Genomic DNA, 180,083 nt, shown 5'->3' with positions numbered 1-180,083 from the left:
TCCTGCGATGGGTCGCCAGGCCGCAGAATACGAATGCGCCACCGTGTAGATAGACGATGGCGCCCGCTGCGGTCGGCCCGTCTACTGGCTCGACCAACTCGCCACACCAGCCGGAGTCGGCCACTTTCCGCGTCCGAGTGCCCGGTAATCGCGGCACGAACCGAAACATCAGGTCCAGCACGTGCATAACCGGCCGCAGCAGCGGTGCCAGCGGCCCGCGCAATGGCCAAAAGGTCAGGGTGGGGCGGACAAAAACGCGGGACAACCCGTGGATCACCCTCGCACGGACCCCGTTTCCGCCCTGCCGGAAATCCTGCACCATGCCCCGATTATTCCGCAGCGCCGCCGGTCATCCGGTCAGGAACTGTCACAATAGATCTCGCGGCACATTCCGACATATGACAACCGGCCGTCAGTGGCCGGGCCGAAGCCGTTCCGCGCCGAGGGCAGGGTGTGGCGTCAGATCTCGTCTACAGCGGACTCGCCTGTCGCATCCAGACCGAGCATTTGCAGCAGGTAGTCGCAGTCCGCGGCGTCGATGGCGTGACTGGCGACCGTGATGGCGGCCTGGGTGTTCTGCTTCGCGCAGGCGGCCTTCTCGGCGGCGCGTGCCGCACTGAACTCGCTGGGCTCGTGCTGCAGGGTTGTCTGTCGTGCTGAAGTCATATACACGCTTCCCGGTTGGCGTCGGGTTGCCGTATCCGAAGGACTCGGGTCAACACCGTCTACTGATCACCCTACTGGGGTGCCTGCCCGCCGCCGTGCACGACTTGGCGTTCACCGCGAATTCGGAGTGATTCAGCGCGCGGGATCAGCCGCGTTAGTTGGACTGCCGCGTAGTGGGCTCCGCGGGCTGCGGCTTCCATTCGTAGGGTTGGACGACGACGAACCCCGGTCCGTGGAAGGCGTACTGGAATGCCTCACCGCTGCCGCCCCACAGCATCGACCGCAGGTTCAGGCTCGAGACGATCTTGGGTTCCAGGTTCGACGACCAGGCGACGGTGGCCTGGGTGTCGACATAGGTCGGCTGGGCGGAGCAGTCGAGTACGACGGGGCGGCCGACCGCGCACAGCGCGACCGATCCGTTCCCGGTAATGGTCGTGTTGAAGAACCCGCTGGTCAGCATGCCCGCGCCCTTGACCCGGTTGATGTCCCACTCCAAGGCGGCGTCGAAGGCCAGCAGATTGGTGCCGTTCACACTCAAGCCGTCGCCGGTGAGGTCGATCAGGAAGACATATCCGGCCTCGCTGGCGAAGAACACCTCACCTTCCCCGGAGGCCCGCATGAGCGGCACGTCCTCGTTGGTGACCATGCGCTTGAATATCTTTCCCACACTGCCCGCGCCCTCGTGGTCGAATCTGATATCGCCCTGATAGGCGACCATCGCGCCTTTGACGGCGAGCAGATCGGGGCCGAGCACCGCCCGCAGCATCTGCGGGTTCTGTAGTGAGAAGCGTTGGGGCGCTTCGGACTCGAGATTGGTCTGGTCGAACAGGAGGCTCTTCATAGTGACGCCGTTCGATTGGGTGTACCGGTATGTACTCCGGGGGTACCCAGCCGACGGGCGTCGCCACGCCCGCTGGGTACCGATCTCACCCCTTGGACGCGAAGGGTTCGGTGAGTTGAGCGAAGTAGGCGGTGGGGTAGTCCGGCTTGGCAGCCATACCGAGGTCGGCGCTGCTGAACCGGCGGGTCGGGTCGTAGCTGTAAGTGCGCAGCAGATGGTCCCAGATGAGCGTGAACAGGCCGAAGTTGACATCGCCGATGCCCGCCCATTTCAGGTGATGGAAGCGGTGGCCCGCATTGAGCGCGAGTACATGTTCGAGGGGGCCCACGCGATAGTCGGCATTGGAGTGTTGCAGCAGCAGTTGCACCGCGACCGCGAGCGACAGTGCGGCGGCGACGGAGACGGGGAGACCCAGGATCAGCAGTGGCGTGACACCCGCGGCCATTTCGATGGTCTGGTGCAGCGGGTGTTTCATCAGACCGTTGAGGCCGTAGCAGCGAGTGATGCTGTGGTGCACCGCATGGAAGCGCCACAGCACACCGATCTTGTGACTGGCGTAGTGGGCCAGGGTGATACCGAGGTCGGCGACCAGGATCGCGATCAGTACCTGAACGACGAATGGCCAACTGCCGGGCCAGATTCCGTCACCTGGGATGATGGCGGCAAGGGCCGGGATGGCGGCGACGCTGGCGAGAATGAGGGTTTCGTTGACGAAGGTGTGGGCGGTGTCGCGGCCGACGTCACCGTGGGAGGTGTTCCAGGAGTCCTGGTACGGCAGGACACGTTCGGCGGCGAACGACAACGCGATGGCGGTGACGAGTAGGGCGAGCAGCCAGAGTTTATGGGCGCCACCGGCGGCCAGCGCGATGCCGATGCCATTGACGCCCAATAACATCAGGGGTGCGTAGCCGTAGCGGACCAGGGGGGTGAAGATCGTGGACATGGGTTCAGCGTCGCTGCCGGACCCCGGTCGAGGCTTGTAGAAATCAACTGACCCGCGCTGTGGGCGACGGTCGCCAGCCGGTGGCGATGAGCGCTTCGGTGGGGGTGATACCGAACAGGTCGCGACAGGTTTTGGTGAGGTGGGCGCTGTCGGTGAAGCCTGCGGTGTGAGCTGCCTCGGTCAGCGAGCCGCCCGCGCGGACGGTGTTCACCGCGAGTTGCAGGCGGGTCCAGCGTCGCCACGCCGCATACGGTAATCCGACTTCGGTGGCGAACAGGTGGGAGAGACGGCTCGGCGACATGGCCACCGCGGCCGCGAGGTCACCCAGAGATGGCGGGCCACCCCGCGTGGTGGCTGCCACGCGCAGCGCCTCGGCGACCACCGGATGCGAAGACCTCCCCGGCGGTCGTGGTGCCGAATCCGGTAGTGACGGGGCCGATCCGAACCGTGGGGTCGCCGCGGTGATCCAGCTCGACACCCGATCGAGCGGCAGCCCGCGCAGACGGGACAGGGCGGCGCGGCCGGTGGGTCCGGCCGAGTCGAGGTAGGCGAAGAATCCGGAAGTGCCGGGCGTGGCGTGAATTTCGTGCCGGGCACCGGGTGGGATGATCGCCAGTTGGGCCGTAGCGGTGTGACCGGTGCCGTCGGTGAGCGTCAACTCGCCCGCGGTGACCAGTAGAACCTGGATGGCGGCATGGGAATGTGCTCCGGTAGCACCGATTTCACCGGTGAACGCCATCAACCCGGGCGTGAACACCACCCCGCCGAGCCACCGCGGCGCACCCGCGATCACCGCTCGTCCCGACGCGGGGTGGCGGTGGCGGCCAGGATGGCGTCGAGGAGGCCGGGGAAGCGGGTGTCGAGGCCTGCGCGGCGGAACCCGACCGCTTTGTAGCGGCCCACCCTGTGTTCGCGGGTCCCGCCTGATTCCCGTAGGACCCGCCGGTGATAGGTGGCGGTGGCCCTGGTGCCCGCTACCGGGGAGCTGCCGCAGGTGCGCTCGCCCGTATTCGTTCGATACCAGGAGATCAACGTCAACAACGCCCCTGTCGCCATGGTCACCGCCGTTCGCATAGACGGTGGAGCCGCCCGATCACTGTAACCCGATTACCCAGAGCGGTGAATCAGTGATCTCTGGGTATGCGCGAGATGTGGAACTATTGGTGATTCTGGCGATTCCCGTGGTCGTGGCCATCGTGGTGATCCGGCGCAAACAGCGCGGGCAGCCTACGAATGTGCGTTATACCCCGACCGAGAAGGAGAGCTAGCCCCCTGTAGGGCGGGTTGCTCCCGGCCGTTGCGGCGCCCGAGTCGGCGGTCGGTTGCCCCCTGGAATCACGACCGCCGCGTCCCGCGCTCGTGGCCGCAGGGCCCCATGCCCGGCGAGCCACAGTCGGCCCTCACATGCCGGAGGACTCCAATCGGCTGGCGAGCAGTTCCTTACCCATCCTGCCGCCCTTGCGGCTATCGCTCTGGGCCTTGCGGAAGAACTCGGCGAGTTCGCTATCGCCCGCCCGTTCGGCATCCTGAATGTAGGTTTCCAGGCGCAGGGCATTGTCGAGCGAACTCTGAATGAACCAGAGCAGGTCGTAGTCCTTGTCTTTGGTACCCGTGACGGTGCCGGTCTCTTCGCTTCTGGTCATCGCTGATGTCCTTGTCTCGCTGTCGTTCTCCTTACCTTTCCCGCCTACCCGGATCGGCTTCGTCGAATCACGCTGTGCAGTGCCGTGCGAGCGGCGCTGATGGCGGGGTGGGTTCCGGTGCCGCGGCGGTAGGCGATGTGGGTACGGCGTTGCGTCGGCAGCGGGGTCAGCGCGACCGCAGGCGGTGTTGCCCGCGCGCCGAGTTCGGGGACGAGTGCGACTCCCTGCCCGGCCGCCACCAGCTCGAGCACGGTGCCGAAGTCGTCGGCGTGGTGGCGTATTCGGGGAGTGAATCCGGCTGCCTGGCAGGCTCGTACGGTCATGGTGTGGCACAGCGTGCCGGGAGTTCCCGCCACCCATTGACTGCGCTGGTGCGAGGCCAGTGCGCCGGGGGAAAGCGCTGCCAGATAGATGATTTCCGCGAGGAGCGGTTCGGTGTCCAGGGCGGGGTCGACGTCGACCGGCACGTAGTCGTATTCCTGGACCAGCGCGATATCGAGCGCTTCGGTGCGCAGCGCGCCGGGTGCGAGGATGGGATCGAGTTCGGTCACCATCAGCTCCAACCGCGGATGCTCCGTGCTCAGCGCGACCAGTGCCGGGGCGAGTATCGCGCGATTCGCGGTGGGGAACACGCCGATTCGGAGCGGACCGGTGAGCGCGGCATGGTCTGCGGCCAAGTCCGCACCGGCCTGTTCGAGTACCGCGAAGATGGTTCCGGCATGGTCGACGAGGGTGCGTCCCGCCGAGGTCAACCTCACCCGGCGGCCGGTCCGCTCCAGGAGCGGGACCCCGGCTTCGCGTTCGAGTGCGCTCAACTGCTGTGAGACGGCCGACGCCGTGTAATTGAGGGATTCGGCGACGGCGGCGATCGTCTCGCGGTGTGCCAGTTCGCGCAGCAGACGCAGCTTGCGGACATCGAGCATCAGTTCAGCTTATGCTCAACGGCAAATATATGAACTGGACCTTATGGTCGTTGCGGGTGAAGCTCGTCGGTATGACGCTCTCCGGCCTTTTCGTCCCGCTGATCACACCCTTCGCCGCCGATGGGTCCGTCGCCACCGAGGCCCTGGCGGGCCTCGCGCACGCCGCCCTGGCGGAGGGCGCGACCGGAATCGTGGCGCTGGGCACGACCGCCGAAACCGCGACCCTGACCGATGACGAGCGCACACTCGTCGTCGAGATCTGTGCCCGGGTGTGCCGGGAACGGAACGCGCCGTTGATCGTCGGCGCGGGCACCAATTCGACGGCGGCATCGCTGGCAGCGCTCGACGGCCTGCGCTCCGGCATTGCCGCCGCGCTCACCGTTGTCCCGTACTACATTCGGCCCACGGAAGCGGGTGTCCTCGCGCACTTTCAGCACCTGGCCGCCGCCAGCCCGGTCCCGCTGATCGTCTACAACATCCCCTACCGCACCGGCCGAACCCTCGGCGCGGAGACCCTGCTCGCGCTCGCGAACACGCCGAATATCATCGGCGTCAAACACGCCGTCGGCATGATCGACGACACCACCATCGAGCTGATGGCCAGCCGCCCAAAGGATTTCGCCGTCCTGGCCGGGGACGATCTGTACGCGGCCCCACTGCTGGCGCTCGGGGCGGCGGGCGCGATTCTGGCCACGGCCACGGTGGCCACCGAGGCATTCGCGGCCCTCGTCGCGGGGTGGCGAAACGGTCCGATCGACGAGGTTCGGGCGCTGGGCCACCGGCTCGCGGTGCTCTCCAGCGCCCTGTTCGCCGAACCCAACCCCACCGTCATCAAGGCGGTCCTGGCGGCGCGGGGGCGCATCCCGACAGCGGCCGTCCGGCTGCCACTGCTCGCCGCCCGGGACCAGACGACAGCGGCCGCGCTCGCCGCACTCGATCACTTCGCGGCCCACCGGGCCGAGCGATCAATGCGGTGAGAACGGCCGCTGACCCGGTCCGTGGTGGATCAGTCGCAAACGGCTCCGAAGGAAGCCGAGCCGACCAGCTTGGCGTACTTGGCGAGTACCCCGCGGGTGTAGCGCGGCGGCAACGGTTCCCAGCCCTCGCGGCGACCGTCGAGCTCCTCCTTGTCGACCAGGAGATCGAGGGTGCCCGCCCCGACATCGAGGCGAATCCGATCGCCGTCACGGACGAAGGCGATGGGGCCGCCGTCGACCGCCTCGGGGGCCACATGGCCCACGCACAGGCCGGTGGTGCCGCCGGAGAACCGCCCGTCGGTGAGCAGCAGCACATCCTTGCCCAGACCCGCACCCTTGATGGCGGCGGTAATGGCGAGCATTTCGCGCATACCCGGACCGCCCTTGGGGCCCTCGTAGCGGATGACAACCACGTCACCGGCCGCGATGGTGCCGTCCTCGAGTGCATCCATCGCGGACCGCTCGCGGTCGAAAACCCTTGCTGTGCCGGTGAATACGTCGGAATCGAATCCGGCCGACTTCACCACCGCGCCGCCCGGCGCGAGGGAACCGTCGAGAATGGTGATGCCGCCGGTCGGGTGGATCGGCGAATTCATCGCGCGGACCACCCTGCCGTCCGGATCCGGCGGTGCGATATCGGCGAGGTTCTCCGCCACGGTACGACCGGTCACGGTGAGGCAGTCCCCGTGCAGCAGTCCGGCGTCGAGCAGCGCCTTCATCATGACCGGCACCCCGCCGATCCGGTCCACATCGGTCATCACATGCTTGCCGAAGGGTTTGACGTCGGCCAGGTGCGGCACCTTGCGGCCGACCCGGGCGAAATCGTCGAGGGTCAGGTCCACCTTCGCGTCGTGCGCGATCGCCAGCAGATGCAGCACGGCATTGGTGGAGCCACCGAAGGCCATCACCACCGCGATCGCGTTCTCGAAGGCCTCCTTGGTGAGAATGTCGGCGGTGGTGATGCCGCGCCGCAGCAATTCCACCACCGCCTCGCCACTGCGCCGGGCATACCCGTCGCGTCGGCGGTCGGTGGCGGGCGGCGCCGCACTGCCCGGCAGCGACATGCCCATGGCCTCGGCCGCGCTGGCCATGGTGTTGGCGGTATACATGCCACCGCAGGCGCCCTCACCGGGGCAGATGGCGCGCTCGATGGCATCGACATCCGCGCGGCTCATCAGTCCGCGCGAGCACGCCCCGACCGCCTCGAAGGCGTCGATAATCGTCACCTCCCGCTCGGTGCCGTCCGACAGCTTCGCGATACCCGGCAGGATCGAGCCCGCGTACAGGAAGACACTCGCCAGATTCAGGCGCGCCGCCGCCATCAGCATGCCCGGCAATGACTTATCGCAGCCCGCGAGCAGTACCGAACCGTCGAGCCGTTCGGCCTGCATGACCGTCTCCACGCTGTCGGCGATCACCTCCCGCGACACCAGCGAGAAGTGCATCCCCTCATGCCCCATCGAAATGCCATCGGACACCGAGATGGTGCCGAATTCCATGGGATAGCCGCCACCGGCGAAAACGCCTTCCTTACTGGCCTTGGCCAGCCGGTCCAGCGACAGATTGCAGGGAGTGATCTCGTTCCACGAGGAGGCCACGCCGATCTGCGACTTCCCCCAATCGGCATCACCCATGCCGACCGCGCGCAGCATCCCGCGCGCCGCGGTCTTCTCCAATCCATCGGTGACATCGCGACTGCGTGGCTTGATATCGGGGCCGTTCGAATCATTGGACACGATGCGATCATCCTCCAGTCGATTCCGGTACGAGCGAAACCCCCCTGCGCGCGCCCACATCAGGAGGAGATTCACTCGTGTTCTCGTGCACTCGGGCTGAGACCGCGCTGCCCGCTCATTCCGCGGCGCTGCCACCCTTGTCGTTCCCCCGCGCTGTTCCCTCGTCATTCCGGCGTGCTTTTGGCCGGAATCCACCGCTGTTGAGAAGTGGATCCCGGCCAAACCATGCCGGAATGACGGGGAGGGCACTGCCGAGATGACAGGAAGGCCCATGCCCGGATGGCGGAGAGGACGTCAAGCCCCCACGTACTTCGCCAGGTGCTCGCCGGTGAGTGTGGAGCGGTCGGCGACCAGGTCGGCCGGTGTGCCCTCGAAGACGATTGTGCCGCCGTCGTGGCCCGCGCCGGGGCCGAGGTCGATGATCCAGTCGGCGTGCGCCATGACCGCCTGGTGATGCTCGATGACAATTACCGATTTGCCGGAGTCTACGAGCCGGTCGAGCAGGCCGAGCAGGTTTTCCACATCGGCGAGGTGCAGGCCGGTGGTCGGCTCGTCGAGAATGTAGACGCCGCCCTTCTCGGCCATATGGGTGGCCAGCTTGAGGCGCTGCCGTTCGCCGCCGGACAGGGTGGTGAGCGGCTGGCCGATGGTGAGGTAGCCGAGCCCGACATCGGCGAGCCGGGAGAGGATGGCGTGCGCGGCAGGCAGCCGCGCGTCACCGGAGCCGAAGAACGCCTCGGCCTCGGTCACCGACATCGCGAGCACCTCGCTGATATCGCGGCCACCGAGGTGGTAGTCGAGCACCGTCGCATCGAAGCGCTTGCCCTCACACACCTCGCAGGTGGTTTCCATACTGGCCATGATCCCCAGATCGGTGTAGATCACGCCCGCGCCATTGCAATTGGGGCAGGCGCCCTCCGAATTCGCACTGAACAGTGCGGGTTTCACACCATGGGCCTTGGCGAACGCCTTGCGGATCGGCTCGAGCAGTCCGGTGTAGGTGGCCGGATTACTGCGCCGCGAGCCCTTGATCGCGCTCTGGTCGACCGACACCACCCCCGCATCGGTGGGGAGTGAACCGTGCACGAGCGAGCTCTTACCGGAGCCCGCGACGCCGGTGATGACGGTCAGCATCCCGAGCGGGATATCGACATCGACATTCCGCAGATTGTTCGCGTTCGCACCACGGATCTTCAGTGCGCCCTTGTGCTTTCGCACCGTCTCCTTGAGTGCGGCTCGATCGTCGAAGTGGCGGCCGGTGACGGTGCCGCTGGCCCGCAGCCCGTCGACGGAGCCCTCGAAGCAGATATTGCCGCCCTTCGCACCCGCGCCGGGACCCAGATCGACAATATGGTCGGCGATGACAATGGTCTCCGGTTTGTGCTCCACGACGAGCACCGTGTTGCCCTTGTCCCGCAGCTGTAGCAGCAGCTCGTTCATCCGCTGGATATCGTGCGGATGCAGGCCGATGGTGGGCTCGTCGAAGACGTAGGTGACATCGGTGAGCGCCGACCCGAGATGGCGAATCATCTTGACGCGCTGCGCCTCACCGCCCGACAGCGTGCCCGACGGCCGATTGAGTGAGAGATAGCCCAGCCCGATATCGACGAACGAGTCGAGGGTATTGCGCAAAGCGTCGAGCAGCGGCTCGACCGACGGTTCCTTCAGACCGCGCACCCATTCGGCGAGATCCCTGATCTCCATCGCACAGCAATCGGCGATATTGATCTTCTTGATCTTCGATGACCGGGCCAGCTCGCTGAGCCGGGTGCCATCGCATTCGGGACAGATGGTGAAGGTGACGGCCCGCTCCACGAATGCTCGGATATGCGGTTGCAGCGCCTCCTTGTCCTTGGACAGGAACGACTTCTGGATCTTCGGGATCAGCCCCTCATAGGTCAGGTTGACGCCGTCGACCTTCACCTTGACCGGATCCTTGTAGAGGAAGTCGTTGAGCTCGCGCTTGGTGTACTTCTTGATCGGCTTGTTCGGATCGACGAAGCCGGACTCGGCGTAGACCCGCACCGTCCAGAAGCTGTCCGACTTCCAACCGGGAATGGTGAACGCGCCCTCGGCGAGCGACTTGTTCTCGTCGTAGAGCTGGGACAGATCGATATCGTTGACCGAGCCCCGGCCCTCGCAGCGCGGGCACATACCGCCGGTAATGCTGAAGCTGCGACGCTCCCGTACGGTCTTGCCGCCCTTTTCGATGGCGACCGCCCCGGCTCCGCTGATCGAGGCGACATTGAACGAGAACGCCTGGGGCGAACCGATATACGGCTTGCCGATGCGGCTGAAGAGGATGCGCAACATGGCGTTGGCGTCGGTGGCGGTGCCGACCGTGGAGCGCGGGTCGGCACCGAGTCGCTGCTGGTCGACAATGATCGCGGTGGTCAGCCCCTCGAGGACATCGACCTCGGGTCGCGCCTGCGTCGGCATGAAGCCCTGGACGAAGGTGGAATAGGTCTCGTTGATCAGCCGCTGCGATTCCGCGGCGATCGTGCTGAACACCAGTGAGCTCTTACCGGAGCCGGAGACACCGGTGAACACCGTCAGCCGCCGCTTCGGAATCTCGATGCTGACATCCTGGAGATTGTTCACGCGGGCACCGTGCACCCGGATCAGATCATGGCTGTCGGCAGCGGGCAGCGCTGGCGCTTTCGTACGCTTTTTCGTGGCGGTGGTCATGTGGCTCCATTCAACCTGATCAGTGCTGCCCGACGGGGTTCGGGCGATTGGCGCGCCGCCTTTTGCGATACGGCTCCACGAACATGTACAAACCGGTGCCCATGAGCAGGAAGAGCGGGAGCAGCGGGAGATAGAACAGCCAGACCGCGGTCTCGGTAAGCCCCACCGTGGCGCCGATGAAAGCGATGACGACGGTGGTCGTGAAAATAATGGATAGCAGGCGGTGCAGCTGACGGTTCCTTTTGTTCCAGGCCATTGTGACTCCTCACCTTCTATCGTTCGTCGAGGGCGTTGCCGTCCACGACGGAATGGTCGGTTGCGAAGACCGCAGCCGCTGCGAGCAATTAACATCGGATGCGTTCAGGGTTGACGATGGCGACGATGCCGAGTGCTCGATCCGTTCATCGTCTGCGTGCGGTGAGCTAGCTCGTCCGGGGTGGGGGAGAGCTAGCTCGCCTGGTTTCGGGTCGGGCGGGCGGTTCAGCTCAACTGCTGGATACGGACCATATTGCCCGCCGGATCACGGAAGGCGCAGTCGCGGACCCCATAGGGCTGATCGGTCGGTTCCTGGACGACCTCGGCATTGGCGGCCTGCACCTTCTCGAAGGCGGCATCGACATCCTTGGTGGCCAGCAGGATGCTGGCGTAGGTGCCCTTGGCCATCATTTCGGCGATGGTCCGGCGCTCCTCCTCGGTAATGCCGGGATCGGCGGCCGGTGGATGCAGCACTATGGAGGTGCCGGGCTGGTCGACGGGGCCGACGGTGAGCCAGCGCATCCCATTGAATCCGACGTCTTTGCGGAGCTCGAAGCCGAGGGCGTCGCGGTAGAAGGCCAGCGCGGCCTCCGGATCGTCCTGGGGGAGGAAGCTCGACTGAATGATGATGTCCATGGCGATAACGCTAGCCGCGGCTAGACGGCCGGCGCTTCTCGATTCCTGATCGGTCTGGTCACCCGTTTCACCACCAGCGTCGGCAGATCCACCGTCTCGAGGGCCGCCTGCTCCCGGTAGGCGCTTGGCGGTATGCCGACCAGTTCGGTGAACCGAGTGCTGAAGGTGCCCAGCGACTGACAGCCGACCTCGAAACAGACCTCGGTGACACTGAGATCGCCCCGGCGCAGCAGTGACATCGCACGCTCGATCCGCCGCGTCATCAAGTAGGTATACGGCGACTCGCCGTAGGCGAGCTTGAACTGGCGACTGAGGTGACCCGCCGACATATGCACATCGCGCGCGAGCGCCTCGACATCGAGGGGCTGCGCGTACTCCCGGTCCATGCGATCGCGCACACGACGCAAACGCGCGAGATCGCGCAGATGCTGTTCGGTATTGGAGGTGCCGGCCACGTCGCGATCTTCCCATGTTCGCGCCGGGGTTGACCAGCGCCGGATCACCGTTCGGATACGTCCAGCCAATTGTCGGCATCCGCGTCGATTTCCGGCGCACAATTTACCCATGAACGGCATTGCTCAGGTCGCGGCGCTGATCAGTGGGATCGTCTACATCGCGGTATCTCCGCTGGAGATGTTCTTCTATGACCGCCCGATTGTGCGCCGGTGGCTACACGTGGACACCACGAATCTCGACGATGTGCGAATGTGGGCGTTCGTTGTCGGATTCCGCAATCTGCTCGGCGGTGTGGCGGCCATTGTCGGGCTACTCATCCTGCACAACGGTGACGAGGCGGTGGGGCGGGCGGTGGTGCTGACCGCGTGCGGTTACATGTTGCTCGCCAGTCTGGCCATGGGGATCGCGGATCTGCTCGGATATTGGCGGCCGCGGGGCGGGAGTGTGTTGGGCACCGTCGGTTCGAGTGCGTTGCCGCTCATCGCGATTGTCGCCGCCGTCGTGTAATCGGATCGGTTTCGGGGGACACGCCACGCCCAATTCGACGTGGGTGTTTGGGGGGCCTTCGGCGAGGTATCCGACGAAACGGTAGGTGGTCCTGGCAAGGTTCGGTAACTGAGCGTTAGCCTGGTCCTTGCACCCTGCCTGTTTGTTCGGTTTACGACGCAAAGGGGACGTTCAATGTTGCTCCGCCGACTCGCCCGACCGCTGCTCGCCTCCGCCTTCGTGGTGGATGGCGTCGACACGCTGATGCATCCGGAGCACCGGGTGGAGGCGGCGTCGACCCTGCTGCGCCGCGCCGGGCAGACCCCCGGGGAACCCGGCACGAACAAGGCGGCCGATCCGGCGCTGCTGGTGCGGGTCAATGCCGGAGCTCAGGTAGCGAGTGGCGTGCTGCTGGCGTTGGGGCGTGCGCCCCGGGCCGCCGCCCTGGTGCTCGCGGCGACCGTGATTCCGGCCGCGGTGACCGAACAGGACTTCTGGGCCGAGAAGGATCCGGAGCGCAAAACCGCCAAACGTGCCGCCTTCCTCAAGGATGTGAGCCTGCTAGGTGGACTGCTGATCGCCAGCGCCGATACCGAGGGCAAGCCCTCCCTCGGCTGGCGTGGACGGCGCGCCGCCCGCAATGCCGCCGCCAGCGTATCGGCCGCCCTGCCGATCGGCGCGGCGAGCAATGGATCGACGTCCGAGGCCGTCGGAGAACGCCTGCACGACACCGCTGTTCGAGCCCGCTCCCTGGCCGGTATCGCCGCCGCGAAGGGATCCGAGGTCGCCGAAACGGCGCAGGCCCAGGGTTCGAAGTGGGCGGAGATCGCCAAGGAGCGCGGTCCGGAGTGGGCCGAAGCCGCCCAGACCAAAGGTATGAAGGCCGCCGAGCGGGCACAGGTTCGAGCTGCCAAAGCGGCTGAGCGGGCACAGGCGCGGGCCGCCAAAGCGGCTGAGCAAGCGCAGATTCGAGGCGCCAAGGCGGCCGAAGCGGCACAGGTTCAGGCCGCGCGGCTGGCCGAGATCGCGAAGGAGCGAGGTCCGGAGTGGGCCGAGGCCGCCCGCGAGCGGGAAGCCGAACTGGCACAGGTGGTCAGGGAACGCGCGCCGGAACTCTCGGCCGCTGCCCGTAAACGCGGTGTGCACCTGATGGAGACGGTGCGCGACGGCATCGACGCCAGGACACCCCGAAGCTAGCGCGGCCCTCGACCACCGGTGGCCGTCCCGAATCTACTGCACGGCAGTGGATTCGGTTGGGCCGAGGTACCGCCCGGCAGCATGATCCTGCTGTACACCGACGGGCTGATCGAACGGCCCGGGGAATGTCTCGACGTCGGTTTCGACCGGCTGCGGGCGGCATTCGCGGAGTGTGCGCACCTGCCGGTCGGCGAGGTGTGTGCCGAATCGCTGCGCCGCCTGACCCCGCCCGGCGGCTATACCGACGATATCGCGGTACTGGCGGTGCGACCGGCTCCACTCGACCGCCCGTAGTTTCGTCGCGATCCTGCCCGCCATTGCCACGCAAGTTCCCGAGCTTCGAAATCAGTTGCGGCACTGGCTATCCGAGCGAGCTATAGATCCGGAGCAGGCCTACGACATACTGCTCGCGGCCGGTGAGGCCCTCGGCAATGCCATCGAACACGGCGGCGGTGCGCGACGAAGCACCGGTGCGGATACCGCGACCGTATCGCTGGGGGCCTTCCGGCAGTGCGACAGCATTACCGTGACGGTCTGTGATTCGGGCCGCTGGCTTTTCGGGTGCGGTGGTGGGGAGCGCCCCGCATCGTGGCCGCGGGTTCACCATCATGCGCGGGCTGGCGGACGAGGTCGAAACCGTGCGCACCACCCAGGGCACCCGCGTCACGCTGCGCTTCGACTACCCGATGTAGGGCGTTGTCGGAGCAGTCGAAACGGCCCTGGCCGAGCGGTTGCGTCACGCTCGGCCAGGGCCGTGATCGGGTCGGCCAGGGCCGTGATCGGGTCGGCCGGGGCCGTGATCGGGGCGGCCGGGGCCGCGATCGGGCGGGCGGCTCAGGCCGCGCGCGGTTCGGCGAGAGCCTGCTTGCGCAGGGTGGCGAGGGTTCTGCTGAGAATGCGGGACACCTGCATCTGGGACACGGACAGTTGCTCGGCGATCTGAGTTTGCGTCATGTGCTGGTAGTACCGCATATCGAGGACGCGCCGGTCGCGTTCGGGTAGGGCGGCGATGAGGGGACGCACCGCCATGGCGTCCTCTGTCAGCTCGTAGCAGTGCTCCTCGGTGCCGAGCGAGTCCAGAGCGGCATTGGTACCGCTGTCGTCCTCGTGCTGGATGACAGCGTCGAGAGATTGCGCCTTGTAGGCATTGCCCGCGATGAGTGCCTGGGTGACCTCGGTGATTTCGACGTCGAGTTCGGCGGCGATCTCACGAGCGGTGGGCATACGTTCGAGTCGGTGCGAGAGCCTTTCCACAGCGGGGCCGATGCTGCGCTGAATTTCCTTGGTGCGGCGCGGAACTCGCACCGACCAGGTGTGGTCGCGGAAGTGTCGGCGCACCTCGCCCATAATGGTCGGGACCGCATATGAGAGGAAGCTGCTGCCCCGGGTGACGTCGAAGCGGTCCACGGCGAGCACCAGACCCAGGGTGGCGATCTGGTTCAAGTCGTCGAACTCCTCGCCGCGACCGGTGAATCGGCGCGCGATGTGTTCTGCCAGTGGTAGGCACAATTCGAGGATGTGCTCACGAATCTGCTTGCGGTGCGGGTCATCCGGCTCCACGGCGGCCAACTTCTCGAACCACGGCTCGATATTGTCGTAGGTGTCCGACGGGCGCTGTGACCTATTCGGTCGAGCGTCGGTGATCGGCATCTGCTGCTCCTCGTTCTCGTGGAGAATCCGACTTCCTTGGGGTACCCCACTTCGTGTTATCCAAACGTTATAAACGAAATGCGGTGTACAACCGCAGGTCTGGGGCAGGTGCCGAGCCGCCACCGAGGTCCGGACCGCGGTCCGCGCGGCCTCGGGGTGGCAACCCCCTCGAGGGGAAGAGTGTCCGCCGCATTCTCGAAACCGTCGCTGCTGCCGCAAGATTCACCGATCTGCCGCGCACTCGGTGCGCCGGGACGAATCAGCCGCGCCTCATCCGCGAAGATGGCCGCCCGGTCCGATCCCGTAGCCGTAGTTTGTCCAGGCCCCGGTCGATACGGATCGTCGCGGCCTGCTCGGAAATCGCTAGCGCCCTGGCGGTTTCGGCACCGGAGTACTCGCATGCGATCAGCACGAGGACATCGTCTTCGCGCCGGGTGAGGTTCGCGACCGGTCCACCGATGGCGCGGCGGTCGGCATGTCGAGCGAATCCGCCAGCGGTCGCCGGTGGCCGAGGGGGCGACAGCGCGTCGTCCCGGACGACGGTTCGGACGGCATCGCCGAGCGTCTGCGCGGAAGCACCCTCGAACAGGAATCGGTCGGACCCGCCGCGCGGCGCGATGTACATGTACGCGGTGTACGTGTATTCGTCGAGATCCACGGTGGTCGGCATGACCATCCTGGTGTCGAGGCCGGACGTGGTGACGTGCCAGGTCGCTGCGATACGGTCCGCGCCCGGCATCCGCACGCTCCAGCACCGCGATGTCGGTTCGGTGACTCACGCAGTGCTGTCTCGAATGGGCTTCGGTCGACCGGGCATGCTGTCGGTGTGGACGACGACCTGGTGGTGAGCGGCTCGCTGGTGATTCCTGCCGCTGAGCTGCGGGAGCGATTCTCCCGGTCGTCGGGTCCCGGCGGGCAGGGGGTCAATACCGCCGACAGTCGGGTGGAGCTCTCTTTCGATGTGGCCAATTCGCGGGCCGTGCCCGATCGGTTGCGCTCGCGCCTGCTGGAGCGGCTGGCCGACCGGCTCGTCGACGGTGTGCTCACCATCGCCGCGAGCGAGTACCGCGCGCAGCTGGCCAACCGCATGGCCGCGCGGGGGAGGCTCGTAGCGCTACTGCGGGCCGCGGCCGCACCGCCGCCGCCTCCGCGCCGCCCCACCAAGCCCAGCCGAGGGGCGAGGGAGCGTCGGCTCGCGGATAAGCGTCGTCGGTCCGGCATCAAGCGTGATCGTCGGGCCGGTACCGACGACTGAAGTGATTACGCGGCGGTACGAGCGACCTTCACGGCCTCGGTCACCATGGGAATCTGCACCGGCAACCGCAGCAGTGCACCGACCTTCATGGGCAGCGGGATCTTCGGATTGCGCCACCAGTCGGCCGCCATCTGGATGTTGGCGGGAAAGACGGCGAGGAACAGCAGGGCCGCGGCGATCCCGCCGACCCGTCGGGTGCGCGGGATGGCGAGCATGCCCGCGACACCGAGTTCCGCGATACCGGACGCATAGGTATAGGAGCGCGCGTTACCCGGCAGGGCGGGCGGCACGATGGCGTCGAACAGCTTCGGTACGACGAAATGCAGTATTCCGGTGACGGCGAGTAGCGCACTCAGTCGCAGACTGGTGGCCGTGGTCGCGCGCGGAGATATATCAGACACCCGCACACGATGCCACATCCGGGGCCCGGCCAGCGTCGGAGTGTCGACCCAGTCGGCGCTCACCTCGGCGTGAAAACGTAACGTTTAGGTCACGGCGGAGGTGGGTACTCCATTTTGTCGTGACTTGTTCCATCTAGGTAGAGGCGTGACTGTTCGAAGGAAGTAGAGGTAGAGGCGTGCTGGCGGACGCGGTTCCCGCGTCCGGGTGTCGACTTTGGATTGGGCTATATGAGTGCGAACTTGATGATCGTGGAGGATGACGACCGGGTCCGCCTGGCATTGCGGCTGGCAATGGAGGACGAGGGCTATGACGTCGCCGAGGCGGAGGAGGCCGAGGTCGCGCTCGAACATGTGCGGGTCAATGGTGCACCGGACTTCATGATCGTGGATCTGATGCTCGGCGGAATGGACGGCTTCACCTGTATTCGGGAGATCCGCCGCGACCATGACGTGCCGATCATCGTGGTGAGCGCGCGCGATGACACCCACGATGTGGTGGCCGCGCTGGAGGCGGGAGCCGACGACTTCGTCACCAAACCATTCGAGGTGAAGGAGATCACCGCGCGCATGCGGGCCGTGGCCCGGCGCGCGCGCTTCGCCGAGCAGGCCGCCGCCGAGGAGGACCCCGAGTCGGAGCTCGGCACCGTGGTGCTGGACGACCATCCGACCGAACCCCTGGTGCTGTCGACCGAGAGCGGCATCGTTCGTCGCGGCGAGGAACAAATCCACCTGACCCTGACCGAATATCGACTGCTGTGTGAACTCGCCGAATCGGCGGGGCGGGTGCTGAGTCGCGCGCTGCTGCTGGAGCGGGTATGGGATCGGGGCTTCTTCGGTGACGAACGGATTGTCGACGTCCATATTCGGCGCCTGCGTACCAAGATCGAACGAGATCCGTCCGATCCGCAACTGATTGTGACGGTGCGCGGACTCGGATACCGGCTCGACGTGCGCCAGTGACCGCCTGGGGCGTGTTGCCGCTGATCATCGGTGTCCTGGCCGCCGCAGCGGCGGGCGCGGCGGTCGGAGTATGGGCGAGTCGGCGGGCTTACGCGCCCCTGGTCGAATCATTACGGCGGCGTGTCGAGAGGGAACGCCGCCTGGTTGGCGATATAAGTCATGAACTACGTACGCCGGTAACAACATTGGTTACCAGTGTAGGGGTATTGCGCCGGTACGAGTCGGATCTGCCGGAACGATCTCGCCGTGCCCTGGGATTAGTGGCCGATGAGGTGGATCACCTGCGCCGCACCCTCGATGACATGTTGGAACTGGCCCGCCTCGAAGCAGGCGTACATCGGGGGGATACCGAACCGCTGTCGGTCGGTGCGCTGCTCATTCATACGATCACCGGCCGTGGTCAGCGCGCGGATTTGCTGACGGTGGTGCGAGATTCGGCGGTCCGTGGCCGCAAGTTGGAGTTGGAACGCGCCCTTGCGAATCTGCTCGACAATGCCGTACGTCACGGTGGAGGTGTGGTTGCCGTCACGTTGCGCCGCGTGGGTTCGGTGGCGGTAATCGATGTCGATGACGCCGGTCCCGGTGTGCCGGAAGCGGATCGGGAGCGCATCTTCGATCGTTTCGCCACCGGAAGGACGGGTCGCAGGGCGGCGAGCGGAACCGGAATCGGCTTGGCGTTGGTATCGGAAACCGTTGCGGCCCATGGTGGACGGGTGGAATGCAGTGAACGGCCCGGCGGCGGTGCGCGATTCAGTATCAGACTACCGGTATGTGACATCCGTGGGTAACGGGGTCGTCATACAACGGTAATGATTCCGACCGGACTATCTCAAGATTGGTTCGGGAAGCTTGAACAGTCATGCAGACAACATTCAGTCAATTCCCCGAAACCGTTTCGAACGCTCCTGTGGAACCGCCTGACGGCTCCCGCTTCGCACTCCGATCACCATGTGTCGACGACGGTGCCCAGATCTGGCGAATCGCCCGCGACTCTCAGGTGCTCGACACCAATTCGAGCTACGCCTACCTGATGTGGTGCCGAGATTTCGCCGCCACCTCGATGGTCGTCGATATCGACGGAGTGGTTGCCGGATTCGTCATTGGTTACCAGCGGCCACACGCGCCGGATGTGTTGTTCGTGTGGCAGGTAGCCGTCGACCATGCCTATCGTGGTCGCGGCCTGGGTGTCGCAATGCTCGACCACCTGCTGAACAACTGTGCCGGACAGGGTGTTTCGACACTGGAAACCACTATCTCACCGGACAATCCGGCGTCTATCGCCATGTTCGGTTCGCTGGCGCGCCGTCGCGGCGCAACTATGGCCGACTACTCGCTATTCGAACGCGCAGACTTTCCCGACCACCACGAGGCCGAGCGCCTGTACCGAATCACGCAGCCGACCACACTGGAGGAAAACCGATGACTACCACCGAGACGTCGATCTTCGATGCAGTCGAATCGAATGTGCGCGGCTATTGCCGTTCCTGGCCCACGGTCTTCGACACGGCCAGCGGCTCGTGGCTGCATGATGAGGGCGGGCGCGACTACCTCGACTTCTTCGCCGGTGCGGGATCACTGAACTACGGCCACAACAATCCGGTGCTCAAGCAGGCGCTGATCGACTACATCTCGCGCGACGGGATCACCCACGGCCTGGATATGTCGACGGTGGCCAAGCGGGGCCTGCTCGAGACCTTCCAGCGCACCATCCTGACCCCCCGCGACCTGGACTACAAGGTGCAGTTCCCCGGACCCACGGGCGCGAATGCCGTGGAAGCGGCGCTGAAGCTCGCCCGCAAGGTGACCGGACGCACCGAGATCATCAACTTCACCAACGCATTCCACGGTATGTCGCTGGGTGCGCTGTCGGTGACCGGTAATGCCGCCAAGCGCGCGGGTGCCGGTGTGCCGCTGGTGCATACGACGTCCATGCCCTACGACGGCTACCTGGGCGACTCCGACGGACTGGACTGGATGGAGCGGGTCCTCGACGACTCCTCCTCGGGCCAGGACAACCCGGCGGCCGTCATTGTGGAAACCGTGCAGGGCGAGGGCGGCGTCAATATCGCGCGCCCGGAATGGCTGCGGCGCCTGGCGGAACTGTGCGCCGACCGCGGCATACTGCTGATCGTCGACGATGTGCAGATGGGCTGCGGGCGCACCGGGCCGTTCTTCTCCTTCGAGGCCGCCGGGATCACCCCCGATATCGTCACACTGTCGAAATCCATCAGCGGCTACGGCCTGCCGATGGCGCTGGTGCTGATGAAGCGCGAACTCGATGTGTGGGCTCCGGGTGAGCACAACGGCACCTTCCGCGGCAACAACCCTGCCTTCATCACCGCGACGGCGGCGCTGGAGCACTTCTGGTCCGATGACACCCTGCAGACCGCCACCCAGGTGAAGGGGGAGCGCGCCCGGCGCGCCCTCAGCGGGTTGGCCGCCGCCTATGACGGCTTGTCCACACGCGGCCGCGGCATGGTGCAGGGCCTGGTATTCGACGACGCCTCGCAGGCGGGCAAGGTGACCCAGGTCGCCTTCGAGCACGGCCTGCTGGTGGAGACCTCCGGCGCGGAGGACGAAGTGGTGAAACTGCTTCCGCCACTGACCATTACCGGTGCCGAACTCGACCACGGTCTGGAGATCCTGGCTTCGGCCGTCGATGCGGTCTGCGCGGAGAAGGTGAACTGACATGATCGTGCGTACCACGGCCGATATCACCGGCACCGACCGTGACGTCGCGGGCGAGGGCTGGCGCAGCAAGCGCATCGTCCTCGGCGGCGACGGGGTGGGGTTCTCCTTCCACGAGACCACCATCGAGGCGGGCACCGTCCACGAATTCCACTATCAGAACCACATCGAGGCGGTGTGGCTGGTGGAAGGCGAGGGGACGCTGACCGACCTCGACAATGACGTCACCTATGAGCTGGGTCCGGGCTCGATGTACCTGCTCGACGGTCACGAACGCCACCGCCTCGAGGTGCGCGTCCAGATGCGCATGATGTGCGTCTTCAATCCGCCCGTAACAGGGCAGGAGGTCCACGACGAGAACGGCGTCTATCCCCTGGTCGCCGTCGCCGCCCTGTAGGAGAATCGGAGTAGTTACGAATGACGTTGTCCGACTACGGAGTACTCGACCGTTATCAGACCCGTACCAGCACACCGCGAGCGCAGTTCGAGCGCGTCGACCCGGTGGTGTGGGGTCGGGTGGAGTCACCGGAACTGGCGACTTTCGACCGATACGGGTACTCCGTGATCGACGCTCTGCTGTCCCCGGATAAGGTTGCTGAATTCAGCACGGAGACAAGGCGTTTGGCCGAGGATCCGGATCTGTGGCTCGACGAACGGCTGATTATCGAGAAGAAGGCGCGTCGGGTGCGCTCCATCTTCGAGGTGCACAAGCTCAGCGCGGCGGTCGGCGATCTGGTGCGCCAGACCCGGATCGCGGGACTGGCCGAGCAGATCCTGGGTTCGGAGGTGTACCTGCACCAGAGTCGGGTGAACTACATGCCCGGCTTCACCGGCGCGGGTTTCTACTGGCATTCGGATTTCGAGACCTGGCACGCCGAGGACGGAATGCCCGCGCCGCGGGCGGTCAGTCTGTCGATCGCGCTGACCGATAATCACCCGTACAACGGCAGCCTCATGGTGATGCCCGGCTCGCACCGAGTCTTCGTCCCCTGCCATGGCGAAACTCCACCGGATCACTACCGGGACTCCCTGCGGGAGCAGGAGGTCGGCGTACCGGGTCAGGACGACATCGAGAAACTCGGGCAGGCGCACGGCATCTCGCAGTTCACCGGCGCCGCCGGATCGGCCCTGCTGTTCGACTCCAACCTCATGCACGGTTCGTCGAACAACATCACTCCGTTCCCGCGCTCGAATATCTTCCTGGTGTTCAACAGCGTGGAGAACACCCTCGGCGCGCCTTACGCCGCGGATGAGCCCCGCCCGACCTATATCGCCAACCGCGATTTCACGCCGGTGCGATAGGTGCGGCACGGCGCGAACAATGACGTCGCGCCGTGCTCCGCATCGCCCCCGCCCTGCCCGCTGATCCCGTGCCACCCCCGCTGTGGGGTGCACGGGATCAGCGCCGCACGGTGGCGAGGAAGTCGCGGAAGTCGAGGGGCGGGCGGCCGGTGAGCCGTTCGACCGAATCGGTGACGGTCTCGAGGTCGCCGTGGGCAATGGCGGCGTACGAGGTGACCCAGCCATCGACTTCCCACGGTGCGGCCGCGTATTTCGCGCGCGAGGCGTAGGCCTCGTCCATGGTTTCGCGGACGTAGGTGTAGTGGCGTCCGAACTCGGTCGTCATCATGTGGGCCGCCTCGGCGAGGGTGAAGGCGCGCGGGCCGGTGAGTTCGTGGATTTCGCCCGCGTGGCCGGCGGTAGTCAGCACCGCCGCCGCCGCGGCGGCGACATCGTCGCGGGTGACCGCGGCTACCGCGCCGTCTCCGGCCGGTCCGCGAATCACGCCGTCCTCACCCGCGTACTGCGGAATCAGGTCCTGGTACTGGTTATCGCGCAGGATGGTGTACTCCACCCCCGCGGCGCGAATGGCCTGTTCGGTGTACCAGTGGTCGCGGCCGAAGGTGAAGACGGCATCCGGCGCGGCTCCCACGAACGACAGATAGACGATGCGTTCGACTCCGGCCTGCCGCGCGGCCTGCACCACGGCGACCTGTTCGGTGGCGCGGTGCTCGGATTCGGTCGCGGAGACGAAGAAGAAGGTGTGCGCGCCGGCCAGCGCCGTGCCGACGGATTCGGCGTCATGGAAGTCGGCGCGGACGGGGGTTCCGCCCGGGACCGCCGCTATCCGATCGGGATTTCGGCCCAGCAAACGTGTGGACAATCCCGCCTCGGATAAGAGCCGAGCTACTCGCCCGCCGATGTGTCCACTGGCTCCGGATACCGCTACGACAGGGGTCATAGGTGAGAGGCTAATCGTTGGCAACCGCTTTCGGGGTATGACGCCACCATGCTCGTCAGCGGGTCGGGTATTATTTCGGAGTCAAATGATTCCCGAATGGGAGTGTGGTGATGCGAGGCCGATCGACTCGTGCGGAGGAGGGGTATGACCGAGACGCTGACCCAGCGCGGAACGTCGGATGAGGCTCGCAATTCCCTTCCGCCGCATCATGGCAACTGCTTCGGATGTGGACCGGGCAATCGGTCGGGCCTCGGGGTCGAATTCCTCGGTGACGGCGACGAGGTCGTCGGTGAACTGGTTCTCGACCGGCGGCACGAGGGTGCGCCCGGGCTCGCGCACGGCGGTGCCGTGTCGGCGGCCCTGGACGAGGCGGCCGGTGCGGTGCTCATCCCACACGGCTTGCCGGCGGTTACCGCGCAGTTGAATATCACCTTTTCGCAACCCATTCCGCTCGGTCGGCCACTGCTGCTGCGTGCTCGCCTGGACCGGCGGGAGGGTCGCAAACTCCACATCACGGCCCGCGTCGAACTGGACGGTCAACTGGCGGCCACCGCCGAGGCGCTGTTCATCGTCGTGGCCGCCGATCACTTCCATGCGTACGGGGCCCGGCCCGGTGGCATTCCGGCGCTGGGTATCTGACTGATCGAACTCCCCGGTGACGTGGGCGAATTCGTTTGCAGATCCCCGGAACGGGCATGCCCCGGATATGCGAAACGACAAGAGGATCTCACACCGGATGCGCGGCGTCCGCGGCTCGATCAATAAGGTCCTGGGCCGGGCCACCGGCGACCGGCCACTGGCGGCCCAGGGCCGCCGCGACCAATCTCGCTCGGATCTGGGGCGCGCCGCGCAGCGGTTGCGCGCCGCCTTCCGACGCTGACCCGCGGGGACACCGGGGACGCGGGCGCCGAGTCGGCCCGGATGCTCTCGTCGCCGGGCTCCGCCACCAGGAAGCGCGGCTTCTGGATTGCGGCGAGTATCAGCGGAACTCTCGTGATTCGGTGCGGAGCGGGATGCGATGCAGGGTCGCGTCGACCGGAGCTCCATCGAATTCACCGGTAATGCGCAGGACGGTGTCGGACGGGTGTGCGTACCGCAGCGTCCAGTTGCCCGCGCGCAGAACCTGTTCCGTTGTATCCACGGTCAGCTCGAGGGTGGCCGATTCCGCGGTGTCCCGGGCCAGCACCAGTCTCTTGGCGGCCGGGCGGTCTTCGATGGCCAGCCGCACCCAGCGGGGGCCGGTGCCGTGGAACTCGTCCACCGCCCATACACCGTCGAGTGCGGAGAGGCGCTCGGTGTAGTCGTAATACGTCCGGATGCCATTGCCCCCCATGAACGCTATGACGAGTACGGCAGCCGTGGCGTGAACGGCGGTGCCCACCATGCGGATTCGCCGACCGTGGCTGCTCGGCTCCGGGAGTGCCGCCGAATCTCGGTTCCGGAACAACACATCGATCAGCCGCGGCCACCACGGCATGGACACAGCCAGCGCCATTGCCAGCATGAGCAGTGGCGTGACCAGCACCGGAACGCCATAGGCGAGATTGAGAATGCTCACCTGAACCAGTGCCACCAGGCAGACCAGCGCGCCGAGCAGCACCGTGCGCCGGAAGATCAGCAATAGCCCGCCGAGCACCTCCACCACACCCGTGATCACCGTGTACGGCGTGGAGGTCGCCATGAATTTCCACAGCATGCCCGAGGGCGAGGACTCGCCCAGCGGCACCAGCATCTCGCCGGGCAATGTGAAGGTAATGAACTGGGTTGGAATCACTTTCACCATTCCGAAAGCGATAATGGCCAGCGACAGGGCCACCCGGATCATCGCGTGCAGCCGGTGCGCGACCTCTGTTCGATTCACGATCTCCAACGTAGCGACCGAATGTGGAGATATTGTGCCGGCCGCCGACAGGCTCTGGTGGGCGTTCCTCGGTGACCGCCGATGCCACGGGCAGCGGGAATGTGTGTACTCGACTCACCCCGTGCCGAGTGCGGCAACGTTGATGTACCTCTGTCATGATTTGTGATGTAACTGACAACTTGCTGAATTAGTGACAGGCTCTGCGGCGTTGATTTACCATTCTGGCGGTAAGTCCCGTTCGGAATGTGTGCCTTCGGCGCGAAGAGTCCAGGTACAGGGGGAGTGGATCCCATTGCTGCGCATACCATCCGACGACGGTGCGGGCGAGCTTTTGCGCCCTCCTACACTCGGGGGACTGCTGAGAAAGCTTCGCGATGATCGCCGGGTATCTCGGGAACGCCTCGGATTCGCGGCCGGAGTCAGCGCCAGCTATATCACCCATCTGGAGAGCGGAGCGCGTGAGCATCCGACCAAACAGGTGATCGAGGCGCTCACTACCTTTCTGGACCGGGTCAGCCCGCTATCGGACGCCGAACGTAGACACCTTTTCGATTTGGCCGGGCTGCACGACGACTCGTTTCCCAGCGTCGCGGAGCTACGCGACGGCATTGCCGACGATATGCGCGACAGCCTCGCCGTACACGAACCCAATCCGGCGGCCTTCGTCGATACGCGCTGGAATGTGCTGGTATGCAACGACTCCTATGCCAAGGTGTTCCCCGGCCTGGTCGAGGACGTCAGCATTCTGCGCTGGTTCTTCGGCAATGCGCAGTCCAAGCGAGTGATGGTGGAATGGGAGAAGGAATCCTCCCTCACTGTCGACTGGCTCCGCGGACTCATCGGCCAATCCGGCGACACCACCTGGGCCGGTGACCTTCTCGAAGAACTGGGCGACTATCCCGAGTTCCGCGATATGTGGGCGGCCGGCGGCACCACCTACGGCCGCGATGAGCCGCGGATGCTGCTCCGCGATATCGCCACCGAACAGCAATTCTCCCTGGATGTCCAAATGTTCCGCGTCGACTACGGCCGACACCCGGGCCACATCCAGTTCTTTCTGGGTATCCGCCACTAGCCCACAACCGGCGGCCGCATCAATTCAGCCGGTCACCGCCGCAAGAATTCCATCGTCACCCGCTCGAACGCCGCCTTGGCCTCATACATGACCCAGTGGCCGCACTTGGGGAAGACATGCAGCTCGGCCTCGGGAATCAGCCGCAGCGGAATCATCGCCATATCCAGTGGACACTGCCGATCATCGGCCCCCCACGCCAGCAGCGTCGGGCACTCGACCTTGTGCAGCATCGACCAGTACGGCGGCGTATCCGAGTTGGCGAGGTACTGCTGTTGCAGGGCAAAGGCCTTGGACCCGTACATCGCCTCGATGGCGCGCTGCGCATCCGCCCCCATCGCGGCCTGCCAGCGCTCCTCGACCAATTCGTCGGTGAGTAGCGCCCTGTCGTACAGCATGCAGTCGAGCCACCGAACAAGTTTGTCGCGGCTGGGGTTATCGGCGAAGTCCTGCAGAATTCGGGTGCCCTCACTGGGATTCGGGTTCAGGGTGCTGGCCCCGACCCCGCCGATCGACACCAGCTTGTCCACCCGCTCGGGATGTTCGATGGCCACATTGGCGCCCACCACCCCGCCCATGGAATTGCCCAGTACGGCAGCTGATTCGATGCCCAGCGCGTCCATGAATCGAATGACCGAGTCGACCGCGCTGAGCACCGGGTGCCCGCCCACTGGATGGCTCACTCCGAAGCCGGGGAATTCCAGTGCGTAGCAGTGGAATTGATCGGCGAACACCCCTAGATTTCCTCGGTAGTTCCGCCAGCCGTTGACCCCGATCCCGGATCCGTGCAGCAACAGCAGCGGCGGGCCGTCACCGGCCTCGTGGTACCGCAACACCCCCTTGTCGGTTGCGACCTCCCGCTTCGAGCCCTCGTATGTCACATCCACACCCCCAGAGTAGAACATGTTCTAGTTGTGTGGCTGCGTGCTCCGGTCCGACCCTCGGAAAAGTTTGCGCGCACAGTCGCGGCGGCTCGGGGTGCACTGCGATTATGGCGGGCATGGATTCTGCACCGCCGATTATCGAGGCTGCCACGGCCGGGGACGTCCCCCGGTTGCGGCGGCTGCTCGAGGTGGAACCGGCGGCGGTGAACACCAAGGGGTGGATGAATATCACGCCGCTCATCGCGGCGGTGTGGTTCGCGGATTCCGCCGACGCGGTACGGCTGCTATTGGAGCGTGGCGCGGATCCCCTGGCCCGTCGGACCACCGGCGACAACGCATTGCACTGGGCCGCCAGCGGTGCGGTCGCGGAACTATTGGTGGCGGCTGCCGGTCCGCGAGGGATGGAGGTGCGGTACCACTTCGACGCGACGCCGCTGCATATCGCGGTCGACAAGGGGCGGCGCGAGGTGGTGCGCGTGCTGTTGGCGACCGGGGCGGACCCGTTCGCGGCGGGTGAGGGTGGGCTCGTACCCCTGGATACCGCCGCCGACCCCGAGATCGTGCGGATGTTGGTGGAGGCGGGCGCGCCGGTGGAGAGCGAGCGCGCGTGGACCCCGCTGCACGGTGCGTGCGCGCGTGCGCGTACCGAGGACAGCTGGGTGGATACCGCGAATCTGCTGCTCGATCGGGGAGCAGATCCGGGGCGGCGGGATCGGTTCGGTGATACGCCCATCGATGTACTCGGCGATCGTGGCCCGGAAGCGTTGCGCGCGAGGATGATCGCGGCAATGCACGACTCCGGACGGTCGGTGGATCTCACGCTCGACGATGTCGCCACGGGTGCGCACGAAGGTATTGCCGTCGATCCGCGGCGGCCGGTGGCACTGACCACGATGTATTCCGGTGCGGTACTGGTCGAATGGCGATTGACGCCGACGGTCGAGCCGGTCCGCGTTATTCGCGTTCCGGGCAGAGTGGCGCGGCGCGGGCTGAACGGATCGTCCACCGGCGGCGTGGTCGCCCTCGTCGGTGGGGATTCGGTCCACCTGCGGGAGTGGCGCGACCTCGCGCGCGGTGCCGAACTACCCGCGAAACTGCTGCCCGGCAGGGGAATTCAGGAAGCGGTGTGGTCACCCGACGGCCGCCTCTTGGCGATCAGCAGAAGCGAGGGCCTGACCATCGTCGATATGTGGGCCCGCGCCGTAGTCGGCGACGCCGCCGATCTGATCGAATGTGAACTGGGGGATTGGAGTGTGGTCCCCCGATTCTCACCGGACGGCACCCTGCTCGCGGTCGCCAACTCCACGCAGGGGCACTGGTGGCAGACCATGTTCGATGTACTACCCGCACCCAGCCTGCGCTACGAAGCGGAGAATCTGCCGAGCACCCGGCGCTCCGATCTCGTCGGCGCACTCACCTTCTCACCGGACGGGCAGCTGGTCGCCACCTGGGTTCGCCCGGACGCGGGCGTATCCGGCGCCGATGGCTACCGGGGGCTCGTGGTGGTCCGGGAAGCCAAGAGCGGAGAACCCTGGTGGCACCGGCACATCGATGACGGCATCGACGTATTCCACGATGAAAGCTACTGGGCACCACTATGTTTCACTGACGATGGCACCGCACTGGCGGTCGGCCTCGATCGCGGCGTGATGTGGTTCGACGCGGAAACCGGTGAGCGCGTTGGCATGGACGTCACCGAGGGCGCGGTCACCGCCCTGACTCGTCCGCCGCGCGGCGGCCTGCTCGCCGCCACCACCCGCGGCGTACGGTGGGTCGCACCTCCTTTTCCGGAGTAACCGCAACGGTGCGGCTACTGTGGAGGTTGCTCGTCCCGGAGCAATTCGAAGAGGAGAGATCCGTGGAGATTATGGTCAACACCGGCAAGGCCGTGGAGAGCGACCGCGAGCTGATGGAACAGGTAGAGGCTCGGATCGCCGATTCGCTGGACCGGTTCAGTGATCGACTCACCCGCGTCGAGGTCTACCTCAATGACGAGAACGGCGATAAGCCCGGGTCCGACGATAAGAAATGCACCCTCGAGGCGCGTCCGGCGGGGCAGCAGCCGGTGGTAGTGACGCATAAGGGAGCTACGCTCGAGCAAGCGTACGAGGGCGCGGCGCGGGAAATGACGGCCCTGCTGAGCAGTCGGTTCGAGAAGCAGCAGCATGTGAAGGGCGGCGAGAGTATCCGGCACCTGCCGGGAGATTAGGCGCCTATTCGGCTTCATCCGAGTGCGGCCGAATGGTTGTGGTCGGCGCCCCGCCGAATGCCCATTCCAGCCGCACCACCCGTGGCCTGCTGACCGCTGACGCCCTCACCGACGCGGGCAGGTCGCTGCGCACCCACAGCGAATCCCGTACCGGCGCTTTGGCGATGGCGGCCTACCGGCGGCTCCCGGGCGCCCCAGCGGTTCTGGCCGCCATGACCCCGGCGGCCACAGCGGTCTCCCGCAGCGGCGAGATCCCATTCCCGAATCCCACGGGCGCGCACCCACTCCGAACGGGAGCAACTGTGGGCCACGGTAGTTGTCGCCGAATTCTGCCGCACACCAAGCCGATTGGTCGCTATCTGAACAGTCCGCCCAACGCCCCGCCGCTCTGCCCCGCCTGCTGGCCACCGCCGGTGCCGCCGAAGAGCCCACCCGGCGGCAGCTCCGACGGTTGGACGATGACGAAGCCGCGTCCGGAGAAGGCCAGCGTCATACCTTCACCGGTGCTGCGTCCCACGAGACGGCCCAGGCCGAAGGAATCACTGCGCTTGATACCGGTCTGCAGGCTAACTTCGCCGGACCGCGCGCATCGAGACTGGCGGTAATGACCACCTTGTCCACCGCGCCGGGCAGCATGCCGGTGTGCACGTCCACCATGTCGTAGCAGCGCCGAGACATCGACCGGCGCGGAACAGGCGACGGTGACGATCATGCGATCACCGGGTGCGGGGCGGTTCTCGCCGCGGGCGAGCGCGGTCATCGCCGGCCCCTCGCGGCGCGTTGGCCCGCCGTAATGGCATCGGATTCACGACCTCCAGTCTGTCCCGGGTCCGCTCGACACGCCAGCAGGCTCCATCGCTCCGGCCGGCCCCGGGGCGCTTTCGACATCACCGGAGTAGACGTAACCACAAATAACACCTAACATGCAGGTGTGCTCCGACGACGGTGTCCGGAGCGAGACCAGACGAAGCGAGTACCTCAATGACGCGGCATGTCGACGTACTGATCATCGGCGCGGGCCTGTCCGGAATCGGCATGGCCTGCCATCTCAGCCGGGAAGGCACCGGTCGCAGCTACCTCATTCTGGAGCGCCGCACCGCCATCGGCGGCACCTGGGATCTGTTCCGCTACCCGGGGATTCGGTCCGATTCGGATATGTACACCTTCGGCTACGGCTTCAAGCCGTGGATGGGCACCAAGGTGCTGGCCGACGGTCCGCATATCCGCCAGTACATCGAGGACACCGCCGCCGAATACGGAGTCACCGACCGCATTCGCTTCGGTCGTCAGGTGGTCAAGGCCGGCTGGGACAGCGCCACCGAACTCTGGACCGTCGAGGCCACCGATGAGCGCACCGGTGAGACCGAGACCTACACCAGCAATTTCCTCATCGGCTGCACCGGCTACTACGACTACGACAAGGGCTACCGGCCGCACTTCCCGGGTGAGGAGCGGTTCGGTGGGCGCATCGTGCACCCGCAGCACTGGCCCGCCGATCTCGACTACACCGGCAAGCGGGTCGTGGTGATCGGCTCCGGCGCCACCGCCATCACCTTGATTCCGGCCATGAGCGGTGATGCCGCGCATGTCACCATGTTGCAGCGCTCGCCCACCTATATCGCCGCGCTTCCGGCCGACGATCCGGTCGCGGTGGGCCTGAAGTTCGCGAAAGTCCCGGCGGCCATTGCCTATAAGGCCGGACGGGCGCGCAATATCGCCCTACAGCGGGCCAGTTACCAACTGTCGCGCACCAATCCGAAGCTTTCGCGCAAACTCATGCTCGCCGCCGTGCGCGCACAGGTCGGTTCGGGCATCGATATGAAGCACTTCACGCCGTCCTACAACCCGTGGGATCAGCGGTTGTGCGTGGTGCCCAATGGCGATCTGTTCCGAGTGCTGAAGAGCGGCCGCGCCTCGATCGTCACCGATAAGATCGCCTCCTTCACCGCGACCGGTATCCGACTGGAATCCGGCGATGAGATCCCGGCCGATATCGTGATCAGCGCGACCGGACTCACCGTGCAGATGCTCGGCGGTGCGGCTCTGGAGGTGGACGGCGAATCCGTCGCGACACGAGAACTGGTTGCGTACAAGGGTTCTCTGCTCAGCAATATCCCCAATGCCATGATCGTGCTCGGCTACACCAATGCCTCCTGGACGCTCAAGGCCGACCTGGCCGCCGAGTACTTCTGCCGTCTGCTCAACCACATGCGCGATAACGGCTACACCAAGGTGGTGGCGGTACCCGAGGAGGGCGACCGTTCCGAGTCCTCGCTCATGGGCGGTGCGCTGACCTCCGGCTACATCCAGCGCGGCGACGGTGTCATGCCACGTCAGGGCACCCGCGGCCCATGGCTGGTCATCAACAACTATTTCCGCGACCGGGCCATGCTGCGCAAGGGCGCCCTCGAGGACGGCATTCTGCGTTTCACCCACGGTGCGGTGCGCCGGACATCGGCCGAGAAGGTCGAATCCCGCTCTGCCTGAGCAACAGTAGGGCCGCGGCCTGCGCGACGACCACGACACCGATCAGTGCTGGAATCGAGAGCTCGTACAGCACACCGGTAATCGTGCCGCCGACGGCCGCGGCCACTCCGATCGATGCGGCATATGCCGTAGGCGGTGGCTCGCCGGTCCGGCGCGACCGGATCGGCGCCGTCACACCCAATGAGGCCCTAGCGGCCCGGTCGCCGACCGCGCCCCCTCGTACACCACATCGGCACAGGCTGACCGCACCGAATCCGAAGACGAACCGCCACGCACTCGGTGCGGGCCCCGTACTGGACTCGGCCATGCCGGCCTCCGGACCTCGAACGACCGCTCGGATCACGGTCGCAGGCCGCCCGGCGCGATGTCGAGATCGGCCGCAATCGGCGGCGACGTTGAACCGATCCCTATTTCCGGTCGCTACCTGCTCCGATGCCAATGTCAAAAAGAGCCCTTGTTGAGAACAAGGAATTATTCTGATACTCATGGTGCCGGTAGGAGACCGTTCGGAAGGAACCGCGCACATGCAGATTCGCGACCACGTCGCCCTTGTCACCGGAGCCGCCTCGGGGCTCGGTCTGGCTACCGCGCGGCGGGTGGTGGCCGACGGCGGCCGGGTGGTGCTGTTCGATCTTCCCGAGGGTGACGGGGAGCGGGTCGCTCGGGAGCTCGGTGCTGCGGCGGTATTCGTGGCGGGCGATGTCACCGAGGAGGACGATGTCGCCGCCGCCCTCGATGCGGCGGACGCACTGGGTCCGCTGCGCGCGGTGGTCAATTGCGCCGGAATCGGGCTGCCGGGTCGAATTCTCAATCGGGACACTGTGATTCCGCTGCACGCCTTCCAGGTCGTGGTCGAGGTCAATCTGATCGGCACGTTCAATGTGCTGCGGCTCGGGGCGCAGCGGATGAATCGCCTGGATCCGGTGGACGGTGAGCGAGGCGTCATTGTCAATACCGCCTCGGTGGCCGCCTTCGACGGGCAGATCGGGCAGGCCGCGTACGCGGCGTCCAAGGCCGCGGTGGCCGGAATGACCCTGCCCCTGGCCCGGGACCTTGGTGAGCGGCAGATACGGGTGGTTACCATCGCGCCGGGGATGTTCGATACGCCACTGCTGGCGGCGCTGCCCGAGACGGCCCGGGAATCGCTCGGACAGCAGGTACCGCATCCGCAGCGGCTCGGTGATCCGGTCGAATTCGCCGCGCTCGTGGCGCATATCGTGGACAACCCCATGCTGAACGGGGAAGTGATTCGCCTGGATGGCGCCATTCGAATGGCGGCTCGCTGACCTGCACTCTCAGGTCGATGCCAGCACGCGTCTAGATAACTCTCAGTTTGCTGAGGCACGGTGGGCCGCGTGCGCCTACCGAAGAACAGAGCAATGACCGTCATTATGGTGGCGGCAGCGACCGCGCTGCCGCCGATCGCGGTAGCCGGGCCTGCGGTAGCCGATGCCGTCGCCGCGGTCGCCCCGGCGGGAACGTCCGCGGACGGATCGAGGATCGTATCGGCCACCGCGATTACCGATCGCAGCCTGAAATTGCAGGTGTACTCGGCGGCCATGGATAAGAACATCGAGGTCGATGTCCAGCGACCGGTCGACACCTCGCAGTCCGCGCCCACGCTGTACCTGCTCAATGGGGCGGGCGGCGGCGAGGACAGCGCGACCTGGACCAAACAGACCGATGTGCTGAACTTCCTGGCGGATAAGAACGTCAATGTGGTGCAGCCGATCGGTGGGCAGTTCAGCTACTACACCGATTGGCGCGCACCGGATCCCAAGCTCGGCGTGAACAAGTGGAAGACCTTCCTCACCGAGGAGTTACCACCGCTCATCGATGAATCGCTCGAGGCCAATGGACTCAACGCGATTGCCGGATTGTCCATGGCGGGCACCTCGGTACTGCAACTGCCCATCGCCGCGCCGGGGCTGTATCGGTCGGTCGCGGCCTACAGTGGATGCGCGCAGATCAGCGATCCCGTCGGCTACAACTTCGTCAATACGGTGGTCGCGGCGGGCGGCGGCGATACCGAGAACATGTACGGACCGCAGGGCGATCCGATGTGGGCCGAGAACGATCCGTACGTGCACGCCGATCAGCTGCGTGGCTTGAACCTGTTCATCTCCAGCGGTTCCGGTCTGCCGGGCCGGTACGACACGTTGAACGGGGAGTACACCCTGCCCGGCCCGGGTGGACTGGCCAACCAGGTGCTGCTCGGTGGCGGCCTGGAGGCGGCCACCGACTACTGCACGCAGAACCTGCGGACCGAACTCGATCGGCTGGGTATCCCGGCCACCTACGACTTCACTCCGAACGGTACGCATTCCTGGGGCTACTGGGAGGACGCGTTGAAGCAGTCCTGGCCGGTGCTGGCCGCGGGGCTGGGGTTGCCCGCCTGATCAGCTCAACAGCAGCAGTAGGGCACGCCGCAGCGCCTTCGAGGAATCGTCCTCGGAGGCGCTGCGGCGCTCTACGAGATGGTGGCGCAGCGGCCAGCTCGCCGTGGCATCGACCAGGTCGAGGAGTTCTTCGTCGAGTTCACCGTCGCGGGTGAGTTCGGGTGTGAACATGTGCCCCAGTCCATCGCGTATTCGTTGGTCGGTCAGGCGCATTCGCTCATCCACGGCGGGAACACTGCTCGATTCGAGCAGGCCGAGTACGCGTGGATTGCGTTGCAGGGCGAATATTGCGGCGCTCTGCCGCACCACCGCGTCCACTCGCTCGCCGAGTGGCGCGCTCGTATCCGCGGTGACGATGAGCGCCTCCACCCGCTCCGATTGCAGATCCGTGGCCGCGATGAGCAGGTCGTCGCGGGTGGGGAAATGGACGAAGATGCTGCGCTCCGACACACCCGCCCGCTGCGCCAATGCCTTGGTGGTCGGAGCGAAATCGCCATCGTGCACCGCGTCGAGCAGGGCCGCGATGATGGCGGTTCGGGTCTGTTCCGGATCGCGCCGACGCCGGGAGGGGTTGCTCACAGATCGATTATATTGCAGTCTCACTGCAATAGCCATATAGTGATAGCAATCGCCTAGCTATCAATCTTCGGCTCCCGTGGAAAACCGAGAAGGAGAAGCAGCGATGGTCGACGAATTCCGAGACGATGCCGGGAACGACCGCGGTAGTGGGCGTTTCACACTGTCGCGCCGCGGTGTGATCGGCGCGGGTGCGGCCGCCCTGGCGGCGGTGGGCATCGGATCCGTGGCGACCGGCTGTGCCGAGGACGCGCAGGCGACGGACGCCGAGCGGACGACCACGGATGCGGTCGATCCCAGCGGCAAGGTCATCGAGCGGCAGGAGCAGGTCCGGTCCACGCTGCCGTTCTCCGATACCGCCGACTTCACCGATGCCGATCGCGGTTTCATTGCCAAGCTGGAGCCCGACGTAATCAAGAGCATGATTGGCGCGCTCACCGTGGAACAGGTCTTCGACTCCATGGCGCTACTCATCAACGGGCCTAAGGCGTGGGATATGAAGATGATCACCGACTGGGTGATCACCGACGAAAACCGTACGCACCGCGCCGATCTGCACAATGGCGTGCTGGTGCACTTCGACAAGATCCCGGGCGAGCCGGAGCCCCCTGCGGATGCGACCTTCACGCTGACCCGGCCCACGCTCATCGCGGTGCTCACCGGCGGTAAGGATGTCGCCGATGCGGTGAAGTCGGGCGCGGTGCAGGTATCCGGTGATCCGAGCAAGGTGAAACAACTCAAAGAGGTCCTCGACAAGCCGGACCCGAACTTCGCCATCGTCACGCCGTAAACGAGCCGCGTTCGCCACGAAAAGGGCGGGCCCGCACCGAAATGCGGGCCCGCCCCGGGCAACGGTCGGCGTCGACCGGTTAGGCGACAACCTCTACGGTGTCACCCAGGTTCATATAGTTGTAGAACTCGCGAGCGCCATCCCAGGTCATTCGGATGCAGCCGTGCGACTCCGATTCGATCGGGCCCACATGGAACGCGATATCACCATTGAAGAACATGGCGTAATGCATGGGAGCGTGGTGCATGGTGCTCCAGTGGAACGGCTTCTTGATGAAAACCGCGAAGTTGCCCGGCGGAGTTTCGAAGCCCGCCTTGCCATGTGAGATCGGCGTCGGACCGAAAACCACCTTGCCGTTATCCATCAGCCAGGCCTCATTGGTTCCCAGCTTCAGGCAGGCTCGGGCAGCCGCACCACACGGTGCGGCCACCGGAGTCGGCGGAACGATCGCCGGGACACCTGGAACGTCGGGGCCACCGGGCCATAGCGGTTCCGCGTGCGCGGGGACCGCCATGGCGATTCCGGCCGAGACGATGCCCAAGTACACGGCGCATCTCGCTACCCGGCTGATACTGCGGTTACTGCTCATGAAGTCTGCGACCTCTCTCCCGTGCCGCACCGCCCTGGGTGACGCCAACCAGGGTGATGGGACCATCTCGTCGAGCATTGACCACCTGGAGGTGTTTGCTCATTGTTGCTTGAGTGCGGGAGATCGGTGGGTGGAAACGCCCAGTGGGAACCGAATTCGGTGCGACTGGCCGGGTCTATCGGTCGTGTCGGCGCAGAAAGTCCTGAACTCGCGGCACTACCCGGTCGGCGTTCGCGAAGAACAAGCCGTGGCCCAGGCCGGGGTAGACCTCCACCTCGGCCTGCGGCACATGTGCCCGGACCCGCTGTCCCGCAGCCTCGGCCGGGTAGACGATCTCCGATTCACCACCGAAGATCCACAGCGACGGAATCGTGATCGATTGCAGGTCAGTATCTTCGAATACCGTTCCCCACGGCAGATGTCGCTGGTAGCCGAGTGATGCCTTGGCGGCCCGCATCTCGACCTCGGAGATGGGTACACCGGGCATCACCCACTCGTTCATCCGGGTCATATTCTTCTTACTGGGCATGATCGCGAACCTCATGATCTGGAACAGGGCGCTCCAGCGCAGTTTGACGATGACACCGCCCGGCTCGATCACCGTCAGACTGGCCAGCCGTTTGGGCTGGTGGAAACCGGCCATGGCGGCGTGCCAGCCGCCGTCGGAGAAGCCGAGTACATGCGCCCGGTCCGCGCCGAGGCCCGCGAGCACCTCATCGAGCCATACGCCGAATTGGGCCTGCTCGGTAATCGGTGCGGTTTGCACGCTCCTACCCGCCGTACCGATGGTGTCCGGGGCGTAGACCACCCGGTCGCGACACAGTTCCTCGATCACGGGATACCAGCAGAGGCCATTGCCGCCGAGTGGATGCAGTAGGACCAGCGGTGTGCCCGATCCCGAGCCGAAGGTATGGACATGGGTTGTCCCGAAGCATGTTTCGGCATCGCGCCCGGTATAGGGAATCGGTGACAGTGCCGCCATATCGTCATAGGCACTCATATAGGCCGCTCGCGCCTTATCGCTCTTGAACCGTCCGATCTTGGCCACTGGCCTCCCCTTCATCAGCTTTGATGATATCAACGTACCATATAAATGGTATGGGCGTACCATGGCGTCTTTCACGGTGCTCGGATGAAGGAAGGAAGTAGTACGTGCCTCGGTTGGTGGATCACGAGCAGCGGCGACGAGAGATCACCGATGCCGTGCGACGCGTCATTGTCGCGGGCGGACTGCAAGCGGCCACCTTTCAGTCGGTCGCGGCGGAGGCGGGCATCTCGGTCCGATTGGTGCAGTACTACTTCGGGAACAAGCGAGAGTTTCTCCTCGCCACCCACCGAGCGGTGGTCGAGGATGGCGGCGCGCGATTCGCGCGGGCACTCGAGGGTCTCGGGGCGGGGGCCTCGCCGCGGGATACGGTGCGGGCGGTGTTGACCGCGCTATTGCCCCTGGACGCGGAACGGCGGGCCGAGACCATAGTGCTCGGGGCGTTCAATCAGGCGGCGATGAGTGGACAGGGCATCACCATCGAGGAACAGGCGGGTGCGCCGAAATTCTTGGTGGCCATGATCTCCGCACAACTGGAGCGGGCCCGGGCGCTCGACGCGACGCTGGACGTGGATCCGGAACTCGACGGTGAACTGGCACTGGCCGCCATGGGCGGGCTGACCCAGGGCATGGCGGCCGGATACGGTGGTCCGGAGCTGGCGGTGGCGCTGGTAGACCGACTGCTGGACCGATTGTTCGGCACGACCGCGGGCTGATCGGCGGCGCGGCCGTCCCCCTACTTGCGAGGTAGCGTCCGCGCGAAGGCGACGCTGCGATGCACCCACTCGGTCAGGGCCGCATCGTCGTCGATCACGTCGGGGCCGACATGGAGCCAGCCGTGCATCTCGCGCCCGCCCATGGTCATGGTCTCCACGGACTTGCGGCGTAGTAGTTCTGTCGCCTCATTCGGATCGACCCGCGCCAGCAGGCCGCCCCTCCCGCTGGCCGCCACCGCCATATTGCCGTCGATCATGAAGGACAGGCCGCCGAACATCTTCTTCTCGATCGCATCGACTCGGTCGGGGCCAAGAGCATCCCGAATCCGTTCCGCGAGCACCTCGTCATACGCCATACCGCATTGTGCACGCGAGCACCGACAGGTTGGCGGTCCATACCGTCGCTGTGTCCGACTTCGTATCGAGATCACCGTGTCCCAGGGCGTGGTGCGGGGTGGTGAGCCCAACCCTGAAGCCGGGCAGGTGCGCGCCGCTGGAATGCCGACCGGTCGTTCCTTGTGGGGGCGGGTGCGGCGGGTCATGCTTGATCAGGTCCGGCATTCGGGGAATTCCGATGTCTCCGGATCTGATCAGGGGGTATTCGAACACAGTGGAAGCCCCGCCGACGGTTGGCGTCGAAGAAGAATTTCTCCTGGTGGATCCGCGGACCGGTGCGGCGGTCGGGCGGAATGTCGATGTCGCGCGTACCGCCGCGGATTTCGGTATCGACCTGCAATTGGAATTCAGCCGCTGTCAGGTGGAAACCAGCACCCGCGTGCATTCCACCACCGACGGACTACTGCGCGAATTACGTGAACTGCGGCGCGGGGCGGCCATGTGCGCCGAGAAGAACAACGCCCTATTGCTGGCGGTGGGAATACCGCCGACCGTATCGGAGGATCTGCCGGTCACCAGTACGCCGCGTTATCGTCGCATTGCCGAGGACTTCGGCATGCTCGCCCACGAGCCGGGACTGTGTGGCTGTCATGTGCATGTGGCGGTGCCCGATCGTGAAGTGGCGTTGCAGGTCAGCAACTTTCTGCGACCGTGGTTACCGCTCTATCTGGCATTGACGGCCAATTCCGCCATCTATCGCGGTATCGAAACCGGATATGCCAGTTGGCGCAGTGTGCTGTGGCGACGCTGGCCGAGTGCCGGTCCGCCGCCGCACTTCTCCTCGGTACTGGAGTACGACGCGGCGGTGGAGATGATGCTCTCGCTGGGCGTCATCCTCGATCGCAAGATGGTGTATTGGGATGTGCGGCCCTCGGCGACCTTTCCTACGGTGGAGATTCGGATCAGCGATGTGCCCGCCACCGTGGAGGAGTCTGCATTACTGGCCACCCTGGTGCGCGCCACCGTCATGACCGCGCGCCGGGACCTGGAGGCGGGTCGGCAGGCTCCGGCAGTCGCGGATGACGTACTGCGGGCGGCGTATTGGAAGGCCGCACGCTTCGGCATCGACGGCGAGAGCGTGAATCCCGTTGACGGAAAGCTGATTCCGGCACGAGATCTGCTCGGGATGCTCCTCGACCACATCGCCCCGGCACTGGAGCAGCTGGGCGACCGGGGCTTCGTGGACGAATCCGTCGCCGCGCTGATGGTGCACGGTAATGGAGCGCGACGGCAGCTCAACGCATTTCGGGAGCGCGGCGAGATCGGCGATGTGGTCGAGGAACTCGCGGAGGCGACCCTGCGGTCGTACCGGTGAACCCGGCGAATTCCGGAGCGGGCGAGGATCACTCCTCGCCCGGCCCCAATTGCCAGGTGATCCGGCTGCCGATGGCGGCGGCGTAGCGCTCGAGGGTGGAGATCCGGACGTCGACCTGTCCGGCCTCCAAACGCGCCACCGCCGATTGGGAGGTGTGCATGCGGGCGGCGATCTCGGTCTGGGACAGGCCCGCTGCCCGGCGCTGAGTCACCAGGTCCATGAGCAGGCGGCGGCGGTCCGTGGTCATTCGCCGGAGCGCCGTTTGTCCGGAGCGGATTAGCTCGGTGCCTTCGATCATATCTTCAACGGTATCCCTGATCAGAGATCGCACGCAGGCGATTTCACTGTCCTCGACGGAGCCAATCCTGCAAATGTGGGGCCTCGTCCCCGATTGTGGTGTTCTCGCCATGGCCGGTATGTACGACCGTCTCGCCGGGCAGCGTGAGCAGCCGGTCGGCGATGGAGGTCACGATGGTGCCGAAATCGGAGTAGGAGCGACCGGTCGCACCGGGACCGCCGTGGAACAGCGTGTCGCCGGTGAAGATCGCGCTCAGCTCGGGAGCGTGGAAGCACACCGCGCCCGGTGCGTGACCCGGGGTGTGCAGGACCCGCAACGGCGTACCCGCCACCTCGATGAGCTGTCCGTCGGCGAGTTCACCATCGGGCAGCACCTCCGGGTGGGTGAGCCGCCACAGCACCAGATCATCCGGATGCAGCAGGATGGGAGCGCCGGTCTCCCTGGCCAATTCGGGTGCGACCCGAATGTGGTCGTCATGGGCGTGAGTGGCCAGGATGGCCGTCACGCGGCGGTCGCCCACCAGCTTCATGATCGCCGCCACCTCGTGCGGGGCGTCGATGATGACGCATTCGCTGTCGTCGCCGACCACCCACACATTGTTGTCGACGTCGAAGGTCTGCCCGTCCAGGCTGAAGGTGCCGGAGGTGACGGTGTGGTCGATGCGTGCCACTACAGCACCACCACCGAGCGTAGCACCTCACCGTGATGCATCTTGGTGAACGCCTGCTCCACCTCGTCGAGGGAAATCGTCTCGGAGACAAAGGCGTCCAGATCGAAACGGCCCTGCTTGTACAGTTCGATGAGGTACGGGAAATCGCGTGCGGGCAGGCAGTCGCCGTACCAGGAGGATTTGAGTGAGCCACCGCGCGAGAAGAAGTCGATGAGCGGCATTTCCAGCGTCATATCCGGGGTGGGCACCCCGACCAGCACCACGGTGCCCGCCAGATCGCGGGCGTAGAACGCCTGTTTCCAGGTTTCCGGGCGGCCGACCGCATCGATCACCACGTCGGCGCCGAAGCCGTCGGTGAACTCCTGAATACGTTCCACCGCATCCTCCTTCGAGGCGTCTACGGTGTGGGTGGCCCCGAATCCCTCGGCCCACTTGAGCTTTCGCTCGTCGAGATCGACGGCGATCACGGTGGTCGCACCCGCCAGCTTCGCGCCCGCGACGGCCGCGTTGCCGACACCGCCGCAGCCGATGACGGCGACGCTGTCACCGCGGCTGACCGCACCGGTATTGACGGCCGCGCCGAGTCCGGCCATGACGCCGCAGCCGAGCAGGCCCGCCGCGGCGGGGGAGGCGGTCGGATCCACCTTGGTGCACTGTCCGCTGTGCACCAGGGTCTTCTCCGCGAACGCGCCGATACCCAGCGCTGGGGTGAGCGGCGTGCCATCGGTGAGTGTCATCGGACGGGTGGCATTGAAGGTCGAGAAGCAGTACCACGGCTTGCCCTTACGACAGGCGCGACACGATCCGCAGACCGCGCGCCAGTTGAGAATGACGAAATCGCCCGGCTCCACATCGGTGACGCCCTCGCCCACGGCCTCCACAATGCCCGCCGCCTCATGGCCGAGCAGGAATGGGAATTCGTCGTTGATGCCGCCTTCGCGGTAGTGCAGATCGGTATGGCATACCCCGCACGCCTGCACCTGTACGACCGCTTCGCCCGGTCCGGGATCGGGGATTACGATCTCGGTCACTTCTACCGGGGCGTTCTTGGAGCGTGCGATCACGCCGCGCACAGTCTGGGGCACGTGTTTCCCTTCCTCAATGACATGAATCCGACTCACACCTTCGCATACCTGCATGAGTCGCGGCGACGGCATTGCCGTCCGCTATGCGGGTTCAGGCACGAATTGTCATGCCGCATCCGAGATTTCGTCCTTGGATTCGGGGGGCGGGGGCGCGGTGGCGGCATCGATCTGTTCCAGGACATAGCGCAGCACGACCGTCGCGACGGCCGTCACCGGCACCGCCAGGAAGGCTCCGATAATGCCGAACAGCGAGCCGCCGACGGTGATGGCGAGCAAGACTATGACAGCGTGCATCTTCATACTGCGGCTTTGCAGAACCGGCTGCAGCACATTGCCTTCCACTTGCTGCACCACGATGATGATGGCCAGCACGATGAGCGCGGTCGGGACCCCCTTGGCGACCAGGGCGACCAGCACCGCCAGCGCACCCGCCACGAAGGCGCCGACGATCGGGATGAATCCGCCGAGGAAGGTGAGCACGATGAGCACCATGGCCAGCGGAATCCCGAGGATTATCAGTCCCGCGCCGATCAGTACCGCGTCGATGAGACTCACCACCGCCTGGGTGCGGATGAAACCGCCGAGGGTGACCCAGATCCGGTCGAGCACCGCTTCGATGTGGCGGCCGCTGCGATCGCCGAGGACGCGGTGCAGCCACGGCATCAGCTTCGTGCCGTCCTTCACGAAGAAGAAGGACAGCATGAGTACCAGGACCAGATTGATAATGGCGGTGGTAGCCGCGCTGACCCCGGTGAATACGCCGGCCGCGATGCGCTCGCCGCTGGATTGCAGCCGGCTGACGATCGCGTCCACGGCCGAATCCAATTGGTCGTCACGGATATTCAGCGGCGGTCCCTGCAACCAGTTGCGCACCCGGTCGACACCCTCGGTGGCCTGGTCGGCCAGTGCCGGGGACTGATCGGCCACGGAGGGCACGATCAGCGCGATGACGCCGATGAGTATCGCGAGCAGTCCGACCACCGTGATCGTCGCTGCCAGCGCGGACGGCAGGCCGCGGCGGATGAGCCAGCGGGCGGGCGGCCACAGCACGGTGGTGACCACGATGGCCAGGGCCACCGGCAGTACCGCCACCCAGAATTTGGCGACGACCCAGCCGATCACCCACGTACCCACGGCAATGGCGGCCAGGCACAGTGACCATTTGGCCAGCCACATCAGTCCCTTGCCGATGACCTGGCCGCGATCCCCGGAGGTCGGGGTCGGCTTTTCGTCGGTGTCGGGTTCGATGGAGGGCTCAGTCATGGGGACGAGTCTGGCATGGGATTCGCCGGAATTCGCGTCACCGGAGGGCTGCGGCTGCGGCGTGCGCGATCGTGTCGGCGATGGCGCGCAGGGTGGGGGAGTCGAGTCGCCACTGCTGCCAGTACAGCGGTACGTCGATCACGCCGCGTGGGTCGAAGGCGACCAGGCGGCCCGCGGCGAGATCGTCGGCGGCCTGGATATCGGGCATCATGCCCCAGCCCATGCCCAGTTTGATCGCCGCGCCGAAACCGGTGGAGGACGGAATGTAGTGGCACGGCGGGTCCAGCGGTTTGCGGCTGTGCCGGCGCATGAGTTTGTACTGCAGGTCGTCATTGCGGTCGAACTGCACCACCGGTGCGACGGCGAAAGCCTTGGCGGTGGGGCCGTCGGCGAACCAGGTCTCGACGAATTCCGGGCTCGCGGTCGGGCGGTATCGCATCGCGCCGAGGGGTTGCACCGTACAGCCCTGGACCGGGGTGGCGGTGGCGGTGATGGCGGCCATGACCGTGCCGTCGCGCAGTAGCCGGGTGGTGTGCTCCTCGTCCTCGCGATGGATTTCGAAGTAGACCCCGGCGCGGGCGCGGCCCAGGGCCGGCATTACCCAGGTTTGCAGGGAATCGGCATTGACCGCGATGGGAATGCGGGTGGGCCGGCTCGCGGGCTGTTCGGCGTCGCCGAGTTCGCGGGCGGTATCGCCGGTGAGAAGTTCGATCTGGCGGGCCAGCCGCAGCATGGCCAGTCCGGATTCGGTGGGCTGTACCGGTTTGGTGCGCCGCAGCAGAATGCGGCCGGCCGCGTCCTCGAGTGCCTTGATGCGCTGACTCACCGCCGACGGGGTGACGTGCAGGTGGCGGGCGGCGGCCTCGAGCGTGCCCTCGGTGACGGCCGCGTCCAGGGCACGCAGCTGGTCCAGTTGCAGATCCATATTAAGGGATTCTAATGATGGGTGAGAATCATTAGCTTGTTTGGTGTTTGCCAGCGCCTTACCGTCGAACTGTGAACGCTTCGTCGGCGGCTCTGGCCGCACTCTCCGGTTTGGGATTCGGCTTGTCGCTGATCATTGCGATCGGCGCGCAGAACGCGTTCGTGCTGCGCCAGGGAATTCGCCGCGAGCATGTACTCGCCGTGGTGTCGGTGTGCGCGCTCTCGGATGTGGCGCTCATCGGCATGGGTGTCGGCGGGGCCGGGGCGCTCGTACAGGCCGCGCCGACCGTTATGACCGTGTTCCGCTATGCCGGAGCCGCGTTCCTCATCGGGTACGCCCTACTGGCGGCGCGGCGCGCGGTATCGGGTGGTGCGCTGTCGGGTGACACCGCCGGGACCGGTATGGCACTCGGCGCGACCGTGGCCACCTGTCTCGCGGTGACCTGGCTCAATCCGCACGCCTATCTCGACACCGTGGTGCTGCTCGGTTCCTACGCCAGTCATTTCGCCACTCCGGATCGCTGGTTCCTGGCGGCGGGGGCCATGCTCGGCAGCATGGTGTGGTTCTTCGCACTCGGCTTCGGGGCGCGGTATCTCGCACCGCTGTTCGCACGCAAAACCGCCTGGCGCGTACTGGATTCGGTCATCGCGGTGGTCATGCTGGCGCTCGCCGGTGCATTGCTGATCATGTAGCCGGTGGCCGACCGCGGGGCGGGTGGCCGGGATTCGACTACCGTGATCGCTGGCGAGATGCTGGAATTGACGCCGCGATTAACCTGGTCCGATGCTGCGTCGACCGAAACTGTGGCAGACTCGGCCCGGGAGTGCGTGCGCGGTCGTGCATTCGACCGAGCGCGGAGGTGATTGCGGGAGTTGGGATCGCGATGGATCTGAGCGCTATCGAGCGTCAGGTAAGCGACGATCGGCGGGCGGCCGCGGACCGATCCGCCGACGCCGAACTGCGGCTGGCGGATTCGCTGTGTGAATTCGCCACGGCACTGATCGCCACCAAGAACGACGAATCGGTCCGGGATCGGTCACCCGGTGCGCTCGAACCCGCGCAGGAGGCCGTACACATTCGACTGCGCTGGCTCAGCGCCGGACGGGTCGACGCGCAATTCGCCGGGAAGGTCCAGGACGCGCTGCGGCTGTTCGAGCATGCCGCGCGGACCATCGGACACCGGCAATTGGCCACCCATACCATTCGCGATGCCTGCGACGCGTATCGCTTTGTGGCGCAGAAGTATCCGAACGCCGCGGCCGCCTGCGCGGATTCGCTGTCCAAATGTGGCGTGTGGTTGATGCGCCTCGATCCCGACGCTGCCGTCGCCGCCAGCGCGGACGCGGTGCGGATTCGGGCCGCCCTCTTCGCCAATGATCCGGAGACCGCGGCGCGCTACCTCGCCAGTCTGGATATGTTGCTGCGCACCTTCATGGTCGGGCGGCAGCGCAAACCGGCGCTGGCGCAGTACCGGGAGCTCTACACCTCGGTCACATCCGCGGCCATGACCGCACGTCTGCGCGAAATCCGGGTCGAGGATATCGGTTTCACCAGTAAGACCCTCACCGCTCTCACCAAACTGGACGCGCTCACCCTGGATCGCGCGGGCTACCTGACCCAGCAGCAAATCCTGTACCAGACCTCCGGCGACCTCTCGACCATCGAAGAGATCAATTGGAAGCTCGCGCTGGTCGGGTTGAAACCCCTTGCCGCGGGCGCGCTTCCGGATCAGCCATCGCGGCCCATGGAGATCGCCACCTCCTTCGGCGCACTCAGCGTGCGCTGTTCGGACAGTGACGCACTCGATCAGGTGCGCGCCGCGGTCATCGCCTCCTACACCGCCGACGGCGCCCAGATCGTGGACGCCACCGCCTTCCTCGGTGTGGATCAGAAACACTGGAGCATTCCGCAACCGCAGCCCAATCCGGAGGAAACCCTCGGCGACGATGTGGTGCTGCTGGAACGCACCTCCGAACACTGGATCTCGGTCAAGAGCCTCAAGTGGGAGGTCGCACCGGTGGGCAAACACCCACTGGCACTGCGACTGTCGAAGAACTGGCCGGTAGTGACCGTAGCCACCACCGAGAACCTGGCCTACGAGATGTGCTGGTACGAGGACGGCGCGGCCACCCAGTACGCCGCACTGGGCCGCCCCGCCGGACCGAGCGCACTCGATACCCCGTTGGCACCGCTGAATTTCGGAGCACTCGCCGAGTACGGCGCGGACTACGCCTCCGAAACCCAGGTACGCGCGGCCTTCGGCAATACCCCGATGTTCGCGAAGCTCACCCGCCTGCCTGCCAGCGGTATCCGCCAGGCCGCGGAAACCGGCCCGCTCACCGACTTCGGCGACCACATCGTGTACTTCCGCCGACACCGCTGATCGTTACGGTCCGCGATTCGACCCCGCTATCCGGGCGGCGTTTCGTAGCCGAGGAGTCCGCCGTAGCAACCGCCTTCGACGGTGAGTACGGGGAACCGGTAGTCGCCGCCGGTGAGTTCGCAGATGAAAATCGCGGTGGCGACATCTATCCCCACCGAACCGGTGCCTGACCCTGTTTGTGCCAGCTGAGCGCTGCCCGTTCCGGCTTCGGCGACCGGTGCGGCAATCCCGGAATCGGCACCGGCCACCCCCGATGCGGGCAGCAACAGTGCGAATGAGCATGCCGCCGCCACTGCCGTTTTCGCAAGAGTTCGAGTCATATCGGTCCTTTCGTCGTGCACGGGACTGTAGCCGTCATCCCAGAAAGTGAAACGCCACTATTTCTATGGGCGCCGATATGTCCGTACCCGGACAGAACCGTCTGGGGCGACCGCCCCGGTGTTCATCGCGACGGGCCATCAGGATTCCGTGATCATCGAGCGCACTGCCGCTGTCGGTGGGCTCTGGTAGGCATGGATTCATGACGACGCTGGGTGCCGTGTTCCGGCCGGACAATCCACCGGAGCGGCTGCGTGATGTGGTTCGCGCAGCGGATGATTCGGGACTCGAGGAACTCTGGTTGTGGGAGGACTGCTTCCAGGAAGGCGCAATCGCGACCGTCGCGGCCGCGCTGGCCTGGAGCGAGCGGGTGCGCATCGGAGTCGGGGTGCTGCCGGTACCGCTACGCAGTGTCGCACTGACCGCCATGGAGATCGCAACTCTGGAACGACTATTTCCCGGGCGGGCCATCTGGGGTATCGGGCACGGTGTACAGGACTGGATGGGGCAGGTGGGCGCACGAGTCGCCTCCCCGGTGACCCTGCTCCGCGAATACCTCGACGCCCTACGCGGATTGCTCGCCGGTGAGCGAATCACCGTGAAAGGCCGCTACATCCACCTCGACGACGTCGCCCTGGACTGGCCCCCAGTCACCGCACCGCCGATATTCGCCGCCGCGACCGGCCCCCGCACCCTGCACCTGGTCGGCGAGGCCGCGGACGGCGTCATCCTCACCAGTTCCACCCCGGCCGACCGCATTCGCGCCGCCGTAGACGTCATTCGTACCGCACGCCCCGAGACCGCTGCGCGCCAACCGTATCCGGTCATCGTCTACCTGGCTGCCGCCACCGGCCCCGGCGCGGCCGAACGACTCGCCGCACGCCTGCGAGCGGACACCGGTGACCCCATCCCCGACGTGGGCGTCGCAGGTGACGCACACGCCATCGCCGACTGTGTCGCTCGCTGGACCGAGGCCGGTGCCACCAGCGTCATCCTGGAGCCCACCGCCGATGACCCGGACCCGGCCGCCTTCGTTCGCTTCGTCGCCGAGCAGGTTCGCCCGCTGGTGCCGTAAAGCGCTGCGGCACGGGTCATCCTGTCGCGAGCAGATCCTGCGAGGGAACCGATGTCAGTGCGTTCGTGCCGCGGCCGGATCGGGTGCGGTGAGCAACCCGGTGAGCATGGCGAGGATGTCGTCCTCGACATCCGGCAGGCCGTGGGAAGCGCCGGAGAAGCGACGGCGTTCGTAGTCGGCGAGTAAGGCGAACATGACCGTGCTCATGGCTCGTAGGCGCTGCGCACGAAGGGCGGCCGGGAAGTCGGTGAGCGAGCGGTGCAGGCGCTGGACGGTCATTTTCGTCGCGGGCCAACGCTCCCCGTGCAGGTCGATGGCACTGATGACGGGGTGGGTGCGGACCTGTTCGAGGAAGCGGGCGTAGTGGGTGCTGCCCTCGGCGTAGGGGGTGTCGAACATGGGGCGTACCAGGATGGCCAGCAGCGGGGCGGGGGTGTCGGGTGTGGTGGCGTCGTCATGCTCGGACAGGAGGGCCATGCGATCGGCATCGAGGGCCTGTTGGCGGCGTTCGACTATGGCGGCGATGAGCCCGTCACGGGAACCGAAGTGATAGTGCACCGCGGAGTTGTTGCGCTGGTTGGCCGCTACCGCTATATCGCGCAGCGAGACCGCGCAACCGGAATCGGCAATCAGGCGCTCACCGGCGAGGAGAATCAGTTCGCGGGCATCCGGGCTGGTCACGGCGACACTATAGCCGGAGCGGGCCGGTATCGAAGCGGGGGCTTTCGGGTGTTAAGCGAATCTGCTTAACTGCCGGGGTGGAACTGACTAGCGTGGACGGCCCGATCACTCAGATCGCGTGGGTGGTCACCGATATGGACGCGACCGAACGATTCTTCGAGACCTGCTTCGGGGTACGCCGCTGGACGCGGATACCCGATGTCCCCTTCGGGCCGGACACCTGCACCTACCGCGGTGAGCCCGCGGACTTCACCGCACACATCTCGCTGGCCTACCGCGGCGATATGCAACTCGAGCTGATCCAACCGGTGCGCGGGCAGTCGATCTACACCGAATTCCTGGAACGCGGCGGCCCGGGACTGCATCACATCTGTATGGAGCCCGCGGATTTCGATGCCGCCATCGCGGCCGCCGCCGAGCGCGGAGCTCCGGTGGTACAGCGGGGTGAGATGAGCGGCGGCGAAATGCGATTCGCCTACCTCGACGGGGGTACGCACGGCGTGCCGTACATCGAACTCGCCGAGATCGGCCCGAATATGCGGACCTTCTTCCAACAGCTCGCGAAGGATGCGGAATGAGCACACAGATACCGGAAACGATCGCGGCGAGCGAGATTGCCGCCTGGTCCGACGAATTCGATGTGGTGGTAGCCGGATTCGGCATCGCGGGCGGCTGCGCGGCGGTGGAGGCCGCCGCGGCCGGGGCACGGGTGCTCGTTCTGGAGCGGGCCGGAGTCGCCGGTGGCACAACGGCATTGGCGGGCGGGCACTTCTACCTCGGCGGCGGCACCGCGGTGCAGCGGGCCACCGGGCACCCGGATTCGGCGGAGGAGATGTACAAATATCTCGCGGCCGTCTCGCGTGCACCCGAACTCGACAAGATTCGCGCCTACTGCGATGGCAGCGTGGAGCATTTCGACTGGCTGGAGAGCCTCGGATTCGAGTTCGAGCGCAGCTACTACCCGGAGAAGGCGGTCATCCAGCCGGGCACGCAGGGTTTGATGTACACCGGCAACGAGAAGGTATGGCCCTTCCGCGATACCGCCGCCCCCGCCCCGCGCGGACACAAGGTCCCGGTTCCCGGTGATACGCAGGGTGCGGCGCTGGTGATCGAACTGCTGGTCGAGCGCGCCGCCGAACTCGGAGTCACGGTCCGCTACGAGACCGGGGCAACCAACCTGATCGCCGATGCCGACGGTCGTGTGGTGGGCGTCCGGTGGAAGCGGGGCGGCGAAACCGGTGCCGTGCGTGCGCATTCGGTAGTGCTGGCCACGGGCGGATTCGTCATGAACTCGGCAATGGTCGCCGAACATGTTCCGCAGCTGGCGGAGAAACCCTTCGTCCTCGGCACCACCTATGACGACGGCATCGGAATTCGGCTGGGCATCGGCGCGGGTGGCGATGTGCGGCATATGGATCAGGCCTTCATTACCGCGCCGGTCTATCCACCCTCCCGACTGCTCACCGGCGTCATTGTGAACCGCGATGGGCAGCGATTCGTGGCCGAGGATTCCTACCATTCCCGTACCTCGGCGTTCGCCCTCGAACAACCCGGTGCCGCCGCGTATCTGATTGTCGACTCCGAACATATGGAACGGCCGACTTTTCCGCTCGCACCGTTCATCGACGGCTGGGAGACGGTGGCGGAAATGGCTGCCGCGCTGCGGATTCCGGAGGCGGCCCTGCGGGCCACCCTGGACCGCTACAACACCCACGCCGCCCGGGGCGAGGATCCGGATTTCCACAAGGGTGCCGAATGGCTGCAACCGCAGGACCAGGGCCCGTGGGGCGCGTTCGACCTCACCCTCGGCAAAGCGCTCTACGCCGGATTCACCATCGGCGGCCTGCGCACCTCCGTCGACGGAGAAGTGTTGCGGGACAGTGGCGCACCGGTGCCCGGTCTCTACGCCGCCGGGGCCTGCGCGGCCAATATCGCCCAGGACGGCAAGGGCTATGCCAGTGGCACCCAGCTCGGCGAGGGCTCCTTCTTCGGGCGGCGGGCCGGTCGCCACGCGGTCGCCTATAGATAGCGACCCGCGGAGGGAACGCCGGTGGTGGATCTGTATGACCGGGCCGGCGTCGCTGTCCCAGCGCGAACCGGCGACGCTGGGACAGCGTTGAATCGCATGGGTGCTCTCAGCGTGCCAGCAGATCCCGCAGTGCTCCGACGATCTCGGTGGGTGACTCCTCGGCCATGAAGTGACCGGTGGTGACGGTGTGGTGATGCAGGTTCGGGGCCCAGGCCTGCCAGATGGCTTTGGCATCGAACTGGAGCAGCGTGCCCCAGTCCTGCTGCAGGACCGCCACCGGCATGCGCAGGGTGCTGCCCGCTGCTCGGTCCGCGCTGTCATGGTCGACGTCGATATTCGCCGAGGCGCGGTAATCGGCCACGATCGAGGGGACGGCATTGCGGCTGGCCGTTAGGTAGGCGGTGCGGATATCGGCCGGAATGGCTTCCGGATCGCAGGTCCAGATGTCGAGGAAGTGGCCGAAGAAGGTGTCCGGGCTGCCCGCGATCAGCTGCTCGGGTAGGCCGGGGGGCTGTGCCATGAGGTAGAGGTGGAAGGCGACGGCCGCCGGGAGGCCGTGCAGGACCTCCCACATATCGATGGTCGGCACCACATCCAGGGCGGCGAGGTGGGTGATGGTGTCCGGGTGGTCGAGTCCGGCGCGCATCGCTACCAGCGCGCCACGATCGTGTCCGGCCAGTGCGAACCTGTTGTGGCCGAAAGTCTTTGCCAGAGCGACGATATCGGCCGCCATGGTGCGTTTGGAATAGGTCTGACCGTCGGTATCGGCCGGTTTGTCGCTGTCACCGTAGCCGCGCAGATCCGGGCAGATGACGGTGTGGTCGGCAGCCAGATCGGCGGCCACATGCCGCCACATGAGATGGGTCTGCGGGAAGCCGTGCAGTAGCACGATCGGGCTGCCCGAACCGGCGACAGCGACATGCAGCGACACCGCATCAGCGACCCGGACGCGCTGGTAGTCGAAACCGGGGATACGCGCAGACATGGAGATCCTTTCGTCGGTGCTGGGGCGATGTTGATTTTGTGCGCGGAGTAACCGGTGAGTGGCGACCGCGGTCACTGTCGGGCGGGCAACACTCGGTGTGGGCGTCAGCAAGCGGGGATCGGGGCTTCGGCCACAGTGTCCGCCAGCGCGGTCAATACGGGAGAACAGCCGGTATCGAGACGCACCGTGGCGAACTCGTCGCCACGGGTGGGGCCACGATTGATGATTACCACCGGGCGTCGGGTTCTCGCGGCGTGGCGGACGAAGCGAAGGCCGGACATGACGGTCAGGGACGATCCGGTCACCAGCAGGATATCGGCCTCGTCGACCATCGAGAAAGACGCCGCCACACGGTCTTTCGGGACCGATTCGCCGAAGTACACGATATCGGGCTTCAGCATGCCGCCGCATTCGGCGCAATCGACCATGCGGAAGGCGGCGGTATCGGCGATCACCGCGTCGGCATCGGGTGCGACCTCGACACCGGTGCGGGTGAGGTCGTCGGCGAAGCCCGGATTGGCTTCCTCGAGTCGGTCGGCCAGGGTCAATCGAGAGATCAGCGCGTCGCAGGCGAGGCAACGGACCCGCAGGTAGGTGCCGTGCAGGTCGATCACCGCGCGGTGACCCGCCTTGGTATGCAGCAGATCGACATTCTGGGTGATCAGCCCGCTGACCACACCCGCGCGTTCGAGCCGCGTCAGCGCGCGGTGGCCGGGATTGGGACGGCTGGCATCCATCCGCCGCCAGCCCACATGATTGCGCGCCCAGTACCGTTGCCGAAAGACCGGATCACCGACGAACTGCTGGTAGGTCATGGGATTGCGCGGTGGGGCGTCCGGACTGCGGTAATCGGGGATACCGCTGTCGGTGGAGATACCGGCCCCGGTCAACACCGCCACCTGTCGGCCCGCGACGAGGTCGAACAGCGGGCCGAGATCCAGATCGGGAACTGCGGGCATGGGTTCAGGGTACGAGCCGCGCGGCGGCGGTCAGCGTGGGCCGTTGGTATTGAGGAACAGCACCGGCCCGCCGTCGAACCGGCCGTGCGCATTGAGATCGAGTAGCGCGGCCATGGCCTTGGCGGTGTACACCGGCTCGAGATCGAGACTCTCATACTCTGCCGAGAGCCGCAGTGCCGCACTGGCTTCCGGAGTCGTCTCGCCGTACCCCGGGCCGAGCCAGTCGGTGACGGTATCGAGATTTCCCCCGGCGGAAAGATTTTCGGGCAGGCGAGCGCCACGCCGGCGCAGCACGTCGGCGGCTCGATCCGCCAACCGGGTCAACGTCGATTCATCCAGGCGCAGAGTGTCATTGACGATGACCCCGATCACCCGGGTGGACAGTCCGGCCAGGCGCAACCCGAGCGACAGTCCCGCCACGGTCCCGCCCGACCCGACAGCCGTGACAATATACGCGGGCTCCGGCATTTCCCCACCCCGCACCTGAGCGGCGATTTCGAGCGCGGCCTCCACGTAGCCGAGCGTCCCCACGGGTGAAGAACCGCCCGCCGGAAGCAAATACGGTGGCCGCATCCCCGAGAAGTGCCGCGCGAGAATCAGTGGCGCTCGCAGGATCGTCCGCACCTTGGTGTGCGTGAAGTGCAGTTCGGCCCCCGAGGCCCGCAAACGCTCCAACTGCTCCCGCACATGCTCATCCATTGGCTGATCCACCAGCGCCAGAACAGTTTCGAGGCCCTGCGCGCGCCCATACAGCGCGGCGGCCAACCCCCAATTCGTGCCCAGCCCGCCAACCGTCACTATGGTCCGCCGCCCCTGCCGCAACGCATCCGGCAACAACCACTCCAACTTGCGGACCTTGTTCCCGCCCCACCCGCCGTCCCCGAACCCGCTGTCGTCCTTGACCCACAGCTCCGCACCGGTGGTATCGATGGAGGCGAGTCGCCGCACCGGCGTAGCACCCGTATTGAGCGAAAGGTGCGGCAGCGTATGAGCGAGTTCCGGATAGAGCTGGTGGAGCAGGGGAGTCACGCGCGCAGCGTATCTCGCATTCCCGGCCAACCGCCGCCGGCCCCTCGATGACCCACGGGCGGCCCCGAGGCCGGTCATGCCCGCATTTCATCGCGAACGGAGCGGGGCTCGGGGTCCGTCTGCCACCACAGTGATCCAGATCACTGATCAATGCTGTCAGGAACTCGGGGCCTGTCTCGTTCAAGGAGCACGCGAACCAGACAGGAGCGAATCATGAAGCACCGCATCGTCGTCCTCGGGGCCGGATACGCCGGAGCCTTCTCCGCCGGATATCTGGCTCGCCAACTCCACCCCGACGACTTCGAGATCAGCGTCGTCAACGCCGAACCCGATTTCGTCGAGCGGCTGCGCCTGCACCAGCTCGCCGCCGGGCAGGACCTGCGCCACCGGCCGCTGGCGGAGATCTTCGCGGGCACCGGTATCCGGCTACGAGTGGCGCGGGTAACCGACGTCGACGCCGAGCACCGGACTGTCACCGTCGCCGACGGTGCGGGCACCGACCGGCTCGGATACGACACCCTCCTCTACGCACTCGGCAGCACCGGCGCCGTCCATGGCGTGCCCGGTGTCGACGAGCACGCCTTCCACGTGGCAGCGCGTCCGGCCGCGTTGCGCCTGCGCGCACGCCTGGACGAGCTGGGCGAAAACGGGAAGGTACTGGTGGTCGGCGGTAACCTGACCGCGATCGAGGCCGTCACCGAGATCGCCGAATCCCGTCCGGGACTTCGGGTCAGCCTCGCCACCAGTGGCGAACTGGGCGGCTGGCTGGGCCCGAAGGCTCGCCGTCACCTGCTGCGCGCCTTCGACCGGTTCGGTATCACGGTCCACGAGCACACCACCATCGAGCGTGTCGAGGCGACGGCGGCGGTCGCCGCGGACGGCACCACTTTCGCCTCCGACGCGACCGTGTGGGCCGCCGGGTTCGCCGTCCATCCGATCGCCGCCGCCAGCGGCCTCGCGGTGGAACGCAACGGCCAGATCACCGTCGACCGTCAGATGCGGTCGGTCTCGCACCCGGATGTCTACGTTGCCGGTGACAGCGCCTTCGTCATCGGCGATAACGGTCTGCCGCTGCCGATGTCGTGTGCGTCCGCGGGATTCACCGGTATGCAGGCGGTGGCCGCGATTATCGGGGACCGGACCGGGCGGAAGATCTCGACGAAAGCGCTGTCGTATGTCGGCAACCACATCAGCCTGGGCCGCAAGGATGGGCTCTTCCAGGTGGTCGACGGTGATGCGCGCTCGAAGTCCTGGGCACTGCGTGGTCGGTCGGCCGCGCGCTTCAAGTCGGCAATCCTCGGGACTGCCGCCTGGACTCTGAGCCGCCCGACGTTCGGACAGCTGAACCACAGGTACCGCTCGGCCACCGGCCGAGAGCACTCGGCCGACGTGGTCGCCGCATAAGGTCGTGCTCATGGACACTGCCACCGTGGCGCGTTTCGAGGCCAGTCGCAATCGGCTGGCCTCGCTCGCCTACCGTCTGCTCGGCTCCGCCGCCGACGCCGAGGACACGGTGCAGGACGCGTTCCTGCGGTGGCAGGCCGCCGACCGGGAGTACATCGAGGTGCCCGAGGCCTGGCTGACCAAGATCGTCACCAACCTGGCGCTCGACCGGCTCCGCTCGGCGTCGGTGCGGCGCGAACGCACGGTGGGCGCCTGGATGCCCGAACCACTCCTCGACGGCGACCCGATGCTGGGCCCGGCCGATACCGTCGAGCAGCGCGAATCGGTGACCCTGGCGGTGCTGACGCTCATGGAGCACCTGTCGCCGGTCGAACGGGCCGTGTACGTGCTACGCGAGGCTTTCGCCTTCAGCCACGCCGAGATCGCCGAGATTCTCGACATCACCGAATCCGCGAGTCAGCAACACCTGCACCGATCCCGGCGTCGAATTACCGCCTCCGTCGACAGAACCGACATCGACCACGCCTCCGCGCGCCGAATCGTCGAGGCGTTCCTCGCTGCCGCCTCCTCGGGCCGGACCGACCGACTGGTAGCACTGCTGACCGACGACGCGACCGCTATCTCCGACGGCGCCGGGGGACTGGCCAAGCAGCTGATCCGGTACTCGACCCCCGAGCGGATCGCCACCGTGGTGCGGGTCGGCCTCGAGCCGTCCCCGGCCAAGCGGAGACTCGCCGGCGGCTCACCCTCGATCCATGCCGGCGTGGTCAACGGCTGCCCCGCCCTGCTCTTCACCCTCGACGACCGGGTGGTGGGCGTCGCGATTCTGGAGCTCCGCGATGACAAGATCGTCACCGTGCGCGGCATCGCCGCCCCGGCCCGACTCGCTCGCCTCACCGAGGAATGGCAGCGCCACGAGCACGATGCCCCGCTGATCGAATCGTGGTAAATGACTGTGCGCGATGTGTCGACGGCAAGTCGCACCAAGCCGTCCGGCGAAAATGGTTGCGCGATAGGGTATTCCGCGCCGGCAGGCGGTACCGACCCCGCTGGCACTGATTCGTCGGTGCGGAAATCGACCGTCGTGCAGAACAAGCCAGCGAACGCGGCCTTGCCGGAGGACGAATCGCTCGTGGTGCGGACAGATTTCACTGATGACAGGGTGCCGACGAACGGACCATTCGCGATCCGGAACACCCGATCCTCGTCCTCGACCACAGTGGGGGGTGAGCCCGACGCGGACTTGCCGACTTTCCGAATTCTGCCGCGCGAAGTAAGCGGAGGTCGAGGTCGATCTGACCCTGGCGAATATGGACTTCGAAGACTTTGCGGCGGCCGTGGACGCGGACGGGGTTTTCGTGGCTTCGAACGCTGATGCCGCCGCTCACCGTGAGCACGCGGACCGGTCGTGGCGCGCCGGTATCGTTGACTCATCACGCGAGCCACGGCGCGGGGCCCCAGCTCCACTGCCCAGTGGGACAGGGTAGGAAAACGCCGGTGACGGTGCTGAGGGAGAATACGGACATGAGGGACACAATCAGGCAGAAGTTCAGAGGTCGGCTCGGGATACCCGCGGCCGTGGTGCCGACGGGTGCTAGCGCACCCGTCCGTGGCTAGTTCGATGTCGGAACGGGAAAATCCTGGCCGGGGATCCTTGCCGGGTCCCGGCGGGAACAGGTTCGATGCGGTGGAACGACTACGCAAGAAGCTGGAAGGTATGCGGGCCGCCGCGGCCGGTTCCCCCGAGGCCGAGGACGGCACGTCGAACCTCACCCGGTTGCCGCGTCGCCCGCGTCGCCTGCCGGAAGAAACCCCCGAGCGTCCCCACAAGACCTGGCTTTCGGAAGGCGGCTCAGTCCACGACCCCGCCCCGACCAGACCCGTACTGCGATCAGAACTCGAGCGCGAGACCGGCTGGTGGCCGGTCGACCCCAGCGCCGCGCCCCCCGCTCCGGGCAAGGATCCGGGCGGAGCCGAGCACGATGGCAGCGTCATCAATCTGGGTGCGGCGCGGCGGAAACGAGCCGGCGACGATGCGCCCGCCCGCCCTCGGCGCGTGGCCAGGCCGCGCAGAATCGGACCTACCGCGGGCGAGGGATCCGGCGCCGACGGTAAGCAGGACTGAACAAAACCGATGTGGCGCTGAGCCTGTCGGTAGGCGCCGTGATCGACTCGGCGGCACGAGATTCGATCTCGGCGAGGGAGTAGGCGTCCGCGGCGGCCCGCGCCCAGCCCGACAGCATCGGTGCCGCCACCCTCCGAGTCTGTGACGCAGACACGCAGTGCGGCACGGTAAGACAATGCCGCAACTCACCCGCAATCGTGCCGACACGGTGTTTGTCTGATCATCTCGTTCGCGGCTCGAGCCCTCGCTAACACATATCTGTCAGCCGAGATGGCATGATCATACGATGCTTGACAAATGTGGGCCGTGCAAAATTTACTGAACCCCATGCGATAGTTGGCAACCGGATGGTTAATTGACCCATGCGGGCGCACGACATCTCGCGACTCCATCCCGGGCAGATATCTGGCCGGTGCACGTCATCCGAAGAGGAGCATCGATGAAGCGTTCGCTGACGGCACTCGCGGGAATGGCCCTCATTCTGGGGGCCGCGGCATGCTCGAATGACTCGTCTCCCGCGCGGACGCCCAGCAGCACGACCGTGACCACGGCGCCATCGACGACGGCCGCACCGGGCTCCGTGACCTCGGTCGCGCCGCAACCGACCGCCGACCCCGGCCAGCGCGGGGCCGATGGCTCCACCGGGAACAATCTGAGCGCCGAGTACTGCGCGAAGAATCAAGATCCGGGTTGCCCGCTCGGCAGCTACATCGGTCCCAACGCCATTCCGAATCCCAACGGTGACGGCACGTGGGTGCCGTGCGAGGGCACGATCTGCACCAACCCCAATCACGGCGCCGGCCCGGATACCCCGGCACCCGTCGAGACCACCGCGCCCGCCGACATCCCCGCGACCAACCCGCAGAACCCCGAGCAGGTCGAAGGCGCACCGTGCGAAGGTGACGGTCATTGGGTCCACCTCGAGGGTGGCAACGCCTCGCATTACGGCACCGAATGGCTCTGCCAGCACTGACCTTCGGGCAAGGACCCGCGATACCGGCGGGTCGCCCGGGAGCATCGACAGGGGGGCGCGGCAGCTCCCGGGCGCGCGAGACAACCATCCGCTCGGGGCGGGGTCGGCTCGCTGTTTCGCGTATACCCCGGGTACTGCCATCTGACGCGCGCCGCCGCGGACGAGCATTTCAGGGCGTTCGGGCGCATGCTGGATCATGGGCTCGAAATCATCTGCTCATCGCATGGTTTCCGCGATCGCCGGTGCGGTGGTTCTTTTCGCCGCGACGGTTCTGTTCGCGGTGGGGTGCGGTGACGAGGATTCCGGCGAGACCGCTACCTCGGCTTCGGTGACCACCACGGTTGTGGATGCACAGCCCGGCCAGTCGCCTCCCGGAGCGCCGGGAACCGCGGTCGCCCCGACCTCGAAACCTGCAGAGCCCCACCGCTTCGCCTATCAGCCACTGTGGCCCTTCGCCACCGAGGCCGATGCCACCGCCTGGCAGCAGTCCTATCGCGAGGGCGGGCATCAGCCGTGGCGGCTGGACGCCGCCACCATCGCGTTGAACTTCACCCAGCAGTACCTCGGCTACACCAATGTCGACCGGGTCATTGTCACCCAGTTCCGGGCCGATGAAGCGTGGATTACCGTCGGTTACGACTCGCCCGAGGATGCCAGCGGTGCCGGTCACGTCGCCGCAGTCGTACATCTCGTCCGGTTCGGCACCGGTGACGACGCACCCTGGGAGGTGGTCGGGACCGAGGACCGCACGCTCTCCATCACCGCACCTCGCTACGGATCTCAGGTGCGTTCGCCGGTCACCGTGGGCGGGCGGATTTCCGGCGTGGACGAGAGCCTGGACATCCAGGTCCGCCAGCTCGGCAATGAGCGACCGGTGGGCGCGGTGGGGCAGATTCCCGCTGGTGGCATCGATACGCCGTGGAGCGCAACGGTTCCCGTCACCGCGTCCTGCCCGGGAACAATGACCATTGCCGTCGCCACCGGCGGTCATGTCGCCGATGTGGAGCGGTTCGCGGTGACCGGGGTGCGCTGCTGAATCGGCCTACGCGGTGCGGTCGCCCGACGTGATGTCCACGATCGGAAGTCGCAGGGCCGCGGGCGCATGGGTGGGCACCACGGGGTTGCGCGGGGCGATGGTGGCGATACGCCGGTAGGGCGCACCGACTTCCGGCCGCAGATCGGTCTCACCCTTGTTCGGCCACAGCGATACCGCCCGTTCGGCCTGCGCGGTAATCGTCAGCGACGGATTCACGCCGAGATTGGCGGAGATCGTCGAGCCGTCGATGATATGCAGACCCGGGTGGCCGTAGAGCCGGTGATAGGCATCCACCACACCGGTGTCGGGGGAGTCGCCGATCACGCAGCCGCCGATGAAATGTCCGGTCATGGGGATATTGACCAGCGCGGTGGACCCGCCGGTGGGAATGCCGTCGATCTTCCCCGCCACCCGCCGCGCCACCTCGTGGCCGGTCGGAATCCAGGTCGGATTCGGTTCGCCCTCACCCTGTTTGGTGGTCATATGCCGCCCGAACAGGCCGCGCCTGGTATAGGTTGTGATCGAATTGTCCACCGACTGCATGACCAGCAGACCGATCATGCGTTCGGACCAGTGCCGCGGATTGTGCATCGTCGCCAGATCACGCCGGTTTCGGCCCAACTCGCGCAACCACAATCGCCAGCGCGGCGTCCGACCGTCATCGTCCACCATGGCGGTGGTCATGAGGGCGAGTACATTGCTGCCCTTGCCGTAGCGCACCGGCTCGATATGAGTGTCGTGATCGGGATGAATCGACGAGGTGATGGCCACGCCCTTGGTGAAGTCGGTGCTCTTGTCGCGACTGCGAACCGACAGCAGCTCTTCGGAATTCGTCCGCGACAGGTAGCCAAGGCGCCGCGAGATGCCGGGCAGTGACCCGCGATCGCGCAAGGCGTGCAACAACTTCTGTGTCCCGAGCGACGCGGCACTGAAAACCACCTGCTCGGCGGTGAATTCGCGACGCTGTGTGCGTACCCAGCGCCCGGTGCGCACGGTCTGCACCGTGTACCCGCCACCCGGCAGCGGCCGCACATCGGTGACGGTGGTCAGCGGATGCACCCTCGCCCCGGCCTGCTCGGCCAGATATAGGTAGTTCTTCACGAGGGTGTTCTTGGCATTGTGGCGGCATCCGGTCATGCACTCACCGCAATGCGTGCAGGTGCGGCGGGCGGGCCCGACACCGCCGAAGAACGGATCCGGCACCTCGTGTCCCGGCCGCGCACCGGGTCCGCCGAACAGCACCCCGACGGGTGTGCGCTGATAGCTGTTGCCGACACCCATATCCTCGGCCACCTCGCGCAATACCCGGTCCGAGGGCGTGGTGGCCGGATTCGTGGTCACGCCCAGCATGCGTTTGGCCTGGTCGTAATGCGGGGTGAGTTCGGCACGCCAATCGGTGATGTGCGCCCACTGCCGGTCGGCGAAGAACTTCTCCGGCGGCTCGTACAGCGTGTTCGCGTACACCAGCGATCCGCCACCCACCCCCGCGCCACTCATGACGAAGGTGTCCTTCAGCAGCGTCAGTCGCTGGATGCCATAGCAGCCCACTTTCGGAGCCCACAGGAATCGCTGTGCCCGCCAGGAAGTTTCGGCGAACTCGTCATCGGCGAATCGTCGCCCCGACTCCAGGACCCCGACCCGGTAGCCCTTCTCGGTCAGCCGCAGCGCCGTGACGCTACCGCCGAAACCGGAGCCGATGACCACTACGTCGTAGTCGAAACTCATATCCCCACGCTAGGTGGCGGACGAGTATCGACCACTCACACCAGCGGTCAGGAAATCCGCATTTTCGGCCAGCGGATCAATCGCCCGATTCCAACTTCTCGACCATGGCGGGGAGCCGATCCACCATCGCGATCACGAAATCGACCACCGTCTCGATCATGACGGGCCGTTCCACCTTCAGCCCGCCGTCCAGCCACACCAGAATCAGTTCCGCCGCCCCGCCGGTGATCAATTGGGCCAGGGCGGTGAGCGCGGCGTCCTCGCCCTCGGGGATATCGAGTAGTTGGCGCGTCTCATCGATGATCATCGCCGCCACCCGACGCATACCGGTGAAGCGGCGCCGCGTTAGCGCCTCACTGCCATGGGCCTGTGCCAGTGCCATATTGGCCCGGCGCGGATCATCGGTGAGCGCGACAATGAGGGCGGTCACCCCGGCGCGAATCTTATCGGACTGGCTGCCCGTGTTCGCCGCGATCGCGGCGCTCGCGGCCGCCAGCGCGGCTCCCTGGATTTCGTCCAGCAGATCACCCGCCAGTGCATCCAGATCGGGGAAGGATTCGTAGAAGAAGCGCGGGCCGACCCGCGCCTGCTCGCATACCCCGCGCACGGTCAGCGCCGATAACCCCTGGGTGCCAATGATATCGAGGGCGGCGTCGAGCAATCGGCGACGACGCTGCTCACGCCGTTCGTCGGTGGTGGCCCCGCGATAGGTACCGCTGATTTCCCGCGTCACCTACCCAGCTTGGCACAGAAATCAGGAAACGACTGTTTACGGAAACCCTTGTTTCCGGTACCGTGAGATATGTCTCGAAGGGAGAGACGACGATGAATCTCCTTGTGCCCCGGGAACTCCGGGATCCGGCCGCGGTCCACGTGAAGCATGTGCGAGCCCGGCTCAATCGACGAATACAGCGCGCGGCCATCGGGGTCCTGGAGCGGTATCCGTCCCCGGCGCGCCCCTTGGCCGAACCACCGCCCGGCAGTGGGCTGAAGCCGGTCATGGGCGATTATGGGCCACCCTGGGTCGGCTATCTGCTCAGCAGTCTCACGGATCCGATCGGCTTTTCGCACAAGCGGTTACAGCGATATGGCCCGCTGCACTGGGCGGGTGGGTTCGGTCGTCCCATGGTGGCGATCGGCAATCCGGAAGCGCTCGAGGAGGTACTGCTCGACCGCAAGAAGGTGTTCTCCGCCCAGCGCGGGTGGGAGTTCGTCATCGGCCCGTTCTTCCGTGGCGGCCTGCTGCTGCGCGATTTCGACGACCACCTGTACCACCGCCGCATTCTGCAGCAGGTGTTCACGCGGCCCCGGCTCGACGGCTATCTGGAACTGACGTCACCCCTGCTGGCCAGCGGTATCGCGGGTTGGCGGCCGGGCCGGGAGTTCCGCCTCTACGACGCGGTGAAAGAGTTGCTGCTGCACCAGGCCACGGTGGTCTTCGCGGGTGCGGAACTCGGTCCGGAGAGCGCGCGCCTGTCGCGGGCGTTCGAGGATTCGGTACACGGCGGCACCGCCATCGTTCGCGCGAGTATCCCGGGCGGCGTCTGGCGCAAGGGTTTACGCGGCCGTCGCGTCCTGGAGGAATACTTCGGCCGCGAATTGCCCCGCCGCCGCGCGGGTGACGGCACCGACCTGTTCAGTGTGCTCGCCCGCGTCGCCACCCTGCCCGAGCACAAGCTCACCGACGACGACGTGGTCGCGCACATGATCTTCACCATGATGGCCGCGCACGACACCAGCGCCATTTCCATCTCCATGCTCGCCTATGAGCTGGCTCGCCACCCGGACTGGCAGGAACGGTTACGGGCCGAATCCCAGGCGCTGGGCAAGGCCGATATCGACTACGGCGACCTCGCGCGGCTGCCGAGCCTGGACCTGGCCTTCAAGGAGGCGCTGCGCATGTACGCTCCGGTGGCCCAGCAGGCCCGGGAGACGATTGCCGACACCGAGATCATGGGGCACTTCGTTCCGAAGGGCACGCTCGTCATGACGGGCCCGTACGCCATGATGCGCCAGGCCGAGCAATGGCACGACCCCGACGCGTTCGACCCGTCCCGCTTCGACGCCGACCATCGCGAGGACGCCGCACACCGTTTCGCCTGGGCACCGTTCGGCGGTGGCGCGCACAAATGCATCGGTCTCTACTTCGGCGGAATGACCGTGAAGGCGGTGCTGCACCGCATGCTCCTGCACTACCGCTGGAGTGTGCCGGAGGACTATCGGGTGCCGCTCGTCTCGGGCACCGGCCCGCTGCCCGCCGACGGACTGCCCATACGCCTGGAACGGCTCCCGTCATGAGGTTCGAGGCCGACCACACCCGCTGTGAGGGCCACGGTATGTGTGAGGCCCTGGCCCCCGATCTGTTCCGGGTGGGCGATGACGGCCGGGTGGCGGTGCGATCGGACGCGGTCGGCGAATCCGACGTGGAGGTGGCGCTGCTGGCGGTGGAAAGTTGCCCGACCCAGGCGCTGCGGACGCACTGATTTGATCTTGTGTTTTGCCTGATCGCCCCGGTCACGAAACGCAATACCGACCGCGCGGTAGCTACTCAACAGCAACTGGTCGGTCTACTGTGCGGCTATGGACATGGCACTCGAGTGGGATCGGCACCCAGGTACCGGCCTGCGCCTGACGAACGAACTGGCAGGGGCGGCCGGACTGTTCGGGCTGGAAGAAATCGCCATGGAACCGCCCACGGACCTGCTCGGCACGATTGCCGCCCGACAGGGCGGCAGACTGCTCGGCTGGGCGGAATTGCGCGCCGCCGGACCCCAGGACGCCTGGGTGCAGGTCATCGACGCGGACCGCCTCATACGCTCCATCCGCCTCGGACACACCGACGACACGCCCGCCACGCCGGACGAAACCGAGGTGTTCTCGACCCTCATCGCCTCGGCGGCCGGACATGCGCAGGCCGCCGGATACCGGGTGCTGCGCTGGGAGGGATCCGATACCGGCCCCGAGGGCCAGGCGGCGGCCGTTCTGGAGGCCAGCGTCATCGGCGAGTACGCCCGATTGTGGACCGCCGAGGCCGCCAGCTGGGAAGCGCCCGAGTCCGCGGCCACCACCGGCGAGGACGAGTGGATTCTGCACGCCGAGGCCGAATCCGCCGACCCGCCCGGGCACCTGTTCATTGTCGCGCTGCTGGGTGAGGGCGGGACCGAACCCCTCGCCACCATCACGACCACCATTATCGAAGATATCGCCTATATCAATACGGGCGAAGCGATCTCGCACCGCGATGTCTCCCCGAAATGCCTGTCCAGTCTGCTCGTGGCCCTGCTCGCCGAGATCCAGGATCGCTTCCCCAGCGTTGTCATACTGCGCGTCTTCGAGTTCGACGATCCCGTCGTGGCCGCGGCCCTCGAGCTGGCGGGCCTGGACCTCGCCGCGCACTTCCGCGACTACGAACTGTCGCTGCTCGACGACTGATCGGCGATACGGTCCAGGCCGTCGAGCGCGCCGAGGAACAGCTCCACATTGTCGTGGACGAATTCATCTCGGGTGTAGGGCGTTTCGCCATAGGCCAGGGCGGTCATGGTCTCACCGAACGCCGATACCAGAAAGCGTGAGGTGAGTGCGACCGCCCGGTCCTCGGCACCGAGGCCGTCGACGAGATCCGCGAGCAGTGCCGCGAACGCCGCCACATAGTCCTCGGACCGCGCCAGCCGCGTGCGCGCACTGCCCGGATGGCCGTATGCCCTGGTGGAGAGGAACTTTCCCTTGGCGGGCCGGGTCAGGAAGAAATCGGTAATGGCCTCCACCACGGCCGTAATGCGGGCCCGCCGCCCGGTCGGCGCACCGCGCACCGCCGTGTTCACCGCCGTGGCCAGCTCCCGGGAGGTCATGTCGAAGGCCGCGCCGGTGAGATCGTCGAGATCGGCGAAGCTCTCGTAGACGAACCGCGTCGAGAGCCCGGCCTCGGTCGCCACCCGCCGTACGGTGAGCGCACCGGCGCCATCGCGCGCCATCACCTCGATGGCCGCCTCGATCAACTGCTCGCGGCGGCCACGCATGCGCTCATCCGCGGCGATGCCGCCATAGCTGCGAGCGGGCCTCATAGCCGAGTCCTCGGTTCGGTGCATGCCATCACTTCCGGCGAATGTTGACACATTTGTTTCCTGAAGCCTACCTTTCCAGATACAAATGATTCCTCAATGTGGAGGCGTGCCATGGCCAGCCCTGTTCCGGAAATCTACGCGACCGACCAGCCGCCGGACGCGCTGCGCGGTGTCGCTCCCGGCTCGCTGACCGCGCGCTACGCCGCCGACTGGCGGCTCATCATGCTGGCTCCGAGCGCCCTGCTACTCCAGGTCGCCCATCCGGTCATCGGATCGGGCGTGGCGGACCACTCGGTATTCAAGACCGATACGCTCGGCCGCTTCGAACGCTCGTACTGGCCGACCATCGCACTGGCGTTCTACGGTGACGAGACCGCCGCCTACGGCCGCGATATCCGTGCCATGCACAAGGGCATCGGCGGGGTGGACCACGCCGGACGGCGCTATCACGCGTGGGAGCCCGACGCCTACTTCTGGGTGCTCGGCACCGCCTACTGGGCCTCCACCGTCATTGCCGACAAGTTCGGAAAGGGCCTGTCGCCCAGCGAGAAAGAGGAGCTCTACGCGGGCTGGCGGCAGGCGAGCCTACTGGCCGGACTGCGCGAGCGCGATATCCCGGCCGATGTGGCGGAATTCGAGCGCTTCTTCGACCGATTGCTCGACGCACGACTCGAACACCACCCCAGCGTGGACGATGTCATCGCCACCATGCGCCGTGTCCCCGCGCCCGACGGTATGCCCGCGTGGTTGTGGAAGCCGGTCATGTGGGGCGTTGTCGGGCCGTTCGCGGTATGGGTGAATATCGGCGTGCTGCCGCCGCGGGCACGCGAACTACTCGGCCTCGAATGGTCCGCGCGCGATGAGCGACTCATGCGCTGGTGGGTCCGGATCGTCAAGGTGACCGATCGGGTACTGCCCCGACCGGTGCGCGAAATCGGCCGGACGGTGGCGCTGTGGCGCAAGGACAAGATCATCGCCGATATCCACCGAGCCGCCGCCTAGTCGAGCGCGGGCGCGGGAGGGGTCGGCCGACAACCTCTCCCGCCTTCTCTGCAGCTGGGCCGAGCGTCAGCGGACGTCGCGGGGCACCCCGAGCTCGCGATCCAGATACGCCAGATCCGGATCGTCACGGCTGCCATTGCGGAAGGCGCGGAACACCAGGTCCTGCGGATGTCCCACCGCGAACACCTCCCGGAAGGTGGCGATGGTGCGCTGCGGGATGCCCGCCAGGCGCGGGTGGTAGCCGGTATTGGCGTCCGGGCCCTCCCAGATGAGCGCGTCGCTCTGCGGCGCGAACGTCCAGCCCAGCGCGCTCATCCTGTGCTCGAATTCGCCCGCGCCGAGACCGGCCACATCCCATCCGCTGGCCTCGTTGTGTAGCCGGCGGCTGTGCAGGAATTGCACGAAGCACGGATCGGGCCCCGGATGCGGGGTGCTGAGGCTGATCACGCTGTCCCACGGCAGTGTGGTGAGCGCCCACACCAGGCGCGCTTCGAAATCGCTCCACTCATCGCATACCGCCGAGGCGTGGCGCGCACTCGGCCGGTCGGCGGTCAGGCCGTAGGAGGCGGTGCCGGGGGCGTCCAGACTCCACGAGGCGCACCGCAACCCCTGCGGTGTCATATCCAGGCCCGCGCGCAGCACCTCGACCACCGAGGCCGCGATGCGGTGCCGTTCCTCGAGGTCCTCGTCGCGCCGCCAACCGGTATGCCAGACCCGGGCCAGTTCCGGCCGCCGCCAGACCCGTTCGAGGGCCCGCATCTCCGGATTCGGCTGACTCGCATCCGATTCCAGCGGCAGCGGGCACGGCTCCCAGAGATCGTCGGGCTGGGCTCGCAGGACCGTCAGTAGCTGTTCGGCGTCGGCGGCATCGTCGGGAACCGGTAGCAGCACTTCGACATCGCTGCCCTGTTGGGCGAAATGCACGTAGCGCCCGGTACTTTCATCACGCAGCAGTACGAATCGGGGGCTCCAGCCCGGCCCCGATTCCGTGGTGGCCGTATCCTCCTCCTCGAGAAAATGTGGCAATCGTTCCAGTAACCCGGCCCATCTGTCCTCACCCATCCTCGCTCACCTCCCACGCCCCCCAATTCCCGGCGAACAAGTTACCGGGATGTCAATCGTCTTGCCCGGCAAGGGCTACGGCAAGGGCTACCGCTGCGTAATGGAGTGAGGCATGGTAGAACGTGTTCTAGTTTTCGTTCGATGAAGGACCTCGATGACTTGGTATACGGGCAATACCGCCTATGACACCGTGCTGACCGTCGGCTTCGGCTTCGCGGCATTCGTGCTGATCGGCGGGCTTTTCGGACAGAGCCCGTACGGTCGGTTCGCGACGGCGAAACTCGGCCTGAATCTCAACCCCAAGCTCGGCTGGTGGCTCATGGAGATTCCGGCCACCGTGGTCTTCCTGTTCTGCTACCTGAGCGGCCCGAACCGGTTCGAACCGACCTCGCTGGTGCTCGCGAGCATCTGGCTGCTGCACTACGCCAATCGCGGCTGGTTCTTCCCGCTGTCCATCCGGCAGGTCCCGGGTAAGCGTGGCAGCTTCAATATCTCGGTGCTGGGGATGGGCATGTTCGTGACCATGCTGCACGGCTACCTCAACGGCACGCTGTTCAGTCACGACTACCTCGGACAGTACGGCACCGACTGGTTGACCGATCCGCGCTTCCTCATCGGCCTGGTGATCTACCTGTCCGGTTTCGCGCTACTTGTGAGTTCCGAGAGCATTGTTCGGAATCTGCGCGATAAGAATGACCCGGGCGCAACGGAATACAAGATCCCGTTCGGCGGCGGCTTCCGATTCGTCACCAGCCCCACCTATCTGGGTGAACTGATCGCCTGGTCCGGCTTCGCCATCCTCACCTGGGCGCTGCCGGGTGTGGTGATCCTGCTGATCACCGCGGGTAATCTGATACCGCGCGCCTTCGCCACCCATCGCTGGTACCGGGAGAAGTTCGCCGACTACCCGGCAGAGCGAAAAGCCCTCATTCCCTATGTGATCTGACAAGTTCGTGATTTCGACCGACAAGTTTTTGTGCACTGAATTCGAGTGCGGCGTGATTGGGCTACGGTTGTTGCATGGCGCGTCTGGTGAGTAAAGAGCAGTACTTCGACCAGGGGCTCGATGTACTGGCACACGCCGGTTTCAAAGGACTCAATATCGGGGTGCTGTGCCGGGCGCTGGGCGTCACGAGCGGATCGTTCTACCACCACTTCGGCAGCTGGCGCGGATTCGTCGACGCGTTGCTGGCGTACTGGGAGGGCGATCAGGTGCGGCGTCTGCGCGAAATGGAATTCGGCAGCGGCACAGCGGAATCCGATGTGGAGAAACTGCGCGAGCTGACCCTCGGTCTACATCATCGGGCCGAGGCGGCGATTCGCGCGTGGGGTGCGAACGACAGCGCGGTGGGCGCGGTACTGCGCCGGGTGGACGACGATCGGCGTAAGACGGTCGGCAAGGCCATCTACGGGGTGGTGGGGGAGCGGACGGTCACCACCCACCTCACCTCGCTCGGATTGGCCATGGTGGTCGGGTACCAGCAGCTCTCGGCGGCCGGGCACGCCGACGATATCGCGCCGCTGGTGGACGAATTCGTGCGATTGGTCCACTCGCACGCCCGGGTCGTGGCGTAGGCCGGAGCGAACTAGCGTCCGCGCGGGCCGTACGCCTGCCGCGGTGTGCGCTGAGACTTATTGGCGTACATGGCCGTATCCACCGTATGCATGAGATCGTCCACGACCGCGGGCGCGGTTTCGGCGACAGCGGTGCCGATACTCGCGCCCACCGTCACCTGCTGTCCGTCCACCTCGAACGGGCACGCCAGCGCGGTGCGGATCTCCTCGGCGAGTTTCGCCAATTCGTCGGCGCCGCACCTCTCCACCAGCACGATGAATTCGTCCCCGCCGATGCGTGCCGCCATCCCGCCGACCGCCGAGACGGTGGTGAGCAGGCGGGTGGCCACATCGCGCAGGACCCGATCGCCCGCCGTGTGGCCGCGTTCGTCATTGATCTCCTTGAACCCGTCCAGGTCCAGATAGCAGACGCCGACCGGGGGTACGGCGGTGGCGAGGCGGTCGAAGAACAGCAGCCGATTCGGCAGGCCGGTGAGCGAATCATGGTGCGCGTCGTGCCAGAGCCGATCGGCCAACTGTTTGCGTTCGGTGATGTCGACGGTGACGCCGACGAGGAAGCGGGGGTTGCCGTCGCCGTCGCGCACCACCGACATGGAGAGGTCGATGGTGGAGTGGCTGCCATCGGGGCGGCTGTGTTCGGTTTCGAGACGGAAGCGATCGACCTCGCCGCTGAGCAGACGTTGGAACTCCGCGAAGGCGTGTCCGATGTTCTGGGGTCCGAGAATATCGGCCACCGACCGGCCCGGCATGGTCTCGCGGGCGAAGCCCAGGGTTTCGGCCATGGCCGCGTTCACATCCACGACCTGTCCGGTGGTTATGTCGATGGTGCCGATACCGACCGACGCACCCGTGAAAATGGCCTCGAACCGCGCCTCCGACAGTTGCCGCCGTGCTTCGGCCTCGCGGGCCGCGGTGAGCGCGGCGGCCAGGGTGGTTTCCTGCTCGGCCAGCGCGGCGGTGCGCAGGTCGGCGGTGAACGCGGCCGCGAATTCGGCGGCGACCTGTAGGGCTCGGGTGCGGGCCGGGAAGTAGTCGGGAGCGGCGGGATCGGGATAGTCGGCGTCGAGGAGTCCGACGCAGATGAGCAGCACCGACCGGTGCACGGCCAGGGAGTCGCGGTAGTTGGCGGCGACCAGGGCGGCGGCGATCTCGCGGGCGATGGCGGTATCGCCACCCTCGCGTATCGCCGTGATCAGACCGGGGGTGTAGCGGCTCAGCAGCGTCACCACCTGCGCGCGGGTGAGCGTCGGGGCGACCGCACCGTCGAGCAGGTCGGCCCAACGTACGGCTAGCTCCCGTGCTCCCACCACTACTACCCCCTGCCGCTTGTCCGTGGTATCAGACCTTCCGACCGACGCCCGCCAAACCCAATGAGCGACCTGCGATTTCGTGCCGATCCTGTTCGGACTCCGGTCGCCACGACGGCAGTTCCACCACACCCGGTTCGACCAGTTCCCAGCCGTCGAACATGGTGGTGATCGCTTCGCGCGACCGGAAGTGAATACCGATCTTGTTCTCGTCCGCGGCATTGGCGCCGAGTCTGGCGGCGTCCTCGGGGCGCTGCGCCGAGGTCAGGTGCGAGATGGCCACGTAGCTGCCGCCCGGGACCGCCGCGCGCAGTTCGGTCACCAGTTCGGCGGGCCGTTCCGCATCGCCGACCAGGTGCAGTACCGCGATAAGGAGTACGCCGACCGGCTGCGAGAAGTCGATGAGCCCGGTTTCCTGGGCACGTTCGAGCAGTTCAGCCGGTTTACGCAGATCCGCTTCGATCGCGCCGACCCGCTCATCGCCCTGCAGGATGGCCTTGGCGTGCGCCACGGCCACCGGATCGATATCCGCGTACAGAACCCGGCATTCCGGATCGATGGCCTGAGCCACCTCGTGCACATTGCCGACCGTCGGAATCCCGGAGCCGATATCGAAGAACTGCCGCACCCCGGCATCGGCCAGGAAGCGCACCGCACGGCGCAGGAAGGCCCGATTGCTCAGTGCCAGCCGCGGCAGATCCGGCACCAGCTTCTTACCCATTTCCGCGGCCATGCGGTCGATCTCGAAGTTGTGTGAGCCGCCCAGCAGTGCGTCGTACATGCGCGCGGGACTGGCCTGCGTCATATCCACGCCCTCTGGGGCCCAAGCCGGTCTGTCCATCCCAAACCTCCTGCGTACCTAACGTTCGGACCGCGCCGAATGCTTGCCGGTCCGCTTCCGGATGCGCGTGTCGATGATCACCCGGGCCCTGCCTGTCGAATGTTAGCCCCCGTTCTCGAGAATCATTGCAGGGATGAATTTCTCGCGGTGGCCCAGGGTCAGGGGGCGGTCGGGGCGGGACAGGTGCTCTGCGTCAGCCATGGGATACACGTTCCGGTGACATCGAGGAGCAGCAGGCGCGCGCCGAACAGCAGGGCGGCCACGGCGATCAGTCCGAAGAACAGCACCCAGACGGTGCCCGGAATTCGGGTGAGGCGCGCGAGCTGGTCGGCATCGGAATTGGGTTCGTGCCGACGGTTGCGTTGCAGTTCGACGACCGGGCGCGCGGCGGCCAGCAGCAGGAACCAGGCGGCGTAGTAGGCGAATCCGGCCTGCAGGTCGTCGGTGCCGAACCAGGAGACCGCCACAATGGCCGCGCCCAGCAGGAAGACCGACAGCAGGCCGAAACCGTTGCGCACCTTCAGCAGCAGTGCGGCGAGCAGGACGATCGCGGTCCACAGCATGAGTGTGATGCGGTGCGCGCCCAGCAGCGCGGCATAGCCCAGACCGAGGATGGCCGGTGCGGGATATCCGGCCATGGTGGTCAGGACCATGCCCAAGCCGTACGGCTTACCACTGGAGACGGTCAGGCCCGAGGTGTCCGAATGCAGGCGTATGCTGTTGAGTCGCCGACCGGTCAACAGTGCCATGAACGCGTGACCGCCCTCGTGCACGATGGTGACCACATTGCGGGTGAGCCGCCAGGTCGGTCGGTACATGACGGTCAATAGCGCCGCGATCCCGGTCACCACCACCAGCCACCACACCGGCGGCGTCTGTGTAGTGGTGAGCCGATCGACGATCGAGGTCCCGGTTTCGACGAATTCGGCGAGTTGCACCGCCGCACCCTACCCGCGAATCATGGCTTGCGCGCCACTCCACCGTGCGCGGAAGTGTGCTTGTGCTCGGGATCGTCGACCCGCCACCGATCAATGGGTGTCACGCCGGGCGGCACCAGTTCCAAGCCCTCGAAGCAGCCGAGAATCTCCTCCGGCGTGCGCGGGTTGTAGGGGACGCCGCCGGTGCGGGCATAGTTCTCGCACAGGGTCACATAGCCGGGATCGTCGACGGTGCCGTCGTAGAGGGCGAGGTAGCTACCGGACGGGACCGCGTCCATGCAGGTGTCGATAATGCGCCGCATGTGCTGGTAGGTACGGGCATGGCCGAGAACGCCGATGAACATGATCGCGATGGGTTTGTTGAAGTTCAGCACGTGGCGGGCACCGGCGAGGATGTCCTCCGGATTATTGAAATCCGCCTCCAGATAGGTGGTGACACCCTCGGCGGAGGTGCTGGTGAGCAGGGCGCGGGCGTGCGCCAACACCATCGGATCATTGTCCACGTACACGATTCTCGACTCCGGAGCGATGCCCTGAGCCACCTCGTGGGTGTTCTGCATGGTGGGCAAACCCGTTCCGATATCCAGGAATTGGCGGATCCCGGCTTCGGCGGCCAGGTAGCGCACCGCCCGGATCAGGAAGCGTCGCGACTGGACGGCCATGGTTCTGATTTCCGGATACGCGTCGAGACCGGCCTCACCTGCCAAGCGGTCTACCTCGTAGTAGTCCTCGCCGCCCATCCAGAAGTTCCAGATTCGGGCCGAATGGGGAATATCCGTGCGAATCCGCGAGTGCGGCGCGTTCGTCATGAGAAGGACTCCTCTAAAAGCGTGCGGGTGAATCTACGCCGCGCACGGGCGCCGCGAGCGAGTTTGACCGACCTGTGATCGGGATGGGAGGTGGACCGCACGGCCCGAACCCACCTGAATGCGCAGATGATCAGCGACGGACGGGATTTGGTGGTCGACACCGCGACTGGAGCGGTGCGCGGCGTGGCGGAGCAATCGGGTGTTGCCGCGTTTCGCGATATCCCGTTCGCCGCATCGCCGGTGGGGGACTTGCGATTTGCGCGGCCGCGCCCCGCATCCCGACTGGTCCGGCATCCGAGCGGCCGCGCACCCCGGGCCGTCTGTGCCGTAGTGGCCCTCGCGGCTGGAATCGGTTATGGGAACCCGGATTCCGGATTGGAACGAGGACGGCTGCGGAGAACCTCACTGTGTGGACTCCAGCGGGCAGCGCCGGTCCGCGTCCGGTGCTGTTGTGGTTGCACGGTGGCGGATTCACCAGCGGCAGTGGATGGGATTGGTACGGCGGTGCCCGACTGGCCGGACTCGGCGATATCGTGGTGGTCACCGCCAACTACCGGCTCGGGCCACTCGGATATCTGTACCTGCCACAGATCGGCGCGGAGAATCTCGGTTCGCAGGATCAGGCGGCGGCGTTGCGGTGGGTGACCGCGAATATCGCGGCATTCGGTGGTGATCCGGCGAATATCACCGTGGGCAGTCGGCCGGGCGCGTTCTCGGCCCTGGCGCTGGCCGGCGATCCGGCCACCCGGTGGGTTGGTGCGGGAGATCGCGCATTTCGGAGCGCAACTGTGACAACCCCGGTGGTCACCGGGAGGGATCGGGTTTGCGGAGGTAGCAGACGGGGCATCCGCACCGATGTAGACGGTATCAGCGGCGCCGTGGAGAGAGGGTGGTCCAGGTGTCGGCGAATTTGCCGTTGCGCCTGTGGCGGGTGCAACCGTGGAATCCCAATCCACTCATGCGCGCATCGGACCGCTGCGAAGCCCTGGTCTGGCTGATAGCCGTCTTCGCGGCACTGATGGCCGTACCGATCGCGGGGGCGGTGGGCACGGCCAGCTACACCGGAGCGGCGGATCGCATCGCGGCCGAAGACGCCGGCAAAACCCGGGTCACCGCCACGGTTACCGATACACCCGAGACGGTGGTGGGCGACCGTAGCGGAGTGCGCGTGGAGCGCTTCCCGGTAACGGTTCGCTGGAATCACGACGGCAATACCGGCTCCGCCGATCTCGATCTCACGACCCCCGCCATCGCCGGGACCCACACGCCCGTCTGGATCGACCGGGACGGCAACTCCACCACCGCCCCCGCCCGCACCGGTACGGCCGCCGCCGAGGGGATTGGTACCGGCGTGGCGATCCTTGTCGAAACCTGGTGCGTCGCAGCGGTACTGGTCTGGGCGACCCGCGGCCTGTCGAATTCGCGCCGCAATGCGACCTGGGATCGCGAGTGGCGCACCATGAACAACCGCATCGGGCGCGACACCTTCTGACACCGGACTGCCGGAAATCACCGGCCGCCGCGCCGAACCGCGCGGGTAGCGAGGCGGTCGGCGAGGTATGAACGATCGTGGGGGAGAATCGGTCCGCAGCCCCACCGTCGAAAGGATCGTCGATGACCACCCACCAGCCGTGGTTCGCGCCGAGCCGGCCCGGGACGGGTGAGTAGGCCGCGGTGAGCGCATTCGACGCCCAGGCTCTCATCGATGCCGGTCATCGCCGAATCTGCGATGGCTGTGGCTTCCTGGTCGGTACGAGTACCTCACAGTGCCCGCGCTGCGGACATACCGCGGCCGTGCCGACCGCGAAATCCGCTCGCCGCGCACCGAGCAAAAGCGCTGCCACCGCGCAGCGGCGCGCGGATCGGTTCGAGTCGGCGACCGGTGACGCGGTGGTCACCGATCTCGGGCTCGGCGGTATGGCGACCGTGCCCGATCAGACGCTCTGGCTGGTCTCGCATGGAATCCCGAAGACCCAGGGCTCGATGGTCGCGGTCGCCCCCGGTCAGCTGCGCGCCGCGGATAAGCAGATGTACGGCTGGCGTGACACCATCGCCGCGGACGCGTTGCGCCAGGTCGGAATCCGGTGGCAACCCATCGACGCCCCGGTCCACATCGATGTGTGCTTCACCCTGCCGTTCCCGGCGCGATTCGAGGATCAGTCGGGGCGCATCGCCGCGGTCGAAGCGGGTCGCGCGCCCAGGATTCCGGCAATGCAGACCCCGGACCGCGACAAGCTGCTGCGTGCGGTGCAGGACGCGCTATCACTGCTGGATCCGGGCAATAGAAGCGATGGTGATTCGATGGCCGGTCGGTTCAAACTCGTCGCCGACGATGCCCGATTCGTGTACGGGTCGGAAGCGAAAACCTATCCGCGGCCTGGTCATACGCATGCCTGGGCACTGGATCGCCCCGGTGCGGTCATCCGGGTGACGATGATCGACTCCGATGTGGAGCCGATGCCGCGACCGACGCTGCGCGAGCCCGGGGCGCTACCGCCGACGGTTGCCGGTTTGCACGAAGAGGTCGCTCGGCGCAACCGACTGTCCGAACTCAACGGTTAGGGCCCGTGCCGCGTGAACGCGCCGAATCACCGCTCGCGGGCATAGATTTTTACGACGGTGCCATCGGTATCGGCGGCCAGGTACGCGGTGCCCCCGTAATCGTCGCTCAGATAGACCTTGATCGTCGGTCGATTGTTGTTGAAGGTCCAGGCGGGGTCGACCAGCACATAGCGCGTGGTGGCGTTGGGTACGCCGAGCTTTTCGTCCGCGGTGCGGAATAGTTCCGGGAGAATATCCCAGTCGATCGAGCTCAGTTGGATCGTGGTGTCGCCGCCGGTGAGAGTTCCGCCGGGCCCCTGGCGGGTGGCCACGCCGTCGCGGTAGGTGTAGTTGTCGTAGCGCCCCGATTCGGTGTCGATGGGAGCGCCGGTGCTGGCGTGCGTCTGATGGAAGGACGCGCTGGTGAACTCCTTTCCCCCGGAGGCGGTTTCGAAGGCCGCTATGGCCTGCCTGATGCCGTCGGGGGTGAGTAGTTCCACGGCGGCGGGAGCCGCGGATCCGGTGGCCGCCGTCGTACCGGATGGTCGCTCGCTGCTCGGCGATGGGTTCGCGCTCAGTGGTTGACTCGTGCCCGCGGACTGTGTCGGGTTTGCCTGGGAGCCGGTGGAGTCGGGTCGCAGGGCGACCGCCGCGACCACCACGGCAATGAGGACCGCACTGGCGACACCGGCCGCGGTCCACCGGTGGTTCCGACCGGGAGGGGTGGGCGGCCAGGGTGGGGGAGTGTGCGTAATCGGTTGCGGCGCGGACCTACGAGCGTGCGTCATCGACTGTGACACGGGGCTGTGAGCGTGTGTAACCGGCTGTGACGCCGAGATGTGAGCGGGCTCGATCGGCGGTGACCCCGCGGCGGCAGTGTACGGGGGCGCGACAACCGCGCCGCTCGCCTCGGCGAGCATCCGATCCACCTGCTCGGCCGCGGGCCGACGGTTCGGATCGGTCACGAGCAGCGCCTGCAACAGTGCCGTGAGCGCTCCGGCCCGGCGCGGCGGCGGCACTTCACCTTTCAGCACCGCGGCCAGGGTGCCGACGGTGGTGTCGCGGCGCAGCGGGTGATAGCCCTCCACCGCGACATAGAGCAACAACCCCAGCGACCACAGGTCGGAGGCCGGATGGCCCTCCTGGCCGTCGAGGCGTTCGGGAGCGACGTAATCGAGTGAGCCGACCACACTGCCGGTCGAGGTGAGCCCGTTCAAACCATCGATCGCCGCGATACCGAAATCGGTCAGGACCGGCGAACCGTCTTCGCGCAGTAGCACATTCGCGGGCTTGATATCGCGATGCAGCACGCCGACCGCATGCGCGGCCCGCAGCGCCGCCAGGACACCGCGCCCGATCTGCGCGGCGCGCGCGGGTTCCATCGGGCCGAGTGCGAGCTGGTCGGCGAGGCCGCGACCGCGCACCAGCTCCATCACAATCCACGGATGCACGGTGGCGGGCGAATCGACGATGTGGTGGATGGCCACCACATTCGGATGCCCGATCCGGGCCAGGGCCCGTGCCTCCCGCAGTACCCGCTTCCGTTGTACGCCGGTCGAGCCCGCCGTGCCGTCGTCGGTGGCCCGTACCTCCTTGAGCGCCACCTCACGATGCAGCGCGAGGTCATAGGCCCGCCACACGGTGCCCATACCGCCGCTGCCGAGCGGTTCGAGCAATTCGAAGCGCCCGTCGACCACTGTCCGCCCGGAAATCACCGCGCCAGCCTATTGCCATCGTTCCCGCACCGCGACACGCCTACTCCGGACCGCCACCGGCCGAGGTTCAGCCGCTGATGTCGTTGACGCAGTAGCCCTCCGGGCCGATGGTCACCGTGAAGACCAGTGGCTGTGTCACACCGGATGAATTCGTCACCGGTACCGATACCTCGACATTGTCGCGGCCCGTGGTTGTCGAGGTCAGCTCGCCGAATCCGGTGCTGCCGGTGAGCCTTCCGGGATTGTTCGCCAGCACCGATCCGGCACAGACGAGCGGGTACTCGCCCTCGACATCGGCCGGATCGACGGGCGTGCCGACCCAGCGGGACAGATACCGCTGCACCGCGTAGCGCGCATCGGCTTCGTTGAAGGTGGTGGTGGCTCCGGTCGAGGCGACGCGCGGGCACGCGTATCCGGAGGCGATTTCACCGCGCTTCACACTGACGGTCCGGTCCGGGCCCCGCCAGATCACCGCGAACTGCCCGTCGATGCCGGGCTGGGCCACCGCGGCGAGAATGCCGTCTCGATCGGCGTACATATCCCGGGCATTGTTCGGTTCGATGGTCCAGCACTTGCGCACCAGCTGCTCGATATCGCCGTCCACCAGATCTCGCACCCACGGCCGCAGCGCCTCGACGGCGTCCGGATTGCCGGGCACTTCCCCGATCGTGACGGTCGGGGCGGGTGCGACCACGGTTGTCGAACTCGGCTGGGGCAGTACCGATATCGTTGCGGGGGAGGTGGCCGGGGGCTGTCCGGTGTTCGCGTCATCGGCGCCGCAGCCTGCCAGAAACGCGCACGCGGCAAGCGCGGCCGAGCCGAATGCGCCACCTGCTCTGTTCTCGGTCACAAGCACGATGCTAGCGACGAATGGCACGCGGCTCGGCCTATCGCGGCCTTCGCGATCTGGAGTCGCCGAGGATCAATGCCCTTGGCGAGCCCTGTCGTCGGGACGGTGCCGAAGTTCTCGGTGCCACTCGACGTAGAGCCACCCCGCGCCACCGATGAACAGCGCCGCGGAGGTGATCGCGGCGATGGTCGCCCAACCGGCGAATCCGTATCCGGCCGCCGTCAGCGTCAGCGCCAGTGCGATGACGCCCAGGGCACACAGGATGAACCCCGGTAGGTTGTAGCCGTCCTCGATGCCTTCGCCGGCGTGGTGGCGTCGCGGCTCGCGTTCGAAGCCCTTGCGACCGGGCATCCGCGGCAGGTTCGCCGCAGCCCAGGGTTGTTCGGTCATGACACACCTCCGGTCGCGGACACACGGGATATGTCCGCTGTAACTGGGAAATACCCAGCAATCAGCGCATCGAACCTCGACTGCCGCGGGCCGGGTCAGTATTCGCCGTGTACCAGGTTCCGCGGCGGCTCCCCGGCGAGGTAGCGCGCGATTTCCCGGGCCGCCACGGTGTAGGCGCGTTCCCAGTTGCCGCGACTGCTGCCGCCGACGTGCGGTGTGAGGAGCAGACCCGGCGCGTCCCACAGCGGATGCTCCGACGGCAGGGGTTCCGGGTCGATGACATCGAGGACGGCGCGCAGACGATGGGTGGTGAGTTCGGCGAGCAGGGCATCGGTGTCGACCACGGAACCGCGTGCGGCATTCACCAGGATCGCGCCGTCGGCCATCCGCGCCAGGAACGCCGCGTCGACCATGCCGACCGTCTGGCTGGTCACCGGAACCGTGAGTACCACGGCATCGGCGTCGCCCAGCAGCTCGGGGAGTTCGTCCACACCGTGTACGCCCGCGCGGGCGCGGGTGCCGACCAGGGTGGCGGGAGCATCGAACGCGATCAGCTTGCGCTGGATTTCCACCGCCACGTCGCCCGCGCCGACAAGTAGAATTCGCTTGCCGCACAACGTATCCGTCTGATGCTGGGTCCAGCGGTGTTCGCGCTGCGCCACCGCGAATTCGGTGAACTCCCGGTAGACGCTCAGCAATCCGGTCAGTACCCACTCGGCGGTACTCGCCCCGTGCGCACCGCGTGCGGTGGACAGCAGGACGCCCTCGGGGATATTGCCCACCCAGGACTCGGCTCCGGCCGTAAGCAGTTGCACCAGGCGCAGTTTCGGCAATTGCCAGGCGATGTGGGCGGTGTTGGCCGGGGACAGGAAACGGGGCACCAGGATCTCGGCATCCTCGCCGCCCGGGGGAACCGGCCCGTCGGGTTCGTATCGCACCGCTCGCACCCCGTCGAGAGCCGAAATCACCGCAACGCCGTAATCATCGGGAACCAGGACCGTCGTGACCATGAGCGCCACGCTAGCCGGGATGGGTATCGCGCCGACAACCGAATACTCGGACAGCGAACCGCCGCCCGGTTGTTCCGGGCGGCGGTATCGGTCCGTTGGGGGTCAGTAATAGTGTCGGCGACCGCCGACCGGACGTCCCATGGAGCCGAATAGTACGAGGGCTAGGCCGACGACCAGCACGATGACGCCGACGGTGGTGAGGAGCGGAATGCCGAGCAAGTAGCCGGCGACCAGGATGACAAGGCCCAGGACGATCATGTACTTCTCCTATTTGTGTGCGGGCGTGACTGACTTGTCCGCTGGTGGCCGGTTCATGAACCGGTTGAACGACCAGGTGGGTTTGGAATCCGGAGGGGCCGCCCGAGCAGGAGCCGGAGCCGGAGCGACTGGAGCCGGAGCGGCCGCAGCCGGAGCGGCCGGTCGCGCGGCCATTTGGCGCTTCGTCTGACGGAGTTCGCGACGTGCGATGCTGCCGCGCCGCGACGCGGTCCATACCGCCGTGAGTAGCAGAATGAGCCCGAGGGCGCCGATGGCGCCGACGATCATGCCGTAACCGAACAGCGCTCCCGAAGAACCGCTGTAGTTCTGGCCGAATACCGTGAATCCGCCGGGCAGCGTCTCTCCGCTGTTCGCCTGAATACCGGCAACGCCCACGGCCACGGCGCCGAGGAGGGCGATGAGCCCGATAATGGTCAACATATAGCGGCTATTCCCGGCCGCGAGATCACCAAACAACGCACGAGCAGCAGATTCGCTGCGGCCCGGCGTGTTTGGGGAAACGCCGGGCGGCTACCTCGGTGACAGAGCACTCCGCCGACCGAGAGGTAGCCGTCATGGCCTACACCTTCCAACTACCCAACTACGCCCGCGAGGTGGGTCAGGCCGAAAAGGCGCTGCTCAGCATGAATTCCATCAATGCGGTGAACCGTGACAATGCCTCGGAATCCATCATCGTCACCTCCGATCTCAGCTACGGCGAGGTCCTCGAGGTAATCCGGCAGAACGGCATCTCGGCCCGCTAGCCGGATCAGGCGGCTCGATCGGTCTCCGGCAGGTCGGCTGCGACAGTTGGGGGGATTTCGTTGCGGCGTTCGTTGCTGGAGAACCGGGTCAGCAGTTGGCCCAGCGCGGTGACGAACTCGGTGAATTCCGCATCGGAGAGCAATAACGCGGATTGACGGAACGCGATGCCGTCGTGCTCGGGCGCGATCTCTTCGCGGGACAGATAACGGTCCAGGTCGCCGGTCAGCGCAAGCGGTTGGCTGTCGACAAGCCAACCGCCGAGCAGTTGGGGTACGACGTCATCCTAATCAGTAAGCCGCAGGTCGACCGACTCGTCGGCGCGCTCACCTCGGTCCCGTGACCGCGACTCGCTCGTCTCGTACCTGACCGACCTACGCCGACCAGTCGGTATTATCTGACTGGCTATTGGTCAGCAGCGTTCGAGTTCGCGAGAGGACCGACGATGGCGGCGAGGCGGGCGTGACCGGGTTGCCGCACTATGCGGCGATGCTGGCGATGGCAGGGATCCTCCCCGGTGAGGAATCCGAATGGAACTACGAGATCAAATTCGATGGAATCCGGGCAATCGGCTATGTGGACGACGGCCTACGGCTGATGTCGCGCAACGACAAGGACATCACGGCAGCCTGGCCCGAACTCGCCGGTCTCGCGTCCGGGACGCCTCCATTTGTCGTCGACGGTGAAATCGTCGCCTTCGACGCCTTCGGTCGGTCCTCCTTCGAAGCGCTACAACCGCGGATGCATCAGCGCAACGTGAGCACCATTCGCGCCTTGGCGAAATCCGTGCCCGCTACCTACATGATTTTCGACCTCCTCCACATCGGCGACCGTTCCCTGATCGGCCTGCCCTACCGGCAGCGACGGGACCTACTGGAACAACTCGGCCTCCGCGGTTCGCACTGGCAGGTTCCGCCACGATTGCACGGCACCGGCCCCGACATGCTTGCCGAGTCGAAACGTGTTGGCCTGGAAGGGATCATCTGCAAACGGCTCGACAGCCCGTATCTGCCCGGGCGGCGCAGCCCGTTGTGGACCAAGGTCAAGAACGTGCTCGACCAAGAGGTCGTTATCGTGGGCTGGAAACCGGGAACCGGTCGCAGGGAAGGCCGCATCGGCTCACTGCTGATGGCCGTCCACGACGACAACGGCCGGCTCGTCTACATCGGCAATGTCGGTACCGGCTGGACCGTCCGGATGCTCGACGAGCTGCTAGCCGAACTTCAACCGCTGCAACGAAAGACGGCAACCGTCGATGCCGGTGTGCCGGGTGCGGTGTATGTCGAACCACGGCTCGTGGGAGAAGTCTCGTTCACCGGATGGACCTCCGAGGGCCGACTGCGCCACCCGACCTGGCGTGGCTTACGCCCGGACAAGCGCGCGTCCGAAGTCGTTCGCGAACAGCAACCGTGGGCGGACTGAGCTCTCGGACGCGAGACGGCGTGGCGGACCCGGCCGCGTTCACCGATGAGCGGCCAGCACTTCCGCGAGGCCTTCTTGCAGGTCCTTGACGAAATACTCGGGAACCTCCAACGATGGGAAATGTCCCCCGGTCTCGGGCGTCCGCCATCGGACGATCTGTCGGTACCGCTCCTGAGCCCAGGGGCGCGGGCACTTCTCGACGTCGCGGGGGTACATGGTGAGTGCCGACGGGACGTCCACCCGAAGTTCGGGGTCGAGCGAGTTGTGGCTTTCGTAGTAGATGCGGGCCGCCGACGCACCGGTCCGCGTCAGCCAGTACAGGGTGACATCGTCGAGAACTCTGTCGATGGAAATCGTCTCGAACGGGCTGTCTGCGGTATCGGACCACTCGGCGAACTTGTCGAGGATCCAGGCGAGCAGCCCGACCGGTGAGTCGACGAGCGAGTAGCCGATGGTCTGCGGTCGGGTCGCCTGCTGTTTTGCGTACGCCGCGCGGTGGCGCCAGAAATCGCGGGTTTCCTCGGTCCAGGTGCGCTCGGCCGCCGTCAGCCCGTCCGTTGTCAACCCGGGCGGCCCCTCCGCGAATGTGGTGTGGATGCCGAGCACGTGCGCCGGGAACCTGCCGCCGAGAACCGTGGTGATATTGCCTCCCCAGTCGCCGCCGTGGGCCACGAACTTGCCGTAACCGAGCCTTCCCATCAGCTCCACCCAGGCGGCCGCGATCTTCTCGGTTCCCCACCCGGTGGTGGCTGGCTTATCGCTGTAACCGAAGCCTGGCAGCGAGGGAACCACCACGTGGAAGGCCGGCGCGTTCGTATCTTTCGGATCTGCCAGCTCGTCTACCACATCGATGAACCGAGCAATGCTGTCCGGCCAGCCGTGCGTCAGGAGCAGCGGAGTGGCATCCGCGCGCGCGGATCGGCGGTGCAGGAAGTGGATTCCCAGATCATCGATGGTCGTGCGGAACTGGCCCATCCGGTTGAGGCGCTCTTCGAACGACCGCCAGTTGTACCCGGTGCGCCAGTAGTTCACGACCTCGACGAGGTCGGCGAGCGGAACGCCCTGATCCCATCGGCTCGGGTCGGGTGCGGCGCGATAGACCGTCTCGGCTTCCGGCAGCCGCGCCGCGGCCAATCGCGCACGCAGCTCGTCGAGGTCGGCGTCGCTCGCGTGGGCTTCGAATGCTTGCACGTCGCTGGTGGGACGGCGCATGAGTCCTCCTGGTCATCGGGAACCGGTTACGACCTGCCGTGAACCGGCTTAGACGGTTCTAGCATGTCATTGTGCCGACCCGCAACCAGCTAAGCTGGTTCCATGCCTGCTGGGTTCCCTGACTTTCGCCTCGGTAGCGTGCTGGCGACCAGCTTCACGGCGACTCTGACGGAGCGTCGTGGCGACGCGGTGGAGCGCATACCCACGCCGCAGCGACTCATCGACTGGCTGGCAGTGAACGGTCTCGCCGTGGACACCTGCACCACCGCCCAGCTCGAACTCGCTCGGGAACTGAGGGAATCGATGCACGCCGCCGTGACAGCGGCCGCGATCGGAGACGCTCTCCCCGCACCTGCTGTCCGAGTCATCAATGACCGCAGCATTCAGGGGCGGGCGGCGGCCGTCCTGACGCCCGAGGGCACTCGGCAATGGCGACTCGGCGCGGCGTCCTTCGTGGAAGATGCGCTAGGTGTCATCGCCGCCGACGCGATCAGCATTATCGCGGGCGAACGAGACGGAAAGTTGGCCTTGTGCGCATCGCCGACCTGCCGAGCCGCCTTCTTCGACACCAGCCAGAGTCGCACCCGCAAATGGTGTGACATGAACACGTGCGGGAATCGTCAGAAGAAGGCGCGCTTCCATGCCAACCAGCGCAAGAACTCCAGATCAGCGGAGTGATCGTTCACTCATGCGCGCAACCGACCGCCACTCACTGCCTTCACCGGACTGTTCGTCGCCTCGCCCGGGAGCCCGCTGCCGCGCTGACCGTGCGGCGTCATCGAACCACTCGGAGGTACTTCGGTATAAACCCTGCGACGAACACGCCCACGTGACAAAGGAATTGGCGCGTGGCGCGCGAAAGGACGACAATCTGAAGTATGGGCGGCGAAGGTGCACGGATTTTGCATGCGCTGCCTGTTGCCGAAGCACTGCGGCGACTAGCGAATATCTCCTATGGGCGCATCGCCTTCTCCCGCCGTGGGCTCCCCGTCATCCGGCCGGTCAACCACCTCGTCGATGGTGACTCGGTGGTGATTCGCGCACACCTGGGCGCGGATCTGCTGCGCGGCGACGGGCAGATAGTCGCCTATGAGGCCGACTCCTTCGACGAGACCAGCCAGCTGGGATGGAGCGTCATTGTCACCGGTGTCGCTCGCGTGGTGCACGACCCGGAGGAAGTCCACCGCTACGAGGCCCTGCTCGAGCCCTGGATCACCATGCCCGTCGATCACGTCATACGCATCGAAGCCGAAATCGTCACCGGCGTCGAACTCGTGGACGCCTGAGGGTGCGGATGCCCCGCGGCCGCACCGCGCGACCTCGAATCACTCGGCACCGCGGGATAGTTCTCCTTCCCATTGTGAATTGTCCTGCGGTGCTTCGCTGTTGCGGGTAACGTCCGTTTCCGGATGGAATCCGGCAAGCGAGTTCGGTTCGGAGTGCTCACATGAACGATCCGCGTCATTACGTGGTGATCGGGGGTGGGCTCGCTGGGCTCGCCTCGGCGGTGTGGTTGGCGGAAGCCGGAAAGCGGGTGACGCTGCTGGAGCGGCGTGGACGGCTCGGCGGCCGCACCCATGCGCTGGCGGCGCCGCCAGTAGACGATGTGCCCGATAACGGGCAGCACGTGATCGCCAGCGGCTACGACCATCTGTTCCGCTATCTCACCAGCGTCGGAACCCGGCGGTATGTCGCCTTCCCACACCAGGGCGTGCTGCGCTGGCCCGGTGGACGCGCGACAGTCATGGCCACCAAGGGTTTCGGTGCGCTGCGCACCTTCCTGGGCGCGCACCCCGATGCCAGCCCCGCCGATCGGATACGCGCCGGTATCGCGACCGCCCGGCTGGGCTGGGAATGCCTGAATCAACCCGCCGATCTCGCCGATCTGTCCACCGAGCAGTGGTTCGAGCGCATCGGCATGCCCGCCACCGCCCGTGAGGCACTGTGGGATTGGCTGGCACTGGGTATTGCCGCCGAACCGGTGCGGCAGGAGTCGGCGAAGGTCTTCGCCGATGTGCTGGCCACCGGAATCCGGCTGGGCATTCGGCATCGCCGACCGGTGACCATCGGCTATCCGACCACCGATCTCGATACGCTCTTCGTCACCGGCGCGGAGCGGGTGTTCGAGCAGCACGGGGTGGATGTGCGCTATCGAGCGGTGGTGCGGCGCATCAATATTCACGACGGCGCGGTCAGCGGAGTGCTGCTGGCGGACGGTACCGAACTACCCGCCGACGCCGTCGTGTGCGCCGTGCCCAATTCCAATATCGGCGGGCTGCTCGATGATCTGCCCGAGCACAACGAGATCTACTCGGCCGCCGACAAATTGGGTTACACGCCGATTGTCAGCACCAACCTCTACCTGGATCGCCCACTCGGCACCAAGGGCGAATTCGAGGCGATCATCGGTGGCGTCGGCGTGATCGACGAGGTCTTCGATCGGCAGCGCATGCACCAGCGCGATACCTCGCGCGGCTGGCTGTACTGCCTGACCACCAGCGGTGCGTACGAGCAGATCCACAAATCCCAGGAAGAGGTGGTGGCGGAGCAGATGGCGCTGCTGCGTCGCTACTATCCGGCCGCGCGGGAAGCGAAAGTGGTGCACGCCCAGGTGGTGCCGATGCCGCGCGCCACCTTCAGCCAGGTGGTCGGCACCGACGGTCTGCGCCCGGATCAACGCACCTCGGTACCCACCCTCGTATTGGCGGGGGACTGGACCCGCACCGACTGGAGCGCCACCATGGAGAGTGCCGCCCAAAGTGCCGCGCGAGCGGTGGATCTGCTGCTCGCACTTCCCGCGCCGGTGGCTGTCTGAATCACTCGCGTTCTACTCGCGCCGCGGGTTCCCGGAAGTAGCCGCGGGTTCCCGGAAGTAATTGAGTACCAGGCGGGTGATTTCCGCCAGGAAACGCTCCCGGGGCACCGGCGGCCGGTCGAGCACATAGCGAATGGTGAGATGCTCCACCGCACGCACCAGCATCCACGCGGCCGCGTCGAAATCGACATCGCGCGGAACCTGCCTGCGGCGCATGGTGAGTGCCACCCGCGCCAGTTCGCCGATCTGCTGTTCGAAGGCCACCACTGCGCTGCCGGAGGTCAGCCGCGGCGTCTGCTCCACGACGGCGCGCAGCAGCTCCGGATGATCGCCGAGCGCGTCCAGCAGCACCGAAATGGTCTCCGGTACACCCACATCGGGTGAGGTGGCCAAATGGGTGACGACATGCGCGCGCACCCGCTCGGCCACCTGTGCGGTATAGCGCTCGATGACCGCCGACACGATGGCGTCCTTATTCGGAAAGTACTGATACAGCGATCCCGGGCTGATCCCGGCCGCCTCCGCGACCCGATTGGTGGACGCCCCGTCGTAGCCGTACCGGATCAGCACTTCCTGTCCGGCATCGACAATGCGCCGCACCATGGCGCGTGACCGCTCCTGCACCGGTGTTTTCCGTGGTGCGGCCGGGGTTTTCGGATGCTGTCGTTTCGGTGGCATGTCATTTCCACGGCGGATCGGAACACGAATTGAATGCGAGTAAATATTCGTGTCAGCCTGAGGTCATGGTGTCACACAATGTCGTGGAGCACGAGCCGCCGCCGGAGCCCATACCGCTCGGACCGGACTCGCTGACCTGGAAGATCTTCGGTTCCCTCTACTTCGCGCCCACGGGCCTGTTCCTGGGCATGGTGCAGAATATGCACCCCGGACTGGGGGCGGGGGTGGAGTTCCACTCGGAGATCAAGAACGAGTTCTACCAGCGCGTCGTGCGCTCCGCGTATCCCATTGTGGGCGTGATCTTCGACGGTCCACGCGCTCGGCAGACCGCCCGCGAGATCGTCTCCTATCACCGGACCATCAGAGGTGTCGATGCTCGGGGGCGGCGGTATCACGCCCTCGATCCGGGCACCTTCTACTGGGCGCACGCGGTGTTCTTCGTGCAGACCCTGCGCGCCGCCGAACTGTTCATGGGTGGTCTGACTCCGACTGAGCGTGAACAGCTCTGGCGCGAGCACTACCAGTGGTACGAGATGTACGGCATGAGTATGACGGTGGTCCCGCGCAGCTGGCCGGAGTTCCAGGGGTACTGGCGGACCATGGTTACCGACGGCCTCGAGCCCACCAACGCCGCCTGGGAGGTGTACCAGCTGGCCGACAATGCTCCGGTTCCACCGTTCCCCGTACTGAGGCATATCCCGAAACCGCTGTGGGAGTACCTGGTTCGGCCGTCGGGAGCGCGCTTCTACAGGTTCGTCACCATCGGCCTGTGTGATCCGCCGATCCGCCGCACCATGGGGTTCACCTGGACCGCGCGCGATCAGTACCTCTTCGACAAGCTGTGCGCGGTGCTCACGGCCATGAACCGGGTGACACCGGACGAGGTCAAGTACGCCTTTCCGCGTATTCGAGCCGGCCGCCGCCGTGCCGCCGGAAAACGACCGGATTCCATGGCGCCGCCGGAAGCCCCCGAACTCCTCTGGCCCGCACCGGAACACCGGGGCGAAACCAAGCACTACTGCCCGGTCCACGCCGACCACGGCTCGACCGCCCTCACTCGATTCCGACAGCTGACGGGGTACTGAATCATGCAGGCGCACAACGATATCCGTACCGTTGACGGTAAACACCCGTACGACTACTACTACCGACCCGGAATGCCGCTGCGTCCGCCACCGCCGCGCGCCGTTGCCTCGGAACTGTGGTACCAGCCGCGACGCGCCATGCTCGGGCCGTGGATCGATGTCCGTCCCGAACCGGTGGACACCCCGCGCACCCGATTGATGGCCGATCACCTGTGGCAGGGCGACGAACCCATGGACGCGGTGGTGCGGGCCTTCGGTCGGATCGGCAATGTCGAATGCCGCAGACTGCTCGACCGGGCACTGGCGCACGGTATCGACAGCCTCGATGATCCGCCACCGGAACTGGTGGATCTCTTCGCCCGCCTGGATAATCCGCCGCGGTGGTTCGATCCGGACCTGTGGGAGTACGGCCGCCGTATCTGGATCAATGTCTCCATCGCCGGCAAGCTGGCCATGGGTGTGCAGGACTTCATGGGCACCTTCGTCGGCGCGGAGGTGGCCTCGGCCACCGGGGCCACCGGACGCTTCGTCAACGATCCCTACCGGCGAAACCTGGAGACCGCCAACTGGTTCCGCAGTGTCACCGTGCCGGGTGCGATCGATCGCTGGTCGCCGGTTTTCGCCGATACGGTGCGGGTGCGGCTCATGCACGCTCAGGTGCGCGCCGGATTGCGGCGCAGGTGGGGTGCGGAGCATTTCGCCGTCCACGGCAATCCGATCTCCAATGCCACCACCATGGGTGCGGCCGTCACCTTCGGTATCTCACCCATCTGTTTCGATCACGTCCACGGACGGCGGTGCAGCACACAGCAACTCGATGCCGTCATGCACTACTGGGGCTATATAGCCTACCTGTTCGGCGTCGCCGAGGAATTGATCCCGCGCTCGGCTCTCGAAGGTATGGAAATGGCCGACTTCATGGTGGCGACCGCGGGCACCGCGCCGGAGTGGACCGCCACCATGGCGGGCGCGGCCATCAAGGGTTTCGGCGAGCACGGTTTCACCGATCGGGTGAAAATCGCCGCCACCGCACCACTATTGGGAGTGCTCGCCTACTACAGCAGTGATGGATTGGTGCGTGCCCTACTCGCCGATACCGTGCTGCGTTCGGTACCGACGCGGCCGTGGAAGGAGCTCACCGGACTCGCGGCCACCGCCGTGGTGCGACTGCGCCGCCTGGACGACCAGCTGCCCGGCGCACGTCATCGCATGAACCGCCGTGCCCGCCACGTCGACCCGATGTGGGATCGCAATACCCGGGTGGCGCGCATGCTGGCCGCTCGTGTCGGCATTCACAGCACCCCCTACGACCAGCACGATGGTACCGCCACCGAGGTTGCTCGCTGCCCGGTGCGTTGAGCCGGTGGGCTACCGCGCACCCCCGGCAATCGACAGAAAAACCACCATCAGGGTGAACAGGAACCATCCGGCCCCCTGCCAGATAACCCAGTTCCGTCTGCGCCGCCATTGCAGAAAGGTCATGACGAACGCCCCGATCCCACCCAGTAGCAACACCCCGCCCGGCCCCAACCCCACCACCGTCCGTGCCATGGTGTCGCACAGCGCGGTATCCGCATCCGAACACTCGGAACGACGGCCCGCCCAGGTCATGGTCAGCGCGACCGCCACAACGGTCGTGACCAGCACCGCGACCACGTACCAGGCCGCGTGCCGGAACGTCCGCGGATCCGACCACCGCTTCTCGACATCGTTCACCATGCTTACGGAATTCCCACCGCATCCGGTGGTACACCCCCGCTCAGCGGGCGTCCGCGGTCACACCGAAGCCCAGCGCCACGAGGATCACACCCAGGGCGCGCTCCACCCGCTGCCGGATGCGGTTGTTCCGCAGCCAGGCCCCGGCCCGCTCGGCCGCGAGCGCGACTCCCACGCGCCAGAGCGTATCCACGACGACCTGAATGGCGGCGAGAATGAGCACCGTCGGCAGCACCGGCCCGGTCGACGGCAGGAACTGCGGCAGGATGGTCAGCCCGAAGACGGCGGCCTTGGGATTGGCCGCGACGGAGATGAGCGAGGCGCGGAAGGAGGCGGCGGTGGAGCGTCCCCGCGGCGGTAGGGGTGCGGCGGTGAAATCCTCGGGCCGTCGGGCGCTACGCCACGCCTGCACGCCGAGCCAGATCAATACCGCCGCCCCGACAATGTGCAGGGTGTGGCTGAGTATCCGATTGGCGACCAGCAGTGCGGACAGTCCGGCGCCTCCGGCCAGCGTCCACGCGAAGACACCGATCTCATTGCCCGCCACGGCCGCGAGCCCCGCTGCCCGCCCGTCGCGCACCGAGCGCTGGAGGAACAGGGCGGTGGCGGGGCCGGGCAGTGCGGCCAGTATCAGGCAGGCGAGGAGGAATTGGGGAAGGATGCCGATCCAGTGGGGCATGTGGCGATGCTGCCATGAAAATCCGCCCCACCGACATAGATCGTGTGCCCGGATTCGGCCGGTCGAGCGGTCGCGTCGGCAATGGCCATCGCGAACTCCTCGACCGTCGGCAGCGCACCGTGTTCGCGGCGGGTGGCGACGGCATCCGGATCTCGCCGTTCGAGCAGTCGCACGATAATGGTGCCGTCGATCATATCGCCGGAGACCACCACGAAACCGATTCCCCGCCGGTCGAATTCGCCGACCATGTCACGTAGCGCGTCCTCGCCCGCGCGCTTGCTGCGGGCAATGGGCTCATACCCGCCCGGTACCGGCCGAGTCGCGGAGAAATGGGCCTGGTGGCTGGTGACGAAGACGATCCGGGCGCCGGGCGCCATACGGGGAAGCGCCAGTCGAACCAGTCGGGTCTGGGCATCTCGATTGACCGCCATGGCGTAATCCGCCGCCGCGCCCTGCTCCAAACCGCCGGAAGCATTGAGTACCAGGATATCCAGCCGTCCGAACTCGCCGACCACGGTATCGACGAGTCCGGCCGCCGCGGCGGCGTCGGTGATATCCGCACCCGCCACCGACGCACTGCCACCCGCCGCGGCGATCTCCGCCGCAATGGTCTCGGCGCGCTTGCGCTTTTCCCGGTAGTTGACCACCACATGGTCGCCACGCTGTCCGAGAATCCGTGCCGCCTCGGCGCCGATTCCACGAGAAGCCCCGGTGATCAACACAATTCGACGTTCTTCCGAGCCCACTCGTGCACCCTCCATTCGGGGGCCACGCGCCCCACGCTCTTGCTTCTGATTTAGCACCACTATGGTGGTTCGAAATGAGAAGTGCAAGCGAACCCCCCGCCGCGAGCCGCGCCGACGCCGCGGCCGCGCCCCTATTGACGGCCATGGACCTGCTCGGGCAGCGCTGGGTGCTCCGCGTGCTCTGGGAACTCGAACCGGGGCCGCTCGGTTTCCTGGAATTGCGCCGCCGGATGGGCAATTGCTCGTCGAGCATGCTGTCGGTCCGATTGCAGCGATTGCAGCAGGCGGGGCTGGTGGTTAAACAAACCGACAAGTCGTACGAATTGACCGCTGCTGGAAAGGAACTCGGTGTCGCGCTGGAACCGGTGTGGGCGTGGTCGAATCGCTGGGCCCGGGCCCTCGCGGCCGATCCGGTCGGCGAGGAGTGAGGGTAACCCCCGGTACCGTGCGCGACGAGGTCGAACGCACCGACGCCGAGATCGCGAAAACCGGCTACCAGGGGCCGATTACGTTCCGTCCGCCGTTCGGTAAGAAGCTGCTCACGCTGCCGTGGTACCTGTCGCGCCACGACCGCACCACCGTCATGTGGGATGTGGAACCAGACTCCGGCAAGCGCGCGAATGTCGCCGAGATCGTGGCTGAGACGCTGGATCGGGTCCGCCCGGGCTCGATTATCCTGCTGCACGCCATGTATGAGTCCGGCGCGGCCTCCCGAGCCGCCATTCCACTCCTGGCGAAGGAACTCCGGGCCCGCGGCTACACATTCGTGACGGTCTCGCAATTGCTCGCTCACTAGGCGTTTTCCGGTAGTTCCGCGAATTCCGCGTGCGTATGCGGTTTGCCCTGCTACCACTTAGACTGTCTGGGACGTAGATTCGGTATGGAGGGTGTCACGATGGGAGAGCGGACCGTCGTCGCGGACGTTGCGGATGAGCTCGCGCGCCGCGTCGCGTTCGGGCAGTACGCTCCCGGCGAACTGATGCCGTCCGTTCGGCAGGTCGCGGATGAGTTCAATATGAATCGCGCGACGGCCCAACTGATTCTGGGACGCCTCGAGTCATACGGATTCGTGGACGCGCACCGCGGCAAGGGCTTCACCATTCGCGATGTGCGCACCCAGGGCGGGGTGGAGGTGTACCGCCGGCTGTTCCGGCTGTCCATGCCCATGCCCGAGATCGCGCTGGAGATGTTCGGCAATATCGTCGACGAGGAACGTGCCATCGTTCTCGATACGCTGCTCGACTACACCGAGGCCGATCGCCGTATCGACTCCGCGGTACTCAAGGCCGATATCGACGCGCTGGAAATCATTGCCCGGAGCAAGAATCCGGATCCGCGACGCATGCTCACCATCGAACTGGCGCTGCTGCGCCGCCTGCAGACCGCACTCGGTCAGACCATGCGGCGCTCGGTACTGAACTCCCTCGGCGATATGGTGCTCGAGGTGCCGGAGGCGGTCGAGGCATTCTTCGCGGCTTCTCCGGATCTGCATGTGCTGGTGTGGCGAGCGCTGGTGGCGGTCTGGGAATCCGATGGTGGGCCGAGCGCGGCGCAGCTGGCGCTGTTCGAGGATCTGTTCGGCATGTACCACCAGAAGGTGATGGCGCGCTTCGTAGAACTGGTCGGTGTGGCGGAGACTTTCGACGGTACCGCCGAGGGGATCTCGCACGCCGCCACGGCTTGACGCACTCCCATGGTCGCTCGCTCCCATTGTCTGGGACGAGGATTCGATCCACTGCGCGCCTGGGTGATGCCAGGACTCAGCCGGACGTTATACGGCGCCGATGGCCGCGTTCATAATGGTGCCCGCACTGGTCGCGACGATACCGCCGACCAGAGCGCCCGCGATGCGCTTGGGCGATTCGAGCGGGCCACCCTGCCACTTCTCCCAGGCGAACTTGCCGCCCGCGTAGATAATGGCGAGGGTGCCGGCTAGCAGGACGAACCAGGTGAAGTAGCGGACCAGCCGCAATAGCTTGTCCGCCACCGGCGGCGTCTCGGGAGTTGGATTGAAGACCTGCGCGTGCAGGTCGGGCATGGCGATCAGGTCTAGTGCGGTAGTCAGAATCATCTCGCGCTCGTTCCACTGGCCGGTTGTTCCCCTTTCCGGGGTACCCGCCGCATCCGGTGGCACGCAAGGGAAAACACGCCGCAAAGTGATCTCGGTGCAAGAGTCGGTCTGCGAGAGGGCTAATCGTCGTCGTTGTCCGCGGACAGGTACGCCACGGCCGCCAGGTACTGGCGGCACGCGAAATGTTGGTCGTGTGCGCGGAGGATGGCGCGGGCCTGCCGGTAGGTGAGGGACCGCGGATCTACCGAACAGTCACCGGAAGGTTCGGTGTAGGGGGCTTTTCCGGACCCGGTGGAGCGCGGAGAGCCGGAACGCGAAAGCATTTGAGTCATTGGGACGCCTCTGGCCGCAAGCGGAATATCGGTTGGCGACGCTGGCGCGGGGCTTTCCCAATACGATCCGGCGCATTCCGGCCATATTCGTCTACGACGAGTTTAGGGGGCCGTGTCGTGCAGATGCAAGCACATTTGCACGATCGACCATTCGCGTCGGGCCGAGATTGTCCCTTTTGATGTTGTTGTGGCGTCAGGGTTTACGAGCTACCCCGCCGTAGGCGGAGACGTCCTGAATGGAGCCGATCTGGGCGGTGTCGGTACGCCAGCGGGTGATCGGTGAGAAGCCGGGTTCGACCAACTCCATGCCCTCGAAGGCGACCTCGAGTTGCTCCTTCGTCCGCGGCTCGTAGGGCACGCCGCCCGACTTGGTGTATTCCTCGCACAGCTTCACGTAATTGGGGTTGTCGATGGTGCCGTCCCAGAACACCAGGTAGCTGCCCGACGGTACGGCGTCCATGACCGTGCGGATGATGCGCTGCATATCCTCGTAGCTGCGCGCGTGCCCGAGCACACCCATGAACATGACGCCGATCGGCTGGGTGAAGTTCAGGACCTGGCTGGCCGCCTGGAGGATGTTCTCCGGATCGTGGAAGTCGGCTTCTATATAGGTGGTGACACCCTCGTCGGTGGTGCTGGTGAGCAGGGCGCGGGCGTGCGCGAGGACCAGCGGGTCATTGTCGACGTAGACGACCTTGGATTCCGCCGACACACTCTGCGCCACCTCGTGGGTGTTCTGCATGGTGGGCAGACCGGTGCCGATATCGAGGAACTGGCGAAGGCCGACCTCGCTCGCGAGGAAGCTGACCGCGCGAATCAGGAACTGCCGCGATTGCACTGCCATGGCCGAGATGTCCGGATCGATCTCGAGGCTGGCATCGCCTACGACTCTGTCGATGTCGTAATTGTCCTTGCCACCCATCCAATAGTTCCAGATCCGTGCGGAGTGGGGGATGTCGGTGCGGATCGCGGGGTTGGGTTCGGACATGAGGATCTCCTCGACGAGAGCGCGCGTTGCGAACAAGGGTTGATCTGCCCAGTGACAGTACAAGATTCGGCAAAAGTTGACGTGGGTGATGCGGGTATTGCCGGACCTGCGGGTTATAGAACCGACCAGTCGGAAATGCCCGGATATCTTCGCAACTTCGCATGCCCGTTCCGGCTACCAAGATCAAAGCTGTTGTGTTGCAAAGGAACAGGGTGTTCGTGGGGATCGATAGCGGGCTATCTGCGTGCTATCGTTCAAGTTGCGGTTGCAACTGTAAGAACATCTGATCGAACGTTTGCAAGTACTGGGCACACCGTCTGCGGGCGGTACTGGCAAGGAGTCGGAAATGACACGCATATCGGCAACCCGTATCGATCCCTCTGAACTGTCCTGGCGCAAGAGCACATTCAGTAACCCCAGCGGGAACTGTGTGGAAGTGGCGGAACTCGCGAGTGGCCTCGTGGCGATGCGGAACTCGCGTGACCCCCAGGGGGCGGTGCTGGTCTACACCCGCCCCGAGATCGATGCGTTCCTGCGCGGCGCGAAGACCGGAGAGTTCGACGATCTGGCGTGCTGAAAGGTAGCATTGGCAATCGGCGCGGTGGTTCGCGACGATAGTTGTGGTCCACTGCCGGAAATTGCCGAGCAACGGAGTAGGCCCAAATGATCGCAGAACCGGTAGGCCCCGGTCGGGTGGATTCCACTGTCGCCGAGCGTGGCCCGACCGCATTGCGCATCGCCGTCGGTGGTCAGCTGCGCAAGCTTCGTATTGAACGCGGTATCACGAGGGAAGCCGCTGGTGACCACATCCGCGGCTCCCACGCGAAGATCAGTCGCCTCGAGTTGGGGCGCACGGGATTCAAGGAACGCGATGTCCGGGATCTGTTGTCGCTCTATGGCGTTGACGATCCCGGCGAGCGTGAGGCCTTCCTGGAGTTGGTCCGCAAGGCCAACCAGCCCGGTTGGTGGCATCGCTACAGCGATCTGCTGCCGAACTGGTTCGAGACCTATCTAGGACTCGAACACGCGGCCAAGAGCATTCGTACTTATGAGGGGCAATTGATTCCGGGTCTGCTGCAGACCCCGGACTACGCCCGTTCGGTGGTGGCGCTCGGGCATGACGCCGATGCGGAGCGGCGGGTATCGCTGCGCAAGCGTCGGCAGGAGTTGCTGATTCGGCCCGGTGCGCCGAGTTTCTGGGCGGTGCTGGATGAGGCGGTACTGCATCGTCCCGTGGGCGGGCCGAAGGTGATGCGGGAACAGATCGAGCATCTGGTGGAGATGTCGCAGCGGCCCAATATTACGATTCAGGTACTGCCGTACGCGGCGGGCGGCCATGCGGCGTCGGGGAGTTCGTTCACCATGCTGCGTTTCGCGGAGCCGGAATTGCCCGATATCGTCTACCTGGAACAGTTGACGAGTGCGCTGTACCTGGATCAGCGGGCGGACCTCGAGCTGTACCGGCAGGTCATGGACCAGCTGAGTGTGCAGGCCGAAGCGCCGGAGCGATCGCGCAAGCTGCTGATGCAGAAGGCCGAGAGTCTCTGATCGAGAGTCCCTGACGAGGAGTCTTCGAGAGTCAGACCGTAAAGGCCGCCGCATTGCGGCGGCCTTTACCATATCTGCGGCCCTTATATATGCCCAAGAATCTATATATGCCCAAGAATCCCGGGGGATTCACCCCGGGATATCTGAATGGGACGGCTGCTACTGCCGGATGAAGCTGGACGCGATGCGCCAGAAGGCTTCCGGATGTATCAGATGTAGATCCCAGTCGTTCACCATTGCGTGCGCCGTGGTGACGATTCGTTCGACATCGAAATCGTACCGAGTGGCCGCTCCGGTGGATTCGACCTTGTCGATCACGAATGCCGTTGCCGTCTCGCGTGAATAACCGTGTTCGCGACTACTGTCGGCGAACCCGAGTCGGCTGAGGTTGATTGGCTGGTTCATGCGAACGCCCCTGACGCCCGGCCGGCGGCAAACCGATGGCGAAGAATCACCAACAATTCGCCGCTTGGCTCTGTGGTTGTCCCCTGTCTACCTTGCAAGGTGAGTCTATGACTGTGCTCCATACAGATGCAAGTGCATCTGCAACCTCGAATATGCAGGGGGAGCGGGTATTTCAGTATGCCAAGGGTTTGCGCATGGGGCGGTTCGGCGCTACTTCGGTACGAACACCCCGGTGAGGTCCGCCTGCTTGATGGGGGTGTCGGGATTGGCTTGTGCCTCGCACATGAGCTTTATCGTCACTATGGCCGCGTCGACGGTGTCGGCGGTGGGTTCGGTGGTCGTATTTTGTTCTTGTTCCAGGAATTTGCGGACGGTTACACGCTGCTTTTCCGCGTCCTGTTGGACGAATTCGGTACAGGGGGTATCGCCCCCCTTGTTCACGACTTTCTCGGCCTCGCCACAGCCGGCGGCGAGCAATGTGGTCGCCAGGGCGATGGCCGCGGCAGCACACGCGGTGCGAGCCGGGTGGGTAGGAGTAGACATCAGAATCCCGCCAATCCGTCAGCAAGGTTGTCGATCTGCAGGGCCTGTAAGGTGGCCGCTCGGACATCCGGACATTCCGCCGTGATGATTCCGTCCACCACGGCTCGATCGTTCAGCACAGCGGCGTTTACGCCGCTATTGCGCATTGCCCAGTTGTGCACGGTGCCGTCGAAAGCCACCCGGCCAACCGTCGATCCCTCATCGCGCCAATTGGTGCTTTCCGGCCGCATCATGTCGCACAGCTGTTGTGCGGCGTCGGCGGAAACGGTGGGCGCGCCGGAGAGGTGAGGATCGGGGTGCGTTCGGTGGGCGATGCTCGGGGCGAGAATCGGTGACCGGCGAGAGTCAGTGGCCCTCCTGCTCCTGTAGTCGATGGCCTTCGCGATGCTTCACCCGGCGGTGTTCGATAACTATGATTGCGATACCACTGGTCAACAGCAGTACCGTGGCCACGGTCCCGAGTATCGCCCAGCCCTCGAAGCCGTAGCCGGCGGCAGTCAGCGTCAACGCCATCGCGATGATTCCGAGACCGTAGACATCGATGGGTGCGGCGTCGGAGAGACCCGCCAGCAAATCGGTGCCAGCAATTCGCCAGCGCCGGTACGGCAGGTTGATGATCGTTGCGGCACGGGCCGATTCGGCGGTGCAGAGGTATCCCGGATCGATGACGCCGTGCGGAATGACACGGGTCGGACAGCGTCCGTTGTCCCACATGAGGCGATTGAAGTCGGTGACGTGGACCAGCGGGATATCGGTGCGGTCGGCGAGGGGATGCCGAGACAGTGCGGCATGCTCGCGCGGGGTGTCGTGCTCGACGTACACCGCGGGCAGATCGCGTCCCGGGCGGCGGTCGAGCCACTGCTCGGTCAGCTCCAACTCGTGCGGACGTTGCAGTACAACGACATCCACCTAGGTATCGGCGAGGTCGGCGGGGTCGATCTCGACCACGCGATCCGGCCAGGACTGTCCCTCGCGACCTCGCCCCCACTTGCCGAGGGCAGGATCGGTCGGCAGCAGATAATTGTGCGGGCCTTGGACGAAGGAGGTGGTCCAGGAGGGCTGAACGTGCCAGATGAGCACGTTCAGGGCAGCTGTTTCGCTCGAGGCGGCCCTCATATACGCCGTATGCCCGCCGACCGTGGGGTGAAACCGATGCGTTCGGCTCCGATTCCGGAAAACGATTCGGACAATATCGAAAAGCCCAGCGTGGCAGCGCGGTTGAGCTGGCGTGTAGGCCCGACGGCGTACTCGGTGGGCTGGGTGCTCAGTCGTCGGCGGGAGCCGGGTGCAGGTCGTAGACGGCGAAGGCCGCTCGAATCACCGGCTGCGCCACATTGCGGACCCGGGTCCCACCCGGTGTGGTGCCGCGCTCGGTGCCCGCGTGCGCGTGCCCGTGCAGTGCCAGATCCGCACCGCAGTCGTCGATGGCCTCGCCGAGCAGATAGGAGCCGAGGAATGGGTATATCTCCCGGGGTTCGCCGTGCAGGGTGTCGGTGACCGGAGAGTAGTGGGTGAGCGCGACCGTCACATCCGTATGTAACTCCGTCAGCGCCTCGTGCAGCGACTGCGCGAGATCGACGGAGTGTGACGCGAATTCCCGCATCTGTCGCTCCCCGAAGACGCTCGCGCATTTGCCGGTGAAGCCGCCACCGAAGCCCTTGGTACCCGCCACCCCGACGGTCTGGCCGTGTACGTGTACGACCGCGGACTCACCCTCGAGCACCGTAATGCCGTGATCGGTGAGCAGTTTCGCGATCTCGACCTCGGCGTCGCTGTGATGATCGTGATTGCCGAGCACCGCGAGCACCGGTACCCCGACATCGACGAATTCCATTGCCACCACCCGGGCTTCGTCCACGGTGCCGTGCCGGGTGAGATCCCCGGCCAACAGCAGGACGTCGGCGCGGTGTGGCAGTTCCGCCAGTGCGGGCCGCAGTGCCCCGACGGAGTCCGTACCCAGATGCACGTCTCCGACGGCGGCAATACGAATGTGCGCGTTCAGGTCAGCTCCTCGGTGTCCGCGGGTGCGGCCGGAGTCGACACCCGAACATCGTTGTGCACCCGTAGTTTCGGTGCGTGCTCATGCACCACCGCCTCCAACTGCTGGCGACGCTCCGCGCTGCCCACCTCACCGCTGAGCACCACCACATTGCCCCGAATCGTCACCTGGACACCGAGTTCGGCGGTGCGCGGATCCTCGGCGAAGGCGCGCCGCAGATTGGCGACGAGGTATTGCGGCACGACGTTGTCGCCGCCGGTATTGCCATTCATGGATTCGGCCTCTCGATTATGGCTGATGCCCAGGTCGTCGAGCAGATTGAGGAATGCCCGCGCGTACGGCGACATCGACGTCTCCTCCCGCACCTGCCGCCAGTTCACCTGTTCACGCAGATCGCGGGCAATGGCCAGCAGCCGGGTGAAATCGAGGCGGTGCGGATCGAGCACCATGAGTTTGTCCACCATCAGATCGGTGCCGCTGAGCACCGGTGCGGCGGCGGGGCCGACGCGCATCCAGGCGCCCCGGTTCAGCATTTCATCGGTGACGGTGCGGTAATTGGGGCGGAAGACGATATCGACCAGGAGGGTGCCGTCATAGACCTTGGTGAGCCAGTCCTCGGGGGGATCCACCGGGCGCATCCCGACCTCGACGAGCGCGTTGCGGGCGCGGTCGGCGTCGACGGGTTTGACGAAGATATCCACATCGTGATCCGAGGGCGGTCCACCACGGGCATACACCGCGCATCCGCCGCCGACAGCGAACGGAATATCGTTCTCCAGCAGCGTATTCACCACTAGGGTGAGGGTGCTCAGCAGGTGCTCGATAGTGAGGACCATGCTGCTGGCATACCCGGGGCCGACGGTGTCAATCATGTTCGGTGTCATGGTCGGTATCCGCCAGCGGCCGGGTCGCCGGACCCTCGATAACGCGGCCGTCGCAGGTGAATCGGGAGCCGTGCAGCGGGCAATCCCAGGACTTCTCGTCATCGTTCCACCGCAGAATGCCACCCAGGTGCGGGCACACCGCCGACACCCGGCAGGTGCGGCCGTCGACCGTGGATACCGCGGTCGGTCGCAGGCCGTGGCGTTCGATTCGCCCCTCGCCCTCGGCCGGCACGCCATTCTCGCGCAGCGCGTCGCGCGGGCCGAAACCGAGCCATCCGGCCGAAAGACGCAGGGCCACCGCGGCATTGGTGGTGAGCGCGGAGAAGGCGCCGGCCAGTTCGCGCGGATGCCACGTGCTGTAGACCCGCGACCACTCCGGCGGTTTGCCGATAATCCGGCCCGCCAGCGTCTGGGCGGCGGAGACGGCGTTGGTCAGACCCCATTTGTCGAAGCCGGTGGCGACGAGAACCCGGTCCTGCCGGGGCAGCAGTGGGCCGACGTAGGGCAGTTGACCGATGGGATGGTAGTCCTGGGCGGACCAGTGCGATACCGGTTCGGCGCCGGGGAAGATCCGCTGGGTCCAGCGCACGATGGCGTCGGCGTGCGCGGCGGCCGATCGCGTGCGCCCCACGCCGTGTCCGTGGCCACCGACGAGCAGGAGCTCGCAGTTCTCGGTGGGTACGTATCGCAGGGAACGTGTGGGGGAGTCGGCGCTGATGTACATCCCACGAGGGATCGGTCCCGGCACGAGGAACGCCGTCGCGTAGGAACGCCGCGGTTCCAGCCGCGCGAAGAAGCCGCCGCGGTCGAATATCGGGGTGCCGGTCGCCAGGATGACGGTGCGGGCGGTGACGTCGCCGTGTTCGGTTTCCAAGATCTGCCGGTTCCCGGAACTGTGTAGACCGCGCACCCGGGTGCCCTCGAAAATCGGCACGCCACGGGCGTCCAGATCGCGGGCCAGGGCCGCCACCACGTCGATGGTGTCGAGCTGGGCCTGATCGTCGAGTTGTACCGCGCCGTGATTCGGGAACGGTACCTCGAGATCGGTGACGAAAAACGTCTCCAGGCCGGCCTTGCGGGTGGCGTCGAGTTCGGCGCGCAGCTGCGGCACCGCGCGCTCGGTCTGGGCGTAGGTGAGGGCCGGAGCGCGTTGCAGCGGTATGTCGTGTTCGACGCAGTACCACAGCAGCCACCGCTGGCCTTCCCGATTGGCGTCGACGTAGTCGCGCAGCACCGATTCGCTGTGCGCGGTGCGGATCTCGCTGGCGCGCGTGTTCTGCAGCAGGCTGATCTTGCCGGTGGTATTGCCGGTGGTGCCGCAGCCGAGCCGCATGGCCTCGACCACCGCCACCTCGGCGCCCTGCTCGGCCAGCAGCAGCGCGGTCACCAATCCGGTGAGTCCGCCGCCGACCACGACATTGTCGAAATGCAGGCCCGGTTGCAGCGGCGGGCGAGCCGGTGGACGGAAATCTGCTAACCACAGCGACGTCATAGGTCCCGGATTACCGGCCTGTCCGATGCGAAACGGTGTACTCGGGTGTTGATTGGGTAAATGGTGCGTGGGTAAGGCCTCCAATACGAGAAGATGGGCGACCACTGGGAGCCCGGGAAGCAGCGCGGACCGTCCGATGAGCGGGCCGAACACCTGCTCGATGTGGCGGGCCGACTAGAGATATCCGGACGATGGAAGATGACCAAGGACGAGCCGGTAGACGCGATCCGCGAATACGACCGCCGGGCCGGACTCCGGGCGGGCGGTCCGAAACCGCCCACGAGGCCTCGGGGCTGAGCGCGGACGGTCTGTGGAATTGGGAAGCACGGCACGAAACAGAAACCGAACGACTGGACCGGAATTGGAACAGTTTGATTCAAGAGACGCGCGTTGTGCAGACCGGTGTGCAATTGCTCACCGGGTTCCTGATGATCCTGCCATTCCAATCGCGATTCGACATGCTGACGGATCCGATGCGCGTGCTGTACCTGGTGACCGTATCCGCTTCCATCGGGGCGACGGTATTCTTGGTAGCGCCCGTATCGGCGCATCGTATTCTGTTCCGCCGCCATAGATTGCGTGCGGTCGTGGAGTCGGCACACAAGTTCGGTCTAGTTGGATTGGCACTTTTGGGGGTGGCCCTGACCGGAGTGGTTGTGCTGATTTTCGATGTGGTCGCGGGCACGATTGTCGGGGTGGCGGCAGGGCTGCTGTTCGCGGCGCTGTTCGCGGTGGTCTGGGGGCTGCTGCCGTGGTTGCAGCGGCGTCGTGGAGTTGGTGATGACACAAATATTGATGCGCCACAATGACTTTCGATCCACGGGTGGGTGTTTCGGCCCGGATCTGCCGGGTATCGCCGAATTGTCAGTGATTGATCGACCACCCTGGAGGTGAATGTCTTGTCCGAGCACGACAAAGGCGGATTCCGTGAAGGCGTCGAAGGCACTGTTGAAGGTGTCAAGGGCAAAGTAAAGGAGGCCGCGGGTACTGTCTTCGGCCGCGAGGATATGCGTGACGAGGGTCGCGCCCAGCAGGACCGGGCGGAGTCGCAGCGCGAAGCGGCCAAGAAGGAAGCAGAGGCCGAAAAGGAACGGGCTCAGGCCGAGTTCGAGGAACAGCGCCAGCGCGCACATCAGGAGCGCGACCGCTGATCCGGCCCCGGCGCGACACCGAGTCGTCCCGGAAGGCAGATTGAAAGTTCACACTGACCAATAGTTCACACTGACCGACGAATTGCCCGGCGAGAAATCGCCGGGCAATTCGCCGTGGTCGATGAGGTTTCGTGCGGGGGCGCTGCCCGCGAAACCATCCGCCGCGGGTGTGACGGGCTGTGTGACGGGTACGTGCCGAGAGAACCGTCCACGATCGGAGGAGTCGTCCATGGCCACCGAACAGGAACAGGATGTCGTCGAACTGCTGATGGCACAGCACAATCGAATCAAGCAGCTCCTCGAACAGGTGCGAACCGCCGCGCCCGGCGTCAAACGCGAACCGTTCGAGGATCTCGTGCGCCTGCTCGCGGTACACGAGGCCGCCGAAGAGGAGGTGGTGCACCCGACCTCGCGGCGGGTATTCGTCCCCGACCGGATCGTCGACGCCCGACTGCACGAGGAGGACCTGGCCAAGCAGGAGCTGGCCGCGCTCTACGACCTGGGCGTGGAGCACCGGGAATTCGACCAGCGGTTCCGGAACTTCGCCCAGCAGGTCGTCGAACACGCCGAAATGGAGGAGAAGGAGGAGTTCGGACAGCTGCTGCAACAGACCTCGCAGTCCGAACGCGCTGCCCTGGCCACCGCGGTACGGGTCGCCGAGGCGACCGCGCCCACCCGGCCGCACCCGGGTACGGGGGAATCCGCGCTCGCGAATCTCGTTGTCGGCCCACCGATGGCGCTGTTCGACCGAGTACGCGACGCGGTCCGCGACTGGCGGACCAAGTCGGGCAACTGACACTGCCACTCGGCCGGTGACAACGCGATCATCGGCCCCGCGGGCGTGCCACGTCACGATATTCGCAAAGCCTTCGCTTCGGTTCACCGATTTCCGTTTACCTCCAGAACCTTCGGGCAGGTCGTCCACGAAAGGGTTTCAGGCGCAGGGAGGTTGTGGTGACGGAACTGGTCGGTAATGTGATCCTGGCTCGGCTACGAGAATGGAACTTTCCCTACACCCAGTTCCTTCCCGATTCCGATCAGGCGCGCGCCAGATGCAGATGAACGGCCTCGCCGAACTCATCACTATCGCCCGGTACTGGCGGCGCTGGGAGGATCCCCGTCTGGTGGTGGCGGTGCTGCACAACAACGATCTCACCCAGATGAGCTGGGAGATGCGCGCGATGGCGGGCACACCCAAGTTCACGGCGTCGCAGACACTCCCGGATGTCGATTACGCGGCGTTTGCTCGAGATCTTGGACTGGGTGCGGCAAATATCGACGACCCCGAGCGCATTGCGGGCGCCTGGGGAGAGGCGCTTGCCGACGAACGACCGTGGGTACTCGATTTCCGGTGCGATCCGGATGTACCGCCCATCCCGCCGCACTCCACATTTGAACAGGTCACCGCTACCGAAAACGAAATGTCGGGTGGCGACGAAAGTAAATCGAGGGTGGTGAGCTTTCCCGGCTATTCAGCGGATTGAAAACGCAACTGTGCAAAGGCGTTGCGGGCCACGAGCTAATAGTTGCCGATACCGCCGAACTCATTGAATCTGTGACAGATCCGCCGTAGCGTGACACAATGTGACCAGGTTGAGACTACAGCCGACCCGGTTCGCGCACGGAACCATTCGCGGAGTCCGGGCGATGGGGCAACGTAGCTCACTTTCGTCCGACAAGTCGTCCGGCCTCATTGCCGAAGACCTCCGCGCAGGAACTGGAATATCCCCCTGACATGGGAGGTCTAGTCACATGTCTGCCATTGCCGTGCTCCAGCGCGGTGTCGAAGTCGACACCCGACCCGACGAGTCGAAACCAGGCTATTCGGGACGCCACGCACCACCGGTGAGTGATCGATACCGAAGGTGCACAATTGTGCGGGTCGAAGGTGAACTCGATGCCGCCATATTCTCGGAGTTCTCCGACGCGCTGGATAAGGCGGTGACTTCCAGTTCACGAGCTGTGGTCGTCGACTTCCGCCAGACCCGGTTCCTCAGCATCAGCAGCGCGCTAGCGCTCGCCGCGGCCAAGGATACCGCCGCCGCGCACGGGGTCGAGCTGCGAGTTGTGGCCGCCCGCCGAGAGGTCGAGCGCGTGCTCGACGTGACCGGAGTGCGACCGCTGTTCTGCTATTTCGCGTCGATCCAGGACGCATTGGAGGCGTGATCGCTCACTGCGTGTGGGTGGGATCGAGTTCCGACCCGGTCCCACCGATCCGCCCACCGGGCACCGGATCGCGGCGGATACTCATGAGGTGACACACAGTGGGGAGTTGTCCCCGGAGGACGCGCAAACCCTGGAGCGGGTGATCGGCAGCGGTCATCCGCAGAGTGTGGGCAGCTTCCGATTCTGGTATGACGATCAGCAATGGGAATGGTCCGACGAAGTGGCCGCGATCCACGGCTACGCCCCGGGAACGGTAACGCCGACCACCGAACTGCTCCTGCGGCACAAACACCCCGAGGATCGCGCTCAGGTCGCCATCTCCATCGCCCGGGCCGTAGAGGACGGGGAACCGTTCTGCAGCCGGCACCGCATCCTCGACGTCGATGGTGCGGAACACCACGTGATCGTGGTGGGTGACCACATGGTTGATGAGAAGAACACAGTGATCGGCACGTCGGGTTTCTACATCGACGTGACCGATACCCTCGCCGAACATCGGCAGGAAACCTTGGATGACACGTTGCCTGAACTGTATCGAGCGCGCGCGGTGATCGAACAGGCCAAGGGCGCGCTCATGCTCGTCTACGGAATCAATTCCGAACAGGCGTTTCGCGTGCTGACCTGGCGCTCTCAAGAGACCAATACGAAAGTCCGCACCCTGGCGGGGCAGCTGGTGGCCGAGCTGACCGTCATGGGCGGCGCGGCGGTCGAATTGCGTACGCGCTTCGACCATTTGCTGCTGACCGTGCATCAGCGGCCAGAACACACCTGATTACAGCTGATTACAGCTGACGGATGTGCGGGTTTCGGCGGATCGGCACAGGGTACGCGTCGAAGAGACATGTACCAGGAAGGAAGGCCGACCCGTGGCTACAGTGCTGATTCTTCGCAGGCCGATACCCCCCGGTAGTCCGCTCGGTACCGCCCATCCGGCTGTGCCCGCTCGTGATCATCACCCGCCGAACTCGTGAGTGTTCGACAATGATGCAACGGACCAATGGATCGGGCAATAGTCGACGGAGGGTCGCGGCTCTCCGGCTCGGCAATGGACAGGCGGAGAGACGCATGAGTGATTGGATTTCTCAACCGGACACGGATACCGCGACGATCGGTATCCGGGTGCCGGCCGATCTCGGGCAGCTCACCATGCTGCGCGCCCTCGCCGAGACTGTGGCTCTCATAGCCGATTTCGCACTCGACGAGGTGACTGATATTCGCGTGGCGCTCGATGAGGTGGCGACCGCGTTGATTGTGGCGGCGGTGCCGGATACCGCCATCGACTGTGATTTCGATTTCGACCACGAGCGTATGCGGGTGCGGGTGTCGGCGGTGGCCTCGGACGCCGATGCGCTCGACGAGACAGGCTTCGCCTGGCACGTGCTGGAGACCCTTACCGAAACAATTGTCGCGCAACGAAGTCCGTTCGACGTGACCATCGGTGGCTATCCCACGCTCGTCGAGTTCAGCCGCGTTCGAGGTGAAGCAGATGTCGGATGACGCCGGAGCGCGCACCGGAGCGCGCACCGGAGCGCGGTCGCGCAGCCGCGGCGACAGTTACGACAATATCGAGCCGATGTTCAAAGAGCTGGCGGCGATCGATCCGGCTGATCGCCAGCGAGAAGTGGTGCGCGAGAAGCTGATCGGGCGGTGTATGCCTCTCGCTGATCATATCGCCCGCAAGTTCTCCGGCCGCGGTGAGAGTTTCGACGACCTGCTCCAGGTGGCCCGCGTCGGCCTCGTCCAGGCGGTGGACCGCTTCGACGTCACGCGCGGCTCGTCTTTTCTGTCCTTCGCCGTACCGACCGTTATGGGCGAGGTACGGCGCCACTTCCGCGACAATACCTGGGCGGTGCGAGTTCCCCGCCGCACCAAAGAGATTCAGCTCAGTATCGGTGGCGCCATCGACAGGCTCGCGCAGCACAAGGGGCGGATGCCCAAAGCTCGGGAGATCGCCGAGGAACTCGGCGTCGAGCTGGTGGAGGTCACCCAGGCGCTCATCGCGGGCAATGCCTACCAGCTCTCCTCCCTGGACGCCGTAACCGGTGACGACAGCGAGAACACGCCGCTGTCGCTCATGGAGGTACTCGGCGAGGTCGAACCCAGATATGACCGTGTCGACGAATTCCTGGCCGTGCGACCGCTGATCGCCGAACTGCCCGACCGTGAGCAGCAGGTACTGATCATGCGGTTCTTCGAGAACAAGACGCAGACGCAGATCGCCGACAAGCTGGGGATTTCACAGATGCACGTCTCCCGGATACTGGCGCGAACCTTGACGGCATTGCGGGAGCAGGCGCTGGAGGACTGAACGGGCGGGACGACCCAACGAGCGAGTGGACGCGAGACGATCGCGCCCACTCGATTTTTCCGTATCCGTATTTCGGCTGTTCAGATGCTATAGCGACTCCTTTCTGTGTAGTTGGGATCGGGTCTGTGGGGGACCGAGCGCGGCTGCCCCGGCCTCAGATGACATCTGGCGGGCCGGGTTCGGGTAGCGGCCCAGGGCCTGGTCCCGGCGGTTCCGGCGCCGGGGGCGTGGGTTCCGGTTGCGGCGGATATGGCATCGGCTCCGGGTCCGGCAGTGGCCGCGGGTCCGGTTGCGGCGGTATCGGGTCCGGATCCGGTTGCGGTGGTATGGGTTCGCGTCCCGGAGGGGTCGGTACGGTCATTCGGCTGACCTCCTGATCAGTTCTCGGTTCGGTAGCGCAGTAGTGCGCCGACACCGTCGGGCAGCGTGAGCTGACCGTCCAGCGGCACGATGTCGCTGCCACCGGCGACGGCCGCCGCCGGTACCGCCTCGTCGGCGCGGTGCGGTTCGGTGCGGCCGACGAGATCGTGTGCGCTGGTAGCCACCTGGGTGTGCGGCGCCCGCGGTGACCGTTGTTCGATCAGGGGGAGTAGGAACGGCAGCGAGGACACCCGTACGGTTTCCCGCGGTGGCGGCTCGGGGATCTGCTCATCCACCAGCACAGTGGCGGTATCGGCGATCAATGCGCGACCGCTCGGGCCCAGCGCGGCAGGTCCCGCCGCGAAGGCGATATCCAGTGCGCCCAACATCCGGTCGGTGGCACCCGCCGCACTCAGTTTGTCGCGCACGGAGCGACACCGCAGGTCCAGCTGCCGAGCCGCGTCCTCGGTGTCACGGGTGCTGTCGAAGTACACCGAGGCGAACGGACCGGCGCGGTCGATCAGTTCTCGGAACGTTGTCTTCACCACATCGACCTCCTGAGTTCATTGATCGGGTACCCGCGCATCCCATGGGCAATCGCGACGACGGTGAGTGAGGTGTGTTCGAGAGGCGCCGTCGCCGGATGCGATCCGCGACGCTGATCGCGAGGGAGCGGCGGCCTGGTCTCGATGTGGCTTCGAAGGGTCCGCGCCGCGATATCGATCATGCCCGCGCCGTTACGCTCGGAGCGCCCGGCCGCCAGGGCCGTGAATGGGGCGACCGATCACGGGGGTTTGTGTGGGTCGATGTTCGCGAATTATCGCTGCTCTCTTGATAATCGGCAGCTCATCTCTACTTGGTCAAGCGTTCACTCCGGTGGCGGCAATCGCGCAGCCGCCCATGTCACCGCCGGAGGATACCGCCGGACTTCCCCCGGTTCCGGGATTGCTACCCGCAGTGCAGGAGTGGATCGATCGGCTCATTCCCCCACCCGCGTTGGGCCCCGCCGCGCCGAACGCCCCACTGGTGGATGCCGGCCGGTTGGAACCCGATCTGGCGGCGCTGCGCGCGGCGGTCATGCCCGATCCCATCGGCGACCCGTTCGTCGACGACTGGCCCACATTCCTGGATATCTACGCCCCCGGTGAACTCCTCGAATGGCGTGATGTCACCGCCACGGGCGCGCCCCTCATGTTCCCGGCGCCGCGGCAGGTGCTGCAACTGAAGTTCCGCACCACCGACTCCCTGGGCGCGCCGTCCTACGCCATCGCGTCACTGGTCATCCCGACCGGAGTGTGGACCGGACCCGGGGATCGGCCCATTGTGGTGAACAATGTGCCGATCAACGGTCTCGGCCGCAAATGCAATCCGAGTTACACACTGACACACGGGATTTCCCTCGACACGAACCTGTCCGAGTTCATTCCACCCACCACCTATCTGGCGCTGGCGCGCGGGTACGCGGTGCTGATTCCGGACCATGAGGGTCCGCGCATGGCCTACGCCGAACCATATGTGGCCGGGCACGCGGTGCTCGACTCGATCAGGGCGGTTCGCGGTTCGCTGTCGGAGGAGTTCGGTGCCAGCGACTTCGGCATGATCGGCTACTCCGGTGGGGCCATCGCCACCAATGCCGCGGCGAAGCTTCTGGACGAATACGCGCCGGAGCTGGCGGGGGTGGTCGTCGGTGCGGCGCTCGGGGGCGTGCCCGTGGACTACGAGATCCTCGCGGAGAGTATGAACGCCAATCTGGCATCCGGCGTATTCATGGGGGCGACCTTCGCCGTGGGTCGCGAGCGCCCCGAAATCCTCGCCCGCATGAATCATCTGGCGCAGTGGATCGCTATCTCGCCCATGAAGAACAAGTGCGTGGATACCTTCGCGCTACCGGGCATCTTCCATCTGCCCATCGATATCGCGGCGAATTTCCCGGATCCGCTACACAGCGATCTGGCCGAGGATATCTACCGCGCCACCCGCCTAGAAGGGCGGAAGTCCGCTGTGCCGCTGTATATCTACCACGGCGAGCAGGAGTTCTGGGTACCCCCGCGAGGGGCGCGCAATCTGGTCTCCGAACAGTGTGGGCTCGGAGCGAATGCGGTGTACCGCAGCGTATTCGGCGAACACGTGGTCGCGGCGGTCACCGGGTACCCGGAGGCGGTGCTGTGGTTGGACGCGCGACTGCGCGGCGAGGCCGCGGTCAGTGAGTGCTGACCGCGGGCCGGTACTACTCACATCGGGAACAGATTGTGCTTGCGCGGATTCGGCTTGCGCACGGCGTTCTTGTCGCGCAGCAACTGCAGTGCCTTGCGGATCTCCAGACGGGTCTGCGACGGCTCGATGACACCGTCGATGTAGCCGCGCTCGGCCGCCGTCCACGGGGTGGCGACGGTGGCGTTGTAGAAGTCGATCATCTGACCGCGCATGGCCTCGCGCTGATCCTCCGGAGCCGCGGCCAACTGCTTGCGTCCGACAATGCTGATCATGGACTCCGCGCCCATGACCGCGAGCCGTGCCGTCGGCCAGGCCAGGCTGATATCCGAGCCCAGCTGCTTACAGCCCATCACCGCGTAACCGCCGCCGTAGGCCTTGCGGGTCACAATGGTGATGATCGGGACGGTCGCCTCGATCAGCGCGCGGAACATACGACCGCCACGCTTGATGACGCCGTTGCGCTCCTCCTCGACGCCCGGCAACACGCCCGGGGTGTCGACGACATAGACGAGCGGCAGATTGAACGCATCGCAGAGGCGGATGAAGTACGCCGCCTTATCGGAGCACAGCGCGTCGAGCGCACCGCCCAATACGATCGGCTGATTGGCGATCACGCCCACCGGGCGGCCGTCGACGCGGGCGAAACCGGTGATCAGGTTCTGTGCGGTCCCGGAGCTGATCTCGTGGAACGCGCCGTCGTCGAAGATGCGCAGCAGGATGTCGTGCATGTCGTAGCCGACCTTGTCGGAGTCCGGAATGAACCGGTCCAGCTCGCGGTCGGTATCGGTGAGCTCGGGCTCCAGGCCCGGATTGACGACCGGGGGCTGTTCCAGGCAGCTCGACGGCAGATAGGACAGGTACTCCCGCGCCCAGTCGAAGGCGTCCTGCTCGGTCTTGGCGACATGGTGGACGGTGCCGTTGCGCTGCAGGGCCTGGGCGCCGCCCAGTTCCTCGGCGGTGACGTTCTCGCCGGTAATGCCGCGAATGACCTCGGGACCGGTGACGAACATGTAGGAATCCTCGGTGGCGACGAGGGTGTCCATATTGATTGGGCCGTACACCGAGCCCGCCGCGCATTTGCCCAGCATGATGGCGACCATCGGCACATAGCCGGACAGGTCTTCCTGCAGCTTGCACATGAGCGCGTACCAGGCGAGGGAGGTGACACCGTCCTGGATGCGCGCACCGCCGGAGTCATTGATGCACACCACGGGGCAGGCATTGTTGTAGGCGAATTCCATGACGGCCCGGACCTTGCGGCCGAACATCTCGCTGACCGATCCGCCGTACACCGTCTGATCGTGGGAGATCACCACCACCGGGCGGCCGTCGATATAGCCGCGGCCGGTGACGACGCCGTCGCCGTAGGTGGCGCTGGTGCTGCCGGGCTGCTTGATCAGCGCGCCCATTTCCACGAAGGTGCCCGGGTCCAAGAGCATGCGAACGCGTTCTCGAGCGCTGGGAATGCCCTTTTTTCTACGCTTTTCGATCGCGGCCTCACCGGCCGGTTCTTCGGCGATCTCCAGGAGCTTGCGCAGTTCCGACAGCTTCTCCTGTGTGCGCGTCATACCTCGGTCTTGCCTTTCCACCATCAGGTTCGTGACCCGTATCGGTCACTGTCGGCGCGCCGGATTGCGACCGCCAGCCTGCCACGCTACCGTGCGCCGCCCCCACCGAACCACTGAACGGGAGCGTGGACGGCCTGCCGACCGGTCGGGTGGGCGCATCCGGTCGTACACTTTGCGTTCGAACAACAGCAGCATGTTCAACAAGACCAGCATGTTCGACCAAGACCGGCGGCGGAAACGCGCCGAATCCGACGAGAACAAGGGGCGGCTACGACGGTGAGTGCGGTAGTGGCGGGCGATCACGTGGTCGGTGGAGCGGATGCGTCCGCGTACGAGGTGATCCGGCCGAACCTGGACACCTACGGGTTCGCGGAGATGAAGCGGACCGCGATCATCGGCAGCGTCCTCGGCGGATCCATTGCGAAGCGGGTACTGCGCGAGGGCCTGCGGCCGGCCAAGCGCCGCCGCGCGGTCGCCGATGGCATGGTCGACGGTTTCGAGAATCTCGGCCCGCTGTTCGTGAAGCTGGGTCAGCTCATCGCCTCCTCGCCCGGTGCGTTCCCGCGCGAATTCGCCGATGCCTGCCTGCGCTGCCTCGACGATATGAAGCCCTTCTCGGCCGCACAGGCCAAGGCGACCATCGAGGCCGATCTGGGCAAGCCGATCTCGGAACTGTTCCTGTCCTTCGACGACGAGCCGCTGTCGGCGGCGTCCATGGCGCAGGTGCACGGCTGTGTCCTGGCCGATGGCCGCCCCGCCGTGGTGAAGGTGCAGCGCCCCGATATCGCCCGCCGCATGATCGTGGATCTGCGTGCCGCCAAGCGCCTGGCCCGCACCATGGAGAAGCGCTCCGAGAACGCCCGCGTCGCCAATGCCGAAGGCGTGGTGCGAGATCTGTACGAGGCCACCGTCTCGGAGTTGAACTTCCTCATCGAAGCCGATAACCAGACCCGCGCCCGCAAGAACCTGGAAGCCTTCGGCGACAACACCAATGTCGCGGTCCCCGAGGTGTATTGGGACTACTGCGGCCCGAAGGTGCTGTGCATGGAACGCATGCGCGGCGTTCCCATGGACCGCTTCGACGATATCCGCACCGCCCACCCCGAACCGGAGATCCTGATCCGCCGCCTGGTCAAGGCCTGGATGGAAAGCGTTGCCGTACACGGACTCTTCCACGGCGACGTACATGCCGGAAACCTCTGGCTCCTCGACGACGGTCGCGTGGCCATGCTCGACTTCGGCATTGTCGGCCGCATGGAGAACGAATGGCGGGAATTCGTCCGCGCGCTCTTCTACGCCAGCTCGATCGACAATGACTTCCGGCCCGTGGCAAGGGCTTTGCGCAAACTGGATCTCGTCTCCGATGACAGCGGCGACGACGCGACGATCGGCCGCCAGCTGGCCGTGGCGCTGGGACCGGTGCTGTCCGGGAGTCTGGATAAACTCGACCTGGGCGTGGTCTCGGCCCGCCTGCTCGAATTCGGTAAGCGACGTGGTGCTTCCGGCCCCCAGCAGCTCATCCTCATGGGCAAACAACTCGGCTACTTCGAGCGCTACGCCGTAGCCCTGGCCCCCGGCTGGAAACTGGGCAGGGACCTCTACCTCTTCCGCAATATCTTCGCCGACGAGGTAGCCGCCAAGACCGCCGAACTGGGCTTGGAGCTCCCCGTCGACTGATGGCGCGGCCGACGGCCGCGTTGCGGCACGTTGCGTGGCAGGTGAATAGTGGTTATAACCAGTGCATGACGGTTACCGCTACGCTCACCACCCGCGGTCTGCTCCTCGATATGGACAGCACCATTGTGAATTCCGATGCCGTGGTGGAGCGGCTGTGGCGGCGCTGGGCCACCGCGCACGACCTCCGCGCCGAGGATGTGCTGGCGGTGGCGCACGGGCGTCAGGGCTGGGCGACGATGGCCGAACTGCTCCCGGACCGCCCCGTGGAGGTGAACTTCGCCGAGAACGCCCGCATGCTGGCGGAAGAGCTCACCGTTGTCGAGGGTGTGGTGCCGGTCGCGGGTGCGCCCGCGTTCATGGCGGCCATCGCGCGCGTCCCCCATGCCCTGGTTACGTCGGCGAACCTCGCCCTCACGGAGTCCCGCATGGGCGCGGCCGGTCTGCCGATACCGCCGATCCTCATCACCTCCGAATCGGTCACGGTCAGCAAACCGGATCCCGAGGGCTTCCTGAAGGCCGCCGCCGAACTGGGACTACCGCCCGAAGACTGTCTGGTGTTCGAGGATTCCGAGGCCGGGATCGCTGCCGGAAAAGCGGCCGGTATGCGTGTCGTCGGCGTCGGCCCCCGCGCCGCCGCCTGCGGCCCGACCGCTCATATCCGCGACCTGACCCAGATCCGTGTCGAGGAGCTGACCGACGGTGCGATCGCGGTGCACGTGACCAGCTGAGTGCAGCCCGCAGCCGCCCCCTGCGCGGTGTCTGCGCCGCCTCGGCGACGACACCTACGGGTGAAAAGCCGGGCGGCTCAGCGGCGGGCGAGGGGTTCGTCGGTCCAATAGCCCAGGCGCACATCGTGGGTGACCTCCGCGCCGGAGACGGTGACGCGATTGCTGACCGGGGGGAAGCCTCGGGCCACGATGGTGTAATCACCCTCGGGGAGGTCGGCGACCCGGTAGTGGCCGTGGGCGTCGGTGTGGACACTGGCGGTGACGTCGCCCGCGGTGTCGAGGACTGTGATCTGCGCGCCGGGAACCGGGCAGCCCTCGTCGGCCCAGGCCCAGCCGGACAGGACAGCCATGGGGGCGAGTTCGATGTCGTGGCGGAGTATGCCGCTGTCGGGGATGGTGAGGGTTGTCGCGCGGGGACGCATGTGGTCGGCCACCGCCACCAGGGTGTAGGTGCCGGAGATTACGCCGTGGCAGATGTAGTTACCGTCTTCGGCGGTTACCGCCGTGCCTACCACGTTGCCCTCGGGGTCGGTGAGGGTGATGGTGGCGCCGGCGAGGGGATCGCCACGCAGGGCGGAGCGGACCATACCGGTCAACTCGCCCGACCCGGGGAGGGCGAGATCGAGTTGTTGGGGGCGGTGGCCGACCGTGACGCTGACGGCGCTGGGCTGGTGGCCGTTGGCGGAGACGATCAGGACGTAGCCGCCGGGTTCGGGCGCACCGATTGTGTAGTCGCCCCGGGAGTTTCCAGTGGTGCGGGAGACCTGGTGGCCGTACTGGTCGATGAGGGTGAGGACGGTGTCGGGGACGGGGCGGTCGTCGCGATCGCGGATGGCGCCGCCGATGAGGATGGCGTCGGGGTCGAGGCCGTCACTTGCCGTCGGGAGGGGTGCCGCACTCGGAGCCGGAGCATCTCGCAGGGGAAGTTCTTTCATGAACACCAGCACCAGGCAGGCGAGCAAGGAGGCCGCGGTGGCCACCCAGAAAACGCCGTGCAGCGCATTGGTGAAGCCGATCAGAATCGGATCGCGCAGCTCGGCGGGCAGGGCGGCGAGACCGGAGGTATTGCTCCGAATCCGCTCCAGCTCAGCGGGATCCATACCGGGTGGCAGCTGTCCGCCGAAGGCGTCGACAATGCGATCGGGCAACAGGTTGAACAGGATGGTGAGAAAGACCGCGACGCCGAGGGTGCCACCCATCTGTCGGAAGAACGTCGCCGATGCGGTCGAGACACCCATATCGGTTGATGGGCCGGCATTCTGGGCGGCGATGATCAGCGTCTGCATACAACCGCCCAGGCCGAAGCCGATGACCGTGGTGTAGACCATGATCTGCCAGATCGGGCTGTCGAACTCCACCCGCGCGAACAGGGCGCACCCCACCGCGATCACAAAGGTCCCGACAATCGGCAGGACCTTGTAACGTCCGGTGAATTTGGTGATGAGTCCGGCTATCTGGGCGCCGACCATAATGCCCAAGACCAGCGGAAGCATGAGCAGCCCGGCCTTGGTCGGCGAATAACCGCGCACGACTTGCAGATACAGCGGCACCATGGTGATGCCACCGAACATCGCCACACCCACAATGAATCCGGCTCCGATGGCGACACTGAAGGTGCGACTGCGGAACAGTCGCAGCGGAATGAGCGCGGCATCGGCCATCAAGGCCTCGATGAGCAGGAACAGTAGCGCCCCCGCCACCCCGATGCCGTAGCAGACCAGCGCCCGCCGCGAATCCCAGCCCCAATCGCGCCCCTGCTCGGCCACCACGAGCAGCGGCACCACGCAAAGGGCCAGTGCCACACCGCCCATCCAGTCGATGCGCTGCCGCTGCCGCGCGAACGGTACATCGAGCCATTTGCCCACCACCGCCAATGCCAGCGCGCCGATGGGCACATTCACCAGGAACACCCACCGCCACCCATCCAATCCGAGGAGTTCCTCGTAATCGGAGAAGAATCCGCCCAGCACCGGCCCGATCACGGTGGCGACACCGAACACCATCATGAAGTAGCCCTGGTATCGCACCCGCTCCCGCGCGGGCACGATATCGCCGATGATGGTCAGCGCCAATGACATCAGCCCACCCGCGCCGATGCCCTGAATCGCGCGGAAGCCAGCCAGTTGATACATGGACGTGGCGAACGCGCATGCCGCCGACCCGAGGACGAATACGCCGATGGCAATGAGGTACAGCGGTTTTCGGCCGAAGATATCGGCCAGTTTCCCGTACAACGGTGTCGCGATAGTCGCGGTTATGAGGTATGCCGTGGTTGCCCACGCCTGCTCCTCGAATCCATGCAAACTATTGGCAATCTTCACGATTGCGACACTGACGATATTCTGGTCGAGCGCCGCCAGAAAAACCGCCAGCAGCAAACCAGACAGGATCGTCAGGATCCGCCGGTGCGAGAGCGGCGCTGCCGGTGCCGCCGGAACGATCTCCGGTGCCGCGACCTCAATGGTCGAATTGGTCATAGTGGGGCCCTAATTCAGATCGTCGGGTATCCATGGTGGAACATCGCGATACGAGAGCCGAGCCGGTAGAACGTCGGTCAGGTTGTGTGGTGCGGGCCTGAACCGTCATGTGACCCACCGGTTTCCGGAACTTCCCCCATGGAAACCGTCGGTCAGCGTGTTCGAATAGTAACCCTTGGCGAATCCGCCGGTACCAACCGCCGGTTCTCAACCGAAGATAGAGACGCTCACCAGGCGGATCTGTTCGACGGCGCGCTCGATCGGTCCGATCGGCTGGAACAGGTGGCTGAGCGCAAGGCGGACAAGGGTTTCGGTCCGCGACTCCAGGGCGGTATCGGCAAGTTCCGCGAGTCCGTACTGGGCGCGCAGCCCGGCGGTCATCGCCGCGATAGCTCGTCCCAGTACGGGATCCGGTTCGGTCATAATCGTCGGCAGTAGGCTGGTGTCGGCGTCGGAACGCCCGGCCAGTACGGCCTTGAGCAGTGTGTTGTCCGCGCCGGTGCGCAGCGTGTACTCGACCGCGGCATCGAGTCCGGCCAGCAGATCAGCCGGGTGCGCGGCCATGCTCTCGGCGATACCGAAGAGGAATGTGTCGACTTCCTGCCGGATGACCACATCGGCCAGATCCTGTTTGGTGCCGATCTCCTTGTAGAGCACCGGGCGGCTGACGCCCACCTCCTTGGCGACGCGCGACATATTCACCGCGCCCCAGCCCTCGGTGACGACCAGGCGGCGCGCGGTATCGATTACGCGCTCGCGCAGGAGTTGGCGCATCTCGGTCTGGAAGTTCGGCGCTGCAGCCATGCCGCGATCGTACATGAGCCGGGTAGACGCTCCAATATTGACAGACATACGCAATGTGTATGTAATGAATACACTTCATCGCGAAGTGTAAATAGGAGATCGACAATGACGACATCTCAAACCCGAGAGCAGCTGCCCGCGCCGTCGCAATGGCGTGATCGCAAGCGCTACCTGTGGCTGTTCGGCCTGGTCGCGCCGACCGCGGTGGGACTCGCCACCGGCCTGGTGTGGGCCTTCAATCAACTCGGCTGGCAGGCCGCATCCCCGGTGTGGTGGTGGATCGGCCCGATGCTGGTCTACGTCCTGCTGCCGCTGCTGGACCGCCTCTTCGGTCCGGACGGCCAGAACCCACCCGATGAGGTGATGGAACAGCTCGAGAACGACAGGTACTACCGCTACTGCGTCTACGCCTACATCCCGTTCCAGCTGCTGAGTGTCATCTACGCCTGCTACCTGTGGACCGCCGACGACCTGTCCTGGCTCGGTATCGACGGCGGCCTGGGCCTGGCGTCGAAGATCGGCCTGGCGCTCAGTATCGGAGTCATGGGTGGTGTCGGCATCAATACCGCTCACGAACTCGGCCACAAGAAGGACGAATTGGAGCGCTGGCTGTCGAAAGTCACGCTCGCCCAAACCTTCTACGGCCACTTCTATATCGAGCACAATCGTGGCCACCACGTGCGCGTCGCAACCCCGGAGGATCCGGCCAGTGCCCGCTTCGCCGAATCGTTCTGGAGTTTCCTGCCGCGCAGCGTATGGGGGAGTCTGCGCTCCGCGTGGGGGTTGGAGAAGACGCGCATGGAGCGGATCGGGAAGTCGCCGTGGAGTATTCGCAATGATGTGGTGAACGCCTGGCTCATGTCGGTCGTGCTGTGGGGCGCGCTGGCCGCGATCTTCGGCCCGATGGTGCTGCCGTTCCTGGTTATTCAGGCGATCTACGGCTTCTCCCTGCTGGAGACGGTGAACTACCTCGAGCACTACGGCCTGCTGCGGCAGCAGACGGCATCGGGCCGCTACGAACGCTGCACCCCGGAACACAGCTGGAATTCCGACCACATCGTCACGAATATCTTCCTGTACCACCTGCAGCGGCACAGCGACCATCACGCCAATCCCACGCGGCGCTATCAGATCCTGCGCAGTATGGACGGCGCTCCCAACCTCCCCAGCGGTTACGCCAGCATGATCGGCCTGGCCTATTTCCCGCCGCTGTGGCGCAAGGTCATGGACCACCGCGTCCTCGACCACTACCGGGGCGATATCACCCGCGTGAATATCGAGCCCCGCCAGCGTGCGCGCGTCCTCGCCCGGTACGGAGCGCGCTGATGGCCACCTACCGCTGTCCCGTCTGCGACTACCGCTACGACGAAACCGTCGGCGCACCCCGTGAGGGTTTCCCGGCGGGCACCGTCTGGTCGGCGATCCCGGACGACTGGTGCTGCCCCGACTGCGGGGTCCGCGAAAAGCTCGACTTCGAATCCACCTCCGCGACATCAGGACCCACCCATGAGTAACGACTACAAACTGTTCCGCTGCATCCAGTGCGGCTTCGAGTACGACGAAGCGCTCGGCTGGCCCGAGGACGGCATCGACCCCGGCACCCGCTGGGCCGATATCCCCGACGACTGGTCCTGCCCCGACTGCGGCGCGGCCAAGGCCGATTTCGAGATGGTCGAGGTCAGCCGCGCATGACCGGCCGGATCGTGATCGTGGGCGCGGGGGTAGCCGGAGCGACTGCGGCGAAAACCCTTCGGCGCGAGGGCTATTCGGCCGAGATCGTGCTGCTGGGAGCGGAGGACGGCCTGCCGTACCGCCGCCCCATGGTGTCGAAGGAAATGCTCGCCGGAACAGCCGACGAACCGCGCGCCCTCCTCGAATCCGCCGAGTCGTGGGCCGCATTGCATGTCGATGTGCGACCCGCGACCACAGTGGAGGGCATCGATCCCGATCGGGCGCACGTCCGGTTGGCCGACCGCACCGAAATCGGCTACGACAGCCTGCTCTTGGCCACCGGCGCGCGCCCCCGCCAACTCTGCGACCCCTCCCGCAATATCCACACCCTGCGCGCTCGCGCCGACGTGGCCCCACTGCGTGCCGCCCTCTACGACACCGGATCACTCCTGATCATCGGCGCGGGCCTGATCGGCTGCGAAGTCGCCGCCACCGCCCGCACCCTCGGTATAGCGGTGACCGTCATCCACGCCGGACCAACCCCACTCGACCGCATCGCCCCACCCGCGATCGGCGAGTACTACCGAAAACTACACGCGGACAACGGCGTCGACCTGCACCCCGACGTACACCTGCACCACCTCGTGGACACCGACGAGGGCGTCATCGCGACAGCCGCCGACGGCCGAACCTGGTCCGCCGCCACCGCACTCGTAGCCATCGGAGCAATCCCGAACACCGACCTGGCCACCGCCGCCGGACTGGCCGTCGACAACGGCATCCTGGTCGACAGCCACTTCCGCACCTCGGCCCCTGGAATCTTCGCCGCCGGTGACGCCGCCGCCCGCTACGACCCCGCGACCGGCACCCACCACCGCGAAGAACACTGGAACAGCGCTCTCACCCACGGCACCGCCGCCGCGAAATCCATACTCGGCCTACCGATCCCACCCACCGAAGCCCCCTGGGGCTGGTCCATTCAATACGGCCTCAACCTCCAATTCGCGGGCCGCATCGCCCCGACCGACGACCTGGAGGTGCACGGAGTTCTCGGCACACCCGACGTCACGGTGTACGCCAGGCGCGATGACCACTTGGTCGGTGCCATAGCCATCGGCCGCCCCGCCGATATCCGCGCGGCCCGGACGGAAATTCGGACCGTGCGCTAACGGCTCGAGGATTCCTTCCGTATGGTCGCAACGGTGTGGGGAGGGATCGATCAGCGCGCCGCCGTGCCATCTGTCGGTCCGGCACGGCTGCGTCCGGCGCTCGACACGAGGCCGACGGACACTCGCCGCGGGTGGTACGTCACCGTTGTCCTGACGCTGCTGGCGGCGACTACTCGCTTCGTAGGACTGGGTCATCCCACCGACGGCGGCACGCCCATGTTCGACGAGAAGTACTACGCCGCGCACGCGTGGGAGATCCTCACCAATGGCATGTGGATCGAGGACAATCCGGCGTACCCGGTGATCGCGCACCCACCCGTCGGAAAGTTCGCGATCATGCTCGGCGAGGCGGTCTTCGGATACAACGCCTGGGGTTGGCGGTTCTCCGCGGCGGTCGCGGGGACACTACTGGTTCTGCTGGTCGTACGGATCGTGCGCCGCCTCGCCCGTTCGACATTGATCGGCGCTATCGCTGGAATCCTCATGATCGCCGACGGGGTTCTCTTCGTCTCGTCGCGGATCGGGATGCTCGATATCTTCTTGGCGCTCTTTATCACCGCCGCTTTCGGTTGCCTGATCGTCGACCGCGATGAGGTGCGCGCACGCCTGGCGTCGGTGGATCTCGACAATCGCATGCTGATGAGTGCGTTCGGTCCTCGGCTCGGTGTCCGATGGTGGCGGTTCGGCGCGGGCGTCTGTTTGGGCTTGGCCTGTGGCACCAAATGGTCGGGCGCGTATTTTCTGGTGTTCTTCGTCCTACTGTGTCTGGGTTTCGATGTGGCGGCTCGTCGCGCTTACCGCGTCGCCCGCCCCTGGGCGGGTGTGGCGATCCGCGACGCCGCACCCGCCGCGTACGCGTTGGCCGTCATTCCGGTCGGGCTGTACCTGGCGTCCTATGCCGGTTGGTTCGCCAGTGAGGCAGGTGTGAATCGCCATGCCGTAGGCACACGGATCGGAGCCGATGGCCCGTTCGCATTCGTTCCCGACGCGCTGCGATCGTTGTGGTTCAACAGTGCGTCGGTACTGGATTTCCATGTGGGCCTGACCAATTCATCCGGGCAACAGCACCCCTGGGAATCCAAACCGTGGACCTGGCCGATGGGTTTGCGCCCCATGCTCTACCACTTTCCCGAACCCACCCACACCACCGGCTGCGGACGCTCTTCCTGTGTCGAAGCGGTCATGCTGGTCGGCACACCCGCCATCTGGTGGCTGGCTTTCCCCGTTCTGGCATGGGCGCTGTGGCGCACACTCACCCGCCGCGACTGGCGCTACGCCGCACTCCTCACCGCCTATGGCGCGGGCTGGCTGCCCTGGTTCGCCAGCCTCGACCGCCAGATGTATTACTTCTACGCGACCGCGATGGCCCCGTTCCTGATCATGTTGCTCGCCCTCATCCTGGGTGAGATCCTCGGTAGAGCAAGAGAGTCGAGTGAACGTCGTAGTATCGGGCTGCTCATCGTCTGCCTGTATCTCGGCCTGGTCGTAGCCAACTTCGTCTGGCTCTACCCCATCCTGACGGGTACCCCGATCACGGTCACCACCTGGAACAACGAGCTGTGGTTACCGAGTTGGCGATGACGGGCTGAATGCCCCGCGCAGGCTGTCGACGATCACGCGGCGGGCGGCGCGGCCCTCCGGTGTGGGGGTCAGCGGGTACACGTGGACCAGGCCGTGCTGCTCGTGGTAGTCGACGTCGACGCCTGCGGTTCGGGCCTTCTCGACGAGTAGGCGGGTATCGGGAACAAGGATGTCTCGGGTGCCGCAGAAGATGGTGAGGGGGCCGAGGCCGGCGAGGTCGGCGGCGAGGGGGCTGACGCGGGGGTCGGAGAGGGGGAGGTCGGCGCGCCAGGCGTCGATGAGTACACGGGCGCCGGGTTTGCCGAGCCAGGGGTCGCTGGGCTGGACGACATCCATTTCGGGGTTGCTCATCGACAGGTCCAGGGAGGGGGAGATGAGCACGGTGCGGGGCAGGGTGATTCGGTGTTCGTCGCGTAGCGCGACCGCGGTGGACAGGGCGATCTGGCCGCCCGCGGAATCTCCGCCCAGGCAGACGTCGCCGTGGCGAGATCTGTTGGCCAGCACCAGATCCGCGATGGCGGGGATTACCTGTCCGGCGGTGCCGAAGGGGACGAGCGGGTAGATGGGGACCACGACGGTGGTGCCCGCGAGGGCGGCGATATCGGCGGCGAGGGACCAGTGCTGCGGGGCTATCTCGTTCACCCACGCGCCGCCGTGGGTGTAGACGACGCAGCCGCGGGCGCGGCCCGATTTCGGGGCGACGGTGTAGACGGGCCAGCCCGGTTCGCGGTCGACCGATACCGATACGTCCGAGCGCAGTCGCCGGGGCGGGCCGTAGGGCAGGGGGCGGAGGGTGCGTTCGCGTATGCGTTCGCGGGCTCCCTCGGCGCTGATCAGCGCCCGGTTGGCCCGGGTGGCCCGGAGAAATCCCGGAACGACCACACGACTGGTGAAGCTCGGCACCATAACCTCCAGCGAATCCGCGATGACTCCCGCGGCCTCGACCATACTGGCCGTCCGCTCACAGGCTGCGGGCGATGAGAACTTTCATGATCTCGTTCGCGCCACCGTAGATGCGCTGCACCCGCGCGTCCACGAACAGTCGGGAGATGGGGTACTCGGTCATGTAGCCGTAGCCGCCGAAGAGCTGCAGGCAGTCGTCGGCAACCTTGACCTGCTGGTCGGTGAGCCACCATTTCGCCTTGGCCGCGGTCGCCGCGTCGAGTTCGCCGCGCAGGTGTCTGGCAATGCAATCGTCGATAAAGGCCCAGGCGAGCGATTTGGTGGTATCGCATTCGGCCAGGACGAACTGGGTGTTCTGGAAGTCGAAGAGGCGTTTGCCGAAAGCTTCGCGCTGTTTGGTGTAGTCGACGGTGAGTTCGACGGTCTTCTCGATAATGGCGGCGGCGGTGACCGCGAGAATGAGGCGCTCCTGCGGCAGCTGCCGCATGAGTTGCACGAAGCCACGGCCCTCCACCGCACCGAGCAGATTCGTCACCGGCACGCGCAACTCGTCGAAGAACAGTTCGCAGGTGTCGGTGCCGTGCTGGCCGATCTTCTCCAGATTGCGGCCGCGCCGGAAGCCGTCGCGGGTGGTCTCCACGGCGATCAGCGAAATACTCTGCGAGCCGGGGCCTTCCGCACTGGTGCGGGCGACGACGAGAACCAGGTCCGCGAGGAAACCATTGGTAATGAAGGTTTTCGCGCCGTTGAGCACATACTCGTCCCCGGTGCGCACCGCCCGCGTGCGAACGCTCTGCAGATCCGAGCCCGTCCCCGGCTCGGTCATGGCAATCGCCCCGACCCACTCCCCGGTGGCCAGTTTCGGCAACCACGCCCGCCGCTGCTCCTCCGTCCCGTACTCGTAGACGTAGTGCGCCACGATGGTGCTGTGCACGCCATTGGCCATACTCGGTGTGAGCGCCCGCATTTGCTCGATGGTCGCCACCGCCTCGTGCGCGAAAGTGCCACCCCCGCCGCCGTATTCCTCCGGAATGCTCAGGCACAGCAAACCCAACGCTCCGGCCCGACGCCAGGTGTCTCGGTCGATGTGGTGTTGCCGCGCCCAACGGTCCTCGTGGGGGGCGCACTCCTTCTCGAAGAAGCGGCGAGCCAGCTCGGCCAGCGCCGTCAGATCGTCGTCCAGCCACGGTGAGCGATGCCGTTCCATAGCCGACGGTAGCCGGATGGCGGCTGTGGTGGCAATCACTATTGGGGCTCAGTGATGTATTCCGCCAACCTTCGTGACGACTGACACGTCAGTCGGAAAACTGTTATATGGTCCCAACCATCGGCCGACAGCAGTAGGTAGGGGCTGTGGTCAACAGTGGGGTAGTGGGGTACAAGCATTGGTCGACAAGGTAATTCGTGCGCCCGAACCGTTGGTTCGGGATGTGCTCGACTTCGTTCTCTCGGGTCTGCGGACATTCGGGCGGACCCTGCAACTCGCGGTGGCGGCCTTCAGGTGGCTGGTCGTCGATATCGTCAAATTGCGGCATCCGTGGCGAGATACCGTACAGCAGGGCTGGTTCATCGTCAGCGTGACGGCGATTCCCGCTGTGCTGGTATCGATTCCATTCGGTGTCATTGTCGCCGTGCAGGTCGGCAGCCTCACTCAGCAGGTGGGCGCGAGTTCGGTTTCCGGCGCGGCGGGTGGCCTGGGGGTGATCCGGCAGGGCGCACCGATGGTGACCGCACTGTTGCTCGGTGGCGCGGCGGGCTCCGCGATTGCCGCGGATCTGGGTGCGCGGACAATTCGCGACGAAGTGGATGCGTTGCGCACCATGGGGATCGATCCGGTGCGCCGATTGGTCGCACCACGTTTGGCGGCCATGCTCACGCTCACGCCCCTGCTGTGCATGCTCATTATCTTCATGGGCGTATTCACCGGATACGTGATCGCCGTCGCCTTCCAGGGCGTCACGCCCGGTAGTTACCTGTCCGCCTTCTCGGCCTTCGCCCAGATGAGCGATCTGGCGGTGGCCATTGTGAAGGCCGTCATCTTCGGCATCATTGTGCTCATCGTGTCCTGCCAACGCGGGCTGGAGGCCACACACGGGCCCAAGGGCGTCGCCAATGCCGTGAACGCGGCCGTGGTCATCGGCGTCATCGCCGCATTCGGCATGAATCTCATTATCACGCAGCTGGTGTCGATGTTCCTTCCACAGCAGGTGGGCTGATGACACAGGCTCCCTCTCGCTACACGCCACTCGGAACCGCCGGTCGCGTCGCCAAAAGCAGTGCGCAGGTACCGAATACGCTATTCGAAACAATCGGCCACCAGGCCACCTTCGTCTACCAGGTGGTGGCCGCCATTCCGCATACGCTGCGGGTGTACCGGCGCCAGACCATGCTCATCCTGTCCGATATCACGTGGGGCAGCGGCGCGATCATTGTCGGCGGCGGCACCGTGGCGGTGCTGGCCTTCCTCGGTATCGCGGTTGGCGGCTCCATCGGCGTGGAGGGTTTCACCGCGCTGAATATGGTCGGTATGGGCCCGCTCACCGGGTTCGTCTCCGCCTACGCCAATACCCGGGAAATGGCACCCATGGTGGCGGCGATCGGTTTCGCCGCCCAGGCCGGTTGTCGAATGACCGCTGAAATCGGCGCCATGCGCATTTCCGAGGAGATCGACGCCCTCGAGGCCATCGGCATTCGCCCGGTGCCGTTCGTGGTGACCACCCGCGTCATCGCGGGCGCGATCACCATCGTGCCGCTGTACCTGCTGACGCTCATCCTGTCGTACCTGTCGTGCGCGACGGTCGTCAATGTGCTGCACGGGCAGTCATCGGGCACCTACTACCACTATTTCGATGCCTTCCTGCAACCTGCTGACGTGCTCGCATCACTGGTCAAGGCAACGGTTTTCGTGGTGGTGATCATTCTCATCCACGGCTATCAGGGTTTCTACGCCACCGGCGGTCCGGAGGGTGTGGGCCGGGCCTCCGGCCGCGCGATCCGCGCCAGCCTGGTGCTGGTGGTCATCCTGGACATGATCATGACGATCGCGTTCTGGGGCCTGGATGTCGGCATCAGGATCTCGGGGTAGTCATGGCCGTGTACAAAGATCTCTCCGGCCGCAGTGCCGGACCGTGGATGCTGCGCCTGCGTGGCCTGGTGGTGGGCATCCTCATCGTGGTGTTGGCGATTGTGGTGACCGCCTATGCGAAAGGCTCTTTCGCCGATCGTTTCAAGCTCACCATCGACGCCGCGACCCTCGGTGAGGGTATGGCCCCGGGTGCGGAGGTGAAGTTCCGCGGTCTGGCCATCGGCACCGTCCGCGAGGTGGAGACCGTCGGCTACGGGCATCAGCGCATTCGAGTGGAATTGGAGCGCGATCAGGCGGCGGCGCTCACCGGCGACGCGACCGCACGCTTCACCTCCTCGAATGTCTTCGGCTCCAGTGCGATCGAGCTCGTCACCGCCGGTGCGGGCGGCCAGCTCCGCGAGGGCACGATTCTGCGGATCGGCGAGGGTGCCGCCAATGCCACGGTGGCGGGGGTATTCCGGCGGGCCGCACGCCTCACCGAGGTCCTCGACTCCGAGAGTGTGCGACGGCTTTTCGACCTCATGCTCGACAATGCCGGTGCCATCGGCCCGACCCGGCAGACGTTCTTCGAGACCGCGCGCATGCTGGCCGACGGTCAGCAGGCGCCGCTGGCCCACTACCTGCGCATCGGCGGTGATATGACAGGGGCCTTCGCCGATCTCACGCCACCGGCGGGCCGCGCGATTCTGCAGATCTTGGAGCAGAGCGCGTACTTCGGCGACCAAACCAATCGCGAACGTACCGATAAGGCCACCGGCGGTGCCTACAGCGAGGTGCTTATCGGTATCGCGGATCTGTTGAACCACAACAATCCTGATCTCATTCGGATCTTGAGCGGTGTGCTGGATCTGGCGGTACCGCTCAGTGTTTCGCTCGGCACGGTGGCCCCCGCCTACAACCGGATTCCCGCACTGCTGCAAGCGGTGGACGGTGCGTTCCCGGTGGTGGACGGGAAGGTGCAGTTGCAGTTGGAGCTCATCGTGAAAACCATGCCGTATCTGGCCGACGCGCTGGCGGGAGGGCCGCGATGAATAAGGGAATCGGTTCCGCCGCGGCGAAACTCGTGGTGTTCGCGATCATTGTGGCCGCGTGTACCGGATTCATCGTGACCGCGTTGCGCACCCCCATTCCGGGGGACAAGGTGGCGTACGAGGCGATTTTCACCGACGTGTCGGGCCTGTTCGACGGCGACTCGGTACGGCTGTCGGGTGTCGCCGTCGGCAAGGTGGAATCGGTCGACCTCGAGCAGGGCAGGGCGCGGGTGCGGTTCACCGTGGACGCCACTCGCCCGCTCTACGACAACACCCAGGCGGCGGTGCGCTACCAGAATCTGATCGGGCAGCGGTATGTGGAGCTGCTGCCCGGGAAGCCCGGCGGCGTGAAATTGCCGACCGGTGCGGTGATTCCGGTGGAGCGCACCATTCCGAGTTTCGATGTCTCGAAGCTGTTCAACGGTTTCCGGCCGCTGTTCGAAACCCTCGAACCCGAGCAGCTCAACCAATTCGGCACCAACCTGCTGCGGGTAATCCAGGGCGACGGTTCCGGCATCGGCCCGGTACTGGCCGATCTGGACAAGCTGACGAAACACGCCAAGAGCAGCGAGGGCGTGATCGTGCTACTCATCCAGAACCTGGGGGCGGTCTCGGAGGAGATCGGCGGTAAATCCGCCGCGGTCGGCGCGCTGGTGAATCAGCTCTCGGAAATCCTGCGCAACTTCACCGATCAGATGGCGAACGTCATCGTCTCCATCGAGAAGGGCGATCGCGTGCTCGGCCCGCTGATTCCGCTGCTGGAACAGGGGCGCGACGCCTATGACGTGGCCTATGGGCCGCTCGACGGCCTGCTGCGGCGGGTGGTGCCGCAGACCGATCAGCTCACCCAGGTGCTGGCGTTGACGCCGGGCCTGGTCACCGGGCTGAATCAGTCGCTGCCGGGGGAGGGGTACAAGCCCCGGATTACCTGTTCGAACGGGGAGACACAGGTGCCCGGAATCGGCACCGTCATCCTCGACAACCAGAACCTGGTGGTGTGCAAGTGAAGCGCTATGTGCGGATGGTCGCGGAGGTGATCCGCGAGGTACTGGCAGGGAAGGGCGATCAGCCGAGCCAATTGCGTTGGGGCGCTGCCGGAGTGGTGGTCTGCGCCATCCTGCTGCTGGCCGCGGGGACGCTGTATGTGGTGCCGATCGGCGAGCGCGGCTATACCGCGGACTTCCGGGTATCCGGGGGCGCGCGACCGGGTGACGAAGTGCGCGTCGCGGGTATCAATGTAGGCAAGGTCCGGTCGGTGGATCTGGTGGGTGACCACGTCGAGATCAGCTTCGGTGTGGGGAAGGATGTCTTCGTCGGCGATCAGGCGTCCGTCGAAGTGAAGATGCTGACCCCGATCGGTGGGCACTACCTGTCGCTCGATCCGGCGGGCGAGAAAGCTCTGGGCGGAAAGCACATTCCGCCGGAGCGCACCACCGTGCCTTTCGAGCTGAGCGATATTCTCAATACCGCGACACCGGTCCTGGGGAAGGTGGACGCGCAGACGTTGCGATCCACGATCGCCGAGCTCAATACCGCGCTGGCGGGTCAGCCGGAGGCGCTGCGCGGCGTGATCACCAATGCTGCCGACCTCACCGGTGTCCTCGCCGACCGGTCGCGGCAGCTCGACACCACCCTCGAGATCTCGGACGAATATCTCGCCGCCATCGCCGACGACCGGGCGATGCTGTCCGATTTCGTGCGGAAACTCGGCACGGTGGCCGATCAGCTCGGCAATCGCAAGGCGCAGATCGTGCGGGTATTCGGTTTGATCAAGCGGCTCTTCCTCGTCCTGCACCGGCCGCTGCTGGCCTACGGCGACAGTGTGGAACCGTCGGTCACCGAGATCGAGCAGATCTTCGCCAAGGTATTCGAGGACCCGACCCGGATCGATACCGTCGTGAACGGAATCCGGGACGTGGTCGACAAACTCGGCGCGATGCTCGGCGGCCAGGTCGCGGTCGACCAGCCGCGCGACGGTGTGCGGGTGTGCATTCCCTACGAAGGCAAGGCGTGCTGAATTGAATTGGGGTAGAACAGCATTCGTGACCGGCGCCGCCGTCGTGGCGGTGGCGACCGGCGTGGCGGGGGTGACGTTTGCGAATACCGTGCGTGCCGATCAGAAGCAGCAGGTGTGCGCCGAATTCACCGATACCGTGGGCCTGTACGAGGGCAATAGCGTGACCATGCTCGGTGTCGGTATCGGCACCGTCGCGAAGATCGAATCGCTCGGAGACCGCATGCGGGTCACCATGAGCGTCGGTAAGCAGGTGAGTCTGCCCGCCGATATCGAGGCGGTCACCATGTCGAGTTCCATTGTGACCGACCGGCACGTGGAGCTGACCAAGCCGTACACCAGCGGCCCGAAATTCGATACCGCCACCTGTATCCCGCTGGAGCGCACCAAGACTCCCATCGGCATCAGTGAGGCCCTCGACGCCATGGGTCGCATCTCCAACGATCTGACCGGTGGCCTGCCTGGCGACACTATGCTCGACGACACCCTCACCGCCGCCGATGATGCCCTGAACGGTACGGGGCAGCAGTGGAATGTCTTGTTGCAGAAGCTGTCCGAGGTGGTGGGGGATCCCGGTCAACGCGATGTCACCTTCCGGCGCCTGGTGGACAATCTGGACACGCTCACCAGCATGTTCGTTACCGAATGGCCGGATATGCAGCTGCTGCTGGACAACCTGCGCAAGGGTATTCAGCTCATCGGCGACTTCGCGGCGGAGTTCTCCGGTGCCGTGGATCTGGCGGTGGAGTTCCTGCCGGTGATCGCCCGCAATGTCGGCAAATACGATACGCAGCTCTACGGGTTGCTGGATCTGTATCTGCCGCAGGTACAGCAGCTGGTTCGGCAGCCGGGCGGTATCGGTGATCTGCTCGCGCAGCTGCCGCCCCTGGCGGCGCAGCTACCACAGGCAGGTGCGAAATGACGCGTAGATCGCTACGGGGCAGACTGCTGCCCGCCGTGGCCGCCGCCCTGGTACTCGCCCTCAGCGGCTGTGGTGTGCGTGCCACCGATATTCCCATCCCGGGTACCTACCCGAGTGGCGATACCTACTCGGTGCGTATCGAATTCGGTTCGGTGCTGAACCTGCCCGACCGCGCCAAGGTAATCGCCGACGGTGTCGAGATCGGCATGCTCGACGATATCGAGCTGGTCGGCAATACCGCCATAGCCACCGTGCGGCTGAAAACCGATGCGCGCCTGCCCGCGAAGACCACGGCGGAACTGCGACAGAGCACCATCCTCGGCGATATTCACATCGCTCTGCAGGCCCCGAAGCTGTCCGACTCGGATTTCCTGCGGGACGGCGATGTCATTCCGGTCTCGCAGACCGTGCCCGCCACCAATGTGGAGGATATTCTGCGGGCGCTGTCCAATATCGTGACCGGTGGCCGCTGGTCCGATATGCAGCAGCTGGTCACCGATGTGAACGCGGCATTCCCCTCCGATCCGGCCGAGCTGGATCGCATCGCCGCCATGGGCCGGTCGGTGCTGCACGATCTGTCTTCGCGCACAGCGGATCTGGATCGGATTCTGGTATCCGCGCAGCAGATCACCGCAAAGCTGGAATCGGGCAGGGCCGCGGTGGACGATATTCTCGTTCTCGGTCCGGAACGGGCGGCGGGACTGGCGGCCGTACTGTTCAATGTGGTGAGCCTGATCGGCGGTGCGGGAGCACTGGCCGATCCGGCCGGGGAGCTGCTGCTGCCGTTCGCCGGCGATCTGCGCTCCATCGTTTCCATTCTCGCGCCCACCGCGCTGACGGTCGCCTACTCCGATAGCACGGTCCCAGCCAATCTGGAAACCTTCCACGCCCTCCTGCGGGACAAGCTGATTCCGTTTCTGAATGCACCGGATGTGCGCATCCAGCGGGTCGACGCGCAGGCCAGCGCCGACCAGCTGGTGACGGTGCTGCGTTCGATTGGGATGGTGCCGTGAAACTCTCACTCTCCGGACCGGTATCGCTGGTCCTGCTCCTGGTACTCACCCTGGTCTGCGGCAGCTATATGGCCGTGGGCGTCCTGAATTGGGATCCCCGCACCGAACGCAATGCGGTGACCGTGCTGGTCGATACGTCCGGCGGTCTGATGAAGACCTCCGAGGTGGCGCTGCGCGGTATGCCCATCGGGCGGGTGCGTTCCATCGAGGCCACCTCCGTCGGCTTGGCGGTGCGGCTGGAATACGATGCGAGCTACCGGATTCCAGCCGACAGCGAAATCCGCATCTCCAATCTCTCGGCGGCGGGCGAACAATTCCTCGACTTCCGGCCGACCGGCACCGTCGGGCCGTTCCTGCGCGACGGTGATATCGTGCCCGCGCGGCAGGTACGCATCGCCACCACCGTGGGTGACGCCCTGGCAAAACTGGATGCGCTTACCGCGCAAATAGATCCGCAGAAGGTGGAGCGCCTGGCGACTACCTTCGCGGCCGGGTTCTCCGGCCGCGACGCCGACGTCGCCAACCTCACCCGGGCGCTCACTCTCACCGCCGGAATGCTGCGCGACAAGCGCGACGCCATTGCCCGGTTGTACGCCAATGTGCAGACCCTCGGCGACAATTTCGACGGGCGCGCAGCCGAACTCAGCGCCACCGCACCGGATGTCACGAACGCGCTACCGGAGATCCTGCACATTATCGCGTCCTTCCAGAATTTCTCCTACGTGGGAGAGGAGATCTTCGAGGACCCGATCGGACCGCTGGTGCGACGCCTCGACCAGTACATCGCCATGCTGGGTCCGGATCTGGGGCATATCGCCACCGCGCTGAAACCGGCGACCAGTGCGATCAAACCGATTCGCGTGGACGCCGGTTCGATTATCGACCTCCTCGCGACCGTATTCCCGGGTGACGGAACCGCGCATATCACCGTCGACGGCCCGCGATAGACGACAGAACTTCGACAGCAGAGGACAGTGCGATGAGCGACAGCGACAAGACCTCCGAGGCCAAGCCCTCCGAAACGCCCGTGACACTGGAGAAGACCACTTCCGCACCGGCCGAGCAACCCGGGAACACCATGCCCGCCAGTGGAATCCGTCGACTCCAATACCTGACCGGCGTCGCCGCCGCGGTGCTGGGTGTGCTGGCCATCGCCCTCGGCGTGGCGTGGCAGAATTCCACCAACGACCTGGAGGCCCTGCGGTCGGGTAATGCCGACCGTGAGCACGCCGCCGCCGTGGCCAGCGACTACACCCTGCGGTCGCTGACCTACGACCACAAGAATCTGCCCGCCTTCTTCGACGGCGTACAGCGGGGCACCTCCGAGGGGTTGAGCAATCGCTACACCGAGGTGCGCGACACCCTGACCACGATCATGACCGAGGCGCAGGTCGTCGCCACCGGCAATGTGCTCGGCACCTCGGTCGAGGCCATCGGCAACGATCAGTTCGTGGTCACCGTATTCGCCACCCAGCGCACCCAGAATATTCAGCAGCAGGATCCGGGCACGGTCCCGAATCTGCTCGTGGTGACCGTCGCCAAGAATGGCGGCGACTGGCAGGTCGTCGACTACGGCCCCAAGGACGCCGCGGTCAAGGACGGGACCGCGAAATAGTCCCGCGTCGTGGCCGGCCACCGCAGGCGGAACTACCGCGGCGGCGGCGTCGGCAGATAGTCGAAGCCGCCTATCATGTCTTCACCGCGCGCGGCTACGAGGCGACCACCGTCGCCGCCGTAGCCGCGCACGCCGGGATCGGACAGGGCACTGTCTACCGTTACTTCGGCAGCAAGCGCGAAATCTTGGACCATGTCATTGATTTCGGTATCGGGAAGCTATTCGATGTGGTGAAGCCGCAGGCACTCCTCGGCACCTCGTCCACCGCACCGGAACTGGTGGCGGCGGTGCGGGCCGCCGCCGACCGGATGTACGACCTGGTCGACCGAGAACCGGAACTGTTGCGGCTGTTACTGGTGGAGGCCAGCGCCATCGATGCCGAACTGGCGCAGCGGTTGCTCGGTTTGGAGGCGATGGTGGCGGTATGGGTGGCTGGTGAACTGCGGCGCGGTGTGGACGGTGGTTGGGTGCGCGCCGATATCGACCCGGACGTGCTGGCACACACCGTCCTCATGTTGATTATGCCCGGTGTGGTGAAAGAGATACGGGGCGTGGGGAATCCGAGATTGCGTGCGCACTCGACCGATATGATGCAGGTGATGTTGGAGAAGGCGCTGCGGGTGCGGACGGTGGGCGCTTGAACGACTCCCATTCGGGTATGGCCGCCCGCTCTGCCCGCCGTCGTGCCGAATTGGTCTGCGCTGCCTATGAACTCGTCATCAGTCGCGGCTACCGCGCCATTGGTGTGGACGATATCGTCAGTCGCGCGGGCGTCAGCCACGGCACCTTCTACAACTACTTCGGCAATAAGCGCGATATTCTCGACGCGGTCATCGACCACTGCTTCGATGTGATTCGCGAACGCCTCATCGGCGTGGATACCATCCCCTCCACCTTCGACGAATTCCGCGACCGCCACGCCCGCGTCATCGACCGCTGCTACGACCTGGTGGAGGGTGAGCCCGGTCTGGTGAATTTCCTCCTGCTCGAAGCGGCCTCGATCGACGACCGGGTCATCGAACGCGTTCTGAACAATGCCCAGATCGACGGCGAGGCCGCCGCGCAGGAGGTGGGCCTCGGTATCGAACAGGGCTATCTCGACGCCCGACTCGATGTCCGGATCGCCGGTGAGGTGCTGCTGTCGGTCCTGACGTCGGCCCTGCTGGCAGCGGTACACAGCGAGACGGTCGGGTTGACCCGCGAACGGGTACGCACCCAGCTGACCGATTTCCTGTCCGCCGCCCTGGGCGCCGAACAGTAGCGCGCGGTTCAGTCGTCGGCCGTGCGCGGCTTCGCCAGTAGTGGCGCACGGCCTCGGCGAGGAACGCTGCTGTTCTTGCTGTGACGGTCGATGTCGCGGTTGCCTTCGCACCTGTTCCGGGAGAGGGAGATTCGGACGGTAGCAGCCAATACTCGAGTCGACGCCCGCGAATTCCTAGCATTCGCCGGGAAACGCCGCAGCGAGGTGACCGTGCATCCGTATTCGCTCGACGAAGCCGACCAGGCGCTGTCGGATTTGGCGCGGGGGCGTTTCGCGGGTGCGGCGGTATCGGTGCCCTAGCGGCCGATTGCCCAGAGGGCTCCGGTGTTCTACCGACTGTGACACGCCGTCGACACGCCGAAACTTTCGTTCCGAGTTTCCGATTCGAGTCATGTGCGAGCTGGGGGAATGCTTTCCTGAAAAGGGTCAGCATCATTGCAGCAAACCTGATTCGGAGGCTGGGGAGCGGCTATGCACCGCACGGGACACGAAGAGGTTCAGCCCACCAGAAGACCATGGCTGTGGACGGCGCTGGCGGGGTTGACGGTGGTGGCGGGTGCCATGTGGATCGCCCGCCCGCAACCGGCCTCCTGCGCCACCACCACCGCGGTGACGACCGTCAAGGTCGTTCCACCCATTATCGAACCGAGTCCGATCGCGCCGGAACAGCTTCCGATTGTCGAGGAGCGGCTGCCGCCGGAAACGCGTGAGGCGCGTTTCTATCACATCAGCCCGGGCGTCGCCTGTTCGCTGCCGGACCTGCCGCTGGACGGCTTCTATATCGGCGTCCCCACCGGCGAATACGACGGCTCGCTGCCCTGTGGCTCCTATGTCGATATCGACGGTCCGCTCGGTAGCGTGCGTGCCCAGATCGTGGATCGCTGCCCGGGCTGCGCCCCCCATCAGTACGACCTCAGCACCGCGGCCTTCGAGCAGGTCGCCGATCCGGCTGCCGGTGTCGTCGATATCTCGATCAGCAAGGTGCGCAACCCAACTCCGCCGCCGCAGCTGTCCTACCGAGTCCAGCAGGGCTCCTCGGGCGACTGGCTCGGCGTGCTCTTCGCTGGAACCGGGAATCCGCTGCGGGAAGTGGCGTTGCGCCCCGAAGCCGGCGGCGATTGGCGGGCCATGCGCCGCGGTTACGACAACTACTGGTCGATCTCCGGCGCGGGCGCGGGGCCCTTCACCATGATGGTCTCCGATATCTACGGCCACGATGTGCTGGTGCCGGGTGTGGAAATCGAACCGGAGCGGGTGCGCTACACCGATATTCGGATGTACGACAACCCCATTGCCGCGCCACCTGCCCCGCCCACGCCGATTCCGGTGACGACACTGGTCACCACGGTGGTTCCGGCATATCGCCCCTGCGTTCACTAGCCGGTTGTGTCGCAACGATTTCGGTTCGGCAACCGGTGGCCGAACCGGCCTGCCGGTCGGCGACGGCGTCAATCGGATATGGCATCATCGAAATAGAACGTGTTCCAATTCCGCCCGCAGGGAGGCGGCACGTCGGGAGGCTTTCGATGACGAACAACCACGGCGGGGCGCAGCGCCCCGGTGAACGCCGCCGCTCACGGCGGCTGTCCTCGCGAGTATCGACACTGACCGAGGTTCCCGCGGGTGCGATGCTGGACCTGCCCGGCCGGGGCAGCACCTACGTGGTGGATCTGCCCGGCCCGGCACCCGATGCCGCGACGGTCATCCTGCTGCACGGTGCGGGCACCACCGCCATGCTCAACTGGTTTCCGTCGCTGAAGGAGCTCAATGAGCGCTATCGGGTGGTGCTGTTCGATCAGCGCTGGCACGGCCACGGTATCCGCTCGGAGAATTTCGATCTCGACGACTGCGCCGACGATGTGATCGCGCTCGCCGATGTGCTGGGCGTGGATCGACCGGTGCTGGCGGGCTATTCGATGGGCGGTATTACCGCGCAGCTGACCGCGCACCGGCATCCGGACCGCATCGGTGGGCTGGTGCTGTGTGCCACCACCTATCACTTCCAGGAGAAGTGGCGCGAGCGCGCCTTCCATCGCACCCTGGCCGCCATCGCGGGCAGCTACGCCGAATTGTCCTGGCGGCGAGCCAATCTGAAGTCCGCCAAACTGCCCGAGCTGCCGTTGAATTCGTGGCCGGTGGGGCGGATGGACCGGTGGGCGATGGGGGAGATGCGCAGTCTCAGCGGCTGGGCGCTCATGCAGGCCGTTGCCGAGCTGGGACGGTTCGATTCCTCGTCCTGGCTGCCGAATGTGAAGGTGCCGACGGCGGTGGTGGTGACCACGCGGGATCGGGCGCTGCCGGTCTACCGTCAGCTGGAAATGGCGAAAATGATTCCGGGAGCGCGGATCTTCCTGGCTGCCGCGGGTCACGCGGCCTGTGTACTCGAGGCGGACGCCTTTGTCCCCGAACTCCTCGAGGCTTGCGAGTCGGTCGTCGGTCGGATGTAGGGCCCCGAACGTCAGTGCTGGTTCCGGGCCGCCTTGAGCAGCTCGGTGATCACCTCGGGAACGGCGTCGGCGATCCGCTGTACATCGGGTACGAGTTCGCGGCAGGCGATGAATCCGAAGTCCATATCGCCCTCCTTGGTCAGTACGGTGGTGGTGAGTCCCGCACCGTGGAATACCGGACCGAATGGATACATACCCGCGACTCGGAGACCCAGGAAGTACATCGGGAAACTGGGGCCGGGCACATTGGACACCACCAGGTTGTGTACCACGGGGTGGTGCTCGGCCAGCTTCAGCGAGGAGTAGGCGCGTGCGGCCAGCTGGAAGGTGTTGGGCGGTGCGTACTTCGCCCAATCCTGGAGGAAGTCCGCGCCGATGAGATTGTGCTCCTCCTTCGCGCCCCGATTGTCCTCGGCGATGAGCGCCAGCCGCTCCACCGGATCGGCGATATCGGTATGCAGCCGGGCGAAGATGGTCGACACCTTATTGGTGCCCTGTTCGTGCCGGGAGGTGTGGTGCGTGGAGACCGGCACCGAGGCGATGAGCGTGGAATCCGGGAGCTCCCCATGTGATTCGAGGTAGCTGCGCAACGCGCCACCGATAACGGCGAGTACCACATCGTTGACTTTCACCGCGAACGCCGACTTGATCTCCTTGATCTCGGCGAAGTCGGTCTGCACGAACGAGATCGCGCGGTGTGCGGTGATTGCGCGGTTGAAGGGTGTGCGCGGCGCGGTGAACGGCAAGGGCATGCCCGCGGTATCGGACTGCCGCCGCCGCTGCACCAGGCCACCCAGAATCCCGAGGGTTTGCGGCACCATGCCGACGATGCCGAGCTTGCCCGGAAGTTTGAGCGCGGCCTCGGCGGCCAGGAGTAGATCGTTGGGTTCGCTCTCGGGTTCGGCGGATTCGGTATCCGGCTCGCTGTAACGCACGCCGGGCTCGAGATCGCACAGGTGCATCATCATATTGGTGCCGGTGATGCCGTCGACGATGGCATGGTGGTACTTGGAGATGACCGCGATCCTGTTGTCCGGCAGGCCTTCTACGACCCACATCTCCCACAGCGGCCGATTGCGGTCCAGGGGTCGTCCGGCGATATCGGCGGTGAGTTCGGCGAGCTCGCGTTGCCCACCCGGGGCGGGTAGTCCGACCCGGCGCACGTGGTGGTCCATATCGAACTTCGAATCCCTTACCCACACAGGGTGATCCAGATTGAGAGGCACCGCGTGCAGACGGCGTCGCATGGCCGGGATGAGATGTATGCGGCGGCCGAGTTCGGCTTTGAGCTCGTCGAATTCATAGGGCAGATCATCCGCGCCGGGATCGAGAATCAGTAGCGCGCAGACATGCAGGAGTTGGCTGTCGGTTTCGAGGTAGAGGAAGCTGGCGTCCAGCCCGGTAAGTCGTTCCATATCAACACACTATGGACACACGTTCTACTTCGTGCGTGGTTCGCGTCGAGTGGCCGGACCGGAGCCGGTGCCGGTGCGTTGCCTCAAATTCGCCTGGAGATAACAAGTTTGAGATGGATACGAATGGGCTCCGGTTGGGTATCCATACAGTCAGTACGTTGCCGCGAGTGTTCACTCTCCTTACCTTGGGACTCATAGCCGGGTGAGCGTCACTTGTCACTGACAAGAGTCACCCGGCTTCTCACAACGGAGTGAGAGGGTGAGGACAATGAGCGGTCGAAAGGTGTTGCTGCCTGGAAATTGGCGCATAGCTTGGGCGTTCGCCGCACTACTGGTGCTGACGAGCGCGCTCTTCCCGCTACACACCCCGCAGGCGGGCGCCACCTGGTGCGCCGATGTGGATGTCGTAGTAGTGCGGGGAACGGGCGAACCCGGCTGGCTGGGCGACGTGGTGGGCAATCCGCTGTACGGAATGCTCCAGGACCGGTTGCCTGTTTCCACCAGCGCCTATCCGGTGGCGTATCCGGCGGACCACTCGTTCAACCTCGGTGCCGGTACCCAGAATCTGGTGGGGCACTTGAATTATCAGGCCGCCACGTGTCCGGGTCAGCGGTTCGTTCTGGTGGGATACTCCCAAGGTGCGGCCGTCGTGCACGCGGCGTTGGGAACCGGTGCGGTGAACTGGTACCCGGGTCGGGTGCAGCTGCCGGGTGATATCGCCTGGCGGGTATCGGCGGTACTGCTCTTCGGCGATCCCATGCGGGCCATTGGCTGGGGTGTGCCGGGGGAGTACGCCGGGCGGACCGGAAACTGGTGCACCGGTGGCGATCCCATCTGCGGTGGCGGCGCGAACGCGGCCTCGCATGTGGCGTATGGCCACAGCTTCGTCGCGGCGGCCAACTTCGCGGCGGATCGGATCTGACCGAACCCAGGGCGGGCCGCGACGAAACATCCGGCCCCGGCGGAATTCCCGCCGGGGCCGAATGTCGTTGTCCGGGTGATACTTACCAGTGCAGGCCCGGGATCACATTGGTGATGCGGGCGGCCGAGCCGGGCAGTCCCATGAGTGGCTGCACAATGGGGGCCAGCGCCAGCAGCGGGCTGCGCGACTCCTGGTGCGCGCCGGACGCGTCGGCCCGCGGCTTACCTTCCTTGGCGGCCTTCGATTCGCCCAACCGCTGGAAACCCTGGTGCAGGATGGCCTTCTTCACCGACGGCATGACCGTATCCACGAACTGCGCGAAGGTACCGATCGGGGAGTCGATCCGGCTGGGGCGCTTTTCGAGGGCGCGCACCACGATGTCGGCCGCCTGATCCGGGGTGTGCACCGGAATGGACTTGTACAGATCCGTCGGCGCGATCATCGGTGTACGCACCAGCGGCATCCGCACCGAGGTGAAGGTGATGCCGGCATCGGCGTTCTCGACGGCGGCGATCTCACTGAAATTGTCCAGGGCCGACTTCGACGCCACGTAGGCGGCGAAGCGCGGAACCTTGGTCTGTACCGCGATGGAGGAGATATTCACGAAGTGTCCGAAGCGGCGTTCCCGCATGGACGGCAGCAACGCCAGGATGAGCCGCACCGCGCCGAAGTAATTGACCGCCATGGTCCGCTCGAAATCGTGCATACGCTCGGTGGAGTTGGCCACCGAGCGGCGGATGGAGCGGCCCGCGTTGTTCACCACGTAGTCGACGTGATCGTGGTCGGCGAGCACCTGCTTGACGAGCAGCTCCACCGACTTCTCGTCGGTGATGTCGCACGTGTACGCCAGCGCCGCACCACTTTCAGCGCGTACCTGCGCGGCGGCGGCCTCCAGATCCTCGGCGGTACGGGCCACCATGAGTACGGTCGCGCCGCGACGGGCGACGGCGTGCGCGGAGGCAAGACCGATACCGGAGGAGGCTCCGGTAATGAGCACGACGCGACCGTCGAGCGCGGTGCCCTCGGTGCGGCGGGCCCGGTCGGGATCGAGGTTGGCGCGCCAGTAGTCCCACAGTGCCCGCGCATAGGTATCGAAGGCGGGAACCTCGAGACCGCGCAGCTGCGCCCGGGTGGAATCGGCGACGAATTCCGATTCGAAGGAGGTGTGCGGGGCGACCTCGGCGGGAATGCCCAGGCGTTCCAGCAGGAAATCGCGCACCGCGGCGACGCCCGGAATATGGCCGAGCGTCTCGAGTGCGGCATGACTGCCTGGGACCGCGCCGATTCCGGCGGGCGCTCCGGCCGCCGCGGCCAGCGCGGCATAGATCTCGCTGAATGGCTGCGGCGTCGGATTCACCAGATGGAAGGTGCGGCCGACGAGTCCGGGCTTGCGAATGAGCTGCACCATGGCCTCGGCCACGTAGTTCACCGGGACGATATTGGTCGCGCCCAGATCCGGCAGCGGCAGCGGTAGGTCGGACGGCAGTGCGGCCATTCCGGAAATGGCCGGGAAGAAGTAGTACGGGCCGTCGATCTTATCCATCTCGCCGGTGCGGGAATCGCCGACGATAATGGCCGGGCGGTATACCCGCCAGCGCAGTCCGCGAGCTTCACGGACCAACTTCTCGGCGGCGAATTTGGTTCGATGATAGGGCGAATCGAGGTGCTGTCCGAGGTCGAAGTCATCCTCGAAGAACTTGCCCTTGTGATCGCCCGCGACCGCCACGGAGGAGACGTGGTGCAGGACGGCGTTGCGTGCGGTGGCCAGTGCGATGACCGCCGCGGTGCCGTTCACATTGGCGGCGTGGGTGGTGTCCTCGTCGGCGGTCATATCGTAGACCGCGCCGAGGTGGATGACATGATCTGCGTGGGGGGCCGCTTCCTCGAGACCGAGTCCCGGTGCGGTGAGGTCACCGATGAGTGGGAATACGCGGTCGGGTGCGCCCCAGGTCGCGGCCAGTTCGCGGAGCTTCGCGACGGACGCCTCCCGGACCAGTGCGTGAACCACGGCGTCGGTGTCGCGGTTCAGCAGTTCGGCCAGGACTCGTCGCCCGAGAAATCCGGTTCCGCCCGTGACAATGTAGGAAGTCATCGTCCCCTCCTTATTTTCGAACCTGTTGGTGTCCAACGGTGTTTGGTGTCCAACGGAGTTCGTCCGACATGCGTCGGTGGATGCGGACGTGGATGCTGAAGATATGAATGCCCGGCCCGCTATCAGAAGTCGGGCCGAAGTAGGAACAACTCCGTGCCTAACTGGTGAGTAACTTTACGGCTCACCCATTTGACGGGGCAAGTCGTCGGGCTGTGGGACTGGTCACCTCGGTCCATTCCGAGTTGATATGTGTAACAAGTATTTTCGTGTAACCGCTCGACGCACTTGGCAAATCTGCGGTTAATGGTGGGTCTACTCGGTCGGCTCCTCGAGCCGGTAGATCGTGCCGGCGTTCGCGCGATAGAAGAAATCGCTCTCCTGTTCGGTGGCATCGGCGGTAACCATGCGGTCGACGGTGGCGAGGAGTTCGCTGTAGCTTCCGGCCATGCGGTCGATCGGCATATTGGAGCCGAACAGCAGTCGCCGCCAACCCCACAGGTCAGCCGTCGTCTCCAACCAGAAGGCGAGCGAGTCCCAGGACAGGTCCGGACAGACCATGCCGAGACCGGAGACCTTGCACTTCCAATCGGTTTCCTTGGCGGCCAGGGTGATCGCCTTCTGCCAGGCGGTCCGCTGGTCCGGGGCGGTACCCGCCGGGGAGCCGAGGTGTTCCAGCACGACCCGCAGATCCGGGTATCCGACCAGGAAGTCGATCCAGTCGGCCATATCGTCGGGCGCGCACACCAGGTCGAAGACGGCGTCGCGGTCGCGCAGCCAGGAGACGATGGTGTCGGCAGAGGGAGTGTTGGGCGACAGGCCCCGATAGACGCGGATACCGCGAAATCGGCGGCTGCGGGCTTGTTCCTCGAGGTGTTCGACGAGTGCGCCGGTGCCGAGGCCCGGGTCGACGGAGCCGATGACAGCGACCGGTCGTCCCGCGGCCAGCTGGTCCACCCAGCGCGTTTCCTCGAGGTAGGCGTGTGGGGCGGTGGCGGCGGAGACGTGAACCAGGCCCGATACCCGGGTGGGTTCGGCGGCGCGGTCGTAGTCGGGCAGTAGGAAGTCGTCGGCGAGGCCGGGATGGCCGGTGTGCGTGGCGAATTCACTGAGCCGCGGGTACCACGAATGGTGAGTGGTGGTATCCCACAGATGTATGTGCGCGTCGACGACTGAGCGGTCGAGCATGGGGCGCTACTCCTTCACGCTGAAATATCAAGACATGCTGAAATATTCAAGACATGGTGATGCCGCCGCTGACGCTGATCAACTGGCCGGTGACGTAACTGGCCTCCGGGCTCGCCAGCCACGCGATGAGCGCGGCGACCTCATCCGGTCGGCCGAGACGCTTCATGGGGATGGCCTTCTCGAGAGCCGCGAGATTCCCCGGATGGTGCGCCATGGTGCGAGTCACCAGCTGCCCTTCGATCGGACCCGGACACACCACATTCACGGTGACCTGTTCTCGAGCGAACTCCCGCGCCAGCGACTTCGCGAACCCGAACAGACCCGATTTGGTAGCCGCGTAGACCGCCTCCCCGCCCGCCCCGGCCCGCGCCCCATCCGACGATACGAAAACCACCCGTGCCGAATCGGCGTCCAGCAGACCGGGTAGTAGCGCCTTGGTGAGCAACATCGGCCCGCGCAGATTCACCTCGATCATGGCGTCCCAATGATCGACGGAGCCGGCCAGAAAGGGGGTCACTATCGCCAGACCAGCGCAGTGTACGACGGCGGAGATGGTGCCCCGCAGCGTGCGCGCGACGGTCTCGATGCTGTCGGCGTCGGTGAGATCGAGATGTGCCGCGGTGGCCTTCGGGCCGAGTTCGCCGGCGACACGCTTCGCTGCCGCGGCGTCGACATCGGCAACCACAACCCCGACCCCGGACTCCGTTATCCGTCGGGCCACGGCCCGACCGATATCCCCCGCCCCACCGGTTATGAGCACTCCGCGTTCGTCGCTGCCTCGGGCCACTGCCTCACCTGCGTTCGCATTCGTGATTCGGTTCCGAACTATGAATACAGCATGTGGGCGACATCGATAGGCGTTGTCGCTACCCGACGGGGTGCGGCAAACCGCCGCAATGCCGGGGCGACTGCCCGCCCTTTCACCAGCCCCTCAACCCCTCCCTGCGCCACCGCCCGGCGATACACGGTGGCCGCCTCCCGGCAGACCTCGATAGTCAGATCGATATCCGCATCGGTATGCGCGGCGGAGGTGACGAACGACTGCCCGAGCACCCCCCGCCCCACCAGCTCCTGCAAGAACAGCGTGCGGAACTCCTGCGACGGCCTGCCCTCGGGATCCTTGGTGAGGAACACCGAACACGAAGGCCGCCCGACGACCTGAAGGTAATCGCCGATCCCCAGCTCGGCGGCAATGGCATTGACGCCCTCGGCGAGGCGTCGGCCCGCCCGCTCCATCCGGGCGATCGGATCGGTTGTGGCATAGGCCCGTACGACCGCGCGGAAGGCGGCGAGCGACCCGGTTTCCGGACCGTGCGTGGTGGAGAGCAGGAAGACCCGCTCGGCGTCGGTGCGCAGTCCACCCAGTTCCATGTATTCGCGTTTGCCCGCCAACGCCGAGATCGGGAAGCCGTTCCCCATGGCCTTGCCCCAGCACGAGAGGTCGGGTGTCACGCCGTAGACCTGTTGCGCACCCCGGGCCGACCAGCGAAAGCCGGTGATCATCTCGTCGAACACCAACAGTGCGCCGTGCTGATCGCACAGTGCGCGAACACCTTCCAGAAATCCAGGGGCCGGTTCGGCGAGGGCGGTGGCGGCCTCCATGAAGACGCAGGCCACCGGCTGTGCCCGCAAAACGGTGGCCAGTGATTCGAGGTCGTTGTAGCGAAAGCGCGCTGTCGCCGTCGGTGGAATGCCCGCGTTCATGGCGGTCGTGCCGATGAACCAGTCATCGACGGAGAAGAACGGTTGATCGCTGATGGCGATGAACTCCCGTCCGGTCGCGGCTCGCGCCAACCGTACGGCGGCGGTGGTGGCATCGGAGCCGTTCTTGGCGAATTTCACCATGTCGGCACCGGGGACCAACCGCAGGAAATCCTGTGCGGCAAGCAATTCGAGTTCGGTCGGTCGGGAGAAATTGACGCCGTCGGCGATGGTTCGCGCGACGGCCTCCACCACGGGCTGGTATCCGTGTCCGAGGGTGACCGAGCGTAAACCCATGCCGTATTCCACATACTCGTTGCCGTCGCAGTCCCAGACATGGGATCCGCTGCCGCGCACCAGGACCGGGGCCATGGATTCGGGATACTGGTCGGCTCCTCGGGCGTACGTGTGCGCACCGCCCGGCACCACATCGTGCAGCTGCTCCTGAATCGCATTGCTGCGGTGGAAGTCGCGCATCGGTTCCCTTCTGTCACCGCCGTCGGCACACCCCACCGACACATCACCCCGGGGCCGGTCCATATCGCCTGGGCCCGCGCTCGCGATCCGAATCCCCTGTCGGCCAAGTGTATGTCAATCGGTGCAGGTAGGTCGGTTATTGCGGAGTCGGAGGCTAGTGGCCGGCAGCGCCTACTGAGTGCGATCGTCTCGCGGGCATCGCTCCTCGAGTCGGTGTCGACTACGGCGTACAGCGTATGTAGTCGACGTAGCAGCGGTAGGGCTGCGCCGATGTCGGGCATGGCGCGGGCCGCACCGGTGCCGTCAATCTTCGGGGCACCGGAACGAAAACCCGGTGCAGTAGGGTGATCGGCAGTTCGTGGCAGTCGGAGGTAGGCAGGTAAGGCAGGTGGGTCGGACGCTGACTCAGGGGCAGACGTTCGCCGGCTACCGGATCGAACGGCTGTTGGGTGCGGGAGGGATGGGCGAGGTGTATCTCGCTCAGGATCGGGATCTGCCCCGGCCGGTGGCCTTGAAGCTGCTCGGTGCGGCCGTCGCCGATGATCCCGAGGTGCGGGCGCGCTTCCTCCGCGAAGCCGATACCGCCGCGCGGCTGTCGCATCCGAATATCGTGGCCGTGTACGCGCGAGGACGCGATGAGCACCGGCTGTGGATGGCCATCCAGTACGTCGAGGGCACCGATGTGGCGGCCGTGTTGCGGGACGGTCCACTGCGGCCGGACTACGCGGTGCGGATTGTCGGCGAAACGGCGAAGGCCCTCGACCACGCCCACCGTGCGGGTGTACTGCACCGGGATGTGAAGCCCGCCAATATTCTGCTGGAGTGGGGGCCGCATCAGCAGGTGTACCTGGCCGATTTCGGGATCGCCAAGGCCCTCGATCACACCAGCGCCCTGACACGCACCGGCGAGATGTACGCGAGCCTCCAGTACGCGGCTCCGGAACAATTCGAGCTGGGCGATGTCGACCAGCGTGCGGATGTGTACGCGCTGGGCTGCACGCTCTACCACATGCTCACCGGTGAGCTGCCGTATCCGGGCGCGAGTACCGCGCAGGTCATCAATGGGCATCTGAATACGCCGATCCCACTTCCCAGCGTTCGGAACCCCTCGGTACCAACGGCTTTCGATCATGTCATCGAACGTGCCCTGGCGAAGGACGCGCGGCAGCGGTTCGGCAGCTGTGGGGAGCTCGCCACCGCGGCCGCGCGGGCGCTGAACGGGACGTACACGCCCGCGCCGGGCACCTCGCAGTCCGGCGCGTTCGGACCGATATCGAATGTGTACGCCCCCACCGTGAACAATTTCGCGACCACTCGGCGCGCGGCCCCGGACCGCCCGCGTGGCCGCCGCCAGCGGTCGGCCCTCATCGTGGCAGCCGTCATCGCCGTCCTGCTCACCTTCGGCGTCGGTGTCGGATTCTCTACCGGCGCACTGCACTTCAGCTTCATCGGCGGCACCTCGGGCGGCGGCGCCCCCTCTGAGGGCACCCGTCAAGCCGCCGAACAGGCCGCCTGCGACTACGCCGAACTGATGGTCACCTACGACTACGAGACGCCGTCCAACTGGGAAGCCCAGGTCGAGGCCGGGGCCACCGGTACCTGGAAAGTGCAAGCGCCCCAAATGTTCCCAGCGCTACGCCTGCTGATGGCGACCGATTCCGAGAAGTCCCGAGCCGGGGACGCCACCTGCACCGTGACCTCAGGCAATGACACCCACTACGAGATCACCGCCGAGGTCGTGCAGATCAACACGACCGAGGGCAAACCCGAGACCACCGAGACGAAGAGTCTGGCCATGGCCATGGACTATGTGGACGGCCGATGGCTGTGCAGCAAGTGGGTCAGCGAGGCGTTTCCCAACTGAGACTCACCTGTCCAGCCGTGCCTCGAGTTTGCGGATTTCGGCGAGCAGCCGATCGATATCGGCCTTGGTAGCGGTTCGATCCTTATCGCGCAGCTGGACGAGTACCGTACCGCCCGGCTCCATGGTCGCCTCGGCCACGTCTTTCACCGACCGAGCGCCCTGATTGCGGATGGCCTGCCCGATATCGGCCCGCCGCAAACCCAGCTTCCACAGCCGATTGTCGAGATACTCGCCATTCTTGATCAGGGTGTCCGGTTTGCCCTCGAAGACCCGGCTCAGCCCTGGGTACTTCACGCTCGCCCGCACCACCACGGCATTGGTGGCGACCAGGGTGACCGCGCCGATCAACCCGCCCGCCAGCGAATTGTCATCGCCGATGACGGCGTTCTGCACCACATTCGACAGCAGCAGCATGACCACCAGGTCGAAGGTGTTGAGCTGCGCCAGGTCGCGTTTCCCGGCGACTCGCAGCAGCAGGGCGACCGCGAAATACACCGCGATGGTGCGGATAATCTTCTCCGGCACCTCGGTGCCGGGCATCAGCAAGTCTTGCCACATGGGAGTCAGCGTGCCGCACTGCCCGGTCTCCACGAAGTCGCCACGCCCGGCCGAACCATTCGTCGCGGACGCGCGTATGGCCGTGGCAGGGGCGGACCAACCATCGGAGACCCATGCGACGTTTCGTCCTGGCCATAACAGTGGTGGCCGCGGTGTTCTCGACCCTCACCGCGAGCGCGATCTCCACCGCCCGCCCCGAAGCCCTGGCCTCCCTGCTGCGACCCGGCCTCGATGAGGTGGTGCGGGCCGCCGATGTGCCGGGCGCGCAACTGATCGTGACCGTCGGGGATCGTGACGTTCAGATCGATAGCGGGGTCGGCGATATCGGCACGAACACCCCCTTCCCGGACAACTCCCAGGTACGGATCGCCAGCAATACCAAGACCTTCGTGGCGACCGTGGTGCTGCTCCTCGTCGCCGAGGGCAAGGTGGACCTCGACGCCCCCGGTGGAGCGCTACCTGCCCGGCGTGGTGTCCGGGCCCGGTGGTGACGGCAACCGCATCGCGGTCCGAAACCTATTGCAGCACACCAGCGGAATCCCCGACTATCTCACCCGGATAGATCTCGGTTCGGTGGCCGCCCTCCGACGAGCCCAACCGGCGGACACCCTGATCCGTATCGGCCTCGACCAGGCCGCCGTATTCGAACCCGGGGCGCGGGCCGAATACTCGAATACCAACTACCTGCTGGCGGGCAGCCTGGTCGAGCGCGTGACCGGGGCGCCCATCGGGCTCGAGGTGACCCGGCGGATTCTCCTTCCGTTGGGACTCGAGGACACCTACTGGCCGCTCGCCCCGCTGGAGAACATCATTCGCGGGCCGCACCCACGCGCATACCATCAATTCGGCGCGGCGCGAACCGATATCACCGATATCGATCCGGGCTGGGGACTGCCGGACGGTGCCATGGTCTCCACCGGCGCGGACCTCAATCGATTCTTCACGGCACTGCTGTCGGGCCGGATCCTCGCCGAAGCCGAACTCGCGCACATGCGCAGCACCGTCCCCAGCGGCGATGCGCGCCGACAGGAGAACTTCGGGCTCGGCCTGTTCCACCACACCACCTCATGCGGTATCGAGGCATGGGGGCACGGTGGTTCCATGCACGGCTTCTTCGTCTACGGTGCCGCGACGGCGGAGAAATCGGTCACCGTCAGCATGAATCAGTTGCCGGATATTCTGCGAGTGCGTACCGAGGGCGCGGATCTGGACGCGGTCGTCGATGCCGCCCTGTGTGGCGTCTGACCCGGGGCGTAGCGTCTGACTCGGGAGCCAAGCGGATTACCCTGGGGACGAAACGCTTTCGCTCATCCACGGGTGGATGGCGCCGACTCGCACGGTGCGATAGATTCGCTGCGGATTCATGCTCCTCCGTACTGGGATCGCCGGTGGTCACCGGCTCGCGGAAGGAAGACCATAGTGGGGATGTCTGGCGCGGGGGATGGTGCCGACGGATTCAAGGTGCTGGTGGACAGCGGCGACTATCGACTGCGCAATCGGGGCGATATCGCCATGATGGTGATGACGGTGGAGCGGTTGCGGCAGCGCTGGCCGAACGCCCGCATCGGCGTACTCACCGAGGAACCCGGCGTATTGCGCGCGGTACTACCCGACGCGGAACCGGTGATTGTGCACAGCGGCGGGTACTGGGGACGAGGCGGGTTCGCGGGACGGCTCGAACACGCCACCGCGACGAAACTGACAGGTCCGGCGTCGGTGTGGTGGCGCGCCGCGAGTGAGGTGCCCAAAGCCCGACTGCGCGAGGCGAAGTCGTGGGCGGTCTCGGGTGTGCACGCGCTCACCGGCGCGGAGTTCCATTCGAACACACCCCCGCGACCGCCCCTTCCGGCCGCCGTCGAGGACGCCGCCCTGGTCATCGCGCTGGGCGGCGGTTATCTGAACGATAATGATCAGCGCAAGGCGTCTCGCACCCTGGATCTTCTCGAACGCGCTCGCGCCCTGGGCATTCCGACCGCCATGCTGGGGCAGGGACTGGGGCCGTTGACCGATCCCCGGCTACGCGAACGCGCCGCCGCCGTACTCCCCGACGTGGATGTGATCGCCGTGCGGGAGGGGCTGCGCGGTCCGCGACTGCTCGCCGACCTCGGTGTCGCCGCGGACCGGGTACTGGTCACCGGTGATGACGCCATCGAATTCTCCTACCGCATGCGCCGCCCCGAGATCGGCACGGATCTGGGTATCTGCCTGCGAGCGGGCGACTCCACGAAGATCAGCGATTCCGCGCGCGACACCCTCGGCGCGGCGGTACGCGCCGGCGCCGCGGAATTCGATGCCACGCTCGCGCCGCTCATCCTCTCGGAGAACGATTCCGAGGACCGCCGCGCCACCCTGCCCCTGCTCTCCGGTGCCACGCGCACTCGGCCGGTCATCGGTCGCGCGGGTACCGCGGCTGAGGTGGCACGCCGGGTCGCACGCTGCCGGGTACTGGTGACCAGCGCCTATCACCTCGCGGTTTTCGCCCTCTCCCAAGGTATTCCGGCCATTGGTGTCACCGCCTCGCAGTACTATGACGACAAATTCTATGGACTGGCCGACATGTTCGGTGCGGGCCTGCGTGTCGTGCATCTGGATTCCACTGATCTCGAAAGGGAGCTCGCCCACCAGGTGCGGGACCTCTGGGTGGCCGCACCGGACCTGCGCGACACCCTGCAGCACAAAGCCGTCGAGCAGATCGACGCCGGCCGGGCGGGCCTGGAACGGGTGTTCCGGCTCGTGGAGGACTGACTGATCGGTCCCGGAGAACCCGCACGACTGAGCACAGGGGGAAATATGGTTTACCTGTCCGTGTGCGTTCCGGCCTACAACTCGGCCCGAACCCTCGAGGAAACGCTGCGGTCGATACTCGGTCAGGACGCCGAGATGGAAGTCGTGGTGCTCGACAATGCCAGCCGCGACGAAACCACCACCATTGCCGCATCTTTCGACGATGGTCGCGTTCGGTTCCTCCGCGATGAGGAGAGGCTGCCGATCGGCGAGCATTGGAACAAGGTGGTCTCGCTGTCCACCGGCAAACTGGTGAAGATGGTCTGTCCCGGCGATATTCTGCTGCCCGGTGCGATCGCGGCGCAGTCGACCGTCATGGGCGACCGCGGTATCGCCATCGCCTCCTCGCGATTCGAGGTGATCGACGCGAACGGCGTGGTGGAACAGACCGGCCTCGGACTGCCCAGGCTGATCGGCGCGCACGATGCCCGCACCCTCATGCGGGTCATTGTGCGGCGGGGCCCGGTGGATTTCGGACCGACCGCGACCGCCATTTTCCGCCGTGTCGACTTCGACCGGGTAGGCGGCTTCCGCGGCGATCTGGTGCTGCCCATGGATGTGGATCTGATCGCGCGCCTGTGCGCCTTCGGATCCTTCTACGGCATGCCGGAAATCACTGCTGCCTGGCGTAATTCGAGCTTCGTGCGATGCGATAGCACCGCCACGGTGGGCCGGTTCACCGAGATGCTGCGCTTCCATCATCGGCTGGGCGGGGAGTATCCGAACCTGGTCGGGCATGCCGATGTCATCACCGGGGATCTGCGGCTGGCGCGGGCCGCGTTGGAGCGGTTGCGCGCGCTCGCGGTCGAAACGGCGACGCACCGGATCGCACCGACGCGCTGAGCAGAACCGCGCCCCAGCCCATTCCGGGGCTGGGGCGCGGTGTTCTCTTCGGTTCTAGAGCTGAAATCAAATGGTCCAGAGTGGGCCGTAGGTGATCACCGAGTCGCCATTGCTGCTGACAACGCGCACCCACGGACGAATGGTGACCTGCCCGATCACCCCGGTGACGGAGCCGTGGAATCCGGACATGCGGATATAGCCCTCATTGCCGGAGACATCACCACCCGTCGCCTCGACGGTTTGGATACCTGGTCCGAATCCGACGGAGAGTTCGATACCGGCCTTCGGAACGAGGTCGCCGATATGGAGGCTGGGATCCTGGTCGAGTTCGATACCGAGACTCGGCGTCGACCACTGGAAGCGGATCCTGCCATCGAGGGTGGCGGGGTAGCCGACCTGGTAGCCGGTGGCGATATATCCGGACCAGTCCTCACTCCTGGGGCCGGAGACCCGGAAGCTGGCGGTGCCATTGTGGAACCATTCGCGCGTCAACGGATTTCCGTCGAGCGGCGCTACGAAGTCGATGCGGGTGTCGGATTGGATGGCCTCCACGGTGCGGTCCTGCCGGTCCACAATGTGGTTGCTGCTGTCGATCCCGGCGGCCACCGTGCCGCCGCTCATGGTCAAGCCGACGGTGATCGCGGCCGCGATGGCCATGGTGCGCGCGGTTGCGCGCTGCTTACTACCCTTCATCTTTTCCCCAATTCCCTCATCAGGTGGTGCGGCGTAACAGCTACGCGTGCAAATGGATTCTATCGACGAAACATGTTGCATATCAGCAAGGTTCAGGAATTTCGACCACCCACCTCCCGTCGAGTTCGGGCCATCGGGACGAGACCTCCGGCAGTAGATCCGGAAGGGTGAGCAGAACTCGGTCCGGTTGCGCGGCAACGAGTTCCGATGGCGAGATAATGGGTACGTCGGTGCCGGACATTCGGCGGCCCTGTTTGGCCGGGGAGGCATCGGCCACCGCTGTCAGCAACCCGCGGTGCACGCCCGCCAGGTGCAGTAGCGCGACGGCTCGCGAAGCCGCCCCGTAAGCGTATACCCTGCGGCCCCAGGCAGTTTCGCGTTCCAGCCAGGTATGTAGCGCCCGCGACTGCCGGTCGGCGTCGCGTTGCAGTCGCCGCACCGTACCGACATCGGCGAGCCCGGCCTCGGTATCGAGAATGGCGCGCACGGTCTCATCGGGGGTGATCTGGGCGTGCACCGCGGCGACCAGCACCGTGCCGCCGTAGAGATCGAACTGCCAGGCGGTGGCCAGGCTCATCCCGGCGGCATCGAGCAGACGGCGCAGCGCGGTGAGCGAGTAGTAGGCGAAGTGCCCGTGCCGCAGGGCATTCCACTGTCCCTGCGCGACAATGGTGTGCAGGGAGTGGAATTGCAGCAGCAGCACCCCGTTCGTCGCGGTGGCATTGGCGCGTCGCGCGAAAGCCTGCAATTGGTCGGCCTCGTGCATGAGACCGAAGGAATCGACCACCACATCGGCGCGGCCGTCGGTCGCGGTGAAGCCGCGCTCGACCAGCAGGGGGACCCAGCTGCCGCCGTGCGGACTGCTGAACTCGCGCACCGTCCGCCCGCCCAGCCAGCCCGACGCCGCCACCCGTTCGACCGCGTCGGCGGCCTGCTCCCGCAGCGCGAGGGGTTCCACGCCTCGGGGTTCCGAGGTAGCGGTATCGTCCTGCGCCAGCTGCGCCAATCCACAGGCCGCACACAGATCCATGGCGAGCGGATAGCCGGACTCGGCTGCCGTCGGGGCCGCGGTGCGCGATGGAAAATTATCCGCCGCAGGCATTTTCCCGAGATCCAGCACCCGCGCCAGCGCGGTGCCGCCACATCCGCGACATCCGCGCGGTGGTGCGTGCCTCATGCGACCATGGCCTGGTGCGCATTGAAAGGACCGAGCTCGCCGACGTGCTGGTGCTGACTCCGCAACCATTTCGGGATGACCGCGGCCTGTTCACCCGCACCTTCGATGCCGGAGAGTTCGACGCCTTCCTGGGCCGACCCGGCGCAGCCGCCGCCTTCGTCCAGGATTCGCAGTCGCGCACCGTCGGGGGTGTGGTGCGCGGTATGCACGGGCGATCCGGGCGCGGGGAAGCGAAGCTGGTGCGATGCGCGCACGGTGCCGTACACGATGTGCTGGTGGATATCCGGCCGGATTCCCCGACTTTCGGCAAGCAACAGGCATTCCTTTTGGATGACAACGACTTTCGGCACCTCTACGTGCCGCCGGGCTTCCTGCACGGCTTCCAGGCGCTCACCCCGGTTGCCGACGTGTGCTACCGCATCGACCGGCCGCACAATCCGGCCGAGGATCTCGGTGTCGCCCACGACGATCCGGATCTGGCTATCGCGTGGCCGCGGCCGGTGACCCTGGTATCGGACCGCGACGCCGTCGCCGCATCCTGGCGCAGTCTGCTCACTCATCTCGCGCCCCGATCGTGATCCGGCGCAGTTCGTCGTCGAGCACGCCCGCCGCTTTCAGCGCCTTCAGCTGCGCGAGCCGGGTGAAGGTCGCGAAGAACCCGTCGGTGGTAAGTCCGCGCGTCAGGTATTCGGTGTAGAGTTCGGCGGCTCCGTCCGGGATCCGCCACTGCGCCTCGAATCCCAGTTCCCGGCGAGCGGCGGAGAAGTCGACCCGGTACGAACGCGGATCGCCGCCGCTTTCGCCGGTGATGACGAGCTTCGAGCCGGGCACCACATCCACCACCGCCCGCGCGATCTCGGCGACGGTGCGGTTATTGGTCTCCGCGCCCACGTTGTAGGCGCGACAGTGGATGGCCGCCGTGGGGGCGGTGAGGCAGGTGGCGAAGGCCTGGGCGATATCGTGGGCATGGACCAGCGGCCGCCACGGTGTGCCGTCGGAGAGCACCTTCACCTCACCGGTGAGCACCGCGTAGCCCACAAGATTATTGAGCACGATATCGGCGCGCAGACGCGGCGAGAAGCCGAAAGCGGTGGCATTGCGCAGGAATACCGGTGAGAATCCGGAATCGGCGATGGCGGCCACATCATCCTCGACCCGCACCTTCGATACCGCGTACGGCGTGAGTGGACGTAGCGGTGCGTCCTCGGTGACCAGACCGTCACCGGCCGCGCCGTACACCGAGCAGGTGGAGGCGTACAGGAATCGCCGCACCCCGGCCGCCTTCGCCAACCGGGCCAATCGCACCGAGGCGTGATGGTTGATGTCGTAGGTGATCTGCGGGGCGAGCGCACCGAGCGGATCATTCGACAGCGCCGCCAGATGTATCACCACGTCGAATCCGGCCAGCTGCTCCACCGTCACATCGCGTAGATCCACCGCCAGCCCGGGCGGATCCTCCGGTGCCTGTCCGAGTACGCATTCGGCGAAGAATCCGCTGTCCAGACCGACCACCTCGTGGCCCGCCGCCCGCAGCACCGGCACCATGACGGTGCCGAGGTAGCCCTGATGTCCGGTGACGAGTACCCGCATTACGAACCTCCGAAAGTGAGAACTGCCTTCTCCGAGACGAACGCCTCCGCGTGCGGGGCGCGACACTGCACGCCGCGCAGCCGGGACAGGCCGAGGAAGGACAGCTCGTCGTACCAGTCCCGATCCCGTTGGGAGGGATAATGTTTCATGAGGAGCGTCGCCTTCTGCGCGGCGATGGCCGCCGATAGCGGATGCAGCAGCGTCGGTTTGGGCGTATCGCTTTCCCATTTGAGGATCTCGTAGCCGAGAATGAGATGGTCGCGAAATTCGGTGGGGGCCAGTTCCGCCAGCAGCCGATGATCCTGATGGGCATCCTCGCGCTGCGGGGCGAACACCACATCCGGATTCGCGCGTCGGCGCAGGCCCGCCACCGCGTCCTTGGCCTTTTCCCAGTGGGCGGGGGTGCGGCCGTCCGGTAGATCCAGCACCCGCAGGTCGAGATCGGCCCCGGGACAGAAGGCTTCGAGGGCCGCCCGCTCCTCACGTGCGCGCTCGGTCCCGGCGCCACATAGCACCAGCGCCCGCACCCGCAGTCCCGCAACGGCATTCGACAGGGTCAGCAGGGTGCCGCCCATGCCGATGGCGAGATCGTCGCAATGCGCTGCCAGTAGTGCGATCTCGCGCACCACCTCGGTATCGAGTCGGATCATGAAGCGGGCCGCTCCCACACCATCCACGGCCGATCACCCTGGTGGTATCCGGCGTCGAGTTCGGCGCGCTCCTTGAAGGTGTCGGCCGGTTTCCAGAAGCCGTGATGTTGATAGCCGAACAGGCGGCCCTGGGCGGCGAGCGCCCCGCAGGCGTCCTCGACGAGGTCGCCGTTCTCCGGTAGATGGTCGAAGATCTCCTGGGTGAGTACGAAGTAGCCGCCGTTCTCCCAGATGGGCAGCTGCGAGACCGGGGTGATGTTCTTGACCTCACCCGCCGAATTCACATCCACACAGTGGAAGGAGGACTGCGGCGGCACGATCATCATGGATGCGGCCGCACCGGAGTGCATGAACCGGGTGACGACCTCGTCGAGGGGTGCGTCGGTGAGGACGTCGGCGTAATTGGCCAGGAAGTACTCCTCGCCGTCGAGGTGGTCGCGCACCCGTCGCAATCGTTCGCCGATGGGCGATTCCACGCCGGTATCGACGAAGGTGATGGTCCAGTCGCTGATATCGGACCGCAGTAGTTCGACCTTGCCACCGCGAATGACGAAGTCGTTGGATACCGACTCCTGATAGGTGAGGAAGAAATTCTTGATATGCGCCGAGCCGTAGCCCAGGCACAGGATGAAATCCCGGTGCCCGAAGTGGGCGTAGTAGCGCATGACATGCCAGATGAGTGGTCGCGGACCCACCATCTGCATGGGCTTGGGCGCGGCGTCTTCGACGCCGTTTCGCATCCGCATGCCGTACCCGCCGCAGAACAGCACGACCTTCATATCGATTGCCTTTCCACGTGATCCCCCAGCGCGGCGTAGTGCAGTTGCGGGAGGGGGTAGACGAGTTGCCCGCCCCACTCGGCGACCCGGCGCAGCTGCGCGGTAATCTCGGTTTCCAGATTCCAGGGCAGTACCAGCACCACATCCGGGCGATCGGCGTCGATGCGTTCGGGCGCGTGTATGGGTATGCGGGTGCCGGGTGTGTATCGCCCGTGCTTGTACGGGTTCCGGTCCACGGTGTAGGCGAGCAGATCGGTGCGGATACCGCAGTAGTTGAGCAGGGTATTGCCCTTACCGGGTGCGCCGTAGCCGACGACGCGTTGTCCGGCGTCGCGGGCGTCGAGGAGGAAGCGCAGCAGTTCCTGGCGGACCTGTTCGGTGCGTGGGCGCAGGTCCCGGTATCCGTCGATGGTGTGCAATCCGGCGGCGGCCTCCAGCTTCAGGACCTCGGCCACCCGCTCACCGGGTTCGGCCACCGCCTCGGGTCGTGCCCAGAGTCGTAGTGAACCACCGTGCGTGGCAAGCAGTTCCACGTCCACCACGGTCAATCCGGCGGTGGCGAGGGCTCGCTGGGCCGACAGCACCGTGTAGTACTGGAAGTGTTCGTGATAGACGGTGTCGAACTGTCCGAGCGTCACCAGATTCAGTGCGTGGTGCACCTCGATGGACAGCCAGCCGTCGTCGGCGAGTAGCTCCCGCAGCGAGCGGGTGAAGCCGCGCAGATCCGGAATGTGGGCGTAAACATTATTGGCCACAACAAGATCGGCCGGGCCGTGCTCGGCGCGCACCTTGCCCGCCAGCTCCTCGTCGAGGAATCCGGTATGGGTCGGTACGCCCTTGTCCCGGGCCGCCGCTCCCACATTCACCGATGGTTCGATTCCGAGGCAATCGATTCCGGCTGATACCAGGTGTTGCAACAGGTAGCCGTCATTGGAGGCCACCTCCACCACGAAGGAGTCCGCACCCAGGTCGAGCCGTCCGATTGCCCGCTCCACGAAGGTACGGGCGTGGCGTACCCAGCTATCGGAATAGGAGGAGTAGTAGGCGTACTCGGTGAAGGTGTCCTCGGGTGTGATGAGGGCCGGAATCTGTAGTAGTAGACAGTTTTCGCAGAGGCGTAGATGGAGTGGAAAGGTAGCTTCGGGAAGATCGAGTTCGGCCGCGGTCAAAAACCTCTCGCACGGCGGTGTGGCCCCGAGATCGAGCACGCTGATCAATCTCGTAGAGTCACATAAACGACATTGCACGCAGAATCCCCACTTTCACCGAGACCTGGGACCGACGATGTCGGTCTGACCTGAGGTCGGCTCGATGGGGCATTACGTTACAACAGGATTGGTGGGGCTCGAGGGCTACCGATACGCACTGGGGGGTGATTAGGGAGTGCATTTCTACTACCCGCAGAACCGAGCGTTCGGTCGGCTATCGACCGAGTCGTGCAGAATAAGTATTTCGTGCAGGGCGGAAGTATTTTTAGGGGGTCCTACCTGCGGTTTCTTCTTAGGGGGAGGATAGGGGAAATATTAGGAAACCGGTCGCATTGAACCCCGCAAACTATTGGAAACATTGGAGCGCTTACGGTTTCGCGACCTCTCCGCACTGCCATGTGTAACATTCGGGTCCCGGCTACCGAAAGAGTCGGTGGCATCATTGTGGCCGTCAGTCCATCGGGAACTGATCAGTGGGGATCGGACCGTGTTCTCCCGTGGGGGAGGTGCATTCGTTTCATGAGTTCTGAGATCGCCGCTGGTCGCGACATTCGTTCGATGCGGCTGCCGAGAGCCACGCCCAGGTCGGAGCGGGAGCGGTGGCAGGTCGACTATGTCCGCGTCCTGTGGATCAGTGATTTGCTGGTCATCTGTCTGGCTGTCGTTGCGGCGCAGGCGATTCGGTTCGGCGGACCTATCGACCCGCCCCTGACCTCCACTCTGCCCCTGGAAGTGCGCTACTCGGTGGTGTCGGCGCTCTTCGCCCTCGCCTGGTATGTCGCGGTCGGATTGAGCGGTGCCCGCTCACCACGTGTAATCGGTTCCGGCACAGAGGAATACCGGGGGATCATCGCCGCGACCCTGCGACTGTTCGGCGTGGTGGCCATTGTGTCGCTGGTACTGCAGGTGGATATCGCTCGCGGCTATCTCGCCATCGCCCTGCCGCTCGGAACCCTCGGACTGATATCGCAGCGGCGACTATGGCGGCGATGGGTGGTCGCGCAGCGGGCTCGAGGGGAATACCGCATCGGGGTGTTGGTGGTCGGCAGTCGCGACGCGGCGCGAGCCATGGTGGCGGCCTTCTCCCGCGATCCGGCATCCGGATACAACGTCATCGGGGTGTGCACCCCCGAGGATGGCGAACTCGTCGATCCCGCACTGGAAGTCGGCGATCGTGATATCCCCGTCGTCGGTGATGACCGGTCGATCCTCGAAGCGGTCAAACGCACCGGCGCCGATACGGTGGCCGTGACGGCCACCGATAATCTCGGCCCGGCCGACTTCCGGCGGATCGCCTGGGAATTGGACCCCCTGGGCGTAGAGCTCATCGTGGTGCCCGGGCTCGTCGATATCTCCGGTGCCCGGCTCACTCACCGACTGGTCGCGGATATGCCCATGTTGCATGTGGAGAAGCCGCGCTACGACCGCGCCACCTCGATTCGCAAGGCGGTCTTCGATATCGGCTTCGCGCTGGGCGCGCTGGTACTCACTGCCCCGGTACTGCTCGCCATTGCCGCTGCGGTGAAGCTCAGCAGTCGTGGCCCGGTGTGCTACCGGTCCGAACGCATCGGCCGTGATGGGCGGCCCTTCCAGATGATGAAATTCCGCAGTATGTACGTCGACACCGACGCACATCTCAACGCGCTCATCGAGTCCGGTGGCGGTGATCGGCGATTCGCGGATCCGCGCGACGATCCCCGGGTCACCCCCATCGGCCGGTTATTGCGCACGTACGGCCTCGACGAGCTGCCACAGTTCCTCAATGTGCTGCGCGGTGAGATGAGCATTGTCGGGCCGCGACCGCAGGTGCGGCGCGAAGTCGACTCCTACGACGGGACTATGCGGCGGCGGCTGCTCGTCCGCCCCGGTGTCACCGGCCTGTGGCAGGTGAACGGACGCGCCAACCCGACGCCGGAGGACGCGCTGCGCCGGGATCTGTCCTACGTCGAAAACTGGTCGCCCGTACTGGATGTGCTGCTGATCGCCAAGACGATCGGTGCGGTGGCCAAGGGCGATCGTTAGAGCGGTTCGAGCCCGGCCTCGGTGGCGGCCGAGGAGAAGCCGTCGTGATAGACAACGCCCTGCGGGCCGATCTCCGGGTCGCGGTAGTACCCCTGTTTGAAATAGACGCCGCCACCGCGCGGCATGAGGGTGCGCACCGTGCACCGCAGCTGTCCGTAACACGGCGCGGCGTCGAACATCTGGCGCTCACCGCCGACCCACAACTCGACGAATCCCGCCGAATCCCGCGCCGACCACCTGACGTGCAGTTTGATGTCGTTCCAGATATCGGGGACGATTCGCGTGCGCCACGGCGTGTACGTGGGTCCCGGGTTGCCGGGGGCCCACCATGTCGAAATGACCAGCCCCCAGTGGTCGTTCTCCACATTGGTCGGACCGGCGGCAATCGCCAGCGGCGGCGGGCCGTCCTCGTCCGCGTGCCACTGCGACAGCACGCTCCACCCCTGATCCGCGGGGAAGCCGCCCTCGAAGCGGGTGCTCCACTGATACCACCGCTCATCGCCCTCGTCGGCCCGGGTGGCCTCGCCACCGCTCACCTCCGCGCGATCTCCACAGCACAGCTCGGCGGGCATATCGCCCTGGCGAACCTCGAACCGCGCGCCGTACTGGCCCTGGCGCACAACGGACCGCTCGACCCGCATGCTGTCATTGGGCTTGGGATAGTTCACGCAGGGACCGCTCGTCACCACTATGTTCTGGCAGTTCTCCCACTGGTCGAAATTGCCGGTTTCGAAGTCACCCACGAAGCTGTCCCCGCGCGGGGTGACCTCGGGGGAGCAGGCCAGAGTGAAACATAGCAGCGAGACGCCGAACACGGTGGCCACGCTCATGGCGGAACTCCTGGGTCGTTCGCTCATGCCTTGTACTGCCAAGTTACGCCGGTCAAGGATTCGTACCAGGCTACCGTGCTGGCCAGGCCCTGTTCGAAGTCGACGCGCGGTCGATAGCCGATGGATCGCAGCCGCGAGATATCCACCACCAGCTTCTCCGGATCACCGGGACGATTCGCGCCGCTGTAGTCGAAGACCGGATGCACGCCGGTGATCTCGCACAGTGATTTGGCGAGCTGGTCGATGGTGTATTCCCGACCCGCGCCCACGTTGTACGCCTCACCGCGCAGGGGTGCGTTGGCCGCGACGATCATGGCCGACCGGGCGGCATCGGCGACGAAGAGGAAGTCGCGCACCTGGGTGCCGTCGCCGTGGATGAACAGCCGCTCGCGGTCGCCGTCGAGTTTGGCGAGCAGGTCGAAGACCACCTGTTTGCGCTGCCGGGGACCGAAGGCGGAGAAGAACCGCACCGAAGCCAGCTGCAGCCCATAGAGATTCGCGAAGACCGCGAGATAACGCTCGGCGGCCAGTTTGCCGACCCCGTAGGGCGAGATCGGCACGGTGGGGTCGTCCTCGCTGATCGGAATGCGCACCGAATTCCCGTACACGGCCGCGCTCGAGGCGAATACCAACCGTCCGGGCCACCGCAGTCCGCGCAGCGCGTCGAGGAGTCGGAAGGTGGTGGTGAAGTTGAGTTCGCAGTCGAAGGCGGGTGATTCGACCGAGGGTGGGACATAGGCGTTGGCCGCCAGGTGGAAGATGACCTCGACCGGATTCGCGGTGAGATACTCCGCCCAGTCGAGCCGGCGAATATCGAGTTCCCGCAGTGTGATCGCCTCGGCGACAGCGGCCAGATTATCGCGGCTGCCCGAGGCGAAGGTATCGAGCACCGTCACCCGGGCACCCGCCTCGACGAGTAATTCCACCAGGTGCGATCCGATGAACCCCGCGCCGCCGGTTACCAGGACCGATATCCCGGTCCAGTCCGCCTGTCGTTGCGATGTCGCCACTGTGTCCCCCGTTGCCTACTGGGTCTGCACTACTTTCCGGTCACCTGTAGATACGTTTCGACCGTGCGTCGTGCTACAGCATCCGGCTCGAATTTCCGCAGGGCCATCACATGACCGCGATTTCCCAGATCCACAGCGAGCTCCCGGTTTTCGAGCAGCGTCACCATGCGCTCAGCGAGTGCGGGCGCATTGTCCGGTTCCACCAGGTAGCCGTTCTCCCGGTCGATCACCATCTCCGCGATACCGCCGACCCGCGAGGAGACCACCGGTTTCCCCGCGGCCATGGCCTGCGCGAGGATGGTCGGTGCGGTCTCCTCGTGGGAGAACAGGACCACCGCCCGCGCCAGCGCGATTTCCGCGCGCAGCCGTTCGTTATCGACCATACCGATGAACTCCACCCGCTCGTCGAGTCCGAGCGCTGTCGTCCGCTCACGAATGGCGTGCGCGTACTCCGGGTCCGGTTGTGGTCCGACAATGATCAAGCGGGCCTTCGGAACCTCCTGTACCGCAAGCGCGAAGGCGTCGAGGAGGCCCTCGGGATTCTTCCGCGGCGACAGCACCCCCGCGAACAGCAGTCGCTGTTCGGTCGGGGCCGACGGTGCGAGTGCGAAGAATTCGGTGGCCGTCGGATTCGGGATGCTGACATGGGTACCGCGGACCAACCCGGCGAGTGCCCGTGCGTCGTAGTCGGAAATCGAGATGACCACCTTCGCGCGGCGTAGTACCCGCCGCACCATACCCGCGACGAGGTAGTAGCGAACGCGCTCCTTGATACTGGAGCGGGCCTGCAGTTTCGTTTCCAGGTGCACCAGCCCGTGCACCGTGACGACCGTATTCGGACTGACCTGAGTGGCGATATCGCCGCGTAGACCGATCTCGTGCGCATGCACGACATCCGGTGCCAGCTCGGCGATGATCCTGCGGGCTCGACGGACATCGAGGAACGAGCGGCTGGCGACACCGAGACGGCGCTGCCCGCGCAGATACCGAATCTCGACCTTGGAACCCTCTCGGCGGTTCGGCACCGTGGTCGCGCCGGTGTGGAAACACAGCACGGTCACCGTGTCGATCTCCTCCCGAGCCGCCAGCGCCGGTACGAGAGTGCTTGTCACGGACTCGATTCCACCCACGATGCGGCCCGGTTCGAGGGGGTACGTCGCGATCATGACAACGTTCAGGCCCACGTGTGCTCCTCGATGCGTTCCTGCCGCAGCGCTCCCCTCGGATTCGGGTATGCGGCACTCAACCTATTCGTAAATGTCTGTGCGAGCGGGTGTTTCGGTGGTGACGGCCCAGATTTCGAGATCGTGCGACTTGCCTTCGCGGTCGATACGCGCGCCGGATAGCAGACCTTCGCGCCGGAACCCACCCGCCGCGGCGAGTGTGGTGAGATGTGTCGCGGCCGGGTCGATTCTCGCTTCGAGGCGTTCGACACCGAGTTCGCTCATCAGGTGTTCGACCAGCAGAGTCAGCGCGGTGGCGGCTGCCCTGGTCCGCGCGGGCTCCGGGGTGAGTTCGATGGTGAGTTCGACATTCGCGCCGCCGAAGTCGAGCGTGAATTCTCCGATCGGCCGACCCGCCGCTTCGACCTCGTAGCGGACCCGCCGGGTGCGTTGAGATGGCAGGCGGCGCGTGCGTTTGTCCAGCGATACCCACTCGCCGTTCGCATTCCGGGCAGCTATCGCGTCCGGCAGCGGAACGGCTGCCATCGAGCGCCACCGCAGCGGCGCGCCGAGGTAGTACCGGATGGCGACGGCGAGGACCTGGGCGGGCGCCGCGGCCACCAGATTCCGCCGGATTTCGGCCAATCGCGAACGAACCGAGCGGTTTTCACTGGGCTGGGGTTCGGCGTCCACACCCGCCGCGATCACGGCGGCCACGTACCCCGCTACCGGTGCCTTATCTGCGGTAATTGTCCAGAGTTCGTGGTCGCGTCGCCGACCGTTCACGCTTATCGCGCCGATCATGGTGGCCTCGAGGAACATCCCGCTCCGAATGGCCGCCCCCCGTGCCGGGCGATTGCCGACACAGGCCGGAGCGGTAATACGGTGCAGGCCGAGTGGACCGAGCCCGTAATCGGTGACCATCGCTCCCGCGATCGATCCGACCCCCGCACCGGCCCGACGCGAGTCCGTCCAAATGCCGATTTCCGCCGATCGATTGTGCGGGTCGATCGGTATGAGATTGCATTGGCCCGCGAATTCGCCGTCCACGAGCACACTCAGCGGTAGGGCGCGACGCAGCGCGCGGGCGTGGCGCTGTCGCAGGTATTCGCGAATCCACCAGGCGCGTGAATGCCTTTCGTCCCAGCTCAGGGTCGACGTGGTCCAGAACGGTTCGATGTATTCGCGGTCCCGCAGTCGGATCTCACGCCAGCGCTCGAAATCCGACAGCTTGGTGTTTCTGACGATGACCGTATGCCCGGCGACGAGTACGGGCCCGAGGCGAACCCGGCGGAGCGCGGAACTCCTGACAGCTGCGCGAGGCGGCATATCGATGAAGCTACCGGACACCGCGACGGTATGCGGCCGCCTATCCGAAATCCGTTCCGCAACACACCCATGATCACCGACGATGAGTTTGTGAGGGCTGGCGAACAGAGTCTGTGAGAACTGGCAAAGAGTCTGTGAGAACTGGCAAAGAGTCTGTGGGTGTGGCGATTTGAGATACCGTTGGCGGGCAAGCACAGCGGGTCGCAAACGCGGGACCGTTGCATGACCGGGGGAGGTCGAGATGGGAACCGGTCTGCCGTGCGGGGGTGCGGAACACCGCATCCTCATCGAGAACAGTGAGTACTGGCTACGCAATTACGGCGATCTCGCCATGCTCGAGGTGACGGTGCGACGGCTGCGGGAACGCTGGCCGCAGGCGACGATCGGCATTATGACCGAGTCGCGCGCATTGGTGGCCGCGTACTTTCCGGACGCGCTCGGGATTACCGTCGGCGATAGGAATCCATGGGGCAGATCCGGGCCGCTGGAACGGGTGTGCGCCGCCCTGGGGCCCGCCCTGGTCGGACCGGGCGCGGTGGCGTGGCTGCGGGCGCGGTCTCGGCTGCTGGCCCGGGCGATTCGGGTCAGAGATCGGCTGCGCGGTCGCCGGTCTCCTCCGGCTGAGCGGGCGGACGCGACCGGAGCGAAACCGGCCACCGAGCTGGTTCCGCGTATCGAGCAACGACATCCGGGCGCGGCACGGGCCGTGCGGGAGGCTTCACTGGTACTCGCGCTCGGTGGTGGATACCTCACCGACGCCGACCTCCCGCAGGCCGGTCGGGTGCTCGATCTGCTCGAATACGCCAGTGCCGCAGGCATACCCGCCGCCATGGTCGGGCAGGGGATCGGTCCGATGCGCGATCCGGACCTGCGCGAGCGCGCCGCCCGAGTGCTGGGCAGGCTACCGCTGATCGCCCTGCGGGAACGGCGGCGGGGTCCCGGGCTGCTGGATTCCCTCGGCGTCGCGTCGAGCGCGGTCACGGTCACGGGCGATGATGCGATCGAACTCGCACAGCATGTGCGAAATGTCCGGCTCGGCAATGATATCGGGATCTGTCTGCGGGTCGCCGAGTACGCACCGGTGGCAGCACGCGCACAGGAATCCGTCGGAGCGGCGGTCCGCGGGGCCGCCGTCGAATTCGGTGCTCGACCGGTACCGCTCATTATCGCGGAGACGCCGGGGTCGCCGGATCGAGCGACCACCCTGCCCCTGGTGCGCGCCAGTGCGAACGCGGTAGCGGCGCTCGGCAGATTCGTGCGTCCCCGCGAGGTGGCCGAACAGGTTGGGCGATGCCGCGTACTCGTCACGGGCGCCTACCATCTCGCGGTCTTCGCGCTGAGCCAGGGCATTCCGGTCGTCGCCCTCACCTCCACCGAGTACTACGACGACAAGTTTCTCGGCCTCGATGACATGTTCGGGGGCGGGGTGCGACTGATCCATCTCGACGATCCGGAACTCGGTGCACAGCTCGCGATCGCCATTCGCGAGGCCTGGAAAGCGGCCGAAACCGTACGCGAGGAGCTGTGCGTCCGGGCCGACGAACAGGCGGCCGCGAGCAGGGAGGCGTTCGAGCGGCTATTCGAACTCCTCGAACGGTCGCATGCGTAGATACGGCTGAGCATGCACAGGTATGACGGAAACGAGCCGGACCGGGCAGCGGTCCCCGCCTACGACATTATTCGGCGGCACGTTTCCGATGCGCCCACGGTGGAAATGTATGCCGTGGGTCCCATATCGTCGCTCGGCCGCGGATCGGCACCGCCGCCGGGCCACGAACCGGTCCCGGAGTCCGCGTCGGAGTCGGGCGGTGAATCGACACTGACCCGGCGGGTCGGCCGGGTGGCGGCCGCCTCGGCGGTCGCGCTCGTCTTCAGCGAGCTCGTATCGTTCGGCCAGACCATCGCACTCGCTCGATTGCTGAGTCCGGCCGAGGTCGGCATGTTCGCCGCGGGCACCGTCCTCACCATGCTCTTGACGACCTTCGTCGAGGGCGGTCTGCGGTCGGCGCTGGTGCAGCGCAAGGAGCGGGTGGCCGATGCCGCCGAAACGGTCTTCCGTGCCTCGTTCGTGAACGCGACAGCGGTGACCGTGTGCGCGCTAGCCGCCGCGCCCATTATCGGAATGATCTTCGATAACAGGACAATTGGGCTGATCGCGGCGGCTACCTCCGGCTTCCTGCTGCTCTTCGCGCTCACCAATGTGCCGGAAGCCCTGCTGCAGCGGGATTTCAGCGTCAAGCGCCGGATTATTGTCGGCCCGGCCGTATCGGTGAGCTTCGCCGTGGTGTCGGTGGTACTCGCCGCCCGGGGCTTCGGTGTCTGGAGCATGGTCATCGGCAGTTATGTGTCCTACGTCGTCTGGGTTGTCACCGTGTGGTGGCTGGCCCGATGGCGACCCGGCCGCGGGCGCGCCTCGTTCCGGCTGTGGCGGGAACTGGCGCGGTACGGATCACCGGTGGTGCTGGGCATGCTCGGCGCGCGATTGCAGTCCACGGCCGAGGCCGCGGTGGTCGGTCGCGGACTCAGCGCGTCGGCGCTCGGTCACTACCGCTACGGCCAGCGGATCGCGCAGATTCCGGTGCGATTCATTGTCGAAGTCGGTGCGTTCTCCCTATTTCCGGCGTTTGCCCGGATAGCGGAGGAGGGGGATCGGGAACGGCTGCGGGCGGCGTACCTGCGTGCCATTCGAATCACCACCGTGGGCGCGGCCGCGCTCACCGGATTGATCATCGCGCTCGGCGAACCGGCGGTGGTCATTGTTTTCGGTGATCGCTGGCGCGCGGCCGGTGCCGTGGTGGTCGCCATGGCGGGACTGGGTCTCGGTAAGGCCTGGATGAGTGTCAGCGAGGAAGCCATCAAGGGCGCGGGCCGCACCGGACTGCTGAACTGGCAGACGGCTCTGGAGGTGGTCCTCGGGATCGGGCTGCTGCTGGTCGGCATCAAGCTCTTCGGGCTGGTCGGTGTCGGGCTCGCGACCTCGGCGACCGCCCTGATAGTCGCGGTGGTCATCACCGGGCTCGCGCGCTCGGTCGTCGGCGTCCGGCCGGTCGCGCTGCTGCGGGCGGTCGCACCGCCGCTGCCCGCGGCAGCACTCGCGCTCGCCGCGACGTGGCCACTCGAACACCTTGTCCTGCAAGCGGATACGCGGCCGATCCTGGTCGGAATCGGTGCGCTGCTGCTCGATGCCCTGGTATTCGTCGTGATCTACCTGCTGGTCCTGGCGATCCTCGCACCGGATGTGGTGCGCGGATTCGCTCGGCTGGCGGTCCGGCTGGGCCATCGGGTCCGGCGTAACAGCACATCCCGGGGCGCGATATCTGTCAACAGTGAGTCCCGACCTGCGAGGGAGACGAATTGAACAGCGGCACAAGAGTTCACGTCAACCGTATCTGGCGCCGCAAATGGTTGGTTCTCGCGGTCACCGTCCTGGCGCTCGCGCTCGCGGTTGTCTCGACACTCGATGCGAAACCGACCTACACGAGCCGGGTCGTCATGACGGTCGGTTCGCCGAACCGCGCACCAGATCAGGACGCCGTCCTCTCGGTGGGCTACTCGCAGTACTTCGAGGATCCGGCCTACCAATCGAAATTGAAGGCGTCGTCGGATATTCCGAACGAGGTCGTCCTCGAAGCCCGGACCGTGGCGTCGAGCCCGATTCTCTATATCGAGGCGACAGCGAGTTCGGCGCAAGTCGCCCAGGAGGCGGCGGTAGCGGCCGGGACCGCCTTCAAGGACGAGATCAATGCCAGGCTGCGGGCCGCGCAGGATGCCGCGATCGCGGCGGTACGCAAACCGTTCGACGATATTCGCGCGGCCAATGGCGTGGTCAGTGATGTGTCATTGACGCAGATGCAGGATCAGATCAACCGGCTCAATGCCGATACCTCCAATAAGCTCATCGACCTGCAGCTCGACTCCGAGGTGGTGCGCAAGGAGCCGCTGCGGTGGCCCACTGCGCTGTCCTTCGGCGTCATCGGACTGCTGCTCGGCTCCCTCGCCGCCCTCGTTCTCGGCGCGGTGTCGCGCCGCCTGCGCACGGCCGACGATATCGAGGCGAAGGTCGGTGTGCCCGCGATCGCCGTGGTGCCGGGGGCCGCGAACCAGGACGCCGCCACCCGGGACAAGGCACTCAAACAGGTGGTGACCGCCGTCGGGCTGGCGGTACCCGTGGAGCGGGCGGCCGTGGCGATTACCGCCCCGGGCGTGACAGGCGGCGTCGAAATGGTGGCGCGCGCGATCGCCGAAGAGCGTGCCCGGCAGGGTATCCGGACAATTCTGGTGCACGCCGATCTGCGTCGACCACACGGCACCGGCGTCGGTGAACTGCTCTCGGGCCGCGCCGATATCGATTCGGTGTTGACCGCTACCCGACTGCCGAATCTGCGGGAGATACTTCCGGGCAGTACCGGAGAGGATCCGTTCACGGCGATTACCCGCGAGCGGTTCACCCGCCTGCTGCGGCAAGTACACGATCGCGCGGACTTCGTGGTCGTCATCGCGCCGCCGGTACTCGATGCCGTCGAAACCCAGGTCATCGCGGCCACAACGGGATCGACCGTGCTGGTCCTCGACCAGGCGACGACGAAGGCCGGTGACGGGCGCCGAGCCCATCGCGTCTTGCGGGCGGTCGATGCGACCGTCCTCGGTGCGGTGCTGGTCGACGCGGAGGGCGGATCGAGCACCGAGGTGGCCGCGCGGGTGCCGACGAGCTCACCGGCGGCTGGCGATCCGATATTCACCTCCGCGCGCGGGCCGGAGTAGTCGCCCACATGACGAGGCAACGGGCTCTGTGGGTTTCGACGAGTATGTCGACGCGTGGCGGCGTGGCCACCTTCGTGCGGGAAATGCGCGAGACACCGATCTGGACGGAATGGGATATCCGGCACGTCGCGACGCACCGCGACGGCGGGGTCGCGACCAAATTCGCCGCATACTTCGGGTCGCTGTTCGTCTACACCTACCGGCTGGTTGTGGAGCGGCCATCGATCGTGCACATACACCTGTCCTCGTATGGCAGCTTCCCGCGGAAATATCTGTTCGAGCTGATGGCCCGAGCCGTGCGCACTCCCGTGGTGCTGCATGTACACGGCTCTGATTTCAGTGTGTTCTACGACCGGTCGCCGCGCCTGCTGCGGGCCGCCATTCGGGACGCGCTCGGCGGCGCGGCGGTCGTGGTCGCCCTGGGCGAGTCGTGGGCGACGGCCCTGCGAGACATTACGCCGGGTGCGCGGATCACCGTGGTATCCAACGCCGTTCGGCCAGCGCGCCGGGTGCGACAGCACCGCGACGGCCCCGTGCGGGTGCTGTTTCTCGGCGAGGTCGGCGAGCGGAAGGGTACGTTCACCCTGCTCGCGGCCTGGCAGCGGATGATGGTGACGGCGGCGGGCGCGGTGGACGCGCGGCTGGTCGTCGCCGGCGACGGTGCGGTCGACCGCGCGCGCAAAATGGTCGCCGATCTCGGTATCGAACCCAGTGCCGAGATCACCGGATGGCTCCCACCACAACAGATCCCGGATCTGATGCAGCAGTCGCACATCCTGGTGCTGCCTTCGCACCGGGAAGGTCAGCCAATGGCGATTCTGGAAGCCATGGCGCGTGGACTGTGTGTGGTGACCTGTCCGGTCGGCGGCATTCCGGACCTGATCGACGAGCAGTGCGGACTCATGGTGCCACCCGGTGCGGTGGAGGCACTGGCCGTGGCGCTCGGCAGTGCGGTGCGCGACAGCGAGCTACGTGAGCGACTGGGTACGGCCGCCCTGCGGCGGGTGCGCGCGGAATTCGATATCGATGTGGTGTGGCGGCGGTTCGATCGGATCTACCGCGAGGTCGCACGATGAGCGCACCCGCACGCCAACCCATTCGGGTGCTGTATGTGGTCCCCGATCTCCGCGTCGGCGGGGCCGAACGGCATGTGACGACCCTGCTACCGAACCTCGACCGCACCCGGTTCGAACCGTCGGTGATCTGCCTCGGCGAGGAGGGCGAGCTGTTCGCTCAACTCGGCGCGGCGGGCGTACCCGCGCGGGCTCTGCATCGGACGAAGCGCCGAGCGGTAGCGGCGGTGCGCGAGCTCATTCGTGTCATGCGGCTGGAACGGCCCGACGTGGTGATTACTCGGGGCTACAATGCCGAGGCGCTCGGACGCATTGCCGCCTGGTGTGCGGGGGTGCCGAATACCATTGTCTGGGTACACAATTGCGGAGATGTCGAACCGCGTGGCCGGGTGCGCGCGATCGTCGACCGCATTCTCGACCGGTACACCACGGCGTACTTCGGGGTGGCCCGCGCCCAGATCCGGTATCTCACCGATGATCTCGGCTATCCCGAGTCCAAGATCGAGGTGATCTACAACGGCGTCGACCCCTCGGCCTTCGATGCCGCTGACAACCGCACCGCCGCACGGGAACTCGGTATCAGCGACGCCGACCTGGTCGTCGGTATCGTCGCCGCGCTGCGGCCGGAGAAGGACCACGCCACCTTCCTGCGGGCGGCGCGCCGAGTCGCCGACAGGGTGCCCTCGGCCAGGTTCCTCATTGTCGGCGACGGCCCGGCGCGCGGCGAGATCGAAGCCCTGGTGGGGGAGTTGGGCCTGGCCGATCGCGTCGTCGTCGCCGGTTCCCGACCGGATATCGCGGCGCTGCTGTCCGCGATGGATGTGGTCGTGCTGAGTTCCTACAGCGTCGAGTGCTTCCCCATGGCGCTCCTCGAGGCAATGGCCGCGGCCCGACCGGCGGTCTGTACCGCGGTCGGTGGCGTACCGGAAATGATTCTCGACGGTGAGACGGGCTATCTGGTGCCGCCCCGTGACCCGAAGCAGCTCGCGGACCGGCTGACCGCCCTGCTCTCGGATCCACCGCTACGCCGGCGAATGGGTGCCGCGGCACGCACCCGCGTCGAGACGCACTTCAGTCTGAAAACGAGCATTGCGGCCGCTGAGCGGGCCGTGGAAGAGGTCGTGATTCGGTGAGTGGACACATTCTGATCCTCGTGGAAAATCTCTCGGTGCCCTTCGACCGCAGGGTCTGGCAGGAGAGCCGCGCCCTGGTCGACGCGGGCTACCGGGTCACCGTCATCTGCCCGATGGGTACCAAACAGGATCGTGAGGCCGAGGCCACCGTCGACGGCGTCCGGATCCTGCGCTATCGGCTACGCGCCGCCACCGGCGGCCCCGCCGGATACCTGCGCGAGTACTCTCTCGCGCTCTGGCACACCCTGCGCTTGGCCGTGCGCGTGCGCCGCGAGGGACCGGTACATGTGGTGCACGCGTGCAATCCGCCTGATCTGCTGTTCCTGATCGCACTCGTATTGCGCGTCGGCGGTACCCGTTTCGTCTTCGACCACCACGATCTGGTGCCCGAACTGTTCCACTCCAGATTCCCGGGCGGCGGCGGGCTGCTCTACCGCGCGTCGATGCTGTTGGAGCGCATCACCTTCGCGCTCGCCGACGCGGTCATCTCCACGAATGAGAGCTACCGCCGGGTCGCTGTCGAACGCGGCCGCATGGATCCGGAACGAGTCACCGTCGTTCGGAGCGCACCCGACCTCGCCAAATTCGTCCAGCGTGAACCAGATCCGGCCCTCAAACGCGGAAAGTCCTATCTGGCCGCGTATCTCGGCGTAATGGGACCGCAGGACGGCGTGGACTACGCCCTGCGGGCCATCGCCCATCTGAGGGATCGGCTCGGGCGCACCGATGTGCACGTCATCTTCATGGGTTCCGGCGATGCGTTCGATGATCTGGTCGCGCTGTCGACCGAACTCGGACTCGATGACATGGTCGAATTCACCGGGCGTGTACCCGATGAATTCGTGCAGGTATGTCTCTCGACCGCCGATATCTGCCTGTCACCGGACCCGCACAATCCGCTCAATGACGTATCGACCATGAACAAGGTGGTCGAATACATGGCCATGTCCCGGCCACTGGTGTCGTTCGAGTTGATCGAAGCGCGGGTCTCGGCGGGCGAGGCCGCCGTATACGTACCCGATAACGACACCGCCGCGTTCGCGGTCGCCATCAGCGAACTGCTCGATGACCCGGTCCGCCGCAAACGGATGGGCGAGCTCGGCCGCGACCGGGTCGAGCGCGAATTGTCCTGGGACACCTCGCGAAAGAACCTGCTGGCGTTCTACGACCGGGTCTTCACGCGACTGTTTCCACCTTCCGCGCCCTGAGCGCCGCCCGATGAGCCCTGCCCTGTTCGAGTGGATCGACGGGCGTGCGTCCGCCCAGCCGGTCGGCGGCGCCGACCGCGGCGCCGACCAGTGCGAACACCATGGTGCTCGGATAGTCGAACAGGCGCAGATCCACGAAAACACCGCCCAGCACCAGGGATAGGAACGCGGTCCCGGCAATGAAGGCGATCGGACGGCCCATGATGCCATCGGCGGGCAGCCGCACGAAAGCGATGATCAGACGGCGGGCGAGCAGGATCAAGACGGTCAGCCACAGCAGCAGTCCGATAATGCCCAGCTCGGCCAGAATGCCGAGTTCGGTTTCGTGTGCCGGAATTCCGAGACCTCGCGACCAGGGGGTATCCGGCGACCACTGCCGGTGATGATAGGTATTGACCGAGACGAAGCGCCCCAAACCCCAACCACTCCAAGGCTTTTCCAGGAAGGCCCAGAAGGCGGTGGCATTGGCGTTGAGACGGTCGTACACCTCGTTCGTGGAGGTGACGCCGCCCGCCGATCGATCGGGGCTCATGAACGCCGACCAGTTCACCGCGATCGCCGCGACCGCACCGATCGCCGTCATCACGAATCCGGTGCGGTAGCCCCTGCCCAGCGCGATGCCCAGCAGGACGACCACCGCGAAATCGAGCCAGATCGAGCGCGTATACGTCAGATAGGCCGAGTACGCGCACGCCGCCGCGATCACGCCCAGCCCCACCTGCTGCCACCGTGGGCGGCGTTCGGTGCCGATCAGTACCAGCGCCAGGACGTATCCGACAATCAAGATGAGCCCATTGACCTCCGGCTGATTCGGCAGCCCCACCGCACGATCGGTCCACGCCGGGTCAGCGACAATGTATTTCGGCCAGACCAGCGCCTGCGGCCCGTGGAACTGCATGATGCTGACCCACGCCGAGTAGGTACTGCACACCAGCAGCGTGGTGATGAGGTAGCGCAGTGATGCGCGGGTACCGAAGATCATTCGCGAGATCAGGTAGGTGGCGAAGGGAATTACGGTGCCGATGATCAGGTACCGCCACAGATTGAGCTCTTCGCCCGACAGCGGATACAGGATCGGCCGGTACTCGTGCGGCTGCAGAATCGAGTTCAGGTTCCACAGCAGATACAGCGCCATGGCGCATTCGATCGCACCGAGCGATACCCGGCGTTCCGGGTGACCACGCACCCAGATGATCGTGGCAATGATCAAACCGCCGAAGGCGAGAATGAACGGGTCGGTGGTCGGCAGGATCTTCGGAATCGCGGGTCGCAGAAAGGTCGCGACAATCAGGAAGACGAAGGCCCAGCGCGGATCCTTGAGCCCGATCACGACCAGGACGGTCGCGACCGCACCCGCCGCCGCGACGGTCCCGACTCCACCGGGAGCCCGCGCCGACACCATGATCATGGCGGCCAGCCCGACGGCGAGGGCGACCGCCACCACGACGATCCGGCCGAGGCGGTCGGCGCCCGGCGCTCGAACGGTCATGGGGCGGTCCGGACTTCGGGCAGTGGCGCCGTGGCGGCCGGGTCCGGCCGCGAGCGCCGCGCCCAGCGCGGTAGCGGCCCGCGCCGGTCGGCGGTGTCGACGAGTACCGCGCCGAGTACCTGCGCACCGACCTGGTTCACCGCGCGGACCGCATCGTGGACATCCCGCGCGGTGGTCTGGCCCCGTTCGATCACCAGCACGGTCGAATCCGCGAGATCCGCGACAATCTGCGACTCCGGCGCGGTGCTGATGGGCGGAACCAGGATGATCGCCAATTCGGCAATCTCACCGATGGCATCGATCAGGGCTCGGACCCGGCCCCGATCGAACAGCCGGTACGGGTCCGAACCGGCCTGCCCCGTTGCGATTTCGGCGAAACCGGCCGGACCGCGACTCGTCGCCAGATCCCAGACATCGCTGATCGGCCCGCGCAGATATTCGGCGACGCCGGGCTGGCCCGAGCCGTCACCACCGCGCAGATCGGCATTGACGAGAATGGCTCTGGCGCCCTGCGCCGCGCGGTGTTCGGCAATCGCCCGCGCGATCCGATCACCGCCCACACCCGCCGAAACCGGAACGACCGCAACGGAAGTGGGGAGTTCGGTGTTGGACCGGGCAATCAGGTTGGCGAGATGGCGCAGCGTGACCTCCCGGCGGGCGTCGCGCGCCGGGGTACCACCCGCGGGGATGACGTCGAACGTGCGCACACCGGTCTTCTCCACGACGTCGTAATCGGTGTACAGCCGCCGCGTCGCCGCACCCGCCAGCAGTGCGACCACGCACCCGAGCAGCAGGCCGCCGACCAGCGCGGTGGCGAGGTCGCGGGTGGTGCCCGGACTCTGCGCGGTCGCCCCCACACTCGATTGCATAATCGTGAGCCGGTTGGACTGGTCGGAGTTCAGGTGGTCGATCTGTTGCTGAAGTTGGACCTGGGCGCTGAACGCATTCGGATCGCCCTCGGCCAGCCGGTCGCCCCAGACCTTCATCATGGCCGCGGTCATATCGGCGGTGGTCTCATTGCGGCTCGCATCGAGCCGGTCATTGACGTCATCGACGTAGGCCTGGGTGACCTTGGGGGCCGCGTCCTTGGCGGCCTCCGGCGTGGCGGCGGTGACCTGGACAACGAAAAGTGGGCTACCCGTGACGAATTCGGCCGAGAATCCGTAGATGTCGGTCGGGAAGCCCGGTGTCTGCTTCAAATTCGCCTGGTAGGTCGGATCATTGAGGTAGTACGTATAGCCCTGGGCCAGAATCGCGTCCTGGGTCGGCGGCCGTGTCGAACCCGCCGACACCAGCACTCGGCTCGTGTACGTCGTGCTCTCACCCTGCGCGGTGAGGAACGCGCCGAATAGGACGACCAGGGCGACGGCCACGACCAGTAAACGGCGCTGCCAGATCCGGTCGACCACAACGGTCAGGGTGTTCGTCAACGGACCTCCGTCGCTCGCGCCGACTCGAATCCGGTCGACGGACAGGTCATCGGTGTCATCGGTGATCGACCTCCACGACCACCCGCGCGGGATCGGTCAGTCCGGTCACCCGGAATCCGCGCTGTGGGGTCCGCAGACCGATGAACGCCTGTGTCACACCGCGCACCTCACTCGCGAACCGCACCTCACCGATGGAAATCGTCGCCGGGTCGGTGAGTGTTTCCGGGCCGGAATACGGTGGTACGCCGGATCCGAACGGATTGGCGGCCTCGCGGATCAGTACCTCGATAATGGTCTCGCCCGCGACCGGGAATACCGCGTGCGTGCCGTTCTGCACCGCCTCGCGCACATAGTGCACCGCCCAGCCCGGTACGGCATCGCCGGTGAACTCGAAGGTGACACGATCGGCCGAATCACCGGGCGACAGCGAGATATTCGTCAACCCGATGGCCACCGCCCCCGGATCCGGGGTTCGATCCTTCGCCGCGTACTGATCGACCGGCGGTGTGGTGAGCTGGGTGGTCAGCTGGGTCGGTGGCTCGCTGCCACAGGCGGAGACGACCACGGTGGCAAGTAGCGAAACCAGCACCAGCGCAGCCGATCGCGCAAGACGGTCGAGCATGGCGACCTTCCCTCTCGTCACGGCTGCCGCCGCTCCACCGGAATCGTGGGCGGCCGCAGCCGCCACGGTTCCGCCGGTTTCGTCTGCTCGACGACGGCGGTCTTCAGCTTCCCACTCGGTGGCCGCGGGAGCCGCTCGAATACCCGCAGCCGGAGTTCCTGGCCCGGTCCGAACTGCCGGGCGAGATTGCGCCGTGCGTGGGCGGTGGTGCGCGCCTCGGAGAATCCGTTGCCCGGCACCACCCGCAATTCGAAGACACCCGGGCGCATTTGCGCGATCTGCGCCTCGCGCAGACCGGTGAGATCGTCGACAATCGTCGACGGCAGTGGCAGCGGCCTGCCATCGGCGGCGGTGAAGGTGTCCTCGACCCGACCGTCGACCACCCCCAGCAGTGGAGTGGTCCGGCCGCAGGGGCACGGTCCCGGCGCGGCGGGTACCACCTCATCGCCGGTGCGATACCGAAAGAGCGGGAAACCGCAGTTCTGCAGCGAGGTTCCGACGATCTCCCAGCGTTCGCTCGAGCCCGCGACCGGCAGCAGTTCGACGATGCCGTACGCGGGGAAGATGTGATAGCCACCGGCCTCGCAGATACCGGCCATGGCGACCCGCTCGGTCTGCCCGTAATGATCGACGACCGGTGCGCCGAACACCTCCTCGATGAGGGCGCGCTGACCGGGTGTCATCACCTCCGAGGAGGTGATGACCGCGCGGACCGGAATCCGCAATCGGCGATCGCGCAGCAGTGCGGCCAGCAGCGCGATACTCGACGGCCAGCCCTCGATGGCATCGGGGGAGAAGTGTCGGATGTCGTCGACGATCGCATCGAGACGGTCGGGTGTGAGGTAGTAGCTCGAGACGAGCAATTGCCGCGCACCGCGCACCCTCGTGGTCGGACGTCCGTTCTGTCCGGTCGCGAAGGTATTGCCGCGCAGGACGACTCGCCGGGAATTCGGCGGCAGCCCGAACCAGCCCCACTGATGCTCGAGCACCGCGAGCTCGAATACCGAGGAGGTGATCGTCCGGTAGCACTCGATCGGTACGCCGGAGGTGCCGCTCGAGCGCACCGACCACATCAGCCGGCGCGGGAGGGTGCGGAAGTCGTCGCCACGTTCGGCCAACTCGTGCCGGGAGATGAGCGGCAGCCGGGACAGATCGGCGAGGGTGCGAATCGATGCCGGAGCTATCCCGGACTCGCGAAAGTACGCGCGGTAGAACGGCGACCGGGCCGCGGCGACGCGAACCAGATGGCGCAGGCGGCGCTCCTGGAAGTTCTTGATCCGCTCGGGCTCGGCCCGCTCCAATCTCTCCAGCCTGTGGCGCAGCCATATGCGCTGCGGATGTGCGCGCCGAAGCCCATACTTGATGCTCAGACTCGCGCTCGACAGTGTCATCGATCAGCAGCCCCCAGCCGGTTTCCCGCGCGCGTTTCCGGCAATTGACCCTTCACCCCCGACCGCGACGTACACGGGAACCGTCGCGTGTTTCACCGCACGATGATAACGCGAACGAATCACGGAACACATTGGTATAAAGCTAATTAGCGGTTTCTACGATCACTTGGTGGGTGTGGTGTGGACGATCTGGACCGGCGAACAGTAGATGAACGCGACCGGCGCGGGGGCCGGGAACCAGCGGTGAGCGTGTTCGGGCTCGGCTACGTCGGCTGCGTGTCGGCGGCCTGTCTGGCCGCCCGGGGCAATCCGGTGATCGGTGTGGATGTCAATCCGCAGAAGACCGATTTCATCCGGCAGGGTCGGACGCCGGTGGTCGAGGAGCGCATCGGGGAGCTGATCGCGCAGGCGGTGACGTCCGGGCGGCTGACGGTCACCGAGGATGTAACGAAAGCGGTTCTGGCGACCGATATTTCGATTGTCTGCGTCGGTACGCCCTCGGCACCCGGCGGAGGTTTGTCGACGGCGTACCTCGAGCGCGTGAGTGCGGAGATCGGGGCCGCGCTCGCCGGGAAGGACTCCTGGCATGTGGTGGCCTATCGCAGCACGATGGTGCCCGGAACATGTGCGGGCATCCTCATACCGATTCTCGAACGGGCCTCCGGGAAGCGGGCCGGCCGCGATTTCGGGGTGTGCGTGAATCCGGAATTCCTGCGCGAGGGCAGCAGTGTGCGCGATTTCGAGAATCCGCCCAAAACCGTTGTCGGTGAGACCGACGAACGGTCCGGAGCCGCGCTCATGAGTTTATACGCCGGATTGCCCGGACCACGATTTCAGGTGCCGATCGCGGTGGCCGAGATGACGAAATACGTCGACAACAGCTTTCACGCGCTGAAGGTTACGTTCGGCAACGAAATCGGGGCACTGTGCGCGGAACTCGGCCTCGATTCGCATGCGGTCATGGATATTTTCCTGGCCGATACCAAGCTGAATATCAGTCCGGCCTATTTGCGTCCGGGTTTCGCGTTCGGCGGCTCCTGCCTGCCGAAGGATGTACGTGCCCTCAACCACACCGCCCGTCAGCACGATCTCGAACTGCCGGTACTGCAGAATGTGCTGACCTCCAACGAGGCCCAGTTGCGGCGCGCGGTCGAACTGGTGATCGCGCAGGGGCGTCGCCGGGTCGGGATCTTCGGGCTGTCGTTCAAATCGGGCACCGACGATCTGCGGGAGAGTCCCATGGTGGAGTTCGCGGAGCGGCTCATCGGCAAGGGGTACGACGTGCGGATCTACGACGCCAATGTGGCGCTGTCGCGGCTGATGGGTGCCAACCGCGCCTTTATCGAGGAGCGTCTGCCGCATATCGGGGAGCTGCTGACCGACGATATCGAAACGGTTGTGGCACACGGGGAGATATTCATCGCGGGTACCGCCGAACCGGACGTGGTGGCGGCCGTCGACGGTATCGGGCCGGACCGGACCGTCATCGATCTGGTCCGGCTGCCCGGCGCCGCGCAACGACGTCAGCGTCCGGGGTATGTCGGTATAGGTTGGTAGCGCAAGGGGGTTCGCATGGGGGCACCGACGGTTCCCACGTTCAGTTTTCTCACCACCGCCTACCGGACCGAGGACTACCTGCGAGACACCATGGATTCGGTTGTCGCGCAGACGATTCCGGACTGGGAACTGGTGGTCGTCGACAATGGTATGTCCGATGCGATCGCGGCGATCGTCGAGGACTACGCCGAGGACGAGCGAATCCGGCTGATACGGCAGGAGAACAAGGGCTACGACGGCGGAGTCATGGCCGCGGCGGCCGGTGCGACCGGTCGGTACTTCGTGGTGCTCGACAGCGACGATCAGGTCATGCCGACCTTCTGCGAGGCGATTGCGCGCGTGCTCGACGCCTACCCGCAGATCGACGCGGTCGGCTGCGACGCCGTCCGATTCGATGACTCCGGTGCCGATCTGCCCGTCGGGTACTACCGGGCGACCAATGCGAAACGGAAGCCGAATCCGGCCCAGCGCCTGACCCTGACCGATCTCGTCGGCGGTCTGGTGCCGTACTACACGGCGGCGATTCGCCGCGAAGCCTGGGAAGTCGTCGGCGGTTACGACCGTGGCGGGGAAGAGCTGCACGAATCGGTCGCCATCTGGATACGGATGGTGAGTTCCTATGACATTCGCATTCTGCCGCAGCGGTTGGCGCGCTTCCGACTGCGCGGTGACTCCCTGACGCGCGATCCGGCGAAGGTCGAGGCGTTCATGGCCGAGCTGGAGCGGTCATTCGCCTGGGCCGCACCCGAGGATCCGGCGGCGCAGGCGGCGCTGGACCGGACCTTGCGGACCTTCCGCTACTGGGTAGCGCTCAGGCGGGCGCAGCACGCCCTGCTGGCGGGCGACGATACCGGCGCACGACGCTCGGCGCGGGCGGCCTTCGCGCAGCGCCGGACGCTGCGGGCCGCCGCGATCATGGTGTCGGTCACTGCTTTTCCGGGCCTGCTGCGCCGCATCCATCCGCTCAAACAGCGGGTGTCCGAGCGCATCGCGCACGCGGCGGGCCGGATCGTCTCGGCTGTCACACGGTGATCGGCGAGGACTCGGGCAGTCAACCAGGCCCGCACCCGGGCGGGCTGCTCGCGGTCCTCAAACGCGGCGCCGCCATGTCAGCGGCGGGGGTGGCCTCGGTCCAGATCATCGCGCTGGTGCAGACCCTGGTGCTGGCTCATCTCCTGTCGCCCAGCGAGGTCGGTATCTTCGCCGCCGGTACGGTGCTGACCACCTTCGTCGTCGTCTTCTCGCACAGTTCACTGAGCCATGCGCTCATTCAGCGGCGCGACGATATCGCCGATGCGGCCGAGACGGTGTTCTGGGCGACCCTGGTGTCCGGTGCGCTGCTGGCCGCACTACTGCTGGTGACCGCTCCGGTACTCTCCACGGTATTCAATAACTCGCAGGTCGGCCAGGTCGCCGCGGTGTCCTCGGGCACCGTACTGCTTACCTCGCTCATGGCCGTACCCGATGCCATGATGCAGCGGGCCTTTCAGTTCAAGCGCCGCATCATCGTCGATCCGGTGAATGCCGCGTCCTTCGCGATCGTGTCGATAACCTTGGCGGCCACCGGATTCGGCGTGTGGTCCATGGTGGCCGGCTACTACGCCGCCGTCACGCTTTCGGCGGTGGCGGCCTGGTGGCTGTCGGGCTGGCGGCCACTGCGGGGCAGGTTCCGGTTCCGGTTATGGCGCGAGCTCGCGGTTTTCGCCTTCCCCCTGCTGATCGAGAGCACCGTGGATCGCGCGATCGAGACCGCCGAAGTCGCGCTCGTCGGTCACCGCTTGCAGACCTCGGCGCTGGGCAACTACCGCAATGGCCGCCGACTGGCATTCCTACCGGTCATGGCGATTGTCCAAATCTGTTCGTACGTCCTATTTCCGGCGTTCTCTCAGATCTCGGGTGAGCCGGAACGGTTCAGGCGCGGCTTCCTCACCGCCCTGCGCTGGATGTGGCTCGCGATCGTCCCCGCCTCCGCCCTACTCGCCGTGATCGGCGAACCGGTGGTGGTGCTGCTGCTCGGACACCAGTGGCGCGGAGCCGGTGTCCTGGTCGAGGCCATGGCCGGGGTGGGTCTCGGCTTCGCGCTGATGTCGGTATGCGCCGAGGCATTGAAAGGTGCGGGCCGACCGCATCTCATCAACTGGATGACCGGGGTCGGCGCGGTGACCGCGATACCGCTCATCCTGCTCCTGATTCCGCACGGTCTGCTCGGTGTCGGTCTGGCACTGTCGATGTCGGCCGCCCTCACTGGCCTGACCGGTCTGGTTTTAGCGCGTAGCGTCGTCGGGGTGTCCCGTAGTGAATTGACACGCTGCCTGATCCCACCCCTGCTGGCAGGTCTCTGTGCCGCAGTGGTGGTGGGGCTACTCGAACACGGCGTCCTGCACGCGGGTGATCAAGGTGTGGCCCCGGGCCTCGGTCTGGTGGCTCTGGAGACCATAGGGTTCCTCGGCATATTCGTCCTTGTGCTGCAGGTGATTTCCCCGACGACGACGGCGCCGCTGTGGTCTGCGCTCCGTCGAAGGTGATCGCCCGCGCCACCCGGCGGCGCGGCGTGCTCGCAGCCTGCACGGCGCTCATCTCGGTCGCTGCGCTCATCGGTGCGGGCATCCCGGTCTATGTGCGACCCCAGGTCGATCCGCTGCGCCCCGCCGACGCCATACTCGTCCTCGGCGGCCAGGGCGTGGACCGCTACCTGTACGGGCTGGAACTCGCCCGCCAGGGCTACGCGCCACACGTGCTGTTCTCGAATCCCTACGGTGACAACACTGACATCGACGAGATACGCGAACCCTGCCACGCCCCGCACCAGGGCTTCACCCTCGAATGCTTCGCACCGAACCCGCCTACGACACTCGGTGAGGGGCGAGAGCTTCGCCGAGCGGCAAGTGAACGAGGCTGGCGGACAGTCATTGTGGTGACCATGCGCCCGCACCTGTCGCGGGCGCGCTACATCCTGGAGCGCTGCTTCGCCGGAGACCTGGTGATGAAGCCGAGCAAGGGAGAGTTGCCGGCGGGTTACTGGGTGTGGTCGTACGTCTATCAAACCGCAGGCTATGTGCGGGCGTTCGTCGATCGCGGGTGCTGAGTCCACCGCGCCGTCGAGTCGAGGGTCGGTCAGCCAGGCAATCGAGCGGCAGCGCTCATCGATCGACGACTTCCTTCCAGGTGCGGCCCTCCACGACAACTGCGGGGGGACTACCGCGCTGATCAGGAATCTCATTGAAGCGCATGATTCCCCGTCGGCCATCGCGCGTCCGCAAACAGGCGAAAGTGCCGCGCTCGACCTGCTGCCAGCTCAGCTCGCTGGTCCAGCCCGACACGATTGCGCGGCAGGTGGGAAAGGAGGCCGATTCGCCCGACGACAACAGAGCGATCCGTGTTGTGTCATCGTCGAGCAGCGAGATTCCGTGAGTGGTGAAATGTACAACATTCCTCATGTTATCGGTGTTCATCGTCCATGTAGCGAGGTCAACGCCGTAATGGTCAAGCTCGACCCGCACCGTCCCTCCGGCAAGAATCGCATCGGTGCCGATGCCGAAGTCGGGCAGCTCACGGTCAACGGACCTGGTACCGGTCGCCGTGGCGGGAGGAGTAGCAGCGGGAGATGTCGTCGGCTCGGTTGACGAGATCGGCGGTGCGGTCGCTGTCGCCCCTTCATCGGCTTTCGCCCGGTCGGCAATCGTTCTGTCCCGCTCCGCAATCGTCGAATCGCGCTCTCCGACAACGAGCGCCCCGTACCACGTAGCGGCTCCGAAAGTTGCGAAAGCAAGCAGAATTGTGAGCGCGGCCCGGCGATCTGCCGTCAGCAGTGCGATGATACCGAGGTACAACAGCCCAGCTAGGCCGACCACAGATGCCGACACGGCGAGACGCTGCCAGATGTGGCCCTCCGGGATCAGATATATGGCCAGCGCGAATGCCAAGCCGACAACCCCCACCAAGAACGACAGCTTCGTGAGAGGGTGCTCGAGCTTCCGCTCGTCATCGCTCCCATTTCTGCCATACAACCCCCGACTCTCACGGAAATCACACCGGCTTCGGAAGCAGCGAGTCTAGTACGCAAACTCATCGCGAACGGCGACCTCGACCGATACTGGCCATTCCACCTCGCCCGCAAAACACCAACGTGCCCACCTCGACGACTACCAGCTCGTGACCTGTTCCACAGTCCCTCCAGCGGAGCTTCGCCCGTTGGGTTCGCTACACAGCCACGTTGTCGGCGGACATGATCACCGACGCCACGGCCGCTGACGCCACGGCGCGGTCGGGTACCGGCGGCGAGGACTACGGAGCCGATCCCGGACTGCGAAAAACGTTGCGCGACACGGTCTCAGATACGTACTTGCGTGGCATCCAACCGGGTGGTGGGCGCCGCACTCAGTCCGATCCGCGTCGATGCCAGGTCCCTCTACGCCTGAGGACGGTTGAACTCGCCTTCCGTGACACCCGCCGCGAAGGCATCCCACTCGCCAGGGGCGAACACCAGGGCGGGGCCGCTCGGATTCTTGGAGTCTCGAACCCCGACCCTGCCGCCATCGATGAACGCGACTTCAACGCATTCCTTGCTGCCTCCGCTTCGGCTGCTCTTGAACCAATTCACCTGGGACAAGTCATCATTCACGCTGGTACTCCCTCGCTGTTTCCCGCAGGAGTGTTCTGCTGCCCGTCTCGTCCATCGAAGCGCGCTGGATGTCCCGATACGCCTGTGTATACCGCTCGACAGTACCGAGTTCCTCGGAATACATGTCGCTGGTGAAGCCCTCGGCGTAGACGATCGTTGGCTCTACGGGTTCACCGCGGCTGTCTGGACCGAATTGCAAGACCACGAAGGGGTCGATCTGATCGCCGGTCGGGTAGCCAGCGGCGAGCGGCAGAATCCGCAGGGTGATGTTCGGAAGGGGGCTGGCGTCGGCGAGATGCCTGAGCTGAGCCGCCATGACCGAATGCCCACCAATGATGCGGCGCAACACAGTTTCGCCGAGCACTCCGTCGACACGCGCTGGTTTGGTGCGCCGAGTGATCTGCCGCTGACTACTCGCTGATGTCGTGATCGAGCAGTCCGCCAACATCCGGACCGCATACCAGCCGGCACGAGGTTTCGTGACAGCCCGAGAGGTGACGCCGTCTTGCCACAGGCCCCAGTAGGGAGACGGCACGTCATAGTGGCGTATCCGAGGCCGAGCCCGGCGGCTCGTCCGGAGTGAGGTATTCGCCCGGGTGGTGGAAGCGATTGGTGCGGGGGCGGCGGTGCCGGTCGTAGTAGTCGGGTGGAATCCATTGC

At 65.8% G+C, this 180,083-nt stretch carries 193 protein-coding genes and 9 pseudogenes; 109 read left to right on the top strand and 93 right to left on the bottom strand.

What is annotated here, in order from left to right:
* The 6 genes and pseudogenes from NU1_RS42765 to NU1_RS17240 all read right to left on the bottom strand — a co-directional run.
* Nucleotides 1-322 (bottom strand): annotated as a pseudogene (locus tag NU1_RS42765) (hypothetical protein); the annotation flags it as partial.
* 137 nt (nucleotides 323-459) lie between these two features.
* Nucleotides 460-666 carry a hypothetical protein gene (locus NU1_RS17260; RefSeq protein WP_067522596.1) on the bottom strand — a complete coding sequence of 69 codons (207 nt, stop codon included), beginning with the start codon at nucleotides 664-666 and terminating at the stop codon, nucleotides 460-462.
* A 154-nt stretch (nucleotides 667-820) separates the two neighbouring features.
* Complete coding sequence (locus NU1_RS17255) at nucleotides 821-1,507, bottom strand: AIM24 family protein (RefSeq protein ID WP_067522595.1); 687 nt, start codon at nucleotides 1,505-1,507, stop codon at nucleotides 821-823.
* 85 nt (nucleotides 1,508-1,592) lie between these two features.
* Nucleotides 1,593-2,450: a sterol desaturase family protein gene (locus tag NU1_RS17250; protein ID WP_067522593.1), complete on the bottom strand. Its 858-nt coding sequence runs from the start codon at nucleotides 2,448-2,450 to the stop codon at nucleotides 1,593-1,595.
* A gap of 43 nt (nucleotides 2,451-2,493) precedes the next feature.
* Nucleotides 2,494-3,243, bottom strand: coding sequence for an AraC family transcriptional regulator (locus tag NU1_RS17245; RefSeq protein ID WP_245720166.1), 750 nt, complete (start codon nucleotides 3,241-3,243; stop codon nucleotides 2,494-2,496).
* The gene (locus NU1_RS17240; protein WP_157552421.1) at nucleotides 3,240-3,506 is read right to left on the bottom strand and encodes a hypothetical protein; all 267 of its coding nucleotides are present in this window, start codon (nucleotides 3,504-3,506) and stop codon (nucleotides 3,240-3,242) included. Before NU1_RS17240 ends, NU1_RS17245 begins: the two co-directional genes overlap by 4 nt.
* A 71-nt stretch (nucleotides 3,507-3,577) precedes the next feature.
* On the opposite strand from NU1_RS17240, the gene NU1_RS41515 reads away from it, so the two are divergent.
* Nucleotides 3,578-3,718, top strand: a complete 141-nt coding sequence (locus tag NU1_RS41515) for a hypothetical protein (protein WP_157552419.1) — start codon at nucleotides 3,578-3,580, stop codon at nucleotides 3,716-3,718.
* A 132-nt stretch (nucleotides 3,719-3,850) separates the two neighbouring features.
* Here NU1_RS41515 and NU1_RS17235 read toward each other — a convergent pair whose 3' ends face one another.
* Both NU1_RS17235 and NU1_RS17230 read right to left on the bottom strand, forming a co-directional pair.
* Nucleotides 3,851-4,093, bottom strand: a complete 243-nt coding sequence (locus tag NU1_RS17235) for a hypothetical protein (protein WP_067522590.1) — start codon at nucleotides 4,091-4,093, stop codon at nucleotides 3,851-3,853.
* Between the two features lie 44 nt (nucleotides 4,094-4,137).
* Entirely contained in the window at nucleotides 4,138-5,016 is an 879-nt protein-coding gene (locus NU1_RS17230; RefSeq protein ID WP_067522588.1) for a LysR family transcriptional regulator, read from the bottom strand.
* A gap of 29 nt (nucleotides 5,017-5,045) precedes the next feature.
* Between NU1_RS17230 and dapA the strand changes: the two genes are divergently transcribed.
* Nucleotides 5,046-5,993, top strand: coding sequence for a 4-hydroxy-tetrahydrodipicolinate synthase (gene dapA, locus NU1_RS17225; RefSeq protein ID WP_245720165.1), 948 nt, complete (start codon nucleotides 5,046-5,048; stop codon nucleotides 5,991-5,993).
* A gap of 29 nt (nucleotides 5,994-6,022) precedes the next feature.
* Here dapA and ilvD read toward each other — a convergent pair whose 3' ends face one another.
* The 5 genes from ilvD to NU1_RS17200 form a co-directional block, all read right to left on the bottom strand.
* Nucleotides 6,023-7,729 (bottom strand): dihydroxy-acid dehydratase, encoded by a 1,707-nt coding sequence (gene ilvD, locus NU1_RS17220; protein WP_067522667.1) that lies wholly within the window; start codon nucleotides 7,727-7,729, stop codon nucleotides 6,023-6,025.
* Nucleotides 7,730-8,023: 294 nt separating this feature from the next.
* On the bottom strand, nucleotides 8,024-10,417 hold the full coding sequence (locus NU1_RS17215) for an ATP-binding cassette domain-containing protein (protein ID WP_067522586.1): 2,394 nt from the start codon (nucleotides 10,415-10,417) through the stop codon (nucleotides 8,024-8,026).
* 19 nt (nucleotides 10,418-10,436) lie between these two features.
* Entirely contained in the window at nucleotides 10,437-10,673 is a 237-nt protein-coding gene (locus NU1_RS17210) for a hypothetical protein (protein ID WP_067522585.1), read from the bottom strand.
* 224 nt (nucleotides 10,674-10,897) lie between these two features.
* Complete coding sequence (locus NU1_RS17205; protein ID WP_067522583.1) at nucleotides 10,898-11,308, bottom strand: VOC family protein; 411 nt, start codon at nucleotides 11,306-11,308, stop codon at nucleotides 10,898-10,900.
* 20 nt (nucleotides 11,309-11,328) lie between these two features.
* Complete coding sequence (locus NU1_RS17200; RefSeq protein WP_245720169.1) at nucleotides 11,329-11,694, bottom strand: helix-turn-helix transcriptional regulator; 366 nt, start codon at nucleotides 11,692-11,694, stop codon at nucleotides 11,329-11,331.
* Nucleotides 11,695-11,872: 178 nt separating this feature from the next.
* On the opposite strand from NU1_RS17200, the gene NU1_RS17195 reads away from it, so the two are divergent.
* From NU1_RS17195 to NU1_RS44275, 4 genes are all read left to right on the top strand, one after another.
* Entirely contained in the window at nucleotides 11,873-12,271 is a 399-nt protein-coding gene (locus NU1_RS17195) for a DUF1304 family protein (protein ID WP_067522581.1), read from the top strand.
* 174 nt (nucleotides 12,272-12,445) lie between these two features.
* Complete coding sequence (locus tag NU1_RS17190) at nucleotides 12,446-13,447, top strand: DoxX family membrane protein (protein WP_067522580.1); 1,002 nt, start codon at nucleotides 12,446-12,448, stop codon at nucleotides 13,445-13,447.
* Nucleotides 13,448-13,465: 18 nt separating this feature from the next.
* Nucleotides 13,466-13,741: a SpoIIE family protein phosphatase gene (locus tag NU1_RS17185; RefSeq protein WP_067522578.1), complete on the top strand. Its 276-nt coding sequence runs from the start codon at nucleotides 13,466-13,468 to the stop codon at nucleotides 13,739-13,741.
* A 55-nt stretch (nucleotides 13,742-13,796) separates the two neighbouring features.
* Nucleotides 13,797-14,390 carry an ATP-binding protein gene (locus tag NU1_RS44275; protein WP_084521514.1) on the top strand — a complete coding sequence of 198 codons (594 nt, stop codon included), beginning with the start codon at nucleotides 13,797-13,799 and terminating at the stop codon, nucleotides 14,388-14,390.
* On the opposite strand, the gene NU1_RS17175 is transcribed toward NU1_RS44275, so the two are convergent.
* Both NU1_RS17175 and NU1_RS43290 read right to left on the bottom strand, forming a co-directional pair.
* Nucleotides 14,282-15,097 (bottom strand): RNA polymerase sigma factor SigF, encoded by an 816-nt coding sequence (locus NU1_RS17175; protein WP_067522574.1) that lies wholly within the window; start codon nucleotides 15,095-15,097, stop codon nucleotides 14,282-14,284. The two genes, NU1_RS44275 and NU1_RS17175, sit on opposite strands and share 109 nt — an antisense overlap.
* A gap of 259 nt (nucleotides 15,098-15,356) precedes the next feature.
* Entirely contained in the window at nucleotides 15,357-15,836 is a 480-nt protein-coding gene (locus NU1_RS43290; RefSeq protein ID WP_067522573.1) for a transcriptional regulator, read from the bottom strand.
* An 87-nt stretch (nucleotides 15,837-15,923) separates the two neighbouring features.
* Between NU1_RS43290 and arfB the strand changes: the two genes are divergently transcribed.
* Nucleotides 15,924-16,352 (top strand): alternative ribosome rescue aminoacyl-tRNA hydrolase ArfB, encoded by a 429-nt coding sequence (arfB, locus tag NU1_RS43285; RefSeq protein WP_067522571.1) that lies wholly within the window; start codon nucleotides 15,924-15,926, stop codon nucleotides 16,350-16,352.
* Nucleotides 16,353-16,357: 5 nt separating this feature from the next.
* On the opposite strand, the gene NU1_RS17160 is transcribed toward arfB, so the two are convergent.
* Nucleotides 16,358-16,744: a DoxX family protein gene (locus NU1_RS17160; protein ID WP_503826548.1), complete on the bottom strand. Its 387-nt coding sequence runs from the start codon at nucleotides 16,742-16,744 to the stop codon at nucleotides 16,358-16,360.
* 237 nt (nucleotides 16,745-16,981) lie between these two features.
* Between NU1_RS17160 and NU1_RS17155 the strand changes: the two genes are divergently transcribed.
* From NU1_RS17155 to thpD, 6 genes are all read left to right on the top strand, one after another.
* Entirely contained in the window at nucleotides 16,982-17,713 is a 732-nt protein-coding gene (locus NU1_RS17155) for a response regulator transcription factor (protein ID WP_067522569.1), read from the top strand.
* Nucleotides 17,710-18,501: a sensor histidine kinase gene (locus NU1_RS40395; RefSeq protein ID WP_245720163.1), complete on the top strand. Its 792-nt coding sequence runs from the start codon at nucleotides 17,710-17,712 to the stop codon at nucleotides 18,499-18,501. Before NU1_RS17155 ends, NU1_RS40395 begins: the two co-directional genes overlap by 4 nt.
* 71 nt (nucleotides 18,502-18,572) lie before the next feature.
* Nucleotides 18,573-19,136 carry a diaminobutyrate acetyltransferase gene (ectA, locus tag NU1_RS17145; RefSeq protein WP_084521511.1) on the top strand — a complete coding sequence of 188 codons (564 nt, stop codon included), beginning with the start codon at nucleotides 18,573-18,575 and terminating at the stop codon, nucleotides 19,134-19,136.
* On the top strand, nucleotides 19,133-20,401 hold the full coding sequence (gene ectB / locus NU1_RS17140) for a diaminobutyrate--2-oxoglutarate transaminase (RefSeq protein ID WP_067522564.1): 1,269 nt from the start codon (nucleotides 19,133-19,135) through the stop codon (nucleotides 20,399-20,401). Before ectA ends, ectB begins: the two co-directional genes overlap by 4 nt.
* Nucleotide 20,402: 1 nt before the next feature.
* The gene (locus NU1_RS17135; RefSeq protein ID WP_067522562.1) at nucleotides 20,403-20,798 is read left to right on the top strand and encodes an ectoine synthase; all 396 of its coding nucleotides are present in this window, start codon (nucleotides 20,403-20,405) and stop codon (nucleotides 20,796-20,798) included.
* 20 nt (nucleotides 20,799-20,818) lie between these two features.
* Entirely contained in the window at nucleotides 20,819-21,703 is an 885-nt protein-coding gene (gene thpD, locus NU1_RS17130) for an ectoine hydroxylase (protein WP_067522561.1), read from the top strand.
* Nucleotides 21,704-21,800: 97 nt separating this feature from the next.
* On the opposite strand, the gene NU1_RS17125 is transcribed toward thpD, so the two are convergent.
* Nucleotides 21,801-22,643 (bottom strand): SDR family oxidoreductase, encoded by an 843-nt coding sequence (locus NU1_RS17125; protein WP_067522559.1) that lies wholly within the window; start codon nucleotides 22,641-22,643, stop codon nucleotides 21,801-21,803.
* Between the two features lie 144 nt (nucleotides 22,644-22,787).
* On the opposite strand from NU1_RS17125, the gene NU1_RS17120 reads away from it, so the two are divergent.
* On the top strand, nucleotides 22,788-23,282 hold the full coding sequence (locus NU1_RS17120; protein ID WP_067522558.1) for a PaaI family thioesterase: 495 nt from the start codon (nucleotides 22,788-22,790) through the stop codon (nucleotides 23,280-23,282).
* Between the two features lie 97 nt (nucleotides 23,283-23,379).
* A complete protein-coding gene (locus NU1_RS40390; RefSeq protein WP_157552417.1) occupies nucleotides 23,380-23,523 on the top strand; it encodes a CsbD family protein in 144 nt (47 codons plus the stop codon).
* 99 nt (nucleotides 23,524-23,622) lie between these two features.
* Here NU1_RS40390 and NU1_RS17115 read toward each other — a convergent pair whose 3' ends face one another.
* A complete protein-coding gene (locus NU1_RS17115) occupies nucleotides 23,623-24,504 on the bottom strand; it encodes a hypothetical protein (protein WP_157552415.1) in 882 nt (293 codons plus the stop codon).
* Nucleotides 24,505-24,796: 292 nt separating this feature from the next.
* On the opposite strand from NU1_RS17115, the gene NU1_RS17110 reads away from it, so the two are divergent.
* Nucleotides 24,797-25,579: a helix-turn-helix transcriptional regulator gene (locus NU1_RS17110; protein ID WP_245720162.1), complete on the top strand. Its 783-nt coding sequence runs from the start codon at nucleotides 24,797-24,799 to the stop codon at nucleotides 25,577-25,579.
* A 32-nt stretch (nucleotides 25,580-25,611) separates the two neighbouring features.
* Here NU1_RS17110 and NU1_RS17105 read toward each other — a convergent pair whose 3' ends face one another.
* Complete coding sequence (locus NU1_RS17105) at nucleotides 25,612-26,463, bottom strand: alpha/beta fold hydrolase (RefSeq protein WP_067522660.1); 852 nt, start codon at nucleotides 26,461-26,463, stop codon at nucleotides 25,612-25,614.
* 113 nt (nucleotides 26,464-26,576) lie between these two features.
* Between NU1_RS17105 and NU1_RS43805 the strand changes: the two genes are divergently transcribed.
* The 3 genes and pseudogenes from NU1_RS43805 to NU1_RS44270 all read left to right on the top strand — a co-directional run.
* Nucleotides 26,577-28,256, top strand: coding sequence for an ankyrin repeat domain-containing protein (locus NU1_RS43805; protein WP_169815083.1), 1,680 nt, complete (start codon nucleotides 26,577-26,579; stop codon nucleotides 28,254-28,256).
* Between the two features lie 71 nt (nucleotides 28,257-28,327).
* Complete coding sequence (locus NU1_RS17095; protein WP_212761510.1) at nucleotides 28,328-28,669, top strand: HPF/RaiA family ribosome-associated protein; 342 nt, start codon at nucleotides 28,328-28,330, stop codon at nucleotides 28,667-28,669.
* Nucleotides 28,670-28,701: 32 nt separating this feature from the next.
* Nucleotides 28,702-28,914, top strand: a pseudogene (locus NU1_RS44270) (helix-turn-helix domain-containing protein); the annotation flags it as partial.
* Between the two features lie 110 nt (nucleotides 28,915-29,024).
* Here NU1_RS44270 and NU1_RS40385 read toward each other — a convergent pair.
* Nucleotides 29,025-29,237 (bottom strand): annotated as a pseudogene (locus NU1_RS40385) (AIM24 family protein); the annotation flags it as partial.
* Nucleotides 29,238-29,650: 413 nt separating this feature from the next.
* Between NU1_RS40385 and NU1_RS17085 the strand changes: the two are divergent.
* The 3 genes from NU1_RS17085 to NU1_RS17075 all read left to right on the top strand — a co-directional run bounded on the left by NU1_RS17085 (nucleotide 29,651) and on the right by NU1_RS17075 (nucleotide 33,555).
* Entirely contained in the window at nucleotides 29,651-31,156 is a 1,506-nt protein-coding gene (locus NU1_RS17085) for a flavin-containing monooxygenase (protein ID WP_067522548.1), read from the top strand.
* A gap of 524 nt (nucleotides 31,157-31,680) precedes the next feature.
* Nucleotides 31,681-32,442 (top strand): SDR family NAD(P)-dependent oxidoreductase, encoded by a 762-nt coding sequence (locus NU1_RS17080; RefSeq protein ID WP_067522547.1) that lies wholly within the window; start codon nucleotides 31,681-31,683, stop codon nucleotides 32,440-32,442.
* 93 nt (nucleotides 32,443-32,535) lie between these two features.
* On the top strand, nucleotides 32,536-33,555 hold the full coding sequence (locus NU1_RS17075; RefSeq protein ID WP_084521508.1) for an alpha/beta hydrolase: 1,020 nt from the start codon (nucleotides 32,536-32,538) through the stop codon (nucleotides 33,553-33,555).
* Here the strand turns inward: NU1_RS17075 and NU1_RS17070 are convergent, their stop codons facing one another.
* A complete protein-coding gene (locus NU1_RS17070; protein ID WP_245720161.1) occupies nucleotides 33,556-34,134 on the bottom strand; it encodes a TetR/AcrR family transcriptional regulator in 579 nt (192 codons plus the stop codon).
* A gap of 103 nt (nucleotides 34,135-34,237) precedes the next feature.
* On the opposite strand from NU1_RS17070, the gene NU1_RS17065 reads away from it, so the two are divergent.
* Nucleotides 34,238-34,921 (top strand): alkyl sulfatase C-terminal domain-containing protein, encoded by a 684-nt coding sequence (locus NU1_RS17065; RefSeq protein WP_067522544.1) that lies wholly within the window; start codon nucleotides 34,238-34,240, stop codon nucleotides 34,919-34,921.
* Nucleotides 34,922-35,000: 79 nt separating this feature from the next.
* On the opposite strand, the gene NU1_RS17060 is transcribed toward NU1_RS17065, so the two are convergent.
* Together NU1_RS17060 and NU1_RS17055 are read right to left on the bottom strand one after the other, a co-directional pair.
* Nucleotides 35,001-35,510 (bottom strand): L,D-transpeptidase, encoded by a 510-nt coding sequence (locus NU1_RS17060; RefSeq protein ID WP_067522542.1) that lies wholly within the window; start codon nucleotides 35,508-35,510, stop codon nucleotides 35,001-35,003.
* A 175-nt stretch (nucleotides 35,511-35,685) separates the two neighbouring features.
* Entirely contained in the window at nucleotides 35,686-36,573 is an 888-nt protein-coding gene (locus NU1_RS17055; RefSeq protein WP_169815082.1) for an alpha/beta fold hydrolase, read from the bottom strand.
* A gap of 89 nt (nucleotides 36,574-36,662) precedes the next feature.
* Here NU1_RS17055 and NU1_RS17050 point away from each other — a divergent pair, with 89 nt between their 5' ends.
* Entirely contained in the window at nucleotides 36,663-37,271 is a 609-nt protein-coding gene (locus tag NU1_RS17050) for a TetR/AcrR family transcriptional regulator (RefSeq protein WP_067522539.1), read from the top strand.
* Between the two features lie 20 nt (nucleotides 37,272-37,291).
* On the opposite strand, the gene NU1_RS17045 is transcribed toward NU1_RS17050, so the two are convergent.
* Complete coding sequence (locus tag NU1_RS17045) at nucleotides 37,292-37,627, bottom strand: TfoX/Sxy family protein (RefSeq protein WP_067522537.1); 336 nt, start codon at nucleotides 37,625-37,627, stop codon at nucleotides 37,292-37,294.
* A gap of 254 nt (nucleotides 37,628-37,881) precedes the next feature.
* Here NU1_RS17045 and NU1_RS17035 point away from each other — a divergent pair, with 254 nt between their 5' ends.
* Nucleotides 37,882-38,982 carry a glutamate--cysteine ligase 2 gene (locus tag NU1_RS17035; protein ID WP_157552430.1) on the top strand — a complete coding sequence of 367 codons (1,101 nt, stop codon included), beginning with the start codon at nucleotides 37,882-37,884 and terminating at the stop codon, nucleotides 38,980-38,982.
* Nucleotides 38,983-39,010: 28 nt separating this feature from the next.
* On the opposite strand, the gene NU1_RS17030 is transcribed toward NU1_RS17035, so the two are convergent.
* The 5 genes from NU1_RS17030 to NU1_RS17010 form a co-directional block, all read right to left on the bottom strand.
* Nucleotides 39,011-39,280: a helix-turn-helix domain-containing protein gene (locus NU1_RS17030; RefSeq protein WP_245720160.1), complete on the bottom strand. Its 270-nt coding sequence runs from the start codon at nucleotides 39,278-39,280 to the stop codon at nucleotides 39,011-39,013.
* A 43-nt stretch (nucleotides 39,281-39,323) separates the two neighbouring features.
* Nucleotides 39,324-39,950 carry an MBL fold metallo-hydrolase gene (locus tag NU1_RS17025; protein WP_067522532.1) on the bottom strand — a complete coding sequence of 209 codons (627 nt, stop codon included), beginning with the start codon at nucleotides 39,948-39,950 and terminating at the stop codon, nucleotides 39,324-39,326.
* Nucleotides 39,950-41,035 (bottom strand): S-(hydroxymethyl)mycothiol dehydrogenase, encoded by a 1,086-nt coding sequence (locus NU1_RS17020; protein WP_067522655.1) that lies wholly within the window; start codon nucleotides 41,033-41,035, stop codon nucleotides 39,950-39,952. Before NU1_RS17020 ends, NU1_RS17025 begins: the two co-directional genes overlap by 1 nt.
* Before the next feature lie 105 nt (nucleotides 41,036-41,140).
* A complete protein-coding gene (locus NU1_RS17015; protein WP_067522530.1) occupies nucleotides 41,141-42,298 on the bottom strand; it encodes an AI-2E family transporter in 1,158 nt (385 codons plus the stop codon).
* A 37-nt stretch (nucleotides 42,299-42,335) separates the two neighbouring features.
* A complete protein-coding gene (locus tag NU1_RS17010) occupies nucleotides 42,336-43,223 on the bottom strand; it encodes a LysR family transcriptional regulator ArgP (RefSeq protein WP_067522528.1) in 888 nt (295 codons plus the stop codon).
* Nucleotides 43,224-43,294: 71 nt separating this feature from the next.
* Between NU1_RS17010 and NU1_RS17005 the strand changes: the two genes are divergently transcribed.
* Together NU1_RS17005 and NU1_RS17000 are read left to right on the top strand one after the other, a co-directional pair.
* Nucleotides 43,295-43,915, top strand: a complete 621-nt coding sequence (locus tag NU1_RS17005) for a LysE/ArgO family amino acid transporter (RefSeq protein ID WP_067522527.1) — start codon at nucleotides 43,295-43,297, stop codon at nucleotides 43,913-43,915.
* 191 nt (nucleotides 43,916-44,106) lie between these two features.
* Nucleotides 44,107-45,606, top strand: a complete 1,500-nt coding sequence (locus NU1_RS17000) for a pterin-binding domain-containing protein (RefSeq protein ID WP_067522525.1) — start codon at nucleotides 44,107-44,109, stop codon at nucleotides 45,604-45,606.
* Nucleotides 45,607-45,632: 26 nt separating this feature from the next.
* On the opposite strand, the gene NU1_RS16995 is transcribed toward NU1_RS17000, so the two are convergent.
* Nucleotides 45,633-45,926 carry a hypothetical protein gene (locus NU1_RS16995; protein WP_157552413.1) on the bottom strand — a complete coding sequence of 98 codons (294 nt, stop codon included), beginning with the start codon at nucleotides 45,924-45,926 and terminating at the stop codon, nucleotides 45,633-45,635.
* Between the two features lie 200 nt (nucleotides 45,927-46,126).
* Between NU1_RS16995 and NU1_RS16990 the strand changes: the two genes are divergently transcribed.
* A complete protein-coding gene (locus NU1_RS16990; RefSeq protein ID WP_067522521.1) occupies nucleotides 46,127-46,999 on the top strand; it encodes an LLM class flavin-dependent oxidoreductase in 873 nt (290 codons plus the stop codon).
* A 54-nt stretch (nucleotides 47,000-47,053) separates the two neighbouring features.
* Here NU1_RS16990 and NU1_RS16985 read toward each other — a convergent pair whose 3' ends face one another.
* A complete protein-coding gene (locus NU1_RS16985) occupies nucleotides 47,054-47,680 on the bottom strand; it encodes a TetR family transcriptional regulator (RefSeq protein WP_067522519.1) in 627 nt (208 codons plus the stop codon).
* 83 nt (nucleotides 47,681-47,763) lie between these two features.
* Here NU1_RS16985 and NU1_RS16980 point away from each other — a divergent pair, with 83 nt between their 5' ends.
* The gene (locus tag NU1_RS16980; protein ID WP_084521520.1) at nucleotides 47,764-48,258 is read left to right on the top strand and encodes a VOC family protein; all 495 of its coding nucleotides are present in this window, start codon (nucleotides 47,764-47,766) and stop codon (nucleotides 48,256-48,258) included.
* Nucleotides 48,255-49,709, top strand: a complete 1,455-nt coding sequence (locus tag NU1_RS16975) for an FAD-binding protein (RefSeq protein ID WP_067522516.1) — start codon at nucleotides 48,255-48,257, stop codon at nucleotides 49,707-49,709. The genes NU1_RS16980 and NU1_RS16975 overlap by 4 nt, the downstream gene beginning before the upstream one ends.
* A 106-nt stretch (nucleotides 49,710-49,815) precedes the next feature.
* Here NU1_RS16975 and NU1_RS16970 read toward each other — a convergent pair whose 3' ends face one another.
* The 3 genes from NU1_RS16970 to NU1_RS16960 form a co-directional block, all read right to left on the bottom strand.
* The gene (locus NU1_RS16970; RefSeq protein ID WP_067522515.1) at nucleotides 49,816-50,694 is read right to left on the bottom strand and encodes an alpha/beta fold hydrolase; all 879 of its coding nucleotides are present in this window, start codon (nucleotides 50,692-50,694) and stop codon (nucleotides 49,816-49,818) included.
* A 104-nt stretch (nucleotides 50,695-50,798) separates the two neighbouring features.
* Nucleotides 50,799-51,653 (bottom strand): Sir2 family NAD-dependent protein deacetylase, encoded by an 855-nt coding sequence (locus tag NU1_RS16965; RefSeq protein ID WP_067522513.1) that lies wholly within the window; start codon nucleotides 51,651-51,653, stop codon nucleotides 50,799-50,801.
* A gap of 30 nt (nucleotides 51,654-51,683) precedes the next feature.
* Complete coding sequence (locus NU1_RS16960) at nucleotides 51,684-52,682, bottom strand: 1-aminocyclopropane-1-carboxylate deaminase/D-cysteine desulfhydrase (RefSeq protein WP_067522653.1); 999 nt, start codon at nucleotides 52,680-52,682, stop codon at nucleotides 51,684-51,686.
* 213 nt (nucleotides 52,683-52,895) lie between these two features.
* Here NU1_RS16960 and NU1_RS16955 point away from each other — a divergent pair, with 213 nt between their 5' ends.
* The 6 genes and pseudogenes from NU1_RS16955 (at nucleotide 52,896) to NU1_RS16935 (ending at nucleotide 58,220) form a co-directional block, all read left to right on the top strand.
* Nucleotides 52,896-54,086, top strand: a complete 1,191-nt coding sequence (locus NU1_RS16955) for an NAD(P)/FAD-dependent oxidoreductase (RefSeq protein WP_067522511.1) — start codon at nucleotides 52,896-52,898, stop codon at nucleotides 54,084-54,086.
* 10 nt (nucleotides 54,087-54,096) lie between these two features.
* Nucleotides 54,097-55,035: a sigma-70 family RNA polymerase sigma factor gene (locus NU1_RS16950; RefSeq protein ID WP_067522510.1), complete on the top strand. Its 939-nt coding sequence runs from the start codon at nucleotides 54,097-54,099 to the stop codon at nucleotides 55,033-55,035.
* A gap of 343 nt (nucleotides 55,036-55,378) precedes the next feature.
* A pseudogene (locus NU1_RS44265) lies at nucleotides 55,379-55,573 on the top strand (DUF6924 domain-containing protein); the annotation flags it as partial.
* Between the two features lie 200 nt (nucleotides 55,574-55,773).
* Nucleotides 55,774-56,211: a hypothetical protein gene (locus NU1_RS16945; RefSeq protein WP_157552411.1), complete on the top strand. Its 438-nt coding sequence runs from the start codon at nucleotides 55,774-55,776 to the stop codon at nucleotides 56,209-56,211.
* A gap of 439 nt (nucleotides 56,212-56,650) precedes the next feature.
* Nucleotides 56,651-57,184, top strand: a complete 534-nt coding sequence (locus NU1_RS44260; RefSeq protein ID WP_067522506.1) for a hypothetical protein — start codon at nucleotides 56,651-56,653, stop codon at nucleotides 57,182-57,184.
* Nucleotides 57,185-57,407: 223 nt separating this feature from the next.
* Nucleotides 57,408-58,220: a hypothetical protein gene (locus tag NU1_RS16935; RefSeq protein WP_067522504.1), complete on the top strand. Its 813-nt coding sequence runs from the start codon at nucleotides 57,408-57,410 to the stop codon at nucleotides 58,218-58,220.
* A gap of 6 nt (nucleotides 58,221-58,226) precedes the next feature.
* On the opposite strand, the gene NU1_RS16930 is transcribed toward NU1_RS16935, so the two are convergent.
* Together NU1_RS16930 and NU1_RS16925 are read right to left on the bottom strand one after the other, a co-directional pair.
* A complete protein-coding gene (locus tag NU1_RS16930) occupies nucleotides 58,227-59,945 on the bottom strand; it encodes an FAD-dependent oxidoreductase (RefSeq protein ID WP_067522503.1) in 1,719 nt (572 codons plus the stop codon).
* Nucleotides 59,946-60,021: 76 nt separating this feature from the next.
* Entirely contained in the window at nucleotides 60,022-60,678 is a 657-nt protein-coding gene (locus tag NU1_RS16925; RefSeq protein WP_067522501.1) for a TetR/AcrR family transcriptional regulator, read from the bottom strand.
* Nucleotides 60,679-60,770: 92 nt separating this feature from the next.
* Here NU1_RS16925 and NU1_RS16920 point away from each other — a divergent pair, with 92 nt between their 5' ends.
* From NU1_RS16920 to NU1_RS16910, 3 genes are all read left to right on the top strand, one after another.
* Complete coding sequence (locus tag NU1_RS16920; RefSeq protein ID WP_084521505.1) at nucleotides 60,771-62,243, top strand: cytochrome P450; 1,473 nt, start codon at nucleotides 60,771-60,773, stop codon at nucleotides 62,241-62,243.
* Nucleotides 62,240-62,428, top strand: coding sequence for a ferredoxin (locus NU1_RS16915; protein WP_067522499.1), 189 nt, complete (start codon nucleotides 62,240-62,242; stop codon nucleotides 62,426-62,428). Before NU1_RS16920 ends, NU1_RS16915 begins: the two co-directional genes overlap by 4 nt.
* 97 nt (nucleotides 62,429-62,525) lie before the next feature.
* On the top strand, nucleotides 62,526-63,377 hold the full coding sequence (locus NU1_RS16910; protein ID WP_067522498.1) for a hypothetical protein: 852 nt from the start codon (nucleotides 62,526-62,528) through the stop codon (nucleotides 63,375-63,377).
* Here the strand turns inward: NU1_RS16910 and NU1_RS16905 are convergent.
* Entirely contained in the window at nucleotides 63,350-64,006 is a 657-nt protein-coding gene (locus NU1_RS16905; protein WP_067522496.1) for a TetR/AcrR family transcriptional regulator, read from the bottom strand. The two genes, NU1_RS16910 and NU1_RS16905, sit on opposite strands and share 28 nt — an antisense overlap.
* Before the next feature lie 111 nt (nucleotides 64,007-64,117).
* On the opposite strand from NU1_RS16905, the gene NU1_RS16900 reads away from it, so the two are divergent.
* On the top strand, nucleotides 64,118-65,008 hold the full coding sequence (locus tag NU1_RS16900) for an oxygenase MpaB family protein (RefSeq protein WP_067522494.1): 891 nt from the start codon (nucleotides 64,118-64,120) through the stop codon (nucleotides 65,006-65,008).
* A 66-nt stretch (nucleotides 65,009-65,074) separates the two neighbouring features.
* On the opposite strand, the gene NU1_RS16895 is transcribed toward NU1_RS16900, so the two are convergent.
* Nucleotides 65,075-66,070 carry a TY-Chap domain-containing protein gene (locus NU1_RS16895; protein ID WP_067522493.1) on the bottom strand — a complete coding sequence of 332 codons (996 nt, stop codon included), beginning with the start codon at nucleotides 66,068-66,070 and terminating at the stop codon, nucleotides 65,075-65,077.
* A gap of 154 nt (nucleotides 66,071-66,224) precedes the next feature.
* On the opposite strand from NU1_RS16895, the gene NU1_RS16890 reads away from it, so the two are divergent.
* Nucleotides 66,225-67,016, top strand: coding sequence for a phosphatidylethanolamine N-methyltransferase family domain-containing protein (locus NU1_RS16890; protein WP_067522491.1), 792 nt, complete (start codon nucleotides 66,225-66,227; stop codon nucleotides 67,014-67,016).
* Between the two features lie 74 nt (nucleotides 67,017-67,090).
* Nucleotides 67,091-67,645 carry a TetR/AcrR family transcriptional regulator gene (locus NU1_RS16885; RefSeq protein ID WP_067522489.1) on the top strand — a complete coding sequence of 185 codons (555 nt, stop codon included), beginning with the start codon at nucleotides 67,091-67,093 and terminating at the stop codon, nucleotides 67,643-67,645.
* Nucleotides 67,646-67,656: 11 nt separating this feature from the next.
* Here NU1_RS16885 and NU1_RS16880 read toward each other — a convergent pair whose 3' ends face one another.
* From NU1_RS16880 to NU1_RS16865, 4 genes are all read right to left on the bottom strand, one after another.
* On the bottom strand, nucleotides 67,657-68,955 hold the full coding sequence (locus NU1_RS16880; protein WP_245720159.1) for a diguanylate cyclase domain-containing protein: 1,299 nt from the start codon (nucleotides 68,953-68,955) through the stop codon (nucleotides 67,657-67,659).
* A 28-nt stretch (nucleotides 68,956-68,983) separates the two neighbouring features.
* Nucleotides 68,984-69,793, bottom strand: coding sequence for an SAM-dependent methyltransferase (locus NU1_RS16875; protein WP_067522488.1), 810 nt, complete (start codon nucleotides 69,791-69,793; stop codon nucleotides 68,984-68,986).
* Nucleotides 69,794-69,951: 158 nt separating this feature from the next.
* Entirely contained in the window at nucleotides 69,952-70,731 is a 780-nt protein-coding gene (locus NU1_RS16870; protein WP_067522486.1) for a M50 family metallopeptidase, read from the bottom strand.
* Between the two features lie 20 nt (nucleotides 70,732-70,751).
* Nucleotides 70,752-71,540: an SAM-dependent methyltransferase gene (locus tag NU1_RS16865; protein ID WP_067522485.1), complete on the bottom strand. Its 789-nt coding sequence runs from the start codon at nucleotides 71,538-71,540 to the stop codon at nucleotides 70,752-70,754.
* 126 nt (nucleotides 71,541-71,666) lie between these two features.
* Here NU1_RS16865 and NU1_RS43800 point away from each other — a divergent pair.
* The 4 genes and pseudogenes from NU1_RS43800 to NU1_RS16855 all read left to right on the top strand — a co-directional run.
* A pseudogene (locus tag NU1_RS43800) lies at nucleotides 71,667-71,804 on the top strand (carboxylesterase family protein); the annotation flags it as partial.
* Between the two features lie 143 nt (nucleotides 71,805-71,947).
* Nucleotides 71,948-72,538: a carboxylesterase family protein gene (locus NU1_RS40380; protein ID WP_281221126.1), complete on the top strand. Its 591-nt coding sequence runs from the start codon at nucleotides 71,948-71,950 to the stop codon at nucleotides 72,536-72,538.
* The gene (locus tag NU1_RS16860; RefSeq protein WP_169815077.1) at nucleotides 72,439-73,032 is read left to right on the top strand and encodes an Rv1733c family protein; all 594 of its coding nucleotides are present in this window, start codon (nucleotides 72,439-72,441) and stop codon (nucleotides 73,030-73,032) included. Before NU1_RS40380 ends, NU1_RS16860 begins: the two co-directional genes overlap by 100 nt.
* Nucleotides 73,033-73,214: 182 nt before the next feature.
* A complete protein-coding gene (locus NU1_RS16855) occupies nucleotides 73,215-74,102 on the top strand; it encodes a hypothetical protein (protein WP_067522481.1) in 888 nt (295 codons plus the stop codon).
* Between the two features lie 26 nt (nucleotides 74,103-74,128).
* Here NU1_RS16855 and NU1_RS16850 read toward each other — a convergent pair whose 3' ends face one another.
* From NU1_RS16850 to NU1_RS16830, 6 genes are all read right to left on the bottom strand, one after another.
* Nucleotides 74,129-75,796 (bottom strand): serine/threonine-protein kinase, encoded by a 1,668-nt coding sequence (locus NU1_RS16850; protein ID WP_212761467.1) that lies wholly within the window; start codon nucleotides 75,794-75,796, stop codon nucleotides 74,129-74,131.
* Nucleotides 75,797-75,863: 67 nt separating this feature from the next.
* Nucleotides 75,864-76,646, bottom strand: a complete 783-nt coding sequence (locus NU1_RS16845; RefSeq protein ID WP_067522479.1) for a hypothetical protein — start codon at nucleotides 76,644-76,646, stop codon at nucleotides 75,864-75,866.
* Between the two features lie 72 nt (nucleotides 76,647-76,718).
* Nucleotides 76,719-77,036: a hypothetical protein gene (locus tag NU1_RS16840; protein WP_245720158.1), complete on the bottom strand. Its 318-nt coding sequence runs from the start codon at nucleotides 77,034-77,036 to the stop codon at nucleotides 76,719-76,721.
* Between the two features lie 95 nt (nucleotides 77,037-77,131).
* Nucleotides 77,132-78,046, bottom strand: coding sequence for a 2-hydroxyacid dehydrogenase (locus NU1_RS16835; protein WP_067522645.1), 915 nt, complete (start codon nucleotides 78,044-78,046; stop codon nucleotides 77,132-77,134).
* Nucleotides 78,047-78,148: 102 nt separating this feature from the next.
* Nucleotides 78,149-78,304 (bottom strand): DUF6131 family protein, encoded by a 156-nt coding sequence (locus tag NU1_RS42260; RefSeq protein WP_169815081.1) that lies wholly within the window; start codon nucleotides 78,302-78,304, stop codon nucleotides 78,149-78,151.
* A gap of 9 nt (nucleotides 78,305-78,313) precedes the next feature.
* The gene (locus tag NU1_RS16830) at nucleotides 78,314-78,745 is read right to left on the bottom strand and encodes a hypothetical protein (RefSeq protein ID WP_067522478.1); all 432 of its coding nucleotides are present in this window, start codon (nucleotides 78,743-78,745) and stop codon (nucleotides 78,314-78,316) included.
* A gap of 98 nt (nucleotides 78,746-78,843) precedes the next feature.
* Between NU1_RS16830 and NU1_RS16825 the strand changes: the two genes are divergently transcribed.
* The gene (locus NU1_RS16825; protein WP_157552407.1) at nucleotides 78,844-79,068 is read left to right on the top strand and encodes a hypothetical protein; all 225 of its coding nucleotides are present in this window, start codon (nucleotides 78,844-78,846) and stop codon (nucleotides 79,066-79,068) included.
* Between the two features lie 5 nt (nucleotides 79,069-79,073).
* Here NU1_RS16825 and NU1_RS41505 read toward each other — a convergent pair whose 3' ends face one another.
* Nucleotides 79,074-79,211 carry a hypothetical protein gene (locus NU1_RS41505; RefSeq protein WP_157552405.1) on the bottom strand — a complete coding sequence of 46 codons (138 nt, stop codon included), beginning with the start codon at nucleotides 79,209-79,211 and terminating at the stop codon, nucleotides 79,074-79,076.
* 9 nt (nucleotides 79,212-79,220) lie between these two features.
* Between NU1_RS41505 and NU1_RS16820 the strand changes: the two genes are divergently transcribed.
* Nucleotides 79,221-79,409, top strand: coding sequence for a hypothetical protein (locus NU1_RS16820; protein ID WP_067522475.1), 189 nt, complete (start codon nucleotides 79,221-79,223; stop codon nucleotides 79,407-79,409).
* A 146-nt stretch (nucleotides 79,410-79,555) separates the two neighbouring features.
* Entirely contained in the window at nucleotides 79,556-80,488 is a 933-nt protein-coding gene (gene ligD / locus NU1_RS16815; protein ID WP_067522643.1) for a non-homologous end-joining DNA ligase, read from the top strand.
* A 39-nt stretch (nucleotides 80,489-80,527) separates the two neighbouring features.
* Here the strand turns inward: ligD and NU1_RS16810 are convergent, their stop codons facing one another.
* Nucleotides 80,528-81,700 (bottom strand): epoxide hydrolase family protein, encoded by a 1,173-nt coding sequence (locus tag NU1_RS16810; RefSeq protein WP_067522473.1) that lies wholly within the window; start codon nucleotides 81,698-81,700, stop codon nucleotides 80,528-80,530.
* 102 nt (nucleotides 81,701-81,802) lie between these two features.
* Here NU1_RS16810 and NU1_RS16805 point away from each other — a divergent pair, with 102 nt between their 5' ends.
* The 3 genes from NU1_RS16805 to hpnE all read left to right on the top strand — a co-directional run bounded on the left by NU1_RS16805 (nucleotide 81,803) and on the right by hpnE (nucleotide 84,515).
* Nucleotides 81,803-82,378, top strand: coding sequence for a CGNR zinc finger domain-containing protein (locus NU1_RS16805; protein WP_067522471.1), 576 nt, complete (start codon nucleotides 81,803-81,805; stop codon nucleotides 82,376-82,378).
* A gap of 200 nt (nucleotides 82,379-82,578) precedes the next feature.
* Entirely contained in the window at nucleotides 82,579-82,986 is a 408-nt protein-coding gene (locus NU1_RS16800; RefSeq protein WP_067522469.1) for a pyridoxamine 5'-phosphate oxidase family protein, read from the top strand.
* A 128-nt stretch (nucleotides 82,987-83,114) separates the two neighbouring features.
* Nucleotides 83,115-84,515, top strand: a complete 1,401-nt coding sequence (hpnE, locus tag NU1_RS16795; protein WP_371859799.1) for a hydroxysqualene dehydroxylase HpnE — start codon at nucleotides 83,115-83,117, stop codon at nucleotides 84,513-84,515.
* Between the two features lie 12 nt (nucleotides 84,516-84,527).
* On the opposite strand, the gene NU1_RS16790 is transcribed toward hpnE, so the two are convergent.
* Complete coding sequence (locus NU1_RS16790) at nucleotides 84,528-85,193, bottom strand: TetR/AcrR family transcriptional regulator (protein ID WP_245720157.1); 666 nt, start codon at nucleotides 85,191-85,193, stop codon at nucleotides 84,528-84,530.
* Between the two features lie 65 nt (nucleotides 85,194-85,258).
* Between NU1_RS16790 and NU1_RS16785 the strand changes: the two genes are divergently transcribed.
* Complete coding sequence (locus tag NU1_RS16785) at nucleotides 85,259-86,278, top strand: oxygenase MpaB family protein (protein ID WP_067522465.1); 1,020 nt, start codon at nucleotides 85,259-85,261, stop codon at nucleotides 86,276-86,278.
* A gap of 3 nt (nucleotides 86,279-86,281) precedes the next feature.
* Entirely contained in the window at nucleotides 86,282-87,637 is a 1,356-nt protein-coding gene (locus NU1_RS16780; protein ID WP_067522463.1) for an oxygenase MpaB family protein, read from the top strand.
* Nucleotides 87,638-87,646: 9 nt separating this feature from the next.
* Here the strand turns inward: NU1_RS16780 and NU1_RS16775 are convergent, their stop codons facing one another.
* The 3 genes from NU1_RS16775 to NU1_RS16765 are packed head-to-tail and all read right to left on the bottom strand — an operon-like array spanning nucleotide 87,647 to nucleotide 89,434.
* Complete coding sequence (locus tag NU1_RS16775) at nucleotides 87,647-87,997, bottom strand: hypothetical protein (RefSeq protein WP_067522462.1); 351 nt, start codon at nucleotides 87,995-87,997, stop codon at nucleotides 87,647-87,649.
* A 40-nt stretch (nucleotides 87,998-88,037) separates the two neighbouring features.
* Complete coding sequence (locus NU1_RS16770) at nucleotides 88,038-88,673, bottom strand: LysE family translocator (RefSeq protein WP_067522460.1); 636 nt, start codon at nucleotides 88,671-88,673, stop codon at nucleotides 88,038-88,040.
* A complete protein-coding gene (locus NU1_RS16765) occupies nucleotides 88,625-89,434 on the bottom strand; it encodes an SDR family oxidoreductase (RefSeq protein WP_067522458.1) in 810 nt (269 codons plus the stop codon). Before NU1_RS16765 ends, NU1_RS16770 begins: the two co-directional genes overlap by 49 nt.
* 59 nt (nucleotides 89,435-89,493) lie before the next feature.
* On the opposite strand from NU1_RS16765, the gene NU1_RS16760 reads away from it, so the two are divergent.
* The 3 genes from NU1_RS16760 to NU1_RS16750 all read left to right on the top strand — a co-directional run bounded on the left by NU1_RS16760 (nucleotide 89,494) and on the right by NU1_RS16750 (nucleotide 91,103).
* Complete coding sequence (locus NU1_RS16760) at nucleotides 89,494-89,847, top strand: winged helix-turn-helix transcriptional regulator (protein ID WP_067522457.1); 354 nt, start codon at nucleotides 89,494-89,496, stop codon at nucleotides 89,845-89,847.
* A 17-nt stretch (nucleotides 89,848-89,864) separates the two neighbouring features.
* Entirely contained in the window at nucleotides 89,865-90,215 is a 351-nt protein-coding gene (locus NU1_RS16755; protein WP_067522455.1) for a polysaccharide deacetylase family protein, read from the top strand.
* A gap of 99 nt (nucleotides 90,216-90,314) precedes the next feature.
* Nucleotides 90,315-91,103 carry a GntR family transcriptional regulator gene (locus tag NU1_RS16750; protein WP_067522639.1) on the top strand — a complete coding sequence of 263 codons (789 nt, stop codon included), beginning with the start codon at nucleotides 90,315-90,317 and terminating at the stop codon, nucleotides 91,101-91,103.
* An 87-nt stretch (nucleotides 91,104-91,190) separates the two neighbouring features.
* Here NU1_RS16750 and NU1_RS16745 read toward each other — a convergent pair whose 3' ends face one another.
* From NU1_RS16745 to NU1_RS16735, 3 genes are all read right to left on the bottom strand, one after another.
* Complete coding sequence (locus NU1_RS16745; protein WP_067522454.1) at nucleotides 91,191-91,490, bottom strand: hypothetical protein; 300 nt, start codon at nucleotides 91,488-91,490, stop codon at nucleotides 91,191-91,193.
* Between the two features lie 119 nt (nucleotides 91,491-91,609).
* Nucleotides 91,610-91,822 carry a hypothetical protein gene (locus tag NU1_RS16740; RefSeq protein WP_245720155.1) on the bottom strand — a complete coding sequence of 71 codons (213 nt, stop codon included), beginning with the start codon at nucleotides 91,820-91,822 and terminating at the stop codon, nucleotides 91,610-91,612.
* Nucleotides 91,823-92,015: 193 nt separating this feature from the next.
* Nucleotides 92,016-92,810, bottom strand: a complete 795-nt coding sequence (locus NU1_RS16735; RefSeq protein WP_067522452.1) for an SAM-dependent methyltransferase — start codon at nucleotides 92,808-92,810, stop codon at nucleotides 92,016-92,018.
* 346 nt (nucleotides 92,811-93,156) lie between these two features.
* Between NU1_RS16735 and NU1_RS16730 the strand changes: the two genes are divergently transcribed.
* Together NU1_RS16730 and NU1_RS16725 are read left to right on the top strand one after the other, a co-directional pair.
* A complete protein-coding gene (locus NU1_RS16730) occupies nucleotides 93,157-93,387 on the top strand; it encodes a DUF397 domain-containing protein (protein ID WP_067522450.1) in 231 nt (76 codons plus the stop codon).
* A gap of 86 nt (nucleotides 93,388-93,473) precedes the next feature.
* Nucleotides 93,474-94,358, top strand: a complete 885-nt coding sequence (locus NU1_RS16725; RefSeq protein WP_067522448.1) for a Sco1979 family transcriptional regulator — start codon at nucleotides 93,474-93,476, stop codon at nucleotides 94,356-94,358.
* A 159-nt stretch (nucleotides 94,359-94,517) separates the two neighbouring features.
* Here NU1_RS16725 and NU1_RS16720 read toward each other — a convergent pair whose 3' ends face one another.
* The 7 genes and pseudogenes from NU1_RS16720 to NU1_RS16685 form a co-directional block, all read right to left on the bottom strand.
* On the bottom strand, nucleotides 94,518-94,763 hold the full coding sequence (locus NU1_RS16720) for a hypothetical protein (protein WP_067522447.1): 246 nt from the start codon (nucleotides 94,761-94,763) through the stop codon (nucleotides 94,518-94,520).
* A gap of 210 nt (nucleotides 94,764-94,973) precedes the next feature.
* On the bottom strand, nucleotides 94,974-95,306 hold the full coding sequence (locus NU1_RS16715; protein ID WP_067522445.1) for a hypothetical protein: 333 nt from the start codon (nucleotides 95,304-95,306) through the stop codon (nucleotides 94,974-94,976).
* Nucleotides 95,306-95,539, bottom strand: a complete 234-nt coding sequence (locus NU1_RS16710) for a hypothetical protein (protein ID WP_084521500.1) — start codon at nucleotides 95,537-95,539, stop codon at nucleotides 95,306-95,308. Before NU1_RS16710 ends, NU1_RS16715 begins: the two co-directional genes overlap by 1 nt.
* A gap of 289 nt (nucleotides 95,540-95,828) precedes the next feature.
* A pseudogene (locus tag NU1_RS44030) lies at nucleotides 95,829-96,422 on the bottom strand (glycosyltransferase family 1 protein); the annotation flags it as partial.
* Nucleotides 96,423-96,570: 148 nt separating this feature from the next.
* Entirely contained in the window at nucleotides 96,571-97,296 is a 726-nt protein-coding gene (locus NU1_RS16695; protein ID WP_067522438.1) for a metallophosphoesterase family protein, read from the bottom strand.
* An 8-nt stretch (nucleotides 97,297-97,304) separates the two neighbouring features.
* A complete protein-coding gene (locus tag NU1_RS16690) occupies nucleotides 97,305-98,177 on the bottom strand; it encodes a BON domain-containing protein (RefSeq protein WP_245720154.1) in 873 nt (290 codons plus the stop codon).
* Complete coding sequence (locus tag NU1_RS16685) at nucleotides 98,170-99,681, bottom strand: FAD-dependent oxidoreductase (protein ID WP_067522436.1); 1,512 nt, start codon at nucleotides 99,679-99,681, stop codon at nucleotides 98,170-98,172. The genes NU1_RS16690 and NU1_RS16685 overlap by 8 nt, the downstream gene beginning before the upstream one ends.
* A gap of 84 nt (nucleotides 99,682-99,765) precedes the next feature.
* Between NU1_RS16685 and NU1_RS40375 the strand changes: the two are divergent.
* The 9 genes and pseudogenes from NU1_RS40375 to NU1_RS16640 form a co-directional block, all read left to right on the top strand.
* Nucleotides 99,766-99,978 (top strand): annotated as a pseudogene (locus tag NU1_RS40375) (hypothetical protein); the annotation flags it as partial.
* Nucleotides 99,915-100,490: a DUF6328 family protein gene (locus NU1_RS16680; protein WP_371859798.1), complete on the top strand. Its 576-nt coding sequence runs from the start codon at nucleotides 99,915-99,917 to the stop codon at nucleotides 100,488-100,490. The pseudogene NU1_RS40375 and the gene NU1_RS16680, both read left to right, overlap by 64 nt.
* A 90-nt stretch (nucleotides 100,491-100,580) precedes the next feature.
* Nucleotides 100,581-100,832, top strand: coding sequence for a microaggregate-binding protein 1 (mbp1, locus tag NU1_RS16675; protein ID WP_067522632.1), 252 nt, complete (start codon nucleotides 100,581-100,583; stop codon nucleotides 100,830-100,832).
* Nucleotides 100,833-101,061: 229 nt separating this feature from the next.
* Nucleotides 101,062-101,628, top strand: coding sequence for a hemerythrin domain-containing protein (locus tag NU1_RS16665; RefSeq protein WP_067522433.1), 567 nt, complete (start codon nucleotides 101,062-101,064; stop codon nucleotides 101,626-101,628).
* A 244-nt stretch (nucleotides 101,629-101,872) separates the two neighbouring features.
* Nucleotides 101,873-102,316: pseudogene (locus tag NU1_RS16660) on the top strand (thiamine pyrophosphate-dependent enzyme); the annotation flags it as partial.
* A 268-nt stretch (nucleotides 102,317-102,584) separates the two neighbouring features.
* Nucleotides 102,585-102,998 (top strand): STAS domain-containing protein, encoded by a 414-nt coding sequence (locus tag NU1_RS16655; RefSeq protein ID WP_084521498.1) that lies wholly within the window; start codon nucleotides 102,585-102,587, stop codon nucleotides 102,996-102,998.
* A gap of 88 nt (nucleotides 102,999-103,086) precedes the next feature.
* Nucleotides 103,087-103,770, top strand: coding sequence for a PAS and ANTAR domain-containing protein (locus NU1_RS16650; protein WP_067522630.1), 684 nt, complete (start codon nucleotides 103,087-103,089; stop codon nucleotides 103,768-103,770).
* Nucleotides 103,771-104,063: 293 nt separating this feature from the next.
* On the top strand, nucleotides 104,064-104,495 hold the full coding sequence (locus tag NU1_RS16645; RefSeq protein WP_067522425.1) for an ATP-binding protein: 432 nt from the start codon (nucleotides 104,064-104,066) through the stop codon (nucleotides 104,493-104,495).
* The gene (locus NU1_RS16640) at nucleotides 104,485-105,306 is read left to right on the top strand and encodes an RNA polymerase sigma factor SigF (RefSeq protein WP_067522424.1); all 822 of its coding nucleotides are present in this window, start codon (nucleotides 104,485-104,487) and stop codon (nucleotides 105,304-105,306) included. Before NU1_RS16645 ends, NU1_RS16640 begins: the two co-directional genes overlap by 11 nt.
* A 377-nt stretch (nucleotides 105,307-105,683) precedes the next feature.
* Here the strand turns inward: NU1_RS16640 and NU1_RS16635 are convergent, their stop codons facing one another.
* Nucleotides 105,684-106,214, bottom strand: coding sequence for a hypothetical protein (locus tag NU1_RS16635; RefSeq protein WP_067522422.1), 531 nt, complete (start codon nucleotides 106,212-106,214; stop codon nucleotides 105,684-105,686).
* A 328-nt stretch (nucleotides 106,215-106,542) separates the two neighbouring features.
* Here NU1_RS16635 and NU1_RS16625 point away from each other — a divergent pair, with 328 nt between their 5' ends.
* The gene (locus NU1_RS16625; RefSeq protein WP_245720153.1) at nucleotides 106,543-107,880 is read left to right on the top strand and encodes a lipase family protein; all 1,338 of its coding nucleotides are present in this window, start codon (nucleotides 106,543-106,545) and stop codon (nucleotides 107,878-107,880) included.
* A gap of 17 nt (nucleotides 107,881-107,897) precedes the next feature.
* On the opposite strand, the gene NU1_RS16620 is transcribed toward NU1_RS16625, so the two are convergent.
* A complete protein-coding gene (locus tag NU1_RS16620) occupies nucleotides 107,898-109,448 on the bottom strand; it encodes an acyl-CoA carboxylase subunit beta (protein WP_067522419.1) in 1,551 nt (516 codons plus the stop codon).
* A gap of 336 nt (nucleotides 109,449-109,784) precedes the next feature.
* On the opposite strand from NU1_RS16620, the gene NU1_RS16615 reads away from it, so the two are divergent.
* Nucleotides 109,785-111,125, top strand: a complete 1,341-nt coding sequence (locus NU1_RS16615) for an ABC1 kinase family protein (protein ID WP_371859797.1) — start codon at nucleotides 109,785-109,787, stop codon at nucleotides 111,123-111,125.
* Nucleotides 111,126-111,190: 65 nt separating this feature from the next.
* Entirely contained in the window at nucleotides 111,191-111,853 is a 663-nt protein-coding gene (locus NU1_RS16610) for an HAD-IA family hydrolase (RefSeq protein WP_067522627.1), read from the top strand.
* 77 nt (nucleotides 111,854-111,930) lie between these two features.
* Here NU1_RS16610 and NU1_RS16605 read toward each other — a convergent pair whose 3' ends face one another.
* Nucleotides 111,931-114,330: an MFS transporter gene (locus NU1_RS16605; RefSeq protein WP_067522415.1), complete on the bottom strand. Its 2,400-nt coding sequence runs from the start codon at nucleotides 114,328-114,330 to the stop codon at nucleotides 111,931-111,933.
* A gap of 207 nt (nucleotides 114,331-114,537) precedes the next feature.
* Nucleotides 114,538-115,134, bottom strand: a complete 597-nt coding sequence (locus tag NU1_RS16600) for a TetR/AcrR family transcriptional regulator (protein WP_067522625.1) — start codon at nucleotides 115,132-115,134, stop codon at nucleotides 114,538-114,540.
* Nucleotides 115,135-115,239: 105 nt separating this feature from the next.
* Here NU1_RS16600 and NU1_RS16595 point away from each other — a divergent pair, with 105 nt between their 5' ends.
* Genes NU1_RS16595 through NU1_RS16575 form a run of 5 tightly spaced genes read left to right on the top strand, consistent with a single transcriptional unit; the run spans nucleotide 115,240 to nucleotide 119,555 of the window.
* Nucleotides 115,240-116,460, top strand: coding sequence for an alkane 1-monooxygenase (locus tag NU1_RS16595; protein ID WP_067522413.1), 1,221 nt, complete (start codon nucleotides 115,240-115,242; stop codon nucleotides 116,458-116,460).
* Entirely contained in the window at nucleotides 116,460-116,648 is a 189-nt protein-coding gene (locus NU1_RS16590; protein ID WP_067522411.1) for a rubredoxin, read from the top strand. Before NU1_RS16595 ends, NU1_RS16590 begins: the two co-directional genes overlap by 1 nt.
* Nucleotides 116,641-116,826 carry a rubredoxin gene (locus NU1_RS16585; RefSeq protein ID WP_067522409.1) on the top strand — a complete coding sequence of 62 codons (186 nt, stop codon included), beginning with the start codon at nucleotides 116,641-116,643 and terminating at the stop codon, nucleotides 116,824-116,826. Before NU1_RS16590 ends, NU1_RS16585 begins: the two co-directional genes overlap by 8 nt.
* On the top strand, nucleotides 116,823-117,974 hold the full coding sequence (locus NU1_RS16580) for an NAD(P)/FAD-dependent oxidoreductase (protein ID WP_067522407.1): 1,152 nt from the start codon (nucleotides 116,823-116,825) through the stop codon (nucleotides 117,972-117,974). Before NU1_RS16585 ends, NU1_RS16580 begins: the two co-directional genes overlap by 4 nt.
* 21 nt (nucleotides 117,975-117,995) lie before the next feature.
* Nucleotides 117,996-119,555 carry a dolichyl-phosphate-mannose--protein mannosyltransferase gene (locus NU1_RS16575; RefSeq protein ID WP_084521496.1) on the top strand — a complete coding sequence of 520 codons (1,560 nt, stop codon included), beginning with the start codon at nucleotides 117,996-117,998 and terminating at the stop codon, nucleotides 119,553-119,555.
* On the opposite strand, the gene NU1_RS16570 is transcribed toward NU1_RS16575, so the two are convergent.
* Nucleotides 119,538-120,503 carry an alpha/beta hydrolase fold domain-containing protein gene (locus NU1_RS16570; protein ID WP_245720152.1) on the bottom strand — a complete coding sequence of 322 codons (966 nt, stop codon included), beginning with the start codon at nucleotides 120,501-120,503 and terminating at the stop codon, nucleotides 119,538-119,540. The two genes, NU1_RS16575 and NU1_RS16570, sit on opposite strands and share 18 nt — an antisense overlap.
* Before the next feature lie 13 nt (nucleotides 120,504-120,516).
* Nucleotides 120,517-121,665 carry an acyl-CoA dehydrogenase family protein gene (locus NU1_RS16565; protein WP_067522406.1) on the bottom strand — a complete coding sequence of 383 codons (1,149 nt, stop codon included), beginning with the start codon at nucleotides 121,663-121,665 and terminating at the stop codon, nucleotides 120,517-120,519.
* A gap of 178 nt (nucleotides 121,666-121,843) precedes the next feature.
* Here NU1_RS16565 and NU1_RS16560 point away from each other — a divergent pair, with 178 nt between their 5' ends.
* From NU1_RS16560 to NU1_RS16495, 15 genes and pseudogenes are all read left to right on the top strand, one after another.
* A complete protein-coding gene (locus tag NU1_RS16560; RefSeq protein ID WP_157552403.1) occupies nucleotides 121,844-122,674 on the top strand; it encodes an MlaE family ABC transporter permease in 831 nt (276 codons plus the stop codon).
* Complete coding sequence (locus tag NU1_RS16555) at nucleotides 122,674-123,543, top strand: MlaE family ABC transporter permease (RefSeq protein WP_067522404.1); 870 nt, start codon at nucleotides 122,674-122,676, stop codon at nucleotides 123,541-123,543. The genes NU1_RS16560 and NU1_RS16555 overlap by 1 nt, the downstream gene beginning before the upstream one ends.
* 2 nt (nucleotides 123,544-123,545) lie before the next feature.
* Complete coding sequence (locus NU1_RS16550; protein WP_067522402.1) at nucleotides 123,546-124,574, top strand: MlaD family protein; 1,029 nt, start codon at nucleotides 123,546-123,548, stop codon at nucleotides 124,572-124,574.
* A complete protein-coding gene (locus tag NU1_RS16545; protein ID WP_067522400.1) occupies nucleotides 124,571-125,581 on the top strand; it encodes an MlaD family protein in 1,011 nt (336 codons plus the stop codon). Before NU1_RS16550 ends, NU1_RS16545 begins: the two co-directional genes overlap by 4 nt.
* Nucleotides 125,572-126,591, top strand: a complete 1,020-nt coding sequence (locus tag NU1_RS16540) for an MCE family protein (protein ID WP_245720151.1) — start codon at nucleotides 125,572-125,574, stop codon at nucleotides 126,589-126,591. Before NU1_RS16545 ends, NU1_RS16540 begins: the two co-directional genes overlap by 10 nt.
* Before the next feature lie 25 nt (nucleotides 126,592-126,616).
* Complete coding sequence (locus NU1_RS16535) at nucleotides 126,617-127,510, top strand: MCE family protein (protein ID WP_067522398.1); 894 nt, start codon at nucleotides 126,617-126,619, stop codon at nucleotides 127,508-127,510.
* Nucleotides 127,507-128,523 (top strand): MlaD family protein, encoded by a 1,017-nt coding sequence (locus NU1_RS16530; protein ID WP_067522396.1) that lies wholly within the window; start codon nucleotides 127,507-127,509, stop codon nucleotides 128,521-128,523. The genes NU1_RS16535 and NU1_RS16530 overlap by 4 nt, the downstream gene beginning before the upstream one ends.
* Nucleotides 128,520-129,470, top strand: a complete 951-nt coding sequence (locus tag NU1_RS16525; protein WP_067522394.1) for an MlaD family protein — start codon at nucleotides 128,520-128,522, stop codon at nucleotides 129,468-129,470. Before NU1_RS16530 ends, NU1_RS16525 begins: the two co-directional genes overlap by 4 nt.
* A 32-nt stretch (nucleotides 129,471-129,502) precedes the next feature.
* A complete protein-coding gene (locus tag NU1_RS43270) occupies nucleotides 129,503-130,138 on the top strand; it encodes a hypothetical protein (RefSeq protein WP_212761469.1) in 636 nt (211 codons plus the stop codon).
* Nucleotides 130,078-130,320: pseudogene (locus tag NU1_RS44255) on the top strand (helix-turn-helix domain-containing protein); the annotation flags it as partial. The gene NU1_RS43270 and the pseudogene NU1_RS44255, both read left to right, overlap by 61 nt.
* 3 nt (nucleotides 130,321-130,323) lie before the next feature.
* Entirely contained in the window at nucleotides 130,324-130,779 is a 456-nt protein-coding gene (locus tag NU1_RS43265; RefSeq protein WP_067522392.1) for a hypothetical protein, read from the top strand.
* A complete protein-coding gene (locus NU1_RS16510; RefSeq protein ID WP_169815080.1) occupies nucleotides 130,776-131,399 on the top strand; it encodes a TetR/AcrR family transcriptional regulator in 624 nt (207 codons plus the stop codon). Before NU1_RS43265 ends, NU1_RS16510 begins: the two co-directional genes overlap by 4 nt.
* Before the next feature lie 90 nt (nucleotides 131,400-131,489).
* Nucleotides 131,490-131,699 (top strand): MDR/zinc-dependent alcohol dehydrogenase-like family protein, encoded by a 210-nt coding sequence (locus NU1_RS16505; protein WP_067522389.1) that lies wholly within the window; start codon nucleotides 131,490-131,492, stop codon nucleotides 131,697-131,699.
* A 171-nt stretch (nucleotides 131,700-131,870) separates the two neighbouring features.
* Nucleotides 131,871-132,779, top strand: a complete 909-nt coding sequence (locus tag NU1_RS16500; protein WP_067522387.1) for an expansin EXLX1 family cellulose-binding protein — start codon at nucleotides 131,871-131,873, stop codon at nucleotides 132,777-132,779.
* A 146-nt stretch (nucleotides 132,780-132,925) separates the two neighbouring features.
* The gene (locus tag NU1_RS16495) at nucleotides 132,926-133,846 is read left to right on the top strand and encodes an alpha/beta fold hydrolase (RefSeq protein WP_084521492.1); all 921 of its coding nucleotides are present in this window, start codon (nucleotides 132,926-132,928) and stop codon (nucleotides 133,844-133,846) included.
* 11 nt (nucleotides 133,847-133,857) lie between these two features.
* On the opposite strand, the gene NU1_RS16490 is transcribed toward NU1_RS16495, so the two are convergent.
* The gene (locus NU1_RS16490) at nucleotides 133,858-135,261 is read right to left on the bottom strand and encodes a WS/DGAT/MGAT family O-acyltransferase (RefSeq protein ID WP_067522384.1); all 1,404 of its coding nucleotides are present in this window, start codon (nucleotides 135,259-135,261) and stop codon (nucleotides 133,858-133,860) included.
* 268 nt (nucleotides 135,262-135,529) lie between these two features.
* Between NU1_RS16490 and NU1_RS16485 the strand changes: the two genes are divergently transcribed.
* On the top strand, nucleotides 135,530-136,183 hold the full coding sequence (locus tag NU1_RS16485; protein WP_067522382.1) for a cutinase family protein: 654 nt from the start codon (nucleotides 135,530-135,532) through the stop codon (nucleotides 136,181-136,183).
* 82 nt (nucleotides 136,184-136,265) lie between these two features.
* Here the strand turns inward: NU1_RS16485 and NU1_RS16480 are convergent, their stop codons facing one another.
* The 4 genes from NU1_RS16480 to NU1_RS16465 form a co-directional block, all read right to left on the bottom strand.
* Entirely contained in the window at nucleotides 136,266-138,275 is a 2,010-nt protein-coding gene (locus tag NU1_RS16480; protein ID WP_067522380.1) for an SDR family oxidoreductase, read from the bottom strand.
* A 312-nt stretch (nucleotides 138,276-138,587) separates the two neighbouring features.
* On the bottom strand, nucleotides 138,588-139,460 hold the full coding sequence (locus NU1_RS16475) for an amidohydrolase family protein (protein WP_067522378.1): 873 nt from the start codon (nucleotides 139,458-139,460) through the stop codon (nucleotides 138,588-138,590).
* A gap of 46 nt (nucleotides 139,461-139,506) precedes the next feature.
* A complete protein-coding gene (locus NU1_RS16470; RefSeq protein ID WP_067522376.1) occupies nucleotides 139,507-140,247 on the bottom strand; it encodes an SDR family NAD(P)-dependent oxidoreductase in 741 nt (246 codons plus the stop codon).
* Between the two features lie 38 nt (nucleotides 140,248-140,285).
* Nucleotides 140,286-141,638 carry a glutamate-1-semialdehyde 2,1-aminomutase gene (locus NU1_RS16465; protein WP_067522612.1) on the bottom strand — a complete coding sequence of 451 codons (1,353 nt, stop codon included), beginning with the start codon at nucleotides 141,636-141,638 and terminating at the stop codon, nucleotides 140,286-140,288.
* A 388-nt stretch (nucleotides 141,639-142,026) separates the two neighbouring features.
* Between NU1_RS16465 and NU1_RS16460 the strand changes: the two genes are divergently transcribed.
* Nucleotides 142,027-143,502, top strand: a complete 1,476-nt coding sequence (locus tag NU1_RS16460; RefSeq protein WP_245720150.1) for a serine/threonine-protein kinase — start codon at nucleotides 142,027-142,029, stop codon at nucleotides 143,500-143,502.
* A 3-nt stretch (nucleotides 143,503-143,505) separates the two neighbouring features.
* Here NU1_RS16460 and NU1_RS16455 read toward each other — a convergent pair whose 3' ends face one another.
* Nucleotides 143,506-144,060, bottom strand: a complete 555-nt coding sequence (locus NU1_RS16455; protein WP_067522610.1) for a DUF421 domain-containing protein — start codon at nucleotides 144,058-144,060, stop codon at nucleotides 143,506-143,508.
* Nucleotides 144,061-144,173: 113 nt separating this feature from the next.
* On the opposite strand from NU1_RS16455, the gene NU1_RS41500 reads away from it, so the two are divergent.
* The 4 genes from NU1_RS41500 to NU1_RS16440 all read left to right on the top strand — a co-directional run bounded on the left by NU1_RS41500 (nucleotide 144,174) and on the right by NU1_RS16440 (nucleotide 147,687).
* On the top strand, nucleotides 144,174-144,551 hold the full coding sequence (locus NU1_RS41500) for a serine hydrolase (RefSeq protein ID WP_157552401.1): 378 nt from the start codon (nucleotides 144,174-144,176) through the stop codon (nucleotides 144,549-144,551).
* Nucleotides 144,508-145,305, top strand: coding sequence for a serine hydrolase domain-containing protein (locus NU1_RS16450; RefSeq protein ID WP_169815079.1), 798 nt, complete (start codon nucleotides 144,508-144,510; stop codon nucleotides 145,303-145,305). Before NU1_RS41500 ends, NU1_RS16450 begins: the two co-directional genes overlap by 44 nt.
* Nucleotides 145,306-145,485: 180 nt before the next feature.
* Nucleotides 145,486-146,805 carry a polysaccharide pyruvyl transferase family protein gene (locus tag NU1_RS16445; RefSeq protein WP_067522372.1) on the top strand — a complete coding sequence of 440 codons (1,320 nt, stop codon included), beginning with the start codon at nucleotides 145,486-145,488 and terminating at the stop codon, nucleotides 146,803-146,805.
* Nucleotides 146,806-146,850: 45 nt separating this feature from the next.
* Nucleotides 146,851-147,687, top strand: a complete 837-nt coding sequence (locus NU1_RS16440) for a glycosyltransferase family 2 protein (protein WP_067522370.1) — start codon at nucleotides 146,851-146,853, stop codon at nucleotides 147,685-147,687.
* Between the two features lie 66 nt (nucleotides 147,688-147,753).
* Here NU1_RS16440 and NU1_RS16435 read toward each other — a convergent pair whose 3' ends face one another.
* Together NU1_RS16435 and NU1_RS16430 are read right to left on the bottom strand one after the other, a co-directional pair.
* Nucleotides 147,754-148,380 carry an MspA family porin gene (locus NU1_RS16435; protein ID WP_067522368.1) on the bottom strand — a complete coding sequence of 209 codons (627 nt, stop codon included), beginning with the start codon at nucleotides 148,378-148,380 and terminating at the stop codon, nucleotides 147,754-147,756.
* 82 nt (nucleotides 148,381-148,462) lie between these two features.
* Nucleotides 148,463-149,557: a class I SAM-dependent methyltransferase gene (locus NU1_RS16430; RefSeq protein ID WP_067522366.1), complete on the bottom strand. Its 1,095-nt coding sequence runs from the start codon at nucleotides 149,555-149,557 to the stop codon at nucleotides 148,463-148,465.
* A gap of 14 nt (nucleotides 149,558-149,571) precedes the next feature.
* Here NU1_RS16430 and NU1_RS16425 point away from each other — a divergent pair, with 14 nt between their 5' ends.
* Nucleotides 149,572-150,135, top strand: coding sequence for a dTDP-4-dehydrorhamnose 3,5-epimerase family protein (locus NU1_RS16425; RefSeq protein WP_067522364.1), 564 nt, complete (start codon nucleotides 149,572-149,574; stop codon nucleotides 150,133-150,135).
* Here the strand turns inward: NU1_RS16425 and NU1_RS16420 are convergent.
* Genes NU1_RS16420 through NU1_RS16405 form a run of 4 tightly spaced genes read right to left on the bottom strand, consistent with a single transcriptional unit; the run spans nucleotide 150,110 to nucleotide 153,823 of the window.
* Entirely contained in the window at nucleotides 150,110-151,147 is a 1,038-nt protein-coding gene (locus tag NU1_RS16420) for an NAD-dependent epimerase/dehydratase family protein (RefSeq protein ID WP_067522362.1), read from the bottom strand. The genes NU1_RS16425 and NU1_RS16420 overlap by 26 nt on opposite strands.
* On the bottom strand, nucleotides 151,147-151,797 hold the full coding sequence (locus NU1_RS16415) for a PIG-L deacetylase family protein (RefSeq protein WP_067522608.1): 651 nt from the start codon (nucleotides 151,795-151,797) through the stop codon (nucleotides 151,147-151,149). The genes NU1_RS16420 and NU1_RS16415 overlap by 1 nt, the downstream gene beginning before the upstream one ends.
* Nucleotides 151,794-152,576, bottom strand: coding sequence for a glycosyltransferase family protein (locus NU1_RS16410; RefSeq protein ID WP_067522360.1), 783 nt, complete (start codon nucleotides 152,574-152,576; stop codon nucleotides 151,794-151,796). Before NU1_RS16410 ends, NU1_RS16415 begins: the two co-directional genes overlap by 4 nt.
* Nucleotides 152,573-153,823, bottom strand: a complete 1,251-nt coding sequence (locus NU1_RS16405) for a class I SAM-dependent methyltransferase (RefSeq protein WP_067522358.1) — start codon at nucleotides 153,821-153,823, stop codon at nucleotides 152,573-152,575. The genes NU1_RS16410 and NU1_RS16405 overlap by 4 nt, the downstream gene beginning before the upstream one ends.
* Before the next feature lie 480 nt (nucleotides 153,824-154,303).
* On the opposite strand from NU1_RS16405, the gene NU1_RS16400 reads away from it, so the two are divergent.
* Nucleotides 154,304-155,806 carry a sugar transferase gene (locus NU1_RS16400; RefSeq protein ID WP_067522357.1) on the top strand — a complete coding sequence of 501 codons (1,503 nt, stop codon included), beginning with the start codon at nucleotides 154,304-154,306 and terminating at the stop codon, nucleotides 155,804-155,806.
* Here NU1_RS16400 and NU1_RS16395 read toward each other — a convergent pair.
* The 4 genes from NU1_RS16395 to NU1_RS16380 form a co-directional block, all read right to left on the bottom strand.
* Nucleotides 155,803-156,636, bottom strand: a complete 834-nt coding sequence (locus NU1_RS16395) for a polysaccharide lyase family 20 protein (RefSeq protein WP_067522355.1) — start codon at nucleotides 156,634-156,636, stop codon at nucleotides 155,803-155,805. The genes NU1_RS16400 and NU1_RS16395 overlap by 4 nt on opposite strands.
* Before the next feature lie 23 nt (nucleotides 156,637-156,659).
* The gene (locus tag NU1_RS16390; RefSeq protein WP_084521490.1) at nucleotides 156,660-157,646 is read right to left on the bottom strand and encodes an NAD-dependent epimerase/dehydratase family protein; all 987 of its coding nucleotides are present in this window, start codon (nucleotides 157,644-157,646) and stop codon (nucleotides 156,660-156,662) included.
* Nucleotides 157,647-157,675: 29 nt separating this feature from the next.
* Entirely contained in the window at nucleotides 157,676-158,830 is a 1,155-nt protein-coding gene (locus NU1_RS16385) for a glycosyltransferase family 4 protein (protein ID WP_157552397.1), read from the bottom strand.
* Between the two features lie 63 nt (nucleotides 158,831-158,893).
* Complete coding sequence (locus NU1_RS16380) at nucleotides 158,894-160,138, bottom strand: GNAT family N-acetyltransferase (RefSeq protein ID WP_169815078.1); 1,245 nt, start codon at nucleotides 160,136-160,138, stop codon at nucleotides 158,894-158,896.
* 241 nt (nucleotides 160,139-160,379) lie between these two features.
* Between NU1_RS16380 and NU1_RS16375 the strand changes: the two genes are divergently transcribed.
* The 6 genes from NU1_RS16375 to NU1_RS16350 are packed head-to-tail and all read left to right on the top strand — an operon-like array spanning nucleotide 160,380 to nucleotide 168,313.
* On the top strand, nucleotides 160,380-161,747 hold the full coding sequence (locus tag NU1_RS16375) for a polysaccharide pyruvyl transferase family protein (RefSeq protein WP_067522349.1): 1,368 nt from the start codon (nucleotides 160,380-160,382) through the stop codon (nucleotides 161,745-161,747).
* A 12-nt stretch (nucleotides 161,748-161,759) separates the two neighbouring features.
* The gene (locus tag NU1_RS16370; RefSeq protein WP_084521488.1) at nucleotides 161,760-163,496 is read left to right on the top strand and encodes an oligosaccharide flippase family protein; all 1,737 of its coding nucleotides are present in this window, start codon (nucleotides 161,760-161,762) and stop codon (nucleotides 163,494-163,496) included.
* Nucleotides 163,493-164,899 carry a Wzz/FepE/Etk N-terminal domain-containing protein gene (locus NU1_RS16365; protein WP_084521487.1) on the top strand — a complete coding sequence of 469 codons (1,407 nt, stop codon included), beginning with the start codon at nucleotides 163,493-163,495 and terminating at the stop codon, nucleotides 164,897-164,899. Before NU1_RS16370 ends, NU1_RS16365 begins: the two co-directional genes overlap by 4 nt.
* A gap of 44 nt (nucleotides 164,900-164,943) precedes the next feature.
* The gene (locus NU1_RS16360; protein WP_067522345.1) at nucleotides 164,944-165,975 is read left to right on the top strand and encodes a glycosyltransferase family 4 protein; all 1,032 of its coding nucleotides are present in this window, start codon (nucleotides 164,944-164,946) and stop codon (nucleotides 165,973-165,975) included.
* Nucleotides 165,972-167,105: a glycosyltransferase gene (locus NU1_RS16355; RefSeq protein WP_170264218.1), complete on the top strand. Its 1,134-nt coding sequence runs from the start codon at nucleotides 165,972-165,974 to the stop codon at nucleotides 167,103-167,105. Before NU1_RS16360 ends, NU1_RS16355 begins: the two co-directional genes overlap by 4 nt.
* The gene (locus tag NU1_RS16350) at nucleotides 167,102-168,313 is read left to right on the top strand and encodes a glycosyltransferase family 4 protein (RefSeq protein ID WP_067522344.1); all 1,212 of its coding nucleotides are present in this window, start codon (nucleotides 167,102-167,104) and stop codon (nucleotides 168,311-168,313) included. The genes NU1_RS16355 and NU1_RS16350 overlap by 4 nt, the downstream gene beginning before the upstream one ends.
* Here NU1_RS16350 and NU1_RS16345 read toward each other — a convergent pair.
* Genes NU1_RS16345 through NU1_RS16330 form a run of 4 tightly spaced genes read right to left on the bottom strand, consistent with a single transcriptional unit; the run spans nucleotide 168,282 to nucleotide 173,245 of the window.
* On the bottom strand, nucleotides 168,282-169,802 hold the full coding sequence (locus tag NU1_RS16345) for an O-antigen ligase family protein (protein ID WP_067522342.1): 1,521 nt from the start codon (nucleotides 169,800-169,802) through the stop codon (nucleotides 168,282-168,284). The genes NU1_RS16350 and NU1_RS16345 overlap by 32 nt on opposite strands.
* A complete protein-coding gene (locus tag NU1_RS16340; RefSeq protein WP_067522339.1) occupies nucleotides 169,799-171,232 on the bottom strand; it encodes a P-loop NTPase family protein in 1,434 nt (477 codons plus the stop codon). The genes NU1_RS16345 and NU1_RS16340 overlap by 4 nt, the downstream gene beginning before the upstream one ends.
* Nucleotides 171,233-171,287: 55 nt before the next feature.
* Nucleotides 171,288-171,875 (bottom strand): AMIN-like domain-containing (lipo)protein, encoded by a 588-nt coding sequence (locus tag NU1_RS16335; protein WP_157552395.1) that lies wholly within the window; start codon nucleotides 171,873-171,875, stop codon nucleotides 171,288-171,290.
* A complete protein-coding gene (locus NU1_RS16330; protein WP_067522335.1) occupies nucleotides 171,872-173,245 on the bottom strand; it encodes a phenylacetate--CoA ligase family protein in 1,374 nt (457 codons plus the stop codon). The genes NU1_RS16335 and NU1_RS16330 overlap by 4 nt, the downstream gene beginning before the upstream one ends.
* Before the next feature lie 243 nt (nucleotides 173,246-173,488).
* Between NU1_RS16330 and NU1_RS16325 the strand changes: the two genes are divergently transcribed.
* Genes NU1_RS16325 through NU1_RS16310 form a run of 4 tightly spaced genes read left to right on the top strand, consistent with a single transcriptional unit; the run spans nucleotide 173,489 to nucleotide 177,887 of the window.
* A complete protein-coding gene (locus NU1_RS16325) occupies nucleotides 173,489-174,802 on the top strand; it encodes a nucleotide sugar dehydrogenase (RefSeq protein ID WP_067522602.1) in 1,314 nt (437 codons plus the stop codon).
* Between the two features lie 15 nt (nucleotides 174,803-174,817).
* Nucleotides 174,818-175,834, top strand: coding sequence for a glycosyltransferase family 2 protein (locus NU1_RS16320; protein WP_067522333.1), 1,017 nt, complete (start codon nucleotides 174,818-174,820; stop codon nucleotides 175,832-175,834).
* Entirely contained in the window at nucleotides 175,831-177,327 is a 1,497-nt protein-coding gene (locus NU1_RS16315) for a lipopolysaccharide biosynthesis protein (RefSeq protein ID WP_157552394.1), read from the top strand. Before NU1_RS16320 ends, NU1_RS16315 begins: the two co-directional genes overlap by 4 nt.
* On the top strand, nucleotides 177,303-177,887 hold the full coding sequence (locus NU1_RS16310) for a YdcF family protein (RefSeq protein ID WP_157552392.1): 585 nt from the start codon (nucleotides 177,303-177,305) through the stop codon (nucleotides 177,885-177,887). Before NU1_RS16315 ends, NU1_RS16310 begins: the two co-directional genes overlap by 25 nt.
* Nucleotides 177,888-177,942: 55 nt before the next feature.
* Here the strand turns inward: NU1_RS16310 and NU1_RS16305 are convergent, their stop codons facing one another.
* The 3 genes from NU1_RS16305 to NU1_RS16300 form a co-directional block, all read right to left on the bottom strand.
* Nucleotides 177,943-178,725: a hypothetical protein gene (locus NU1_RS16305; RefSeq protein ID WP_157552390.1), complete on the bottom strand. Its 783-nt coding sequence runs from the start codon at nucleotides 178,723-178,725 to the stop codon at nucleotides 177,943-177,945.
* A gap of 485 nt (nucleotides 178,726-179,210) precedes the next feature.
* Entirely contained in the window at nucleotides 179,211-179,423 is a 213-nt protein-coding gene (locus tag NU1_RS40360) for a DUF397 domain-containing protein (RefSeq protein WP_084521486.1), read from the bottom strand.
* Nucleotides 179,416-179,871, bottom strand: coding sequence for a DUF5753 domain-containing protein (locus NU1_RS16300; protein WP_245720167.1), 456 nt, complete (start codon nucleotides 179,869-179,871; stop codon nucleotides 179,416-179,418). The genes NU1_RS40360 and NU1_RS16300 overlap by 8 nt, the downstream gene beginning before the upstream one ends.
* Between the last annotated feature and the right edge of the window lie 212 nt (nucleotides 179,872-180,083).

Source organism: Nocardia uniformis NBRC 13702 (assembly GCF_001613345.1).
GTDB classification, from domain to species: Bacteria; Actinomycetota; Actinomycetes; order Mycobacteriales; family Mycobacteriaceae; genus Nocardia; species Nocardia uniformis.
Note: the sequence above shows the minus strand (reverse complement) of the source record. Positions and strands in the feature narration are given on the sequence as shown.

Coding starts and splice junctions, on each gene's coding strand:
- NU1_RS17260 (WP_067522596.1), bottom strand. CDS start 666: ATGACTTCAGCACGACAGACAACCCTGCAGCACGAGCCCAGCGAGTTC.
- NU1_RS17255 (WP_067522595.1), bottom strand. CDS start 1,507: ATGAAGAGCCTCCTGTTCGACCAGACCAATCTCGAGTCCGAAGCGCCC.
- NU1_RS17250 (WP_067522593.1), bottom strand. CDS start 2,450: ATGTCCACGATCTTCACCCCCCTGGTCCGCTACGGCTACGCACCCCTG.
- NU1_RS17240 (WP_157552421.1), bottom strand. CDS start 3,506: ATGGCGACAGGGGCGTTGTTGACGTTGATCTCCTGGTATCGAACGAAT.
- NU1_RS17235 (WP_067522590.1), bottom strand. CDS start 4,093: ATGACCAGAAGCGAAGAGACCGGCACCGTCACGGGTACCAAAGACAAG.
- NU1_RS17230 (WP_067522588.1), bottom strand. CDS start 5,016: ATGCTCGATGTCCGCAAGCTGCGTCTGCTGCGCGAACTGGCACACCGC.
- dapA (WP_245720165.1), top strand. CDS start 5,046: ATGAACTGGACCTTATGGTCGTTGCGGGTGAAGCTCGTCGGTATGACG.
- NU1_RS17215 (WP_067522586.1), bottom strand. CDS start 10,417: ATGACCACCGCCACGAAAAAGCGTACGAAAGCGCCAGCGCTGCCCGCT.
- NU1_RS17210 (WP_067522585.1), bottom strand. CDS start 10,673: ATGGCCTGGAACAAAAGGAACCGTCAGCTGCACCGCCTGCTATCCATT.
- NU1_RS17205 (WP_067522583.1), bottom strand. CDS start 11,308: ATGGACATCATCATTCAGTCGAGCTTCCTCCCCCAGGACGATCCGGAG.
- NU1_RS17200 (WP_245720169.1), bottom strand. CDS start 11,694: ATGGACCGGGAGTACGCGCAGCCCCTCGATGTCGAGGCGCTCGCGCGC.
- NU1_RS17195 (WP_067522581.1), top strand. CDS start 11,873: ATGAACGGCATTGCTCAGGTCGCGGCGCTGATCAGTGGGATCGTCTAC.
- NU1_RS17190 (WP_067522580.1), top strand. CDS start 12,446: ATGTTGCTCCGCCGACTCGCCCGACCGCTGCTCGCCTCCGCCTTCGTG.
- NU1_RS17175 (WP_067522574.1), bottom strand. CDS start 15,097: ATGCCGATCACCGACGCTCGACCGAATAGGTCACAGCGCCCGTCGGAC.
- NU1_RS43290 (WP_067522573.1), bottom strand. CDS start 15,836: ATGCCGGGCGCGGACCGTATCGCAGCGACCTGGCACGTCACCACGTCC.
- NU1_RS17155 (WP_067522569.1), top strand. CDS start 16,982: ATGAGTGCGAACTTGATGATCGTGGAGGATGACGACCGGGTCCGCCTG.
- ectA (WP_084521511.1), top strand. CDS start 18,573: ATGCAGACAACATTCAGTCAATTCCCCGAAACCGTTTCGAACGCTCCT.
- ectB (WP_067522564.1), top strand. CDS start 19,133: ATGACTACCACCGAGACGTCGATCTTCGATGCAGTCGAATCGAATGTG.
- NU1_RS17135 (WP_067522562.1), top strand. CDS start 20,403: ATGATCGTGCGTACCACGGCCGATATCACCGGCACCGACCGTGACGTC.
- thpD (WP_067522561.1), top strand. CDS start 20,819: ATGACGTTGTCCGACTACGGAGTACTCGACCGTTATCAGACCCGTACC.
- NU1_RS17125 (WP_067522559.1), bottom strand. CDS start 22,643: ATGACCCCTGTCGTAGCGGTATCCGGAGCCAGTGGACACATCGGCGGG.
- NU1_RS17120 (WP_067522558.1), top strand. CDS start 22,788: ATGACCGAGACGCTGACCCAGCGCGGAACGTCGGATGAGGCTCGCAAT.
- NU1_RS40390 (WP_157552417.1), top strand. CDS start 23,380: ATGCGCGGCGTCCGCGGCTCGATCAATAAGGTCCTGGGCCGGGCCACC.
- NU1_RS43805 (WP_169815083.1), top strand. CDS start 26,577: ATGGATTCTGCACCGCCGATTATCGAGGCTGCCACGGCCGGGGACGTC.
- NU1_RS17095 (WP_212761510.1), top strand. CDS start 28,328: ATGGTCAACACCGGCAAGGCCGTGGAGAGCGACCGCGAGCTGATGGAA.
- NU1_RS17085 (WP_067522548.1), top strand. CDS start 29,651: ATGACGCGGCATGTCGACGTACTGATCATCGGCGCGGGCCTGTCCGGA.
- NU1_RS17080 (WP_067522547.1), top strand. CDS start 31,681: ATGCAGATTCGCGACCACGTCGCCCTTGTCACCGGAGCCGCCTCGGGG.
- NU1_RS17075 (WP_084521508.1), top strand. CDS start 32,536: ATGACCGTCATTATGGTGGCGGCAGCGACCGCGCTGCCGCCGATCGCG.
- NU1_RS17065 (WP_067522544.1), top strand. CDS start 34,238: ATGGTCGACGAATTCCGAGACGATGCCGGGAACGACCGCGGTAGTGGG.
- NU1_RS17060 (WP_067522542.1), bottom strand. CDS start 35,510: ATGAGCAGTAACCGCAGTATCAGCCGGGTAGCGAGATGCGCCGTGTAC.
- NU1_RS17055 (WP_169815082.1), bottom strand. CDS start 36,573: ATGAAGGGGAGGCCAGTGGCCAAGATCGGACGGTTCAAGAGCGATAAG.
- NU1_RS17045 (WP_067522537.1), bottom strand. CDS start 37,627: ATGGCGTATGACGAGGTGCTCGCGGAACGGATTCGGGATGCTCTTGGC.
- NU1_RS17030 (WP_245720160.1), bottom strand. CDS start 39,280: ATGATCGAAGGCACCGAGCTAATCCGCTCCGGACAAACGGCGCTCCGG.
- NU1_RS17015 (WP_067522530.1), bottom strand. CDS start 42,298: ATGACTGAGCCCTCCATCGAACCCGACACCGACGAAAAGCCGACCCCG.
- NU1_RS17010 (WP_067522528.1), bottom strand. CDS start 43,223: ATGGATCTGCAACTGGACCAGCTGCGTGCCCTGGACGCGGCCGTCACC.
- NU1_RS17000 (WP_067522525.1), top strand. CDS start 44,107: ATGGATCTGAGCGCTATCGAGCGTCAGGTAAGCGACGATCGGCGGGCG.
- NU1_RS16995 (WP_157552413.1), bottom strand. CDS start 45,926: ATGACTCGAACTCTTGCGAAAACGGCAGTGGCGGCGGCATGCTCATTC.
- NU1_RS16990 (WP_067522521.1), top strand. CDS start 46,127: ATGACGACGCTGGGTGCCGTGTTCCGGCCGGACAATCCACCGGAGCGG.
- NU1_RS16975 (WP_067522516.1), top strand. CDS start 48,255: ATGAGCACACAGATACCGGAAACGATCGCGGCGAGCGAGATTGCCGCC.
- NU1_RS16970 (WP_067522515.1), bottom strand. CDS start 50,694: ATGTCTGCGCGTATCCCCGGTTTCGACTACCAGCGCGTCCGGGTCGCT.
- NU1_RS16965 (WP_067522513.1), bottom strand. CDS start 51,653: ATGCCCGCAGTTCCCGATCTGGATCTCGGCCCGCTGTTCGACCTCGTC.
- NU1_RS16955 (WP_067522511.1), top strand. CDS start 52,896: ATGAAGCACCGCATCGTCGTCCTCGGGGCCGGATACGCCGGAGCCTTC.
- NU1_RS16950 (WP_067522510.1), top strand. CDS start 54,097: ATGGACACTGCCACCGTGGCGCGTTTCGAGGCCAGTCGCAATCGGCTG.
- NU1_RS44260 (WP_067522506.1), top strand. CDS start 56,651: ATGAAGCGTTCGCTGACGGCACTCGCGGGAATGGCCCTCATTCTGGGG.
- NU1_RS16935 (WP_067522504.1), top strand. CDS start 57,408: ATGGTTTCCGCGATCGCCGGTGCGGTGGTTCTTTTCGCCGCGACGGTT.
- NU1_RS16930 (WP_067522503.1), bottom strand. CDS start 59,945: ATGAGTTTCGACTACGACGTAGTGGTCATCGGCTCCGGTTTCGGCGGT.
- NU1_RS16920 (WP_084521505.1), top strand. CDS start 60,771: ATGAATCTCCTTGTGCCCCGGGAACTCCGGGATCCGGCCGCGGTCCAC.
- NU1_RS16915 (WP_067522499.1), top strand. CDS start 62,240: ATGAGGTTCGAGGCCGACCACACCCGCTGTGAGGGCCACGGTATGTGT.
- NU1_RS16910 (WP_067522498.1), top strand. CDS start 62,526: ATGGACATGGCACTCGAGTGGGATCGGCACCCAGGTACCGGCCTGCGC.
- NU1_RS16905 (WP_067522496.1), bottom strand. CDS start 64,006: ATGAGGCCCGCTCGCAGCTATGGCGGCATCGCCGCGGATGAGCGCATG.
- NU1_RS16900 (WP_067522494.1), top strand. CDS start 64,118: ATGGCCAGCCCTGTTCCGGAAATCTACGCGACCGACCAGCCGCCGGAC.
- NU1_RS16895 (WP_067522493.1), bottom strand. CDS start 66,070: ATGGGTGAGGACAGATGGGCCGGGTTACTGGAACGATTGCCACATTTT.
- NU1_RS16890 (WP_067522491.1), top strand. CDS start 66,225: ATGACTTGGTATACGGGCAATACCGCCTATGACACCGTGCTGACCGTC.
- NU1_RS16885 (WP_067522489.1), top strand. CDS start 67,091: ATGGCGCGTCTGGTGAGTAAAGAGCAGTACTTCGACCAGGGGCTCGAT.
- NU1_RS16875 (WP_067522488.1), bottom strand. CDS start 69,793: ATGGACAGACCGGCTTGGGCCCCAGAGGGCGTGGATATGACGCAGGCC.
- NU1_RS16865 (WP_067522485.1), bottom strand. CDS start 71,540: ATGACGAACGCGCCGCACTCGCGGATTCGCACGGATATTCCCCATTCG.
- NU1_RS16840 (WP_245720158.1), bottom strand. CDS start 77,036: ATGACCGAACAACCCTGGGCTGCGGCGAACCTGCCGCGGATGCCCGGT.
- NU1_RS16835 (WP_067522645.1), bottom strand. CDS start 78,046: ATGGTCACGACGGTCCTGGTTCCCGATGATTACGGCGTTGCGGTGATT.
- NU1_RS42260 (WP_169815081.1), bottom strand. CDS start 78,304: ATGATCGTCCTGGGCCTTGTCATCCTGGTCGCCGGCTACTTGCTCGGC.
- NU1_RS16830 (WP_067522478.1), bottom strand. CDS start 78,745: ATGTTGACCATTATCGGGCTCATCGCCCTCCTCGGCGCCGTGGCCGTG.
- ligD (WP_067522643.1), top strand. CDS start 79,556: ATGCTGGCGATGGCAGGGATCCTCCCCGGTGAGGAATCCGAATGGAAC.
- NU1_RS16810 (WP_067522473.1), bottom strand. CDS start 81,700: ATGCGCCGTCCCACCAGCGACGTGCAAGCATTCGAAGCCCACGCGAGC.
- NU1_RS16805 (WP_067522471.1), top strand. CDS start 81,803: ATGCCTGCTGGGTTCCCTGACTTTCGCCTCGGTAGCGTGCTGGCGACC.
- NU1_RS16800 (WP_067522469.1), top strand. CDS start 82,579: ATGGGCGGCGAAGGTGCACGGATTTTGCATGCGCTGCCTGTTGCCGAA.
- NU1_RS16790 (WP_245720157.1), bottom strand. CDS start 85,193: ATGCCACCGAAACGACAGCATCCGAAAACCCCGGCCGCACCACGGAAA.
- NU1_RS16785 (WP_067522465.1), top strand. CDS start 85,259: ATGGTGTCACACAATGTCGTGGAGCACGAGCCGCCGCCGGAGCCCATA.
- NU1_RS16780 (WP_067522463.1), top strand. CDS start 86,282: ATGCAGGCGCACAACGATATCCGTACCGTTGACGGTAAACACCCGTAC.
- NU1_RS16775 (WP_067522462.1), bottom strand. CDS start 87,997: ATGGTGAACGATGTCGAGAAGCGGTGGTCGGATCCGCGGACGTTCCGG.
- NU1_RS16770 (WP_067522460.1), bottom strand. CDS start 88,673: ATGCCCCACTGGATCGGCATCCTTCCCCAATTCCTCCTCGCCTGCCTG.
- NU1_RS16765 (WP_067522458.1), bottom strand. CDS start 89,434: ATGGAGGGTGCACGAGTGGGCTCGGAAGAACGTCGAATTGTGTTGATC.
- NU1_RS16760 (WP_067522457.1), top strand. CDS start 89,494: ATGAGAAGTGCAAGCGAACCCCCCGCCGCGAGCCGCGCCGACGCCGCG.
- NU1_RS16750 (WP_067522639.1), top strand. CDS start 90,315: ATGGGAGAGCGGACCGTCGTCGCGGACGTTGCGGATGAGCTCGCGCGC.
- NU1_RS16745 (WP_067522454.1), bottom strand. CDS start 91,490: ATGATTCTGACTACCGCACTAGACCTGATCGCCATGCCCGACCTGCAC.
- NU1_RS16740 (WP_245720155.1), bottom strand. CDS start 91,822: ATGACTCAAATGCTTTCGCGTTCCGGCTCTCCGCGCTCCACCGGGTCC.
- NU1_RS16735 (WP_067522452.1), bottom strand. CDS start 92,810: ATGTCCGAACCCAACCCCGCGATCCGCACCGACATCCCCCACTCCGCA.
- NU1_RS16730 (WP_067522450.1), top strand. CDS start 93,157: ATGACACGCATATCGGCAACCCGTATCGATCCCTCTGAACTGTCCTGG.
- NU1_RS16725 (WP_067522448.1), top strand. CDS start 93,474: ATGATCGCAGAACCGGTAGGCCCCGGTCGGGTGGATTCCACTGTCGCC.
- NU1_RS16720 (WP_067522447.1), bottom strand. CDS start 94,763: ATGAACCAGCCAATCAACCTCAGCCGACTCGGGTTCGCCGACAGTAGT.
- NU1_RS16715 (WP_067522445.1), bottom strand. CDS start 95,306: ATGTCTACTCCTACCCACCCGGCTCGCACCGCGTGTGCTGCCGCGGCC.
- NU1_RS16710 (WP_084521500.1), bottom strand. CDS start 95,539: ATGATGCGGCCGGAAAGCACCAATTGGCGCGATGAGGGATCGACGGTT.
- NU1_RS16690 (WP_245720154.1), bottom strand. CDS start 98,177: ATGATTGACACCGTCGGCCCCGGGTATGCCAGCAGCATGGTCCTCACT.
- NU1_RS16685 (WP_067522436.1), bottom strand. CDS start 99,681: ATGACGTCGCTGTGGTTAGCAGATTTCCGTCCACCGGCTCGCCCGCCG.
- NU1_RS16665 (WP_067522433.1), top strand. CDS start 101,062: ATGGCCACCGAACAGGAACAGGATGTCGTCGAACTGCTGATGGCACAG.
- NU1_RS16655 (WP_084521498.1), top strand. CDS start 102,585: ATGTCTGCCATTGCCGTGCTCCAGCGCGGTGTCGAAGTCGACACCCGA.
- NU1_RS16645 (WP_067522425.1), top strand. CDS start 104,064: ATGAGTGATTGGATTTCTCAACCGGACACGGATACCGCGACGATCGGT.
- NU1_RS16640 (WP_067522424.1), top strand. CDS start 104,485: ATGTCGGATGACGCCGGAGCGCGCACCGGAGCGCGCACCGGAGCGCGG.
- NU1_RS16620 (WP_067522419.1), bottom strand. CDS start 109,448: ATGACGCGCACACAGGAGAAGCTGTCGGAACTGCGCAAGCTCCTGGAG.
- NU1_RS16610 (WP_067522627.1), top strand. CDS start 111,191: ATGACGGTTACCGCTACGCTCACCACCCGCGGTCTGCTCCTCGATATG.
- NU1_RS16605 (WP_067522415.1), bottom strand. CDS start 114,330: ATGACCAATTCGACCATTGAGGTCGCGGCACCGGAGATCGTTCCGGCG.
- NU1_RS16600 (WP_067522625.1), bottom strand. CDS start 115,134: ATGGCTGCAGCGCCGAACTTCCAGACCGAGATGCGCCAACTCCTGCGC.
- NU1_RS16595 (WP_067522413.1), top strand. CDS start 115,240: ATGACGACATCTCAAACCCGAGAGCAGCTGCCCGCGCCGTCGCAATGG.
- NU1_RS16590 (WP_067522411.1), top strand. CDS start 116,460: ATGGCCACCTACCGCTGTCCCGTCTGCGACTACCGCTACGACGAAACC.
- NU1_RS16585 (WP_067522409.1), top strand. CDS start 116,641: ATGAGTAACGACTACAAACTGTTCCGCTGCATCCAGTGCGGCTTCGAG.
- NU1_RS16580 (WP_067522407.1), top strand. CDS start 116,823: ATGACCGGCCGGATCGTGATCGTGGGCGCGGGGGTAGCCGGAGCGACT.
- NU1_RS16575 (WP_084521496.1), top strand. CDS start 117,996: ATGGTCGCAACGGTGTGGGGAGGGATCGATCAGCGCGCCGCCGTGCCA.
- NU1_RS16570 (WP_245720152.1), bottom strand. CDS start 120,503: ATGGTCGAGGCCGCGGGAGTCATCGCGGATTCGCTGGAGGTTATGGTG.
- NU1_RS16565 (WP_067522406.1), bottom strand. CDS start 121,665: ATGGAACGGCATCGCTCACCGTGGCTGGACGACGATCTGACGGCGCTG.
- NU1_RS16555 (WP_067522404.1), top strand. CDS start 122,674: ATGACACAGGCTCCCTCTCGCTACACGCCACTCGGAACCGCCGGTCGC.
- NU1_RS16550 (WP_067522402.1), top strand. CDS start 123,546: ATGGCCGTGTACAAAGATCTCTCCGGCCGCAGTGCCGGACCGTGGATG.
- NU1_RS16545 (WP_067522400.1), top strand. CDS start 124,571: ATGAATAAGGGAATCGGTTCCGCCGCGGCGAAACTCGTGGTGTTCGCG.
- NU1_RS16530 (WP_067522396.1), top strand. CDS start 127,507: ATGACGCGTAGATCGCTACGGGGCAGACTGCTGCCCGCCGTGGCCGCC.
- NU1_RS43270 (WP_212761469.1), top strand. CDS start 129,503: ATGAGCGACAGCGACAAGACCTCCGAGGCCAAGCCCTCCGAAACGCCC.
- NU1_RS16505 (WP_067522389.1), top strand. CDS start 131,490: ATGTCGCGGTTGCCTTCGCACCTGTTCCGGGAGAGGGAGATTCGGACG.
- NU1_RS16500 (WP_067522387.1), top strand. CDS start 131,871: ATGCACCGCACGGGACACGAAGAGGTTCAGCCCACCAGAAGACCATGG.
- NU1_RS16495 (WP_084521492.1), top strand. CDS start 132,926: ATGACGAACAACCACGGCGGGGCGCAGCGCCCCGGTGAACGCCGCCGC.
- NU1_RS16490 (WP_067522384.1), bottom strand. CDS start 135,261: ATGGAACGACTTACCGGGCTGGACGCCAGCTTCCTCTACCTCGAAACC.
- NU1_RS16485 (WP_067522382.1), top strand. CDS start 135,530: ATGAGCGGTCGAAAGGTGTTGCTGCCTGGAAATTGGCGCATAGCTTGG.
- NU1_RS16480 (WP_067522380.1), bottom strand. CDS start 138,275: ATGACTTCCTACATTGTCACGGGCGGAACCGGATTTCTCGGGCGACGA.
- NU1_RS16475 (WP_067522378.1), bottom strand. CDS start 139,460: ATGCTCGACCGCTCAGTCGTCGACGCGCACATACATCTGTGGGATACC.
- NU1_RS16465 (WP_067522612.1), bottom strand. CDS start 141,638: ATGCGCGACTTCCACCGCAGCAATGCGATTCAGGAGCAGCTGCACGAT.
- NU1_RS16455 (WP_067522610.1), bottom strand. CDS start 144,060: ATGTGGCAAGACTTGCTGATGCCCGGCACCGAGGTGCCGGAGAAGATT.
- NU1_RS41500 (WP_157552401.1), top strand. CDS start 144,174: ATGCGACGTTTCGTCCTGGCCATAACAGTGGTGGCCGCGGTGTTCTCG.
- NU1_RS16445 (WP_067522372.1), top strand. CDS start 145,486: ATGTCTGGCGCGGGGGATGGTGCCGACGGATTCAAGGTGCTGGTGGAC.
- NU1_RS16440 (WP_067522370.1), top strand. CDS start 146,851: ATGGTTTACCTGTCCGTGTGCGTTCCGGCCTACAACTCGGCCCGAACC.
- NU1_RS16435 (WP_067522368.1), bottom strand. CDS start 148,380: ATGAAGGGTAGTAAGCAGCGCGCAACCGCGCGCACCATGGCCATCGCG.
- NU1_RS16430 (WP_067522366.1), bottom strand. CDS start 149,557: ATGAGGCACGCACCACCGCGCGGATGTCGCGGATGTGGCGGCACCGCG.
- NU1_RS16420 (WP_067522362.1), bottom strand. CDS start 151,147: ATGCGGGTACTCGTCACCGGACATCAGGGCTACCTCGGCACCGTCATG.
- NU1_RS16415 (WP_067522608.1), bottom strand. CDS start 151,797: ATGATCCGACTCGATACCGAGGTGGTGCGCGAGATCGCACTACTGGCA.
- NU1_RS16410 (WP_067522360.1), bottom strand. CDS start 152,576: ATGAAGGTCGTGCTGTTCTGCGGCGGGTACGGCATGCGGATGCGAAAC.
- NU1_RS16400 (WP_067522357.1), top strand. CDS start 154,304: ATGAGTTCTGAGATCGCCGCTGGTCGCGACATTCGTTCGATGCGGCTG.
- NU1_RS16395 (WP_067522355.1), bottom strand. CDS start 156,636: ATGAGCGTGGCCACCGTGTTCGGCGTCTCGCTGCTATGTTTCACTCTG.
- NU1_RS16380 (WP_169815078.1), bottom strand. CDS start 160,138: ATGCCGCCTCGCGCAGCTGTCAGGAGTTCCGCGCTCCGCCGGGTTCGC.
- NU1_RS16375 (WP_067522349.1), top strand. CDS start 160,380: ATGGGAACCGGTCTGCCGTGCGGGGGTGCGGAACACCGCATCCTCATC.
- NU1_RS16370 (WP_084521488.1), top strand. CDS start 161,760: ATGCACAGGTATGACGGAAACGAGCCGGACCGGGCAGCGGTCCCCGCC.
- NU1_RS16360 (WP_067522345.1), top strand. CDS start 164,944: ATGTCGACGCGTGGCGGCGTGGCCACCTTCGTGCGGGAAATGCGCGAG.
- NU1_RS16355 (WP_170264218.1), top strand. CDS start 165,972: ATGAGCGCACCCGCACGCCAACCCATTCGGGTGCTGTATGTGGTCCCC.
- NU1_RS16345 (WP_067522342.1), bottom strand. CDS start 169,802: ATGACCGTTCGAGCGCCGGGCGCCGACCGCCTCGGCCGGATCGTCGTG.
- NU1_RS16330 (WP_067522335.1), bottom strand. CDS start 173,245: ATGACACTGTCGAGCGCGAGTCTGAGCATCAAGTATGGGCTTCGGCGC.
- NU1_RS16320 (WP_067522333.1), top strand. CDS start 174,818: ATGGGGGCACCGACGGTTCCCACGTTCAGTTTTCTCACCACCGCCTAC.
- NU1_RS16300 (WP_245720167.1), bottom strand. CDS start 179,871: ATGTTGGCGGACTGCTCGATCACGACATCAGCGAGTAGTCAGCGGCAG.